The sequence below is a fragment of the Bacillus sp. Marseille-P3661 genome (assembly GCF_900240995.1).
GTDB lineage: Bacteria > Bacillota > Bacilli > Bacillales > Bacillaceae_J > OESV01.
In genome coordinates, this window is record NZ_LT965959.1 from 1 (window position 1) to 217,018 (window position 217,018).

General features: G+C 37.2%; 197 protein-coding genes, 20 tRNA genes, 9 rRNA genes, 2 riboswitches and 1 other annotated feature. Of the genes, 204 read left to right on the plus strand and 22 right to left on the minus strand.

Annotation, left to right across the window (positions count from 1 at the left end):
- The 73 genes from C1724_RS23850 to C1724_RS24210 all read left to right on the plus strand — a co-directional run.
- Positions 1-125, plus strand: a 23S ribosomal RNA gene (locus C1724_RS23850); the annotation flags it as partial.
- Positions 126-191: 66 nt separating this feature from the next.
- Positions 192-308, plus strand: a 5S ribosomal RNA gene (rrf, locus tag C1724_RS23855).
- A 1,129-nt stretch (positions 309-1,437) separates the two neighbouring features.
- The gene (locus C1724_RS23860; RefSeq protein WP_102349349.1) at positions 1,438-2,136 is read left to right on the plus strand and encodes an MgtC/SapB family protein; all 699 of its coding nucleotides are present in this window, start codon (positions 1,438-1,440) and stop codon (positions 2,134-2,136) included.
- 135 nt (positions 2,137-2,271) lie between these two features.
- On the plus strand, positions 2,272-2,733 hold the full coding sequence (locus C1724_RS23865) for a CtsR family transcriptional regulator (RefSeq protein WP_102349351.1): 462 nt from the start codon (positions 2,272-2,274) through the stop codon (positions 2,731-2,733).
- A gap of 27 nt (positions 2,734-2,760) precedes the next feature.
- Positions 2,761-3,303, plus strand: coding sequence for a UvrB/UvrC motif-containing protein (locus C1724_RS23870; RefSeq protein ID WP_102349353.1), 543 nt, complete (start codon positions 2,761-2,763; stop codon positions 3,301-3,303).
- Positions 3,304-3,306: 3 nt separating this feature from the next.
- Positions 3,307-4,395, plus strand: coding sequence for a protein arginine kinase (locus tag C1724_RS23875; protein ID WP_102349355.1), 1,089 nt, complete (start codon positions 3,307-3,309; stop codon positions 4,393-4,395).
- The gene (clpC, locus tag C1724_RS23880) at positions 4,392-6,815 is read left to right on the plus strand and encodes an ATP-dependent protease ATP-binding subunit ClpC (RefSeq protein WP_102349357.1); all 2,424 of its coding nucleotides are present in this window, start codon (positions 4,392-4,394) and stop codon (positions 6,813-6,815) included. The genes C1724_RS23875 and clpC overlap by 4 nt, the downstream gene beginning before the upstream one ends.
- A gap of 206 nt (positions 6,816-7,021) precedes the next feature.
- Entirely contained in the window at positions 7,022-8,401 is a 1,380-nt protein-coding gene (radA, locus tag C1724_RS23885) for a DNA repair protein RadA (protein WP_102349359.1), read from the plus strand.
- Between the two features lie 3 nt (positions 8,402-8,404).
- Complete coding sequence (gene disA / locus C1724_RS23890; RefSeq protein WP_102349361.1) at positions 8,405-9,481, plus strand: DNA integrity scanning diadenylate cyclase DisA; 1,077 nt, start codon at positions 8,405-8,407, stop codon at positions 9,479-9,481.
- 136 nt (positions 9,482-9,617) lie between these two features.
- Positions 9,618-10,730 (plus strand): PIN/TRAM domain-containing protein, encoded by a 1,113-nt coding sequence (locus tag C1724_RS23895; RefSeq protein ID WP_102349364.1) that lies wholly within the window; start codon positions 9,618-9,620, stop codon positions 10,728-10,730.
- 10 nt (positions 10,731-10,740) lie between these two features.
- Positions 10,741-11,424 carry a 2-C-methyl-D-erythritol 4-phosphate cytidylyltransferase gene (gene ispD / locus C1724_RS23900; RefSeq protein WP_102349366.1) on the plus strand — a complete coding sequence of 228 codons (684 nt, stop codon included), beginning with the start codon at positions 10,741-10,743 and terminating at the stop codon, positions 11,422-11,424.
- A 12-nt stretch (positions 11,425-11,436) separates the two neighbouring features.
- Positions 11,437-11,913: a 2-C-methyl-D-erythritol 2,4-cyclodiphosphate synthase gene (gene ispF, locus C1724_RS23905; protein WP_102349368.1), complete on the plus strand. Its 477-nt coding sequence runs from the start codon at positions 11,437-11,439 to the stop codon at positions 11,911-11,913.
- 129 nt (positions 11,914-12,042) lie between these two features.
- A complete protein-coding gene (gene gltX / locus C1724_RS23910; RefSeq protein WP_102349370.1) occupies positions 12,043-13,500 on the plus strand; it encodes a glutamate--tRNA ligase in 1,458 nt (485 codons plus the stop codon).
- Positions 13,501-14,111: 611 nt separating this feature from the next.
- Entirely contained in the window at positions 14,112-14,756 is a 645-nt protein-coding gene (gene cysE / locus C1724_RS23915; protein WP_102349373.1) for a serine O-acetyltransferase, read from the plus strand.
- A 2-nt stretch (positions 14,757-14,758) separates the two neighbouring features.
- Positions 14,759-16,159 carry a cysteine--tRNA ligase gene (gene cysS / locus C1724_RS23920; RefSeq protein WP_102349375.1) on the plus strand — a complete coding sequence of 467 codons (1,401 nt, stop codon included), beginning with the start codon at positions 14,759-14,761 and terminating at the stop codon, positions 16,157-16,159.
- A gap of 64 nt (positions 16,160-16,223) precedes the next feature.
- Positions 16,224-16,580, plus strand: a complete 357-nt coding sequence (locus C1724_RS23925; protein WP_102349708.1) for a Mini-ribonuclease 3 — start codon at positions 16,224-16,226, stop codon at positions 16,578-16,580.
- Between the two features lie 224 nt (positions 16,581-16,804).
- Positions 16,805-17,554 (plus strand): 23S rRNA (guanosine(2251)-2'-O)-methyltransferase RlmB, encoded by a 750-nt coding sequence (gene rlmB, locus C1724_RS23930; protein WP_102349377.1) that lies wholly within the window; start codon positions 16,805-16,807, stop codon positions 17,552-17,554.
- 6 nt (positions 17,555-17,560) lie between these two features.
- Entirely contained in the window at positions 17,561-18,070 is a 510-nt protein-coding gene (locus tag C1724_RS23935; protein WP_102349379.1) for an NYN domain-containing protein, read from the plus strand.
- Positions 18,071-18,144: 74 nt separating this feature from the next.
- Positions 18,145-18,795: an RNA polymerase sporulation sigma factor SigH gene (gene sigH, locus C1724_RS23940; protein WP_102349381.1), complete on the plus strand. Its 651-nt coding sequence runs from the start codon at positions 18,145-18,147 to the stop codon at positions 18,793-18,795.
- Between the two features lie 410 nt (positions 18,796-19,205).
- A complete protein-coding gene (secE, locus tag C1724_RS23945) occupies positions 19,206-19,388 on the plus strand; it encodes a preprotein translocase subunit SecE (RefSeq protein ID WP_102349383.1) in 183 nt (60 codons plus the stop codon).
- A 218-nt stretch (positions 19,389-19,606) separates the two neighbouring features.
- Complete coding sequence (nusG, locus tag C1724_RS23950) at positions 19,607-20,140, plus strand: transcription termination/antitermination protein NusG (RefSeq protein ID WP_102349386.1); 534 nt, start codon at positions 19,607-19,609, stop codon at positions 20,138-20,140.
- Positions 20,141-20,320: 180 nt separating this feature from the next.
- Complete coding sequence (rplK, locus tag C1724_RS23955; RefSeq protein ID WP_142386594.1) at positions 20,321-20,746, plus strand: 50S ribosomal protein L11; 426 nt, start codon at positions 20,321-20,323, stop codon at positions 20,744-20,746.
- A gap of 105 nt (positions 20,747-20,851) precedes the next feature.
- Complete coding sequence (gene rplA / locus C1724_RS23960; RefSeq protein ID WP_102349388.1) at positions 20,852-21,544, plus strand: 50S ribosomal protein L1; 693 nt, start codon at positions 20,852-20,854, stop codon at positions 21,542-21,544.
- A 49-nt stretch (positions 21,545-21,593) separates the two neighbouring features.
- Positions 21,594-21,743: a sequence feature (ribosomal protein L10 leader region), on the plus strand.
- Positions 21,744-21,777: 34 nt separating this feature from the next.
- Positions 21,778-22,284, plus strand: a complete 507-nt coding sequence (rplJ, locus tag C1724_RS23965; RefSeq protein ID WP_102349390.1) for a 50S ribosomal protein L10 — start codon at positions 21,778-21,780, stop codon at positions 22,282-22,284.
- 57 nt (positions 22,285-22,341) lie between these two features.
- On the plus strand, positions 22,342-22,707 hold the full coding sequence (gene rplL, locus C1724_RS23970; RefSeq protein WP_102349392.1) for a 50S ribosomal protein L7/L12: 366 nt from the start codon (positions 22,342-22,344) through the stop codon (positions 22,705-22,707).
- A gap of 124 nt (positions 22,708-22,831) precedes the next feature.
- The gene (locus C1724_RS23975) at positions 22,832-23,434 is read left to right on the plus strand and encodes a class I SAM-dependent methyltransferase (protein ID WP_102349394.1); all 603 of its coding nucleotides are present in this window, start codon (positions 22,832-22,834) and stop codon (positions 23,432-23,434) included.
- 292 nt (positions 23,435-23,726) lie between these two features.
- Positions 23,727-27,299 carry a DNA-directed RNA polymerase subunit beta gene (rpoB, locus tag C1724_RS23980; protein WP_102349396.1) on the plus strand — a complete coding sequence of 1,191 codons (3,573 nt, stop codon included), beginning with the start codon at positions 23,727-23,729 and terminating at the stop codon, positions 27,297-27,299.
- Between the two features lie 144 nt (positions 27,300-27,443).
- Complete coding sequence (gene rpoC, locus C1724_RS23985; RefSeq protein WP_102349398.1) at positions 27,444-31,058, plus strand: DNA-directed RNA polymerase subunit beta'; 3,615 nt, start codon at positions 27,444-27,446, stop codon at positions 31,056-31,058.
- 150 nt (positions 31,059-31,208) lie between these two features.
- Positions 31,209-31,457, plus strand: a complete 249-nt coding sequence (locus C1724_RS23990) for a 50S ribosomal protein L7ae-like protein (RefSeq protein ID WP_102349400.1) — start codon at positions 31,209-31,211, stop codon at positions 31,455-31,457.
- Positions 31,458-31,568: 111 nt separating this feature from the next.
- Positions 31,569-31,991, plus strand: a complete 423-nt coding sequence (gene rpsL, locus C1724_RS23995) for a 30S ribosomal protein S12 (RefSeq protein WP_102349402.1) — start codon at positions 31,569-31,571, stop codon at positions 31,989-31,991.
- 40 nt (positions 31,992-32,031) lie between these two features.
- A complete protein-coding gene (rpsG, locus tag C1724_RS24000) occupies positions 32,032-32,502 on the plus strand; it encodes a 30S ribosomal protein S7 (RefSeq protein ID WP_102349403.1) in 471 nt (156 codons plus the stop codon).
- A 42-nt stretch (positions 32,503-32,544) separates the two neighbouring features.
- Entirely contained in the window at positions 32,545-34,623 is a 2,079-nt protein-coding gene (fusA, locus tag C1724_RS24005) for an elongation factor G (protein WP_102349405.1), read from the plus strand.
- Positions 34,624-34,746: 123 nt separating this feature from the next.
- Positions 34,747-35,937 carry an elongation factor Tu gene (gene tuf / locus C1724_RS24010; RefSeq protein ID WP_102349407.1) on the plus strand — a complete coding sequence of 397 codons (1,191 nt, stop codon included), beginning with the start codon at positions 34,747-34,749 and terminating at the stop codon, positions 35,935-35,937.
- A gap of 2,007 nt (positions 35,938-37,944) precedes the next feature.
- Positions 37,945-38,253, plus strand: coding sequence for a 30S ribosomal protein S10 (gene rpsJ / locus C1724_RS24015; protein ID WP_102349409.1), 309 nt, complete (start codon positions 37,945-37,947; stop codon positions 38,251-38,253).
- A 40-nt stretch (positions 38,254-38,293) separates the two neighbouring features.
- Positions 38,294-38,926, plus strand: a complete 633-nt coding sequence (rplC, locus tag C1724_RS24020; protein WP_102349411.1) for a 50S ribosomal protein L3 — start codon at positions 38,294-38,296, stop codon at positions 38,924-38,926.
- Positions 38,927-38,949: 23 nt separating this feature from the next.
- Positions 38,950-39,573, plus strand: a complete 624-nt coding sequence (gene rplD / locus C1724_RS24025; protein WP_102349413.1) for a 50S ribosomal protein L4 — start codon at positions 38,950-38,952, stop codon at positions 39,571-39,573.
- On the plus strand, positions 39,573-39,860 hold the full coding sequence (gene rplW / locus C1724_RS24030; RefSeq protein WP_102349414.1) for a 50S ribosomal protein L23: 288 nt from the start codon (positions 39,573-39,575) through the stop codon (positions 39,858-39,860). Before rplD ends, rplW begins: the two co-directional genes overlap by 1 nt.
- Positions 39,861-39,885: 25 nt before the next feature.
- The gene (gene rplB, locus C1724_RS24035; protein ID WP_102349416.1) at positions 39,886-40,716 is read left to right on the plus strand and encodes a 50S ribosomal protein L2; all 831 of its coding nucleotides are present in this window, start codon (positions 39,886-39,888) and stop codon (positions 40,714-40,716) included.
- A gap of 57 nt (positions 40,717-40,773) precedes the next feature.
- Complete coding sequence (gene rpsS / locus C1724_RS24040) at positions 40,774-41,052, plus strand: 30S ribosomal protein S19 (protein WP_102349418.1); 279 nt, start codon at positions 40,774-40,776, stop codon at positions 41,050-41,052.
- 18 nt (positions 41,053-41,070) lie between these two features.
- Positions 41,071-41,412, plus strand: a complete 342-nt coding sequence (gene rplV, locus C1724_RS24045; protein ID WP_102349419.1) for a 50S ribosomal protein L22 — start codon at positions 41,071-41,073, stop codon at positions 41,410-41,412.
- 13 nt (positions 41,413-41,425) lie between these two features.
- A complete protein-coding gene (gene rpsC / locus C1724_RS24050) occupies positions 41,426-42,091 on the plus strand; it encodes a 30S ribosomal protein S3 (protein ID WP_102349421.1) in 666 nt (221 codons plus the stop codon).
- Positions 42,091-42,525 carry a 50S ribosomal protein L16 gene (rplP, locus tag C1724_RS24055; protein ID WP_102349423.1) on the plus strand — a complete coding sequence of 145 codons (435 nt, stop codon included), beginning with the start codon at positions 42,091-42,093 and terminating at the stop codon, positions 42,523-42,525. The genes rpsC and rplP overlap by 1 nt, the downstream gene beginning before the upstream one ends.
- Positions 42,515-42,718: a 50S ribosomal protein L29 gene (rpmC, locus tag C1724_RS24060; RefSeq protein ID WP_102349425.1), complete on the plus strand. Its 204-nt coding sequence runs from the start codon at positions 42,515-42,517 to the stop codon at positions 42,716-42,718. The genes rplP and rpmC overlap by 11 nt, the downstream gene beginning before the upstream one ends.
- 19 nt (positions 42,719-42,737) lie before the next feature.
- Positions 42,738-43,001: a 30S ribosomal protein S17 gene (rpsQ, locus tag C1724_RS24065; RefSeq protein WP_102349427.1), complete on the plus strand. Its 264-nt coding sequence runs from the start codon at positions 42,738-42,740 to the stop codon at positions 42,999-43,001.
- Positions 43,002-43,046: 45 nt separating this feature from the next.
- On the plus strand, positions 43,047-43,415 hold the full coding sequence (gene rplN / locus C1724_RS24070) for a 50S ribosomal protein L14 (protein ID WP_102349428.1): 369 nt from the start codon (positions 43,047-43,049) through the stop codon (positions 43,413-43,415).
- A gap of 36 nt (positions 43,416-43,451) precedes the next feature.
- Entirely contained in the window at positions 43,452-43,763 is a 312-nt protein-coding gene (gene rplX, locus C1724_RS24075; protein WP_102349430.1) for a 50S ribosomal protein L24, read from the plus strand.
- Between the two features lie 26 nt (positions 43,764-43,789).
- Positions 43,790-44,329, plus strand: coding sequence for a 50S ribosomal protein L5 (rplE, locus tag C1724_RS24080; RefSeq protein WP_102349432.1), 540 nt, complete (start codon positions 43,790-43,792; stop codon positions 44,327-44,329).
- Between the two features lie 19 nt (positions 44,330-44,348).
- Entirely contained in the window at positions 44,349-44,534 is a 186-nt protein-coding gene (locus tag C1724_RS24085; RefSeq protein ID WP_102349434.1) for a type Z 30S ribosomal protein S14, read from the plus strand.
- Between the two features lie 29 nt (positions 44,535-44,563).
- Positions 44,564-44,962 (plus strand): 30S ribosomal protein S8, encoded by a 399-nt coding sequence (rpsH, locus tag C1724_RS24090; RefSeq protein ID WP_102349436.1) that lies wholly within the window; start codon positions 44,564-44,566, stop codon positions 44,960-44,962.
- 30 nt (positions 44,963-44,992) lie between these two features.
- Positions 44,993-45,532: a 50S ribosomal protein L6 gene (gene rplF / locus C1724_RS24095; RefSeq protein WP_102349438.1), complete on the plus strand. Its 540-nt coding sequence runs from the start codon at positions 44,993-44,995 to the stop codon at positions 45,530-45,532.
- A gap of 34 nt (positions 45,533-45,566) precedes the next feature.
- Positions 45,567-45,929 (plus strand): 50S ribosomal protein L18, encoded by a 363-nt coding sequence (rplR, locus tag C1724_RS24100; RefSeq protein WP_102349440.1) that lies wholly within the window; start codon positions 45,567-45,569, stop codon positions 45,927-45,929.
- A 17-nt stretch (positions 45,930-45,946) separates the two neighbouring features.
- Complete coding sequence (rpsE, locus tag C1724_RS24105; RefSeq protein WP_102349442.1) at positions 45,947-46,447, plus strand: 30S ribosomal protein S5; 501 nt, start codon at positions 45,947-45,949, stop codon at positions 46,445-46,447.
- 12 nt (positions 46,448-46,459) lie between these two features.
- Entirely contained in the window at positions 46,460-46,642 is a 183-nt protein-coding gene (gene rpmD, locus C1724_RS24110) for a 50S ribosomal protein L30 (RefSeq protein WP_102349444.1), read from the plus strand.
- 32 nt (positions 46,643-46,674) lie between these two features.
- The gene (gene rplO / locus C1724_RS24115) at positions 46,675-47,115 is read left to right on the plus strand and encodes a 50S ribosomal protein L15 (protein ID WP_102349446.1); all 441 of its coding nucleotides are present in this window, start codon (positions 46,675-46,677) and stop codon (positions 47,113-47,115) included.
- Positions 47,115-48,401, plus strand: coding sequence for a preprotein translocase subunit SecY (gene secY, locus C1724_RS24120; RefSeq protein ID WP_102349448.1), 1,287 nt, complete (start codon positions 47,115-47,117; stop codon positions 48,399-48,401). Before rplO ends, secY begins: the two co-directional genes overlap by 1 nt.
- A 66-nt stretch (positions 48,402-48,467) precedes the next feature.
- Positions 48,468-49,121 (plus strand): adenylate kinase, encoded by a 654-nt coding sequence (locus tag C1724_RS24125; protein WP_102349450.1) that lies wholly within the window; start codon positions 48,468-48,470, stop codon positions 49,119-49,121.
- A complete protein-coding gene (gene map / locus C1724_RS24130) occupies positions 49,118-49,864 on the plus strand; it encodes a type I methionyl aminopeptidase (RefSeq protein WP_102349452.1) in 747 nt (248 codons plus the stop codon). The genes C1724_RS24125 and map overlap by 4 nt, the downstream gene beginning before the upstream one ends.
- 16 nt (positions 49,865-49,880) lie before the next feature.
- Positions 49,881-50,201 carry a KOW domain-containing RNA-binding protein gene (locus C1724_RS24135; protein ID WP_102349454.1) on the plus strand — a complete coding sequence of 107 codons (321 nt, stop codon included), beginning with the start codon at positions 49,881-49,883 and terminating at the stop codon, positions 50,199-50,201.
- On the plus strand, positions 50,194-50,412 hold the full coding sequence (infA, locus tag C1724_RS24140) for a translation initiation factor IF-1 (protein WP_102349456.1): 219 nt from the start codon (positions 50,194-50,196) through the stop codon (positions 50,410-50,412). Before C1724_RS24135 ends, infA begins: the two co-directional genes overlap by 8 nt.
- 35 nt (positions 50,413-50,447) lie before the next feature.
- Entirely contained in the window at positions 50,448-50,561 is a 114-nt protein-coding gene (gene rpmJ, locus C1724_RS24145) for a 50S ribosomal protein L36 (protein ID WP_003156543.1), read from the plus strand.
- A gap of 23 nt (positions 50,562-50,584) precedes the next feature.
- Positions 50,585-50,950 carry a 30S ribosomal protein S13 gene (gene rpsM / locus C1724_RS24150; protein ID WP_102349458.1) on the plus strand — a complete coding sequence of 122 codons (366 nt, stop codon included), beginning with the start codon at positions 50,585-50,587 and terminating at the stop codon, positions 50,948-50,950.
- Between the two features lie 21 nt (positions 50,951-50,971).
- Positions 50,972-51,361 (plus strand): 30S ribosomal protein S11, encoded by a 390-nt coding sequence (gene rpsK, locus C1724_RS24155; RefSeq protein WP_102349460.1) that lies wholly within the window; start codon positions 50,972-50,974, stop codon positions 51,359-51,361.
- A 178-nt stretch (positions 51,362-51,539) separates the two neighbouring features.
- On the plus strand, positions 51,540-52,484 hold the full coding sequence (locus C1724_RS24160) for a DNA-directed RNA polymerase subunit alpha (protein WP_102349462.1): 945 nt from the start codon (positions 51,540-51,542) through the stop codon (positions 52,482-52,484).
- 53 nt (positions 52,485-52,537) lie between these two features.
- Positions 52,538-52,900, plus strand: a complete 363-nt coding sequence (rplQ, locus tag C1724_RS24165) for a 50S ribosomal protein L17 (protein WP_102349464.1) — start codon at positions 52,538-52,540, stop codon at positions 52,898-52,900.
- 160 nt (positions 52,901-53,060) lie between these two features.
- Positions 53,061-53,903: an energy-coupling factor ABC transporter ATP-binding protein gene (locus C1724_RS24170; protein WP_102349466.1), complete on the plus strand. Its 843-nt coding sequence runs from the start codon at positions 53,061-53,063 to the stop codon at positions 53,901-53,903.
- Positions 53,879-54,748 (plus strand): energy-coupling factor ABC transporter ATP-binding protein, encoded by an 870-nt coding sequence (locus tag C1724_RS24175; RefSeq protein WP_102349468.1) that lies wholly within the window; start codon positions 53,879-53,881, stop codon positions 54,746-54,748. The genes C1724_RS24170 and C1724_RS24175 overlap by 25 nt, the downstream gene beginning before the upstream one ends.
- Positions 54,745-55,539, plus strand: a complete 795-nt coding sequence (locus tag C1724_RS24180; protein WP_102349470.1) for an energy-coupling factor transporter transmembrane component T family protein — start codon at positions 54,745-54,747, stop codon at positions 55,537-55,539. Before C1724_RS24175 ends, C1724_RS24180 begins: the two co-directional genes overlap by 4 nt.
- 12 nt (positions 55,540-55,551) lie before the next feature.
- A complete protein-coding gene (truA, locus tag C1724_RS24185) occupies positions 55,552-56,286 on the plus strand; it encodes a tRNA pseudouridine(38-40) synthase TruA (RefSeq protein ID WP_102349472.1) in 735 nt (244 codons plus the stop codon).
- A 220-nt stretch (positions 56,287-56,506) separates the two neighbouring features.
- A complete protein-coding gene (gene rplM / locus C1724_RS24190) occupies positions 56,507-56,944 on the plus strand; it encodes a 50S ribosomal protein L13 (RefSeq protein ID WP_102349474.1) in 438 nt (145 codons plus the stop codon).
- A 21-nt stretch (positions 56,945-56,965) separates the two neighbouring features.
- Positions 56,966-57,358, plus strand: coding sequence for a 30S ribosomal protein S9 (rpsI, locus tag C1724_RS24195; protein WP_102349476.1), 393 nt, complete (start codon positions 56,966-56,968; stop codon positions 57,356-57,358).
- A gap of 325 nt (positions 57,359-57,683) precedes the next feature.
- Positions 57,684-58,127: a YbaK family protein gene (locus tag C1724_RS24200; RefSeq protein WP_102349478.1), complete on the plus strand. Its 444-nt coding sequence runs from the start codon at positions 57,684-57,686 to the stop codon at positions 58,125-58,127.
- A gap of 79 nt (positions 58,128-58,206) precedes the next feature.
- Positions 58,207-58,914 carry an N-acetylmuramoyl-L-alanine amidase CwlD gene (gene cwlD, locus C1724_RS24205; protein WP_102349479.1) on the plus strand — a complete coding sequence of 236 codons (708 nt, stop codon included), beginning with the start codon at positions 58,207-58,209 and terminating at the stop codon, positions 58,912-58,914.
- 96 nt (positions 58,915-59,010) lie between these two features.
- A complete protein-coding gene (locus tag C1724_RS24210) occupies positions 59,011-60,057 on the plus strand; it encodes an Mrp/NBP35 family ATP-binding protein (protein ID WP_102349481.1) in 1,047 nt (348 codons plus the stop codon).
- Positions 60,058-60,199: 142 nt separating this feature from the next.
- Here C1724_RS24210 and gerD read toward each other — a convergent pair whose 3' ends face one another.
- Positions 60,200-60,787: a spore germination lipoprotein GerD gene (gerD, locus tag C1724_RS24215; RefSeq protein ID WP_102349712.1), complete on the minus strand. Its 588-nt coding sequence runs from the start codon at positions 60,785-60,787 to the stop codon at positions 60,200-60,202.
- Between the two features lie 141 nt (positions 60,788-60,928).
- Between gerD and C1724_RS24220 the strand changes: the two genes are divergently transcribed.
- On the plus strand, positions 60,929-61,525 hold the full coding sequence (locus tag C1724_RS24220) for a KinB-signaling pathway activation protein (protein ID WP_102349483.1): 597 nt from the start codon (positions 60,929-60,931) through the stop codon (positions 61,523-61,525).
- A 14-nt stretch (positions 61,526-61,539) separates the two neighbouring features.
- On the opposite strand, the gene pdaB is transcribed toward C1724_RS24220, so the two are convergent.
- Positions 61,540-62,301: a polysaccharide deacetylase family sporulation protein PdaB gene (pdaB, locus tag C1724_RS24225; RefSeq protein WP_102349485.1), complete on the minus strand. Its 762-nt coding sequence runs from the start codon at positions 62,299-62,301 to the stop codon at positions 61,540-61,542.
- A 145-nt stretch (positions 62,302-62,446) separates the two neighbouring features.
- Here pdaB and C1724_RS24230 point away from each other — a divergent pair, with 145 nt between their 5' ends.
- The 18 genes from C1724_RS24230 (at position 62,447) to glmS (ending at position 77,150) form a co-directional block, all read left to right on the plus strand.
- Entirely contained in the window at positions 62,447-62,683 is a 237-nt protein-coding gene (locus tag C1724_RS24230; protein ID WP_102349487.1) for a hypothetical protein, read from the plus strand.
- Between the two features lie 234 nt (positions 62,684-62,917).
- Positions 62,918-64,466 (plus strand): 16S ribosomal RNA (locus C1724_RS24235).
- Between the two features lie 152 nt (positions 64,467-64,618).
- Positions 64,619-67,555 (plus strand): 23S ribosomal RNA (locus tag C1724_RS24240).
- Between the two features lie 213 nt (positions 67,556-67,768).
- Positions 67,769-67,885 (plus strand): 5S ribosomal RNA (gene rrf, locus C1724_RS24245).
- A 10-nt stretch (positions 67,886-67,895) separates the two neighbouring features.
- Positions 67,896-67,970, plus strand: a tRNA-Asn gene (locus C1724_RS24250).
- Position 67,971: 1 nt separating this feature from the next.
- A tRNA-Thr gene (locus tag C1724_RS24255) sits at positions 67,972-68,044 on the plus strand.
- 17 nt (positions 68,045-68,061) lie between these two features.
- Positions 68,062-68,136: transfer RNA gene (locus C1724_RS24260), tRNA-Glu, on the plus strand.
- Positions 68,137-68,148: 12 nt separating this feature from the next.
- Positions 68,149-68,224 (plus strand) — tRNA-Thr (locus tag C1724_RS24265).
- A gap of 30 nt (positions 68,225-68,254) precedes the next feature.
- A tRNA-Tyr gene (locus tag C1724_RS24270) sits at positions 68,255-68,339 on the plus strand.
- 38 nt (positions 68,340-68,377) lie between these two features.
- A tRNA-Gly gene (locus C1724_RS24275) sits at positions 68,378-68,452 on the plus strand.
- A gap of 6 nt (positions 68,453-68,458) precedes the next feature.
- Positions 68,459-68,534 (plus strand) — tRNA-Ala (locus C1724_RS24280).
- A 172-nt stretch (positions 68,535-68,706) separates the two neighbouring features.
- Positions 68,707-69,609, plus strand: coding sequence for an arginase (rocF, locus tag C1724_RS24285; protein ID WP_102349489.1), 903 nt, complete (start codon positions 68,707-68,709; stop codon positions 69,607-69,609).
- 556 nt (positions 69,610-70,165) lie between these two features.
- Positions 70,166-70,729 carry an RNA polymerase sigma factor SigW gene (sigW, locus tag C1724_RS24290; protein WP_102349491.1) on the plus strand — a complete coding sequence of 188 codons (564 nt, stop codon included), beginning with the start codon at positions 70,166-70,168 and terminating at the stop codon, positions 70,727-70,729.
- A 14-nt stretch (positions 70,730-70,743) separates the two neighbouring features.
- Positions 70,744-71,340, plus strand: coding sequence for an anti-sigma factor family protein (locus tag C1724_RS24295; protein ID WP_102349493.1), 597 nt, complete (start codon positions 70,744-70,746; stop codon positions 71,338-71,340).
- A gap of 162 nt (positions 71,341-71,502) precedes the next feature.
- Positions 71,503-72,333, plus strand: a complete 831-nt coding sequence (gene cdaA, locus C1724_RS24300; RefSeq protein WP_102349495.1) for a diadenylate cyclase CdaA — start codon at positions 71,503-71,505, stop codon at positions 72,331-72,333.
- Positions 72,323-73,564, plus strand: a complete 1,242-nt coding sequence (locus tag C1724_RS24305; protein WP_102349497.1) for a CdaR family protein — start codon at positions 72,323-72,325, stop codon at positions 73,562-73,564. Before cdaA ends, C1724_RS24305 begins: the two co-directional genes overlap by 11 nt.
- A 20-nt stretch (positions 73,565-73,584) precedes the next feature.
- Positions 73,585-74,928 carry a phosphoglucosamine mutase gene (glmM, locus tag C1724_RS24310; RefSeq protein ID WP_102349499.1) on the plus strand — a complete coding sequence of 448 codons (1,344 nt, stop codon included), beginning with the start codon at positions 73,585-73,587 and terminating at the stop codon, positions 74,926-74,928.
- Positions 74,929-75,347: 419 nt separating this feature from the next.
- A complete protein-coding gene (glmS, locus tag C1724_RS24315; protein WP_102349501.1) occupies positions 75,348-77,150 on the plus strand; it encodes a glutamine--fructose-6-phosphate transaminase (isomerizing) in 1,803 nt (600 codons plus the stop codon).
- An 87-nt stretch (positions 77,151-77,237) separates the two neighbouring features.
- Here the strand turns inward: glmS and C1724_RS24320 are convergent, their stop codons facing one another.
- The gene (locus C1724_RS24320) at positions 77,238-78,455 is read right to left on the minus strand and encodes an MFS transporter (RefSeq protein WP_102349503.1); all 1,218 of its coding nucleotides are present in this window, start codon (positions 78,453-78,455) and stop codon (positions 77,238-77,240) included.
- Positions 78,456-78,679: 224 nt separating this feature from the next.
- On the opposite strand from C1724_RS24320, the gene C1724_RS24325 reads away from it, so the two are divergent.
- The 23 genes from C1724_RS24325 to C1724_RS24445 all read left to right on the plus strand — a co-directional run bounded on the left by C1724_RS24325 (position 78,680) and on the right by C1724_RS24445 (position 105,674).
- Complete coding sequence (locus tag C1724_RS24325) at positions 78,680-79,435, plus strand: NADPH-dependent oxidoreductase (protein WP_102349505.1); 756 nt, start codon at positions 78,680-78,682, stop codon at positions 79,433-79,435.
- A gap of 373 nt (positions 79,436-79,808) precedes the next feature.
- Positions 79,809-80,498, plus strand: a complete 690-nt coding sequence (locus tag C1724_RS24330) for a Crp/Fnr family transcriptional regulator (RefSeq protein ID WP_102349507.1) — start codon at positions 79,809-79,811, stop codon at positions 80,496-80,498.
- A 22-nt stretch (positions 80,499-80,520) separates the two neighbouring features.
- Positions 80,521-81,288, plus strand: a complete 768-nt coding sequence (locus C1724_RS24335) for a peptidylprolyl isomerase (protein WP_102349509.1) — start codon at positions 80,521-80,523, stop codon at positions 81,286-81,288.
- Positions 81,289-81,368: 80 nt separating this feature from the next.
- Complete coding sequence (locus tag C1724_RS24340) at positions 81,369-84,455, plus strand: peptidase domain-containing ABC transporter (RefSeq protein ID WP_102349511.1); 3,087 nt, start codon at positions 81,369-81,371, stop codon at positions 84,453-84,455.
- Between the two features lie 14 nt (positions 84,456-84,469).
- The gene (locus C1724_RS24345; protein WP_102349513.1) at positions 84,470-85,147 is read left to right on the plus strand and encodes an HlyD family efflux transporter periplasmic adaptor subunit; all 678 of its coding nucleotides are present in this window, start codon (positions 84,470-84,472) and stop codon (positions 85,145-85,147) included.
- A gap of 91 nt (positions 85,148-85,238) precedes the next feature.
- On the plus strand, positions 85,239-85,421 hold the full coding sequence (locus C1724_RS24350; RefSeq protein WP_102349515.1) for a hypothetical protein: 183 nt from the start codon (positions 85,239-85,241) through the stop codon (positions 85,419-85,421).
- A gap of 404 nt (positions 85,422-85,825) precedes the next feature.
- Entirely contained in the window at positions 85,826-86,011 is a 186-nt protein-coding gene (locus tag C1724_RS24355; protein WP_102349517.1) for a hypothetical protein, read from the plus strand.
- 235 nt (positions 86,012-86,246) lie between these two features.
- The gene (locus tag C1724_RS24360) at positions 86,247-87,101 is read left to right on the plus strand and encodes an MBL fold metallo-hydrolase (RefSeq protein WP_102349519.1); all 855 of its coding nucleotides are present in this window, start codon (positions 86,247-86,249) and stop codon (positions 87,099-87,101) included.
- 295 nt (positions 87,102-87,396) lie between these two features.
- The gene (locus tag C1724_RS24365; protein ID WP_102349521.1) at positions 87,397-88,212 is read left to right on the plus strand and encodes an alpha/beta fold hydrolase; all 816 of its coding nucleotides are present in this window, start codon (positions 87,397-87,399) and stop codon (positions 88,210-88,212) included.
- A 186-nt stretch (positions 88,213-88,398) separates the two neighbouring features.
- A complete protein-coding gene (locus tag C1724_RS24370) occupies positions 88,399-89,502 on the plus strand; it encodes a mechanosensitive ion channel family protein (protein ID WP_102349523.1) in 1,104 nt (367 codons plus the stop codon).
- Positions 89,503-89,673: 171 nt separating this feature from the next.
- The gene (locus C1724_RS24375; RefSeq protein WP_102349525.1) at positions 89,674-90,858 is read left to right on the plus strand and encodes an MFS transporter; all 1,185 of its coding nucleotides are present in this window, start codon (positions 89,674-89,676) and stop codon (positions 90,856-90,858) included.
- A 115-nt stretch (positions 90,859-90,973) separates the two neighbouring features.
- Positions 90,974-91,375: a hypothetical protein gene (locus tag C1724_RS24380; protein ID WP_102349527.1), complete on the plus strand. Its 402-nt coding sequence runs from the start codon at positions 90,974-90,976 to the stop codon at positions 91,373-91,375.
- A 178-nt stretch (positions 91,376-91,553) separates the two neighbouring features.
- Positions 91,554-92,774, plus strand: coding sequence for a DUF2515 domain-containing protein (locus tag C1724_RS24385; RefSeq protein WP_102349529.1), 1,221 nt, complete (start codon positions 91,554-91,556; stop codon positions 92,772-92,774).
- Positions 92,775-93,951: 1,177 nt separating this feature from the next.
- Positions 93,952-95,133 (plus strand): S1C family serine protease, encoded by a 1,182-nt coding sequence (locus C1724_RS24395; RefSeq protein ID WP_102349533.1) that lies wholly within the window; start codon positions 93,952-93,954, stop codon positions 95,131-95,133.
- 81 nt (positions 95,134-95,214) lie between these two features.
- Positions 95,215-95,904 carry a response regulator transcription factor gene (locus C1724_RS24400; protein WP_102349534.1) on the plus strand — a complete coding sequence of 230 codons (690 nt, stop codon included), beginning with the start codon at positions 95,215-95,217 and terminating at the stop codon, positions 95,902-95,904.
- Positions 95,885-97,294 (plus strand): HAMP domain-containing sensor histidine kinase, encoded by a 1,410-nt coding sequence (locus C1724_RS24405; protein ID WP_102349536.1) that lies wholly within the window; start codon positions 95,885-95,887, stop codon positions 97,292-97,294. Before C1724_RS24400 ends, C1724_RS24405 begins: the two co-directional genes overlap by 20 nt.
- A 200-nt stretch (positions 97,295-97,494) precedes the next feature.
- A complete protein-coding gene (locus C1724_RS24410; protein ID WP_102349538.1) occupies positions 97,495-98,247 on the plus strand; it encodes a DeoR/GlpR family DNA-binding transcription regulator in 753 nt (250 codons plus the stop codon).
- Positions 98,244-99,155: a 1-phosphofructokinase gene (gene pfkB / locus C1724_RS24415; protein WP_102349540.1), complete on the plus strand. Its 912-nt coding sequence runs from the start codon at positions 98,244-98,246 to the stop codon at positions 99,153-99,155. Before C1724_RS24410 ends, pfkB begins: the two co-directional genes overlap by 4 nt.
- A 13-nt stretch (positions 99,156-99,168) precedes the next feature.
- Complete coding sequence (locus C1724_RS24420; protein WP_102349542.1) at positions 99,169-101,085, plus strand: PTS fructose transporter subunit IIABC; 1,917 nt, start codon at positions 99,169-99,171, stop codon at positions 101,083-101,085.
- A 135-nt stretch (positions 101,086-101,220) separates the two neighbouring features.
- Complete coding sequence (locus C1724_RS24425) at positions 101,221-101,487, plus strand: phosphocarrier protein HPr (RefSeq protein ID WP_102349544.1); 267 nt, start codon at positions 101,221-101,223, stop codon at positions 101,485-101,487.
- A gap of 778 nt (positions 101,488-102,265) precedes the next feature.
- A complete protein-coding gene (gene glpK / locus C1724_RS24430) occupies positions 102,266-103,756 on the plus strand; it encodes a glycerol kinase GlpK (RefSeq protein ID WP_102349546.1) in 1,491 nt (496 codons plus the stop codon).
- A 168-nt stretch (positions 103,757-103,924) separates the two neighbouring features.
- Complete coding sequence (locus C1724_RS24435) at positions 103,925-104,497, plus strand: YdcF family protein (RefSeq protein WP_102349548.1); 573 nt, start codon at positions 103,925-103,927, stop codon at positions 104,495-104,497.
- Positions 104,498-104,984: 487 nt separating this feature from the next.
- Positions 104,985-105,674 carry an alpha/beta hydrolase gene (locus C1724_RS24445; RefSeq protein ID WP_102349551.1) on the plus strand — a complete coding sequence of 230 codons (690 nt, stop codon included), beginning with the start codon at positions 104,985-104,987 and terminating at the stop codon, positions 105,672-105,674.
- 25 nt (positions 105,675-105,699) lie between these two features.
- On the opposite strand, the gene C1724_RS24450 is transcribed toward C1724_RS24445, so the two are convergent.
- On the minus strand, positions 105,700-106,554 hold the full coding sequence (locus C1724_RS24450) for a DegV family protein (RefSeq protein ID WP_102349553.1): 855 nt from the start codon (positions 106,552-106,554) through the stop codon (positions 105,700-105,702).
- Positions 106,555-106,843: 289 nt separating this feature from the next.
- Here C1724_RS24450 and C1724_RS24455 point away from each other — a divergent pair, with 289 nt between their 5' ends.
- The 3 genes from C1724_RS24455 (at position 106,844) to uvsE (ending at position 110,005) form a co-directional block, all read left to right on the plus strand.
- Positions 106,844-108,340, plus strand: coding sequence for a DEAD/DEAH box helicase (locus tag C1724_RS24455; protein ID WP_102349555.1), 1,497 nt, complete (start codon positions 106,844-106,846; stop codon positions 108,338-108,340).
- Between the two features lie 145 nt (positions 108,341-108,485).
- Positions 108,486-108,962, plus strand: a complete 477-nt coding sequence (gene mscL / locus C1724_RS24460; protein WP_102349556.1) for a large conductance mechanosensitive channel protein MscL — start codon at positions 108,486-108,488, stop codon at positions 108,960-108,962.
- Positions 108,963-109,039: 77 nt separating this feature from the next.
- Positions 109,040-110,005, plus strand: coding sequence for a UV DNA damage repair endonuclease UvsE (gene uvsE, locus C1724_RS24465; RefSeq protein WP_102349714.1), 966 nt, complete (start codon positions 109,040-109,042; stop codon positions 110,003-110,005).
- A gap of 518 nt (positions 110,006-110,523) precedes the next feature.
- Here the strand turns inward: uvsE and C1724_RS24470 are convergent.
- Positions 110,524-111,108 (minus strand): rhomboid family intramembrane serine protease, encoded by a 585-nt coding sequence (locus C1724_RS24470; RefSeq protein ID WP_102349558.1) that lies wholly within the window; start codon positions 111,106-111,108, stop codon positions 110,524-110,526.
- 85 nt (positions 111,109-111,193) lie between these two features.
- Between C1724_RS24470 and acpS the strand changes: the two genes are divergently transcribed.
- From acpS to C1724_RS24525, 11 genes are all read left to right on the plus strand, one after another.
- The gene (acpS, locus tag C1724_RS24475; RefSeq protein WP_102349559.1) at positions 111,194-111,550 is read left to right on the plus strand and encodes a holo-ACP synthase; all 357 of its coding nucleotides are present in this window, start codon (positions 111,194-111,196) and stop codon (positions 111,548-111,550) included.
- A 95-nt stretch (positions 111,551-111,645) separates the two neighbouring features.
- Positions 111,646-113,160 (plus strand): NAD(P)H-hydrate dehydratase, encoded by a 1,515-nt coding sequence (locus tag C1724_RS24480; RefSeq protein WP_102349561.1) that lies wholly within the window; start codon positions 111,646-111,648, stop codon positions 113,158-113,160.
- 50 nt (positions 113,161-113,210) lie between these two features.
- Positions 113,211-114,218 (plus strand): LolA family protein, encoded by a 1,008-nt coding sequence (locus tag C1724_RS24485; protein WP_102349562.1) that lies wholly within the window; start codon positions 113,211-113,213, stop codon positions 114,216-114,218.
- Between the two features lie 199 nt (positions 114,219-114,417).
- Positions 114,418-115,551 carry an alanine racemase gene (alr, locus tag C1724_RS24490; protein ID WP_258000519.1) on the plus strand — a complete coding sequence of 378 codons (1,134 nt, stop codon included), beginning with the start codon at positions 114,418-114,420 and terminating at the stop codon, positions 115,549-115,551.
- A 219-nt stretch (positions 115,552-115,770) separates the two neighbouring features.
- Positions 115,771-116,064 carry a CopG family ribbon-helix-helix protein gene (locus C1724_RS24495; protein WP_102349716.1) on the plus strand — a complete coding sequence of 98 codons (294 nt, stop codon included), beginning with the start codon at positions 115,771-115,773 and terminating at the stop codon, positions 116,062-116,064.
- Positions 116,065-116,068: 4 nt separating this feature from the next.
- Positions 116,069-116,419 (plus strand): type II toxin-antitoxin system PemK/MazF family toxin, encoded by a 351-nt coding sequence (locus C1724_RS24500; protein WP_102349566.1) that lies wholly within the window; start codon positions 116,069-116,071, stop codon positions 116,417-116,419.
- Between the two features lie 572 nt (positions 116,420-116,991).
- Positions 116,992-117,993: a PP2C family protein-serine/threonine phosphatase gene (locus tag C1724_RS24505; RefSeq protein WP_258000520.1), complete on the plus strand. Its 1,002-nt coding sequence runs from the start codon at positions 116,992-116,994 to the stop codon at positions 117,991-117,993.
- Between the two features lie 58 nt (positions 117,994-118,051).
- On the plus strand, positions 118,052-118,384 hold the full coding sequence (locus C1724_RS24510) for an anti-sigma factor antagonist (protein WP_102349568.1): 333 nt from the start codon (positions 118,052-118,054) through the stop codon (positions 118,382-118,384).
- Complete coding sequence (gene rsbW / locus C1724_RS24515; RefSeq protein ID WP_102349570.1) at positions 118,384-118,869, plus strand: anti-sigma B factor RsbW; 486 nt, start codon at positions 118,384-118,386, stop codon at positions 118,867-118,869. Before C1724_RS24510 ends, rsbW begins: the two co-directional genes overlap by 1 nt.
- Positions 118,838-119,629, plus strand: coding sequence for an RNA polymerase sigma factor SigB (gene sigB / locus C1724_RS24520; RefSeq protein ID WP_258000521.1), 792 nt, complete (start codon positions 118,838-118,840; stop codon positions 119,627-119,629). Before rsbW ends, sigB begins: the two co-directional genes overlap by 32 nt.
- 284 nt (positions 119,630-119,913) lie before the next feature.
- Positions 119,914-122,079: a Tex family protein gene (locus tag C1724_RS24525; protein WP_102349574.1), complete on the plus strand. Its 2,166-nt coding sequence runs from the start codon at positions 119,914-119,916 to the stop codon at positions 122,077-122,079.
- A gap of 22 nt (positions 122,080-122,101) precedes the next feature.
- On the opposite strand, the gene cmpA is transcribed toward C1724_RS24525, so the two are convergent.
- Positions 122,102-122,215: a cortex morphogenetic protein CmpA gene (gene cmpA, locus C1724_RS24530; protein WP_102349576.1), complete on the minus strand. Its 114-nt coding sequence runs from the start codon at positions 122,213-122,215 to the stop codon at positions 122,102-122,104.
- A 190-nt stretch (positions 122,216-122,405) separates the two neighbouring features.
- Between cmpA and C1724_RS24535 the strand changes: the two genes are divergently transcribed.
- The 17 genes from C1724_RS24535 to rrf (C1724_RS24615) all read left to right on the plus strand — a co-directional run bounded on the left by C1724_RS24535 (position 122,406) and on the right by rrf (C1724_RS24615) (position 129,345).
- The gene (locus C1724_RS24535; RefSeq protein WP_102349578.1) at positions 122,406-122,864 is read left to right on the plus strand and encodes a SprT family protein; all 459 of its coding nucleotides are present in this window, start codon (positions 122,406-122,408) and stop codon (positions 122,862-122,864) included.
- Positions 122,865-123,005: 141 nt separating this feature from the next.
- Positions 123,006-123,080: transfer RNA gene (locus C1724_RS24540), tRNA-Asn, on the plus strand.
- A gap of 4 nt (positions 123,081-123,084) precedes the next feature.
- Positions 123,085-123,175: transfer RNA gene (locus C1724_RS24545), tRNA-Ser, on the plus strand.
- A gap of 15 nt (positions 123,176-123,190) precedes the next feature.
- Positions 123,191-123,262: transfer RNA gene (locus tag C1724_RS24550), tRNA-Glu, on the plus strand.
- Between the two features lie 20 nt (positions 123,263-123,282).
- Positions 123,283-123,358 (plus strand) — tRNA-Val (locus C1724_RS24555).
- An 8-nt stretch (positions 123,359-123,366) separates the two neighbouring features.
- Positions 123,367-123,442, plus strand: a tRNA-Asp gene (locus C1724_RS24560).
- 9 nt (positions 123,443-123,451) lie between these two features.
- Positions 123,452-123,526 (plus strand) — tRNA-Gln (locus tag C1724_RS24565).
- Between the two features lie 30 nt (positions 123,527-123,556).
- A tRNA-Lys gene (locus C1724_RS24570) sits at positions 123,557-123,632 on the plus strand.
- A 4-nt stretch (positions 123,633-123,636) separates the two neighbouring features.
- Positions 123,637-123,720, plus strand: a tRNA-Leu gene (locus C1724_RS24575).
- Positions 123,721-123,798: 78 nt separating this feature from the next.
- A tRNA-Leu gene (locus C1724_RS24580) sits at positions 123,799-123,884 on the plus strand.
- 59 nt (positions 123,885-123,943) lie between these two features.
- Positions 123,944-124,020: transfer RNA gene (locus tag C1724_RS24585), tRNA-Arg, on the plus strand.
- Positions 124,021-124,036: 16 nt separating this feature from the next.
- A tRNA-Pro gene (locus C1724_RS24590) sits at positions 124,037-124,113 on the plus strand.
- An 18-nt stretch (positions 124,114-124,131) separates the two neighbouring features.
- Positions 124,132-124,205 (plus strand) — tRNA-Gly (locus C1724_RS24595).
- 18 nt (positions 124,206-124,223) lie between these two features.
- Positions 124,224-124,300: transfer RNA gene (locus C1724_RS24600), tRNA-Ile, on the plus strand.
- Positions 124,301-124,401: 101 nt separating this feature from the next.
- Positions 124,402-125,950: ribosomal RNA gene (locus C1724_RS24605) — 16S ribosomal RNA — on the plus strand.
- A gap of 152 nt (positions 125,951-126,102) precedes the next feature.
- Positions 126,103-129,039 (plus strand): 23S ribosomal RNA (locus C1724_RS24610).
- Positions 129,040-129,228: 189 nt separating this feature from the next.
- Positions 129,229-129,345 (plus strand): 5S ribosomal RNA (gene rrf / locus C1724_RS24615).
- Between the two features lie 606 nt (positions 129,346-129,951).
- On the opposite strand, the gene C1724_RS24620 is transcribed toward rrf (C1724_RS24615), so the two are convergent.
- Positions 129,952-130,257 carry a hypothetical protein gene (locus tag C1724_RS24620; protein WP_102349580.1) on the minus strand — a complete coding sequence of 102 codons (306 nt, stop codon included), beginning with the start codon at positions 130,255-130,257 and terminating at the stop codon, positions 129,952-129,954.
- Between the two features lie 246 nt (positions 130,258-130,503).
- Here C1724_RS24620 and C1724_RS24625 point away from each other — a divergent pair, with 246 nt between their 5' ends.
- The 6 genes from C1724_RS24625 (at position 130,504) to tsaD (ending at position 135,373) form a co-directional block, all read left to right on the plus strand.
- Complete coding sequence (locus tag C1724_RS24625) at positions 130,504-131,646, plus strand: trans-sulfuration enzyme family protein (protein WP_102349581.1); 1,143 nt, start codon at positions 130,504-130,506, stop codon at positions 131,644-131,646.
- An 89-nt stretch (positions 131,647-131,735) separates the two neighbouring features.
- Entirely contained in the window at positions 131,736-132,722 is a 987-nt protein-coding gene (thiL, locus tag C1724_RS24630) for a thiamine-phosphate kinase (protein WP_102349583.1), read from the plus strand.
- A gap of 9 nt (positions 132,723-132,731) precedes the next feature.
- Positions 132,732-133,208 carry a tRNA (adenosine(37)-N6)-threonylcarbamoyltransferase complex ATPase subunit type 1 TsaE gene (tsaE, locus tag C1724_RS24635; RefSeq protein ID WP_102349585.1) on the plus strand — a complete coding sequence of 159 codons (477 nt, stop codon included), beginning with the start codon at positions 132,732-132,734 and terminating at the stop codon, positions 133,206-133,208.
- Positions 133,189-133,881, plus strand: a complete 693-nt coding sequence (gene tsaB / locus C1724_RS24640) for a tRNA (adenosine(37)-N6)-threonylcarbamoyltransferase complex dimerization subunit type 1 TsaB (protein WP_102349587.1) — start codon at positions 133,189-133,191, stop codon at positions 133,879-133,881. The genes tsaE and tsaB overlap by 20 nt, the downstream gene beginning before the upstream one ends.
- Positions 133,882-133,899: 18 nt before the next feature.
- Positions 133,900-134,355: a ribosomal protein S18-alanine N-acetyltransferase gene (gene rimI, locus C1724_RS24645; RefSeq protein ID WP_102349588.1), complete on the plus strand. Its 456-nt coding sequence runs from the start codon at positions 133,900-133,902 to the stop codon at positions 134,353-134,355.
- A complete protein-coding gene (gene tsaD / locus C1724_RS24650; protein WP_102349590.1) occupies positions 134,348-135,373 on the plus strand; it encodes a tRNA (adenosine(37)-N6)-threonylcarbamoyltransferase complex transferase subunit TsaD in 1,026 nt (341 codons plus the stop codon). The genes rimI and tsaD overlap by 8 nt, the downstream gene beginning before the upstream one ends.
- 465 nt (positions 135,374-135,838) lie before the next feature.
- On the opposite strand, the gene C1724_RS24655 is transcribed toward tsaD, so the two are convergent.
- A complete protein-coding gene (locus C1724_RS24655; RefSeq protein WP_102349592.1) occupies positions 135,839-137,776 on the minus strand; it encodes an ABC-F family ATP-binding cassette domain-containing protein in 1,938 nt (645 codons plus the stop codon).
- Positions 137,777-137,925: 149 nt separating this feature from the next.
- Here C1724_RS24655 and moaC point away from each other — a divergent pair, with 149 nt between their 5' ends.
- Together moaC and C1724_RS24665 are read left to right on the plus strand one after the other, a co-directional pair.
- Positions 137,926-138,411, plus strand: a complete 486-nt coding sequence (gene moaC / locus C1724_RS24660) for a cyclic pyranopterin monophosphate synthase MoaC (RefSeq protein ID WP_102349594.1) — start codon at positions 137,926-137,928, stop codon at positions 138,409-138,411.
- Positions 138,412-138,446: 35 nt separating this feature from the next.
- Entirely contained in the window at positions 138,447-139,115 is a 669-nt protein-coding gene (locus C1724_RS24665; protein WP_374703488.1) for a redox-sensing transcriptional repressor Rex, read from the plus strand.
- Between the two features lie 70 nt (positions 139,116-139,185).
- On the opposite strand, the gene C1724_RS24670 is transcribed toward C1724_RS24665, so the two are convergent.
- Complete coding sequence (locus C1724_RS24670) at positions 139,186-139,380, minus strand: YdiK family protein (protein ID WP_102349596.1); 195 nt, start codon at positions 139,378-139,380, stop codon at positions 139,186-139,188.
- A 90-nt stretch (positions 139,381-139,470) separates the two neighbouring features.
- Entirely contained in the window at positions 139,471-140,190 is a 720-nt protein-coding gene (locus C1724_RS24675; protein ID WP_102349598.1) for a CPBP family intramembrane glutamic endopeptidase, read from the minus strand.
- Positions 140,191-140,523: 333 nt separating this feature from the next.
- On the opposite strand from C1724_RS24675, the gene groES reads away from it, so the two are divergent.
- Positions 140,524-140,808: a co-chaperone GroES gene (gene groES, locus C1724_RS24680; RefSeq protein WP_102349600.1), complete on the plus strand. Its 285-nt coding sequence runs from the start codon at positions 140,524-140,526 to the stop codon at positions 140,806-140,808.
- A 157-nt stretch (positions 140,809-140,965) separates the two neighbouring features.
- Entirely contained in the window at positions 140,966-142,597 is a 1,632-nt protein-coding gene (groL, locus tag C1724_RS24685) for a chaperonin GroEL (protein WP_102349602.1), read from the plus strand.
- An 80-nt stretch (positions 142,598-142,677) separates the two neighbouring features.
- Here the strand turns inward: groL and C1724_RS24690 are convergent, their stop codons facing one another.
- Positions 142,678-143,889 (minus strand): tyrosine-type recombinase/integrase, encoded by a 1,212-nt coding sequence (locus C1724_RS24690; RefSeq protein WP_102349604.1) that lies wholly within the window; start codon positions 143,887-143,889, stop codon positions 142,678-142,680.
- 174 nt (positions 143,890-144,063) lie between these two features.
- On the opposite strand from C1724_RS24690, the gene C1724_RS24695 reads away from it, so the two are divergent.
- On the plus strand, positions 144,064-144,957 hold the full coding sequence (locus C1724_RS24695; RefSeq protein WP_102349607.1) for a hypothetical protein: 894 nt from the start codon (positions 144,064-144,066) through the stop codon (positions 144,955-144,957).
- Between the two features lie 147 nt (positions 144,958-145,104).
- On the opposite strand, the gene C1724_RS24700 is transcribed toward C1724_RS24695, so the two are convergent.
- From C1724_RS24700 to C1724_RS25865, 6 genes are all read right to left on the minus strand, one after another.
- Complete coding sequence (locus tag C1724_RS24700) at positions 145,105-146,316, minus strand: tyrosine-type recombinase/integrase (protein WP_102349609.1); 1,212 nt, start codon at positions 146,314-146,316, stop codon at positions 145,105-145,107.
- Positions 146,317-146,318: 2 nt separating this feature from the next.
- Complete coding sequence (locus C1724_RS24705; RefSeq protein WP_102349611.1) at positions 146,319-146,552, minus strand: helix-turn-helix domain-containing protein; 234 nt, start codon at positions 146,550-146,552, stop codon at positions 146,319-146,321.
- 373 nt (positions 146,553-146,925) lie between these two features.
- Positions 146,926-148,446, minus strand: a complete 1,521-nt coding sequence (locus C1724_RS24710) for a recombinase family protein (protein ID WP_102349612.1) — start codon at positions 148,444-148,446, stop codon at positions 146,926-146,928.
- Positions 148,443-149,840 carry a recombinase family protein gene (locus C1724_RS24715; RefSeq protein WP_102349614.1) on the minus strand — a complete coding sequence of 466 codons (1,398 nt, stop codon included), beginning with the start codon at positions 149,838-149,840 and terminating at the stop codon, positions 148,443-148,445. The genes C1724_RS24710 and C1724_RS24715 overlap by 4 nt, the downstream gene beginning before the upstream one ends.
- Before the next feature lie 2 nt (positions 149,841-149,842).
- Positions 149,843-149,998: a hypothetical protein gene (locus C1724_RS25860; protein ID WP_180994432.1), complete on the minus strand. Its 156-nt coding sequence runs from the start codon at positions 149,996-149,998 to the stop codon at positions 149,843-149,845.
- A gap of 60 nt (positions 149,999-150,058) precedes the next feature.
- On the minus strand, positions 150,059-150,211 hold the full coding sequence (locus tag C1724_RS25865; RefSeq protein WP_180994433.1) for a hypothetical protein: 153 nt from the start codon (positions 150,209-150,211) through the stop codon (positions 150,059-150,061).
- A gap of 449 nt (positions 150,212-150,660) precedes the next feature.
- Here C1724_RS25865 and C1724_RS24720 point away from each other — a divergent pair, with 449 nt between their 5' ends.
- The 9 genes from C1724_RS24720 (at position 150,661) to C1724_RS24760 (ending at position 164,601) form a co-directional block, all read left to right on the plus strand.
- A complete protein-coding gene (locus C1724_RS24720; RefSeq protein ID WP_102349616.1) occupies positions 150,661-152,232 on the plus strand; it encodes a type I restriction-modification system subunit M in 1,572 nt (523 codons plus the stop codon).
- Positions 152,216-153,460: a restriction endonuclease subunit S gene (locus C1724_RS25930; RefSeq protein WP_102349618.1), complete on the plus strand. Its 1,245-nt coding sequence runs from the start codon at positions 152,216-152,218 to the stop codon at positions 153,458-153,460. The genes C1724_RS24720 and C1724_RS25930 overlap by 17 nt, the downstream gene beginning before the upstream one ends.
- A 2-nt stretch (positions 153,461-153,462) precedes the next feature.
- Positions 153,463-156,615 carry a type I restriction endonuclease subunit R gene (locus C1724_RS24730; RefSeq protein ID WP_180994434.1) on the plus strand — a complete coding sequence of 1,051 codons (3,153 nt, stop codon included), beginning with the start codon at positions 153,463-153,465 and terminating at the stop codon, positions 156,613-156,615.
- Positions 156,616-156,755: 140 nt separating this feature from the next.
- On the plus strand, positions 156,756-157,607 hold the full coding sequence (locus tag C1724_RS24735) for a macro domain-containing protein (protein ID WP_102349622.1): 852 nt from the start codon (positions 156,756-156,758) through the stop codon (positions 157,605-157,607).
- Positions 157,597-158,166: a TIR domain-containing protein gene (locus C1724_RS24740; protein WP_102349624.1), complete on the plus strand. Its 570-nt coding sequence runs from the start codon at positions 157,597-157,599 to the stop codon at positions 158,164-158,166. The genes C1724_RS24735 and C1724_RS24740 overlap by 11 nt, the downstream gene beginning before the upstream one ends.
- Before the next feature lie 146 nt (positions 158,167-158,312).
- The gene (locus C1724_RS26240) at positions 158,313-158,441 is read left to right on the plus strand and encodes a hypothetical protein (RefSeq protein ID WP_258000523.1); all 129 of its coding nucleotides are present in this window, start codon (positions 158,313-158,315) and stop codon (positions 158,439-158,441) included.
- Positions 158,442-158,817: 376 nt separating this feature from the next.
- The gene (locus C1724_RS24750; RefSeq protein ID WP_102349628.1) at positions 158,818-159,804 is read left to right on the plus strand and encodes a hypothetical protein; all 987 of its coding nucleotides are present in this window, start codon (positions 158,818-158,820) and stop codon (positions 159,802-159,804) included.
- Positions 159,804-161,780: a RecQ family ATP-dependent DNA helicase gene (locus tag C1724_RS24755; protein WP_219723294.1), complete on the plus strand. Its 1,977-nt coding sequence runs from the start codon at positions 159,804-159,806 to the stop codon at positions 161,778-161,780. The genes C1724_RS24750 and C1724_RS24755 overlap by 1 nt, the downstream gene beginning before the upstream one ends.
- Before the next feature lie 406 nt (positions 161,781-162,186).
- Entirely contained in the window at positions 162,187-164,601 is a 2,415-nt protein-coding gene (locus C1724_RS24760; RefSeq protein ID WP_102349632.1) for an AAA family ATPase, read from the plus strand.
- 553 nt (positions 164,602-165,154) lie between these two features.
- On the opposite strand, the gene C1724_RS24765 is transcribed toward C1724_RS24760, so the two are convergent.
- Positions 165,155-165,730: a TetR/AcrR family transcriptional regulator gene (locus C1724_RS24765; RefSeq protein WP_102349634.1), complete on the minus strand. Its 576-nt coding sequence runs from the start codon at positions 165,728-165,730 to the stop codon at positions 165,155-165,157.
- 129 nt (positions 165,731-165,859) lie between these two features.
- Between C1724_RS24765 and C1724_RS24770 the strand changes: the two genes are divergently transcribed.
- Complete coding sequence (locus tag C1724_RS24770; RefSeq protein ID WP_258000524.1) at positions 165,860-168,973, plus strand: MMPL family transporter; 3,114 nt, start codon at positions 165,860-165,862, stop codon at positions 168,971-168,973.
- A 322-nt stretch (positions 168,974-169,295) separates the two neighbouring features.
- On the opposite strand, the gene C1724_RS24775 is transcribed toward C1724_RS24770, so the two are convergent.
- A complete protein-coding gene (locus C1724_RS24775) occupies positions 169,296-170,012 on the minus strand; it encodes a hypothetical protein (RefSeq protein WP_102349636.1) in 717 nt (238 codons plus the stop codon).
- A 220-nt stretch (positions 170,013-170,232) separates the two neighbouring features.
- On the opposite strand from C1724_RS24775, the gene C1724_RS24780 reads away from it, so the two are divergent.
- From C1724_RS24780 to C1724_RS24805, 6 genes are read left to right on the plus strand one after another with little or no spacing between them, the layout of a single operon-like run.
- Positions 170,233-170,841 carry a nucleotidyltransferase family protein gene (locus C1724_RS24780; protein ID WP_102349638.1) on the plus strand — a complete coding sequence of 203 codons (609 nt, stop codon included), beginning with the start codon at positions 170,233-170,235 and terminating at the stop codon, positions 170,839-170,841.
- 53 nt (positions 170,842-170,894) lie between these two features.
- Positions 170,895-173,057 carry a xanthine dehydrogenase family protein molybdopterin-binding subunit gene (locus C1724_RS24785; RefSeq protein ID WP_102349640.1) on the plus strand — a complete coding sequence of 721 codons (2,163 nt, stop codon included), beginning with the start codon at positions 170,895-170,897 and terminating at the stop codon, positions 173,055-173,057.
- The gene (locus tag C1724_RS24790) at positions 173,041-173,517 is read left to right on the plus strand and encodes a (2Fe-2S)-binding protein (RefSeq protein ID WP_258000525.1); all 477 of its coding nucleotides are present in this window, start codon (positions 173,041-173,043) and stop codon (positions 173,515-173,517) included. The genes C1724_RS24785 and C1724_RS24790 overlap by 17 nt, the downstream gene beginning before the upstream one ends.
- Positions 173,517-174,389, plus strand: a complete 873-nt coding sequence (locus C1724_RS24795) for an FAD binding domain-containing protein (protein ID WP_180994435.1) — start codon at positions 173,517-173,519, stop codon at positions 174,387-174,389. The genes C1724_RS24790 and C1724_RS24795 overlap by 1 nt, the downstream gene beginning before the upstream one ends.
- A 34-nt stretch (positions 174,390-174,423) precedes the next feature.
- Entirely contained in the window at positions 174,424-175,239 is an 816-nt protein-coding gene (locus C1724_RS24800) for an XdhC family protein (RefSeq protein WP_258000526.1), read from the plus strand.
- On the plus strand, positions 175,232-175,558 hold the full coding sequence (locus tag C1724_RS24805) for an XdhC family protein (protein WP_102349646.1): 327 nt from the start codon (positions 175,232-175,234) through the stop codon (positions 175,556-175,558). Before C1724_RS24800 ends, C1724_RS24805 begins: the two co-directional genes overlap by 8 nt.
- Before the next feature lie 124 nt (positions 175,559-175,682).
- Here C1724_RS24805 and C1724_RS24810 read toward each other — a convergent pair whose 3' ends face one another.
- Positions 175,683-176,990 (minus strand): hypothetical protein, encoded by a 1,308-nt coding sequence (locus tag C1724_RS24810; protein ID WP_102349648.1) that lies wholly within the window; start codon positions 176,988-176,990, stop codon positions 175,683-175,685.
- Positions 176,991-177,193: 203 nt separating this feature from the next.
- On the opposite strand from C1724_RS24810, the gene C1724_RS24815 reads away from it, so the two are divergent.
- The 18 genes from C1724_RS24815 to C1724_RS24900 all read left to right on the plus strand — a co-directional run bounded on the left by C1724_RS24815 (position 177,194) and on the right by C1724_RS24900 (position 197,390).
- Entirely contained in the window at positions 177,194-177,946 is a 753-nt protein-coding gene (locus tag C1724_RS24815; protein WP_102349651.1) for a creatininase family protein, read from the plus strand.
- A gap of 47 nt (positions 177,947-177,993) precedes the next feature.
- Entirely contained in the window at positions 177,994-179,040 is a 1,047-nt protein-coding gene (locus C1724_RS24820; protein ID WP_102349653.1) for a DctP family TRAP transporter solute-binding subunit, read from the plus strand.
- A 91-nt stretch (positions 179,041-179,131) separates the two neighbouring features.
- Positions 179,132-179,629 (plus strand): TRAP transporter small permease, encoded by a 498-nt coding sequence (locus C1724_RS24825; RefSeq protein ID WP_180994436.1) that lies wholly within the window; start codon positions 179,132-179,134, stop codon positions 179,627-179,629.
- A gap of 15 nt (positions 179,630-179,644) precedes the next feature.
- The gene (locus C1724_RS24830) at positions 179,645-180,907 is read left to right on the plus strand and encodes a TRAP transporter large permease (RefSeq protein WP_180994437.1); all 1,263 of its coding nucleotides are present in this window, start codon (positions 179,645-179,647) and stop codon (positions 180,905-180,907) included.
- Between the two features lie 18 nt (positions 180,908-180,925).
- Positions 180,926-182,239 (plus strand): amidohydrolase, encoded by a 1,314-nt coding sequence (locus C1724_RS24835; protein WP_258000527.1) that lies wholly within the window; start codon positions 180,926-180,928, stop codon positions 182,237-182,239.
- Between the two features lies 1 nt (position 182,240).
- Positions 182,241-183,494: a M20 family metallo-hydrolase gene (locus C1724_RS24840; protein WP_180994438.1), complete on the plus strand. Its 1,254-nt coding sequence runs from the start codon at positions 182,241-182,243 to the stop codon at positions 183,492-183,494.
- Positions 183,487-184,788, plus strand: a complete 1,302-nt coding sequence (locus tag C1724_RS24845; RefSeq protein WP_102349661.1) for a CapA family protein — start codon at positions 183,487-183,489, stop codon at positions 184,786-184,788. The genes C1724_RS24840 and C1724_RS24845 overlap by 8 nt, the downstream gene beginning before the upstream one ends.
- Positions 184,789-184,843: 55 nt before the next feature.
- Positions 184,844-186,052, plus strand: a complete 1,209-nt coding sequence (locus tag C1724_RS24850; protein WP_102349663.1) for an MFS transporter — start codon at positions 184,844-184,846, stop codon at positions 186,050-186,052.
- 27 nt (positions 186,053-186,079) lie between these two features.
- On the plus strand, positions 186,080-186,907 hold the full coding sequence (gene nadX / locus C1724_RS24855; RefSeq protein WP_102349665.1) for an aspartate dehydrogenase: 828 nt from the start codon (positions 186,080-186,082) through the stop codon (positions 186,905-186,907).
- Between the two features lie 2 nt (positions 186,908-186,909).
- Positions 186,910-188,328, plus strand: a complete 1,419-nt coding sequence (gene aspA, locus C1724_RS24860) for an aspartate ammonia-lyase (RefSeq protein WP_102349667.1) — start codon at positions 186,910-186,912, stop codon at positions 188,326-188,328.
- Between the two features lie 308 nt (positions 188,329-188,636).
- Positions 188,637-190,031 (plus strand): allantoinase AllB, encoded by a 1,395-nt coding sequence (gene allB, locus C1724_RS24865; RefSeq protein WP_102349669.1) that lies wholly within the window; start codon positions 188,637-188,639, stop codon positions 190,029-190,031.
- Between the two features lie 189 nt (positions 190,032-190,220).
- Positions 190,221-190,421 carry a hypothetical protein gene (locus C1724_RS24870; protein WP_180994439.1) on the plus strand — a complete coding sequence of 67 codons (201 nt, stop codon included), beginning with the start codon at positions 190,221-190,223 and terminating at the stop codon, positions 190,419-190,421.
- Between the two features lie 401 nt (positions 190,422-190,822).
- On the plus strand, positions 190,823-192,445 hold the full coding sequence (nikA, locus tag C1724_RS24875) for a nickel ABC transporter substrate-binding protein (RefSeq protein ID WP_258000528.1): 1,623 nt from the start codon (positions 190,823-190,825) through the stop codon (positions 192,443-192,445).
- An 18-nt stretch (positions 192,446-192,463) separates the two neighbouring features.
- Positions 192,464-193,408, plus strand: coding sequence for a nickel ABC transporter permease subunit NikB (gene nikB / locus C1724_RS24880; protein WP_102349673.1), 945 nt, complete (start codon positions 192,464-192,466; stop codon positions 193,406-193,408).
- Positions 193,405-194,235 (plus strand): nickel ABC transporter permease subunit NikC, encoded by an 831-nt coding sequence (gene nikC, locus C1724_RS24885; protein ID WP_102349675.1) that lies wholly within the window; start codon positions 193,405-193,407, stop codon positions 194,233-194,235. Before nikB ends, nikC begins: the two co-directional genes overlap by 4 nt.
- 18 nt (positions 194,236-194,253) lie before the next feature.
- Positions 194,254-195,084 (plus strand): ABC transporter ATP-binding protein, encoded by an 831-nt coding sequence (locus C1724_RS24890; protein WP_102349677.1) that lies wholly within the window; start codon positions 194,254-194,256, stop codon positions 195,082-195,084.
- Positions 195,085-195,117: 33 nt separating this feature from the next.
- Positions 195,118-195,945, plus strand: coding sequence for a nickel import ATP-binding protein NikE (nikE, locus tag C1724_RS24895; protein ID WP_102349679.1), 828 nt, complete (start codon positions 195,118-195,120; stop codon positions 195,943-195,945).
- A 98-nt stretch (positions 195,946-196,043) separates the two neighbouring features.
- The gene (locus C1724_RS24900; protein WP_102349681.1) at positions 196,044-197,390 is read left to right on the plus strand and encodes an MATE family efflux transporter; all 1,347 of its coding nucleotides are present in this window, start codon (positions 196,044-196,046) and stop codon (positions 197,388-197,390) included.
- 163 nt (positions 197,391-197,553) lie between these two features.
- Here C1724_RS24900 and C1724_RS24905 read toward each other — a convergent pair whose 3' ends face one another.
- Positions 197,554-198,327: a YheC/YheD family protein gene (locus C1724_RS24905; RefSeq protein ID WP_102349683.1), complete on the minus strand. Its 774-nt coding sequence runs from the start codon at positions 198,325-198,327 to the stop codon at positions 197,554-197,556.
- Positions 198,328-198,565: 238 nt separating this feature from the next.
- Between C1724_RS24905 and C1724_RS24910 the strand changes: the two genes are divergently transcribed.
- Positions 198,566-199,141, plus strand: a complete 576-nt coding sequence (locus C1724_RS24910; RefSeq protein ID WP_102349685.1) for a hypothetical protein — start codon at positions 198,566-198,568, stop codon at positions 199,139-199,141.
- A 56-nt stretch (positions 199,142-199,197) separates the two neighbouring features.
- Here the strand turns inward: C1724_RS24910 and C1724_RS24915 are convergent, their stop codons facing one another.
- On the minus strand, positions 199,198-200,073 hold the full coding sequence (locus C1724_RS24915) for a LysR family transcriptional regulator (RefSeq protein ID WP_102349686.1): 876 nt from the start codon (positions 200,071-200,073) through the stop codon (positions 199,198-199,200).
- Between the two features lie 138 nt (positions 200,074-200,211).
- Here C1724_RS24915 and C1724_RS24920 point away from each other — a divergent pair, with 138 nt between their 5' ends.
- From C1724_RS24920 to C1724_RS24975, 12 genes are all read left to right on the plus strand, one after another.
- Complete coding sequence (locus C1724_RS24920) at positions 200,212-201,984, plus strand: thiamine pyrophosphate-requiring protein (protein ID WP_102349688.1); 1,773 nt, start codon at positions 200,212-200,214, stop codon at positions 201,982-201,984.
- 93 nt (positions 201,985-202,077) lie between these two features.
- Positions 202,078-203,577 carry an aldehyde dehydrogenase family protein gene (locus C1724_RS24925; protein ID WP_102349690.1) on the plus strand — a complete coding sequence of 500 codons (1,500 nt, stop codon included), beginning with the start codon at positions 202,078-202,080 and terminating at the stop codon, positions 203,575-203,577.
- Positions 203,578-203,622: 45 nt separating this feature from the next.
- Entirely contained in the window at positions 203,623-204,573 is a 951-nt protein-coding gene (locus C1724_RS24930; protein WP_180994440.1) for a ketopantoate reductase family protein, read from the plus strand.
- A gap of 275 nt (positions 204,574-204,848) precedes the next feature.
- Positions 204,849-205,910 carry a TRAP transporter substrate-binding protein gene (locus tag C1724_RS24935; RefSeq protein WP_258000530.1) on the plus strand — a complete coding sequence of 354 codons (1,062 nt, stop codon included), beginning with the start codon at positions 204,849-204,851 and terminating at the stop codon, positions 205,908-205,910.
- Positions 205,911-206,027: 117 nt separating this feature from the next.
- Positions 206,028-206,516, plus strand: a complete 489-nt coding sequence (locus C1724_RS24940) for a TRAP transporter small permease (protein ID WP_102349696.1) — start codon at positions 206,028-206,030, stop codon at positions 206,514-206,516.
- Positions 206,513-207,754, plus strand: coding sequence for a TRAP transporter large permease (locus C1724_RS24945; RefSeq protein WP_102349698.1), 1,242 nt, complete (start codon positions 206,513-206,515; stop codon positions 207,752-207,754). The genes C1724_RS24940 and C1724_RS24945 overlap by 4 nt, the downstream gene beginning before the upstream one ends.
- Positions 207,755-208,239: 485 nt before the next feature.
- Positions 208,240-209,205: an AAA family ATPase gene (locus C1724_RS24950; RefSeq protein ID WP_102349700.1), complete on the plus strand. Its 966-nt coding sequence runs from the start codon at positions 208,240-208,242 to the stop codon at positions 209,203-209,205.
- 2 nt (positions 209,206-209,207) lie between these two features.
- Positions 209,208-210,389 carry a DUF58 domain-containing protein gene (locus C1724_RS24955; protein WP_102349702.1) on the plus strand — a complete coding sequence of 394 codons (1,182 nt, stop codon included), beginning with the start codon at positions 209,208-209,210 and terminating at the stop codon, positions 210,387-210,389.
- Positions 210,386-212,551, plus strand: coding sequence for a transglutaminase TgpA family protein (locus C1724_RS24960; protein WP_102349704.1), 2,166 nt, complete (start codon positions 210,386-210,388; stop codon positions 212,549-212,551). The genes C1724_RS24955 and C1724_RS24960 overlap by 4 nt, the downstream gene beginning before the upstream one ends.
- 84 nt (positions 212,552-212,635) lie before the next feature.
- A riboswitch (purine riboswitch) is annotated at positions 212,636-212,739 on the plus strand.
- A gap of 268 nt (positions 212,740-213,007) precedes the next feature.
- Positions 213,008-214,549, plus strand: a complete 1,542-nt coding sequence (gene guaA, locus C1724_RS24965) for a glutamine-hydrolyzing GMP synthase (RefSeq protein WP_102349730.1) — start codon at positions 213,008-213,010, stop codon at positions 214,547-214,549.
- Between the two features lie 102 nt (positions 214,550-214,651).
- Positions 214,652-214,753: riboswitch (purine riboswitch) on the plus strand.
- A gap of 121 nt (positions 214,754-214,874) precedes the next feature.
- Positions 214,875-216,197, plus strand: coding sequence for an NCS2 family permease (locus C1724_RS24970; protein WP_102349706.1), 1,323 nt, complete (start codon positions 214,875-214,877; stop codon positions 216,195-216,197).
- Positions 216,198-216,934: 737 nt separating this feature from the next.
- A 16S ribosomal RNA gene (locus C1724_RS24975) occupies positions 216,935-217,018 on the plus strand; the annotation flags it as partial.

Below are 217,018 nucleotides of genomic sequence, written 5' to 3' on the forward strand. Positions count from 1 at the left end.
AGATGAGATTTCCCATTACTTTAAGTAAGTAAGATCCCTCAGAGATGATGAGGTAGATAGGTTCGAGGTGGAAGCATGGCGACATGTGGAGCTGACGAATACTAATCGATCGAGGACTTAACCAAAATACTACAGTTGAATATGAATTCTTGTTATCTAGTTTTGAGGGAACAATCCTCAAATATAATATGTTTGGTGACGATAGCGAAGAGGTCACACCCGTTCCCATTCCGAACACGGAAGTTAAGCTCTTCAGCGCCGATGGTAGTTGGGGGCTGTCCCCCTGTGAGAGTAGGACGTTGCCAAGCAAAAACAAGGAGTAGCAGAGATGCTGCTCTTTTTTGCATTTAAAAACTTAATTAAAACTGGAGATTTTCCAACAATAGAATTGAATAAAGCAGTATCTAGCCCAAGTGTAAGGAGAATGAAGATAAAAAGAGAACCTAAGGCTATAATAACCACGGGTCGGAGCTAGCGCAGGTGACGAACGGAGAATTGTGCTTAGATCGAAAAAAGCATAGAGAATATGTAATTAGCTTGTAAAAATTAAATGATAATAAGTTTAATCGTTTTAATACCATTTATGTTATCAACAAAATTCGACAGTTCTATTAACAGTTATGGATAACCTATTTGATAATATTTAAAATGTTATCCACAGCTTTTACGGATTTTTTTAGTTTGTGTTAACTTGTTACTGACATAAAGAATTAGCTTTGATTTATGTTAAAAACCGACCAAGGGGGAAGGATGCTTATTTATTGGTATAAAACCTTTCATAAGGCGGATGAAGAGGAACCAGAGTAGAAAACAACGAGAGAAACCCCTTCATAAGGCGGATGAAGAGGAACCGGAGTAGAAAACAACGAGAGAAACCCCTTCATAAGGCGGATGAAGAGGAACCAGAGTAGAAAACAACGAGAGAAACCCTTTCATAAGGCGGATGAAGAGGAACCGGAGTAGAAAACAACGAGAGAAACCCTTTCATAAGGCGGATGAAGAGGAACCGGAGTAGAAGACAATGAGAGAAACCCCTTCATAAGTCCAATGAAGAGGAACCAAAAATAAAAAAGTGCATTCAAAAACTCTCCAACGAATAGCAAATATAACTAACTATCAGTATCTATCCACATATTTATCCACATTATACATTTACTCCTTCGAAACACAAATTTAGTGAAATATCGACAAAATTTTATTAAAGGGAATATTGTTAAATATAACAATTTAAATAGTTAATCAACACTATAGAAATTGTCTATTTATTAAACAATATTTACTGAAATAGTCCATTCCAAAGCGAGAACAAAAGACCATAAAGCTTATCCAAATTTTTAAGCTATTTTAGCATGAATTGTCTTCAGTTCTAATACAATGAAAATACATGCTTATAACTTTTTAGACAAGGGTACATTACTTTAAGGGAGGGTAGTGTCCATGTTAGAACAATTTCTTGGAGATAACTTTGAAATAATGACAGCGAGAATTTTTTTTGCTGCTTTTTTAAGCGGAATAATTGGATTCGAGCGAGAAATAAAAAATCACCCTGCAGGTTTTCGAACACATTTGCTTGTTGGGATTGGGTCTTGCTTAATGATGCTAATGTCATTGTATGGCTTTAATAATTACATTGATAGCAGTGAAAATATAAGATTTGATCCTGCGAGGATACCTTCTTATGTCATCAGTGGAATTGGTTTTTTGGGGGCTGGTACTATCTTGGTAAAAGGTGCTACAGTCAGAGGATTAACAACTGCTGCTTCTATTTGGGTAGTGGCAGGAATTGGCTTAATAGTGGGAGTAGGTATGTTTGCACCTGCATTGCTGACAACGATTGTTGTGTTATTAAGTTTAATCTTCTTAAACAAATTTGAGCATCGCTTCTTACAGAACAATAACTCACATTCATTACATATTGTCGTCGATAAAAATAGCAATGACCTGTATGAAATCATAAAAATAATTGAAGATCGAAAGGTACCATTAAAACGTTTTTCGATTGAAACACATAAAGAATCTGAAATAAGTCCCTCATTAAAAAAATATGTAATTGAGGTTAAACTTGCAAATAAAGATAAAAAAGCAATGATAATCGACGAAATTTCACAATTACCTTTCGTATATAGAATCTTTTAATGTAGTTTGTAATGTAAAAAATTTGGAAAAGATATTAGTATGTTAAAAACGAATTAGTTGAAAACATTATGCAATCGACTATATAATATATATACATGGTCAAAGAAAGTCAAAGTCAGAGGAAGGGGAGGGATCATGCGTAATATTTCTGATGTTATTGAACAGTATTTGAAAAAAGTACTACATGTAAGTAATGAAAATGCAGTTGAAATTAAGAGAAGTGAAATAGCTGAGAAATTTCAATGCGTCCCCTCACAAATTAATTATGTAATTAATACAAGATTCACGATTGAAAAAGGATACATTGTTGAAAGTAAACGAGGTGGCGGAGGTTACATTCGAATTATTAAAGTTCAAACAGATAATCATGCCCATTTAATTGATCAGATGCTCGATCTAATACCACGAAGAATTACTCAATCAACAGCTGAAAGTATTGTTGCAAGACTTTTAGAGGAAGGTGCAGTATCTAGAAGAGAAGCAAAGTTAATTTTAAGTGCAATTGATAGAGATGTACTTTTATTAGATTTACCTGAGCGTGATGAATTCCGGACTGTTATCTTAAAAGCGATGCTTCAAACATTAAAATATAAGTAATTTTTATATCGGGAGAGGTGTGTAAGTATGGAATGCCAAGAATGTCACCAAAACCCTGCATCACTCCATTTTACTAAAATAATTAATGGAAAAAAAACTGAAACACATTTATGTGAACAATGTGCGCGGGAAAAAGGTGAAATGATAGCCGGTGGCGAATTCTCTATTAATAGCCTTCTTTCAGGGTTACTTAATATAGATTACCCAACAACTTTAGCAGGAGCAAATAAAAACTTTGAGAGCTTACAAGCACTACAATGCTCTAACTGTGGATTAACTTTTCAGCAATTCTCTAAAATAGGTCGTTTCGGATGTTCCAATTGTTATAGGGAATTTCAATCAAAAATTGATCCTATCTTAAGACGAGTACATGGTGGAAACACATCACATGCTGGTAAAATTCCAAAAAGAATTGGCGGAAGTCTTCATATTGCAAAAGAAATTTCTACGCTAAAGGAAGCGCTGCAGAAGTCGATTCAAAATGAGGAATTTGAGAATGCTGCACAATTAAGAGATAAAATTCGTTCCTTAGAGCAACATTTAGGTGAGCATAGAGAGGGGGAGCAATAGTCTATGTCACTTGAAAAGTTCATAAACCAAGCTATTAGCCCTTGGATGAATGAAGATGGTCAAGATAGCGATATTGTATTAAGCAGCAGAATTCGCTTGGCCCGAAACTTAAAGGATATAGTGTTTCCAACCTTAGCATCAATTGACTCACTTACAACAGTGGTCGAACGAATAGAAGAGTCTATATCAAATCAAAGTTTTGCTGAAGTTGGCAATCTCGAAATGATTAAGATGGATAATCTAGAGACAATTGGAAAACGGGTTTTAGTGGAAAAGCATCTTATTAGTCCACATCTTGCAGAAGTATCTGAAAAAGGTGCTGTCATTTTATCAGAAAATGAAGAAGTAAGTGTGATGGTTAATGAAGAAGACCATATCCGGATCCAATGCTTATTTCCAGGTTTACAATTAAAAGAGGCTCTAAAGGTTGCAAATCAAGTGGATGATTTACTTGAAGAAAGGGTAGACTTTGCATTTGATGAAAAACGGGGGTATCTTACTAGTTGTCCAACAAATGTTGGAACAGGGATGAGAGCATCCGTCATGATGCATTTACCTGCTCTTGTGCTAACACATCAAATTAATAGATTACTGCCTGCAATCAGCCAACTAGGCTTAGTTGTTAGAGGCATTTATGGTGAGGGTAGTGAAGCACAAGGTAATATTTTTCAAATTTCTAACCAAATTACATTAGGCAAATCTGAGCAGGATATCGTTGAGGATCTCCAAAGTGTTGTTGCGCAGGTTATTGCGCAAGAACGAACTGCTCGAGATATGCTAGTTAAAACATCATCGATCCAACTGGAAAACAGAGTGTGGCGTTCCTATGGAACATTGGCGCATAGTCGTATAATCCAATCAACTGAAGCATCTCAAAGTTTATCAGATTTGCGATTGGGGATTGATTTAGGATTCATTAAAAATATTTCACGTTCGATTTTAAATGAATTAATGATTTTAACCCAACCAGGGTTTTTACAGCAATATGCTGGTAGAAAGCTTACACCTGATGAGAGAGACATAAGAAGAGCAACTCTAATAAGAGAGCGATTAAGATTAGAAACGATTCGTTGGGAGAGTGATGGTAAATGATGTTTGGTAGGTTTACAGAACGAGCACAAAAGGTACTTGCACTTGCACAAGAGGAAGCGGTCCGTTTAGGACATAGCAATATTGGGACTGAGCATATTTTATTAGGCTTAGTTCGAGAAGGTGAAGGAATTGCGGCAAAAGCCTTATTGGCATTAAATCTTGGACCTGAAAAAATTCAAGAGGAAGTTGAAGCGCTGATTGGCAGAGGTAAAGAAGCATCGCAAACAATTCATTATACACCTAGAGCAAAAAAGGTTATCGAATTATCGATGGATGAAGCCCGTAAGTTAGGTCATTCCTATGTGGGAACAGAGCATATATTATTAGGCTTAATTCGTGAAGGCGAAGGTGTAGCTGCTCGTGTCCTTAATAATCTTGGAGTAAGCTTAAATAAAGCACGACAACAAGTACTTCAGCTATTAGGCAGTAATGAGTCATCATCTTCAGGGCATCAAGGTGGAACAGCAACAAATGCGAATACACCTACACTGGATAGCCTTGCGAGGGATTTAACACAAATTGCACGTGAAGGAAGTCTTGACCCTGTTATTGGAAGGGAAAAAGAAATTCAACGTGTAATAGAAGTTTTAAGCCGCCGTACTAAAAATAATCCTGTGTTAATCGGTGAACCTGGGGTTGGAAAAACAGCGATAGCTGAAGGGCTAGCGCAGCAAATTATTCAAAACGAAGTGCCCGAAATTTTAAGAAATAAGCGTGTTATGACATTAGATATGGGTACAGTTGTAGCGGGAACCAAGTACCGTGGTGAATTTGAAGACCGTTTGAAAAAGGTAATGGATGAAATTCGCCAAGCAGGGAATATCATCTTGTTTATAGATGAATTGCATACTTTAATTGGTGCAGGTGGTGCGGAAGGCGCTATCGATGCATCAAATATCTTAAAACCGTCATTAGCTCGCGGTGAGTTACAATGTATCGGTGCGACAACACTTGATGAGTACCGTAAATATATTGAGAAAGACGCAGCGTTAGAACGTCGATTCCAGCCAATTAAAGTGGGCGAGCCAACGCAAGAAGAAGCCATCCAGATTTTAAAAGGTTTGCGAGATCGCTATGAAGCCCATCATCGCGTTACGATTACGGATGATGCTATCGATGAAGCTGTAAAATTATCAGATCGCTATATTTCTGACCGGTTCCTTCCTGATAAAGCGATAGACTTAATTGACGAGGCGGCTGCAAAGGTACGTCTTCGCTCATATACAGCACCACCTAACTTAAAAGAGTTAGAGCAAAAATTAGAGGGAATTCGTAAAGAAAAAGACGCAGCAGTACAAAGCCAAGAGTTTGAGAAAGCTGCATCATTACGCGATACTGAGCAACGTCTTCGTGAAGATGTAGAAAAAACGAAGAAGGAATGGAAGGAAAGACAAGGGCAAGAGAATTCAGAAGTTACAACTGAAGATATCGCACTAGTGGTTTCAGCTTGGACGGGTGTTCCTGTTTCTAAATTAGCTCAGGCTGAAACTGACCGCCTTTTAAATATGGAAGAGATTTTACATGGTCGTGTAATTGGGCAGGATGAAGCCGTAAAAGCCGTTGCAAAAGCTATCCGCCGGGCTCGTGCTGGCCTAAAAGATCCAAAACGTCCAATTGGTTCCTTTATTTTCTTAGGTCCAACAGGGGTTGGTAAAACAGAGCTAGCTCGTGCTCTTGCAGAATCCATGTTTGGCGATGAAGATGCACTTATCCGCATAGATATGTCAGAGTACATGGAAAAGCACGCAACATCGCGTTTAGTTGGTTCACCTCCAGGATATGTAGGTCATGAAGAAGGTGGTCAATTAACCGAGAAAGTACGTCGTAAACCATATTCGGTTATTTTGTTAGACGAAATTGAAAAGGCGCATCCAGAGGTATTTAATATTTTACTTCAAGTGCTAGAAGATGGCCGCCTGACAGATTCAAAAGGACGTACTGTGGATTTCCGTAATACAATCGTTATTATGACTTCGAATGTTGGCGCTAGTGAGTTAAAGCGTAACAAGTATGTGGGCTTTAATGTTCAAGAGGGTCAAGAGTACAAAGATATGAAATCAAAGGTAATGGATTCCCTTAAAAAGGCATTCCGACCTGAGTTCTTAAACCGTATTGATGAAATTATCGTCTTCCACTCATTAGAAAGACAACATATTAATGAAATTGTGACGTTAATGGCAAATGAATTAATTAAACGTCTTAAAGAACAGGATATTGAGTTTGTAATCTCTGATATTGCGAAAGAAAAAATTTCTGATGAAGGCTTTGATCCTGAATATGGTGCGAGACCATTAAGACGTGCATTACAAAAGCATGTTGAAGATCGTTTGTCTGAAGAGCTATTAAAAGGTACGATCGAAAAAGGTAAAAAAGTTACACTAGACATCGAAGATAACGAATTTGTTGTAAGGGCCGAATAAAATAGTTAAGTATAGATCATAGAATAAAATTGCATAAATATTTATTCATACATGAAAAAGAAGACGCATCTTCGGCGTCTTCTTTTTCTATATAACAGTAGAAAGCTTTAAAAAGTAGCAAATATTCGGTTTTTCTAATTCAAATTCGGTTATGGTATCATAATTCTTAATAAATAATTGTAACTTAATATGAGAGGGTTTTTTCGATGAGCAAGAAAAAAACAAAGTTTTGTTGCCAATCATGTGGCTATGAATCACCCAAATGGATGGGTAAATGTCCAGGTTGTAATCAATGGAATACCATGGTTGAAGAAATGGAGATTACAAGACCATCTAGAAGACAATCATTTGTTACAGCAGCTGCATCCACAGTTATAAATAAACCACAATCGATTACTTCAATTGAATCTATAAGTGAACCACGAGTGCATACTAATTTCAAAGAAATGGACCGTGTGCTTGGTGGGGGAATTGTTCCTGGTTCACTAGTGTTGGTTGGCGGTGATCCGGGTATAGGAAAATCTACACTTTTATTACAAATATCAGCCCAGCTTGCGAGTTTGAACCATAGGGTTTTATATATATCAGGTGAGGAATCAGCTAAACAAACGAAACTTAGGGCAGACCGATTACGTATATTAACTGATAACTTATTTGTCCTATCAGAAACAGATCTAGAGTTTATTGAGAAAGCAATTGAGGAGATGAACCCATCTTTAGTCGTAATCGATTCCATTCAGACTGTATATCATCCTGAGGTACAATCTGCACCTGGTAGTGTTTCACAAGTAAGAGAATGTACATCCCATTTTATGAGAATTGCAAAAACAAAAGGCATTGCGATTTTTATTGTTGGTCATGTTACAAAAGAAGGTTCTATTGCTGGACCGAGATTGTTAGAACATATGGTAGATGCGGTGTTATATTTTGAAGGGGAACGTCACCACACGTACCGAATTTTACGAGCAGTAAAAAACCGGTTTGGGTCAACCAATGAGATGGGAATCTTTGAAATGAAGGAAGAAGGGCTTGCGGAAGTTCTAAATCCATCGGAAATATTTCTAGAAGAACGCTCAGAGGGGTCAGCAGGTTCGATTGTTGTAGCTTCGATGGAAGGTACACGTCCTGTATTGGTGGAAATTCAGGCACTTATATCACCTACAAGCTTTGGCAATCCAAGACGGATGGCAACTGGAATCGATCATAATCGCGTATCACTGATTATGGCAGTGTTAGAGAAAAGAGTTGGATTTCTGCTAGGGAGCTATGATGCTTATCTAAAGGTTGCGGGTGGGATAAAGCTAGATGAGCCAGCTATAGATTTAGGCGTAGCGATTAGTATTGCATCTAGTTTTCGTGATCAACCATCTAGACCAACAGATGTTGTATTTGGGGAAGTTGGCTTAACTGGAGAGGTTAGAAGAGTATCGCGTATCGAACAGCGCGTTCAGGAGGCTGCCAAACTAGGGTTTGAACGAGTAATAGTTCCAGATAGGAACATAGGAGGTTGGTCTACCCCAAAAGGAATCCAAGTAATTGGTGTGTCTACCGTTGCTGAGGCTTTAAAGTATACCTTAGGAGGATAATCTATGGGTCATGCCAAACAGAATGGGAATAAGCACAACGAGATCCTTAATTTTGTATCGCCAGGTTCACCGATAAGGGAAGGGATCGACAATGTTTTGAGGGCAAATACAGGGGGATTAATTGTTATAGGTTATAATGAAAAAGTAAGAGAAGTAATAGACGGCGGTTTTACCGTTAACTGTATATTCTCCCCCGCCTATTTATATGAATTGGCAAAGATGGATGGTGCCATCATATTAAATGATACGGGCACGAAAATACTTTATGCCAATACACAACTTATTCCTAGCTCTGGTATTTCATCCATTGAAACAGGTATGCGGCATCGTACTGCAGAAAGAGTTGCTAAGCAAACAGGGTGTCTCGTCATTGCAATTTCCCAACGGAGAAATGTTATCACACTTTATCAAGGTGATTTTCGCTATGCATTACGTCAAATGGGTGAAATTCTAACAAAAGCAAATCAGGCAATTCAAACTTTAGAAAAGTATAAATCTGTATTAGATCAAGGAATTACAAATCTTGGAGCACTTGAAATGGAAGAACTAGTTACGCTGCAAGATGTGATTCAAGTTATTCATAGGGTAGAAATGGTTCTTCGTATTAAACAGGAAATACAAAATTATATAATTGAGCTCGGTACAGAAGGTAGATTAATTACGTTGCAATTGAATGAGCTTGTTTCGAATATAGAAGAAGAAATCATATTATTGATTAAAGACTACAGCCAATATAATATTCACGATTCTAATAAATTAGCATCAATAATACAAGTATTATCAGAAGCTGACCTGTTAGATGATGAATTTATTTTAGAGCTTTTAGGTTATGAAAGTAAAGATAAAGCTGAGGATTTGAATGTATGCCCTAGAGGGTATCGAATTCTCTATAAAATTCCACGTCTGCCACAAGGTATTATTCACAATTTAGTTTCTCGATTTCATAATTTAAATGCGATTATGAGGGCATCAATCCTTGAATTGGTTAGTGTTGAAGGTATTGGCGATATACGTGCAAAAAAAATAAAAGAAGGCTTAGAGCGAATTCAGGAGCAATTGTTGATAGATCGCCATATTTAAAAATTTAGTAACTTACTGGAAAAATTGAAATTTAGTAGTGAAACAAGATAAAATATAAAGTGAAAGTATTAATCTTTAACAGAATGATGTTTTTAAAATAGAAATTTAGTTAATAATGATATAAGGAGGTGAAGGAATGGTAAAACGTATAGTTCAGTTATTCTTTATCATTGTAGGGGGAACACTTGGTTACTTGTATGTCCCATTATTGTTGCAGTTGTTGAATATTGGTGAGATTGGTTGGTTTGCATCATCCTATGCCTGTGCGGTATATGGAGCAATTATTTTATTTCTTTCAACGTTTTGGTTAGTTGATTATATTGTAAGTTTAATTAGAAAAATTGAGGAAGCGCTTGTCAAGGCGCCGGTTACTGATATTTTATTCGGTAGCTTAGGTTTAATTGTTGGACTAATTGTTGCTTTTTTAATTATGATTCCTTTAAAAAGCATAAACTTCGAGGTATTAAGTACAATTATTCCAATTTTTGTTACACTATTCCTCGGTTATTTAGGTTTTCAAGTAGGTTTTAAAAAGCGGGAAGAACTGATAAATTTATTTTCGATAACGGGCCGTTTAACTGTTAAAGATAAAAAGAAACAACTAGTTGATGAGACTGAAGGCACCGAGGAGTATGTTAAAGGTAAACTGAAGATCTTAGACACAAGTGTAATCATTGATGGACGTATTGCAGATATTTGCCAAACCGGGTTTTTAGAAGGTACAATTGTTATTCCGCAATTTGTTCTAGAGGAGTTACAGCATATTGCAGATTCTTCTGATGTATTAAAGCGTAATCGTGGACGAAGAGGTCTTGATATTTTAAATAGAATTCGCAAAGAATTAGCAATTAAAGTTGAGATCTTTGAAATTGATTTTGATGAAATTCAAGAGGTAGATAGTAAACTTGTTAAACTAGCTAAAGTAACCTCTGGTATCGTTGTAACCAATGATTTTAATCTAAACAAAGTTTGTGAGCTTCAAAATGTAATGGTTCTAAATATCAATGACTTAGCAAATGCGGTTAAGCCAGTTGTACTGCCTGGAGAAGAATTAAATGTACAAGTAATTAAAGATGGTAAAGAACATAATCAAGGGATTGCATACCTTGATGATGGCACAATGATTGTCGTCGAGGAAGGTAGAAATTATATCGGTAAACGAATTGATGTTCTAGTTACTAGTGTATTGCAAACTTCAGCGGGACGTATGATATTTGCTAAACCCAAATTATTAGAAAAAGCACTTTAAGGTGAACGAAATGGACTATTATGTAGTTATTCCAGCGGCTGGGCAAGGTAAGCGCATGAACGCAGGAATGAATAAACAATTTATTAAGTTAAATGATGTACCTGTTATTATTCATACTTTAAATGTGTTTAATAGTGACAGTGATTGCAAAGGTATCGTCCTTGTTGCGAATAAAGATGAAATTCAATCCTTTAATGAATTAATACAAGAGCACAACGTATCAAAGGTTATTGATATCGTTGAAGGTGGTAAGGAAAGACAGCATAGTGTTTTTAATGGCTTAAAAGCTTTAAACGGGGCGGACGATATCGTTCTAATACATGACGGTGCTCGCCCATTTGTAAAACACGCAACGATTCATAAGCTTGTTGAAGCAGCCGTAAACTATGATAGTGCAATTGTTGCCGTTCCTGTAAAGGATACAATTAAATCCGTAAAAGATGGTATAGTAGAGAAAACGATGGAGCGCTCAAGCTTGTGGTCGGTACAAACACCACAAGCTTTTCGTCTTGCGTTGATCTTAAAAGCACATGAGCAGGCTGAAGATGAGCGGTATTTAGGGACAGATGATGCAAGTCTCGTTGAAATAATTGGTAAACCAGTTCACATTGTAATGGGTGATTATGAAAATATTAAATTGACCACACCGGAAGATTTAGTATATGGAGAGGCAATACTAAAAAGAAATTACTAAAGGGGAATAATCATGATAAGAATTGGACAAGGTTTTGATGTTCATCAGTTAGTTGAAGGAAGACCATTGATTATTGGAGGTATAACGATTCCTTACGAGCTTGGGTTATTAGGTCATTCTGATGCTGATGTTTTATTACATACAATTAGTGACGCTGCATTAGGTGCGCTGGCACTTGGTGACATTGGTAAGCATTTTCCTGATACAGATCCAGAATATAAAGATGCTGATTCAGCTAAGCTGATGGAGCATGTATGGAGTTTGGTAAAAAATCAGGGTTATAAACTTGGTAATTTAGATTGTACAATCATTGCCCAAAGACCAAAAATGGCACCGTATATAGACCAAATGAGGGAACGGATTGCTGAACTGTTAGAAACCGATATTAACCAAGTAAATGTAAAAGCCACGACAACTGAAAAGCTTGGCTTTACAGGAAGAGCCGAAGGGATTGCTGCTCAAGCTGTTATTCTACTTACAAAAGCTTGACCATAAGTGCGCGTTTGATGATAATAGATAATGAACTATTAAGGAGTTCATTTAATAGTATAGAATACATACTGTAAGTTTTTTATGTAAACAATGGAATTGGAATACATATATGAAAGGTGTCGTGTTATGACTAACCCACAAGTACGAGTTCGTTATGCACCAAGTCCTACCGGTCATTTACATATTGGAAATGCCCGTACGGCATTATTTAATTATTTATATGCTAGAAATCAAGGCGGTAAATTTATTATTCGTGTAGAGGATACTGATTTAAAAAGAAATGTTGAAGGTGGCGAAGAAAGCCAGCTTAAGTATCTAAAGTGGCTTGGTATTGACTGGGATGAAAGTGTCGATGTAGGTGGGGAATATGGCCCATATCGCCAAACGGAGCGACTAAATATTTATAATAAACATGTTGAAGATTTAATGGCTAGGGGTTTAGCTTATAAATGTTATTGTACAGAAACTGAGCTTGAACAAGAACGTGAAACCCAAATGGCAAAAGGTGAAACGCCGGCCTATTCAAGAAAATGCTGTGGGTTATCTACAGAAGATCAGCAGTCACTAGAGCAGGAAGGCCGTCAAGCGAGCATCCGATTCAAAGTTCCTCAGGATAAGGTTTATACATTTAATGATATTGTCAAAGATGAGGTTTCCTTTGAGTCGAATGGAATTGGCGATTGGGTAATAGTAAAAAAAGATGGAATACCTACTTATAACTTTGCAGTGGCCGTGGATGATCATTTAATGGAAATCACTCATGTTTTACGTGGGGATGATCATATTTCTAATACTCCAAAGCAATTGATGATTTATGAAGCGTTTGGTTGGGAACCGCCAATTTTTGGTCATATGACGTTGATTGTAAATGAAGATCGTAAAAAGTTAAGTAAGCGTGACGAAACTATTATTCAATTTATTGAGCAGTATAAAGATCTTGGATACTTACCAGAGGCACTATTTAACTTTATTACTTTACTAGGTTGGTCACCATCAGGTGAGCAAGAGATTTTTACAAAAGAAGAATTCATTTCAATTTTTGATCCAAGACGATTATCAAAAGCACCAGCAGTGTTTGACAAAAATAAATTAACATGGATGAACAACCAATATATTAAAAATCTTGATGGTGATCGCTTAGTCGAGATTTCTCTACCACATCTAATTAGTGCGGGTCTTCTTCCAAGCAATTTAACAGACGCGCAAAGACAATGGGCACATCAGTTAATTGTTCTTCATCAAGAAAAAATGAGTTATGGTGCCGAAATTGTTGAGCTTACTGAGCTATTCTTTAAAAAAGATATTGAGTATAATGATGAGGCAAAAGAAGTTTTAAGTGGTGAAACAGTACCAGAAGTTTTAAAATGCTTTAAAGAAAAGTTAGCACAGCTTGAAACGTTTACTGCAGATGATATAAAGGCTGCGATGAAAACTGTACAAAAAGAAACAGGACAAAAAGGTAAAAATCTTTTTATGCCAATCCGAGTCGCAACTACCGGTCAATCGCATGGACCAGATTTACCGCAAGCAATTAGTTTATTAGGAAAAGAAGTTATACTTTCACGTGTCGAATCTTTGTTATAAAATAAAAGCATTATTGTATTCAAAAAATATATGTTACAAACGTTGAAAAGGATAAGTAAGGACTGCAATGGTTATTTGATTCCGATGGTTATTAGATATGGAAAGACCTAGGTGTTGAATATAACTCAAACAGAGAAAACCATCATTGGCTGAAAGTGGTTTAATTAGTCAGTCTTGAAATGCACCTTTGAGTCTTTTATTGAACTGGGTATTCATAGTAAATAAAAGCGGGACTCTGCCGTTAAAAGAGACAAGTTGGGGTGATGCCATGAATGCGATTTCGGATAAATGTCTGGATTAGCGGGTTCATGTTTTCATCTAAACAGAGTGGAACCGCGCCAAAAGCGTCTCTGTGCATTTGCATAGGGACGTTTTTTTATTCTTCAGGAAATTTAAAAATGGCTCATATGTGGGTAACTTTATTAAGTTGGAGTGATAAAGCTCCATCGCCCAGGCCCTCGGGGAATGTAGTCGCTTGCGCCCGTTGTCTGTTGTGAATAGCCTTTTCTGAAAAACGAACCGGATCTCCGAGTAGTATGGCTAGCAAATGTTTTTGTAGCACATTCATTATGGTAGCAGGCATAGATTAAGGGATAGGAGTGAACAAAGAAATGTTTAATGTTTTGCGCGAAGATGTAGAAGTAGTATTTGAACAGGATCCAGCAGCCCGAAGTTATTTCGAGGTTATTTTGACATATTCCGGATTACATGCAATTTGGTCCCATCGATTGGCACACGCATTATTTAAAAGAAAATTCTTCTTTTTAGCAAGAGCTATTTCTCAGATTAGCCGTTTTTTTACTGGGATAGAAATTCACCCGGGGGCTAAAATCGGCAGACGATTTTTTATAGATCATGGCATGGGTGTAGTAATTGGGGAAACATGTGAAATTGGTGATAATGTAATCATCTTTCAGGGCGTGACACTAGGTGGAACAGGAAAGGAAAAAGGGAAACGTCATCCAACTTTAAAAGATAATGTGCTAGTTGCAACAGGGGCAAAAGTTTTAGGTTCAATTACGATTGAAGAAAATTCGAAAATAGGGGCTGGCTCAGTTGTATTACGAGATGTGCCACCAAATTCAACAGTTGTTGGGATACCTGGGAAAATTGTAATTAAAGATGGTGTGAGGATAAAACACGATCTTAATCATAATAATTTACCAGACCCTGTTTCAGATAAATTTACTGAGTTGGAGAAACAAATTGAACAACTTCAACAAGAAATTAATAAACTTAAAGCTAGGAGTGAATAACGATGGCAATTAGATTTTTTAATACCTTAACTAGAAAAAAGGAAAACTTTGTGCCGATTGAAGACGGCAAAGTAAAAATGTATGTGTGCGGTCCTACGGTGTATAATTACATCCATATTGGTAATGCAAGACCTGCGATTGTTTTTGACACAGTCCGTCGTTATTTGCAATTTAGAGGTTACGATGTGAAATATGTATCAAACTTTACTGATGTTGATGATAAATTAATAAAGGCCGCCAACCAGCTAGGTGAAGATGTACCGACAATTGCAAGCAGGTTTATTAATGCATTTTTTGAAGATGTAGGTGCACTAGGTGTAAAAAGAGCAGATGTTCATCCAACCGTAATGGAGAATATGGATATAATTATTGAATTCATTGCAGCGCTAATTAATAAGGATTATGCTTATGAATCAAATGGGGACGTATACTTTAGAACGAAGAAATTTGCTGAATATGGGAAACTATCACATCAGCCTATTGATGAACTTCGTCTTGGTGCAAGAATTGAGATTGGTGAAAAGAAACAAGATCCATTAGATTTTGCGCTTTGGAAAGCTGCAAAGGAAGGGGAAATATCTTGGGATAGTCCTTGGGGTAAAGGACGACCAGGCTGGCACATTGAATGCTCAGCCATGGCGAAAAAGTATTTAGGTGAGACAATTGACATACATGCGGGTGGCCAAGATTTAACATTTCCACATCATGAAAATGAAATTGCTCAATCTGAGGCGTTAACAGGTAAAACATTTGCAAAGTACTGGCTCCATAATGGGTATATTCAAATTGATAATGAGAAAATGTCTAAATCGCTAGGGAATTTTGTGCTAGTGCATGATATTTTGAAAGAAGTTGACGCACAAGTTATTCGATTCTTTATGTTATCTGTACATTATCGAAATCCAATTAACTTCAGTCAAGAGTTATTAGAAAGTGCAAAGAGTGGATTGGATCGAATTCGAACGGCACATGAAAATCTTCAGCATCGCAGCGAAAGCAGTACTAATCTTACGGAAAACAATGAGGAATGGTTAACTAAAATTAAAGAATTACATGATGAGTTTGTTCGTGAAATGGATGACGATATTAATACAGCAAATGCTATATCTGTTTTATTTGAATTAGCAAAACAGGGAAATATATATTTACGAGAGAAAAATACATCAACCGAGGTTATTTCTGCTTTTCTTAAACAATTTCAAACGATTGCCGGTGTCTTAGGAATCAAGCTTGAGCAGGAAAGTGAATTGTTGGATGAAGAAATCGAAATGCTAATACAACAACGTAATGATGCACGAAAAAATCGTGATTTTGCATTAGCCGACCAAATTAGGGATCAATTGAAGGATCAAAATATTATCTTAGAAGATACTCCACAAGGTGTTCGTTGGAAAAGGGGATAAAGTATTGGATGTTTATAACCACAATATAGATGCCAAGCAATTGAATTCATTAGCTTTAGCGTATATGGGTGATGCAATTTTTGAGAGTTTTATCCGTTTTAACTTATTAGTTAATGGAAGTGTGAGACCAAATCAATTGCATAAAGAAGCAACTAAATATGTGTCTGCGAAGGCACAGGCGGTGATGATTCACCGCCTTCTAGATATGGAAAGCTTATCAGAGGAAGAGATAGGTGTTGTTAGAAGAGGTAGGAATGCAAAATCTGGGACCATTCCTAAAAATACAGATGTCCAAACCTATAGATATAGTACAGCGTTTGAAGCGTTGTTGGGCTATCATTATCTGTTGGGAAACAAAGAGCGGTTAAATGAATTGATGACTCTTGGCTATGAGACGATTCAATTGGGACAGAATGGGTAGTAGGCATTCGTACAGATTTCAGTGAGGCTAGAGCACGACGTGAGTGAAATTGGACGGGCTAGAGTACTGAGTTCGGACAGAAAAGCGGGTATATAGTAGATTAGAGTCCGAATGGGCCTCTAGTTCGGACAGAAAACCGAGTTTAGAGTAGATTAGAGCCCGAACTACCCCCTAGTTCAGGCAGAAAACGCATATATAAATTTTTTTCAAAAGGAGTGACGTATATGAGTGAAGCAAGTGAATGGATTATTGGGAAAAACCCTGTTCTCGAGGCGCTTAGAGCAGAACGTGATATTAATAAAATTATGATTGCGGAAGGCTCCAATAAAGGCCAAATGCAGCAAGTGTTAAATCTTGCAAAGAAGGGCGGAGTAATTGTCCAATTCGTGCCGAAACAAAAAATTGACCAGCTTGTATCAGGGAATCATCAAGGAATCATTGCCTCAGTGGCGGCGTATAAATATGCTGAAATTGATGATTTATTTAATGCTGCAGCTGCAAAAAATGAAGATCCATTTTTTCTAATTTTAGATGAAATAGAAGATCCACATAATTTGGGATCAATACTTAGAACAGCGGATGCCTCAGGGGTTCATGGTGTTATTATTCCGAAAAGACGTGCTGTTGGCTTAACAGCAGTTGTTGCCAAAGTTTCAACTGGGGCGATTGAACATGTACCGGTTGCTCGAGTAACAAATCTTGCAATGACAATAGAAGAATTAAAAGAGAGAGGACTATGGATTGCGGGTACGGACGCGAAAGGTAAACAAGACTTTCGTCAAATGGATGCAAGTATGCCACTAGGAATTGTGATTGGTAGTGAAGGCCGAGGGATTGGGCGTCTTATCCTAGAAAAGTGCGATTTTCTATTACGCTTGCCTATGGTTGGTAAGGTAACATCGTTAAATGCGTCAGTTGCAGCTAGTTTACTTATGTATGAGGTCTACCGGAAACGAAATCCTATTGGGGAATAGGTTGTTATGGATGTTCTAATAGTTGATGGCTATAATATTATCGGTGCATGGCCTGAGCTGGTGACTTTAAAGAAAACCGATTTTGCTCAGGCTCGAGATTTGTTAATTGCTAAGATGGCAGAGTATAAGGCATATACAGGATTTAGAGTCATTATTGTCTTTGACGCACATCTTGTGCCAGGTATTGAAACTAAAATAGAAAATCATAATGTTGAAGTAGTATATACAAAGGAAAAAGAAACAGCCGATGAAAGAATTGAAAAAATGGCCAGTGAGTTGAACAATATAAAAACTCAAGTACATGTCGCAACATCAGACTATACAGAGCAATGGGTCATATTTGGACAAGGTGCACTAAGAAAATCTGCAAGGGAATTACTAAATGAAATGAATAGTATCGAAAAACGAATTAAAGACAAAGTCCAAAAAACAAATTTAGAAAAAACGTCAAATCGTATACAAATAAAGAGCGAAATTGCTGAAATTTTCGAAAAATGGCGTCGAGGCGACAGATGAGCGGTTGACGCCTTCAATTTTCCTGCTGTATAATATTTCTATATGTAGAACGATGTGGACAGGGGGAACCAGGAGTGAGCTTACACCTCAAAGGAAATGACAACATTGAATTAGAACATCTAGAGGATGAAGAAGTAGTTGAACAAGTCCACGCGGGATCAAGCGAAGCTTTAGAATTTTTGATTAATAAATATAAAAATTTTGTAAGAGCAAAAGCAAGGTCCTATTTTTTAATTGGAGCAGATCGAGAAGATATCGTTCAAGAAGGAATGATTGGACTTTATAAAGCTATTCGCGATTATAAAGAGGACAAGCTGTCTTCTTTTAAAGCGTTTGCAGAATTATGTATTACCAGACAGATCATAACGGCAATTAAGACTGCTACACGCCAAAAACATATTCCACTAAATTCATATGTTTCTCTTGATAAGCCTATATATGACGAGGAATCTGATCGTACTTTACTAGATGTGATATCAGGAACAAAAGCACTCGATCCAGAGGAACTGATTATCAATCAAGAAGAGTTTGATGATATTGAAATTAAAATGGAAGAATTATTAAGCGATCTTGAAAGAAAAGTACTTAGCTTATATTTAGATGGCCGCTCTTACCAAGAGATTTCTGAAGATTTAAACCGCCATGTAAAATCAATAGATAATGCTCTTCAACGTGTAAAACGAAAACTGGAAAGATATCTTGAACTACGAGAAATTACGTTGTAGTTACATAGGATATTTTTTCGAAAAAATATGTTCGTTTCTTATTAAACACTAATTGTGAAATATTTGCAACTTTTTGTCGAAAGTAGTTTTCTCAAAAAAATATAAACAAGGCTTCCGTATTTACATACGGAAGCTAAATTTTTCTATAGATTGTTAAAGAGTAAAACGAAACAGAGTTGTTTATAATGAGAGAATATAAGGTTTAAAAATGATTTTAAATGAAATTAGAAAATACATACTCATTTTAGTTGACAGATTGACATCTAAAGAGTCACTATGATAAAGTTTACAAGTAATTTATATATGTATGTGAAATGATTCTAATTTGAAACCAAAAGTAAAAACGTTTACTTATTTTTTTATAGATATTAAAACATTGGTAATAGGATTATAAAGTTGGGGGTAACAAAATGCGATTTATAACGAATTATGTGCGCGATGTAGTTCGCGAAATGAAGAAAGTTAGCTGGCCAAAGAGAAAAGAACTAACACGCTATACTATTACAGTTATTATAACTGTTGCGTTTGTTACCGTGTTTTTTGCAGTAGTAGATATGGGGATTTCCTCATTAATTCGATTAATTCTTGGTTAATGTTGTATACACTGTGGTATAATGTAGTATAATTTAGGAAATACAGGATATATAACCCGCTTGCGGGTTTTTCGTGTTTTTCAAAATAAGTTAAATATCACCCAATATTACAACAAAGTAATAACTGGCGTTAATATAATAACATCTATTTGGGTATGTATTTTTTGTCCAGTTAATTATCCGCAGGGAGGGAATGGACGTATTAGTCCGCTAAAACGATGGAAAAAAATTGGTATGTTGTCCATACTTATTCAGGCTACGAAAACAAGGTAAAAGCAAATCTGGAAAAGCGTGTTGAATCTATGGCTATGCAAGACAAGATCTTTCGCATTGTTGTTCCTGAAGAAGAAGAAAATGAAATTAAAAACGGTAAAAAGAAAATAGTGAAGAAAAAAGTATTTCCGGGTTATGTGCTAGTTGAGATTATAATGACGGATGATTCTTGGTATGTTGTAAGAAATACACCAGGTGTAACAGGGTTCGTCGGGTCGACTGGTTCAGGATCCAAACCAATTCCACTACAACCAGAAGAGGTTGAGGTTATATTAAAGAGAATGGGAATGGACAAGATTCAAACGGATATTGACTTCGAACTTAAAGAAAATGTTCGAGTAACAGAAGGTCCATTTAATAACTTTACTGGTACTATTGAAGAAATTGATCTGGACAAGCAAAAAGTAAAAGTTCATGTTAATATGTTTGGTAGAGAAACACCGGTTGAACTTGAATTTACGCAAATTGAAAGAATATAATAATGCTGCTTTAAAAAATATTTAATTTATTGCTTGCAATTGATTTTAATAAATGATAAAATTTTCGTGGTTCCTATGAGTCTCAAAACACATGAGACTGTGTTAATATATAGGATAGTTGAGTGGGAGGGTCGGACAAGGCCTTATAACCACATCACGGACTTTAAGGAGGTGTGTCTCGTGGCTAAAAAAGTAATTAAGGTTGTTAAACTTCAAATTCCTGCAGGTAAAGCAAACCCAGCGCCACCGGTTGGTCCTGCACTAGGTCAAGCAGGTGTAAATATCATGGGATTCTGTAAGGAATTCAATGCTCGTACAGCTGACCAAGCTGGTCTAATTATCCCTGTTGAGATTACTGTATTTGAAGATCGTTCATTTACGTTCGTAACAAAAACTCCGCCTGCTGCTGTTCTTCTTAAAGTAGCTGCTGGTATTCAGTCTGGTTCTGGTGAACCAAACAAGAAGAAAGTTGCGACGGTTAAACGTGATAAAGTACGTGAAATCGCTGAACAAAAAATGCCTGACCTTAACGCAGCAAATGTCGAATCTGCAATGCGTATGGTTGAAGGTACAGCGCGCAGCATGGGAATCGTTATTGAAGACTAATCCCGTGAGTTGCTAATGTGATTGGCAGAGGTTGCGATTCCTTTTCGCAACCTTTATTCGTGGGAGGTAAAACCGTTATAACCACATACAAGGAGGATTTTATTCATGGCTAAAAAAGGTAAAAGATATCAAGAGCTTACAAAGCTTGTTGATCGTTCAAAAGCATATCCGGTTCAAGAAGCGGTTGAGTTAGTTAAGAAAACTGCAACTGCTAAATTCGATGAGAGTGTTGAAGTAGCATTTCGTTTAGGAGTAGATCCTAAGAAAGCTGATCAACAAATTCGTGGAGCAGTTGTATTACCGCATGGTACTGGTAAAACTCAACGCGTTTTAGTTTTTGCTAAAGGTGAAAAAGTTAAAGAAGCAGAAGCTGCTGGTGCAGACTATGTAGGCGATGCTGAATATATTACTAAAATCCAACAAGGTTGGTTTGAGTTTGATGTAGTAGTAGCTACACCTGATATGATGGGTGAAGTAGGTAAGTTAGGTCGTGTATTAGGACCTAAAGGTTTAATGCCAAACCCTAAAACGGGTACTGTTACATTTGAAGTTGAAAAAGCAATCAACGATATTAAAGCAGGTAAAGTTGAGTACCGTGTAGACAAAGCTGGTAACATTCATGTACCTATTGGTAAGGTTTCATTTGATGATGAAAAATTAGCAGGTAACTTACAAACGATTGTTGAAACAATCCAAAAAGCTAAACCTGCTGCTGCTAAAGGAACATATATGAAGAATGTTGCGATCGCTTCTACAATGGGCCCTGGCGTTAAGGTTGACGTTTCATCTTTATTATAAAATAGTATTGACAAAATAGATTTAAACGAATATACTAATATTCGTTGTTAAAAAAATATTGATTATACCGTAGACAGTAGGTGCTCTAACAGCTTAATTCCCTACCGAGGTGTGTTATAAATCTGTTGCAATATATAATTGCGATGAACGGATAAATAATGCCTCCACGTCTGCTTGTGGAGGCTTTTTAAATGAACACAGTGCGGTATAAAAATTCTACAGGAGGTGTTAGGATGAGTAATGCTACAATCGTTGAACAAAAGAAACAACTAGTTTCAGAAATCGCTGATAAGTTTCGCGAAAGTAAATCTGCAGTATTTGTAGATTATCGTGGTCTTGATGTTTCTGAAGTAACTGAATTACGTAAGCAATTACGTGATGCAGGTGTTGACTTTAAAGTTTACAAAAACACAATGATGCGTCGTGCTGCTGATGAGACTAATTTTTCAGCTCTTAACGAGCAATTAGTAGGTCCAACTGCTGTTGCTTTCAGTTTTGAAGATGTAGTTGCTCCGGCGAAAATCATAAACGATTTTGCTAAAAAGCACGAAGATCTAGAAATTAAAGCTGGTATCATTGAAGGTAATATTGCAACTGTTGAAGAAGTGAAGGCGTTAGCTGAACTTCCATCACGCGAAGGTTTACTTTCTATGTTGCTTAGCGTATTACAAGCTCCAATCCGCAACTTTGCTCTTGTTACAAAAGCTGTTGCAGATCAAAAAGAAGAACAAGGTGCTTAATATAAGCTACTGATTAAAATAAAAAATACGGATTGAAAAATAAGGAGGATATTTAAAATGACACAAGAACAAATCATTGAAGCGGTTAAAAATATGACTGTTTTAGAATTAAATGACCTAGTAAAAGCTATCGAGGAAGAATTTGGCGTAACTGCTGCTGCTCCAGTTGTTATGGGTGGAGCTGTTGCTGGTGGAGCTGCTGCTGAAGAGAAGACTGAATTCGACGTAATCTTAGCTAGCGCTGGCGACCAAAAGATTAAGGTTATCAAAGTTGTACGTGAAATCACTGGTCTTGGCTTAAAAGAAGCTAAAGAATTAGTTGACAACACTCCAAAGGCTCTTAAAGAAGGCGTTTCTAAAGAAGAAGCTGAAGAAATTAAAGCTAAGCTTGATGAAGTTGGAGCTAACGTAGAAGTTAAGTAATTGTGATTTAAAAATAAGAAGCTCGCTTTTAAGCGAGCTTTTTTGTACTATATAAAACTAATACATACATGATGTTAGACCAAGGCGCATACGCTTTTAAGTTAAAGGGGTGGAATTTGTTTAGATGTCAGATCATTACTTTTCAAGTAATCCTTCCGTTGAAAGTAAACCATTTACCTTTGAGGACCGACTCAAAGGCCATTCTTTTATATTTACCTCAGATTTAGGAGTTTTTTCAAAGAACGAAGTAGATTTTGGCTCTAGATTGTTAATTGAACAGTTTGAAGTACCTGATGTTCCTGGTGATTTGTTAGATGTTGGCTGTGGCTATGGTCCGATTGGATTATCTCTTGCGAAGGAATATCCAGATCGGAAAATAGTTATGGTAGATGTTAATGAGAGATCTTTGAATTTATCTAGAATTAATAGTGATAAAAACAATATTACAAATGTTCATGTGCGAAGGAGCGATCTGTTTTCGGATATAAACGAAAAGAACTTTGCTGCAATAATCTCAAATCCCCCAATACGTGCCGGCAAAAAGGTGGTCCATGAAATCTTAGAGCGATCCTATGAACATCTTGCTGAGCATGGTGAACTGTGGATTGTTATTCAAAAAAAACAAGGGGCGCCATCTGCTCTCGATAAGTTAAAGTCGATTTTTTCAGAAGTAGACGTCGTTGAGAAGAAAAAAGGGTATTATATCATAAAATCAAAAAAAAGTTGACGGTTATTTTTGGTTATGTTAAGATTGTAAAATGCATACGAATGTATATATTAAAATTTTTGTCAATATGAAAAAAAGTGTATAAAAGTCTAGATGTTGGAAATACTAATATAATCGTGTGCATAAAAGTTTTGCTTTTTGAAAGAAAGAAGCTTTTTTATTTGGCTAAATTTCTTGCAATTGGGTTTGCAGCTCAATCCTTTTTGCTTAGCAATTGAATACAAAATTGTACAGAGTAAGAAGTGATTTGTGCTTTTTTAAATAAAACGCTTTATTTTGAGGGGTGAATCAGTTGACGGGTCAACTAATTCAGTATGGACGCCACCGCCAGCGCAGAAGTTATGCGCGAATCAGTGAGGTGTTGGAATTACCAAATCTTATTGAAATTCAACTCTCTTCTTATCAATGGTTCCTTGATGAGGGATTAAGGGAGATGTTCCAGGATATTTCTCCTATTGAGGATTTCACTGGAAATTTATCACTTGAGTTTATTGATTATAGCTTAGGTGAACCAAAGTATTCTGTAAGTGAAGCAAAGCAACGAGACGTTACATACTCAGCGCCACTAAGGGTTAAAGTTCGCTTACTTAACAAAGAGACAGGTGAAGTAAAAGAGCAGGATGTATTTATGGGAGATTTCCCTTTGATGACTGAAACAGGTACGTTCATTATTAATGGCGCAGAACGTGTTATAGTTTCACAGCTTGTTCGTTCACCAAGTGTTTATTACAGTGGTAAAATCGATAAAAACGGTAAACGTGGTTTCACCGCAACTGTTATACCGAATCGTGGTGCATGGCTTGAATATGAAACAGATGCTAAAGATGTAGTATATGTTCGTATTGACCGTACACGAAAACTACCTGTAACAGTATTGTTAAGGGCTCTAGGTTTTGGTTCTGATTCTGAAATTACAGATCTGCTAGGTGAAAACGAGTATTTAAGAAATACTCTAGACAAGGATAACACGGAAACTACTGAAAAAGCTCTATTGGAAATTTACGAGCGTTTACGTCCGGGTGAACCACCTACTGTAGAAAATGCTAAAAGTTTACTAATTTCACGTTTCTTTGATCCAAAACGGTATGATCTAGCGAATGTTGGCCGTTATAAAATCAACAAAAAACTCCATATTAAAAATCGGTTATTTAACCAACGTGTTGCTGAAACGTTAGTCGACCCTGAAACTGGCGAAGTGCTGGTTGAGAAGGGCACTATGCTCGATCGACGCACGTTAGACCGGATCTTACCGAATCTAGAAAATAATATTGGATTTAAAATAGCTCGACCAAACGGCGGTGTAATAGAAGAGGATATTACTGTCCAATCTATTAAAATATTTGCTCCGAACGATCCTGATGGTGAAAAAGTTATTAATGTAATAGGCAATTCTAATATCGATGTTGAAATTAAAAATATTACACCTGCTGATATTATTGCTTCTATTAGTTATTTCTTTAATCTCTTGCATCAAGTAGGGGATACGGATGATATCGATCATCTAGGAAATCGTCGCTTACGTTCAGTGGGTGAACTGTTACAAAATCAATTTAGAATTGGATTATCACGTATGGAACGTGTGGTACGTGAAAGAATGTCAATTCAAGATGCCAATAATATAACTCCGCAGGCGTTAATTAATATTCGACCTGTAATAGCAGCGATTAAAGAATTCTTTGGTAGTTCCCAGTTATCGCAGTTTATGGACCAAACAAATCCTCTAGCAGAATTGACACATAAGCGTCGTCTTTCTGCATTAGGGCCTGGTGGTTTAACACGTGAACGCGCAGGATTTGAAGTGCGTGACGTTCATTATTCACATTACGGTCGTATGTGTCCGATTGAAACACCTGAAGGTCCTAATATCGGGTTAATTAACTCGTTGTCTTCTTATGCAAAAGTTAATAGATTTGGATTCATTGAAACTCCTTATCGCAAAGTTGATCCGGAGACTGGTAAAGTAACTTCACAGATCGATTATCTTACTGCTGATGAAGAAGATAACTATGTTGTTGCACAGGCGAATGCTATCTTATCTGAAGATGGATCGTTTGTAGATGATGAGGTAGTTGCACGTTTCCGTGGTGAAAATACCATGGTTAAAAGGGATCGCATTGACTATATGGACGTATCGCCTAAACAGGTCGTATCGGCCGCGACAGCTTGTATTCCTTTCTTAGAAAACGATGACTCAAACCGTGCACTAATGGGTGCGAACATGCAGCGACAAGCTGTTCCGTTGCTTAGCCCGCAAGCACCAATTGTCGGAACAGGAATGGAATATGTGGATGGTAAGGACTCTGGTGCAGCTGTAATCTGTAAGTTTGACGGTATTGTTGAACACGTTGAAGCACGTTACATTCATGTTCGTCGTACAACAGAAGTTGATGGCCAGAAGGTTAAGGGTGATCTTGATAAATACGAACTGTTAAAGTTTATACGATCAAACCAAGGTATGTGCTATAATCAACGACCAATCGTTTCGGTTGGAGATGAAGTGAAAAAAGGTGAAATCTTAGCAGATGGACCTTCAATGGATCTTGGTGAATTAGCATTAGGCCGAAATGTTATGGTTGGTTTCATGACCTGGGAAGGTTACAACTACGAAGATGCAATTATCATGAGTGAACGACTAGTTAAAGATGATGTATTTACATCTATTCATATAGAAGAGTATGAATCTGAAGCCCGTGATACGAAATTAGGTCCAGAAGAAATAACCCGTGATATACCAAACGTGGGTGAAGATGCGCTACGCAACCTGGATGAAAGAGGTATTATTCGAATCGGAGCGGAAGTTAAAGATGGTGATTTACTAGTAGGTAAAGTTACACCAAAGGGTGTGACTGAATTAACTGCTGAAGAACGTCTGTTACATGCTATCTTTGGCGAAAAAGCTCGTGAAGTTCGTGATACATCACTACGTGTACCGCATGGCGGTGGCGGAATTATCTTAGATGTAAGAGTGTTTAATCGAGAAGATGGCGACGAACTACCTCCAGGTGTCAATCAGCTAGTACGCGTATTCATTGTTCAAAAGCGAAAAATCCATGAGGGCGATAAAATGGCTGGACGACATGGTAATAAAGGGGTAATTTCCCGTATTATGCCAGAGGAAGATATGCCGTTTTTACCTGATGGAACACCGATAGATATCATGTTAAATCCACTAGGTGTACCTTCGCGTATGAATATTGGGCAGGTACTAGAATTACATCTAGGAATGGCAGCTCGTTATTTAGGAATACATGTAGCTTCACCTGTTTTTGATGGTGCGCGCGAAGAAGATGTATGGTCTACGTTAGAAGAGGCTGGCATGGCTCGTGATGCTAAAACTATTCTATATGATGGACGTACTGGAGAACCGTTTGACAACCGTGTATCAGTTGGGATTATGTATATGATCAAACTTGCACACATGGTTGATGACAAACTTCATGCTCGTTCAACAGGTCCTTACTCATTAGTTACGCAACAGCCGTTGGGCGGTAAAGCTCAATTTGGCGGTCAGCGTTTTGGTGAGATGGAAGTATGGGCATTAGAAGCATATGGGGCAGCCTATACATTACAAGAAATTTTGACAGTTAAGTCAGATGATGTTGTAGGTCGTGTAAAGACATATGAAGCGATTGTAAAAGGTGAAAATGTACCGGAGCCAGGTGTACCTGAATCATTTAAAGTATTAATAAAGGAACTCCAAAGCTTAGGTATGGATGTTAAGATGCTATCGCTTGATGAAGAAGAGATTGAATTGCGTGACTTCGATGATGATGACGAGCAACGAGATCTACCTTCTTTAGATGAGGGTAATGATGAACCTATAGTTGTTAACGAAGAAAAAGATGCAACAACTATTGAAAATTAATAATAAAAACTAATAATTATAGAGCATAGCTGTTGATTGGAATTGTAACCAAACTCGATTAGTAGCTAGTTTGATCTTACAATCGGTTGAGGGGGAAGACCCCTCAACCTATAGAAGTTTCACTTAAAAAGGGAGGTAGGCCCCTTGCTGGATGTAAATAACTTTGAGTATATGAAAATTGGTTTAGCTTCACCTGATAAAATCCGTTCATGGTCTTTTGGGGAAGTAAAGAAGCCGGAAACAATTAACTATCGTACACTAAAACCAGAAAAAGATGGTTTGTTTTGCGAACGTATTTTCGGTCCTACAAAGGACTGGGAATGTCATTGCGGAAAGTATAAGAGAGTTCGTTATAAAGGTGTTGTTTGTGATCGTTGTGGTGTTGAGGTAACACGCGCGAAAGTCCGTCGTGATCGAATGGGTCATATTGAACTCGCTGCACCTGTTTCACATATCTGGTACTTCAAGGGTATTCCAAGTCGTATGGGTTTAGCGCTAGATATGTCTCCGCGCGCTCTTGAAGAAGTTATTTACTTTGCCTCTTATGTGGTAACAGAAACAGGTGACACACCATTAGAAAAGAAACAACTTCTTTCTGAAAAGGAATATCGTACATATCGCGATAAATATGGCCAATCCTTCCAAGCGCAAATGGGAGCAGAGGCTATCCGTAAATTATTATATGATATCGACTTAGATAAAGAAGTTGATGCTCTTAAAGAAGAGTTACGCACAGCCCAAGGACAACGTCGTACACGTGCAATTAAGCGACTAGAGGTGCTTGAGGCATTCCGTAATTCTGGAAATGCACCATCATGGATGATTTTAGATGTACTTCCTGTTATTCCACCAGAATTACGTCCTATGGTTCAACTTGATGGAGGTCGTTTCGCGACTTCAGACTTAAATGATTTATATCGCCGTGTGATCAATCGTAATAATCGTTTAAAGAGATTATTGGATCTTGGTGCACCGAATATCATCGTGCAAAATGAAAAGCGTATGCTGCAAGAAGCGGTTGATGCGTTGATTGACAACGGACGTCGTGGTCGCCCGGTAACAGGTCCTGGTAATCGTCCGCTAAAATCACTTTCACATATGTTAAAAGGTAAACAAGGTCGTTTCCGTCAAAACTTACTTGGAAAGCGTGTGGATTACTCTGGGCGTTCCGTAATTGTAGTAGGTCCTAACTTGAAAATGTACCAATGTGGATTACCTAAAGAAATGGCACTTGAATTATTTAAGCCATTTGTAATGAAAGAATTAGTAGGCAAAGGTTTAGCACATAACATTAAAAGCGCAAAGCGTAAAATTGAACGTGTACAACCAGAAGTTTGGGATGTATTAGAAGAGGTTATTAAAGAGCATCCTGTCTTACTAAACCGTGCCCCGACTCTTCACCGATTAGGTATTCAAGCGTTTGAACCAACATTAGTTGAAGGTCGCGCGATTCGCTTGCATCCGCTTGTATGTACAGCATACAACGCTGACTTTGACGGAGACCAAATGGCTGTTCACGTACCATTATCTGCAGAAGCACAAGCGGAAGCACGACTATTAATGTTGGCCGCTCAGAATATCTTGAACCCTAAGGATGGAAAGCCGGTTGTAACACCATCACAGGATATGGTTTTAGGTAACTATTACCTTACTATTGAAAGAATTGGTGCAATTGGTGAAGGCATGATCTTTAATGATACAAATGAAGCACTAGTTGCTTACCAAAATGGTTATGTACATCTACACACGCGCATAGCTGTTGCTGCTAAATCTTTAAACAAAGCAACATTTACAAAAGAGCAAAACGAAATGCTGTTATTAACAACGGTTGGTAAGCTTGTATTTAATGAAATCTTACCAGAGTCATTCCCGTATATAAATGAGCCAACAAAGTTTAACCTTGAGGTAAATACACCTGAGAAGTACTTTGTTCCAAAAGGCATTAATGTTAAAGAAGAAATTGCAAAACGCGAGGAAATTGCACCGTTTAAGAAGAAGATTCTTGGAAATATCATTGCCGAGGTTTTCAAAAAGTTCCATATAACTGAAACATCCAAAATGCTTGACCGCATGAAGGATCTAGGTTTTAAATATTCAACTAAAGCTGGTATTACAGTTGGTGTGGCAGATATTGTTGTATTACCTGAGAAAAAGGGAATACTCGATGAAGCTGAAGATAAAGTAACAAATGTTCTTAAACAGTTTAGACGCGGTTTAATCACGGATGAAGAGCGCTATGACAGAGTAATCTCTATTTGGAGTTCAGCAAAAGATGAAATTCAAAAGAAATTAATGGATACATTGGATAGAACAAATCCAATCTTCATGATGAGTGACTCAGGTGCCCGTGGTAACGCATCAAACTTTACTCAGTTAGCTGGTATGCGCGGATTAATGGCGAACCCGGCTGGCCGTATTATTGAGTTACCAATTAAATCAAGTTTCCGTGAAGGATTAACGGTGTTAGAGTACTTTATCTCGACGCACGGTGCACGTAAAGGACTTGCTGATACAGCGTTAAAAACTGCTGACTCAGGATACTTAACAAGACGTCTTGTTGATGTTGCCCAAGATGTTATCGTTCGCGAAAACGATTGTAATACAGACCGTGGTTTAATTGTCCGTGCAATTAAGGATGGTACAGAAACTATCGAACCATTATATGAACGTCTTGTTGGACGTACTTCGTTCGAAACAGTTAAGCACCCTGAAACAGGACAAATTCTTATCAATCGAAATGAATTGTTAACTGAAGATATTGCAACAGAGATTGTCGAGGCTGGTGTGGAACAGATACAAATCCGCTCTGCTTTTACTTGCGATACACGTCATGGTGTATGTAAAGCGTGCTATGGCCGCAACTTAGCAACTGGTCAGGATGTAGAAGTAGGTGAAGCAGTTGGAATTATCGCTGCTCAGTCAATCGGTGAGCCAGGAACGCAGTTAACAATGCGTACATTCCATACTGGTGGGGTTGCCGGAGATGATATCACTCAAGGTCTTCCGCGTATTCAGGAATTATTTGAGGCTCGAAACCCTAAAGGGCAGGCAGTTATTTCTGAGGTAGACGGTACTGTTTCTGCAATAAATGAAGTGAAAGATAAACAAGAGATAGTCATCCAAGGTGATGTTGAGAGTCGCACCTATACTGCTCCATATGGAGCACGTTTAAAAGTAACCGAAGGCGAAAAAGTGTCTGCAGGTCAAGAATTAACAGAAGGTTCGATCGACCCTAAAGAGTTACTGCGTGTACGTGGTATAGAAGGCGTCCAAGAATATCTGTTGCGTGAAGTTCAAAAGGTATACCGTATGCAAGGGGTAGAAATCGGAGATAAACACGTTGAAGTAATGGTTCGTCAAATGTTACGCAAAGTACGTGTTATGGATGCTGGTGATACTGAAGTATTACCTGGTTCATTACTTGATATCCACCAATTTAAAGAAGCGAATAAAAAAGTCCTTCTTGAAGGTGGAAGACCTGCAGTTGCTCGTCCAGTATTACTAGGAATTACCAAGGCGTCACTAGAAACTGAATCATTCTTGTCTGCTGCTTCTTTCCAAGAAACAACAAGAGTATTAACAGATTCTGCGATCAAAGGTAAACGCGATGAGCTTCTAGGATTAAAAGAAAATGTTATTATCGGGAAACTTGTTCCAGCTGGTACAGGTATGAATCGATACCGCAAGATTAATTTGTTAAAAGAAAATGAAGATGAGTCTGTAGTTACTGCAGAAAAAGATTTAATTACAAATGATTAATATTTGTTAAAAAGTTAAAACGAAAAACTACGAATTTCACTGTGATCAGATGGAATTCGTAGTTTTTCTAAAATATTGTTGACATTAATTGTTTAGAATGATATTATGACAAAGGTGTTTCAAAAACGGTGCTTTGGAGGATATGATTAAATGTCTTATGAAAAAGTATCAATGGCAAAAGAGATTGTTATCGGTATGAAACAAACTCTAAAAGCCTTAAAAGAAAGTGAAGCGATTGAAGTCATCATTGCTGACGATGCTGATCAGCGTGTGACAAATAAAGTAGTACTAGCAGCAAATGAGAGAAGTATTCCCGTCACAAAAGTTGATTCGATGAAAAAGCTTGGAAAAGCATGTGGAATAGAAGTCGGTGCTGCAACAGTTGCTATAAAAGGTTAAAACGTTTTTGTTAGAGCGAATGTTTGCTTTTGCAAAAACTTTGTTTTTGCCTAAAAAATGAACCACCTGGATATGTGGTCTTAAATTAATCAAAGAAAGGAGGAGCTATCAATGCCTACAATGAACCAACTAGTACGTAAGGGACGTAGAAGCAAAATTGAAAAATCAAAGTCTCCTGCGTTAAACAAAGGATATAACAGCATGAAGAAATCACAAACTGATCTTTCTTCACCGCAAAAGCGTGGTGTTTGTACACGTGTAGGAACTATGACTCCTAAAAAACCAAACTCAGCGTTACGTAAGTACGCTCGTGTACGTTTAACAAATGGAATTGAGGTAACAGCTTATATTCCTGGTATTGGACATAACCTACAAGAACACAGTGTTGTATTAATCCGCGGCGGACGTGTAAAGGACCTTCCAGGGGTACGTTATCACATCGTTCGTGGTGCGCTTGACACTGCTGGTGTTAACAACCGCATGCAAGGTCGTTCTAAATACGGAACTAAGAGACCAAAAGCAGCTAAAAAATAAGTTGAAATAATAAATAATTACCATGAAAGGAGGGTATCATATGCCACGTAAAGGCCCTGTTGCCCGTAGAGATGTATTACCTGATCCAATTTACAATTCAAAGTTAATTACACGTTTAATCAACCAAATCATGATCGATGGTAAGAGAGGTAAAGCTCAAACTATCCTATATAATGCATTTGGTATCATCAAAGATCGCACTGGCAATGATCCAATGGAAGTTTTCGAACAAGCTATTAAGAACATTATGCCAGTACTTGAAGTACGTGCTCGTCGTGTTGGTGGTGCAAACTACCAAGTACCGGTTGAAGTTCGTCCGGAGCGTCGTACAACTTTAGGACTACGTTGGTTAGTACAATATTCTCGTTCTCGCGGAGAGAAAACAATGGAAGAACGTCTAGCTAATGAAATCTTAGATGCAGCTAATAACACTGGTGCATCTGTTAAGAAACGTGAAGATACACACAAAATGGCAGAAGCTAACAAAGCGTTTGCACACTATCGTTGGTAAAATAAACAATAATTCATTCCCTAAAAAGGAAGGAGAAATAAAATGGCAAGAGAGTTCTCCTTAGATAAAACTCGAAATATTGGTATCATGGCACATATTGATGCTGGTAAAACAACAACAACAGAACGGGTTCTTTATTACACTGGTCGTATTCACAAAATTGGTGAAACACATGAAGGTGCTTCACAAATGGACTGGATGGAACAAGAACAAGAACGTGGTATCACGATCACTTCCGCTGCAACAACTGCACAATGGAAGGGTCACCGTGTTAACATCATCGATACTCCAGGACACGTAGACTTCACTGTTGAAGTTGAACGTTCACTTCGTGTATTAGATGGTGCAGTAGCTGTACTAGATGCACAATCTGGTGTAGAGCCTCAAACAGAAACTGTTTGGCGTCAAGCAACTACTTACGGTGTACCACGCGTGGTATTCGTAAACAAAATGGATAAAATCGGTGCTGATTTCTTATATTCAGTAAAGACTATCCACGATCGCCTTGGTGCAAACGCACACCCAATTCAATTACCTATCGGTGCTGAAGATGAATTCAACGGTATCGTGGACCTAATTGAAATGAAGGCAACTATGTATACAAATGATTTAGGAACAGATATGGTAGAAACAGAAATTCCTGAAGATATGAAGGAATTAGCTGAAGAATACCGTGCTAAATTAGTTGAAGCAGTTTCTGAACTTGACGAAGAGCTTATGCTTAAGTACTTAGAAGGTGAAGAACTTACTAATGAAGAGCTTAAAGCTGCTATTCGTAAAGGAACTGTAAATGTAGAATTCTATCCAGTTATCTGTGGTTCTGCATTTAAAAACAAAGGTGTACAAAAGATGTTGGATGCAGTATTAGATTACTTACCAGCTCCAACAGATGTTCCTGCAATTAAAGGTGTATTACCTGATTCAGAAGAAGAAGTAACTCGTGAATCTAGCGATGAAGGTCCTTTCGCAGCGTTAGCATTTAAAGTTATGACTGACCCATATGTTGGTAAGTTAACATTCTTCCGTGTATATTCAGGTATCTTAAATTCTGGATCATATGTATTAAACTCTACAAAAGGTAAGCGTGAGCGTGTAGGACGTATCCTTCAAATGCACGCTAACCACCGTGAAGAAATCCCGCAAGTATATGCAGGGGATATCGCGGCTGCAGTAGGTTTAAAAGATACAACTACTGGTGATACACTATGTGATGAAAAGAATGCAGTAATCTTAGAATCTATGGAGTTCCCAGAGCCAGTTATCTCACTTTCAGTTGAACCAAAATCTAAAGCAGACCAAGATAAGATGGGTATCGCTTTACAAAAGTTAGCTGAAGAAGATCCAACTTTCCGTACTGAAACTAATCCTGAAACAGGACAAACTATCATCTCTGGTATGGGTGAGCTTCACTTAGATATTATCGTTGACCGTATGAGACGCGAATTCAAAGTTGAAGCTAACGTTGGTGCTCCACAGGTATCGTACCGTGAAACACTACGTCAAAGTGCTGAAGTTGAAGGTAAGTTTGTACGTCAGTCAGGTGGACGTGGACAATATGGACATGTTTGGATTCGTTTCGAACCTAATGAAGAAGGAAAAGGTTTTGAATTTGTGAATGGTATTGTCGGTGGTGTAGTTCCACGTGAATACATTCCGGCTATCCAATCTGGTCTTGAAGATGCTATGCAAAATGGTGTTCTTGCTGGTTATCCTTTAATCGATGTTAAAGCAACACTTTTTGATGGTTCATACCATGATGTCGATTCAAACGAAATGGCATTTAAAATCGCAGCATCTATGGCACTTAAAAATTCAAAAACAAAATGTCAACCAGCCCTTCTAGAGCCAATGATGAAAGTTGAAGTTGTAGTTCCAGAAGAATACATGGGCGATATTATGGGTGACGTTACATCTCGTCGTGGTCGTGTTGAAGGTATGGAAGCTCGCGGTAATGCACAAGTTGTTCGCGCAATGGTTCCACTTTCTGAAATGTTCGGATATGCAACAGCACTTCGTTCAAATACACAAGGCCGTGGTACTTATTCTATGCACTTTGATCACTATGAAGAAGTACCAAAATCAATTGCTGAAGAAATAATTAAAAAGAACGTAGGAGAGTAATTCACCTACTCTTGCATTTAAAACATTTTTATTGTAAGTTGGGAAGTGGGAATTCTTTTGGATTCCCGCCCCTTACATATATAAAAGTAAATAATTTAGATAATTATAAGGAGGAAATCTCTGATGGGTAAAGAAAAATTTGACCGTTCAAAACCACATGCTAATATTGGTACAATTGGACACGTTGACCATGGTAAAACAACTTTAACTGCTGCAATCACTTCAGTTCTTGCAAAAAGATCTGGTAAAGGTACTGCAATGGCTTATGATCAAATCGATGGTGCTCCTGAAGAGCGCGAGCGCGGTATCACTATCTCAACTGCACACGTTGAGTATGAAACTGACAACCGTCACTATGCACACGTTGACTGCCCAGGACATGCTGACTATGTTAAGAACATGATCACTGGTGCTGCTCAAATGGACGGCGGTATCTTAGTAGTATCTGCTACTGATGGTCCAATGCCACAAACTCGTGAGCATATCTTATTATCACGCCAAGTTGGTGTACCTCACCTTGTAGTATTCATGAACAAGTGTGATATGGTAGACGACGAAGAATTACTTGAATTAGTAGAAATGGAAGTTCGTGACTTACTTTCTGAATATGATTTCCCTGGTGATGATGTACCAGTAATCAAGGGTTCTGCTCTTAAAGCTCTTGAAGGAGATGCTGCATGGGAAGAAAAGATCATTGAATTAATGGCTGCTGTTGATGAGTATATTCCAAATCCACAACGTGACACTGAAAAGCCATTTATGATGCCAGTTGAGGATGTATTCTCAATCACAGGTCGTGGAACAGTTGCTACAGGACGCGTTGAGCGTGGTGTAGTAAAAGTTGGTGACGTAGTAGAAATCGTTGGTCTTGCTGAAGAAGCTAAGAGCACAACTGTAACTGGTGTAGAAATGTTCCGTAAGCTTCTTGACTATGCTGAAGCTGGAGACAACATCGGTGCGTTACTACGTGGTGTAGCACGTGAAGAAATTCAACGTGGACAAGTACTTGCTAAGCCAGGTTCAATTACACCTCACAAAACTTTTAAAGCTGAAGTTTATGTTCTTTCAAAAGAAGAAGGTGGACGTCATACTCCATTCTTCACAAACTACCGTCCGCAATTCTATTTCCGTACAACTGATGTAACTGGAATCATCAAGTTACCAGAAGGTACTGAAATGGTTATGCCTGGCGATAACATTGAAATGACAGTTGAACTTATCACTACAGTTGCAATCGAAGAAGGAACTAAGTTCTCAATTCGTGAAGGTGGCCGTACAGTAGGCGCTGGAGTAGTTGCGACTATTACTGAATAATCTATTTTAATATAAAACAGGTAGCATATTATGCTGCCTGTTTTTTTAGCTTGGATTTCTAATATAGCAAAGATGTAGATAACACAGGGGAGTATTTTTTATACTACATCAACGCGCCGCCCCAGTAATCCGGTGTTCATTCGACTTAGCGTCGGAACAAAGGAAATGCTGGTATCAAAAATACAACGTGACTACTGTTACTGGTCGTAACCGATGCTTAAATGTACATTGAGAGTATCGCCCCGATTGAATTCTTAATATAGAGCCCCAGTCTAATATAAAATCTCCAGATCATTTCATGTTTCTTCTATATATATGTCACCGCAAAAGTAGGGAATATAGGTGAACCGCCAAGATCGGAATAAGTCTATTGTGATTAATAGTATATTTATTTTTACATTATCAGAATATGGATGGCTTTAGATAGTTGATGTAACTGGATTTAATAGATAACGAGGTAACATTGATGCATTTTATATGCGTTTATGGTTGCGGTAATATCCTAACCTATTCGTTACCGGGGGAAGTCCCGGTTTCTGTATGTAGGAACAATTAGTGGAAGTATCTTTACTTTTTTTGCCTCTATAATCCGGTTTGAGTCTAATCATTCCTGTTAGGTGTTGTTCTTATGCGATTATGGGAACGAATACGGACTAATCGTGCCCGGTGTAAGTCTAAAATTGGGTATATGGGAACGAATACAGATTAAACGTGCCCGTCGTGAGACTAAAATTGGTTTTATGGGAACGAATGCGGTCTAATCGTGCCCATCGTAAGGCTTAAAATTGAATTTATGGGAACGAATACGGACTAATCGTGCCCGAAGTAAGACTAAAATTAGGTATATGGGAACGAATACGGACTAATCGTGCCCGTCGTAAGGCTAAAATTGAATTTATGGGAACGAATACGGACTAATCGAGCCCGAGGTAAGGCTAAGATTGGGCTTATGGGAACGAATACGGACTAATCGAGCCCGAGGTAAGGCTAAAATTGAATTTATGGGAACGAATACGGACTAATCGAGCCCGAAGTAAGACTAAAATTAGGTATATGGGAACGAATACGGACTAATCGAGCAGGAAGTAAGGCTAAGATTGGGCTTATGGGAACGAATAAGGACTAATCGAGCCCGAAGTAAGACTAAAATTAGGTATATGGGAACGAATACGGACTAATTGTGCCCGAAGTAAGACTAAAATTAGGTATATGGGAACGAATACGGATTAATCGTGCCCGTCGTAAGGCTAAAATTGAATATATGGGAAGGAATACGGACTAATCGAGCCCGTCGTAAGGCTAAAATTGAATATATGGGAACGAATACGGACTAATCGAGCCCGAAGTAAGACTAAAATTAGGTTTATGGGAACGAATACGGACTAATCGAGCCCATCGTAAGGCTAAAATTGAATTTATGGGAAGGAATACGGACTAATCGTGCCCGTCGCAAGGCTAAAATTAGGTTTATGGGAACGAATACGGATTAAATGTCCCCGTAGGTAGGTTATTATAATATTTATGAGAGCAATTGAACTATAAAAGTTCCTACTGTAAAAAAATTAAAGCGAATAAAGGAACAAGTGCATTCTTAAACATTACCGCAAAAGCTCAAAATATGTGTAAAGGGACGACTATCAACTGGTTATTCATTCTTAGTTAAGGACGCACTCACTTATAACTAAATATATAAGCCAACCCCGCCAATTTCCGTCCAAAAGAAACATTCAATACATTCGCTGCTAAATCAATTTAATATTTAAACAATTTATTGAACTGTTGCAAGTATGCTTATGTGTATGTATAATAATAAAAGTGCTTTAAAGAAAATATTATTTATATTTTAACTTGCATTCATGAATATTATTTTATATAATAGTGAATGTTGGTCTTTACAGCTATGATGCGGAAGGTTGCCGACACACCCGGCCCCATTGCCATGGCGGATGTGTGGGAAATTTTCGCGGAGTATGTCTATTTAAAAATGGGCGAAAAGGAGGGAAAATAATGGCAAAAGAAAAAATTCGTATTCGATTAAAGGCGTATGATCACAGGATTCTTGATCAATCTGCCGAAAAGATTGTTGATACTGCAAAGCGTTCGGGTGCTACTGTAAGTGGTCCAATCCCGTTACCGACAGAAAAATCAATTTATACAATCTTACGTGCTGTCCACAAATATAAGGACTCTCGTGAACAATTCGAGATGCGCACACACAAGCGTTTAATCGATATTGTGAATCCAACACCACAAACTGTTGATTCATTAATGAGATTAGATTTACCATCTGGTGTAGATATTGAAATTAAACTTTAATTTTAAATAAAATAAGATATAAATTCAGGAGGTGTGACTAATGACCAAAGGAATCTTAGGAAGAAAAATTGGTATGACTCAAGTTTTCTCAGAAAACGGCGAATTAATCCCGGTAACTGTGATTCAAGCTGAGCCAAACGTTTTATTGCAAAAGAAATCAGTTGAAACTGATGGATATGAGTCAATTCAAATAGGTTTTGCTGACAAAAAGGCTGTTCGTGCGAACAAACCTGAACAAGGTCATGCAACAAAAGCAAACACTACTCCTAAGCGCTTCGTACGTGAAATCCGCAATGTGAACGCTGGGGAATATGAAATTGGTCAAGAAGTCAAAGTTGATATTTTTACGGAAGGCGAAGTTGTTGACGTAACTGGAACATCTAAAGGTAAAGGTTTCCAAGGTTCAATCAAACGTCACAATCAATCACGTGGACCAATGAGTCACGGTTCTCGTTATCATCGTCGTCCTGGATCAATGGGTCCAGTAGCTCCAAACCGCGTATTCAAGGGTAAAATGTTACCAGGACGTATGGGTGGCGAGCAAATTACTGTTCAAAATCTAGAAATCGTAAAAGTTGATGCAGAACGTAATATTCTTTTAGTAAAAGGTAATGTACCTGGCGCTAAAAAGAGCTATGTAAAAATTCTTAGTGCGGTTAAAGGTAACAAATAATCGTTCGGAAAGGAGGAAATTAGATGCCTAAAGTAGCACTTTATAATCAAACAGGCTCACAAGTTGGTGAGATCGAACTTGCTGATGCGGTTTTCGGTGTAGAGCCTAATGAAAGTGTTTTGTATGATGCTGTTGTTATGCAACAAGCCTCAAGACGTCAAGGAACACACGCTGTAAAAAATCGTTCTGAAGTACGCGGTGGTGGAAGAAAGCCATGGCGCCAAAAAGGAACTGGACGTGCTCGTCAAGGTTCAATTCGTTCTCCACAATGGAGAGGTGGAGGTATCGTATTTGGTCCAACGCCAAGAAGTTATTCTTTCAAACTTCCTAAAAAAGTACGTCGCTTAGCTATTAAATCTGCTTTATCATCTAAAGTATTAGATAATGATATTTTAGTACTAGAAAATTTAGTTTTAGATGCTCCAAAGACTAAAGAAATGGTAAAGGTGTTAAGTGCACTTTCACTAGATAAGAAAGTCCTTGTAGTAACATCTGAAACTGATTCTGCTGTGGAATTATCTGCACGTAACATCCCTGGCGTAACAGTAGTGAACGCGAACGGTGTTAACGTATTAGATGTCCTTAATCATAATAAGTTAGTCATTACTAAAGAAGCAGCTGAAAAAGTAGGGGAGGTGCTTGCATAATGAAAGATCCTCGTGATATTATTAAGCGCCCTGTAATTACTGAACGTTCAACAGAATTAATGGCTGATAAAAAGTACACTTTTGAAGTTTCAACGAAGGCGAATAAAACTGAGGTTAAAACCGCAATCGAAGAAATCTTCGGTGTTAAAGTTGAAAAAGTAAACATTCAAAACTATCAAGGTAGATTTAAGCGTGTAGGCCGTTATTCTGGTACTACTCCAAAGCGTAAAAAGGCAATCGTTAAATTAACTGCTGATAGTAAAGAACTAGAATTCTTTGAAGTTTAATTTATTGTGAAGGAGGGAATCCCTAATGGCGATTAAAAAGTATAACCCTACGTCAAATGGTCGACGTGGTATGTCAGTATTAGATTTTGCTGAAATCACTACTGATAAACCAGAAAAATCACTATTAGCACCTTTGCACAGAAAAGGTGGACGTAATAACCAGGGTAAAATTACAACACGTCATCAAGGTGGCGGACATAAACGCCAATATCGTGTAATCGATTTTAAGCGTGACAAAGATGGAATACCAGGACGCGTTGCTACGATTGAATATGATCCGAACCGTTCTGCGAACATCGCGTTAATTAACTATGTAGATGGTGAAAAACGTTATATTCTTGCACCAAAGGGTTTAAAAGTTGGAACTGAAATTTTCTCAGGAGCTGACGCTGATATTAAGGTAGGTAATGCATTACCTTTAGTAAATATCCCTGTTGGTACAGTAATTCATAATATTGAACTTAAGCCTGGACGCGGTGGACAATTAGTTCGCTCTGCTGGTTCTGAAGCTCAAGTATTAGGTAAAGAAGGTAAATACGTATTAGTACGTTTAACTTCTGGTGAAGTTCGTCAAATCCTAGGAACTTGCCGTGCAACTGTTGGTCAAGTTGGTAACCTAGAACACGAATTAGTAAAAATCGGTAAAGCAGGTCGTTCTCGTTGGTTAGGCAAGCGCCCAACTGTTCGTGGATCTGTAATGAACCCGAATGACCATCCACACGGTGGTGGTGAAGGTAAAGCTCCAATCGGACGTAAGTCTCCAATGACTCCATGGGGTAAACCAACACTTGGATATAAAACTCGTAAGAAGAACAAAGCTTCTGACAAGTTTATTGTACGTCGTCGCAAAAAATAACGGGATTGTACTGCGGTTCAATCGAGCCGTAGCGCAGTCACGAAGGGAGGGTAATACATGGGTCGTAGCTTGAAAAAAGGACCATTTGTTGATGATCATTTGATGAAAAAGGTTGAAGTTCTTAACGAAGGCAACAAAAAACAAGTAGTCAAAACTTGGTCTCGTCGTTCAACAATTTTCCCTGAGTTTATTGGGCACACTATCGCTGTCTATGATGGCCGTAAGCATGTTCCTGTATTCGTTACAGAAGATATGGTAGGTCACAAGTTAGGCGAATTTGCTCCTACTCGTACTTATAAAGGTCATGCAGATGACGATAAGAAAACAAGACGTTAATTGAGAGGAGGTACTTGAATGGAAACAAAGCAAGCTAAATCAGTTGCGAGAACTGTTCGTATTGCTCCTCGTAAAGCACGTATTGTGATGGATTTAATCCGAGGAAAGCAAGTAGGTGAAGCGATCGCTATTCTTCGCCATACACCAAAAGCAGCTTCTCCAATTATTGAAAAAGTATTGAAATCAGCTGTTGCTAACGCTGAACACAACTATGAAATGGATGTAAACAATCTAGTAATTTCACAAGCGTTTGTTGATGAGGGTCCAACTCTTAAGAGATTCCGTCCGCGCGCAATGGGTCGTGCAAGCTCTATCAATAAGCGTACTAGCCACATCACTGTAGTGGTATCTGAAAAGTAAGGAGGGATAAGTAGTGGGTCAAAAAGTAAATCCTAACGGTCTTCGTGTTGGTATAATCCGTGATTGGGAATCAAGATGGTTCGCTGGTAAAGATTATGCAGATTTATTACATGAAGATATTAAAATTCGTGAATATATAAATAAGCGATTATCTGATGCTGCGGTATCTAAAGTAGAAATCGAACGTGCAGCTAACCGCGTTAACATTGCTGTTCACACTGCTAAGCCAGGAATGGTAATTGGTAAAGGTGGTACAGAGGTTGAAGCTCTTCGCAAAGCGTTAAATGAACTAACTCAAAAGCGTGTTCATATTAACATTATCGAAGTTAAGAAAGCTGATATCGATGCAGTTCTTGTTGCTGAAAATATTGCTCGTCAATTAGAAAATCGTGTTTCATTCCGTCGTGCACAAAAACAAGCAATCCAACGTGCTATGCGTGCTGGTGCACAGGGTATCAGAACAATGGTTTCTGGTCGTCTAGGCGGAGCTGATATCGCTCGTTCTGAACATTATAGTGAAGGAACTGTACCTCTTCATACATTACGTGCAGACATCGATTACGGTACTGCAGAAGCTGACACAACATATGGTAAGCTTGGTGTTAAAGTATGGATCTATCGTGGTGAAGTTCTTCCTACTAAGAAAAGAGCGAAAGATGAGGAAGGAGGAAACCAATAATGTTATTACCAAAACGCGTTAAATACCGCAGAGAACATCGTGGAAATATGCGTGGCCGTGCAAAAGGTGGTACTGAAGTACACTTTGGTGAATTCGGTTTACAATCTTTAGAAGCTTCATGGATCTCAAACCGTCAAATCGAGGCTGCACGTCGTGCTATGACTCGTTATATGAAACGTGGCGGTAAAGTTTGGATCAAAATCTTCCCATCTAAGCCATTTACTGCTAAACCATTAGAAGTACGGATGGGTTCTGGTAAAGGTGCTCCTGAAGGATGGGTAGCAGTAGTAAAACCAGGAAAAGTAATGTTCGAAATCTCAGGTGTTTCTGAAGAAGTAGCTCGCGAAGCATTACGCTTAGCTGCTCATAAGTTACCTGTTAAGTGTAAGTTTGTAAAACGCGAAGAAATTGGTGGTGAAAACAATGAAGGCTAATGAAATCCGTGATTTAACCACTGCCGAAGTAGAACAAAAAGTTAAAACTTTAAAAGAAGAATTATTTAACCTTCGTTTCCAGCTTGCGACTGGTCAATTAGAAAACACTGCTCGAATTCGTGAGGTACGCAAGTCAATCGCACGTATGAAGACGATTATTCGCGAAAGAGAACTTGGTGTTAACAATCGATAATCGAGAGGAGGTAGCGTAAATGAGTGAACGCAACCAACGTAAGGTATATGTAGGTCGTGTTGTTTCCGATAAGATGGATAAGACGATTACTGTATTAGTTGAAACTTACAAAAAACATTCACTATACGGTAAACGCGTAAAATATTCAAAGAAATATAAAGTTCATGATGAAAACAACCAAGCTAAAATCGGTGACGTTGTTAAAATTATGGAAACACGTCCACTTTCAGCTACTAAACGTTTCCGTCTAGTTGAAGTAGTAGAAGAAGCAGTTATCATTTAATATAAAGTTCGGATTTAATTGTATTCCGAAAGGAGGTACTAAACGATGATCCAACAGGAATCTCGCTTAAAAGTTGCTGACAACTCTGGCGCACGCGAAGTTTTAACTATTAAAGTACTTGGCGGCTCAGGTAAACGAACAGCTAATATCGGTGATGTAATTGTTTGTACGGTTAAGCAAGCAACACCAGGGGGCGTTGTTAAAAAGGGTGATGTAGTTAAAGCTGTTATCGTCCGCACTAAGAGTGGTGCACGCCGTGCTGATGGTTCATATATTCGTTTTGATGAAAATGCTTGTGTAATTATCCGTGAAGACAAGAGTCCACGTGGTACTCGTATATTTGGACCAGTTGCACGTGAACTACGTGAAAGAAACTTTATGAAAATCGTATCATTAGCTCCAGAAGTAATATAAGATCTTATTTTTTGCCTTGAAGGAGGTGTCGATAAGATGCATGTAAAAAAAGGTGATAAAGTACAAGTGATCTCTGGTAAAGATAAGGGCAAACAAGGTGTTATCCTTGAAGCGTTCCCAAAAAAGGACCGCGTCCTAGTGGAAGGTGTAAATGTTATTAAAAAGCATTCAAAACCATCCCAAGCGAATCCTCAGGGTGGAATCATGAGCCATGAGGCACCTATTCATGTATCAAATGTAATGCCAATCGATCCAAAGACTGGCGCTCCTACACGTGTAGGTTACAAAGTTATAGATGGAAAAAAAGTACGTATTGCAAAAAAATCAGGTGAAGTTCTAGATAAATAGTTCTATAAAGAAAGGAGGTCCATTCCATGAATCGCCTAAGAGAAAAATATAATTCAACAGTTGTTCCTGCTCTTATGAGCAAATTTAATTATAGTTCAGTAATGCAAGCACCTAAGATCGAAAAGGTCGTTGTAAATATGGGTGTAGGTGATGCTGTACAAAACTCTAAAGCATTAGATAATGCTGTAGAAGAATTAGCAACTATTTCAGGTCAAAAACCTGTTGTTACTAGAGCGAAGAAATCAATTGCTGGTTTCAGACTTCGTGAAGGTATGCCAATCGGTGCGAAAGTTACCCTACGTGGAGAGCGCATGTATGAATTCCTAGATAAATTAGTTTCTGTTTCACTTCCTCGTGTACGTGACTTCAGAGGTGTATCTAAGAAATCATTCGATGGCCGTGGTAACTATACTTTAGGTATTAAAGAACAGTTAATTTTCCCTGAAATTGATTACGATAAAGTTACAAAAGTGCGTGGTATGGACATCGTTATTGTTACTACTGCTAACACTGATGAAGAAGCTCGTGAGTTATTAACTCAAATGGGCATGCCGTTCCAAAAGTAATAAAAGAGGAGGGAAATTTGTGGCCAAAAAATCAATGATCGCCAAGCAAAAGCGCGAGCATAAGTTTGCTGTTCAGAATTATACTCGTTGTGAGCGTTGTGGACGTCCGCATTCGGTAATTCGCAAATTCAAACTTTGCCGTATTTGTTTCCGTGAATTAGCGTACGCAGGTCAAATCCCTGGTGTTAAAAAAGCAAGTTGGTAAACCCTTAAGATGGGAAGGAGGTAAATAATATGGTTATGACTGATCCAATTGCAGATATGCTTACTCGCATCCGTAATGCGAATATGGTTCGTCACGAGAAGTTAGAAGTACCTGCATCAAAACTTAAAAAGGATATCGCTGAAATCCTTAAGCGCGAAGGTTTCGTTCGTGACGTTGAATATATCGAAGATAACAAGCAAGGTATTATCCGTATCTTCCTAAAATACGGGGCAAATAACGAGCGCGTTATTACTGGTTTGAAACGTATTAGTAAGCCTGGATTACGCGTTTATGCAAAAGCTAACGAAGTACCAAGAGTACTTAACGGTTTAGGTATCGCGATTGTTTCAACATCTAACGGTGTTGTGACTGATAAAGATGCTCGTGCAAAACAAATTGGTGGAGAAATCCTAGCATACGTTTGGTAAGATTCTTTTTAATGAATGGAGGTGTAATAGATGTCTCGTATTGGTAGATTACCACTTGAATTACCACAAGGTGTAACTATTACTCTAGATGAAAATGTATTAACAGTTAAAGGACCAAAAGGTGAATTAACTCGTGCTTTTCACCCAGATATGAATATTAAAGTTGAGGACAATACTCTAGTAGTTGAACGTCCTTCTGATAATAAAGAGCACCGCTCATTACACGGTACTACTCGTAGTATTATCGGAAATATGGTTGAAGGTGTAACAAACGGTTATACAAGAGGACTTGAATTAATTGGTGTCGGTTACCGCGCAACTAAATCAGGATCTAAGCTTGTACTTAATGTTGGTTACTCTCATCCTGTTGAAATTGAACCTGAAGAAGGTATCGAAATCGAAGTACCATCTAATACAAAGGTTATTGTAAAAGGTATAGATAAAGAACGCGTTGGTGCAATTGCTGCAAACATTCGTGATGTACGTCCGCCTGAGCCTTATAAAGGTAAAGGTATTCGTTATGAAGGCGAGTTTGTACGCCGTAAAGAAGGTAAAACTGCGAAGAAATAACGCTTCTTAAAGTAAGAAGAAAGGAGTGAATCACATGATTATTAAAGCTGATAAAAATGCTGTACGCAAAAAGAGACATGGTCGTGTTCGTTCTAAATTAACTGGTACTCCTGAGCGTCCTCGTTTAAACGTGTACCGTTCTAACCAGCATATTTATGCTCAATTAATCGATGATGTAAATCAAGTTACGATTGCAAGTGCATCTACAGTAGAAAAAGAATTAAATCTTGAATCTACAGGAAATATCGATGCAGCTCAAAAAGTTGGCGAACTAGTTGCTAAACGTGCTGTTGAAAAAGGTGTTAAATCGGTCGTATTTGATCGTGGAGGATATTTATATCACGGAAGAATCAAAGCATTAGCTGACTCTGCTCGTGAAAATGGACTTGAATTCTAATTGTTAAGGGAGGGAAATTGATGCGTATTGATCCAAATAAGTTGGAGCTTGAAGAACGCGTAGTTACTGTTAACCGTGTAGCTAAAGTTGTTAAAGGTGGTCGTCGTTTTCGCTTCGCTGCATTAGTAGTTGTAGGTGATAAAAATGGTCATGTAGGTTTCGGAACTGGTAAAGCACAAGAAGTTCCAGACGCGATTCGTAAAGCAATTGAAGATGCTAAGAAAAACTTAATTAATATACCAATCGTTGGAACAACTATTCCACATCAAGTAACAGGAAACTTTGGTGCAGGTAGCGTATTATTAAAGCCTGCTTCAGAAGGTACAGGAGTTATCGCAGGTGGACCTGTTCGTGCAGTACTTGAATTAGGTGGCATAAACGATATCCTTTCTAAATCACTAGGATCAAATACTCCAATCAATATGGTACGTGCTACTATTGAGGGATTAAAAGATCTTAAGCGTGCTAACGATGTAGCGAAGTTACGTGGAAAAACGGTAGAAGAACTGTTAGGATAAGGAGGGAAAATAATGGCTAACAAACTTGAAATCACCCTCAAACGCAGTGTTATTGGTCGCCCGCAAGACCAAAGAGCTACTGTGCAAACATTAGGTTTACGTAAAATACATCAAACTGTTGTTCAAGAGGATAATGCAGCAATCCGTGGTATGATCAACAAGGTTGCTCATCTTATAACAGTTAAAGAAGTATAATTGTAAAATTGATATAAAGAGGAGGTGCAAGAATGAAACTTCATGAGTTGAAACCATCAGAAGGTTCTCGTAAAGAGCGTAATCGTGTAGGCCGTGGTATGGGTTCTGGTAATGGTAAAACATCAGGTCGTGGTCATAAAGGTCAAAACTCACGTTCAGGTGGAGGAGTACGTCCTGGATTTGAGGGTGGACAAATGCCATTATTCCAACGTTTACCTAAACGTGGTTTTACAAACATTCATCGTAAAGTATTTACAATTGTAAATATTGATACATTAAATCGCTTCGAGGACGGAACAGAGGTTACACCTGAATTACTGCTAGAAACTGGTGTTATCAGCAAACTGAATGCTGGTGTAAAGGTACTTGGCAATGGTAAGCTAGACAAGAAACTTACTGTTAAAGCACAGAAGTTCTCAGCTTCCGCTAAAGAAGCAATTGAGGCAGCTGGCGGTAAAACTGAGGTGGTTTAATGTTTGAGACAATCGCCAATTTTATGCGAGTGGGTGAAATCAGACGTAAAATTGTTTTCACCTTGTTAATGCTTGTAATTTTTAGATTAGGTAGTTTCATACCTGTACCAAATGTTAATACAGAAGTTATAAAGATCACCGACCAAAGTGTGTTTGGATTAATCAACACATTTGGCGGTGGAGCTTTACAGAATTTCTCGATATTTGCAATGGGTATTATGCCTTATATCACCGCATCCATCATAATTCAATTATTGCAAATGGATGTTGTTCCTAAATTTACTGAGTGGTCGAAACAAGGTGAGGTTGGACGTCGTAAATTAGCTCAGTTTACCCGCTATGGAACCATTGTGCTTGGATTTATCCAGGCTATTGGTATGTCAATTGGTTTTAATAATTTATTTCCAGGGCTGATTGAGAACCCTGGAGTTGGGACATATTTGTTCATAGCATTAGTTTTAACAGCTGGAACTGCATTTCTCCTATGGTTAGGAGAGTTAATTACTACAAACGGAGTCGGAAACGGTATTTCGATACTGATCTTTGCTGGTATAGTTGCAGCCATTCCTACTGCTGTTAATCAGATCTATGCACAACAAATTGAAGATGCTGGCGAACAGCTATTCCTTCGTATAGTAACTGTATTATTACTTTTACTAGCAATGTTAGCTGTTATTGTTGGTACTATCTTCATACAACAAGCTCTTCGTAAAATACCGATCCAGTATGCGAAGAGAATGGTTAACCGTAGCCCTGTTGGTGGACAGTCAACACATTTACCATTAAAAGTTAACGCAGCAGGCGTAATTCCGGTTATCTTTGCAATATCATTCTTAATTACACCACCAACGATAGCTGGTTTTTTTGGTACAAATAGTGTAACGACATGGATCACAACGGTATTTAATTACGCTCATCCAATCGGAATGGCAATCTACGTTGTATTGATTATCGCGTTCACATATTTCTATACATTTGTTCAAGTTAACCCTGAACAAATGGCTGAAAACCTTAAGAAACAAGGTGGTTACATTCCGGGCATCAGACCAGGAAAAAGTACTCAAGAATACCTAACTCGCATTCTATATAGATTGACTCTAGTAGGATCCTTATTCCTGGCAGTTATATCTGTACTTCCTGTTTTCTTTATAAATATTGCTAATTTACCGCAATCAGTCCAAATTGGTGGTACTAGCCTATTGATTGTTGTTGGTGTAGCACTTGAAACAATGAAACAGCTTGAAAGTCAACTTGTTAAGAGACATTATAAAGGATTTTTGAAATAGGATTAATGAGGTGGGGCAAGTATATTACTTTCCCTTATCCTCAACAGAAATAAGGGGGACTAGAGAATGAATCTAGTATTAATGGGGTTACCTGGTGCTGGAAAAGGTACTCAGGCTGAAAGGATTGTAGCCAAGTATGATATCCCTCATATCTCTACTGGGGATATGTTCCGTGCCGCTATTAAAGAAGGCACAGAGTTAGGATTAAAGGCTAAGTCTTTCATAGACCAAGGGGCATTAGTGCCAGATGAAGTAACTATAGGTATTGTTAGAGAACGTCTTGGAAAAGATGATTGTAAAAAGGGATTTCTATTAGACGGTTTTCCACGCACAGTACCGCAAGCTGAAGCACTTGAAGAGCTATTAACAGATTTAGATCGTCAAATAAACTACGTTGTTTATATTGAAGTTGATCAAAGCAAGTTAATGGACCGCCTTACTGGTCGTCGCATTTGTAAAGATTGTGGCGCTACGTATCACATGGTGTTTAATCCTCCTACGAAAGAAGGAGTTTGTGACAAATGTGGTGGCGAACTTTATCAACGAGCTGATGATAATGCTGAAACTGTTGAAAATCGTTTGGAAGTCAATATGAAACAAACTCAACCTCTACTTGATTTCTACGAAAATAAAGGTTATTTACGTAGTATCAATGGAGACCAACATATAGATGATGTATTTAAAGATTTAGATCAACTCCTTGGGGGCTTACGTGGATGATCATTTGCAAAACTGAGCGCGAACTTGAAATTATGCGTGTAGCTGGTAAAATAGTGGCACTTACTCATGATGAACTAAAAAAACATATACATCCAGGAATCACAACAAAGGAATTAGACAGTATAGCTGAAAAGACCATCCGTGCTTATGATGCTATTCCTTCGTTTAAAGGATATAATGGATTTCCAGGAAGTATTTGTGCGTCTGTGAATGAGGAATTAGTGCATGGCATACCCGGCAACCGTGTTCTTCGCGAAGGTGATATCATTTCAATTGATATCGGTGCAAAATACAAAGGTTACCATGGAGATTCTGCATGGACCTACACTGTAGGTACTGTGACAGATGACACACAGAAATTGCTAGATGTAACTGAACAATCCTTATATAAGGGATTGCAGGTTGCTAAGGCAGGTATTCGTTTATCGGATATCTCACATGAAATTCAAACATATGTTGAATCACATGGACTTTCTGTTGTTAGGGAATATGTAGGTCATGGCGTGGGACAGGAACTTCACGAAGATCCTCAAATTCCACATTATGGACCGCCAAATAAAGGTCCACGTTTGAAACCTGGAATGGTACTTGCGATTGAACCAATGGTGAATGCAGGTACACGATTCGTAAAAACACTTTCAGATAACTGGACTGTTGTTACAGTAGATGGCAAAATGTGTGCGCATTTTGAGCATACCGTTGCAATCACTGAAACTGGATATGAAATTTTAACAAAAGCCTAAGTGAAGGTGATAATAGGTGACCGAACCTGAATCGAATCCGCGAATAGGTCAGTTAGTTAAAATTTTACAGGGTAGAGATACTGGTCAATTTGCTGTAGTGTTAAAGGTCCTCGATGAACGTTTCGTACTTATTGCTGATGGCGATAAGCGTAAATTTGATCGACCTAAGAAAAAGAACATTAATCATCTCGAGTTTTTTGATTATGTTTCTCCGGAAGTTCAGAACAGTATTAGTGAAACTGGTCGTGTGACAAACGGAAAACTAAGGTACGCTGTTTCAAAGTTTGTCAATGAGCAAGTTACTGATTTTGAGAAGGGAGAGCAACTTAATGGCTAAAGAAGATGTTATTGAGGTAGAAGGTACAATTATTGAAACCTTACCTAACGCAATGTTTAAAGTAGAACTAGAAAACGGTCATACTGTACTAGCACATGTTTCTGGAAAAATCCGCATGCATTTCATTCGTATTTTACCAGGTGATAAAGTGACTGTAGAGTTATCTCCATATGATTTAACTCGTGGTCGTATCACATATCGTTATAAATAAACTAGCACTCCGTAACATAAGGAGGTTCAAAAGAGATGAAAGTCAGACCATCAGTCAAACCTATTTGCGAAAAATGTAAAGTTATTCGTCGTAAAGGTAAAGTAATGGTTATCTGTGAAAACCCAAAACACAAACAAAAACAAGGATAATATAAAGGGAGGTGCAACTCTAAATGGCACGTATTGCAGGTGTAGATATTCCGCGCGAAAAGCGTGTAGTTATCTCATTAACTTACATTTTTGGTATCGGCCGTAAAACTGCTCAACAAATCCTTGCTGAAGCAGGAGTTTCTGAAGATACACGCGTTCGTGATTTAACAGAAGATGAATTAGGGAAAATCCGTGATATCATCGATCGCCATAAAGTAGAAGGTGATCTTCGTCGTGAAGTATCACTTAACATTAAACGTTTAATCGAAATTGGTTCATATCGTGGTATTCGCCATCGTCGTGGTCTTCCAGTTCGAGGACAAAATACAAAGAACAACTCTCGTACTCGTAAAGGTCCTCGTCGAACTGTTGCTAATAAGAAAAAATAAGGTAAAGGAGGTAATTAAACAATGGCTCGTAAGACGAACACTCGTAAACGCCGTGTGAAAAAGAATATAGAAACTGGCGTAGCTCATATTCGTTCTACTTTTAACAACACAATCGTAACGATTACTGATGCTCACGGAAATGCAGTTGCTTGGTCAAGTGCTGGTGCTTTAGGTTTTAGAGGCTCTCGTAAGTCTACACCATTCGCTGCACAAATGGCTGCTGAAACAGCTGCTAAGGCTTCTATGGAACACGGAATGAAGACATTAGAAGTTACAGTAAAGGGACCAGGTGCAGGCCGTGAGGCAGCTATTCGTGCTCTTCAATCAGCAGGATTAGATGTTACTGCTATTCGTGATGTAACACCAGTACCTCATAATGGTTGCCGTCCACCAAAACGTCGTCGTGTGTAAATAATCTGTATAGATTTTGAATCCCTGTCTATAATGGGATATGATAAGAACTTTTTCAGTTATAAAATATTCTAAACAGATGAAAAAATTGTTGTGCACATTTGGGAACTGCCTAATGGGGAATTTCGGTTGGGTCTACCTAACCGAGGTTTCGACGTTTTGAAGGAGGGTTTATTGAATGATAGAGATTGAAAAACCAAAAATCGAAACGGTTGAAATTAGCAATGATGCTACCTTTGGTAAATTCGTTGTCGAACCGCTTGAGCGTGGATATGGTACCAGTTTAGGAAACTCCTTGCGTCGTATACTATTATCCTCTCTTCCTGGTGCTGCTGTAACATCTATTCAAATTGATGGTGTTCAACATGAGTTCTCTACAGTTGAAGGTGTAGTTGAGGATGTTACAAACATTATTTTGAATATCAAAAAACTGGCGTTAAAAATTTACTCTGAAGAGGAAAAGACACTAGAAATTGATATTCAAGGTGAACGTGAAGTAACGGCTGCTGACATTACACACGATAGTGATGTTGAAGTATTAAATCCGGATCTTCATATTGCATCTTTAGGGAAAAATGGTAATTTACGAATGAGACTAACTGCAAAACGTGGTCGTGGATATACGCCTGCTGATGCAAATAAGCGTGAAGATCAACCAATTGGTGTGATTCCAATTGATTCGATCTATACACCAGTTTCACGTGTTACTTACCAGGTTGAGAACACAAGGGTTGGTCAAGTTACTAACTACGATAAATTGACTCTTGATGTTTGGACAGATGGAAGTATTCGACCAGAAGAGGCTGTTTCGCTTGGAGCAAAAATTTTAACAGAGCATTTAAATATCTTTGTCGGTCTAACTGATGAAGCACAGAATGCCGAAATTATGGTTGAAAAAGAAGAAGACCAAAAAGAAAAAGTTCTTGAAATGACAATTGAAGAACTTGACTTATCTGTTCGTTCCTATAATTGTTTAAAACGTGCTGGAATTAATACAGTTCAGGAATTAGCAAATAAGACTGAAGAGGATATGATGAAAGTACGAAACCTCGGAAGAAAATCATTAGAAGAAGTTAAGGCGAAGCTTGAAGAGCTTGGTCTTGGTCTAAGAAGAGACGAATAAATTCCATTGGTCGGTGCTATCAATTTAACACTTCAACAAAGGAGGGGACATAAATGGCTTATGCAAAATTAGGTCGTACATCATCTCAACGTAAAGCTTTACTTCGTGACCTTGCTACAGATTTAATCATTAATGAGCGTATCGAAACAACAGAAGCGAAAGCGAAGGAGCTTCGTTCAGTTGTTGAAAAAATGATTACACTTGGTAAACGTGGTGACTTACATGCTCGTCGTCAAGCAGCTTCTTTCATTCGTAATGAAGTAGCGAATGCTGAAACTGGCGAATATGCAGTACAAAAGCTTTTCAATGACATCGCAAAGCGCTATGAAGAACGCCAAGGTGGATACACACGTATTCTTAAACTTGGTCAACGCCGTGGTGATGGAGCGCCAGTCGTTATCATTGAATTAGTTTAATTATAATTCGACTATAATCATCTTAAAGGGCGAGACAGAATCTTATTATAAAGATCTGATTCTATGCCCTTTTTTCGTGTATTCATAATTTACAAATAACATTTATATTATTCACTACTTTTATTTTCATCAAAGCTTAATCAAGTGAGGGCCCGATCATATGAACATAGATAAAATTATGACAGTTAATCATTTATTTTTTAGGTATACACCTGAAGGAGAATACGCTTTAAAGGATGTCAGTTTTCAGGTCAATAAAGGTGAATGGCTTGCAATTGTTGGCCATAATGGATCGGGTAAATCCACTTTGGCAAAGATCATAAATGGCTTACTAATGCCAGAAAAAGGCATAGTTTCTATCGAAGATATACAATTGCAAGATGATACAGTCTGGGATATTCGTCAAAAAGTAGGAATGGTATTTCAAAATCCGGATAATCAATTTGTTGGAACCACTGTAAAAGACGATGTTGCATTCGGCCTTGAAAACAATGGTATTCCTCGTGATCAAATGATACAGAGGATTGAGTCTAGCATAAGTAAGGTGAGAATGGACGATTTTTTAAATCATGAGCCACATCGACTTTCCGGCGGTCAAAAACAACGTGTTGCAATTGCAGGTGTTTTAGCCCTTCAACCATCATTAATGATATTAGATGAAGCAACATCGATGCTAGATCCTATTGGTAGAAAAGAAGTGATTGAAACAGTACGTTCATTACAAAATGCAGGTCAGATGAGTGTTTTATCGATTACACATGATTTAGAGGAAGTTACGCAAGCTGACCGAGTGATCGTTATGAATAGAGGACAAGTCTTTGCAGAAGGTACACCAGAGGAAATTTTTGAATACGGCGAAAAACTTGTACAATTAGGTTTAGACCTTCCTTTTACAGTCAAGCTCTCACAACTCCTTAAGAAAAAAGGAGTTCAGCTCTCAAAACCCCACTTAAAACAACGAGATTTGGTGAATGAATTATGGACATTATATTCAAAGAAGTAGAACATATATATAACGCAAAAACACCATTTGAAAGAAGAGCACTATTCGATTTAAACTTAAATATTCCGTCGGGCACATATCAAGCTGTTATCGGCCATACTGGGTCGGGAAAGTCAACATTAATACAACATATTAATGGTTTATTAAAACCAACCGGCGGGGAAATTTCAATTGGTGATCGAACTATTGCTGCAAATAAGAAACAACGGGATTTAAAGAGTCTTCGAAAAAGAGTAGGTATCGTTTTCCAGTACCCTGAGCATCAGTTATTTGAGGAAACAGTAGAAAAGGATATATGTTTCGGCCCAATGAATTTTGGTGTTTCATTCGATACTGCTAAGAAAAAAGCTCATGAATTATTAGAAATGGTAGGCCTTCCTTTAAGTGTACTAACTAAATCCCCCTTTGATCTTAGCGGTGGTCAGATGAGGCGCGTTGCTATAGCAGGCGTACTTGCAATGGAACCAGAGGTGCTTATTTTAGATGAGCCGACTGCAGGGCTTGATCCTAAAGGCCGTAATGAGATAATGGAAATGTTTAAAACTTTGCATAACCAATATAAGCTAACAACTATACTTGTTACGCACAGCATGGAGGATGCAGCATACTACGCAGATGATATTATCGTTATGCATAAAGGTACTGTTTATATGAAGGGAACTCCACTTGAAATTTTTGCGCAACCCGAAAAGCTAAATGAAGCAGGATTAGATATTCCGGAGTCAGCCCAATTCATTAAATTGCTCTCAGAGAAGTTTGCTAGGCCAATTTCCAATGTGTTTACTGTCGATAAGGTAGCGGATGAAATCGTAGCCCTTTTAGAGGAAGGGGTTCGGATTAAATGAAAAATATCATTATTGGTCAGTATGTTCCTGGGGAATCTTTTATTCACAAAATGGACCCGCGTGCAAAACTGCTAACAATCTTTTTATTTGTTATTATTGTTTTTATTGCTAATAATGTCTTTACCTATACAATAATTGGTTTATTCACGATTCTATGTGTCCTGCTATCTAGAGTCCCGCTGGTGTATATATATAAAGGCTTAAAACCTATTTTATGGATTATTTTATTCACACTTGTGCTGCATCTGTTTATGACCAAAGAGGGCGAGGTAGTCTTTCAGTATAAATGGATTACGATTTATGAGGAAGGATTAAAACAAGGTGTTTTTATATCTCTTCGATTTATATTTCTAATCATGATTACTAGCTTACTCACGTTAACAACAACACCAATAGAGATTACCGATGGAATGGAAGCATTGTTATCTCCATTTAAACGATTTGGACTACCTGCTCATGAATTAGCGCTAATGATGTCAATTTCATTGCGGTTCATTCCAACACTTATGGAAGAGACGGAAAAAATTATTAAAGCACAGTCTGCCAGAGGTGTTGACTTTACTAGTGGTACGCTAAAGCAACGCATGAATTCAATTATTCCTTTACTCGTTCCGTTATTTATTAGTGCATTTCGCCGTGCTGAGGATTTGGCACTTGCAATGGAGGCAAGGGGTTATCGCGGTGGAGAAGGTAGAACTAGAATTAGAGAGCTTGTCTGGAAAAGTACAGATCATCTTGTTTTTGTACTCTTATTCATTATGATTATATTATTATTTCTTTTAAGGTCTTAATAGGTGGTAAAAATGAATCGCTTAAAGTGTACTATCTCATATGACGGGACCTCTTTTGCAGGTTTCCAAGTACAACCAAAACAGCGTACGGTTCAGGGTGAAATCGAACGGGCATTAAAAAAAATTCATAAGACGGATGAAATACCGCGCATTGCTGCATCAGGGCGAACAGATGCAGGTGTACATGCTCATGGACAAGTTATTCACTTTGATAGCCCCTTAACGGGGATTAATTGGGCACGAGCATTAAATACACTGCTACCTGAAGATATTATCGTGGACGAGGTAGAGAGCGTTCCTACTAGTTTCCACGCACGTTTTGATGTCATTAAAAAGGAATATCGTTACTTTCTTTTAAATAGTCAAAAGAACTATGTTTTTCGAAGAAATTATTGTTATCATTATCCATACCGGATTGAACTTGATGCTATTAAAGCAGCAGCTGATTATTTAATCGGTACTCATGACTTCACGTCATTTTGCTCTACTAAAACCGATAAGCAGGATAAAATACGGACAATTTATACAATTGACGTCATAGAAGAGGCCGGTGAAATAGTTTTTCGCTTTGTAGGCGATGGATTTTTATACAATATGGTACGAATAATGGTTGGTACGTTATTAAAGGTAGGTCAAGGTAAAATAAAACCTGAAGAAATTAAGGGAATTCTTGATAAAAAGGATCGGGAAACTGCTGGAAAAACAGTACCAGGTCACGGGTTGCATCTATGGAAAGTTTGGTATTAGGAAGAGAAATTTCACCTCTTAAAGTGTCCCAAAAACATTTTATTGAATAAAACAACTTCCCCTGGTGTAACATTTTCTTGACATTGTAGCTTGAAAGTTATATTATTACCTATGGTACATTTTCAAAGGCCACGCCACGAGTTAGCCCCGAAACTAATCGTGATGAAATAGAACTTTAGAAAATGAAAGAAGATCGATAAGATTTTTAGGAGGGAAAATAATGCGTCAAACTTACATGGCAAAACCACAAGAAGTTGAACGTAAATGGTTAGTGATCGACGCTGAAGGTCAAACTTTAGGTCGCCTTGCAAGTGAAGTAGCATCAATTCTTCGCGGAAAGCATAAACCAACTTTTACACCACATGTTGATACTGGTGATCACGTAATCATCATTAATGCAGAAAAGATTCAATTAACTGGTAATAAGTTAAACGGAAAAATCTACTACCGTCACACTATGCATCCAGGTGGACTAAAAACACGTACTGCTAAAGAAATGCGTGATACTCGTCCAGAACAAATGCTTGAACTTGCAATTAAAGGTATGCTTCCAAAAAATAGCTTAGGACGTCAAATGTTCAGAAAGCTTAATGTATATAAAGGTAGCGAACATCCACATCAAGCACAAAAACCTGAAGTTTACGAACTTCGCGGATAATTTTTAAAGGAGGGTATTATTTTGGCACAGGTACAATATATTGGTACAGGACGTCGTAAAAGTTCAATCGCACGTGTTCGTTTAGTTCCAGGTAACGGACGTGTAGTAATTAATGGACGTGAAATTGAAGAATTTTTTAATCTAGAAACATTACACTTAATCGTAAAGCAACCACTAGTTGCTACTGAAAATGCTACAAACTATGATGTATTCGTAAACGTTATTGGCGGTGGATTCACTGGCCAAGCTGGTGCAATTCGTCATGGTATTGCTCGTGCATTATTACAAGCTGACCCTGAATATCGTGCAGTTCTTAAGCGTGAAGGTTACTTAACTCGTGACGCACGTATGAAAGAACGTAAGAAGTACGGTCTTAAAGGCGCTCGTCGTGCACCTCAGTTCTCGAAGCGTTAATTATCAACGTTTCAAAGGCTCTCAGGCATTTTGCTTGGGGGTCTTTTTTATATGTTTGGAATTGCTTGCATTTATAATTTAATTTTCTACTACCTAATTTAAAATTAATGAGCATTTATGCTAAATTGTTGTCATTTAGGCGAAGCCAAACAATTCGCCTTGTGTTGTCCGAATATAAATCAATATCATTCAGTTCCTCCATTTCTACTTATATATTCTATTTAATATTTCCTTAAATTGGCGATTATGAGTAGGACGATTTTTGTATGAGAATATACCGCATGTAAAAGACTATTTGTAAAAATGAAAAGGCGTGACGGATTTGATGAATGTGATCACTACTTTTAAAGAGAAAAGACATGCTAAGCAAATAGCATTTGAACATAAACTCCTTAGAGAATTATCACTTAAATCACTAAAAGAGAAAGTAAAGTTATTCTTTTCTCCTTTCTTTAAATCTAATTCCATCTATGCAACTGCTATTGAGGATGGTAGTGTTGACATGGCCATTGAGGCATATTTATTAGGTGCTAAAATGAGCAGATTTGGCTATTTTGGTGAAACTGAGGATCAAGTTCGACAACGGTGCTACAAGGAAGAGCAATATTTAATTGATAACTTATTTGATTATTTACAATACTGGGGAGCAACAGGCGGAAATGATTTGGTTAGTGAATCTTTATTTCATGCATGTGAGCAGTATATTGGAAACTGGTGGAAGGAAGGATTTAGAAAAGGGGAATTAAGGTATAGGCTTCGCCTACACTAAATATAATAGGTAAATATTATTCATATTTCTCCCTCTTGTCCCATATAGTGAATTAGGACGGGTACGGAGGGAAAGGAATATGAAAAAGAAATTACAGTTAATTATATTTTTTGTGGGCTCTATCTTATTATTCTTTTTGTTTCAATATCAATTTTCAACCCATAATACGTGGGATTCTTGGAGTTTGCCTCTATCAGGTCAAATCATTGTTCTAGATCCAGGACATGGTGCACCAGACCCAGGCGCAGGTCCAAAAGGTGCTTTTGAAAAAGATATTGCATTTAATATTTCATTGACACTTAGAGATTATCTTCAAGAGGCTGGGGCACTGGTTATCTTGACGAGAGAGGATGATAATGACCTAGCTGACAAGGATCTTAAAGGATATAGCCGAAGAAAGACCCAGGATTTAAAAAGAAGAGCTGAACTAATAAATAGTTCTGATGCTAATTTGCTTGTGTCAATCCATTTAAATTCCTTACCATCATCCAAATGGAGAGGTGCTCAAACATTCTATTACCCTCGTTTCGATGAAAATAAACAATTGGCAAAGTCTATTCAAGCTGAAATGGAACGAAACCTAGAAAATACATCTAGAGGCGTAAAAGTAATTGACACAGTTTATATATTAAAACAAGCAAAAATTCCTTCTGTACTTGTTGAGGCAGGATTCTTATCGAATCCACAAGAACGAGAGCTATTAAATACAAAATCATATCAAGAAAAGGTAGCAGCATCTATATATCAAGGTATACTGCGCCACTACAGTGAGAATATAACAAAATAGGGATTTTCTAGGTGTGATCTATGTTATTTGTGGATTCTAGCCACTATGTTATAATTTGATGTGAATCATTATTAAATGCTTAAGGCGGTGTGAGTATTGATTACAAAAAAACAAGTACAAGACATACTAGGAAAAATGCAGGATCCATTTTTACATAAAACATTGGTTGAGACTAATGGTATCGAAGAAATTAGTGTAAAAGAAGAAAAGAATCATGTAAGTGTTAAGATCGCTATTGCAAAGACAGGAACAGGTGAGCAAATGCAGCTGCAACAACAAGTAGTAACTGCTCTTAAAAATGCTGGTGCAAATACTGTAGGTATCCGTTTTAGTGAACTGCCAAAGGAAGTTACTGCACAGTTCCAAACTAAACCAGAAAATCCTTCACTTTTAGACCCTAGCAGTCCAACAAAGTTTATTGCGATAGCAAGTGGTAAAGGTGGCGTAGGTAAATCAACAGTTTCTGTTAACCTTGCTGTTTCATTAGCTCGCTTAGGTAAAAAGGTAGGGATTGTAGATGCAGATATCTATGGTTTCAGTGTTCCTGATATGATGGGCATAACTGAAAGACCTGCGGTTCGAAATGAAAGAATTTACCCGGTAGAGCGTTTTGGAGTTAAGGTAATTTCAATGGGATTCTTTGTAGAAGATAATGCACCTATCATTTGGAGAGGACCAATGCTAGGCAAAATGTTAAATCAGTTTTTCTCAGAAGTTGAATGGGGTGAATTAGATTATCTTTTACTAGACTTACCACCAGGAACAGGTGATGTTGCATTAGATGTGCACACATTGATTCCTTCATGTCGTGAGATAATCGTAACCACACCACATGCTACAGCAGCATTTGTTGCAGCACGTGCTGGGGCAATGGCATTAAAAACAGAGCATGAAATTCTTGGAGTTATTGAGAACATGTCGTACTTTGAAAGCAAAGTAACGGGTGAAAAAGAGTATATATTTGGCCAAGGTGGCGGTGAAAAGCTTGCCAAGGAATTAAATGCACCTCTATTAGGCCAAATTCAATTAGGGCAACCTGAAATAGATGAAAATGATTTTGCGCCATCAGTTTATGATGAAAACCATAAGATTGGTAAAAAGTATTTAGAAATTGCAGAACAGGTCATTAAATATTCAAAATAACGCATTTCAGTGAAGAGTATTTATCCTATAAAATAAAACAGATTAATTTGATTTTGTGTAATAAAAAGTGGCCCCTGTTTTCACAGGAGCCACTTTCTATTTCTACTTACAAAGAACTTTTAATTAGTAAAGTGATTGTTGGTTATTCTTCCTTCTGTTTTTCTTCTTGTTTAGCTGCTTCTTCTTTTTGGAGTTCCTCTGCACCTTTAATTAACATGTCCTGCATTTTAGCCTTAAATAAAGGGCTTTCGATTGTTTCTGATATTAATGTTTTAAGCTGGTCTCTGTATTGCTGGGATTTCATTGCATCTAAAAGCTGCTTTTCCATTTCGGGGTCTTTCAAAATATCGATCATCATTGCCTGATAGTCAGGGTCTTTCATTAATCCTTTAATCAACTTTTCATGTTCAGCTTGCATTGACTTTGCGAAGGCCTCAGTAAACTTTGGATCCTCAAATTGCTTTTTCCAAAAGTTTAATGCCTCCTCAGATGTTAAAGCAGTTTTAATTGATTGTTGGACAAAAGGTTGGTCCATTACAAGCTGTGCTTTAGTATCTTCATTTGTTACTATTTCTTCTATTGCCTTTTTTCCTTCATCTGTTTTAAGAATATCAACCACCATTTTCTTTGTTGTATCATAATCTGGTTGATTGTTCCCCTGTATTTCTGCTGGTGCACAGGCGCTAATTAAAAACAGCAAAAGAAGGAGGAGCATTAATATATTTTTCATAGCTAAAAGAGCTCCTTTCAAAAAATTTCACCTATAGTTAATATGAATTGATTTGAGAAAAATATACGCTTTATGAGACTAGCTTTTTACTGGGGTGATTGATACAATAAGGAAGGATTTGAACCATTTGGGGGCAAAAAAATGAAAAGTAGAAATTGGGTATACTTATTTTTAACTACTCTGATTATTGGAGGAATAAGTACAGTAATTATTGGATTTGGTGTAAAATGGGACGAATATTCTTCTTTATTTATACCATTTAATTTAGTCGAGATACTTTCCGTTACACTGTGGTTGCTTGGTGTCGGTTTCATATTTAGCTTAATAAGCCAAATGGGTTTCTTTGCTTATTTAACTGTTCATCGATTTGGATTAGGGTTGTTTAAATCACTATGGAATGCTGTTCAAATAGTTTTAATTGCCTTTGTTTTATTTGATCTTGTTTACTTTCGATATATAGCATATGGAGAAGGACAACCACTTTCTGAATATATTCTTCCCGCTGTACTTATTCTACTTTATGGAATGATAATTGCTTACTGGAAAATGAAAGAAACAAATAAGGGCGCATTTATTCCAGCCTTATTTTTCATGGTTGCTGTTACGATTCTAGAATGGGTACCAGCTTTACGCGCTGATGATAAGGCTTGGTTACTTTTAATGGTCTTACCTTTATTAATATGTAATACATGGCAGTTATTAATTCTTCATCGACTTACAAAAACAGCAAATAGCTGATCCTATTGGATCAGCTATTTTACTTCATTGCTTTTTATATCAGCGTTAGAAATTAACTCTGATACTGTTACAATTTTAAGACCTTTAGACTTTAAGCCCTTAATTATTTGGGGCAAGGCCTTTTCTGTTTGTGTTGCTGAATCGGATGCGTGGAGCAGAATTATATCCCCGCCATTAACGTTTGGTACTACATTCTGAACGATTTTCTCAATACCTGGGTTTGTGTAATCTAATGAATTAACACTCCAGTGTACAATTGAATAACCGTAGGAATCTGCTATTTGAAGAATTTTTTTATTAAAATTGCCATTTGGCGGACGAAGATACTTGAGCTCCTTTATTCCTAACTTCTTTAAAGTTTCATCTGCCATTAATATGTCACGTCTAATTTTTTTATCATCCCAATCAGCATAATTTCGATAATGGTACCCCATACTTCCTACTTCATGGCCTTCTTTTACAATTTGCTCCAAAATATCCGGATGTCTCTCAGCCCATGACGCAGAAATAAAGAAGGTTGCATTTTTTATTCCTTCCTTCTTTAAAGTATCCAAAATAATGGGCGCTCGTTCATCTCCCCAACTGATATCAAATGTAAGGGCTACTTTATCATCCGCTTTTTCGCCTTTATAGATTGCCATCGGCCCTTTCTCAGTTGAGAATACTGATTGCTGTTGATTTCCCATATACAAAATACTAGCTGTAAAAAAAGCAGCTATAATTACAATGAGAGATTGTTTAATTCTCTTCCCATTCACTACGACGAAAAACTTCATAGTAAATCCTCCTCTAGTGCGTAACGTTTTCTAATATTTATGTTCAAATGGACAAGACTATGAATAATTTATCGCGATTGAGACAAATTAAATTGTAATCTCAACAATTTGAATTTATTCCCAAAATTATTCTAGAGGTGAATATATGTTAGGGCTATTATTAAATAACAGAGAAATCAAGGAATTAGAATATCTACTAAAACGTGAAATGGAGGAATTATTATTTGACCTTGGTGACAACAGAATCGATCATATGGTAAAACAAGCAATGGAGGATAGGTATCAAGTATTATTTAATTTATTTAAAAGATTTGCATCTGAAACAGAGTGTAATAAATATATCAGAACAAAGAAATATAAAGGCAATAAGATGGTAAAGTAGATTAAAGAAATATGTAAAATGGTTATTGACGTCCATAACTAGTTATGATATATTTATTTTCGTTGCTCGATAGCAATAAAAAAAACACAAAAATAGTTGACTTTATATCTCTTGTATGGTATTTTATATAAAGTCTTGACGCTCTTTGAAAACTAAACAAAATGTCAAGCGTGCAAAATAAGTTGAACTACGTTCAACAACCAAGTCAGTTTATTAGTTTGAGCAATCAAACCCTTTTCGGAGAGTTTGATCCTGGCTCAGGACGAACGCTGGCGGCGTGCCTAATACATGCAAGTCGAGCGGATGACGAGGAGCTTGCTCCTCTGATTCAGCGGCGGACGGGTGAGTAACACGTGGGCAACCTGCCTGTAAGACTGGGATAACTTCGGGAAACCGGAGCTAATACCGGATAATCTCTTGAACCACATGGTTTAAGAATAAAAGATGGTTTCGGCTATCACTTACAGATGGGCCCGCGGCGCATTAGCTAGTTGGTGAGGTAACGGCTCACCAAGGCGACGATGCGTAGCCGACCTGAGAGGGTGATCGGCCACACTGGGACTGAGACACGGCCCAGACTCCTACGGGAGGCAGCAGTAGGGAATCTTCCGCAATGGACGAAAGTCTGACGGAGCAACGCCGCGTGAGCGATGAAGGCCTTCGGGTCGTAAAGCTCTGTTGTTAGGGAAGAACACGTACCAGTTAACTGCTGGTACCTTGACGGTACCTAACCAGAAAGCCACGGCTAACTACGTGCCAGCAGCCGCGGTAATACGTAGGTGGCAAGCGTTGTCCGGAATTATTGGGCGTAAAGCGCGCGCAGGCGGTTTCTTAAGTCTGATGTGAAAGCCCCCGGCTCAACCGGGGAGGGTCATTGGAAACTGGGAAACTTGAGTGCAGAAGAGGAGAGTGGAATTCCACGTGTAGCGGTGAAATGCGTAGAGATGTGGAGGAACACCAGTGGCGAAGGCGACTCTCTGGTCTGTAACTGACGCTGAGGCGCGAAAGCGTGGGGAGCGAACAGGATTAGATACCCTGGTAGTCCACGCCGTAAACGATGAGTGCTAAGTGTTGGAGGGTTTCCGCCCTTCAGTGCTGCAGCTAACGCATTAAGCACTCCGCCTGGGGAGTACGGTCGCAAGACTGAAACTCAAAGGAATTGACGGGGGCCCGCACAAGCGGTGGAGCATGTGGTTTAATTCGAAGCAACGCGAAGAACCTTACCAGGTCTTGACATCCTCTGCTACTTCTAGAGATAGAAGGTTCCCCTTCGGGGGACAGAGTGACAGGTGGTGCATGGTTGTCGTCAGCTCGTGTCGTGAGATGTTGGGTTAAGTCCCGCAACGAGCGCAACCCTTGTCCTTAGTTGCCAGCATTTAGTTGGGCACTCTAAGGAGACTGCCGGTGACAAACCGGAGGAAGGTGGGGATGACGTCAAATCATCATGCCCCTTATGACCTGGGCTACACACGTGCTACAATGGATGGTACAAAGGGTTGCGAGACCGCGAGGTTGAGCCAATCCCATAAAGCCATTCTCAGTTCGGATTGTAGGCTGCAACTCGCCTACATGAAGCTGGAATCGCTAGTAATCGCGGATCAGCATGCCGCGGTGAATACGTTCCCGGGCCTTGTACACACCGCCCGTCACACCACGAGAGTTTGTAACACCCGAAGTCGGTGGGGTAACCTTTTGGAGCCAGCCGCCTAAGGTGGGACAGATGATTGGGGTGAAGTCGTAACAAGGTAGCCGTATCGGAAGGTGCGGCTGGATCACCTCCTTTCTAAGGAAGAATTACGAAGACGCGCTTAGACATTTTGTTTAGTTTTGAGAGAGCATTCTCTCTATATTGTTCTTTGAAAACTAGATAGCAATAACATTCATATTTACTGTAGAAAAGTTCTTATTAAAATCTTGATGATTAAGATCATCTTAGGTTAAGTGAATAAGGGCGCACGGTGAATGCCTTGGCACTAGGAGCCGATGAAGGACGGGACTAACACCGATATGCTTCGGGGAGCTGTAAGTAAGCTTTGATCCGGAGATTTCCGAATGGGGAAACCCACTGTTCGTAATGGAACAGGATCTATACCTGAATACATAGGGTACTGAAGGCAGACCCGGGGAACTGAAACATCTAAGTACCCGGAGGAAGAGAAAGCAAACGCGATTTCCTGAGTAGCGGCGAGCGAAACGGAAGAAGCCCAAACCAAGAGGCTTGCCTCTTGGGGTTGTAGGACACTCTATACGGAGTTACAAAGGAACGAAGTAGGTGAAGTGGTTTGGAAAGACCAGCCGAAGAAGGTAACAGCCCTGTAGCTGAAACTTCGTTCTCTCTTGAGTGGATCCTGAGTACGGCGGGACACGTGAAATCCCGTCGGAAGCTGGGAGGACCATCTCCCAAGGCTAAATACTCCCTAGTGACCGATAGTGAACCAGTACCGTGAGGGAAAGGTGAAAAGCACCCCGGAAGGGGAGTGAAAGAGATCCTGAAACCGTGTGCCTACAAGTAGTTGGAGCCCATTTATGGGTGACAGCGTGCCTTTTGTAGAATGAACCGGCGAGTTACGATCCCGTGCAAGGTTAAGTCGAAGAGACGGAGCCGCAGCGAAAGCGAGTCTGAATAGGGCGATTGTAGTACGTGGTCGTAGACCCGAAACCAGGTGATCTACCCATGTCCAGGGTGAAGTCCAGGTAACACTGGATGGAGGCCCGAACCCACGCACGTTGAAAAGTGCGGGGATGAGGTGTGGGTAGCGGAGAAATTCCAATCGAACTTGGAGATAGCTGGTTCTCCCCGAAATAGCTTTAGGGCTAGCCTTAAGGTAAGAGTCTTGGAGGTAGAGCACTGATTGGACTAGGGGCCCCCATCGGGTTACCGAATTCAGTCAAACTCCGAATGCCAAAGACTTATCCTTAGGAGTCAGACTACGAGTGATAAGGTCCGTGGTCAAGAGGGAAACAGCCCAGATCACCAGCTAAGGTCCCAAAGTATACGTTAAGTGGCAAAGGATGTGGAGTTGCTTAGACAACCAGGATGTTGGCTTAGAAGCAGCCACCATTTAAAGAGTGCGTAATAGCTCACTGGTCGAGTGACTCTGCGCCGAAAATGTAACGGGGCTAAACGTATCACCGAAGCTGTGGATTGACACTTACGTGTCAGTGGTAGGGGAGCGTTCTAAGGGCTTTGAAGCTAGACCGGAAGGACTAGTGGAGCGCTTAGAAGTGAGAATGCCGGTGTGAGTAGCGAAAAGACAAGTGAGAATCTTGTCCATCGAAAGCCTAAGGTTTCCTGAGGAAGGCTCGTCCGCTCAGGGTTAGTCGGGACCTAAGCCGAGGCCGAAAGGCGTAGGCGATGGCCAACAGGTTGATATTCCTGTACCACCTCTTTACCGTTTGAGCAATGGAGGGACGCAGGAGGATAGGGTAAGCGCGCTGTTGGATATGCGCGTCCAAGCAGTTAGGCTGGTAAGTAGGCAAATCCGCTTACCACATAAGCTGAGCTGTGATGGCGAGGGAAATATAGTACCGAAGTTCCTGATTCCACACTGCCAAGAAAAGCTTCTAGCGAGGTAGAAGGTGCCCGTACCGCAAACCGACACAGGTAGGCGAGGAGAGAATCCTAAGATGCGCGAGAGAACTCTCGTTAAGGAACTCGGCAAAATGACCCCGTAACTTCGGGAGAAGGGGTGCTCTGATAGCGTGCAAGCGCGAGAGAGCCGCAGTGAATAGGCCCAAGCGACTGTTTAGCAAAAACACAGGTCTCTGCGAAGCCGCAAGGCGAAGTATAGGGGCTGACACCTGCCCGGTGCTGGAAGGTTAAGAGGAGAGGTTATCCTTTTCGGAGAAGCTTTGAATCGAAGCCCCAGTAAACGGCGGCCGTAACTATAACGGTCCTAAGGTAGCGAAATTCCTTGTCAGGTAAGTTCTGACCCGCACGAAAGGTGTAACGATTTGGGCACTGTCTCAACGAGAGACTCGGTGAAATCATAGTACCTGTGAAGATGCAGGTTACCCGCGACAGGACGGAAAGACCCCGTGGAGCTTTACTGCAACCTGATATTGAATTTTGGTACAGCTTGTACAGGATAGGTAGGAGCCTGAGAAGCCGGAGCGCCAGCTTCGGTGGAGGCATCGGTGGGATACTACCCTGGCTGTATTGAAATTCTAACCCGCGCCCCTGATCGGGGCGGGAGACAGTGTCAGGTGGGCAGTTTGACTGGGGCGGTCGCCTCCTAAAGAGTAACGGAGGCGCCCAAAGGTTCCCTCAGAATGGTTGGAAATCATTCGTAGAGTGTAAAGGCACAAGGGAGCTTGACTGCGAGACCTACAAGTCGAGCAGGGACGAAAGTCGGGCTTAGTGATCCGGTGGTTCCGCATGGAAGGGCCATCGCTCAACGGATAAAAGCTACCCCGGGGATAACAGGCTTATCTCCCCCAAGAGTCCACATCGACGGGGAGGTTTGGCACCTCGATGTCGGCTCATCGCATCCTGGGGCTGTAGTCGGTCCCAAGGGTTGGGCTGTTCGCCCATTAAAGCGGTACGCGAGCTGGGTTCAGAACGTCGTGAGACAGTTCGGTCCCTATCCGTCGTGGGCGTCGGAAATTTGAGAGGAGCTGTCCTTAGTACGAGAGGACCGGGATGGACACACCGCTGGTGTACCAGTTGTTCTGCCAAGAGCATCGCTGGGTAGCTATGTGTGGACGGGATAAGTGCTGAAAGCATCTAAGCATGAAGCCCCCCTCAAGATGAGATTTCCCATTACTTTAAGTAAGTAAGATCCCTCAGAGATGATGAGGTAGATAGGTTCGAGGTGGAAGCATGGCGACATGTGGAGCTGACGAATACTAATCGATCGAGGACTTAACCAAAACGAAAAGCGGAAGTGCCCGTCAAGCGACGTAAGGACTGAAGCGCATCGACTGAGATAAAGGAAACACGAAGAGCGGTAGCGATTCGATGTTGACTTATCGTAGGGAGGTGGGCGAAGTTCACTAGTCGCTGGGCACTGGAGCTGGACAATTACAGTTGAATATGAATGCTTGTTATCTAGTTTTGAGGGAACAATCCTCAAATTAAATATGTTTGGTGACGATAGCGAAGAGGTCACACCCGTTCCCATTCCGAACACGGAAGTTAAGCTCTTCAGCGCCGATGGTAGTTGGGGGCTGTCCCCCTGTGAGAGTAGGACGTTGCCAAGCTATATATTATTCCACAGTAGCTCAGTGGTAGAGCTATCGGCTGTTAACCGATCGGTCGCAGGTTCGAATCCTGCCTGTGGAGCCATGCTTCCATAGCTCAGCAGGTAGAGCACTTCCATGGTAAGGAAGAGGTCACCGGTTCGAGCCCGGTTGGAAGCTTTGTATATTTCATATCTGGCCCGTTGGTCAAGCGGTTAAGACACCGCCCTTTCACGGCGGTAACACGGGTTCGAATCCCGTACGGGTCACCAACATCTATATTAGCCGGTGTAGCTCAATTGGCAGAGCAACTGACTTGTAATCAGTAGGTTGGGGGTTCGATTCCTCTCGCCGGCACCAGTGTTCATGTATAAGGTTGTTCAATAATTTGGAGGGGTAGCGAAGTGGCTAAACGCGGCGGACTGTAAATCCGCTCCCTGTGGGTTCGGCAGTTCGAATCTGTCCCCCTCCACCATTCAAATTTACTTTATATTTATAATAAACATAGCATGTGCGGAAGTAGTTCAGTGGTAGAACACCACCTTGCCAAGGTGGGGGTCGCGGGTTCGAATCCCGTCTTCCGCTCCAGTAATTGGGGCCTTAGCTCAGCTGGGAGAGCGCCTGCCTTGCACGCAGGAGGTCAGCGGTTCGATCCCGCTAGGCTCCACCATACATATATTGATACTATATCCGCTTAGACATTTTTGTTCTAAGCGGATTTTTTATTTATAGCGTTAAACTATGAATAATCGTAATTGCATAAATATTCAATATCCTGTCGAGTTGAGTCATTTCCAATCACATTATAAAATATAAGGTAAGATGCCATAGGGGGAATGATGATGAATAAAAATATATCTATTATTGGAGTTCCGATTGATTTAGGTCAAACGAGACGCGGAGTTGATATGGGGCCTAGTGCTATGAGATACGCAGGTGTTATTGAACGATTAGAAAATTTGAATTATGATATTGAAGACTTAGGTGATATTGAGTATAGAAGACCTACAAGAAAAGAAGTTATTTCAGATACTAATTTAAAAAATCTAAAGGAAGTTGCTGATGTAAGTGAAAAGCTTGCTGCAAAGGTAGCTGAAACTGTTTCGCATAACCGATTCCCCTTAGTGTTAGGGGGCGACCATAGCGTGGCGATTGGGACCCTAGCAGGCATCTCTAAACATTATTCTAATCTAGGAGTTATTTGGTATGATGCACATGGCGATCTAAACACTGCGGAAACATCACCTTCGGGAAATATTCATGGAATGCCTTTAGCAGTTAGTATGGGGCTTGGTCATCCGGATTTAACAAATATTGCAGGATATAGTCCTAAAGTTGATCCCAAGAATATCGTAATTATTGGCGCTCGGTCCCTTGATCAAGGTGAAAAAGAGTTAATTAGGGAAAAAGGAATTCGAGTTTATACGATGCATGAGATTGATCGCATGGGGATGACTGCAGTTATGGAGGAAACAATTAATTATTTGTCAGCAAGAACGGACGGTGTTCATTTAAGTCTTGATTTAGATGGTTTAGACCCAAGTGATGCACCGGGAGTAGGAACACCTGTTATTGGTGGTATTAGTTATCGTGAAAGCCACTTAGCAATGGAGATGCTTGCAGAATCAGATATTATTACATCTGCTGAATTCGTTGAGGTAAACCCAATCCTTGATGAAAAAAATAAAACAGCTTCTGTGGCAGTTGCACTGATGGGCTCCTTATTTGGGGAAAAGTTAAAGTAAATAGTCCTTTTGAATTAAGATAATAATAAACTTCTTTAAAACAAGCAGTTAAATTCACATCTGCTTGTTTTTTCTTATTTAAATAATAAGATGTTCTAGGTATTAAAAAGTGTACGGTAAAATGCGGGGTATGTTAGGGGAAACATTACGATGAGTTACTTAAACAAATCCGGGTTAGCGATTTAATTAAATTGTAAAGGAGCTTATAATGAAACCGTATGAATAAGAAGAGGTAGGACTCAAAAGGGGTGCATGAACTAAGTTGTATAATAAATGATGCAATATTGATTCACTGTAGTTCATCTAGGCTATGAGGACTAGGTAATATTATTTGTTAATTACAAACAATATGTTAAGTTTGAGAAAAATGTTTTATAATTAGGCCTGTTATTACTCTTTAAATTACATTGTTTCACATTCTATGATCCGTTTTATATAATAGAAGATAATGTTTGCAAAAATTATTGTAAAAATTTATTTTTCATGACCAAGTCTGAAACCTTATTGGTGACATGTACGTAACTATAGATAGCCGCAAGTGCGGAGGTAATTATAAATGGAAACTTTAATAAAAAAACGAATTAAGCAAGTTAAAAAGGGAGATCAAAACGCTTTTGCTGAAATTGTAGAGCTATTTAAGGATAAAGTGTATCAGCTTTGTTATCGAATGATTGGTAATGCACATGAGGCGGAGGATTTGGCACAGGAAGCGTTTATCCGAGCGTATGTTAATATTCATAGTTATGATATTAACCGGAAATTCTCTACATGGCTGTATAGGATCGCAACAAACTTGTCCATTGACCGACTGAGGAAGAGGAAACCTGATTACTATTTAGATGCTGAAATCCAAGGTACAGAAGGATTAACGATGTATTCACATCTTCAGTCAGATGAACCATTGCCTGAAGAAAGTGTGGAAAGTCTAGAATTTCAAGAAATGATACAAAGTGAGATAAATGAATTGCCGCCTATGTACCGATCGGTGATTGTTCTTAAATATATCGAAGAATTGTCCTTAAAAGAGATAAGTGAAATATTAGATATACCTATAGGAACGGTTAAAACGCGGATTCACAGGGGAAGAGAAGCGTTAAGAAAAAAATTAGGTAATGTATAAGGGGGGATAAAGTAATGGAATGTTCAACAGAAATTGTTGAATTAATGCATAAATATTTGGATGAGGAGACTTCCGAAGAAGAAAATAAAGCATTAAAAGGACATATCGAAAGTTGTACAACATGTCAGCAGTATTTTCAGCAATTGAAAAAAGCTATTGCATATGTACAAAGTACGACTCATATTAAGGCCCCTGAACATTTCACTGCAAATGTTATGAGTAGACTCCCTAAAGAAAAACCATCTTTAAGATATACTAGATGGTTTAAAGCGCATCCAACTGTTTCAGCTGCGGCTGCATTTGTTATCTTAATGATGGGAAGTGTTTTCGCTAATTGGGAAAATGACCAATTATCTGTTTCTAAGCAATCAAATTTGCAGATTCAAGAACAAACAGTCATTGTACCAGAGGGAGTGGTAGTAGAGGGCGATGTGGTCGTTAGGAATGGAGATATCAAAATTGAGGGTGAAGTCGATGGTAATGTAACAGTTATTAACGGTGATAAATATTTAGCATCGGCGGGGCGTGTTACTGGGGAAATTGAGGAAATAGATGCAATATTTGAGTGGATTTGGTATAACATGAAGAAAGTATTCACAGCTGCTTTTTAGTGCACTAAAGTATCTGAAGCTATCTTATTAAGAGATGGCTTTTTTATCTATTTACAATTTTTATGTAATCCATAGGGTAGTATGTTATAATATTGTAGTTAAAATGGATAAAGTCCATATATAAGGATTGGAGTATGAATTTTTTTAAAAGGAAGTGTCTAAATGCCTGTTGGAGAATTTCCAATCTTAAATTACATCGGAGAGATCATAGATGTTCTCCTTGTGGCCTTTGTGATATATAAATTAATCATGATTATTCGCGGTACAAAGGCTGTGCAATTATTAAAAGGCATTTTTGTTATTATTGCAGTTTGGTTTCTAAGCAGTTTCTTTGGCTTAAATACACTGCAATGGTTAATGAATCAGGCCTTAACATGGGGGTTCTTGGCTGTTATTATTATTTTTCAGCCTGAATTACGAAGAGCACTTGAACAACTGGGAAGAGGTCGTTTGTTTTCCAGAAGTGCAGTCCCTGAAGAAGAAGTCCTTACAAAGAACATTGATGAAATCGTAAAATCTATGTCTTATATGGGAAAAAGGCGAATAGGAGCTTTATTATCTATTGAAAGAGAAACAGGTATGGGTGACTACATAGAAACTGGAATACCATTAAATGCAAAAATATCTTCAGAACTTTTAATCAATATTTTTATTCCTAATACTCCGCTGCATGATGGAGCTGTCATTATAAAAGATAATGAAATAAAAGCTGCTGCTTGTTATTTGCCATTATCTGAAAGTCCATTTATCTCAAAGGAGTTAGGGACGCGTCATCGGGCAGCATTAGGTATTAGTGAAGTAACCGATAGTATTACAATAATTGTTTCTGAAGAAACCGGTAATATTTCCTTAACAAAAAATGGTGAGTTATACCGCAATCTGACAAACGATGCGCTTAAAGAGATGCTTGTAGAAGAGCTTACAAATAGTGCAAAAGCAAAAACAACTTCTCCATCGCGATGGAATTGGAGGGGGAAGAAAAATGCTGATTGATAAATGGTTAAATAGTCCATGGTTTGTTCGAATTGTAGCTTTATTTCTTGCATTAATGCTATATACAGCTGTTAATATGGAAACTCAAACTAATCCTAAGCCTAGTGGGATTTTACAAACAACTACGGAAACAGAAGCACTATCAAATATACCTTTACAGGTTATTTATAATGAGGATAAGTTTGTCATATCAGAGCTTCCACAAACTGTAAACGTTTATGTTGATGGCACGAATAGTGTGATTAAAGCAATGAAAGCACAGGAAGGATACGAGGTTTACGTTGATTTATCTAATCTATCCGCAGGGAAACATAATATTCGTGTACAACATCGCGGCTTTTCTAATAAATTAAAAGTGAATATAGACCCAGCCATGGTTACTGTAGAGATACAAGATAAAGTTGAACAAATCATGCCGATTACAATTGAAAAGCTAAATCAAGATAAATTACCACAAGGATACACATCAGACGAGCCAATTATTGTACCAAATAGCGTAAAGGTAAGAGGTTCTAGAGATGATGTGAAACGAATCGGCTTTGTAAAAGGATTTTTGGATATAGAAGGGGTAATGGATACGGTCAAGAAGGATGTAGCAATCAATGTCTATGATTTAAATGGAGAACAATTAAACTTAGAAGTTGAGCCATCTGTTGTAGAGGTACAAATCCCGATTTCACCGCCATATAAGGCAGTCCCGTTTAAGGTGAATCGTAAAGGAACCTTACCGAATGGAATGAGCATTAAATCATTTGAGGTTTCACCGACCGAAATAACGGTTTATGGTCCATATGAGGTTATTGAAACAATTGAAATGATTGATAACATAGATGTAAATTTATCAACTATAGATGGAGACCAAACCCTCGAGGTAAAAGTGCCAGTACCGGAGGGAGCTATTAAAGTAAATCCTGAGGTAATCTCTATAAAGGTTGATGTTGAAGAAGAAGAAAGCAAAGTATTAACCAATGTACCGATCAAGCTAAGTGGCAGTTCAAACCTAGACAATGTTTCAATCATTACACCACTAGACGGCTTAGTAAATTTAAGGATTTTTGGTGCGGAGGATGTCATACAAAATATTCAACCTGAGGACTTTGATATTAGGCTTAATGTAGGCGGTTTTTCACAGGGAGAACATGAAATAGATATTGAAGTTGTGTCAGGACCACAAAATGTCAGATGGGAAATTACCCCGTCAAAGGCCCTTATTGAAATTAATAATGGATAAGCTATAGAAGGAGCGATATAATGGGTAAATATTTTGGTACAGACGGTGTTCGCGGAGTGGCTAATAGTGAACTAACACCAGAGCTTGCCTTTAAAATAGGAAGATACGGTGGTTATGTTTTAACAAAGGATACAAATTCACCAAAGATTTTAATTGGTAGAGATACGCGGATTTCGGGCCATATGCTTGAAGGAGCATTGGTCGCAGGGTTACTCTCAATTGGTGCAGAAGTAATGCGGTTAGGTGTTATATCTACTCCGGGAGTGGCCTTTTTGACGAAAGCCCTAGGCGCTCAAGCAGGTGTCATGATTTCAGCTTCACATAACCCTGTTGCGGATAACGGTATAAAGTATTTTGGTCCGGACGGTTTTAAGTTAACAGATGAACAAGAACTTGAAATTGAAAGGTTAATTGATGCGGAAGAAGATACTTTGCCTCGTCCTACTGGTGCGGATATAGGACAAGTAAATGACTATTTTGAGGGTGGTCAAAAGTATTTACATTTCTTAAAACAAACTGTTGACGAAGACTTCTCAGGTATTCATGTTGCTTTGGATTGTGCACACGGTGCAACTTCATCATTAGCTCCGCATCTATTTGCTGATTTAGAAGCGGATATTTCAACAATGGGAAATAATCCAGATGGCCTAAATATCAATGACGGAGTGGGATCAACACATCCACAAAAATTAGCTGAATTTGTTCTTGAAAAAGGAGCGGATGTCGGTTTAGCTTTTGATGGTGATGGTGACCGATTAATTGCGATTGATGAAAAAGGAAATGTTGTTGATGGCGATCAAATTATGTTTATTTGTGCAAAGTACCTAAACGAAAAAGGAAGATTAAATCAACAAACAGTTGTTTCAACAGTGATGAGCAATCTTGGCTTTTATAAAGCGTTAGAAACCAATCAAATAAAAAGCGTGCAAGCGTCTGTTGGCGACCGTTACGTAATGGAAGAAATGAGAAAAGGCGGTTTTAATCTTGGCGGTGAACAATCAGGCCACATTATCTTCCTTGATTATGTAACAACAGGCGATGGAATGTTATCGGCTATTCAATTAGTAAATATTATGAAAGCTACAAATAAACCATTATCAGAGTTGGCAGCTGAATTGGAAAAATTCCCGCAACTATTAGAGAATGTCCCTGTAACGGATAAATCCATTGCAGAAACAAATGAACGAATTAAACAGGTTATAAAAGAAGTAGAAACCGAAATGGGAGAGAATGGGCGCTTACTTGTGCGGCCATCAGGTACCGAGCCATTAATAAGAGTAATGGCTGAGGCACCAACAGAAGAGCTTTGTGAAGAGTATGTAAAAAGAGTTGTAACAGTTATTCGCGAAGAAATAGGAGCATAATTGGGATATGCATAGGCAGCACGATTAGGTGCGCTTATGCATATTTTTATATTAAGCAAATAATTCTCTAATATTTGTGAAATAAACTGTAAGTTACTTCGGGAAAAACAGGAAATTGACGATTTCGAAACTCTATTGTAAGATGAAGGTTGAATTAATAAATGAAAGGTGGATAGGTTTTTCCTAAGTTAAATAAGCGCCTGGACTATTTTGAGCGAAGGAATAGTTGACGAGGAGGAGGTTTATCGAGAGTCGGCGGATACCTCCCGGTTGCAGCACAACCGTAAGCTTGGACGAAAACAAAGAGGCGACTCTTTGTACAAACGTTTAAGTGAATGTAAAATTGCATAATGAATATTAACTTAAAGAGCGGGGTAAGAAAGCCCCACTTTCTTGCCCCGGCAGGGAGGAAAACGTACATGTGCGGAATTGTTGGATATATTGGTCAAGAAGATACGAAAGAAATCTTGTTAAAAGGATTAGAAAAACTAGAATACCGTGGTTATGATTCAGCTGGAATTGCGGTTCTTAATGATAATGGTGTTCAATATTTCAAGGAAAAAGGTCGTATTGCTAAGTTACGCGAAGTAGTAAATGAAAATGTAAAAGCTACAGCTGGAATCGGGCATACCCGTTGGGCTACACATGGTGTACCGAACCGCACAAATGCACATCCGCATCAAAGTAAATCTGGTCGTTTTACAATTGTTCACAATGGTGTAATTGAAAATTATCAGCAGCTTAAACGAGAACTTTTAGAAGATGTGAACTTACTAAGTGAAACAGATACCGAAGTCATTGTTCAAATTATTGATAAAATTGTTCAAAAGGGTGAATCGGTTGAGGAAGCATTCCGTCAAACGCTACTTCAATTAAAAGGTTCATATGCAATAGCATTATTGGATGAACAAGATCCGGACCGAATTTATGTGGCCAAAAATAAAAGTCCGCTGTTAGTAGGTGTTGGAGAAAACTTTAATGTTGTAGCAAGTGATGCAATGGCGATGTTACAAGTAACTGATCAATATATTGAATTAGTTGATAAAGAAATGGTAATTGTAACAAGAGATTCTGTTACAATTAAAAACCTTGATGGCAAGGAAATTGAGCGTGCACCATTTACTTGTGAACTAGATACTAGTGATATCGAAAAAGGTACGTATCCGCATTTTATGTTAAAAGAAACTGACGAACAGCCTTTTGTTATTCGTAAAATTATTCAAGAATATCAAGATGAAAATAACACACTAAAGCTTGATGAAAATATCCGTCAAGCGATGATAGATACAGATCGTATTTATATTGTAGCTTGTGGAACTAGTTATCATGCTGGTCTTGTGGGTAAGCAATTTATCGAGAAACTCGCTAATATTCCTGTAGAAGTACATGTGGCAAGTGAATTTTCATATAATATGCCATTATTATCTCAGAAACCATTATTTATTTTCATATCTCAAAGTGGAGAAACTGCCGATAGTCGTGCAGTACTAGTTGAAGTGAAGAAACTTGGACATCGCGCTTTAACAATTACAAATGTTCCAGGTTCAACCTTATCTAGGGAAGCTGATTTTACACTTCCGTTATATGCTGGACCTGAAATTGCCGTGGCCTCAACAAAAGCATACACAGCGCAAATGGCTGTATTAGCTATTTTAGCTGTTGATACTGCTCGTACAAAAGGCATACAACTATCTTTTGACCCTATTCAGGAATTAAGTATTGTTGCCAATGCAATGGAAGTTCTTTGTGACCAAAAAGAAGAGATGGAACAAATTGCACGTGACTATCTTGCCACTACAAGAAATTGCTTTTTTATCGGTCGTGGCATTGATTTCTATGTCGGCTTAGAAGGGGCGTTAAAGCTAAAAGAAATTTCCTATATCCAAGCAGAAGGATTTGCTGGTGGTGAGTTAAAGCATGGAACAATTGCTTTAATTGAAGAAGGAACACCAGTTATTGCACTTGCGACGCAGGAAAGTGTAAACTTGGGTATCCGTGGAAATGTTAAAGAAGTTGCGGCACGTGGTGCTAATACTTGTATCATAAGTATGATGGGTTTAAATGATGCGGAAGATCGCTTTGTGATCCCAGAGGTTCATGAATTGATGACGCCATTAGTTTCAGTTATCCCACTTCAATTAATTGCATACTATGCTGCATTGCATCGCGATTGCGATGTAGATAAGCCAAGAAACCTAGCTAAGTCAGTTACGGTTGAATAAGAATAATAATTAAAAGACAAGGTTGGACTTTCTATCCCAACCTTGTCTTTTTCATTTATTAGCCACTATTCTAGGTATTATAACTGTCTATTCCTGCAAGCTCTTCAGCCTTCTTAATGAAGGAAACCAATACATCCAGAGTCCCGCAACGGCAATGGTTCCTAATCCACCAATGAACACAGCTGGAACAGCTCCAATAAATCCAGCCATTATACCAGCTCTAAATTCTCCTAGTTGATTGGAAGTCCCAATAAATAAGGAATTTATTGCATTTACGCGACCACGCATTTCGTCTGGTGTTTGCAATTGTACTAGAGAAGATCTGATGACAACACTCACTACATCCGAAGCTCCAATAATAAATAATGCTGCTAATGATATCCATAAATTAGATGATAAGGAGAAAATCATTGTTGCTAGTCCGAAAATGGCTAGTGCCCCAAATAATTTGTATCCAACAGTTTCTCTCAATGGAACATACGCTAAAACAATGGACATTAATAAGGCCCCAACTGCTGGAGCTGTTCGCATAAGACCTAATGACCACGGACCAGTTTGAAGGATATCTTGCGCAAATATCGGTAAAAGTGCTGTCGCTCCTCCAAGTAGAACAGCAAAAAGGTCAAGAGAAAGAGTGCCAAAAATGATGCGTTTCTTATATATAAATACCAAACCAGAAAAGATGGAGCGGAAAGTGTTTAATTGTGTAGTGTTTGGCTGGCGAAATTCCAATCGGATGAAAAATATTAGAAACCCGGCTATTAAAAACGAAATGATTGCTGTTATGTAAACATAAGATGTGCCGAATGAAAAAAGTAGCCCCCCAATTGATGGGCCGATAATTTGGGCTGTTTGCCCAGCTGATGTACTCCAAGAGATTGCTTGTTGTAGATTTTCCCTTGGTACCAATTGTGGTAACAGAGAAGCTGATGTGGGACCCTCAAAAGCACGACAAGTTCCCAAAATTACAGCCGCTATCAAAATATGTTCACGATCAAGCCAACCCCCAATGTTTCCAAATAGTAATAACATGGCTATGCCGCTTTCCATAAACTGACATATGAATACAATTTTCCTACGGTCAAATCGATCGGCAATATGGCCTACAATTAATGTAAGCATGAACATTGGAAGAAATTGAGCTAATCCAACAAAACCAAGGCTAAAAGCGTCTTGAGTGATGGAATACATTTGCCAGCCAATCGCAACAGAAAGCATTTGAAAGGATGAGGAAGACAAAATACGGGAAAACCAGAATTTCGCAAAAGATGTCTGATTTAAAATAGTATTTTTTGATTTAAACAATTCCGATTCCTCCGTTCATTTCTCAAAACTATCATTCTATTATAAAAAGGTAACGACTTAATTCAATGCTGATGTGAGTAGTATATTATATTAAAGGGAAATAACCAATTATTCTTTTTAATCAGTCTTATTAGATGTATATAAATTTGAAAGTATACAAGCTAGTTAACTATATTTGAGAATGAAGTTGGACGTGTAGTATGGTATACATAAGGAGTGATTTTATGAATGAAACCATTAAATTAATGAGAAATCATCGCTCAGTAAGGCAATTTGACCCTGAAAAAGATGTTAACGATACCCAAGTGGAAACGATTATTAAGGCGTCAATGGCTGCTCCAAATTGGATTAATGGTCAGCAAGTGAGCGTAATCGAAGTAAGGGAACCTGAAAGGAAATCTGCATTGGCAAAAGCTGCTGGAAATCAAAAGTGGATCGAGGAGGCACCTGTTTTTCTTGTGTTTTGTATGGACTTTTATCGGGCGAAACTGGCGGCTGAAAGAAATGGAAATCGTTTTCGGATTGTCGAAAATATAGAGTCTATTATTGTTGGTTCAACAGATGTTGGAATTGCACTGGGAAGCGCTGTTATCGCAGCTGAATCGATGGAACTTGGAATCGTTCCGATTGGGGGTATAAGAAGAAATCCTCAAGCTTTTGTTGAAATTTTGAATTTGCCAGAATATGTTTACCCGATTTCTGGTCTAGTCATTGGTTATCCAAAAACCATTCCCGATCAAAAACCAAGGCTGCCTCTTAAGGCTACGCATCATAAAGAACAGTACGATGCTAAAGTTCAAGTGGAAATTATTCATCAGTATGATGACATCATTTCGTCCTATATGACTGAGCGTACAGGTGGTCAAGATTCCAGCAACTGGTCAAGTAAAGTAGCTCATTTTTATGATAGCGGATTTGAACAATATGAAAAAAACGCCAGTCCTACAATCAAGAATCAAGGATTTCGTTACGAGGGTTAAAACATTTGATGTTGAATTTAGATCCAGCTATCTCTTTTATTGAGTTTTTAGGTAGCACGTTTACGCATCATTCAAAAGTAAAGATAAGAATTACATTCTAAAGAATCAGGAAATATGGCCTTTTGGACATACTTCCTGATTTTTTTTATTCATTAGTTAAGTAGCAAAACTTGAACACAATGCTATGTGTTCATATGAGATTTGGATAGTTATAGTAGGAGAATTTTTCATTATAAAAAGTGATTTTTCTAGAGTTAGCAGACAAGCTCAATTATGTAAAAAGTTTTAGAAAATTCGAACTAAAAATGAATTTATCCCGAACTCCCACGTATACTATGTATATATTTTCCTACATAAAAGGAGTCCCAAAAATATGCATAGTCAATTAGGCTCTCTTTTTACTGGTATCCCCTTTTTTGAAGGCTTAACTGAAGAAGATGTCAAGCAGTTGTCTAAGTGGTGTGTTGAGAGGAAGTTTAAAAGAAGATCCATTATTTTTTTAGAAGGAGATGTTGGAGACGAGCTATATATTATAAAAAAGGGATCGGTTGAAATTTGTCATTATTATGAGGATAAGAAAAATATTCTAACGATTCTTCATGAAGGGAATTATTTCGGCGAAATGGCGTTACTTCAAAAGGGGAGTTCTAGATCTGCAACAGCTGAGGCAATAGAAACAACTAGTTTGTATGCATTAAGACGTGAGGATTTTGCTAGATTACTAGAAAGTAATCCGAAATTAATGTTAAACCTTTTGGAAAATACCATGGATCGATTGAGACAAGCAAATGAGCTCATACATGATTTAACATTTCTAAATGTGCGCTTACGTCTTAACAAATTACTAGTTAGATTAATTGATCAGTTTGGCAGCCATCACCCTAAGGGGATGCTGATCAATTTTAAGCTCACACATCAGCAAATAGCTGAATTGATCGGTGCTGCAAGAGTCACTGTTACTAAACTGATGCTAGAGTTACAGGATGAAGGGATTATCGAGATTCTTAATAAAAAAATTTTAGTTATTGATCTTGAGCAATTGAAGGAAGATCTTTTTATTTAAATTTAAGAAGAGGTGTATAAATATGTCCTTAACAAACATTGAGGTTTTTACTTTAAATGGTCAATCTATATCTTTACAAGAGGTCATTGCTCTTGCTAAGAGACAAGGGAACTTAAGTGCTATCGAAGAGAAGATAAAGCAGCTAGTGATTGTGGATGAGGCAAAACAAAGAGGAATTGAAGTTTCAGTTGAGGAGTTACAATCTACTGCAGACCAGATTCGCCAAGAATTAAATTTATATAGTGCAGCCGAAACTAACGAATGGTTAGAAAAACGACTATTAACAATTGAGGATTTACAGGAGATGGCTTTATATAGGAAAACTGCTGATAAATTAAAAGAAAGCCTTGCAAAAGGGAAAGTAGAACAATTTTTTAATGAAAATAAAATTGCTTTCGATACAGCGGTCATTTCCCATATTGTAACGAAAGAAGAAGGAGAAGCAAAAGAAATCGCCTATCAAATTGAAGAAGGTGAAGAGTTTCACCAGCTGGCCAGGGAGCTTTCAATTGATGAAAAAACAAAGCCTGTTGGAGGATATATCGGAGAAGTATACCGAAAAGCTCTTTCTCCACAAGTTGAAGCTGCCGTTTTCGGAGCACAAGCGGGTGAGGTTGTTGGACCTGTATCAACCGATCAAGGCTATCATGTAATTAAAGTAGAAAGCATTCAGAATGCTATATTAAATGAAAAGCTTACTGAAGGAATAAAAGAGTTATTGTTTAATCAATGGCTGAGTGACACTTTAGCTGCTGCAAGTGTTGAGTTAAAGCTACAAAATAACTCTTAAATACTATTAAATTAGTATGAAAACTCCCGCTCTGCTTTTCAGTACAGCGGGAGTTTTTTTAATCAATATAAGTTTACTATATGGAGGTGAAACCTCTGAGTAATCACCATATTTTTGATAAGGTAGCTATTTTTAATATCCTAGATGATGAAGAAAAGGATCGTTTAGTTAACAAGTTGGAAATAGTTAACTACCGATTAGGACAAACCGTATTATCTAGTGAAGAAAATGAACAAGCTCTTTTTTTTATATTATCAGGGAAGGCAAGGATTATAAGCACCCAGGCTGACGGCAGAGAATTAAATTTAGGGCTATTGTCAGAAGGCGACCATTTTGGCGAAACTAGATTATTTGAAAATCATAACCTGGATGAAGGTACGGGAATTATTATCCGCGCTTCAGCAAACTTAACTGTATTAAAGCTTCACAAAAAAGACTTCGATAACTTACTAGACAGTCATACTGAATTAAAGAAGTACTTTACCGATTATATCTCTAACAATGCGATGAGAATATTTTTAAAGCGATCTACAGTATTGGCACCTATTAATGCTAATGAACTCAGGTCTCTTTTAGATAAAATCCAAATTATTCATTTTTCAAAAGGAGAAAACATTGTAACCGAAGGAGAAGTCGGTGATGCTTTTTATATTATAAGCTCGGGTACGGTTGATGTAATAAAAGATAGTGAAAATTATAAGGTTCTAAATACTCTCGAAGCGGGAGCTTTTTTTGGAGAATTAGCGTTATTAACAGGTGACACAAGAAAGGCAACCGTACAAGCCAATGATAATGTGCAGGTTTTTAAATTATCTAAAGATGATTTTGATTCATTAATTAAAAGGTTTCCCAAAATAAAAGATTCTATCTTAAGTATTGCTTCGGGATATGGTCAGGTTTCAAATGAGAGCCAACAGGTATTTGATACAACAGTTGCAGATCCTGAGTTAGAGGGCAGTTTAAGTGAAACAGAAGCAGTTATTACAGAGGACACAAAGATAGGGAAATTCAAAGTTAGAAAAAAAAGGATAAGATTGCCTGTCATTTTACAGCAAAGTGAAACAGATTGTGGTGCTGCGAGTTTGGCCATGATTGGGAGGTACTACAATCTTAAGCTAAGTATAAACAAGATTAGAGAATTGGCAAATGTAACAAGATATGGTGCAACTTTATTAAGTCTTGCAGAAGCAGCTGAAACAATCGGGTTTCTTTCAAAAGGAATACAAACGGATCTTAAAGGATTAAGAAACCAACAACTTCCAGCAATTGCTCATTGGCAGGGCAACCATTATATCGTTGTTTACAAGGTGACAGATAAAGAGGTTGTTGTAGCGGACCCTGGAATCGGGTTAGAGAAGATCGCACATGAAGAGTTCGAAAAAAATTGGACTGGGACATTGCTTATACTTACACCTACAATAAATCTAAAAAATACAGACCTACAGGAAAACTCATTTCAAAGATATTTACCATATTTTCGACCGCATTGGCGTACGTTGTTAGAAATATTAATAGTAAGTATATTTATTCAAATATTAGGGTTAGCGCTTCCAATTTTCACTCAAATTATTTTAGATGATGTACTCGTGTACAAAAATACACAGTTGTTTTTTATTGTTATGATGGGCATGATCTTTGTATCAATTTTTAGTGTGCTATTCACAGCGATAAGACAATACCTTCTCGTTTATACCTTTCAAAAAATAGATGTAAGAATGATTCTAGACTTTTATCAGCATGTAATGGGACTTCCGTTAAAATATTTTGTTGAACGAAGAGTCGGAGATATTATTAGCCGTGTCAATGAAAATGAAAAGATTAGAAACATGTTATCAACAAGTACACTGTCTACATTTTTGGATATTATTACTCTCGTAGTGTACTTTGGACTTATGTTTTTCTATAACATCAAACTTGCATTTGTAAGTATGTTGTTTTTGCCTATGTTTGCGATTTTAACACTTGCATTCACGCCTTTAATGAAAAAAAATAGCCGAAAAGCTTTTCAAGCTAATGCTGAAATGCAGTCACATATGGTGGAGGCAATCGGTGCGATACAAACCGTAAAGGCCATTAATGCAGAACGAAAGGTACGTTGGAATTTAGAAAATAAGTTAGAGAACGTAGCTAAAGTAAATATTAAAACAGCAATATTAAATGTTTCAATTGAATCTTTAAGCAGTTGGATAAAGACTTTAAGCAGCTTCAGTGTCTTATTTTACGGGTCATATCTTGTATTGAATGGCGATCTTTCAGTAGGTCAATTGATGGCATTTACCGTGCTGCTAACAAATGCAATTGATCCTGTTACACGAATTATTCAATTCTGGGATGAGTACCAGGAGGTTAGAATATCGATCGAACGTTTAAATGATGTATTTGACGCCGAATTAGAAGAAGCTGAGCCTGATAAAATGTTAAGAATCCCTAGCATCAAGGGGCAAATTGCATTTGAAAATGTAACCTTTCGCTATGAGCAGGACGGCAAAAATATATTGCAAAATATAAATCTTCAAGTATATCCAGGGCAAACGGTGGCCTTAGTAGGGAGAAGTGGGGCTGGTAAATCAACCTTTGCCAATTTAATACTAAAGTTATTTAAACCATCTACAGGAAAAATAACCATTGACGGCTATGACTTAAATCAAATCAGTGTATCATCCTTGCGTCGTCAAATAGGTGTTGTGCAGCAAGAAAATGTGTTATTTAGCGGAACTATTAGAGAAAATATTGCTTATCATTATCCAGACTCCTCCTATCAGGATATTGTTACGGCATCGATGCTCGCAGGGGCACATGAATTTATTACAGCATTACCACTTGGCTATGAAACTGTAATTGGTGAACGAGGTATGAATCTATCTGGAGGACAGCGACAGCGAATTGCTATTGCGCGTGCATTATTAGGAAAACCAAAGATTCTTATTTTTGATGAAGCGACAAGTGCTTTAGATACGGAGTCAGAGAAAATCATTCAAAAAAATATGGGACTAATTTTAAAGGATCGGACAACGTTTATTATCGCTCATCGCTTAAGCACTATTCGTGAGGCTGATATGATTGTTGTGCTTGATCAGGGTATCATTATCGAAGTTGGAAATCATGATCAGCTGATGTCAAGGCGGGGCCTTTATTATTATTTGAATAAACAGCAGTTGGATCAGTAAGGAGGAGCGGCTTGATGGAGAAACTACTATTATGGCTTTCTAGAAGATTACTCTATTTACTTGGTTCCGCCTTCATAATTTTAATGATCTGGTCCTACTTTTATCACGTACCACAGTTTGTTCAAGCAAGGTGTTTAATTGTTTCTGATGGAAAGTTGACGCCAATCCTTTCCAATGCTAGCGGTTTTATTATTCAAACAAATAAGCAATCGGGAAAGCTTGTAGAAAAGAATGAAGTTCTTTTTGAAATAGGTAATGGGGATGAAGAAAAGGCTAGGATCTTTTCACCAGCCAGTGGTTATTTTAAGGAATCAGCAGAATTAAATTCAGCTAAAGGAATTGCCCGAATAAATAGCAATGACCTTATTGGGTATATTATTGAGCCTAGTCCTTTATTGTTTGAGGCGTGGATTGAATCTAATCAGATCGATTCGATTAGAAAGGGCATGAAAACATTTATAAAACTAGATTCGTATCCATTTCAAAAATATGGGTTGATTGAAGCGGAGATCCTATATATTGCCGATATACCGTCAACAGAAGATGAAACGCCTTTGTATCAAATAAAATTGATGCCAAAAACAATACCTCAGGAGTTACAGCAAAGGTTTAAGCCAGGCCTTGAGGGGGTGTTACAAATTGTGAAGGAAGAAAAACGATTAATTACCTACATTCTTCCTTTTATAAAATAGGCGAAAAAAGAGTTATTATGTAACGGTGACTACAGAATAACATGCTGGTATTTGGTAAAATTTAACTAATATTTAGAAAGAGGTGTTTGATATGGTACAAATCGAAATTAAAGATTTAGAAAGACCAGAGAAGGAATTAAATAGTGTAGAAATGCAAGGCATTTATGGAGGGTTCTTTTTCGGCAGTTTATTCAGTACTATAGGCCAGGGAATAAACCAAATAGGTAATGCCTTTAATCACTTAGGTAGTTTATTTTCTAGACTTAAATGGTAAAGAGTAGATCTTGACCAGAAGAAAAAGAGTGATAGTTAGTACTCGGTCTTTTTCTCCTGTATAAGAGTCATTACTTGCTGGGGATTTTTGATAGGACCTATATTAAGCGGTATTGGCCAGGGTTTTAGTTTTCTAGGTAATGTTTTTGGTGTATTTGGTGATATTTTTTCGAATGCCCATAATAGGCGGGGTTATTAATAATAATGAAATCATTAATACAGGAAAAAGGCCGATCATTATGAATCGGTCTTTTTAGTGAATAGGCAGATATAAGTTTGTATGTACTTACCCAGCTCTTGATCTAATTGGGCGTAAAATATATTAGATTTTGTAACGATGGCAACAGAATTCTAGAAACGTTTATAGTAATATAGTCCTAAGTAAAAGTAAAGAGGTGTTGTTCAATGGTAATGATTGAAATTTTAGACCTAGAAAGACCAGAAAAGGAATTAAATAGTGTAGAAATGCAAGGTATTTATGGAGGGTGGGGCTGGGGTTGGAGTTGGTTTTCACCTTGGTCATGGTTCGGTGGAATGAATAATGAGTTAAAGTCAGTATCTGCTTTAAAATCAGTTTCGGCATTTTGGTAGAATATGATTAGCTTTTATGACAAAGCAAGATTAATTATTTTTCAAATAATTGGTCTTGCTTTTCTTATGTTTTTTTATCTTAAGGAAGGATTGTTTGGCTGGTAAATTGCATATTCAGCTTATAACGCAGTAGAGGGTGCTTGGTTAATATACTAAAATGCTATGTCAGTAAATATTTAGTCAAACTAGAGGGACAATATCCTTGTATAGGATGTATATGAAAGGGTGGACAAGCGTGGATAAAGAAATGCATTACGGTAATGATTATAAATATATCCCAGCCACATCAATAGGAAGTGGTGTGAGTATTCAATTAATGCCAGATGTCATTTGCCATACTGTGCAGATTGTTAATATTATTTTTGTTGGTAATTCTGAAAACTATGTATTAGTAGATGCAGGGATGCCAGATTCAGCTGAGGAAATCATTGAAGTTGCGGAAGAGCGTTTTGGAAAAAATAGTCGCCCAAAGGCCATCATTCTAACACATGGACACTTTGATCATGTTGGTGCCATTATTGAGTTGGTCAAACGTTGGGGAATACCTGTATATGCACATGAATTAGAACTGCCGTATTTAACCGGAAAAGAGAGCTACCCAGAACCAGATGCAACGGTTGAAGGTGGGATGGTTGCGAAAATGTCACCTTTATTTCCTAATGAACCGATAGACTTAGCCGATCATGTTGAAAAACTGCCTACAGATGGAAGTATACCATATATGTCAGGTTTCCGTTGGGTTCATACCCCTGGTCATACTCCAGGTCATGTTTCCTTATTTAGAGATGAGGATCAACTGCTAATAGTGGGTGATGCATTTGTTACAGTAAAACAAGAATCACTTTATAAGGTATTTACACAGGAACAAGAAATCAGCGGTCCACCACGATATTTGACTCCGGATTGGAAGACTGCAAAGGAATCTGTCATGAAACTCGAAGCTTTAAAGCCAAGCGTAGCTGTGACGGGGCATGGTTTGCCGATGGTTGGTGAACTACTGTCAAGCAGTTTAAGTAAACTAGTTCAAGAATTTGATACTATTGCTATTCCGGATTATGGGAAATATGTTGAAGATAAGCATATCCATTAATTTGAGAAATTTTAAGCCCGTCTTTAATATAAAGCGGGCTTTATATATGTGTCCTACTTAAAATGACTACCACCCTTTATCGACAAGTTTTGAGAAATTTTGGAGGGTTTTACCGAATGTGCAGCGAATTATTTATTGTAGGCTTATGTACGGACTCTGTTTATTTTCTTTTAAAATATAGAGGGAACAGGTGGTGATACATTTACTTGCTATGTTTAGTTCTCCAGTTTCTACAGAGTTCGGGACAACAAGCCGAAACCTTTTCCTAAAAATATCGCAAGTGGAGGAGATTCGGATGGTGCAAGACGGTAAATATATTGATGTAAACGGCGTTAACACACACTATCATGAAGATGGGCAAGGAGATGTTGTTCTGCTTATCCATGGTTCAGGACCCGGGGTTTCAGCATGGGCTAACTGGCGGTTATTATTCCCAATTCTCTCACAGCAATTTCATTTGTACGCACCTGATGTTGTAGGCTTTGGTTATACAGACAGACCTGAAGGCATTCAATATTCAATAGACGTTTGGGCAGATCATATGATTGATTTTGTTGAAACTGTAGGTGAAAAGAAAGTTTCAATCATCGGTAATTCCTTTGGAGGGGCCATTGCTTTACATGTGGCTAAAAAGCGACCAGACCTTATTGATAAGTTAATCTTAATGGGTAGTGTGGGAATTGATCATCAAATTGCTGATGGATTAGACTGCGTATGGGGTTATGAACCAAGCCCTGAAAATATGAAAGAGCTTATTAAGATATTTGCATATGATCAAAGTATGGCGGAAAATGGTGACTTAGTAGAAATGCGCTATCAATCTAGTATTCAGCCAGGATTTCAAGAATCATTTTCATCGATGTTTCCTGCACCAAGACAAAGGCATGTCGATGCAATGGCTTTGAGTCAAGAAGAATTACAAGACATTCAGTTTCCTGTCTTACTAGTTCATGGTAGAGATGATAAAGTTATTCCGTTACAAGAAACAAGTTATAAGCTAGCACTTGCACTCCCAAATGCACAGCTTCATGTATTCCCTCATTGTGGTCACTGGGTACAAATTGAAAAAACAGAGGAGTTTGCAGCTCAAGTTGTTCAATTTTTAAAATAAAAAACGAAAGCTTTTGGACTTATCAATCAGAAACCTACGTTAAGTTAGAGTTTCTGATTTTTTTGTTAGTGCAGTAATAAGCTGAAGAATTGAAGTGTGCCTTTTTTTTAGCAAGTCCCCTTTTTTGTCATTTATTTCAGTTAGGACGAGTATGTTAGTATGAGAACACTGTAAGGGGGACGCTTTATGGTTTGGGACTTACCTTTTTTATATGAAAAAATAATTAGCATCTTAATTTCAATAGGTGTTTTTTTATTGTTTTTGTTATTCAGAAAAGTTTTTGCTAAATACATATATACGTTACTGATAAAACTAAGTAGCAAAGCACCATCTGGTTTTTTTTCAACATTTTTCGTAGCATTTGAAAAGCCTATACAGTGGTGTTTTGTAATCATTGGCGCTTATGTTGCAGCACGATATTTTCCATATTTAGAACAATCAAATACATTATTTTTAAATATAATCCGCTCTTCAGTTATATTTCTTATTTGTTGGGGGTTGTATAATTTGTCTTCCTCATCAACACTCCTTATCGCAAAAATGAATGAAAAATATAGCTTTAAAATAGATAAAATCTTAATTCCTTTGCTATCCAAAGTTTTGAGATTTATTATTGTTGCGATTGGCTTTAGTATTATTGCACAAGAATTCGGTTATGAGATAAGCGGGCTTGTGGCTGGTTTAGGATTAGGTGGGCTTGCATTTTCACTTGCGGCAAAGGATGCATTGGCTAACTTGTTTGGCGGAATCGTGATCATAATTGAAAAACCTTTCTCGGTTGGCGATTGGATTTTAACACCTAGTGCTGAAGGAACTGTAGAAGATATTTCTTTCCGAAGTACAAAGATACGAACCTTCGCCCAAGCTCTTGTGACTGTTCCAAACGCAATGTTGGCAAATGAACCTATAACAAATTGGAGTGAAATGGGGAAAAGACGTGTTACTTTTCAACTAAAAGTAACTCACGATACTTCAAAAGAAAAATTGGCTAATGTTATTGAAAAAATAGAAAGTATGTTGGTGCTCCATCCTGACATACATCAAGAAACTATTTTTGTTACCTTCGACCGGTATGGGGAAAATGGACTTGAAATTTTCTTGTATTTTTTTACAAAAACTACAGCATGGGGAGAGTATCTTAAAATTAAAGAACAAATCAACTATGAAATTTTGGGTATTTTAGAAAACGAGGAAGTATTAATTGCGTTGCCTGCAAGAAGACTGCACTTTTACTCTGAAACGGATGATTATAATAATAATGCAAGGGTCCCTGTAAGGCAGGAAATGTAGCGTACTTCATCATATTATTGAAGAGAGAGCTTGGCTCTCTTTTTTTTGACTTCATATAATCTCTTTTGGGGTTGTCATTAAATAAAATAACGAGTTTTTCTCTTAAACTTTCATAATTTGCTGATATCTGTAAAATTTGTATAGGTGTATAATAGCTACTGAGGTGATCAAATGGAGGGTGCATTAGTTAAAGAAAAACTCTGGACAAGAGATTTCATCATGCTGGCTTGCTCGAATTTCTTTTTATTTTTTGGTTTCCAAGTGCTTATCGCTACTTTACCGGTATATGTTACCCAATTTGGTGGGAATAACACAGAAATCGGTTTAGTAATTGGGATATTTACAATATCAGCATTGCTTGTAAGGCCTTTTTCAGGAGCGGCTTTGGACATAGTAGGAAGAAAGTTATTTTTGTTAGTTGGTTTAATTATTTGCCTGCTTGCAATCGGTACCTACATTTTTGCAACAACGGTATTATTCATTTTATTAGTTCGGATTTTACACGGATTTGGTTGGGGGATCTCCACAACAACATACGGCACAGTTATTTCTGATATTATACCGGCATCCCGTCGGGGTGAGGGGATGGGTTACTATGGAATATCGTCGACGTTTTCTATGGCTATAGGACCGGTAGCTGGAATCTGGATTATTAATCATTGGGGCTTTCATACACTGTTTATCATCGCGCTAATAAGCACCATTGCTTCTTTAGTTTTAAGTCAGTTGTTAAATATCAAGAATGAAAAAGCAGTACCAGGTGCTAAAAATCAAATTAAGGATTTCACTTCACATCTATATGAAAAAAGAGCAATTTTTCCGTCCTTGCTTGTCTTTTTTGTGACCTTTACCTACGGTGGTATTGCTGGATTTATCACGCTATTTGGTACTGAAGTAGGAATTGAAAATGTAGGTTGGTTCTTTTCTATAAATGCGCTATTTTTATTATTTGTAAGACCTATTTCAGGAAGAATTTATGATAAAAAGGGGCATAAGTGGATTCTGATACCTGGAGCTATATTTGGAATCATTAGTTTAATCATTTTATCCAATACAACGACATTAGTTGGTCTTGTTCTCTCAGCAATGTTTTTTGGCATTTGTTTTGGAGCTATTCAACCATCGCTACAAGCTTGGCTGATTCAACGAGTTGAGCCTAAAAATAGAGGCGCAGCAAATGCAACATTTTTTTCAGCATTTGATCTTGGAATCGGTGGCGGTTCGTTGATATTAGGTGCAATTGCAGGTATGACAAGCTACGCGACTATGTATAAACTATCATCCTTGTTATTTGTAGTATTTTTGATTGTATATGGTTTTTATTTATTGAAAAATAAGGAAGAAGCAAGGGGATGAACTATTGTTCAAAGTGATCTTTTTCACTACTATTATATTCTTTACATGATATAATCGATTCGACAAAAATTCACACTTAAATTGAATTGATTTTCTAATTTTCGAGGTGGTAACGTTGAATAAATTAGTAGTATTAATCATTGCATTGATTATCTTAGTCACGACCGCATGTGGTCAGCAAGAACCAAGAGAAATAGAGTTAAAAGAATACACTATCACAGAATTAACTGAGAGTGATTTAAAGGCGGTAGATAAAATAACAATAAAAAATGGTGAGACTGGCGATGTTAAAACGATAGAAGATCAACAGGACGTCACAGCTTGGCTTGATTTTATTAAGGGGATTCAATTTACCCCTGATCTTGACCAAAATCAAAGAGAAGGCTGGTTATATATGATTACGCTTTATGAAGGTAATAGGAAAGTTCTTGAGTTTTATCCTAACTACATTGACGACATCTATTTCAAGGTTGAAAATGATGTTATATCCAAATTTGATGAACTGTTCAAATCTTAGTTTTAAACATATATCCTGATCCTTATAGAAACAATTGTATATGTAATTTGATTATTGAAAATGCGTAGTTTGCTAAAATGCAAGCTACGTTTTTTTTATTTAGTATAATAGGTTGTCCATTTTTGTTTCTAAAAGACTAACTTTCATAATAAATATAATGTAGGAGGTGATGTAGAAAATGGTGCAACCTTTGAAACGGGTAATAAACTGGCCTGTTGAATTTTTTCAGGCTGGGATAAATGTATACCAACAATATTCATTTGAGAAAAATGCAGTGTTTGCATGGAAACAGCTATCTATACAGAAGGAGATTGTTACGAAACTTGAAAATAAATTAAAGAAAATGCCTGCCATTAACATTAAGATTGCCCATAAAGATCATGAACTCAAACTGATTCAACGTATTAAGAAACAGACAGATAATCTAAATAAAAACAATATAACCAGGACAACTGCGTACCTTGAATTTTATCGGAATCATCCAGAAATCCATTGGGCCTTACTTGCACATCTCGTCTCTAGGAACGGTGGATGGAATATGACCGATGTAAAAGGCAGTATATTGTCAGAATTTCTAACTCCTCAAAAACAGTCAGCCTTTTTTATGTTTCTTGAGAGTGCAAATGCACTTATATTTAGAGATGCATATTCACAGTTATTATTATATGAAGAAAGCAAGAAACAGCATAAAAATTTATTTCACCTGCTTCCGCACTTCGGTGTGTCTGCTTTTATGAGACCGGTGTGGGATCTATTTTTCAGTGAACGTGATTTACAGCTATTAACGGTAGCTCTCATTATTAATGAGCAACATTATATTGAGAAAAGAGTTATTCAGCATCCATACTATAAAACAAATGTTTTAAATACATTGCTTTTCCAAGGTCAGGAGCTATTCCAATTTACGTATGTATTATTTCCTTATATTTTTAATGGAAAATGTATAAGATTAGCAGGCTTGCGTGTAAATCAATTTACATCCGTAGGCAGTCGGATTGACCTTGGCAAGCGTTTATATACATTGTTGTTTGGCATTAAAAATGTCCATGAAGATATTTACAAGTTTTTAGAGCAAGTTCCGCATACAGGATCGCGTGGGGATTATTGGCCGCATGTATTTACAGCTAGTAAGATTTTATCTAAATATACATCATCACTTTCCTTAAGTTGTCAAACTTCAAATCCATTTATATATAGCCCAAAGTTAACGGATGTGTGGAAGAACATACATCATTCGTATACCGCAGAAGGCGATTGGTATCATAATACGGATGTGATGACCTATTTTTCCTCGGTTGAAACCCCGAAAAGGTTTGAAGTAACATCTGAATATTGTAGAAATCTTCATAAAATGCAAGCAGGTGCAATAGCTTATGAAACGAGCAAAGAGATTCTATAAGAATGAGCGGGTGTAAGGGGAATTCAAACAATGGAAAAAGCTAAACCATTAAAAAAGAACAGGGATTGGATTGTTTGCCAACCCCTGTTTCTACAAAATTCGACATTTTTCGGGCAGTGCCTGTCACTTGACTTGGTCACTTATTGGTTCACCCGTCAATTAGCGATTATTATAAGGCTTTGTTACTGCATCTTGTATAAGCTTTTTATATTGGATGGTACTAAATATGAAAATTGTGTGAAGGATTAACCGTTTATAGGTGCTCTTGAAGTATACCTTTAGAATGTTTAATCTTTTCAAGGCCCAATCTAGACCCAGGGAAAATAGTATTACTCTTATTTTTGGCCAATAGCCAGCTTGTTTAAAAGCCCTAGTAGTAAAAACGGCTAGAATAAAGGCGTAAAGGGGTGCAATAATGAAATGCTCTCTCCAGGATTCCTTATATCGAAACCCGAATCGAACTTTTCCCATGACAGACAATACATATAAGACATTTACTCTTGTTATTAAAAGACAATTATACAATGTTACCATTAAAGCTACAGAATTTTCTTTTCGGATAAGGCGGTACCATATATCATTAATATAAAAATAAAGAGGAATGAGGGTCGCTGTAAAACTTGTTCTCCACCAGCGATTATGAAAGCAGCCTATTTTTATAAAAATCCTCTCGACAATGGCAAAGTATAAACCGAACGATATTTTTGTTTTCCATCCTAATTGAAATGCAGTGATGAATAAGGATGTAAAGGGTACGATAATTGCTTGAGATAATATAGCTCCAAATACATTATCAAGATATTTGTTTCTAAATACTTTAGGTTTATAGCGATAAGCTTTATATATATTAAGAACAATATATTCAAAAATGTAGGCAAGTCCAATATTTGATAACAGTTGGATCAACAATTGTTTTCGGTTTTTCTTTTTGTAAAGTGTGTACATAAGAAGAATCGAATGGATGATAAATAAAATGAGAAAAGGATACGTATTTTTGTGGATTTTAATATAAAGTGCCTCCTTTTCTTATTGTACTTAGTTGTAGTTTGAATACTTTGTGAAAAATTATTCAAACATACATTGGAAATAATTTTCCCTTAGTCTGACATCTTCCTGACACATTGTAATTATATAGTAGAGGTGTTCAAGAAAATGAGACGAAAAGGGGAAGATCGACATGGTGATGAATAATAGTTGTTCTAAGGGCAGTGCTCGAAAAACTTTGATATCTTCCGCCGTTGGAGTCGTAATTGGCGGAATGATAACCTTGTTTGGAGGATCATATATTGGGATCATTGATACGACATTTGAAAATAAGAATGTAAGTGCAATGACAACTGAAATAGACGAGAAAATTAGGAGTAATTCTTTTTCACAAACTAACGACTTCATAGACATAATTGACCAAACATCATCTGCAGTAGTTGGAGTTGTAAATATCCAGCAGCGCTCCAGTTTTTATTCATCCAATTCACAAGACTTAGAAGGCGGTACAGGTTCCGGTGTTATTTTTCAAAAATCAGGGGATGAAGCTTATATAGTGACCAATAATCATGTCATTGAAAATGCAGATAAGGTCGAAGTTTCTTTAGAATCAGGTCAAAGGGTTGCAGCTAGTATCGTCGGAGCGGATCCGTTAACAGATTTAGCTGTGCTGGAGATTAGTAGTGAATATATTACTGAGGTTGCTGAATTTGGAGATTCTTCAAAACTTAACATTGGTGAGCAGGTTGTTGCTATTGGTAATCCGCTCGGATTGCAATTTTCACAGACAGTCACCCAGGGTATTATTAGTGGAGTTGAACGTACAATCCAAGTCAATACATCAGAAGGGGAATGGGATTTAAATGTGATTCAAACAGATGCAGCAATTAACCCAGGGAATAGCGGGGGAGCTTTAATTAATAATAAAGGACAAGTTATTGGCATTAATAGTTTGAAGATCGCGGAAAGTGGTGTAGAAGGCTTAGGTTTTGCCATTCCAAGTAATGATGTTATACCCATCGTTGAGGACTTACTGAAACATGGTGAGGTTAAACGCCCGTATGTGGGGGTAAGTTTATTAAATGCAAGTGATATTCCCCAATATGTTCAAATAGAACAGTTAAACTTAAGGGAAGGAGTAAGCGAAGGAGTAGTAATTGCAAGTGTGGAGCCTTCTTCACCAGCAGCTGCTGCAGGGTTACAACAAAAGGATTTAGTTGTTGCAGTAAATGGAAATAAGATTAGCTCAGTTAGTGATTTTAGAAAGTATTTATATACGAATGTTAAGCAGGATGAACAACTTGAATTTGAAATTTACCGTTTAGGTGAGAAAAGAACAATAGCAGTAAAGTTGGCCGAAACTGAAAATGAATAACTACGTCCTCGATAAATTTATCGAGGATTTTACTTATTTTAAAAGTTTAGATTTATAATAAAAGTAAGGGAGGCAAGCAGCGTGAGTGGTATTTTAGTAGTTGAGGACGAGGTTGCCATTTCAATGGTATTAAAGGCTTATTTGGAAAAGGAAGGCTATCAGGTTATCCAAGCGTTCAACGGCAAAACTGCGATTGCTAAGTTTGAAACTGAGAAGCCAATACTTGTATTGCTGGATGTCATGCTTCCTGATCTAAGTGGGTGGAGTATCCTCGAATACATACGAGAAAGAAGTACTTGTCCAGTTATGATGTTAACAGCTCTTGGAGATATAGAAAATAAACTTATTGGTTTTAATCACGGAGCGGACGATTATTTAGCAAAACCGTTTATTGCGGAAGAGGTCATTGCAAGAGTTAAAGCTGTGCTGCGACGATCAAGTCAAATTTTAGGTAATGATGACATTGTTCACTATGGCAGTATAAAAATAGACTTCAAAGGTCACCTGGTCTACCTCAACGGCGTTGAGCTAGCATTTATACCACGCGATTTATCGCTATTTTTATTTTTAGCAAGGCACCCGAATCAAACATTCACTAGAGAACAGCTAATTGAACAAGTTTGGGGACTTGATTTTGATGGTAGTGACCGTGCGGTTGATTTAGCTATTAAAAGAATACGAAAAATCCTTCATAATTGGCCGACTTCAGAAGGGGAAATTAAAACATTAAGAGGATTGGGGTATCAATTCAGTGTTAAAGAAAAAAGCTGAGCGAGTTTCTTTACTTCGCTATTGGACAACACGTTATTTAGTAACTTTATGTATTGGCTTATTGATAGTCGGTATTATCTCGACTGTTTGGATTCGACATTCTGTTACGGAAAAACGGTTGGATATTATGGAAATAACTGCTGCAGAGTTAGCAGACCGGATAAGTGAAAATGTAGGAACAAATCGCTCTAGAGAATTCCTTCCAAGGGTAATTGAAGAAAGAATTCGATTTCTCAGAACGGAAGGACGACCGTTAATTTATGTCAGCGACACTAGAGGTGAGCTTGTTTTTGGTGTAAAAGATAGTATTTTCTCGAGATTAGACTTTAATAATTTAATCTCCAATCCTGCATTGAAAAATGTTCAACAAATCGATTTGCCTAACGGAGAATCGTATTTTTTAGTGAAAAAGCAAATTATCAATAATAATAACGCCATTGGGTGGGTATTTATTCTCCTTAAAGAGGAGGAAATACGTAGAAGTCCAGATGAATTAAAAATGCTTTTCTCGATGCTCATAAGCTTAGGGATCCTTGGTTTGGCTGTCATTTATTTTTTATCAAAAAAATTATTAAGGCCAATAACCGAAGTATCCAAAGCTGCACAGAAAATAGTTGAAAGTGATTATAGTATCGAGATAGATCCTACTATAAAAGAAAAGGAAATATACGAGCTACAGTCATCCTTTAAGGAGATGGCGACCCGTCTACAAAATTTAGAAACACTGCGAACAGAACTTTTAGCGGGGGTTACTCATGAATTGAAAACACCTGTAACTTCGATAAGTGGTTTAATTCAGGCTGTTAAAGATGAGGTGGTTACGGGGGATGAAGCGAAAGAATTTTTAGCTATATGTCAACGCGAGACTTATAGACTTCAAAAAATGGTCGAGGATTTGCTGGATTTCAATACGTTTGCAACCGGAAAAGTTCGTATTAGGAAAGAATTAATTAATGTTAATGATTCTATAAAAGAAATGGTTCATCAATGGCAAATTACGCAAGACGATGAAGTAGAGGTGAGCATCCAACTTCCTGATGAGAAATACAACATTGTGAACGATCCATTGCGAATTCAGCAAATTATTATTAACTTATTAAATAATGCAAAACAAGCATGCCAAAGGGCATGTGTGATTGAAGTAAAGTTACAGGAACAAAACAATTTGATCTTAATTGAGATGAAGGATAATGGAACAGGAATTCCGATCGAGGAACAATCTTTCATTTTTGAACGCTTTTATCGCGGAAACAACAAGAAAAATAAAATGCACGGCCTTGGCCTTGGCCTTACATTCAGTAAAATGATTGCAAAAGCACTAGGCGGTGACTTAATTTTAAAAGAAAGCTCCGAAAAAGGTACTACTTTTACTTTCATATTACCAAAATAAACAAAAACCTTGGTTGAACTACCAAGGTTTTTGTGTTGGATGGGTAAAATAGTAACCAAGGATACTTGAGTGTTTTTGACTGTTTTGTGAACTTATGTGATTGAAATTGAGTGTTTATGAATGAAAATGATTGATTTAAGAAAGCACATATTCTATTATATAAGCAGAAAGATTTTTTCTTTCAAACGGAGGTAAAAGCATTGCTTACACCAGAAAGACATCGGAAAATATTATCTTTATTGACGGAAAAAGAAATTGTGAAACTACAGGAGTTAGTAGATGCAACGGACGCATCAGAATCAACAATTCGTCGTGATTTAATTCAGTTAGAAAATGAAAAAAAACTCAAACGTGTTCATGGTGGTGCATCATTACTGCATCAAAAAGGTGAAGAGCTAAGTGTTTTTGAAAAGTTAGCGAAAAATTTGGATGAAAAAGATGCCATTGCCAAATATGCAGCTAGTTTAGTTAATGACGGAGATTGTCTATATTTAGATGCAGGAACAACCACACATCAAATGATTGCATATATTACTTCAAAAAATATCAAAGTAGTAACAAATGGTATTACTCATTTGGAAACTCTACTTGAACAAGATATCGAAACTTATTCAACAGGTGGATTAATAAAAAAGAAAACTAAGGCTTTCATCGGCCGGGGTGCGTTAGAAGGGATTCAACAATATCGGTTTGATAAATGTTTTATAGGTGTTAATGGTATCCAAATTGATTGTGGTTTTACTACACCTGACCCTGAGGAGGCATTAATAAAAAGCTTGGCGATAAGACTATCGCAGCAAGCATTTGTATTAGCAGATCATAGTAAATTTAATGAGATTACCTTTGCGAAAATAACCGATCTTGAAAAAGCCACCATTATTACAAATGAAAGTGATCAAGAAATACTAGCACCATACCGTAAAAATACATTCATAAAGGTTGTGTCAACATGATCTACACACTAACTCTCAACCCTTCTATTGATTATATTGTCAGAGCTGACAATGTTACGCTTGGGAGCTTAAACCGAGCCACCGCCACCGCCTTTTATCCTGGTGGCAAAGGTATTAATGTATCACGTGTTCTTCATAATCTAGGCGTGAACAGTACGGCTCTTGGTTATTTAGGCGGTTTCACTGGAGTATATATTAAGGAACAATTGTCTAGTGCAGAAATAGCTTGTGATTTCGTACAGTTAGATGAGCCAACGAGAATTAATATTAAATTGAAAACTGATCAAGAAACTGAAGTTAACGGCAATAGCCCTTATGTTTCACAGGTAAAACAAACCGAGCTTCTTGATAAGATTTCAAAGTTAACAGCTGAGGACTTTTTAGTGATGGCAGGAAGTTTACCACAGTCTGTTGCAGCGGATTTTTATGAGATTGTGGCTGAACGCTGTATTGAAAAGAATATTCCTTTTATTATTGATACATCAGGAAATGCGTTTGAACGAATTTTAGATTATAAACCATTTTTGATTAAACCTAATCAACATGAGTTAGAGGACTTATTAGATGTTAAAATCCATTCCGTTGAAGATGCTATCCAATATGGCAGTGAATTACTTCAAAAAGGCCCAAGCCATATTATTGTTTCACTAGGCGGTGATGGCGCCGTATTTATTAGTGAAGGTTTAAAAGCCGTTGCACACGCACCCACAGGTGTTGTAAAAAACACTGTCGGTGCAGGGGATTCAACGGTAGCTGGATTTTTATCTTCATATGTTCAACACAATGATTTATTAAAGGCTTTCCAATTTGGTGTTGCCGCTGGTAGTGCAACCGCCTTTTCAGAGGATTTGTGCACGAAATCAGAAGTAGAGAAACTCCTACCACAAGTTAAAGTGGAAAAATTATAAAGGAGATAACAGCATGAGAATAACAGAATTATTAAGATTAGATACGATTATTCTGGATTTACAATCGACTAGTAAAGCTGCGGTAATTGATGAATTAGTTAATAAACTTCATAGTGCTGGCAGATTAAATGATAAACAGAAATATAAAGAGGCGATTCTAGCTCGTGAGGCACAAAGTACGACAGGCTTAGGAGAAGGGATTGCTATTCCACATGCGAAAACAAATGCTGTGAAAACGCCTGCGATTGCATTTGGCCGTTCTACAGCAGGTATTGATTACGAGGCGTTAGATGGACAGCCTAGTAAATTATTTTTTATGATTGCCGCTAGTGAGGGAGCCAATAATGCGCATTTAGAAACTTTATCAAGATTATCGATGCTGTTAATGGATGAAGACATCCGTGGAAAGCTGGAAACTGCAACCTCAGAGAAAGAAATCTTAAACATTATTGATGCTAAAGAAGCCGAGTTAGCAGGTGAACAGGAACCGAAACAAGCGGAGCCTGAGATCGCGCAAAAAGCTGTATCGGCAACTAAAGGGAGAATTCTAGCAGTTACGGCTTGTCCAACTGGAATTGCTCACACCTATATGGCCGAGAAAGCATTAAAGGATAAAGCAAAAGAGCTTGGCCTTGATATTAAAGTAGAAACAAATGGATCAAGCGGTGCTAAAAACGTTTTAACAGCGAGTGATATTGAGGATGCAGATGTAATTATTGTTGCCGCTGATAAACAGGTTGAGATGGAACGATTTAAAGGCAAACCTGTGATTCAAGTGCCAGTAGCGCAAGCTGTTCGTAAACCACAAGAGTTATTAGATAGAGCGGTAAACAAACAGGATGCTCCAATATACGAAGGCAAAGCAGGAATAGCATTAGATAGTCAAGTCAATGACGATAGACCAAAAGAACGCTCTGGATTTTATAAGCATTTAATGAGCGGTGTTTCCAACATGCTGCCGTTTGTTGTAGGTGGCGGGATTTTAATTGCCATTTCGTTTATCTTTGGTATTAACGCTGCTGACCCCAATGATCCATCGTACAATCCGATTGCGGCTGCATTAAATACCATTGGCGGTGGAACTGGTGCATTTGGACTAATGATTCCTGTGTTAGCTGGTTTTATTGCAATGAGTATAGCTGACCGTCCAGGTTTTGCTCCTGGTATGGTAGGTGGCTTGCTTGCTTATACAGGAGGTGCCGGTTTCCTAGGTGGCTTAATTGCCGGATTCTTAGCAGGTTATTTAGTAATCGGATTGAAAAAAGGGTTTGCCGGGTTACCTGTTTCCTTGGAAGGTATTAAACCAGTGCTATTATATCCGTTATTTGGTATTTTATTTACTGGTTTGATTATGCAGTTCATTATCATTGAGCCTGTTAAGTTTATCAATGATGCTTTAACGGTATGGTTAGAAGGTATGGGCGCTGGAAACCTATTATTAATGGGACTTATCTTAGGTGGAATGATGGCAGTTGATATGGGTGGACCGATTAATAAAGCGGCGTTTACATTTGGAATTGCAATGATTGATGCCGGCAACTTAGCACCGCATGCTGCGATCATGGCAGGTGGTATGGTGCCGCCGTTAGGGATTGCTCTTGCTACAACATTATTTAAAAAGAAATTTACCGATGCAGAAAGAGAAGCTGGTAAAACTAACTACATTATGGGTGCTACTTTTATTACAGAAGGAGCCATTCCGTTTGCTGCCGCTGACCCAGGACGAGTAATTCCTTCAGTTATTGTGGGTTCTGCAGTTGCGGGTGCCTTATCCATGTTATTTGGTATCGGCCTTCCTGCTCCACATGGCGGTGCATTTGTTATTCCGTTAGTGGAAGGTAATCCACTGATGTATGTAGTTGCAATTTTAATTGGTGCATTTGTTACAGCGATTATGCTTGGGTTCTTGAAAAAAGATGTAAAACAATAATATTTGGCAGTTATTCTAGGCGTTGCACTGCAAGCGCAAGCCGAGGAAACCCCGGTCGGCCGTGTCATCCCAGGACAGTGCCTGGAGCCTAAATCAAAACGCTTAATACAGCTTAAATAAAAGGAGAAATGAAAAATGACTGAAAAAACATTTAAAGTAATTAGTGAATCTGGTGTACATGCACGTCCTGCTACAGTTCTTGTGCAAATTGCAGGTCGATATAATAGTGATATTAATCTTGAGTACAATGGCCGTTCAGTTAACCTAAAATCAATTATGGGCGTTATGTCTCTAGGAATCCCAGTTGATGCTGAAATTAAAATTACAGCAGAAGGCTCAGACGAAAATGAAGCGTTAGCTGCGCTTGAAGAGGCGATTGTTAAAGAAGGATTAGGTAAGTAAAGCGGGTTGTTTGTTGGTTGGAGTTGAAGTGGGAGTCAGTAGTTGCAATCCCGTTTTAACTGCGTTAATTATAGAGGCTAAAGTAATTAGATCGACTATAAAGTAAAAAAACACACTGCATTTCGTATATTTATATGAAGCGCAGTGTGTTTTTTTATTGAAGAAGGGAACGGATGAAGCGTTTGAATAGGGTGGTAAGAAAGGGGGAAGTGAAGTAAAGATGTCAGTGAAGGTCTTACATAAAGATGAAGGACAAGGTGATGTGAAAGTAGCCGATTGAAGACCTTTATAAGGCCGATGAAGGGTAAAGTGGGGTAAAAAAGGCAGAGGAAACCTCTTTATAAGGCCGATGAAGGGTAAAGCGAGGTAAAAAAGGCAGAGGAAACCTCTTCATAAGGCCGATGAAGGGTAAAGTGAGGTAAAAAAGGCAGATAAAACCTCTTCATAAGGCCGATGAAGGGTAAAGTGAGGTAAAAAAGGCAGAGGAAACCTCTTCATAAGGCCGATGAAGGGTAAAGTGAGGTAAAAAAGACAGAGGAAACCTCTTCATAAGGCCGATGAAGGGTAAAGTGAGGTAAAAAAGACAGAGGAAACCTCTTCATAAGGCCGATGAAGGGTAAAGTGAGGTAAAAAAGGCAGAGAAAACCTCTTCATAAGGCTGCTCCGAGCACGTACAATAACTATATTTTAAAAAATGATAGGGAATTAATAAGTAAATATCGAAATAAAAACCTAGTAGTTAAAATATCCTTTTTAGTAGGGAAAGGAGAGGAAGTTTTTGGAGAATTACATATTATCTTTAGACCAAGGCACTACAAGTTCAAGAGCTATTCTTTTTAATAAACAAGGTAAAATTATTCATGTCGCTCAAAAGGAGTTCACACAAATTTTCCCTAATCCAGGTTGGGTTGAACATAATGCAAATGAAATTTGGGGTTCGATTCTTGCGGTAATTGCTGCGGTATTATCGGAATCCGGAATTAAACCCCAACAAATAGCTGGGATTGGAATTACTAATCAACGTGAAACAACGGTTGTATGGAATAGAGAAACCGGGCAGCCTGTTTATAATGCAATTGTTTGGCAATCAAGACAAACTGCTGAAATTTGTGATGAGTTAAAATCTAAGGGGTATAATGATTTATTTCACGAAAAAACAGGGTTATTAATTGATGCATATTTTTCAGGCACAAAGATAAAGTGGATTTTAGACAATGTAGAGGGTGCAAGAGAAAAAGCTGAAAAAGGTCAATTGTTATTTGGAACAATTGACACGTGGCTAATTTGGAAGTTGACGGGAGGCAAAGTCCATGTCACTGATTATACAAATGCATCGCGGACGTTAATGTTTAATATTTATGATTTGAAATGGGATGATCAGTTACTTGAGGTTTTAACTATACCCAAAGCAATGTTACCGCAAGTAAAGTCTTCCTCTGAAATATATGGAAAAACAGCCCATTATCACTTCTTTGGTCAAGAAGTTCCAATTGCAGGTGTAGCTGGTGACCAACAGGCCGCGCTGTTTGGGCAAGCTTGCTTTGACAAAGGATTGGCTAAAAACACGTATGGAACCGGATGTTTTATGTTAATGAATACGGGTGAAAAAGCTGTTGCATCAAAACATGGCTTGCTAACAACCATTGCGTGGGGAGTGAACGGCAAGGTAGAGTATGCGCTTGAAGGCAGCATTTTCGTAGCGGGTTCAGCTGTGCAATGGTTACGTGATGGATTGAGGATGTTCGCAAATGCAAAGGACAGTGAACAATATGCTTTACGGGTAGATTCCTCGGATGGCGTGTATGTTGTACCTGCATTTGTCGGTTTAGGAACTCCTTATTGGGATAGTGATGTTCGTGGAGCGATTTTTGGTCTGACAAGAGGTACAACAAAAGAACATTTTGTACGTGCTACACTAGAGTCGCTAGCATACCAAACCAGAGATGTATTAGCAGCAATGGAAGCGGATGCTAGTATTTCGCTGAAAACCCTACGTGTAGATGGGGGAGCTGTTAGGAATGAATTTTTGATGAACTTCCAAAGTGATATCTTGGGTGTACCTGTTGAACGACCTGTAATCAATGAAACAACTGCATTAGGTGCGGCGTACCTTGCTGGTTTAGCAGTTGGGTATTGGAAAGATCAAGAAGAAATATCAAAACAGTGGCAAATAGACCAACGCTTTGCCCCTTCAATGACTGAAAAACGCCGAAATGAACTCTATTCAGGGTGGAAAAAAGCGGTGCATGCAGCGATGACATTTAAATAAAGTATAAAAGTAAAAGCCGAAAGAATACGGCAAAATTCGGTGGGTGCCAGCATCGACAAGTGCCTGTCACTTGTCGATTTATTTGTGGATTTACTTGCCGGTTTTTTATAGATTTTTCTAAATTTGCGGAACGAATATGAATGAATCAAATATATAAGTAGGGATGATATGCGGTCAAGGGTAAAAAAAGTTTCTATATACATCGCACTTGGTTTCATGATCTGGTTTTTCATTCATACAGTTGTGATCATTATTGATGGATTGAGTGATGAGCTGGAAATTGTAGATGCAGCGGTTGTATTGGGAAATAAAGTGGAAATGAGCGGGCAACCTGCAAAAAGATTGAAGGCAAGATTAGATAAGTCATTGGAACTTTATGAACAGGGCTATTTTAAGTATGTGATTGTTAGTGGTGGCATTGGAAAAGAAGGCTTTGATGAAGCTGTTGTTATGAAAGATTATTTAGTGAAAAAGGGCGTACCGAGCGCAAGTGTTTTCGTTGATAGCAATGGTTATAATTCCTTTATGACAGCAGAAAATGCTATAAAAATCAGTAAAGAAGAGAACTTCAGTTCAGTTATGATCATCAGTCAATATTTCCACATAACTAGGACAAAGTTAGCTTTTAAAAAAGTTGGCTTTGAAGAAACATCGTCAGCACATGCAGAGATATTTGAGTATAGAGATGTTTACTCATTACTTAGAGAATTCCCTGCTTACTATAAATATTTATTATTATAAAAAAATGCCTGTCACTCATTTGTATTAAAACACTGAGTTAACAGGCATTTTTACTGTGGATAATACGCTTTTCACTACAAATTTAATTCTTACATTCAAATATTGAGGTTTCTCAATCTCATCTAATACCGCGTTTGCAAAGTCAGCATAGCTAATGTAGCTTTTATAGAAGGAAAAATAATTACCGACCCTCGAATCCGCAGAGTGAACAAATAGAGTAAAACGATTGATATATTGTATTATTTTTCTATTGATGAACATTGAGAAAATGTTAAAATTCATTTTAGGTTAAAACTATCATGCATTTTATTTGCGATTTAGTTACCCTCCCATTAAACTACAAATTCACTTCATCCATCGACATATTTCTTGGGAAATAAGTCGATTTCATACTAAGTTGTCGAACCAAAATATTTATTAATTATACTGCGTTAGTATAATGGAAAGCTAAATATAAAAAAGATGATGATAAAAAGGTGAGATAAAAATGATTGGTTGTTTATGCGTTCATGGCTTTACAGGAGGACCTTTTGAAGTAGAGCCTTTAGTCAATTACCTAGAAACAAGAACAAATTGGCATATTGAGATGGTGACCTTACCTGGACATGGTGAACAGCTTAATTTAAAGGGGGTAGGTTACGAAAAATGGATTCAAGAAGTAGAAGAAAATATTAAAGATCTACAAAAAAAATGTAATACAATTTACTTGATTGGTTTTTCAATGGGAGGCATTATTTCAGCACATTTAGCTACGAAATATCCTATTAATAAGCTTGTTCTGTTAAGTGCAGCTGCATATTATTTAAATCCTAAGCAAATGTTAATCGACGTTAAAGATATGACTATAGATGGCTTGCGGGGAAATCTTGCTGAAAATGTACTATATAAAAGATATCGAAAGAAATTTAAAGAAACACCAATAAGTGCTACGTTTCAGTTTCAAAAGCTTGTTAAAGCCTTGAGACCATCACTCCAGCAACTCGATATTCCCACATTAGTTGTACAAGGAGAAATCGATGGTGTTGTTCCGAAAAAAAGTGCGGACTATATATATCAAACGATTCCTACAAATGATAAGGAATTGCTTTTCCTTGAGAACTCCAAACACCATGTTTGTCATGATGCAGACCAGCATCAATTATTTGCAGCAATTGAACGATTTTTAAGAGAAAGGTGATGTCATATATTTATGACATCACCTGTTAATTTGATTTAAAAGAAATAACGATACCGCCCTCGCCTGCATAAGTTCCAATTAATGGTCCCATTTCCGAAAGGATGGTTTCTTTAAATTTATAGCGGTCTTTAAGTTCACCTAATATGCTAAGTGCTTTGTCTTCGCAATTGCTATGTGTCATTGTTAAAATCTTTTCTTCAAAATGACTTCCATATTCATCTATTTGATCGATAAAACGGCGTAAAACCTTTTTGTTTCCTCGCACTTTTTCTTTAACTTCAATTGCACCTTCTTTACTAACGCCTAAAATAATTCGAATATTTAAGGCGTTTGCAATAGCAGCCTTTGTTTTACTAAGTCTACCGCCTTTTATTACATTTTCAAGTGTTTCCAATAATATAAGTGTTTGTGTCTTTTCTATTGCCTTTTCTGTATGTAGTACAATCGCATCAAAACCTGCACCTTTTTCCCTTAGCTCAATCGCCTCGCGGATTAATAGAATTTGACCACAGGAACCAGTTTTCGTATCAATAACTTCAATTTGGCGAGATGGCTGATCCTCAAGCAGCATGCTTTTAGCTAATACGGCACTGTCGTAGGTACCACTTAAACTTTTGGAAAGGGCAAAAACGATAATTGCCTGATCTTCAGGAACCTCTAGGTAAGCCGCTAGAAAGTCCTGTGGTGAAGGGCACGATGATTTAGGGAGTTCTTCAGTTTCTCTCATCATTTTATAGAACGTTTGATTATCTATATCAATGCCAGTTTTAAACTGTTGTTCACCAAAGCGGATATTCAGAGGAACAACCTTAATTTTATTTTTTTCAACAAAGTCCAAAGGTAAGTCTGCGGCCCCATCTGTAATAAACTTAATTGTCATTAATTCACACCTACTTGTTTGAATGTTAATAGTTTATTAGTATATTCTAACACCTCAAGTATATGAATCCTATCTATTTTAGAAATAGGGTGCACATTCAAAACTTTACTATACATATACAGAAACAATGAGTTTATGCTAGTGGTTTTGTCTATACTAACTGTAAAGTTGATGGTTTTATGGTTTGTATGACGATTCGGAGAGTATTTACATTGTTGCATAAAGAAAGTAAGTATGGTAAGATTTTAGTCAAAATGCCAAAAAGTAGAAAGTTAGGGAGTATGAATACATGAAGATGTTTCATGAATTAGGAATAAGTGAAAAAGTAATGAAGTCTATTCAGGCTATGGGTTTCGAGGAGGCAACGCCGATCCAAGCCGAGACGATTCCGGTAACGTTACAAGGTAAAGATTTAATCGGACAAGCTCAAACCGGTACTGGTAAAACAGCTGCGTTTGGTATACCGATGATCGATAGAATTGAAACAAATAATCCGAACATCCAAGGAATTGTTGTAGCGCCAACGAGGGAATTGGCTATTCAAGTTGCAGAAGAGTTAAATAAAATCGGACGGTTTAATGGAATTAAAGTATTACCGATTTACGGTGGTCAAGACATTAATCGCCAAATTCGTGCTTTGAAAAATAGGCCGCAAATAATTGTTGGTACACCTGGTCGTTTAATCGATCATATTAACAGAAAGACGATACGTCTTCAAAGTATTCGAATTGTCGTATTGGATGAAGCTGATGAAATGTTGAACATGGGTTTCATTGAAGATATTGAGTCAATTCTTAAAGAAGTACCTGAGGAACGTCAAACGTTGTTGTTTTCAGCAACAATGCCAGACCCAATTAGAAAGATAGCAGAAAACTTTATGTCTGACCCAGTTTTAGTAAAGGTTAAGGCAAAAGAAATGACTGTTCCGAATATTGAGCAGTATTACATTGAAATTCAAGAAAAGAAAAAGTTCGATGTTCTTACGCGTCTATTAGATATGGAATCACCTGAATTGGCGATTATTTTTGGTCGAACAAAGCGACGTGTAGATGAGCTAAGTGAAGCATTAAATTCACGTGGTTATGCCGCAGAAGGTATCCATGGTGATTTAACACAAGCAAAACGCTCTTCTGTGTTAAAGAAATTTAAAACTGGGAAAATTGAAGTACTAGTTGCAACAGATGTTGCTGCTCGTGGATTAGATATTTCAGGTGTAACACATGTTTACAACTTCGATATTCCACAGGATCCTGAAAGCTATGTACATAGAATTGGGCGAACCGGCCGCGCAGGTAAACAAGGTCTAGCCTATACTTTTGTGACACCACGTGAAATTGGCCAATTGAAAAATATTGAGCGTACAACTAAAAAGAGTATGGTGCGTAAGCCTGTACCGTCGATGGACGATGCGTTAGAAGGTCAAAAGCAAATTACATCTGATAAGTTACAAACAACAATTAAAAACGAAAACATTTCATACTATAAGCATTTAGCAGAGGACTTATTAGATGAGTATGATTCCGTAACAGTTGTTGCAGCTGCTTTAAAGTTATTAACAAAAGAACCTGATATGACACCGGTTGAATTAACTGCAGAAGCACCGATTATTGCAAAAGAACGAAGACGTGACAATAATCGGTCTCGTGATAATCGATATCAGCGCGATGGTGGCAAACCTAGAGCTAAAACGAGCTACCAACGCAGTGGCAGACCACGTCCGCCAGTTGGTAAAGCAGCAGGTGGCTCAAGTGGACCTCGCAAGAAAACATATAATAAAAATAAGTAAGATCACAAAACTGTTGCATCCATCCTGGTGTAGCAGTTTTTTTATTTTATATATGTATATATAGGTCGAATTAAAATGTATACGGATAAATCTATTCACATATAAATTAGCTAAAATACTTGTAGTATATCTTTAGGAGGTTAATGTGAAGGTTATAAAGGAATTTAGAGAATTTGCAATTAAGGGAAGCGTAATGGATATGGGAATAGGAGTCATTATCGGTACAGCTTTCGGAAAAATTGTCGATTCCTTTGTTACAGACATTTTTACACCGCCGCTTGCTATGCTTTTGGGGAAGGTGAGTTTTTCTAATTTATATATCAATTTATCTGGCACAACCTACTCCTCATTAAAGGATGCCCAAGCAGCTGGGGCCATTACAATAAATTATGGAGTGTTTTTAGATTCAATTTTACACTTTTGTATTGTGGCTGCAACTGCCTTTCTTTTTATTCGTCAAATGAATAAATTAAGAAAAATGCCACTCTCATCTGTAGCTACAAAATTATGCGAGCAATGTTTTACAAATATCCCTGCCCGAGCGGTAAAATGTCCGAATTGTACATCGGTTATTGGTCCAAATGAAACAAGAACAGTAAAAATAAATTATAGAGCAAGTTAATAAGATAAAATTGTTCCCACATACTGACCAAAGGTAAAAGCCATACTAATCCTAAAAAATAAAGTGGGTGTATGGCTTTGACCATTGTTAGATTAGGGTACGTAGCCATGAGTATGGTAGTCAAAAATTGCTCGCCTTCACAAACAATGACATATGCGCAATTTGCAAAGATTCCAGACCGTGAAGCCGCTATTAGGAAGTTAGAACGTATTGCACAATCCAATATAGAAAATTGCCTGAGACTTCTCAAACATAATCTCGCGCATGATATACATTTTTTCCGTTTAAGTTCTAGGTTAATTCCGTTAGCAAATCATGAAGAAATATCCGATTGGGATTTTATGGAGCCCTTAAAAGATTCTCTTCATGAAATTAAAGTTTTTTTAAACAAAAATCCAATGAGAGTAGACTTCCATCCTGATCATTTTGTATTGCTTAACTCAACAAAAGTCGATGTTCTAAATAATTCATTAAAAACTTTGGTAATGCATAAAAAACTTTTAAAAGGTATGGGGATTAACCCTGTTCACCGGTGTGTTCTTCATGTTGGAGGAGCATATAAAGACAAGGAGAAAGCACTGGAACAATTTATCCTAAACTGGGGTCAGATTCCACGGAGAGTTCAAGATTTAATTATGCTTGAAAATGATGATACATCTTTTCAAGTTCAGGATACATTGTATTTATGTCAAAAACTTGGGATACCATTAGTTTTCGATTATCATCATCATTTGGCCAATCATGAGGAAAATAATTGGATTGGCGATTGGGAGCGAATAGTTGGAACATGGGCGCACTCTGAGCTACCAATTAAAATGCATATTTCAAGCCCAAAAAGTGAAAAGCAATTTCGACATCATGCTGATTATATAGACGCGGAGATGTTCATGGAATTTTTAAACGAAATAAAGGGTAGTGTTAACGAAATAGACTGTATGATAGAGGCAAAACAAAAAGACAAAGCACTATTTCAATTAGTGCAAGACTTAAAAAATAAAAGTGAAGTAGAATTTATAGATCAATCTAGTTTTATAATGCATTAAATGTGGAAAGAGCGCTGCCTATGGGAGCGTTTTTTTACGTTAGGGTAGTGATTTAGTGCCAAATCCCTTCATCGGGTGCATGAAGGGGTTAAGTGAGTGGAAATCGGGTATCAAACCTCTTCATCGGTTGCATGAAGGGGTTTGTCGAGAGAAAATCGGGTGAAAAACCTCTTCATCGAGTGCATGAAGGGGTTTGTCGAGAGAAAATCGGGTGAAAAACCTCTTCATCGAGTGCATGAAGGGGTTTGTCGAGGGAAAATCAGGTGGGAAACCTCTTCATCGGGTGTATGAAGGGGTTAGTCGAGAGGAAATTGGGTGTAAAGACTCTTCATCGTCTTTTGATACTATACATGTTACCCTACTAATTAAAATAGTTTATTCTAAGACGTTAACGATCGCGAAAACTTAGAACAAAAAAACCTTGGATAAGGCATTAATCCAAGGTACTAAAATTCACTGGTTCTTAGTTTTTTGAAAAAAAGCCAATATCATGTTAGCCCATGTCGGCCTAGAGCGACTTACAATTTTCTAAGTAAAATAGGACCAAGTGCTGCCCCGCCTAGTAAGCCAAAAATATGAGCAAATATATTAATATTAGATCTGAAAATAGTCATGGCGAATCCCACAACTAAGATGGTAATGATAATTTGGGAACTCATTCTGTCGATTAAGTCCTTGCGGTAAATGACCATATATACATAAATTCCAAATAAGCTAAATATTGCACTAGATGATCCGAGGTGGAGATAATTAATTGGTGCTACAAAAAAAGTACCGATGTTAGCCAATGCACCCCCTACAAAGTAAAGAATAATAAATTTAAATTTCTTGAGCATAACTTCAAGCGCTGGGCCAAATAAAATTAAGGAAAACGAATTAAATAAAAGATGTCCAAAACTACCATGTAAAAATATCGGGGTAATAAGGCGCCAGTACTCCCCGTGGTAAACATCCATATTTGAGCCAATTCCTAATCGTAAAAGTAGATCGCCCCCGGGAACGAAAGACGTAACTAGCCATAAAATTAAATTTGTTGCCACAAGCAAAGTAACAATAGGATAATATTGAACAAACGATCGAAAACTCTCATTGCGAATAAACATACATAAATCTCCTTTGGTATACTTTTATTACAGTTATTACTATTATATTGTTAATTAGCGTTAAATAGAAGAAAGGAACATTACAATGATTAAAGGAATTGGCATAGATATTGTCGAATTGAACCGAATGAAAAAAATAATAGAACGACAACCAAAATTCCCCGAGAGAATATTAACAAATAAAGAACTTGAAATTTACGGGAAACTATCAGTTTCACGCCAAGTAGAATTTTTGGCGGGTCGATTTGCGGTTAAGGAGGCTTTTGCGAAAGCAAAAGGAACAGGTATAGGGAAAAACTTAAGTTTTCAAGATATTGAGGTACTGCCAGATGAATTTGGAAAGCCGGTTACACAATCAAATTTAAGTGAAGAAAAAATTCATCTATCAATTACACATTCGAAAGAATACGCGCTAGGACAGGTTATTATTGAACTTTTATAAAAAAAAACCTTATTTGTCGACAGCTTGGCATAGCTAGTCTGCATATTGCGATAAGTTGTCTCATATATTTTTAGTGCGGTAGGAGGGAACACACTTTGCAAATCGTAACTGCAAATGAATTGTACGAAATCGACCGCTTTACTATGAACGAAATTGGTATACCTGGAATTTTGTTGATGGAAAATGCCGGCCAAGCTTTTACTCGAAAAGCCTTAGATTATTTAAACGAAGGCGATAAAATCTTAATATTAATTGGTACTGGCAATAATGGTGGAGATGGTTTTGTAATTACAAGAGTCTTAAAAAGTTTAGGATTTAATGTGGATGCAGTGTTAATTCCGAAAAAGGAAAAAATCACTGGCGATGCGCTTGTTCATTTAACTGCATTAGAACGTTCAGGCTATACTGTTAAACCATTTACTACTGTACAATGTTTACAAAACTATGATGTAATCATTGATGCTATGCTAGGAATTGGTTTAAAGGGAAATCTTAAATCTCCTTATCAGGAAGTAATCGCTGCTTGTAATGAATGCGATGCAGTTAAATTATCAGTTGATATTCCTAGCGGGGTTACTGCGGATGGAAATCAACCAATTGAACTAGCGTTTAAGGCTAATGTAACGATTACATTGCATCTACCTAAGCTTAGTGCATTTACGTTCCCTGCTCGTGATTTTTATGGCGAGCTGGAAGTGGTTTCTATTGGTATTCCACCTAAAGCTTCTGAAAGTGTAGAAACTATGCGGAAATGTTGGACAAAACAAGATGTATGTAATTCAATTCCACTTCGATCATCTTCATCGCATAAAGGTGATTATGGAAAGGGCCTAATTATTGGTGGTTCCAATTCAATGTCCGGAGCACCTATTTTGACAACCAAAGCATCGCTACGTGCTGGGGGAGGTCTTATTACACTAGCAATTCCAGATGTTATTCATTCAACTGTAGCTAGTCAGGTTGTGGAAGCTATGTTTTCGCCTTGGTCATCAGAGTTGGGTTACTTCAGTGGGGAAATTGGACTGGACTTGTCTAAATTTAACTCAATTGCTTTTGGTCCAGGGATGGGACGTGAAAAGGGTGGAGAGATAATCCTTTCGGAATTACTCGATACATTTCAGGCTCCATTAATTGTCGATGCTGATGGTTTGTTTTATTTAACTTCTCCAAAACTTAAAGAAAAGTTAAAGCAACGACTTGCTCCAACGGTTTTAACTCCTCACTCAGGAGAAATGGCACGTCTACTGAACTTCTCAGTAAAAGAGCTAGAGCAAAACCGGTTTGAGTATTCGCGCAAGTTTGCAATGGAATATGGGGTCTTCCTTGTATTGAAAGGGCCTTATTCAATTGTAACAACACCATCGGGAGAACAATATATAAACACGACTGGCAATCCCGCTTTAGCTAAAGGCGGTACAGGTGATGTATTAACGGGAATAATCCTTGCTTTTGTAATGGGCCATTCAAATCTTCAAGAAGCCATTAGCAATGCAGTATATGTTCATGGAAAAGCGGCTGAGGAGTTAGTAGCTCAAAACCATTCGATGGTTGATGTTCTAGCTACGGATGTAATAAATGCACTTCCTCTAGTATTTCGTACATTCTTTTAAGCTTATCTGGTTCCCTTCTTTGTCCGAAATGAGACAAAGGGGTTGAGGAAATGAAGAAAAGCTTTACACTCGTACTTTTAGGACTTTTACTCATCATTGGATTAACGGCTTGTGGCGAAAAAAGTCAGGAGGATGTAAAGAAAGCACTTAACAAAAAAATCGAGGAGATGTCAGGCTATAAAGCTAATGCTACATTAACATTACAGACTGGTAATGAACCACAAGAATATAATATAGATATTGCCCATAAAGCGCCTGACTTCTATCGTGTTCACTTAAAGAGTGATAACAAGGAGCAGAGCCAAATGATTCTTCGTAATAAAGAAGGTGTATTTGTTATTACACCAGCATTAAATAAAAGTTTCCGTTTTCAAAGCGATTGGCCAGAAAACAGCAGTCAAGCCTATCTTTATCAGTCACTAGTTAGCGATATATTAAATGATGCTGAAACACAATTTGCTTCAACTGAGAATGAATACGTATTTACAACAAAAACAAATTATCAAAATAACAAAACACTTCCAGTTCAAGAGATAACGATTAATAAGAAAGATTTAACGCCTGTAATGGTAAAAGTGATGGACCAAGATATGCAACCATTAGTGCAAGTAGATTTTACAGGATTTGAATTTGATGCACAATTTGATGCTGACGCATTTGATTTAGAGAAAAATAAAACAGGTGCTGAAATGGATACTCCAACAATGGCACAGCCTGCGGATGCAAATCTAATGGTTTTATATCCAGAATCAACGCTTGGAATGGAACTAATTGAAGAAAAGAAAGTAGCTACTGAAAATGGAGAGCGTATTGTATTAACATATGCGGGAGAAAAGTCATTCACATTATTTGAAGAAGTTTCTTCAGTATTACCAGCTAGTAATCCGATTTTCGTAGACGGTGAGCCAATTGATTTAGGATTTACAGTTGGTGCAATGACTGAAAATGCTATTTCATGGACATATGGTGGCGTTGATTATTATTTAGCATCAAAAGATTTAACACAGGCGGAAATGGCTGAAATTGCTCGCTCTGTTCAAGGTCAATCTATTAAATAAAAATCCTTTCAAATTTCGGCTCAGGTCTATAATCTGAGCCTTTATTTTATCTGAAAAAATAAATCAATGGTATCTGTTTTGTTTTTGTACTGGCGTTTAGTTCCATCTTCCTAACTGTGCATAGGATAATTGACAAATAAATAAAATCATTTAAAATCGAAGTTACATTTAAACCTATATGGTGTGGGGGAAGAGAGTAGTGGAACTACCGTATTATCGTGATACATGGGTTGAAGTTAATCTTGACTGTATTTATGAAAATGTAACGAATATGAAAAAGCACCTTCCATCTGAGACGGATATCATTGCTGTAGTAAAAGCGAATGGCTATGGACATGGTGCGGTTCAAGTTGCGGAAACAGCATTAGCAGCAGGTGCAAATTGGCTCGCAGTTGCACTTTTAGATGAGGCGTTAGAGCTCAGAGCAAATGGGATTTTAGCACCTATTTTAGTTTTAGGTTGGACGCGACCTCAGGACGTTCAGATTGCGCAACAGCAAAATATAACACTGACTGTATTCCAACGTGAATGGTTAGAAGTGGCCGGTTCTTATTTAAACGCTAATTCTTATGTTAACTTCCACTTAAAATTGGATACAGGGATGGGACGTATTGGTGTTAGAGAAAAGGCCGAACTGGATGCTTTCTTAAAGTATATTAAAGAGCACCCGCAGTTTGTAATGACTGGGGTATTTACTCATTTTGCAACTGCTGATGAATTAGACTTGTCATATTTTCATGAGCAATATAATAGGTTTGTAAAGTTCTTAGAATGGGTAAAAGAACACAAGAGAAATCAATTATTGATTCATTGTGCAAACAGTGCAACAGGCTTGCGTTTTCCTGAAAAAACTTTTAATGCAGTTCGTTTCGGTATTGCGATGTATGGTTTGACACCTTCGCCTGATATTAAAAATCAACTACCATTTCAGCTAAAAGAGGCCTTCTCATTAAAGAGTAAACTGGTTCATATTAAGCGATTAGGTGTTGGTGAAAAAATTAGTTATGGCTCGACCTATGAAACGAAAAAAAATGAATGGATAGGAACAATCCCAATTGGATATGCTGATGGGTGGATACGTAAATTAAAATATGCTAATGTTCTCGTAGATGGAGAATTTTGCCCAATCGTCGGAAGAATTTGCATGGACCAAATGATGGTTCGATTGCCGAAAGAACTTCCTGTAGGAACAGATGTTACATTGATTGGTGAACAAGGTAAACATACGATTAGTGTCGATGATGTTGCAAAACAATTAGATACTATTAATTATGAAATACCTTGTATCATTACGTCTAGAGTTCCCCGTGTTTATGTGAGAAACAATAACTAAATCTGTTTATTTCTAGGAGTAGTGTAGTAAAGTTTGTGATGTGAGATCTTACAGGTTTTTCTTGTTCATCAATAAAGTAGAAATTTTATGTAAAAAATCTAATACATTGGTAAATACTAAAATCTGTAATAATTAATTTCATTTTGCAATACATCTTGTAGAGTGGTATTATTAATGTGGTATAGAATTGATCTTGTTATAAAATTTGTTGTGCAGTTGATGGCGGAGGTGTTATTTGTGTCTGAAAGTACACAAGAAATCTTGGTTCGATTACCCCAAGCTCTTATTAACGAAGTTGATGGTTTTCTAAAGCAGGAGGACAGTAATCGTAATGAATTTATTTATCAAGCAACGAAAATGTACCTCAGAGAACGTAGAAAACGACAAATTCGCGAAACGATGAGACGCGGATATATGGAAATGGCTAAAATCAATCTAAACATCGCATCAGAAGCGTTTCTTGCTGAGGAGGAAGCGGAAAATACCTTAGAACGCTTAGTTAGCGGGGTGTAATGATTTGATTGTTAAACGTGGCGACGTTTATTTTGCTGACCTTTCCCCTGTTGTCGGCTCGGAACAAGGAGGCGTTCGCCCTGTACTGGTCATCCAAAATGATATCGGGAATCGATTTAGTCCCACAGTTATTGTTGCAGCTATCACAGCCCAAATTCAAAAAGCGAAGCTACCTACGCATGTGGAAATTAACGCGGAAAAATATGGATTTGAACGTGACTCTGTTATTTTACTAGAGCAAATTCGTACAATTGACAAACAACGACTTACGGATAAAATCACGCATCTAGATGAGGGCATGATGAGTAAAGTTGATGACGCACTCCAAATTAGCATTGGTCTTATTGATTTTTAATAAGGTCCTTTTATGACGCTTCCAGGGTTTAAGTATGATAGTACCGGGGTATATCAAGGATTATCATTAAATACGTATATTACTAAAAATAGCGGCTTCATAGCGAATGAGGCGGCTTTTTTTAATTGGGTGACCGACTGTACTAGAAAACAGCCTTTTAACTCGTATAATCGAACTGATTTATGGTATCATACAAATCTTTTAATGCAGGGACCAGATAACTTACACTGGTCTTTTTTTTACATGAGGACAATATAATAAGATTAAAATTCCTCGATATGACCTAATGGTGATATCGTATTTTTTTGCAATTTTGGTTTATAAATTGCGCAAATATTAAAAAAATGAAATAATAATTGGGGATATTATGTTAATATTTCAAGAAAACGGCTTCAGGTTGTGCTTATAAGTGGGGTGCAGGGAGCTCGGATTTTCACTGCCTACCCATTGTAACGTCTTTTAGAAGGGGTGTCGCCCGAAATAGGGGAAACACAAGTGCTTGTGCTTTTATAATAGCAGTGGTATTTAACAGTGTTGAAGACATATATATAGTTCCTATAGGGGGAGATGTGGTGTACGCCAATCGTTGGAAACATGAATATAAACAATATTTAATGCAATATATTAACAGTCGAGATAAAAGCATTTTATACAAAGGACAAAAATTAAGCCGCCATTTAATTGAAACCAAGGTGTCACCAGAAGAAGTGATAAAAGTGCATATTTCCTCTTTAAAGGATCTACAAGAAGTAGCACCCTATGTTCAAGACTCCTTTGATTTTTTACTTAAAGTAATGACGGGTTATGGAGAAGCGTATCGTGAGTTACTTAATCTTCGGTACCAACAATCAGAGCTGCAATCAGAAATACAAGTTGCTGCAAATATGCAACAAACTTTATTGAGGTCAGAATGGCCGACGGTTGAGTCCTTAGACATCGGTGCGATTAGTAGACCGGCAAGGCAGATGAATGGTGACTATTATCATTTTGTCCAGGATGAGAATGGTAGTGTCAGTGTTGCAGTTGCCGATGTCATCGGAAAAGGAATTCCTGCAGCGCTTTGTATGTCGATGATTAAGTATTCAATGGATAGTTTGCCTGAAACGAGGATGACACCAAGGTATGTACTTGAAAACTTAAACCGAATTGTAGAGCAGAATGTTGATAGCAGTATGTTTATCACAATGTTCTATGGAATCTATGATTCAGCAGCACATAAGTTCAGATATTCTTCTGCCGGACATGAACCGGGATTTTATTATCATGCTGAATCAGATCAGTTTGAAGAGTTAAAAACAAAGGGACTTGTGCTTGGTGTTTCTAAAACTTTATATGAGGAATATGAAAGAAACGTTTTACCAGGTGACATGATCGTTTTATTAACGGATGGCTTAACAGAATGCAGAATTGGAAATCGATTTATTACAAGAGAAGAGGTTGCAGGCTTAATAAAAAAATATATTCACCTCCCATCTCAAGATATTGTAAATAATATCTATAGTGAATTACATGATTCGGGTTCTTACAAGCTTACGGATGATTTCACACTAATTATTTTAAGAAGAAGGGTTTAGTGTTACATAATAGAGGGTAACCCCCTTTATAAGGGTACGAAAGAGGGTGCTAGAAAAAATGAACTTAAAAATTGATAATAAAAAAATTGGGAATGATCAAGTTCTGAGTATAGTAGGAGAAGTTGATGCATATACAGCTCCTAAACTTCGTGAAGTATTAATACCATTAACAGAGCAGGAAGAAATGAATGTAGTTGTTCATTTATCTGGTGTTCGCTATATGGATAGTACTGGACTTGGAGTTTTTATCGGTGCGTTGAAGTCGTGCCGGAGACATGGATGTTCATTAAAATTAGTCGGATTAACGGAACGAGTGGAGCGGCTATTTCAAATCACAGGCTTATCAGAAATAATTGATATAGAGACGGCAGACATAAGAGGTGAAATGTAATGAAGAAGTCGTTCGACTTCATAGAAATGAAAATTCCTGCAAAATCGGAGTATGTAGGGGTAATCAGGCTGACGGTATCAGGTATCGCAAGCCGCATGGGGTTTACTTACGATGAAATTGAGGACATAAAGGTAGCGATCTCGGAAGCGACTACGAATGCTATACAACATGCTTATCATGAGAGCGAAGAAGGAGAGGTGGTATTAGGATTTGTAGTTCATCATGCTAGGTTAGAGATAATAGTGGCAGATAACGGTAAAAGCTTTAATTTAAACGACATCTCACATAACAATGGACCGTACGATCGCGCGACACCAATTGAAAATATGCGTGAGGGCGGTTTGGGTTTATATCTCATTGAGACTCTAATGGATGATGTTTCATTTAATAATCAAGCTGGCGGCGTTGTCTTAGTCATGACAAAGCACCTTAGTAGAGATGAGGTGGACCCTGGTGACGACACAGTCTCATCCTCCCAATCATAACGAGTGTGTTTATAACTGGATTAAACAATATCAAGAGCACGAAGATGAAGATGTGCAAACCTTACTTGTAAATCACTATAAAAAATTAGTTGAATCACTCGCGCGGAAATACTCTAAAGGGAAAAATATACATGAGGACTTAGTCCAGGTTGGCATGATAGGTTTGCTAGGTGCAATTCGTAGGTTTGATCAAAATTATGGTGGGAATTTTGAGTCATTTGCAATTCCAACCATTCTTGGTGAAATTAAAAGGTTTATTCGTGACAAAACATGGAGCGTGCATGTTCCAAGAAGAGTTAAGGAACTGGGCCCGAAGTTAAAAAAATCCGTTGAGCTACTGACAGAAGAACTACAGCGCTCACCGAAAGTTGAAGAAATAGCACAATATTTAAATGTTTCAGAAGAAGAAATATTAGAAACGATGGAAATGAGTAAAAGTTATCGAGCACTTTCGGTTGATAGTAAAATAGAGAGCGATTATGAGGGTGGCAGCGTTACGCTATTAGATCTCATTGGTGAACATGAAATTGGATATCAAAATATAGACCGTTCTATGCTAGTTGAAAAAATCTTAAGCGTACTAAGTGAGAGAGAGCGGGACATTTTAAGGTTAACTTACTTCGAAAATTTGAGTCAAAAAGAAACGGGCGAAAAATTAAATATTTCACAAATGCATGTATCACGTTTGCAACGGAGAGCTTTGAAGAAACTAAGAGAACTCATCCAACACGAATCCCAAGAGTATAATAAAATTCTTTGACTATATAAGATTACTTAATAAACTGAGCCCACTATTTTTATTTTTTTATGATATCCCCAAATGTTCTATTATTATTCATCCGATTTTAAGTTCGGAATCCACAAAATTAATTACTGTGTAGGATACCATTTCTCATTTTTCATTTTCAGCACATTTAAAGATTTATTCAAGGCTTTGGCAGGAGCTTTTCTGAAGAAAAGCTCCTACTAGTGTTGTTAGGTGTTTACTTAAATTATTTGGTAAAATGTACAATAGAATATGTTAAAACGATAGGTGGAGACAAAATGACCGAAAGAGATAACTTTATTATTAATAATATTGCAAAGAGTTTAGGTATTTCTACAAAGCAAATTCAGAATGTTATTGCGCTAATAGAGGAAGGAAACACAGTTCCCTTTATTGCACGATATCGAAAGGAACGAACAAACGGACTTGATGAAGTGCAGATTCGCTCTATTACTGAAAAGTGGGAGTATGCACAAAATCTTGAAAAAAGAAAAGAAGAAGTTATTCGGTTAATTGACGAACAAGGTAAGTTAACTGAGGAGCTAAAAAAGGATATTGAACAAGCGGTAATTCTCCAACAAATCGAGGATTTATATCGACCATATAAACAGAAACGCAGAACAAAAGCTACTATTGCAAAAGAAAAAGGACTTGAGCCTCTGGCTGAATGGATGTATAGTCTACCTACTCAAGGAAACGTGGAAGATGAAGCGAGAAAGTACTTGAATGAGGAAAAGGAAGTATTAACTGAAGAAGATGCCTTAGCTGGAGCTAGAGATATTATTGCAGAGTATATATCAGATTCAGCTCCATTTAGAGAATGGATTAGAAATGAAACATTCAAAAGAGGGAAATTACAATCGGTTGTTAAAGACCAAGAAAAAGATGAAAAGAATGTATATGAAATGTATTATGAGTACGAGGAACCAGTACTAAAAGTGGTACCACACCGTGTTCTAGCACTAAATCGTGGTGAAAAGGAAGATGTATTAAAGGTTACGGTTGATCCTCCGCAAGAAAATATTCTTAATTACTTAACAAAAGAAATTATTAAAGGAAAAAGTACTGTTGCAATTGGACAGTTAGATACGGCGATTGAGGATTCATATAAGCGCTTGATTCAGCCTTCAATTGAACGTGAAATCCGTAATACTTTAACTGAAAAGGCTGAAGACCAAGCAATACATATATTTTCCGAAAATTTAAGAAACCTATTATTACAACCACCTTTAAAAGGAAAAATGGTGTTAGGTGTTGACCCTGCTTATCGGACAGGTTGTAAGCTTGCTGTCGTTGATGAGACGGGAAAGTTTTTGAAAAAGGATGTGATCTATCCGCATCCACCTAAAGCAAAACCAGCGGAAGCAAAGGAAAAAGCGGCAGCGCTACTCAAAGAATTTCCGATAGAAATCATTGCAATTGGAAATGGAACTGCATCTCGTGAAACTGAACAATTCATCGCGGAATTGCTTAAAGAAACTGATCGTGAAATTTACTATTTGATCGTTAACGAAGCGGGTGCAAGTGTATATTCTGCGTCAGATCTTGCGCGTGAAGAGTTTCCTAATTTGCAGGTAGAGGAAAGAAGTGCTGTGTCGATTGCAAGGAGATTGCAAGACCCGTTAGCTGAACTAGTGAAAATTGACCCAAAGTCAATCGGAGTTGGACAATATCAGCATGATGTTTCACAGAAGAAATTATCGGGATCTTTAAGTTTTGTTGTTGAAACGGTAGTAAACCAAGTCGGTGTTAATGTAAATACTGCATCATCTTCTTTATTGCAATATGTAGCGGGTTTATCTAAAACTGTAGCGACAAACATTGTAAATCAGCGCGAATCAGAAGGGAAATTTTTAAATCGAGGTCAATTAAAAAAGATCCCTCGATTGGGAGCTAAAACTTACGAACAATGTATTGGATTTTTAAGAATAGTTGATGGAAATCACCCACTAGATCGTACATCAATCCACCCAGAAAGCTATGATGAGACTATTCGCCTTTTGGAAAAAGTCGGATGTTCAACTAATGATCTTGGTTCCGATAAATTAAAAGATGCTTTATCTAACGTAGACCTCCCGAAATTAGCGAAGGAAATTAATATTGGTGAACCAACATTAAGGGATATTATTGATTCGTTAATTCGACCTGAACGTGACCCGCGTGATGAAGTGCCAACGCCGCTTTTAAAGAAAGATATACTGCAATTGGAAGATTTAAAAAGAGGTATGGAATTAGAAGGTACAATTCGAAATGTTGTGGACTTTGGCGCGTTCATAGATATAGGAGTTAAGCAAGATGGATTAGTTCATATATCCAAATTAAGTAGGCAATTTGTAAAACATCCGATGGACATTGTTTCAGTCGGTGATGTGGTTAAAGTCTGGGTAGAGGACGTCGATCAAAAGAAAGGCCGAGTGGCTTTAACGATGCTACCACCACAATAGCGAATTAAAAAAGCACTGTTTTTTATGAGCAGTGCTTTTTTCTATAAAAAAACCAGCATTGATTAAGTAATTTAATTTGATATCTATTTTTATCATGGTAGGCCTGCTTTAACTGTTTAACTAACCAATATGGCATGTTGATTACCTCCTTTAGCTTTTTAAGCCTTCTAAGGTATTACATAGTGTATGCAGGAAGTAGGTATAATGTGCAAACCATTTTAAAGAATAATGTAGTATTAATGGTAATAAGAGTTGAGTTGGTTATAAATATTTATGTTAAAATTAAGTATAGGAAAATAATTAATATGAAGTTGGGGCAATAATATATGGATGAAATACACTTACAATCACTATGCGAAGAACTTTCACTTAGTTTTTTTGGGAAACCTTTTAAACATTCAGCTCGTTTTAATAAGAGATTACGAACAACAGGTGGCCGGTATCTCTTAAAAACACATGATATTGAAATCAATCCAAAATATTTTGAAGAACAAGGTTTAGAAGCTATTAAAGGAATTATTAAACATGAGCTATGTCACTATCATTTACATCTTGAGGGGAAAGGATATCAACACAGAGATTCTGATTTTAGATTGCTTTTAAAGCAAGTTGATGCTCCAAGGTTTTGTAAACCACTCACAATGGTAAAGAAACGAAGATTAGAACTAAAACATTCTTATCAATGTATTACATGTCACCATATATTCGAAAGAAAAAAGCGAGTGGATGTTAGTCGCTATGTATGTGGTAGATGTAAAGGTAAATTAAAAAAAATTCAATTATAAAAGGATGTTGACGACAAAAAATAATTTATGTTATATTATAAAAGTCGCTGAGACAAGCACTGTGAAAACATTTAGATTTCTAAAAAGTCTCTTGACAATCAAAACAACATATTGTAATATAGTCAACGTCGTCACAATTATTCCACAGTAGCTCAGTGGTAGAGCTATCGGCTGTTAACCGATCGGTCGCAGGTTCGAATCCTGCCTGTGGAGCCAAAGCGGAGAAGTACTCAAGTGGCTGAAGAGGCGCCCCTGCTAAGGGTGTAGGTCGGGTAACCGGCGCGAGGGTTCAAATCCCTCCTTCTCCGCCACTCATCATTTGTTATGGCCCGTTGGTCAAGCGGTTAAGACACCGCCCTTTCACGGCGGTAACACGGGTTCGAATCCCGTACGGGTCATTTGATAATTAATCATACTTGGAGGATTAGCTCAGCTGGGAGAGCACCTGCCTTACAAGCAGGGGGTCGGCGGTTCGATCCCGTCATCCTCCACCATAAAAATTGGTTCCGTGGTGTAGTGGTTAACATGCCTGCCTGTCACGCAGGAGATCGCGGGTTCGATCCCCGTCGGAACCGCCATAGTATTGTTGGGCTATAGCCAAGCGGTAAGGCAACGGACTTTGACTCCGTCATGCGCTGGTTCGAATCCAGCTAGCCCAGCCATTTTATAAATAAGCATCAAATTAATAGTACGAGCCATTAGCTCAGTCGGTAGAGCATCTGACTTTTAATCAGAGGGTCGAAGGTTCGAATCCTTCATGGCTCACCATTATGCGGGTGTGGCGGAATTGGCAGACGCACTAGACTTAGGATCTAGCGCCTATGGCGTGGGGGTTCAAGTCCCTCCACCCGCACCATTGACTTTTAATTAAATATGAGTTAAACTAATAAAGTCGCTGTTATTGCAGTGTCTTTTGTTTTCTAAACCTACGAATGCGGTCGTGGCGGAATGGCAGACGCGCTAGGTTGAGGGCCTAGTGGGGGCAACCCCGTGGAGGTTCAAGTCCTCTCGGCCGCACCAAAAAAAGACTTGATATACATTAAGATGTGTGTTATTATATAAAAGTTGCTTTAATAGATGCGCCCGTAGCTCAATTGGATAGAGCGTCTGACTACGGATCAGAAGGTTATGGGTTCGACTCCTGTCGGGCGCGCCATTTATATTGTTGAAAACGGGAAGTAGCTCAGCTTGGTAGAGCACTTGGTTTGGGACCAAGGGGTCGCAGGTTCGAATCCTGTCTTCCCGACCAGTCGGAACTTAATAGATTGCGGGTGTAGTTTAGTGGTAAAACCTCAGCCTTCCAAGCTGATGTCGTGGGTTCGATTCCCATCACCCGCTCCATTTATAAGATGTGTATTCGGGCCTGTAGCTCAGCTGGTTAGAGCGCACGCCTGATAAGCGTGAGGTCGATGGTTCAAGTCCATTCAGGCCCACCATAAAAATGTCCTTTGAAAACTAAACAAAATGTCAAGCGTGCAAAACAAGTTGAACTAAGTTCAACAACCAAGTCAGTATATTAGTTTGAGCAATCAAACCCTTTTCGGAGAGTTTGATCCTGGCTCAGGACGAACGCTGGCGGCGTGCCTAATACATGCAAGTCGAGCGGATGACGAGGAGCTTGCTCCTCTGATTCAGCGGCGGACGGGTGAGTAACACGTGGGCAACCTGCCTGTAAGACTGGGATAACTTCGGGAAACCGGAGCTAATACCGGATAATCTCTTGAACCACATGGTTTGAGAATAAAAGATGGTTTCGGCTATCACTTACAGATGGGCCCGCGGCGCATTAGCTAGTTGGTGAGGTAACGGCTCACCAAGGCGACGATGCGTAGCCGACCTGAGAGGGTGATCGGCCACACTGGGACTGAGACACGGCCCAGACTCCTACGGGAGGCAGCAGTAGGGAATCTTCCGCAATGGACGAAAGTCTGACGGAGCAACGCCGCGTGAGCGATGAAGGCCTTCGGGTCGTAAAGCTCTGTTGTTAGGGAAGAACACGTACCAGTTAACTGCTGGTACCTTGACGGTACCTAACCAGAAAGCCACGGCTAACTACGTGCCAGCAGCCGCGGTAATACGTAGGTGGCAAGCGTTGTCCGGAATTATTGGGCGTAAAGCGCGCGCAGGCGGTTTCTTAAGTCTGATGTGAAAGCCCCCGGCTCAACCGGGGAGGGTCATTGGAAACTGGGAAACTTGAGTGCAGAAGAGGAGAGTGGAATTCCACGTGTAGCGGTGAAATGCGTAGAGATGTGGAGGAACACCAGTGGCGAAGGCGACTCTCTGGTCTGTAACTGACGCTGAGGCGCGAAAGCGTGGGGAGCGAACAGGATTAGATACCCTGGTAGTCCACGCCGTAAACGATGAGTGCTAAGTGTTGGAGGGTTTCCGCCCTTCAGTGCTGCAGCTAACGCATTAAGCACTCCGCCTGGGGAGTACGGTCGCAAGACTGAAACTCAAAGGAATTGACGGGGGCCCGCACAAGCGGTGGAGCATGTGGTTTAATTCGAAGCAACGCGAAGAACCTTACCAGGTCTTGACATCCTCTGCTACTTCTAGAGATAGAAGGTTCCCCTTCGGGGGACAGAGTGACAGGTGGTGCATGGTTGTCGTCAGCTCGTGTCGTGAGATGTTGGGTTAAGTCCCGCAACGAGCGCAACCCTTGTCCTTAGTTGCCAGCATTCAGTTGGGCACTCTAAGGAGACTGCCGGTGACAAACCGGAGGAAGGTGGGGATGACGTCAAATCATCATGCCCCTTATGACCTGGGCTACACACGTGCTACAATGGATGGTACAAAGGGTTGCGAGACCGCGAGGTTGAGCCAATCCCATAAAGCCATTCTCAGTTCGGATTGTAGGCTGCAACTCGCCTACATGAAGCTGGAATCGCTAGTAATCGCGGATCAGCATGCCGCGGTGAATACGTTCCCGGGCCTTGTACACACCGCCCGTCACACCACGAGAGTTTGTAACACCCGAAGTCGGTGGGGTAACCTTTTGGAGCCAGCCGCCTAAGGTGGGACAGATGATTGGGGTGAAGTCGTAACAAGGTAGCCGTATCGGAAGGTGCGGCTGGATCACCTCCTTTCTAAGGAAGAATTACGAAGACGCGCTTAGACATTTTGTTTAGTTTTGAGAGAGCATTCTCTCTATATTGTTCTTTGAAAACTAGATAGCAATAACATTCATATTTACTGTAGAAAAGTTCTTATTAAAATCTTGATGATTAAGATCATCTTAGGTTAAGTGAATAAGGGCGCACGGTGAATGCCTTGGCACTAGGAGCCGATGAAGGACGGGACTAACACCGATATGCTTCGGGGAGCTGTAAGTAAGCTTTGATCCGGAGATTTCCGAATGGGGAAACCCACTGTTCGTAATGGAACAGGATCTATACCTGAATACATAGGGTACTGAAGGCAGACCCGGGGAACTGAAACATCTAAGTACCCGGAGGAAGAGAAAGCAAACGCGATTTCCTGAGTAGCGGCGAGCGAAACGGAAGAAGCCCAAACCAAGAGGCTTGCCTCTTGGGGTTGTAGGACACTCTATACGGAGTTACAAAGGAACGAAGTAGGTGAAGTGGTTTGGAAAGACCAGCCGAAGAAGGTAACAGCCCTGTAGCTGAAACTTCGTTCTCTCTTGAGTGGATCCTGAGTACGGCGGGACACGTGAAATCCCGTCGGAAGCTGGGAGGACCATCTCCCAAGGCTAAATACTCCCTAGTGACCGATAGTGAACCAGTACCGTGAGGGAAAGGTGAAAAGCACCCCGGAAGGGGAGTGAAAGAGATCCTGAAACCGTGTGCCTACAAGTAGTTGGAGCCCATTTATGGGTGACAGCGTGCCTTTTGTAGAATGAACCGGCGAGTTACGATCCCGTGCAAGGTTAAGTCGAAGAGACGGAGCCGCAGCGAAAGCGAGTCTGAATAGGGCGATTGTAGTACGTGGTCGTAGACCCGAAACCAGGTGATCTACCCATGTCCAGGGTGAAGTCCAGGTAACACTGGATGGAGGCCCGAACCCACGCACGTTGAAAAGTGCGGGGATGAGGTGTGGGTAGCGGAGAAATTCCAATCGAACTTGGAGATAGCTGGTTCTCCCCGAAATAGCTTTAGGGCTAGCCTTAAGGTAAGAGTCTTGGAGGTAGAGCACTGATTGGACTAGGGGCCCCCATCGGGTTACCGAATTCAGTCAAACTCCGAATGCCAAAGACTTATCCTTAGGAGTCAGACTACGAGTGATAAGGTCCGTGGTCAAGAGGGAAACAGCCCAGATCACCAGCTAAGGTCCCAAAGTATACGTTAAGTGGCAAAGGATGTGGAGTTGCTTAGACAACCAGGATGTTGGCTTAGAAGCAGCCACCATTTAAAGAGTGCGTAATAGCTCACTGGTCGAGTGACTCTGCGCCGAAAATGTAACGGGGCTAAACGTATCACCGAAGCTGTGGATTGACACTTACGTGTCAGTGGTAGGGGAGCGTTCTAAGGGCTTTGAAGCTAGACCGGAAGGACTAGTGGAGCGCTTAGAAGTGAGAATGCCGGTGTGAGTAGCGAAAAGACAAGTGAGAATCTTGTCCATCGAAAGCCTAAGGTTTCCTGAGGAAGGCTCGTCCGCTCAGGGTTAGTCGGGACCTAAGCCGAGGCCGAAAGGCGTAGGCGATGGCCAACAGGTTGATATTCCTGTACCACCTCTTTACCGTTTGAGCAATGGAGGGACGCAGGAGGATAGGGTAAGCGCGCTGTTGGATATGCGCGTCCAAGCAGTTAGGCTGGTAAGTAGGCAAATCCGCTTACCACATAAGCTGAGCTGTGATGGCGAGGGAAATATAGTACCGAAGTTCCTGATTCCACACTGCCAAGAAAAGCTTCTAGCGAGGTAGAAGGTGCCCGTACCGCAAACCGACACAGGTAGGCGAGGAGAGAATCCTAAGATGCGCGAGAGAACTCTCGTTAAGGAACTCGGCAAAATGACCCCGTAACTTCGGGAGAAGGGGTGCTCTGATAGCGTGCAAGCGCGAGAGAGCCGCAGTGAATAGGCCCAAGCGACTGTTTAGCAAAAACACAGGTCTCTGCGAAGCCGCAAGGCGAAGTATAGGGGCTGACACCTGCCCGGTGCTGGAAGGTTAAGAGGAGAGGTTATCCTTTTCGGAGAAGCTTTGAATCGAAGCCCCAGTAAACGGCGGCCGTAACTATAACGGTCCTAAGGTAGCGAAATTCCTTGTCAGGTAAGTTCTGACCCGCACGAAAGGTGTAACGATTTGGGCACTGTCTCAACGAGAGACTCGGTGAAATCATAGTACCTGTGAAGATGCAGGTTACCCGCGACAGGACGGAAAGACCCCGTGGAGCTTTACTGCAACCTGATATTGAATTTTGGTACAGCTTGTACAGGATAGGTAGGAGCCTGAGAAGCCGGAGCGCCAGCTTCGGTGGAGGCATCGGTGGGATACTACCCTGGCTGTATTGAAATTCTAACCCGCGCCCCTGATCGGGGCGGGAGACAGTGTCAGGTGGGCAGTTTGACTGGGGCGGTCGCCTCCTAAAGAGTAACGGAGGCGCCCAAAGGTTCCCTCAGAATGGTTGGAAATCATTCGTAGAGTGTAAAGGCACAAGGGAGCTTGACTGCGAGACCTACAAGTCGAGCAGGGACGAAAGTCGGGCTTAGTGATCCGGTGGTTCCGCATGGAAGGGCCATCGCTCAACGGATAAAAGCTACCCCGGGGATAACAGGCTTATCTCCCCCAAGAGTCCACATCGACGGGGAGGTTTGGCACCTCGATGTCGGCTCATCGCATCCTGGGGCTGTAGTCGGTCCCAAGGGTTGGGCTGTTCGCCCATTAAAGCGGTACGCGAGCTGGGTTCAGAACGTCGTGAGACAGTTCGGTCCCTATCCGTCGTGGGCGTCGGAAATTTGAGAGGAGCTGTCCTTAGTACGAGAGGACCGGGATGGACACACCGCTGGTGTACCAGTTGTTCTGCCAAGAGCATCGCTGGGTAGCTATGTGTGGACGGGATAAGTGCTGAAAGCATCTAAGCATGAAGCCCCCCTCAAGATGAGATTTCCCATTACTTTAAGTAAGTAAGATCCCTCAGAGATGATGAGGTAGATAGGTTCGAGGTGGAAGCATGGCGACATGTGGAGCTGACGAATACTAATCGATCGAGGACTTAACCAAGTAGAAAACCTGACACGACTGTTCAGACTCGATGAGCAAATGTTCTTCCGACGAAGAAGTCGATAGACTTCCGGAGGAGGAAGGTTATTTGATCTCGAGAGTCTAGGAGTGGAAGGTGGACAAAATACTACAGTTGAATATGAATGCTTGTTATCTAGTTTTGAGGGAACAATCCTCAAATATAATATGTTTGGTGACGATAGCGAAGAGGTCACACCCGTTCCCATTCCGAACACGGAAGTTAAGCTCTTCAGCGCCGATGGTAGTTGGGGGCTGTCCCCCTGTGAGAGTAGGACGTTGCCAAGCAAAGACAAGGAGTAGCAGAGATGCTGCTCTTTTTTATTGAATAAGAAAGTGAAACGCAAATAACGGAATAGATGTCCGGAACCTTTTCAAAAGCGGACAAAAAGGCCCTTATTTGTACAAAAGCGGCAGTCTTCAGAAGTTTACCGGACAATAAATCCTCTATTAACCAAAAAACAAAAGAAAGTACATCATTATTCGTGCAATAGCGGATGGAAAGTCCGTGAAACACAAAAAAACCTCTGTGAAACGCAATTAACGGAATAGATGTCCGGATACATTTCAATTGCGGACAAAAAGGCCCTTATTTGTACAAAAGCGGCAGTCTTCAGAAGTTTACCGGACAATAAATCCTCTATTAACCAAAAAACAAAAGAAAGTACGTCCTCATTCGTGCAATAGCGGAGCAAAAGTCCGTGAAACGCAAAAAAACCTCTGTGAAACGCAAATAACGGAATAGATGTCCGGATATCATAGGGATTAAGTAAGAGCTAACGAGAGGTGACATTTGTTCGTTCATAAAAAGTTGTCCTTACTGTTATGAAAGAAAAAAGAGGGCTAACCTAAAATGTCACTTTTCAATGACTTTTTGGACAGCCCTTGCTTATCTTATCCTTCATCATCTGCTACTTCATTGTCACCAACAACATCTTCGCCCGGAGCATCATCGTTTACTTCACCGTCACCGACGATATCCTCACCATGTGCATCATCATTTACTTCACCAGTACCCATTGCATTATCACCGGCTGCATTTTCATCATTCACTTCACCATCACCAACGATGTCTTCGCCTGGAGCATCATCATTTACTTCATTATCTCCAACTACGTCTTCACCTGGCGCATCATTACATGCTGCTAGTGAGAAGGTTAGAGAAACCGCAAGTAATACCATTAAAAGTTTTCTCAACATGCTAGAACCTCCTATATTTTTATATGTTTCGTAAGATTAGAGTGCCCATTTGAATGAGCAGTATTCAATGAAAAACACAATAATATGTGAAAATAATATTTTTAGTATAAAGATTCAACAGTAAAAGCAACTATAACGCTTACATTATTTTTTAAATTAAAATAAATATGTAATCTTCTGAAACTAATTGACCAATAATACTTTAAAGGTTTAAAGTATTATTAAGTGAAAAAGGAGGAAGTTAAATTGAAGCACCATTTTGATACTGAAACAGTACATTTATCTGAAAATAGACCAAGTTCTAATTCAAGTAAAATTAATCCAATCTATCAAACATCTGCTTTTGCATTTTCTAGTTTAGAAGAATTAGAAGGTTTTTATAGCGGCGAAAGTCAATATCTATATACGCGTACAGGAAATCCGAATACTGATGAATTAGCCCAAGCAGTTGCTAATTTAGAGGGTGCACCAGCAGGAGTAGCAACGTCATCTGGTATATCAGCAATTATGGCTGGTATATTATCTGTTGTAAAAGCAGGTGATCATATTGTAGCTACAAATGATATATATGGAGGAACATATACACTTCTTGCAACTGAGTTAAAGGATTTAGGAATTGAGGTTACTTTTGTTTCTTTTGAAGATCAAGAGGAAATTGTGAGGAATATTAAAGGTAATACAAAATTATTATACTCTGAATCGGTGACGAATCCTCTTTTAAGAGTCGAAAATATTGATAAAATTGTTGAAATCGGTAAAGAATACAACATTGCAACATTAATTGACAATACATTTGCAACACCGTATCTTCTTCAACCTTACTTAAAAGGAATAGACCTTGTTGTTCATAGTGCAACGAAATATATTGGCGGACATAGTGATGTAACAGCTGGTGTTGTAGTTGGTCACAGTGATCTTATAGCAAAAGCTAAAGCGAAAGTTGTTAACCTTGGCTTAAATCTAGCTCCAAACGAAGCATGGCTTGGAACTAGAGGAATTAAAACGCTAAGTGTACGCATGGAACGTCACGTGAAAAATGCCCAAAAACTTGCTGATGCGCTAAGAAATCATCCAGGAATTAATAAAGTTTATTATCCAGAGTTTGTATCAGAAAAGGGTAATGGTGCTATTGTTACCATTGATATTGATGGTAAATGTGATGTTAGTAAATTTTTCAGATCACTATCATGGGTGAAAATTGTTCCAACATTAGCTGGAGTAGAAACAACAGTTTCTTATCCATTTGGGACATCACACCGTTCGCTAACTCCTGAAATGAGGGACGAGCTTGGTATTAATGAAGGAGTTATTCGAATTTCGGTTGGGATTGAGGAGTCAGAAGATATCATTTCTGTATTTAAAGATGCATTAGAACAATCGGTTTTGTAAAATTGAAATTAATATGAGAAAATTAATCCTTAGGGGAATAACCTAAGGATTCTTTTATATTTTTTTCTTTAGAATGTTGGAGGATAACTGTGTCTATTCAAGATGAATTTTCATTTATAAAAAGCATTACGCCGAAGAAGATTAATCATCCTTTCCTTGTAAAGGGAATTGGGGACGATGCTGCATTATTTTCTAGTGATGTTGATGTTGAAGAAGTTGTATGTATGGATACAATGATAGAAGAGGTACATTTTACAAAAAAAACGATGAAACCTTATCATATTGGTTATAAAGTGTTAGCCAGTAATATTAGTGACATAGCAGCTATGGGTGGACAGCCGACCTTTTATTTAGTTTCAATTGCGATACCGAAACATTGGTCTGAGCAAGAAATAGCAAAAATATATGCTGGCATGACAGACCTGGCCGAACGGTATAAAATGGATTTAATCGGAGGAGATACCGTATCGTCCATGCATAGTTTAACAATTACCATTACTGTTCTAGGAAGAATCAAAAAGGGATGTCATCTTTTAAGAAACAATGCCAAGGTAGATGATCTTGTATTTGTGACTGGAAACGTTGGTGAATCTGCTGCAGGTCTTGAGCTATTGTTAAAGCATGGTCATGGCTATATGTTTACAAAAGAAGAGATGCATTTAGTTGCGCGCCATCAGATGCCGGAACCGAGGGTTGAGATTGGTCAAATTCTTGCAAGTTTTCCGCGTGTGGCTTTAAATGATGTGAGTGACGGTATTGCAAGTGAAAGTAATGAAATTGCTGAAGCTAGCAATGTGTCAATCGTAATTGATGCCGATCAATTACCAAGAAGTGAAGAGCTTTGTTTTATTCATAAAGACCCATTGCCACTCATGTTGAACGGTGGGGAAGATTATGAATTAATTGGCACAATTCCTAAAGAAAACTGGGATGAACTTAAAAAAGAATGTCAAAATGCAAATCAAAAAATAACGCAAATTGGGATTGTAAAAGAAGGGCCGGCAAATGTATTTTTAAAACAAAAAAATACGCTGACTCTCTTGCAAAAACAGGGATATAATCATTTTAAAAAATAGGGTGGTTTTGTGAAAGAATTTGAAATACATACAAATTCAACAGAGGAAACAATGAGCTTTGCGGAACGGTTAGCAGAAAAGTTGCAGCCTGGTTCTGTAATTACCTTAGAAGGCGATTTGGGGGCAGGAAAAACAACGTTTACTAAAGGCTTGGCCAAAGGATTAGGAATTAATCGTACGGTTAATAGCCCTACCTTTACAATTATTAAAGAATATACACAAGGAAGAATTCCTTTGTACCATATGGATGTTTATAGATTAGAAGAAAGTGATGAAGATTTAGGCTTTGATGAGTATTTTGATGGCGATGGAGTTACGGTCGTAGAATGGGCTCAATTTATTGAAGATCAATTACCTAATGAGTTTCTGGCTATTACGATAGCATATCAAAACGAAGCTGAAAGAAAAATAACACTTGAGCCAAAGGGTCATACATATATTGATTTATGTAAGGAGTTACTGAATAATGAAAGCATTAGCAATTGATACATCTAATCAGGTAATGGGTGTTGCGATTATCGATGGTCAATCTATTATTGGAGAATATATAACAAACGTAAAAAGAAACCATTCTGTACAGTTAATGCCAGCAATTCATGATCTAATGAAAGCCGTTGGCATACAGCCTAAGCAGTTGGAACGGATTATTGTTGCGCATGGGCCTGGTTCATATACAGGTGTAAGAATCGGTGTAACTGTTGCTAAAACACTAGCATGGTCATTAAATATTCCAATTGTAGGTGTTTCGAGCTTAGAAGTGTTAGCTCAGAATGGGCTATACTTTTCAGGTTTAGTATCACCTATATTTGATGCACGCAGAGGTCAGGTGTATACAGGGCTATATAAAAACAGTCAAGGAGTCCTTCAATCTATAAAAGAAGATCAAATACTTTTGTTAAAGGATTGGTTAATAACTTTGAAAGATCAGGAGGAGAAGGTATTATTCTTAGGTAACGATGTGCAATTACACCAGCAGTTAATTACAGAGGTACTTGGTGAACAGGCTGTAATCGCAACCGTTAGTGCATATAATCCGCGACCGTCTGAGTTGGCAAGAATAGGGATTTCGAAAGAGCCACAGGAGATTCATTCATTTGTTCCTAATTATATTCGTCTTGCCGAAGCAGAAGCTAAATGGTTGGCTGCTCAAGAAAAATAAAGCTCAAGGGGAACAATTATGGAGGAGAATATTAGTTTTCGATTAATGAAGCTTGAAGATATCGAACAGATTGTTTATATAGAAAAAAACTCTTTTACACTGCCATGGAGCAGAGATGCTTTTTATAACGAGCTTACTACAAATCAGTATGCTAAATATATTGTAATGGAGAAAGGACCGTCCATTATCGGTTATTGTGGTCTTTGGATCATCTTAGATGAAGCGCATATTACAAATATTGCTGTTCTGCCACAATATCGTGGGAAAAAGCTTGGGGATGCGTTGTTAGAACAAGTTTTAGAGTTTAGTAAAGCTTTAGGTGCAAAAACTGTATCGCTAGAAGTCAGGGTATCTAATACTGTGGCCCAAAATTTATATCGTAAATATGGATTTAAAGATGGTGGCATCCGCAAAAATTATTATGTGGATAACCAAGAAGATGCTTTAGTAATGTGGGTGAATTTTAATGAATAAGCAAAAAGATGAGTTTATATTAGGAATAGAAACTAGCTGTGATGAAACTGCAGTGGCGATTATAAAAAATGGCCGTGAAATTATTGCAAATGTAGTATCATCGCAAATTGAAAGCCATAAGCGTTTTGGCGGAGTTGTTCCGGAGATTGCGTCGAGGCACCATGTAGAACAAGTGACGATTGTATTAGAAGAAGCGATGACAAAAGCAAAAATCAATTTTAGTGATATCAATGCGATTGCTGTAACGGAAGGACCGGGCTTGGTAGGCGCATTATTAGTAGGTGTAAATGCTGCAAAGGCGTTAGCATTTGCTCATGATATTCCACTCGTTTCAGTTCATCATATAGCTGGCCATATTTATGCTAATCGTCTTGTTAAGGAATTAACTTTCCCTCTTTTAGCTTTAGTCGTTTCTGGTGGCCATACAGAGCTCATCTATATGAGGGAGCATGGCTCGTACGAAGTTATTGGCGAGACTAGAGATGATGCAGCTGGTGAAGCCTATGATAAAGTAGCCAGACAGCTTAAGCTACCCTATCCGGGTGGCCCTCATATTGACCGCTTGGCACACGAAGGCAGCCCTTCAGTTGAATTACCGCGAGCTTGGTTAGAAAAGGGATCTTATGATTTTAGTTTTAGCGGTTTAAAATCAGCTGTGATTAATACTTTGCATAATGCTGCACAGCGTGGAGAAGAAATTAAACCTGAAGATTTAGCAGCTAGTTTCCAAGCAAGTGTTATCGAAGTATTAGTTTCAAAAACGGAGGAAGCGGCACATGAATATCATGTTAAGCAAGTTGTATTAGCTGGAGGTGTAGCAGCTAATAAAGGACTAAGAGCAGCGTTAGAACAAACTTTTAGTGAGAAAGACGTTGAGTTAGTTATTCCTCCATTAAATCTCTGTACGGATAATGCAGCGATGATTGCTGCAGCAGGTAGTATAGAATTTAATAAAGGAAAAGTTGCAGGACTTGATTTAAACGGTACCCCAGGACTTGAAATAGAGAGCTTTAATTAACATTATAGGTAATTCGAGTTTATGCAGTTCGGGGAATACGATAATAAAATAGCAGACTAAATTCACCATGATGATTTTAGTCTGCTATTTTTTTTTCTCTCAGGAGAATATATAAAAGGCTCAAAGCAGTCCGTTTAGCTGATTTGGATTTTTATATTTTGTGGACAAAGTTATCCACAGAGTGTTGTGTTAGTGGATAAGCTCTACAAATTCCGACATGAAAGGATATATACTTGTTTATAAAAAATGTGGATAACTGTGTTAAAAATTGTGGATTATGTGCATAAGTGTAAAAAACGCCTTTAAAAACGGGCATTTTCTGTTAATAACTATGTGGATATTGTGTATATGTTAATAGATCACTTAAAGTGTAAGTAATCTGGCGAAATATGATGTCGGTTAATGAAAAAAATGCCTGCTATACGTACATCATAATAAAGTACGTATAGCAGGCAAGCTTAATATTTACTCGCTTTGGAGCGATTCCCACTCCTCCATTAACAATTCGAGCTGTGTATTAAAATTTTGATTTTCATTGTTTAATTCTGTCGTTTTTTCATAGTCCTGATAAACAGCCGGGTCGCATAAAAGCTCTTCATTTGCTGTAATCTTTAATTCAATTTCTTCAATCTGTCTTTCGATTTCTTCAATTCTGCGTTGGCGCTGACGTTCTTTCTTTTTCTGTTCTTTATCCATTTCAAACTTTGTTTTATCATTTTCTGGTTGTGGTTTATCCACAGTAGATTTTGATTTAGTTTCTTGTTCTAAACTTTCAAGTTCCTTCATTTCTTCTTTTTTATTAATATAATAATCATAGTCACCGAGGAAATTTTGCAAGCCATCTTGTGAAAGCTCGATGATTCTGGTTGTGACCCTGTTGATGAAATAACGGTCGTGTGATACGAATAAAATTGTACCTGGATAGCCTATTAAAGCATTTTCTAAAACTTCCTTGCTATCAAGATCCAAATGGTTTGTCGGCTCATCCAAAATAAGCAGATTTGCTTTCTGAAGCATTAGTTTAGCAAGTGCCAAGCGGGCTTTTTCACCGCCACTTAATGAGTTAACAATCTTTAGAACATCATCACCACTGAATAAAAAGTTACCAAGAATTGTTCGAATATCCTTCTCTGGCTTTAATGGATATTCATCCCACAGCTCGTTTAATACAGTTTTATTCGAAGTTAAATCAGCTTGTTGCTGGTCATAATAACCGATCGTAACATTCGAGCCATACGCTACTTCTCCGCTCAGAAGTGGTAATTGCTTTGTAATTGCTTTCAATAAAGTTGACTTTCCAATTCCATTTGGCCCCACTAAGGCCACGCTTTCCTCACGCTTAAGTAGAAATGTAATATCTTTGAGGGTAGGCTCTTGATTTGGATACGCAACTGTTACACCATCTACTCTTAACACATCATTACCACTTTGTCGTTCAATTTCGAAATGGAAGGATGCAGATTTTTCATCACCTTGTGGACGGTCCATTACGGTCATTTTTTCAAGCTGTTTCCGGCGGCTTTGTGCCCGTTTTGTAGTAGAAGCTCTAGCTATATTCCGCTGCACAAAGTCCTGTAATTTAGCAATCTCATCTTGTTGTTTTTCAAACTGTTTTAGCTCTTGTTCGTATAGTAGAGCACTTTCCTGCAAAAACTTACTATAATTTCCTACGAATTTCCGACTGGTTGATCGGGAAATTTCGTAAACGATTGTTACTAGTTTATCTAGGAAATAGCGGTCGTGAGAAACCAGTAATAGTGCTCCAGGATAACCTTGTAAATATTGTTCAAGCCATGTCATGGTTTCAATATCTAAGTGGTTAGTAGGTTCATCCAAAATTAATAGATCTGGCTTAGTGAGCAGAAGTTTACCTAAAGCCAATCTCGTTTTCTGGCCACCGCTTAAAGATTGTATAGGTGTGTTATAATTAAAGCTAGTAAAATTTAATCCATGTAATACGGTGCGAATATCTGCTTCATATTGATAACCGCCTTCATCTTTAAAAGCAATTTGTAATTCGTCATATTCTTTTAATACTTTTTCATACTTAGCTGTATCATTTAAATAAGCGGGGTCACCCATTTGCATTTCTAATTCTCTAAGCTTTGTTTCTTTTTGTTTTAAATGCTGGAATACAGTCATCATCTCTTCCCATATTGATAAACTAGATTCGAGGCCTGTATCCTGCGCAAGGTACCCAATTGTTAAATCTTTCGGCTTAATCAATTCACCTGAATCATATGATAATTGGCCTGCTATTATTTTAAGCAAAGTAGACTTTCCGGCTCCATTTCTTCCAACAAGAGCAATTCTATCTTTTGCTTGTACTTCTAATTTGATATTAGATAAAATAGGATCAGCACCATAATATTTCGTTATTTGATTTACTTGGAGTAAAATCATGTCCGTTCACCTCTTCATCGCATTAACCTTTAGTTTATCGTAAAATGCCTGAAGCGGGCAACAAATCACCACTTGGAAATTTCTTTATTTTATAAACGACAGAACATTCAAAATAGTGTATAGTCACATATAAGGGGATGACAATCAATATGTCTTTTACACATTTCAACGAGCAAGGTAGAGCAAAAATGGTAGATATTACTGATAAAAATGAAACCGTCCGTATGGCTATTGCGCATTCCAGCATTCAAGTCAACGAAGAGATCTATACAAGTATTATTGAAAATAAAATGAAAAAAGGCGATGTTTTGGCAGTTGCGCAAGTTGCGGGTATTATGGCTGCTAAGAATACATCAGATTGGATTCCTATGTGTCATCCATTAATGTTAAAGGGTGTTGACATTTCTTTTTCATGGGAAGAAAAAGCACCTGATTACATATTGAACATAGAAGTAACAGTAAAAACAAAAGGCAGTACGGGTGTCGAAATGGAGGCATTAACTGCTGCTTCGGCGACTGCACTTACCGTATATGATATGTGTAAAGCAGTTGATAAAGGTATGATCATTGGGGCGACTTACTTATTAGAAAAAACCGGTGGAAAGAGCGGTAATTTTCATAGAGAAAAAATATAGATTAAGTGAGAAACTAAAACTGTGGGAGGGATGATATGAATATCGACCAAAATCAGAACAAAATTCCTCAGGCTACTGCAAAACGTTTACCTTTGTATTATCGTTTTATAAAAAACTTACATGCCTCGGGAAAACAGCGGGTTTCATCAAAAGAACTAAGCGATGCCGTAAAGGTGGATTCCGCTACAATTCGTCGGGATTTTTCATATTTTGGTGCACTGGGTAAAAAGGGCTATGGTTATAATGTTAACTACTTATTATCTTTTTTTAGACAAACGCTTGATCAAGATGAAATTGTTAAGGTTTGTTTAATCGGTGTTGGTAATTTAGGTACAGCATTTTTACATTATAATTTTACAAAAAACAATAATTCGAGCATTGAGATGGCGTTTGATATAAATCGAAGTAAAGTAGGTTCTGAAGTAGGCGGAGTGCCTGTTTTTCATTTAGATGATTTAGAAAGTAAAATTAAGAATGAGTTTGAAGTGGCTATCCTGACTGTTCCGGCTTCGGCTGCTCAACAAATCACAGACCGTCTCGTTAACTCTGGAATTAAGGGTATTTTAAACTTTACTCCTGCAAGAATCAATGTACCGGAGGAAGTAAGAATACACCATATTGATTTGGCGATCGAACTGCAATCATTAATATATTTTTTAAAACATTATCCATTATCACATGATGAAGAAGAAGAGGAAGAATAAAGGTTAGATAAAGTGCTTTTATAAATTAAAACACCTGGTACTAGTGAACATGCCAGGTGTTTTGTTATTTTTATTTTTTTGACTGTAATCTACTTTTTACGGTGAAGAACCGGATAGCAGCTGAGAAATCAAAGGTAGCTACGAGCATTAATAAGACCGTGGTCAAGTTCCAAATAGTTTCCTCCACGCTTTCAACTGCTAGAAAGGTAAATAATCCTCCCATAGCTGCATAGATTAGTCCCATTGTATAAGGTGTAGTCTTCATTTAAAAACCTCCAATAATAAAAGCACAAATAAAAAGGATTATAATTAACTATTGACGAATTATATTAAAGTGAACATTTTTTGATAATTTTTACAAATTTAGTAAGGAAATGAAACTTTGCATTTGGTCATATTGTTGCTGTAGTTTTTCGAGATCATCTGCGAATACGAATCGTATAACAACAACGAAGGTATTCATAGAAACGTGGGCAACAATTGGGACAAGAATTCTCTTTGTCTTAACATATAGATAAGAGAATACGAAACCCATAGCTGTATATACCAGTAAATGAGCAAAGTCCATGTGCACTACAGCGAAAATGATTGAGCTAAAAATTGCCGCCAACCAGAAATTGAATTTTTTATAAAGACTACCAAAAATAATTTGGCGGAAGATAATTTCTTCAAATATTGGTCCGACAATAGAAGTAACGATAATAAAAATTGGAGTGGCTTTTGCAATTTCAACTAACATGTCTGTATTTTCAGAGCCAACTTCGATTCCAAAGACATACGTTTCAATAATAGCTGCCACATACTGCGCGAAAAAAGCTAAAAAGACTCCGCCAATAGCCCATTGCGCAGCAACTAGGCGGGAAACGCGCTCTCTTGAATCATGCCGTTGTTTAATATCAGGTACTAATAGAATCATAACTATTATTAAACCAACAGTAAAGCTTATAACAGTCCAAATAGCTAGAGCAGAATCGTTAGACATTCCCATGGATAATAACAATTTAAAACCAAATAGATAGCCGGAAAATTGAACGAGAATATATGTAAGTATCGTTAATAAATATCTAGTTTTCAATATAATATCTCCTTTTTAAGATAAAGTATAACTTTAATTGGTACTCTAGTGTTTTGGGTGAATCCAGTTTCAGCGCTTACGCATTTTGTTTTACCTTCGTATTTTAACATACTTATGGGATAAGGTAGAAAATGATGATTTATTTTTGGTGTTTTCGTTAATAATGAATGAGTGGACTGTGTTGCTAAATTAAAATATGAAAAATAGAAAATTTTATGAGTTAATACTTGCAAATCTAGAAGAGATTATTTATTATAATAAATGTGTTAGCACTCAACTCTAACGAGTGCTAATAATTAAAAAAATCAAATCAATCTTAGGAGGGTGTTTCACTTGTTAAAGCCATTAGGTGATCGTGTTGTTATTGAACTTGTTGAATCAGAAGAAAAAACTGCAAGCGGTATCGTATTACCGGATTCTGCAAAAGAAAAGCCGCAAGAAGGCCGTGTTGTTGCAGTTGGTTCTGGCCGCGTACTAGATAGCGGTGAAAAAGTTGCTCTTGAAGTAAAGGAAGGCGACCGCATCGTATTTTCAAAGTATGCTGGAACAGAAGTTAAGTACGAAGGCACTGAATATTTAATCCTTCGTGAAAGCGACATTTTAGCAATCGTAGGCTAATTGGTCTTGACGCGGATCTAACCTAAGTATGTAGGATGTAGATTCCCTACTTTAACCTGTTTCGTGAGATAGATCTACTAGTCTTTATACATAGTAGATCACCCTTTTTGCTGAAAAATAGATAAAATTAATAGAAATTTTGAGGAGGTACTCATAAATGGCTAAAGAAATTAAATTTAGTGAAGAAGCACGTCGTTCAATGCTACGTGGTGTTGACGCATTAGCGAATGCAGTAAAAGTAACTCTTGGACCAAAAGGTCGTAACGTTGTATTAGAAAAGAAGTTTGGTTCACCATTAATTACAAATGACGGTGTAACAATCGCGAAAGAAATTGAATTAGAAGATGCTTTCGAAAACATGGGTGCTAAGTTAGTAGCTGAAGTTGCTAGCAAGACTAACGATGTTGCTGGTGACGGTACTACAACTGCTACTGTTCTTGCACAAGCTTTAATCCGTGAAGGACTTAAGAACGTAACTGCTGGTGCAAACCCAATGGGTATCCGTAAAGGTATTGAAAAAGCAACTGTAGCTGCTGTTGAAGAATTAAAAGCAATCTCAAAGCCTATCGAAGGAAAAGAGTCTATTGCACAAGTTGCAGCTATCTCTTCTGCAGATGATGAAGTAGGTCAATTAATCGCTGAAGCAATGGAACGTGTTGGTAACGACGGCGTTATCACAATTGAAGAATCAAAAGGTTTTACTACTGAATTAGAAGTAGTAGAAGGTATGCAATTTGACCGTGGCTATGCTTCACCATACATGGTAACAGATTCTGATAAAATGGAAGCTGTTCTTGAAAACCCATATATCTTAATCACTGATAAGAAAATCTCTAGCATTCAAGAAGTATTACCAGTGTTAGAGCAAGTGGTACAACAAGGTAAGCCACTATTATTGATTGCTGAAGATGTTGAAGGTGAAGCATTAGCAACATTAGTTGTGAACAAGCTTCGTGGAACATTCAATGCAGTAGCTGTAAAAGCTCCTGGATTCGGCGATCGTCGTAAAGCAATGCTAGAAGATATCGCTATCTTAACTGGCGGTGAAGTAATTACTGAAGATATCGGTTTAGACCTTAAGTCTGCATCTGTTGCTCAATTAGGTCGTGCTTCAAAAGTTGTTGTAACAAAAGAAAATACAACAATCGTTGAAGGTGCTGGCGAATCTGATAAAATCTCAGCTCGCGTTAACCAAATCCGTGCTCAAATGGAAGAAACAACTTCTGAATTTGACAAGGAAAAATTACAAGAGCGCTTAGCTAAATTAGCGGGCGGTGTAGCAGTAATCAAAGTTGGTGCAGCTACTGAAACAGAATTAAAAGAAAGAAAGCTTCGCATTGAAGATGCTCTAAACTCTACTCGTGCTGCTGTAGAAGAAGGTATCGTTTCTGGTGGTGGTACAGCACTAGTGAATGTATATAATAAAGTTGCATCACTTCAATTAGAAGGTGACGAAGCAACTGGTCTTAACATTGTTCTTCGTGCACTTGAAGAGCCAGTTCGTCAAATCGCACACAATGCAGGTTTAGAAGGTTCTGTTGTTGTTGAGCGTCTGAAGAAAGAAGAAGTAGGTATTGGATTCAACGCTGCAACTGGCGAATGGGTAAACATGTTCAATGCTGGTATCGTTGACCCAACTAAGGTTACTCGTTCTGCATTACAAAACGCAACAAGCGTTGCTGCTATGTTCTTAACAACTGAAGCAGTTGTAGCTGACCTTCCTGAAGAAAAAGGCGGCATGCCTGACATGGGCGGCATGGGAATGGGCGGCATGGGCGGCATGATGTAATAAGCCGTTCCAACCCTTGATATATAAGGGTTTTATGTAAGATGAGAGTGGAATGTTAACATTTTGTTAACATGAAGTTATTAGCGGAGGCTTCTCATGAGTTGAGCAAACTTGTGGGAAGCTTCTTTTTTCATTTCTTGCGTTACATGCAAATAGACATTTTTTGTGATTTGATCATCGGTATGACCGAGTCTATCCATGATTTGTTCAAGTGAGACACCTGCCTCGGCAAGAAGTGAAGTATGTGTATGTCGTAGAGAATGGGGTGTTAACTCTTGGTTAAGCCCTGAGATCCTAAGTAGCCTAGCCATTCTGTTTTGAACGGTTTTAATGACAATAGGATAACCAAATTGCCGTTCCATTTTGGCAAATATAAAGTCTTTATTATGATAAGCATTGCCTAACTGTTTGACGACTTCATTTTGAACTTCTTTATGTTTCATTAGAGTTTTTATTACATCTTCATCCACAATGATTTTTCGCCTAGATTTTCGCGTTTTTGGTGTAACTAGCTGATACTCTAACGTATTATTATTGGGGTTGTAATACGTTTTAGTAATACTAATCGTTTGATTTTTGAAATCAACATCTTTCCATTTAAGAGCAACTAGTTCTCCAACTCTAATGCCGGTATATGACAAGATTAGGAACATCAAATAGTCTAATTCAAGTCCCTGTTCCCTAGCAGTCCTTAGAAAAAGAGCAAGTTCTTCTTTTTCAAGGTATCTGGGAATTTCTTCTTCCTCTAATTGTTCAATGGTCTTCTTATCTTTTTTGAGGTAAGCAAATTCGGTTGGATCTTTTTTAATCAGTTCTAATTCCAATGCCTTTCGGAAGATCATCCTCCCGGTACGATTAATACCGCTCATTGTGCTGTCTGAATATCCTTGTTCTTTTAGATCATTTAATGCATCTTGATAGTTTTTTCTTGTAATGTTTTTTAGTTTGTGACGAGCAAAGTAGGGCATCAACTTACCGATTTCATGAATTCTAACACGAATTGTTCCCGGCTTTACATTTTTTGAATCACTATAGATTTTGAGCCACTCATTTGCAAACTCACAAAATGTCTGGTCTGTTTCTTCAATATAGGTTCCTTGATTTATCTCATGAATTAGAGCGGCTGCAGCTTCCTCAGCTTCTTGCCTTGTTTTAAACCCCCCTTTTCCTTTTTGTTTACGTTTACCAGTTAATGGGTCAATTCCGACATCAACCATAAAGGCCCATGTAGACCCACAAGTGCATTTTTTCTTTTTGCACTTGCAACCACGTCTATAAAAGTGACCTTTCACTAAATTGCAAGACCTCCTTCTTTTTTAATATCTCCTACAAAGACTAATTATTGACAGATTTGTATTTGTTAATTCCTTTTTATGAGCATAGGATTTCAAATAATTGTGGTACTATTTGAAGTGGGAAATTTATTAGGATTAATACTAAACTAATACGATGAGGTGAATTGATATATGGGAGGGCAACAAATAGTCTTAATAAAAGGTAGAACTGACGCATTTAACAATATGCCTTTAGAAGAAACATTACAATGGGTCGAGAAAATCAGTTGCCACATGGCTAGTGAAATTGACTTTTTAAAGGATTATGAGAAAGAACACACCGAAACCATTATGGAATTACTGAATGAAGAAACTATCAATCGGTTCAAGGGATTAGCAATGTCTCTTAAATTTCCTTATGAGAATTACAAAAGATATTCTGATGCTAGTGCTAAGCTATTAGTAGAACAGGGTTTATTAGTCCAAAGCTGGTCATCACTAGGTTCTCTATTGGAAAGCACGCTACAGATGTTTTTAGCTTTCTATTATCGCTTCTATACTAAAAGTGAATGGTATAAGTGGGAAAAAGAAGCTGTTGATCAAATTAAAGAAGTACTTACAGGTAGTTTTAAGGAAAGATTGGAAGACATAGTAAAACAAAATGAATCTAATGGTAAAAAAGGGTTAACAAAGACTATTAAAAAAAGTTTTATTGCTAAGGCACAGGACATATTAAAGCAAAAATCGAAATTACCACAAATTGAAAGGATCACTTTATCAGACTTGATTGATTTTTATTTTAGTGAAAATGTTCTAGCGAGCAACGAATATAGTAAGAAGGAGCTTCAACAAATAAGGGATTATCGTAATGCTATCCACACTTTTCAAAAGAGAGTTATAGGATCATGGGAAGATTATAATAATTATTTAAAATATGTTATTATCCTAACAATTGATATATTGTATCGCTTACCCAATATCCCAGATGAGGAACCTATTCCTGAAGGGTATTATCATGAAAAGTCAGAAATTATTATGGAAGAGAATAAGTGGTTTGATTATCGTCTGAGTGTTGATTTTGAGTAAGTAATTAATTAGACTTTAATTCTATAGTTCGAGAACATGAAGAGTTACAAAATTAATATAATCGTAATAGGTACTTTTTTGATACTGAACAATCCATGTAAACTTTATATTATGTAGATAGAGAGCAAATGCTTTGGTATTTTGCTCTCAAACAAGGCCACTCATTAAATTACTAAATTTATCAGATGCCTCTCGTTTCATTTCATTTGTAACATGCAGATATACCTTTCGTGTTACTTCATCATCGTGGTGACCTAAGCGTTCCATAATTTCCTCCAAACCAACGCCAGCTTCTGCTAAAAGAGACGTATGTGTGTGGCGAAGGGAATGTGGAGTAAGACTTGAATTTAATTCAGTCCGTTTTAATATTCGAGCCATTCTGCTTTCAACAAATTTAATTAGGACTGGATAGCCCGGATGACGGTACACATTAGCAAATACATAACCGCTATCATTGTAAGAGACACCTAGATGTTGAATAATTTTTTCTTGTTCTTCTTTGAGTTTCTTTAATGTCTCAATAACTGCAGTATCTACAACAATTTTACGTCTGGATTTTTTTGTTTTTGGAGGAACCAACTGATACTTAACGGTGTTGTTATCCGGGTTATAATATGTTTTTGTAATATATATTGTGCGCTTATCGAAATCTATATCTTTCCACTTTAGAGCAACTAATTCACCAACACGTATACCTGTGTAAGATAATGTAATAAAAATGGCTTCATCCATAAAAAGTCCATTTTCTTTAACTTTTTTTAAGAAAAGTGCAAGCTCTTCTTTTTCAAAGTATAAAGGTATTTCTTCTTCATCGGATTCAATAATGATTTGCTCGTCTTTTATTATATAAGCATTTGTAGTGGGATCTATTTTAAGCATTCTTTTATCAACAGCCATATTAAAAATCATTTTTCCTGTAGTATGAACTCCTTCAATCGTAGTTCTAGCAAAACCTTGATCTTTTAAATCATTCAATGCGGATTGATACATTTCTTCTGTGATTTTTTTTAGTTTTAAATGGGCGAAGTAAGGTAACAACTTTTTGATGCTGTACTGTCTTAGACGAATAGTTCCGGGTTTTGGTCTATTTCTTTCACTATAAAGCGGCAACCACTCATTAACCCAATCTTTGAATAGTATATCTGTTTCTTTAATAAATGTATTTTGGTTTATTTCAGTAATAAGAGCCGCTGCCGCAGCTTCAGCTTCTTGTCTTGTATTAAAACCGCTTCTAGATTCCTGTTTTCTATTACCTGTCTTTGGATCCTTTCCCACATCTATTATAAATGACCACTTCCTTCCACAAGTGCAATTGTTCGGTTTACATTTACAGCCTCTTTTTCTAAAATGACCTTTCATAATTATTGATTAACCTCGCTTTTTTCTTTTAATCTCACAATCCATCGCTTAAAGTCAGATTTTTCCACTCTTTTTGATGTCCCAATTGAGAAGTGGGGTATACCGCCGTGTTCTACTTGTCTTTGAAATAACTCATAAACTCTTCTTCTTGAAATACCAAGAAATTCAGCAATGTGCTGTGCAGTAAGAGTGTCAGGTAGTGATTCCCAAGTTGTATATTTTTTTGTAGTTTGCATTTTATATACCTCCAGATTTATATTTGATTGAAAATAAAGAAACCGCAGATTTACACACCCGTCTTTGAACGGGATATGTAACCTCTGCGGTTTTCGCTTGTTTGGTTACGATATTTCTTTAAGCCTTACATAATATATTTTACTTTTGCATTTTCATATTCGAAGAGCTTTTCTTAAAAAAATAATATTCTATTTTAGTTTAATGTTTCGGTTTATTGACCATAATGGAAATAAAATGTTCGGTAACATAACCATCGAAGAATTCCTCGATGGTCAGCTAACCGAATAAATACTCCCAAAAAGCCTCGATTACAAGGGTTTTTGAGAGTTTGCGTATTTGGAAATCAATTTGAGTACTATACACTTCGGTTTCTTAACCAGTCATATCTTCAAATTTCTCAATTTGTTCGGTTATATGACCAGTTAAATTTTCTAGTAAAACAAACGGAGAGAGCCGATAACTAATTTGGATGTCATTATTTGCTTCAAAGTCAATATTTACTTCATCAAAATACATTAGGAAGAAGACGCGTAACTCACTATCTGTAAAGTTTAAAAAGCTTTGCTGTAACATTTCTTTTAAGAATAATTCAAGGTAATTGTCGTCAAGTAACCTATCGATTTCATCCATTGTCATACTAACATAGGTTATTTCATCTTTTAACTCTTCCTGTGCAACCATGAACGCTTCCTCTAAAAGAGGGGTGTTTGCTATATCAGTTGCTAACATATTTTGGTTATAAAGCGATTTTTCTAGAAGTTGTTTCAGATTGTGTTTTGCATTTTTAAGTTTGTTAGACCAGTTTTTAAGATGCTCTTTAGATGTAATTGCAATGGTAGAAAACTGTGTAGCCCACTTTCTTTGTAAGTCATTTAAAACAGCTTCATGTACAGGTATAATCGGAACTGTTTTTTTACAATCTGGGCATCTATAAATCATATATTTGCCACGTTTGCCCTTTGGAGAATTATCTTTTGCGACTAAATGTGAATTACATTTTTTACATAAGATAATGCCGCGAAGGTAATAAGGGGTACTCATCGTCCCATAATCACTTTTAAATTCACTAATTTGTTTTACAAGATGGAATACTGTTGGACTAACAATAGGTTCGTGAACATTCTTAAATAAATCGATGTCTTTTTCAGCTTTTGGTTTACTATTTTCATAACTAGTTCTAACATTCCAAGCTAAATTTCCAACGTATACTCGGTTGGATAGGACGTAGGCAATTGTACTGCTGTTCCAATGTTTTACCTTTTTAGTCTTGATTTCACATTTATTAAGATATTCAGCAATAGTTTGCTGAGAATGCCCAAAACTAGCTAAATAGAAGATAAGCTCAACAACTTTAGCATCTTCATTTGGAAATAGAACACCATCTTTCATATCATAACCAATTGGTATACGAGATCCGGGACGTTTAGGATAATCTTGATTCAACATATTTACGTGAGCATCTTTAGCACGGATGGACTTAATTTCAGATTCCTCCGCTGCGAACACAAGCTTGGCTTGTGTAATAGGATCATTAGGGTTCCATTCACCATCAGATTGGGTACTAAAAAACTTTGTTTGAGGGAACTGATTTTTAATAGGCGTATATACTTCGTTATAAAAGTCAGTAATACTTCTAGTGATTCTAGATTCTTCATAGAAGCAGATTGCCTCAGCTCCATTTGCAATGTCATCAAGGACCATTTGAATTCCCTTACGTTTTCCCGCATTATTGTGAAAGGCACTTGTTGCTTTGTCTACACGCCATTCTATTATTTCAAGATTTTCTCTTTCAGCTAGAAGTTGAATTTGGCTCTTTTGAATTTCTAATGAATGATTTCCATCTTGTTTTTTGTCAGAGTAGCGTATATATCCAATTGCTTTAATTTTTTTCATGAAACATCTACATCCTTTCTGAATGCTGAAAGGTAGAGAACGATTTGTACATGAGTTTCAAATACAAGAGCCTTATCTACAAGTAATTCAATTAGTTTTTGGAGTTCTTGTTGTGAGATATTATAATTTAGCTGTATTAATTGTTTAACATTTTTTATATCATCACTAAGTTCTTTTAATGCTAAAAGGTCCTGACCTATTGAGTTATGTCTTTCTTTGAGTTCCTTAATTTTATCCAAATATTTTGGGATAAGTGGTTTATTTTTTTTATCAAGCGTGCTTACTGTTAGAGAGGCATCGAGATATTCAGAAACAGCTTTTTTCTGTTCACGCTCTAGCCTTTTATTTTCAGCAATTATTCGCTTTATAATAATCTTTTCAGCTTGGTAGATGGAGATAGATTGAACATGATCTAGAATAGTTTGAATTAATAGGTCATTAAATTCTTCAGCTGAAATAGCCACTCTTCTATGATTATCACTACATACAAAGTATCCAGTATCAAGAGGATTTTCATTCCGATGCTTCATTACACTATTACATTCACCACATAGTGGAGTGGTGGAATATATAGTGTTAACTTTTTGAAGTTTTTCTTGATAGTATGATATAAACTTATCAAACTGTGTTTTAACAGCAAGAAAAAGATCTAGGCTTATCATTGGCTCCACATGAGGAAGTAATTGATACCCATTTTTTGATTCATAATGTGCAGAGTAAAATGGATTAGTTAATAACCGGAGCAGTTTTTCAGGCTTGGTAAGTCCCTTTCGACGGATTAATAAAAACTCAATAAATTGCTCTTCATCAGAGACGTTACTAAAATCATTGAACAATGTAACGACCATGTCTCTTCTGTTCTCGTCAATTAAGAAACGTACTTTACCTTCTTCTTTGATTCGCTTGAAGCCAAAGATACTAGAAGGAAATTGCTTTCGTGCATCATCTGTACGTGAACGAATATTTTCTCCTTCAATTTGTCCAAACATTCCATAGAATGCCTCTAGAGCCAGCTTATTTCTAAATGGTGGTTCATTACTAGCGGTGTAGATGACTTCCACACCATGTTTAATAAAGATTTTTGTTATATCTACGAATTCATAAAAGTTTCTAGCAAACCGATCACGTTTATATCCAATTACTGTCTTAACCTTGCCTTCTTGAATTAAACGAATTAATTCCATTAACTTTGGTCTTTGGCTCATTTTTAGTTTTGTCGCTGAAACGTCATAATCAGATAAATATATAATAAAATCTTCATTTCCAGCTAAATCATGTGATTCGAGATATCTTCTCGCTGCAGCATCTTGCAGTTCAAGGCTTTGCGCAGCTGAACTAACACGTTTATAAACCACAATTAATTGTTGTTCCTTCATAAAAATTTCCTTTCTCATTATTATTTTCTACTAATCAGTAAAGCACGAAGTCTATAATCATTTTTTGCAATATGATCAAGAAGTGCTTTCTCAATAAACCTTCTGAACCATAGTTCAGATTCTGATGTTAGCTCTTCCGAGTAACTGACTTTTACAATTCTGCATGGTTTTTTCACACTATCCCCTCCAGTCTATTTTTTGTAATCATCTTTGACTGAAGGGGAATTATTTATACGTTACTCGGTCTTTGCTAATTTTCTTTGTTCTATATCTATATCAAGCGATAACTGAACACCATCGGTTCGCTTGGTTCTTTGATTCTTTCTTGGCTTAATAATCACTTTGGTTTCATATCCGGGAATTTGCAGCTTCTTTATGATTTTGTTCATTCCTTAGTTCCTGTAGGTGGAAGAACAAAAGAATAATAGTTTTAGAGATTTCAACATCTTCACAGTGGGCAAGACATTGTTTATACCAATCTGTACTAGAGTTTTTCTTGTTCTCCACTGAGGGAGTCCTCCTTTCTGGTTAGAAATAAATGCTATTGGCCTCAAGCGTTAATCATCTTAACTTTAAGAAATTAATATTCTTATAGGTGAAAAGAACTATTTGCATTTAGTTGATAAGAATTGATAAATTAATTGGGCTACTACGTTTAAGTTGGTCATTGGAACTCTGGTGGGCTGATTGCCATATAGTTATTAAAGTTTTCTTGGTTATTTTGATGTATAATTAATATTGGAAATATCATGGAAATAGAAACATTGGTTGGGAAGGATTTCCTAATTCATATAATTAATTTATTTGTAGAAGATGGAAGACAGGGGGATTTATTTTTATGGCTATAAAGAAACAGGTTAAAGAAAAGAGTATGGAGGAAACATTATGGGATTCCGCCAATAAATTACGCGGATCCGTTGAGGCTTCAGAATATAAACACGTTGTTTTAGGATTAATCTTTTTGAAATTTGCTAGTGATAAATTTGAAGAGCGAAAAGCGGAGTTAATAGATGAGGGTAAAGAAAAATATGTTGATATGGTTGAGTTTTACACCATGAAAAATGTATTCTATCTGCCTGAAATTTCGCGATGGAGTTACTTAGTAGAGAACGCAAAACAAGAAGATATTGCATTAAAAATTGATACAGCACTTTTTACAGTTGAGAAAAATAACCCATCGCTTAAAGGTGCTTTACCTGATAATTATTATTCTCGTTTAAATTTTGATGTAAATAAATTAGCATCCTTAATAGATACGATTAATAACATCAATACGCTTAAAGACAAGCAACAAGATATTGTAGGTCGGATTTATGAATACTTCCTTAGTAAATTCGCATTAGCAGAAGGAAAAGGTAAAGGAGAATTCTACACTCCGAAAAGTATTGTAAATCTTATTGCAGAAATGCTTGAACCATTTAAAGGTAAAATTTATGACCCTGCTTGTGGTTCAGGGGGTATGTTTGTTCAATCAGTAAAGTTTATTGAATCACATCAGGGAAATAAGAAAGATATATCGATTTACGGACAGGAGTATACAAATACAACCTACAAACTAGCAAAGATGAACCTAGCTATAAGAGGAATTTCGGCTAATCTAGGTGAAACGGCTGCAGACACTTTCTTTAATGACCAACATAAGGATTTGAAGGCAGATTTCATTATGGCAAATCCTCCATTTAATCAGAAGCAATGGAGGGCTGAAAATGAGTTAACAGATGACCCACGTTGGGCAGGATACGAAGTGCCACCTAGAGGAAACGCAAACTATGCTTGGATTTTAAATATTGTTTCTAAACTATCTGAGAATGGTGTAGCTGGATTTTTATTAGCAAATGGTGCGTTGAGCGGTGGTGGTGACGAGTATAAAATACGTAAGAAGATGATTGAAAATGATTTAGTGGAAGCCATTGTCGTATTACCTCGGAACCTTTTTTATACTACTGATATAAGTGTTACACTTTGGATCCTAAATAAAAATAAAAAAGCTCGGACAGTTGAACAAAATGGTAGGTTGAAAAAATATCGCAATCGTTCCAATGAAATTCTATTTATGGATTTAAGACAAATGGGTATTCCATTCGAGAAAAAATATGTTCAATTTTCTGATGAAGATATCAAAAAAGTAGCAACAATCTATCATAATTGGCAACAAATTAATTTTGAAGATACTTATCAAAATATCGGAGAATTATGCTACAGTGCAACACTAGAAGAAGTAGAGAAGAAGGACTTTTCCCTAGTACCAAGTAAATATATAGAGTTCATCAACCGAGATGAGAATCTAGATTTTGATGAGAAAATGACAGTACTACAATCTGAGTTTACTGAATTACTTAAAGCTGAAGAACAATCTAAAGTTGATTTACTTAGCGTATTTAAGGAGTTAGGATATGAAATCAAATTATAAACGTTTAGGTCCGTATATTCGGCAAGTTGATATAAGAAATAAAGATGATAAAAGAGATAATCTTCTTGGTGTATCTGTAACGAAAGAATTCATTAAATCGATTGCTAATACTGTAGGAACAGATTTCACAAAATATAAAGTGGTGAAGAAAAATCAATTCACATATATCCCTGACACTTCACGAAGAGGCGATAAAATAGCAGTGGCTTTACTTGAAAAAGAAGAAGAGGGATTAGTATCACAAGCATATACAGTTTTTGAAGTTACTGATAGTGATAGATTATTACCAGAATATTTAATGATGTGGTTTAGGCGGCCTGAATTTGATAGATACGCAAGGTTTATTTCTCATGGTAGTGTTCGTGAAATTTTTAGTTGGGAAGATTTATGTGAAATAAAGTTACCTATACCATCGATTAAAATGCAAGAAGAAACTGTGAATCAATATAATGTAATACAAGATAGAATAAATCAAAATAATATCATAATTCGAAAGACAGAAGAAACTGCACATGCTATTTATAAGCAATGGTTTGTTGACTTTGAATTCCCTAATGAGAACGGGGAACCATATAAATCTAGTGGTGGCGAGATGGAGTTTATTGATGGATTAGATATGGAGATACCAAAAGGGTGGAGAGTTGGAACAATTGGTGAAATTCTGACCCCAAAAGGATATATAAGAGGTCCATTTGGCTCAGCGTTAAAAAAAGATGAAATGGTAGAGCTGGGAGTACCTGTTTATGAGCAACAACATGCAATATATAATCATAGGGAGTTTAGATATTTTATAACTGAAGAAAAATATAAGAGTTTAAAGAGATTTGCAGTAAAAAAGGACGATTTTGTAATTTCATGTTCAGGAACATTAGGCAAAGTTACTGTAATAAAAGAAGATGATCCTATCGGGATCATAAACCAAGCATTATTAATACTAAGAGTAGACCCAAATAAATTAGCTCCAATTTGCTTTAAGTACTTTATAACCTCAAAAGAAGGTAACGCTAAGTTAATTGCTGATGCAGGAGGAAGCGCTCAAGTGAACATTGCTAAACGGGAGGAAGTTGAATCTATACCAATAGTAATACCGGATTTAAAACAGCAAAATATCGTATCGAAGCTCCTTTCAACATGTGATTATTACATTAATATTAAGCTTAAAGAAAATGATTTATTAGAGAAGTCTAAAGAAATATTCCTCACAAAAGTTACAACGGTAGGAGGATAATTATGAATTTTACAGAAGGATCTCTAGAAAAGGCTGTAATTGAGCTTTTTAAAGATGAAAACTACCAACATGAAAATGGAACACTTATCCATAAGGAGATAAGTGATGTACTTCTTCGTGATGATTTAAAGGCATTTTTATTCAATCGTTATTCTAACGATGATATTACCCTGAATGAGATAGACAGTATTATTCGGCAAATGGAAGTGCTACCTACATCAACTTTGTACGAAAGCAATAAAGCTATTATCAAAATGATTTCTGATGGTTTTATTCTGAAACGAGAGGACCGAAGCAAAAAGGATTTATTTATTCAATTAATAGATTTCGATACTGATAATATCGACAACAATATATTTAGAATAGTGAACCAATTGGAAATACAAGGATATGAAAAACGTATTCCCGATGCAATTGTTTACGTTAACGGTTTACCACTAGTAGTAATAGAGTTTAAAAGTGCTGTTAAAGAAAATACGACAATAAAGGATGCCTATACTCAGCTTACTGTTCGTTACCAGAGGGATATTCCTGAACTTTTTAAGTATAATGCATTTTGTGTTATTAGTGATGGAGTAAATAATAAGGCTGGTTCGTTATTTGCTCCCTATGATTTCTTTTATGCATGGCGAAAAATAGAAGGTAATGAATCGTTTGAAAAGGATGGCATTGATTCACTTTACTCAATGGTGAAGGGTCTATTTAACCAAAAACGTTTCCTAGAAGTGGTACGTCATTTTATTTACTTCCCTGATACGAGCAATAAAAAAGAGAAAATTGTTCCTCGTTATCCGCAATATTATGCGGCAACAAAATTATTGAAAAGTATTAAGAGAAACATGAGGCCGCAAGGTTCTGGTAAGGGTGGTACGTATTTTGGAGCGACAGGTTCTGGTAAGAGTTATACCATGCTATATCTTACAAGACTTTTAATGAGAGATAAAGACCTACAAAGCCCAACTGTTGTCTTGATATCAGATAGAACTGATTTAGATGATCAACTTGCGGGGCAATTTACAAATGCTAAGTACTTTATTGGTGATGATCAAGTCATAAGTGTGGAAAGTCGGGAAGATTTAAAGGTTTACCTACAAAATAGAAAAAGTGGCGGCGTATTCTTAACTACTATTCAGAAGTTTAATGAAGATGTTGATTTGCTAACTTATAGAAACAATGTTATTTGTATTTCGGACGAAGCCCATCGTTCACAAACAAATCTTGACCAAAAAATAAAAATTACTAAAGATGGTGTCGAGAAAAAATATGGTTTTGCCAAGCATTTACACAATTCTCTGCCGAATGCAACTTATGTTGGTTTTACCGGAACACCGGTGGATGCAACCATAGATGTATTTGGGGAAGTAGAAGATGCTTACACAATGATCGAAGCTGTATACGATGAAATAACTGTACGGATTGTTTATGAGGGAAGAGCTGCTAAAGTAAATCTAAATGAAACAAAATTACATGAAATCGAAGAGTACTATAAAGTGTGCGAGACTGCTGGAGCTAATGAATATCAGATCGATGAAAGTAAAAGAGCAGTAACCCAAATGGAAGTTATTCTTGGTGATCCTAAACGGTTAAAATTAGTGGCTGAAGATTTTGTAGAGCATTATGAAAAGAGAATTGAAGAAGGTGCAACAGTAAAAGGTAAGGCAATGTTTGTCGCTGCCAATCGACATATTGCCTATGACTTGTATAAGGAAATTATTGCACTACGTCCAGAGTGGGCAGAAGTTAGAGTCTGTGACGAAGGTATAGAGCTTTCTGATAAAGAAAAAAAAGAAATTAAACCAATGGAAAAAATTAAAATGGTCATGACTCGTAATAAAGATGACAGTAAAGAACTGTATGACCTGTTAGGTACGAAAGAATATCGTAAAGAGTTAGATAGGCAATTTAAAAATGAAAAATCAAACTTCAAAATAGCCATCGTTGTTGATATGTGGCTAACGGGATTTGATGTACCATCACTTGATACCATATATATTGATAAACCAATTCAGCAGCACACCCTGATTCAGACGATTTCACGAGTAAACCGTGTCTATGAAGGTAAAGAAACAGGATTAGTTGTCGATTATTTTGGAATAAAGAGCAATTTAAATGTAGCAATGAAAAAATATGGAGTTGTAGAGGGAGAAAATTTTGATGGTATTGATAAGGCAGTCGTTATTGTAAAGGACCAGCTAGATCTATTAGCAAAAATCTTTTATAAATTTGATAATACTGCTTACTTTCAAGGAACCCCATTGCAACAGTTACAGTGCTTAAATCTAGCGGCAGAATTTGTACAACAAACGGAGCAATTAGAAAAACGCTTTATGTCAATAACGAAGAAACTTCGCTCTGCCTACAATTTATGTGTGTCTAGTGAAGATATAAGTCAATTAGAAAGAGATTATATTCACTATTACCTAGCTATAAGGTCCATCATCCATAAACTAACAAAAGGTGATGCTCCGGATACTGCCCAAATGAATGAAAAAGTAAGGCAGATGATGGAAGAAGCGTTAATAAGTGAAGGCGTGGAAGAAGTATTCAAACTTGATAAAAATGATCCGAAAAATAATGCAGACTTATTTAGTGATGAATACTTGGCTAAGATCAATAAAATTAAACTACCAAACACTAAAATTAAGCTTCTACAAAAACTATTGTCAAAAGCAATTGAGGAATTTAAGAAAACCAATAAAATTCAGGGTGTTGACTTTTCAAAGAGATTTAAGAAATTGGTTGAACAATATAATGAAAGAAAAGATTTCCAAGCTTTGCAAAGTGATGTTTTGGATGATGTTGCGGAACAATTCGCTGATTTGTTCGCAGAATTAATGAAAGAGCGCGACTCTTTCAAGGAATTAGGAATTGATTATGAGGAAAAGGCCTTCTACGATATTCTCAAAGCAATTTCCGAGAAACATGAATTTGATTACCCGCACGAGAAACTTATTAAACTATCACAAGAAATAAAGGCAATCATCGCGGACAAGGCTAGATACACAGACTGGTCCAGTAGAGATGATATTAAGGCAGAGCTAAAAGTTGATCTTATATTAACGCTTGCTGAAAACGATTACCCTCCTGTTCCTAAAGACGAGATTTTTAAAGAGATATTTGAGCAGGCAGAGAATTTTAAGAAGTATAGAGCGTAACCATAGACATACCCGCTATATTTACAAAATCAAAAGAAGAGATGCTTGTGCATCTCTTCCCTGTCTGACATACAAGTTGCACTAACAACTTAGTTATATTATTGACAGAAACAATTGAAGATATAAGGAAGGAGAATGCTATGTGGAAATTAAAAGAGATTGTTAAAGATAAGGATTTTTGGAAGAATTCATGGGTAATTCCGGGTGCGTTGTTTGGAATAGCAACAACATTGCTTACTTTTATTGAATTCGATAAAGGTTTCAACAAACTTATTATTTTAGTTGGCTTAGTAATTATAAGTATTATCTATATGTTGTTCAATTTATTTAAAAGTTATCGATTAAAGGAAATCAAATTAGATATCGATGGATCTGAAATTGAAATTAAAAAGGGAGATATTTTCGCTTATCCTCGAAATATCTATAAGGTAATAGCTTTTAATGAATTTTTTGATACTGAAGTAGATGACAAAATAATATCTAGGTCATCTTTAAATGGGCAGTATATAAGCAAATTTTATTCTGATATATCAGATTTAGATAATAGGATCGTTCAAGACCCACGAATGCAGTTAAGAATAGTTGAAGAAAATATAGAACGTCCTTTAGGGGGAAAAAGAACGCGTTACCGTTTAGGTTCTGTGTATAAAGATATGGATTTCTTTCTTGTAGCATTTTCAAAGTTCAATGATGAAAATGAAGCTAATTTAAAACTGCATGAATATGCTAATTGCTTAATCAATTTTTGGAATGAAGTAAATAGTCTCTACGCACAACAAGAAGTCGTGGTTCCATTGCTAGCTTCTGGTATCACAAGACATAAGGATTTTACTGCTACACCTCATCAATTACTAGAAGTTATGCTTTGGACTTTTAAAATTAGTAAAGTTAAATTTAGAGAACCTTCTAAAGTTACTATCCTTCTCCATGAATCCCATCATAAAAAAATTAATTTTTATAAATTAAAGGAGTTTGAAAAAAATGGCATATAGGAATGGTAATTATTCAGCATTTTATGTTAGCGAACCTTTTAGTGAAAGTAATCTAGGGGCATCGGCCACAAGAGATTTTGTATCTTATAACTTGTTAAGAGCATGGAAAGCGGCAGATAGTAGTTTTCCCTTTAATGACTCACATAATAAAACCTATAATGTGAGGGACGGAAGTGATTGGGAAAAGACACTAAAACCTCGCTTGCGCGAAAGACTGAATAATTCAAAAAATATAATATTGTTTTTAAGTTCGGTTACAAAAAATAGTAGAGCGTTGCGTGAAGAAATAAACTATGGAATAGGAACGAAGGGATTACCTGTTATTGTGGTTTATCCTGAATACCAAAACAAGAGTGATATTATTAATTGTAAAACAAATACTATTAAGGATGAGATCAAGACCTTATGGGCTAAACTACCTGCCTTTCGTGATTCTATGGCAGAGGTTCCTACACTTCATTTACCTTTTAAAAAAGACCTGATAAAAAGTGCATTAAATGACACTGACTTTATGATAAATTCAAAATGTAGTGCCAATATATATTTTTATAAATGCTAATAATAGGTGATTAAATGAAACTATTACTATGTCTAGAGTGTAATGATATTTATAGCCTAGACTTAAAAATGAAAAAGTGTAGTTGCGGAAAGACAAAGGGTCAATACATAGACAATCTTAATGCAATATATGAGGGAGATAGTGCTATGCCTATTGGTATTAGCAATCCAAGTTTAAGAGAAGCTATCAATAACCAGCCAGAAGAAGGCAAGGGTAAAGAGTTTACTTCATTTACAATACCAAGAAATTGTCCAACATTTATCAAAAAAGAATAGTATATTCCTCAATCCATGAATAGGAGCGAAGGCAGCAGCCTCGCTTTTTTTGATGTGAAAAATACTTTGAACTTTTGTTCTCGGTTGGTATTTATGAATTAATTCCGTTTTATAAAATAGGTCCGTTCTCCACAGAGAAGATTTTTTAACTGACCTCCCCTCCCCCATTCCCTTTTCTCTATTAATCCCTTTCATTTCAATCTGACTTTTCATTCTTTAAGTAGGTTCATACTGCCTGACTTAAAGTTCTTAATTTAAATTTTAAATGCTAGTTTTCATTTAGTATGTCTAACTAGGAAAATTGAAATAGGACACTTTATTCATTGTTTTTTGGTAAAATATAGGTAGTGTTTCGATTTACAAGGAGGGGAATTGAATGCGTGATTTTAATTTGGATTTGGATGATTTTTGTTATGAAGCTCACCATATCAAGAAAGTTTTTGAAGAAATAGAAAAGAATTTTGTGGGTTATTTTGATAAATATATTTTGTCACGAGGCGGAATAGTAGTCACTAATGAGGCAATTGAATCTCTTAAAGAAAAAATGAAGGTTAATAGTAATATTAAGGTTTCGATAGACAAATCTAAAATCCAACAAAATCTTGAAGCTATCAAAAACAATGCTATTAAAGAATTTGATAAAGATGTGGAAGAGTATGAGGAATTATTTGATTTAGATACTTTGGAAGAATATGCCGAAGACCCTGCAGGCTTTAAGAATGATTTAAAAAGAGATTGCTCCATGATTAGAAAAACATTGAATAGTAAAGACAAAAGTTTAGATCAGTTTAAAATAAAATTTAATATTTGTAATGCAAATTATTTGTTAGAAGTGATGACTAACATTGCAACTTATGTTAATGAATATCCTGAAAAGTGGGATGGATATGATTACAATGGTGATTATGAAATAGAAGATTTAATAGAAAATGATTTATTGGAACAATCGACTTTTGATACCACAGGCTATGGAGTGGATGGAGTAATAGGTGGAGGAATTAAAAGTTATATAGCACATAAATTATTGCCTGAGTATTTTCCCCATCGATCAAGAGAAGCTATTTGGGCATTATGGTATTTAAGCGATAAGAAGGATTTTGGTTGCGAGCAAGACTCTGAATTTTTAATGATTTTAACTGATAAAGTTGTCACTCAACAAAATTTCTATTATCCATACCAATTATTTGGGATATACAGTTATTTAATTTATCGTTTATTGTTAGAAAAATATATTGAATTAGGCGTTCATTTTTCGGAAAAATATCGTTATGTTTTTGTTAATGACTTTTTAAAATTTGTAGCAAAATGTCATGAAGGAGAAATTGCTGAATTAACTAGAAACATTCGAGAGGAATGGGTTTAATGCAGGTAGAAGAAGTGTTTAAAGAATATTTCCCTAAAATGGCTGAAGAAATAACATTGAAAGAAATACAAAAGAAAGTAATTAATAATATTTTAGGTGATAATAATTCGTTAGCTATTTTACCAACTGGTGGAGGAAAGTCGTTAATTTATTGGGTGTCTGGTATGGCACTTAACGGAATAACGATAGTTGTTTCACCTCTTATTGCTTTAATAGACGAACAAGTAGAGAAATTGCGTGAACAAAATATATCTGTTCTGAAATTACACGCAGATGTTAAACAAAAAGATCAAATCGAATTATTGTCTAAATTATATAGTGGAGACTATACACCTAGCTTCATCTTTGTGAGTCCAGAACGTTTAGCAATGGATGGATTATTAGAAAAGGCGTTAAAGAAACGTAAGGAAGATATTAAATTGGTAGTAATTGATGAAATACATTGTATTTCACAGTGGGGCGAGAGTTTTAGACCTTTATATACTCATATACCTACTTTTTTAAATACGGTGTTTGATAAATGGCCAGTTGTTTTAGGGCTTTCTGCAACTTTGAATGTGTTAGAAATTGAAGATATAAAAAAGAACTTTTATATTAACGACCAAAATGTCATAAAAGATGTTCATTTAATGAGAACTGAGATTAATTTAATTTGTAAGCACTTTAATGATGAGAATGAAAAAGAAGAGACTTTTTGGAACTTATTAGAACAACATAAAAATGAAAAAACATTAGTTTATGTATATAGAAAATATAGCAAACGTGGAGTGGAAGATTTTGCAGAGAAAGCAAAAGAAAAAGGACTTAAATCTGTTTATTTCCACGCAGATTTATCTAGTAATGAAAAGCAGGATATAATTCGAAAATATAAAGATAATGAAATTGATTTAATCTTTGCAACAAATGCGTTTGGAATGGGAATCGATATCCCAGATATCAAGTTAGTTATTCATTTTATGATTCCTGAATCAATTGCACAGTATTATCAAGAGGTCGGACGTGCTTCACGTAATAAAGAAGCATCGAATGCATACCTTTTATATACGGACAAGAATATTCAAGTTAAGAAAACACACTTTATTAATAAAAGTTTCCCATCATATGAGAAAATGGAAGAAAAATTTGAAGAAATTAGGAATGGTAAAAAAGGCTTTAAAAATATTGAATATTACGATGATGATATATTGCAATTATGTCTACCGTATTTACTGGATGTTGGAGCAGTTAATATATGTGCAAAAGCCATCCATTCATTGAAAATCTTAGAGGATATTAAAAATCCAGATCTCCAAAAAGCATTAGATGCTTCGAAGCCGAAAACATTTATAACTACATTTAAAAAAACAGACTACACTCCAGAAGAACTCTCTGATTTAGTTTTTGAATCTTTGTTAAAAGGAGAATGTACGGTTAAAAGAAGTTTAGCAAAATGTTTGATAGTTGAAGTATTAGTTGATGATCTAAAACCTTTTGAACAACGAATAAATGAAATGATTGAGGAAAAGAAGAAGTTTAAATACGACCAACTTGATTATTTCGTATACACAATTGATCGTACAGACAATTCTATTGAGTTGCATCAAGAAATAGCTCAATTTCTTGGCGTGAGTAAGTGGGATTTACAAAGAATTTATACAACAGAAAAAGGAGATAAGGTTCGATCAAAATCAGAAGTAATTATTGCAAACACTTTATACAATAAAAATGTACCGTATGAATATGAACAAGCATTATTCGCACCAAATGGCAAACAAATGTCTCCAGACTTTACAATTATACTAAATGGGAAAACTTATTTCTTAGAACATATCGGAATGTTGAATAATGAACAGTATTCGGAACGATGGTTAGAAAAAAGAAAGTTATACGATGAATTTTATAAAGAGAACTTGTTAATTACTTATGAATCTCCAAACTTAGCAACTGATATCTTAACTTTAATAAAGAAACTCACTGAAAACAATAGATTATCTTAATCTATTAAGGTAGTAGGCAGCGCCGTCTGTTTTTCTGTAAAACATTTGTATAAGTTTTTAAACATCTAGGTGTTATTGGTGTAACTGAGCGTTGGACAAGTGATTAATGCTTTTTAGCAGATAGATAATTTTTAGTATTCAGCTAATGGGATTTTCTAAGGAGTAAAAGAAGGGGTAATGCTATTTTACCTATTTCAATGGAAGAGGCAAAAAGTATTTTAAAACAAGTGGGAATATCGTGATTAGATTATTGGAAAATCCTAAAAAATCTAGATAATAAATTTTATCCTATTAGTAATGATTGAGGAATCATTTTATTTCCCACTGGTTATTAGAGTAATTAATATACTATTCAAACTATCAATTAACAAACCTTTCGTTACTATTTTTATTTGGAGGATTATAAATGAATTTAGCAGGTCTAGAAATCACAGGTGGATATTTTACTAGCACTCAAGAAATTCAACTTTTTAAAAAACATAATCAGGTAGCTTCTCTAGTCTACGGTAAAAATGGAAGTGGAAAATCCAGTATTTCACGTGCTATAAATGAAAATTATAAAAAAGTTCTTGGAGAGATAAATGAAGCAGAAACTGAATTTACAAACATAGTCATCAAAGAATTGAAAGCACACCCGCAACAAGGGACACAGCCAATGGAAACAGCAACCATATCTTCAATAAAAACTTATGTATATAACGAAGATTTCATTTTAGAAAACATACATTTTAAAGATAATGGTTTAGACACAATTGTTATGCTAGGAGATCAACAGGAATTACACACACAAATTTCAGGGACTAAAAATTCACTAGACCATAAACGAAATGAATATGCTATCGCATCACATGAATATAATCAACTTCAGAATAAGTTGAACCCAAAATCTTCTGCTTACTTTAAAGAAGCTGTTAGAGAAAAACTAAAAGACCGTTGGGCTAGCACACAAAGTAAAATTCAAAACACTAAGATTAATGCTAAAGTAGATGTAAATTTGATTAATAATCTACTCAACCATGTTGATACACAAGAAAGTTATGATGATTTGTTACAGGAACTTAATTTGAAACTAAAACATTTAGAAAAAATTAATACATTAAATCCTTTTAGTCAGATAAGTTCAATTACTATTTCTACAAATATTGACTTTATAAATCAACTCTTACAAAAAACGATTACTGAGCCTGAACTTAATGAACGAGAAACAGCAATACTATCAGTTATTCGAGAGAGTAGTGGGGAATTTTTGAATCAGTCTAAGACTTTCATGAAAAATGATTCTCAAAATGATTGTCCATTTTGTTATCAATCTGTTCCAGATGAACATAAGAATACTGTTTTAGATGTGATAAAAAAAATATTACAAACAGATGCAGCAAATGAACATATTAACGAGTTAGAGGCCATAAAACTTGAACCTATAACTTTAGATTTATCTTTATACAATACTCTTCTAGAAAAGGATTTACTATTTTCGCTGAAAGATTTAATTCATATATACAACGAATCTTTAGGAAAAATAAAACAACTTATAACATCAAAGAAGAATAATCCATACACTCCAATCGTTAATGATATTAACCCATCTTTACACTTAAATAATTTAAATGCACTTATTTCAAAATGTAACGACTTTATAAGGGCTTTTAACGATAGCCTTTCGGAGAAGAATATTTTAATCCAAAGCTTATCTAAAATAAATCTAAATTTGGCTTATAAAGATGTTAAAGAACTTGTAGAACAATATAAAGAAAAGCAAGCATATGAAAAAGATTTAGAGGAAAAGCTTGAATTATTGAAGAGTGAAGGTAAAGAATTAAAAAGGCAATTAGAAGTTTTAGAATCTAAGATTGCCAATATAGATATTGCTTGTAATGTAATTAATGATTATCTTAAATATATTTTTTATGATTCCACTAGGTTATCATTACACCCACATGAAGATTCTTATCTTGTGAAATGTAGGGGCGAAAATGTAAAATTATCTTCGTTATCAATTGGTGAAAGAAATGCTATCTCTTTATGCTATTTCTTTTCTCAACTTTTTAAAGGTAAAACTATTCAAGAAGTGTTCAATGATAAATCACTTTTAGTCATTGATGATCCAATATCAAGTTTCGATTTCGAAAATAAAGTTGGAGTTTATTCATTTTTAAGATTCATTTTAAACGAATTACATACCGCAAATCCTGAGAGTAAAGCTATTATTTTTACACATGACCTCGAATCATTTCAGCATTTTCAAAAGATTTATAGTGATATAGGTTTAAAGAAACAGATAGCAACTAATCAATTGATAAACCGTTCGATAAAGCCAATTCACAATAAGAAATTTAATGAGTATAGTATTTTACTACAAAATATATATGATTACGCAATGGATAATAATAGAGAAACATTGGATTTAACTATTGGAAATATAATGCGTCGAGTTTTAGAAGCATTCACAACCTTTAATTATAAAATGGGGATTGAGGAATTAACGACTAATGAAGATGTATTATCTCATTTACCTTCACAAGATTTACAAGATTATTTTAAAAATTGTATGTACAGATTAGTTCTACACAGTGAAAGTCATTTTTTAGAAAGAACTAAAGGTTTAATTGATAGAGGCTTTATTGAAGCTTTTTCAACAAGCGAAAAAGTAAAAACTGCAAAAGATATACTAATTTTATTATATACATTAAATCCTCTTCATGTTGAAATCCATTTAAATAAAGAAGATGATGATTTGTTTACGCTTAAAAGAAAAGTTGAACAAATAGAAATGTGGGGAAAAGAACTTTTCCCAGAAACTCAACTAGTTGGAACAGTTTAACATTTTAACTAAAATCTATGGGATGCTGGCAAACGAATATAGACTTAGTTCTAGTTTTTTTAATATGTTTATTGCTTCATTAATTTAAATTTGTATCTTGGAATCAACATCATACAAATAAAATGTTAACATTATGCTAACGTAATCCCATAAAAATCGGTAAATCCTCGTTAAAGATGTTACAGCAAATAATATCCAAAACGTTGATTTACCGCACTTTTTGCACCTCTCGTTAACGATATAACACACTCTCATCTTACGGGCGGCATGATGTAATAAGCCGTTCCACCCCTTGATGTATAAGGGTCTTATGTAAGATGAGAGTGTAATGCTAGCATTTGCTCACATAGAGAATTAAAAAGAGGCTTCTCAAAAGTTAAATAAACTTTTGAGAAGCCTTGTTTGTGTTTCCTAATTTTGGTTGGTATCTAGTATCCTATCCCAATATTTAATATTGTAAGTTTTAAAATACTGATCATTTTAACTCTAGTCAGCAAATGTTTTTATATTGAAAACTCGTATGGCAGGCACAAATTGATGATTTCAAGGCACCTCAATTACTTTTGAGATGTCCGTTTATTCTATGTTCTGCGCCGAGTATTTGATCCTGTATAAAAATATTAATCATTTCGATAATCTCTTCAGGGGTTTGATCCATTTCCCCAAGTAACCAGCTCTCCACCAGTCCTGCCAGTGACAAAGTATAAAAGTGCGTAAGGAATGTCATATATTCCTCGGATGCATTCAATTTTCCCCCAAATTCTTTAATGACTCTTCCAAAAATGCTATGAATATCTGAATAAAAGAAGCGTTTTAAATGTCCACGGCCTAAAGAACGCAGTGCACATATACAAAATTCCCGGTTCTCATCTAAATAGTTGAAAAGCTGTAGTAAACCTTCTTTCCAAACAGATGCATTTTCAGGAACGTCTAAGAATTGAATAGTTTCTTGTTGGAATGTCCATTTGAGTAAATCATAAATATCCTCAAAGTGATAATAAAAGGTTTGTCGGTTCATATTCGATTGGTCAGTTAGTTCACGAATGGATATTTTTTCGAGGGATTTATTTTTCATTAGTGCCTTTAAGGATGCAGCAAGAATTCGTTTTGTTTCATCACCATGTTTCATTTCTTCAACTCCAGATTAAGTCATTATTTTTAAACAGTACGACCCTAATTGTCTATATTTTAACCTTTTTTCTCGTGCTAAAGTATTGTTAAGGTTGTTTTAATTCTTTTAGAAGAAAGGTGATCAATTTTGAAAAATTGGCTAAATATACGTACTGCATCTTTCGTGTTCTGGGTAGTTATTTCAGTTATTATGATTTTTACAATGCCAAACCTAGATACATTGGTACGTGAAAAAGGTCAAACAGAAATCCCATCCTATACTCAAAGTGAGATAGCGTCGGATTTGTTGACAGAAATGGCGAATGAGGAAACGGAAAATTATCAGTTTATCGCTGTGTTTACGAGTGGTAGCGATGAGCCTTTAAATGAAAAACAGTTAAATGACATAGACAAAGTCGTTCAAATATTAAAAGATAATAGTGAAGAACTTGGCATTACAGATATGCTTGCTCACTCTGATAGTGATGAAGCAGAAAAACAACTTGTGTCTGAAGACGGTACAACGATTTTAACTCAAATATACGTTGACCAAAATCAAGGAACTGTTGAAAAAGTAGCGCAAAGCTTACGGGAGAAAACGGAAGTAGCGTCTGTCGATTCGTATTATACGGGGACAGATATCGTTTTAGATGATTTCGCAAAATCATCACAAGAAGGAATTAAGAAAACAGAAGGTATTGCAATTATCTTTATTTTAGTGGTGTTAGTCTTAGTGTTCCGTTCTCCGATAGTTCCTTTAATTTCTCTTATTACAGTAGGTGTATCATATATTGTTTCACTTGGTATTGTCACTCAATTGGTTGATAAGTTTAACTTCCCATTCTCAAACTTTACTCAAGTCTTCCTGATAGTTATTTTGTTTGGGGTTGGGACAGATTATAATATTTTACTTTACACGCGTTTTAAAGAAGAACTGGGTAAGGGAGGACATATTTTAAAAGCCATTACTGAAACTTATCGAACTGCAGGTAAAACAGTTATCTATAGCGGTATTGCAGTATTTATCGGATTTATGGCGCTTTATTTAGCTGAATTTAAATTGTATCAAGCTACATCAGCGGTTGCAATTGGGGTTGCAGTACTATTGCTTGTATTGCTTACTTTAAATCCATTCTTTATGGGTGTACTTGGGATTAAGATGTTCTGGCCAGCTAAGTCTATCAATGGACATAGTGAAAATAAAATTTGGTTATTTTTATCAAAGCATTCTTTTTTTAGACCAATTGCAGCATTAGCGATTGTTTCCATTATTTCTGTCCCATTTATTTTGAAATATACAGGCGATCTAAATTATAACGATTTAGTTGAAATTAGTGATGAATATGAATCAAAACAAGCAATTACAGTAATTGAAGAGCATTTCCCAGCTGGATTTTCTTCACCAACTTCTCTAGTTATTAAGGCTGGTGAATCTCTTGCTACTCAAAAAGGATTACAAGAAATCGAACTGTTGACTGATGTAATTTCAAGAGTAGATGGGGTTTCACAAGTTCTTTCTGTTACTCGTCCTTCAGGTGAGAAAATACAAGATTTATATATTCAAGAACAAACAGAAACGTTAAATGAAGGACTTGATTCCGCTCAAGAAGGTTTAGGAACAATTAATGGTGGACTTTCAGATGCAAAAAACCAACTAGGACAGGTCGATCAAAATAGCTTTGACGGTATACAACAATTAATAGATGGTACGTCTTCATTGGAGCAAGGTGTAGGAAAACTAGATAAAGCTTTAAACCAAGTTGCTCAGGGATTTAAGGATGGAGCAAATGGTGCTACAGAATTATCTACTGGCTTAAGTACTTTAAAACAAAGTGTAAGTTTTCTAAATGATGAAGCATCGAAGTTACAAGCAGGCTACAAAGAAATTGAAAATGGATTTAGTGCATTTAGTGAATTGTTCGCTACAATGGAAAATGCAATAGCAAATGCAAATCAAGGTTATGTAGCAATTGAAAAATCAATGAATGCATTAGTCCAATCAAATCCAGAGTTAGCTCTCGATATCAATGTACAATCAGTTATTGGTACTGCTCAAGGTGCTCAGAAGCAACTTTCACAATTAGCAGAAAAATTAAATGAACTTACACCACAATACGAAGTTGCAGTTACTTCTTTAGAAGAAGCAAATAAAGTATTTTCTCAAATTAGAAACGGCTTACAACAGGTAGAAACTGGTGCAGGGCAATTACAAACTGGGGCAAGTACGTTAGCTACTGGACTTGAAACAGGTGAAGCTGGTGTCGATCAAATTATTTCAAAAACAGGAGAGCTTGAAACGGGTTTATCTACTGTAAACGAAGGACAAAAACAATTACAAGATGGCTTAGCCGAGCTTCAAGTTAATATTAATCTATTACAAAATGGATTAGGACAAAGTACAAATGGTTTAAATGAAATCAGTGATGGTTTATTAGAGGCGCAAGAATATCTTAGTGAAGTTAGTAATTCAAATTCAAATAGTGTCTTCTACATTCCTCAAGAAGTATTAGAAGGAGAAGACTTTGAAGAAAGCTTAAATATGTACATGTCTGAAGATCGGACAATAACAAGTATGACTATTATTTTAGACGTGAATCCATACTCAAAAGAAGCGATGTCTATTATTGAAGACATCGATGAACAAATTAAAGCAACGGCAAAAGGTTCGAGTCTTTATGATGCGGAAATTGCATTAGGTGGTAAATCTGCAGCAAACGTTGACTTACAACAAATTTCTAGTAAAGACTTTACACGTACAATTGTCATCATGATGATTGGTATTGCAATTGTATTAGTGATTATCACACGTTCAATCTGGCAAACAATTATTATTATCGCTTCGTTAATTTTAGCTTACTATACATCGCTTGGTCTTTCAGGGTTACTAAGTGATGCACTTCTAGGTCAAAGTATATTGAGTTGGAATGTACCATTCTTTAGCTTCATAATGATTGTTACTCTAGGAGTGGATTACAGTATCTTCCTAATGATGCGTTTTGATGAAGTGAAAGATCAGGGAAGTGAAGGAATTATTGATGCTGCAAAACAAATTGGAGGCGTAGTATTATCAGCAGCCTTAATTTTAGGTGGTACTTTTGCAGCCTTGATCCCATCAGGTATCGTAACATTAATGCAAGTGGCTATTTTAGTTTTAATAGGACTTGTATTGTTAAGCTTTATCATGCTGCCTGTCTTTTTACCAGCATTAATAGGATTAACTAAAAAACTAAAAAATTTATTTTCGGAGAAAAAAGGTAAATAACATGAAAATGACTCCTTATTAGAAATTAAATTAGGAGTCATTTTTATTTTTGTACATGAATAAACTTTCTCCAAAAAAATAATGCCTCTAATCAGTGACGAAGTAACAGTGAAAACAAAGAAAATGCCATCCAATTCAATTATTCTAATAGTTTGAAGTAAAACATATTAATAGTACGAAAAAGCGTTTAGAAAAGAGCCTGAAAAAAACTATCTCCCAGCTGTATTCAACTGGGAGATAGGCTCATGATTTTCAATCTTCATCCTAGTTACTGCTATACTATTAGGGCGATTCGCTTAATCTTCTAGTAAAATTTTTTTTGTTAGCCACGTATCGTTGCTGTCCATTGACCTCCACCCTGATCACAGGTAAATGTTCCACTTGCATTTCTACCTTGAATTCTGCCGGTGTATCGGCAATTATTCCCATCACTACTATTCCTGCGGAGAATCCGTACATTATTTCCATCCTGTTCCATCGTCAAGACAGCTGTAATAGGTGTGGCTCCTTGTCTGGTCCACCTACCGTCAAAGGTATTGCTGTTTCCTCTTCGAGTCCAGACACCTCTCCAAGCACCTTCTTGAACCTCCCATCGTCTGCCTAAGTCAGGTACTTGCGGACCTCTTTGGATAGTTGCACTCCAAGAGCCACCTCCACGATCACATACGTTTGTTCCTGTCACACGATTCCCTACAACTCTACCTACATATTGACAATTGTTCCCGTCACTACTATTACGACGAGAAATACAAACAAAGTTATCTTGTACTTGTATTCTCATCACAGCCGTAATAGGAGTTGCTCCTTGTCTCGTCCATCTCGCATCAAATACATTACTGTTCCCTCTCCGGGTCCAAACCCCACTCCAGCCACCTTCTTCAACTTCCCAACGAGTACCTAAGTCAACGGGCTGACGCATGGAGTAGTCAAGGAACTCATCAAAACTTTGTGCATTAGGATTATAAATTTCAGTTGGATGATACGAATTCACATGATAATACGGGTTATAATAATAATTTGGATCCCCATAATAATACATATCCTTACCTCCTCGGAACATTCAAAACCTTTGTATTTTCATAACCATAATATGTTTAAAGAATTGAAAGGTACTTAACAAGTGAGTGCAGTATAATGTGAAAAAATTCGAATCAAAATTTTCAACTGTTTTGGTTGGCGATGAAGGCAGGAGAAATTATCAGGTTATACGAAAAATGCAGGAGCATATATTTTATTATCTACACTAGGGAGGCCATTAGATGGAGTCGATGGAAGCGGTCATCCTTGCTGCCGGCTATTCAAGCAGGGCCAATGATTTTAAAATGACTTCTAAACTAGGGATAATGACAGTATTGGAACATACCGTTTCTAAATTTGACGGTATATGCCAAAAGGTTATAATTGTGAGCGGCTTTCAAGGGGAGCGCTTAAAAGAAGTAACAATAGAAATGCAGAATCATAACTATTATGACATGGAAATCGTTTGTGTGTTTAATCCAAGATTTAACCAGGGGATGTTTAGTTCCGTACAAAGAGGATGTAGAGAAGTGAGTGCATCTCATTTTTTTATTACACCTGGAGATTGCCCGCTTGTCGAAAAGGAAACAATTCAAAACTTAGTAAAAGAAAATGGAAACATAGTGATTCCAAGTTATCAAATGAAAGGTGGTCACCCGATTAAATTAACGGTTGAGATAAAAAAACGTATCCTTGAAGCGAATGCTGATAGTAATTTGCGGTATATTCTTCAAGGATATGAAAAGAATTTTTTGAATGTAAAGGATCCTGGTGTCCTTATGGATTTGGATACTCCGGAAGATTTCAACAAAGCAATAGAGTACTATAATGAACGCAGCAGAAAACGATAAATGTTACATCCTATAATAGGTTATTTTAAACTACCATAAGGGGTGTTGCTCTCATGTTTGCTAAGGATATAAGTGTCTCTGTAAAGAAAAAAGATCATGATGAGAAATTATCGGGTCAACTTGCTTATATAAGCGACGAGAAATTAGATTCTATGCTTTATGGTGTATTGTATCGCTCGCCTATCGCATACGGTAAAGTACGATCCATCCGGTTACCTCCATTGCCTGCAGGTTATGAAAAGGTTGGAGCAGAGCACATCACTGGGGCTAATTTTGTGAAAATGTTAAATAAAGATCAGCCCATTTTTGCTAATGAGTGGGTCAATTATATTGGTGAACCCATGTTCATGCTCGTTGGTCCAAAGTTAGACGTTCTTTATCAATTATTAGATGAAGTAGAAGTGGATATTGAAGAACATGAGGCCATCTTTACATTAGAAGAAGCGATAAAACAAAAGGATAAAACGGGCGTTTTCGCCAGTCACGAATTTGGTGAAAGCCTGGAAGTGATCCAATCTATCGAAAAAAGTGCTCATCAAATAATTGAAGAAGAGTACGAAACGGGGTATCAAGAACATGTCTATTTAGAACCCCAAGGCATGCTTGGGATATATAAAGATGAGGAAATCCTTGTAAAAGGATCCATGCAATGTCTTTATTATGTGAAAAATGCACTGATTAGTGCGTTGGCATGTGAGGATGATGAAGTAAGGGTGATACAAAGTCCTACAGGTGGCGGATTTGGAGGGAAGGAAGATTTCCCATCCATGATGGCTTGTCATGTGGGCGTTGCTGCTAAGGTTGTCAAAAAACCGGTCTTCCTTCTGTTTGAGCGTGCGGAGGATATGGAAGTAACGACAAAGAGACATCCAGCCAAATTTAAATATCGCACTGCTTTGGATGAAAAAGGAAATATTCTATGCATGTATATAGAGCTTTTTCTTGACGGCGGGGCCAATGCAGGTTTAAGTCCTGTTGTGTTGCAGCGGGCTTTACTAAACAGTGCAGGAGTATATAAAATTCCTCATTTTCATGCGAAAGGCTATGCACTGAAAACCAATACCGTTCCTAATGGAGCTTTTCGAGGGTTTGGCGCACCGCAAAGTTTTGCGGGTATTGAAAGTCATCTGGGACACATAAGCAGAATAGGAAAGAGAGATCCCATTGAATATAAACGGAACTATTTGGTAAAACATGGCGACCCAACCATTACCAACGGGAGATATAGAGATCCGATTTTATTAGATGACATGATACAGGATTTAATGCGAACCATGGACTATGAAAAGAAAAGAGAAAGCTTGAATGCCTTTAACCAACAAAATAAGCGCTACAAAAAAGGGATAGGTGCTTCCTTTTTCCTGCATGGCTGTGGATTCACAGGCAGCGGGGAAAGAGATCATATTAAAGCTATAGTAAAATTAGCCAAAACAAAAAAGGATCAAGTTTTGATCAAAATCTCCAATGCAGATATTGGTCAAGGCGTGTTAACCACCATGAGCAAAATTGTAGCCAAAGAGCTTGAACTGCCTTATGAAAATATATCGTTTCCGTATCCAGATACGAAAGAAGTTCCTGATTCCGGTCCAACTGTAGCATCTAGGACGACGATGATCGTGGGAAAACTGCTGGAACGGGCAGCAAGAAATCTGAAAGCAGAGTGGCAATCAGGTGTTTCTCAAGAAGTAGAAGAACACTATGTTCATGAAGAAATGATTCCTTGGGATGAGGAAAAATTCTCTGGAGATGCTTATCCTGCATATTCGTGGGGAGTTAATTTCGTTGAACTGGAAGTGGATACCTTAACGGGTAATGTCAAATTGGAAAGGATCTACGGAAGCTTTGATATCGGAAAAGCGATTGATGAACGAATTGTCAAAGGGCAGATCGATGGCGGCATCGCACAAGGAGTCGCTTACGGTTTTATGGAAAAAATGACGTCTAAATCAGGAAAAATCCTACAAAGAAGCATCTCAGATTATGGACCCCCAACAGCGATGGATATGGTCCATATTGAAAGCAAACTCTATGAAAATCCTTATGCTGGAGGACCTTATGGCGCTAAAGGTGTCGGTGAATTGCCATTAACGGGTGGAGCTCCTGCTGTGCAAGCAGCTATAGAGGATGCCTTGCAAATATCCTTTTATCAAATACCTGTAACGCCAGAAGTGATTATTGGAAGTTTGACAAAGAAGGTTGGTGAAGGGATTGATTAGATTTCATCTGAATGGAAGAGCAGTAGAAACCAAGGCTCCCCCCACGGTAAGATTAATCGATGTAATAAGAGATGAATTTGATTTAATAGGCACTAAGGAAGGTTGTGGCGATGGAGAATGCGGGGCTTGCAGTGTCTTTGTCAATCATCTTGTACAAAATAGCTGTCTCATCCCGATCGCCGCTATCGAAGGAGCCAATATTAATACCATTGATGGATATTGTAAGAAGGAATCATTTCAAATTTTGAGTGATTGCTATGCTGAAGCAGGTGCTGTGCAGTGCGGCTTTTGTATACCGGGAATGGTTATGGCAAGTGCGGCCTTGTTATCCCAAAATCCCAATCCTACAGAAGAAGAAATTCGGGAAGGTATCTCGGGAAATTTGTGCCGCTGTACGGGATATAACATGATTGTAGATGCGATTAAATTAGCGGCGAAAAAGGGTGAAGGGCTATGGTAATGCAAACTATCCTATCCTTTCGGTTTATGAGTTTGGAAGAAACGATTTCTCAGCTAAATAAAGAGCAATGCCAAGTTATGGCGGGTGGCACAGATCTCATGGTACAGCATAAAAGTTCAAGAGGTGCACCTGCAAAGATTGATAAACCAGTCATATTTATCGACCATTTAAAGGAGCTAAAACGGATTTATAAAATGAATCATGACCTTTATATCGGTGCTTGTTGTACCTATACCGAATTGATGGAACACCCACTAATACCGGAAATACTAAAGAAAGCGATAAAAGAAATTGCCGCGCCAGCGATTCGAAATAGAGGAACATTAGGCGGGAATATTTGCAACGCATCTCCGGCAGGAGATACTTTGCCTTTGTTATATCTTTATAACGCGAAAATTCGACTGCGATCCTCTAAAGGAGAAAGGGTTGCAGACATTGGTGACTTTATTCAAGGACCAAGAAAAGTGAATAGATTCACAAATGAAATCGTCACAGAAATCATTTTGCCAAATGTGCGAGAGGAGCAAACTTCTTTTGTATTTGAGAAAGTGGCGAACAGAAGAGCTGATGCCATAGCGAAAATATCATTTGCAGGGTCGATTCGTATGGAAGAAGGTAGAATTGTTGATGCTCGATTTGCCTTCGGTGCTGTGGGGCCAACCATCGTCCGTTCCCTAGATATTGAAAAGAAATTATCGGGAGTAGCTTTTCCGTTGGACGCTCAGGTCATTGATGGGGTTGTCGCCGATTTTAATAGTATCATAAAACCAATCGATGATCATCGCTCAACGGCAGTTTATCGGAAAGCAGTGGCACTCAATTTATTGCGTCATTTTCTTGAATCCAAGGGGGGATTGGAGGAAGGAACATGACAGAGTTGAATGCTAAAGCGGTGAGTGAGACAAGATGATGAGTTCAAAAATGCTTCAACTATTAAATAATGGATTGAATGAACAAAAATCAAGCGCATTAGTGACGATTACCTCGCATCCCCAACAGGATTTTTTAGGAAAAAAGTTTTTAGTTTGGGAGGATGGAACCACTTATCATGAATATATAGAGACAGAAAATGTTTCTGTAAGTTTAATAGATTTATGCCAATCTTTCATTCAAAAAGAAAAGACGAAATGTATTCGCTTTCAATTGAACGGGATAGAAATAGAAGCTTTTGTAGAAGTATTTCAACCTGAACCTCACCTTATTATTGCTGGGGCTGGGCATGTATGTGAGCCAGTCGTACAATTCGCCTCCCTGTTAAATTACCGAATTACCGTAATTGATGACCGCAAAGAGTTAGCGAGGAAAGAACGCTTTCCATTCGCCAATGAAGTGATTTGTTGCTCCTTTATGGATTATTTTAGAGATTGCCAGATTACAGCCAATACATGGATTTTGCTACTGACTAGAGGCCATCAATTTGATGTCATTAGTCTACAGGAATTGTTAAAGCGAGAGGATTCACCTGCCTATATTGGCATGATAGGGAGCAGACGAAGAATAGCGGGAGTATTAGAACAACTAAGGGAAGACTTTAGCGAAAAGGCTTTGGATCACATTTTTACCCCGGTTGGCCTCGATATTGGTGCAGAGACACCTTCGGAAATTGCGATAAGTATTCTAGCTGAAATGTTAATGGTCAAAAACAAAAAAGCTGGGCAATCATTAAGTCAAGAAATTCGAGGTTTAGCAAAATTAGGTTTTCGAGGTGGTAAAAATGGATAACGTGAACTTGATTGAAAAGGCGGTCTTATTACGATTAAGAGGTGATGCCGCAGCCCTTGCTTCAATTATTAAAAAAAAGGGGTCTGTTCCAAGGAATGTAGGATCAAAAATGATTATTATGAGGAACGGTGAAATTTTTGGGACAATTGGAGGAGGATGTGGAGAAGCCGAGGTAATTGAAAAGGCATTACAAGTCATTGATAAAGGAATCCCAGATAAACATACGGTAGACCTCACAAAAGGATTGTTTTATGAAGATGGTGGGATTTGTGGAGGGGTATTTGAGGTATTTATTGAACCATTATCCCAAGAAGGCTGATGAAAAGTACTAATTGGTTAATTTTATAAATTCTTCGAAATTAATGGATTAAACATAAAAAAGCATTGGGAATGTCCCAATGCTTTTTGTCTTTATTCTGAAACCAGTATCTCCGTTGGCCTTTTTACTTTTTTATATATTCAACCCTGTAAATTTTACTTGGTCTCCCTCTTGTCGAAGATGTTTCAATGCCGACAATTTTGGCTAGGTTATGTTTCTCAAGGTCACTTAAAATTCTTCTGGCGTTTCGTTGCGTCATATCCAACCATTTGGCGAGGTTTGTAGAATTAATGGAGCCTTGACCTAAATTATCCTGAATGGAAAGTATTTTATTAAATGTACTTATGTTTACGCCAGCATTTTTTAGCTTTTCAATCAATTCTAAATCCTCAGAGCGATAACTGAACGAAAGGCTGTTTTGTTTTTGCAGTGGGCCTTCGATAACTCCATTCTCATTCGCGAGCATGGCAATATTTTTCCCATTATTCTTTGCGTGATTAAGTGCTAGGTAGGCATTTTGTTCAGCTCCAAAAACTGTTTTTCCGTAACCAATTCCGATATTGGCTGTCAATGTAGTAATTAAGATTACTTTTTCTAAAAGAGTGAAAATTTCATTGTTATTTTGGCTTTCTAAAGCACCTCTTGTTGAAAAAATGATAAATTTATCATTTCCTAATTGGATAAAAGAACCTGATATACTTTCTGTAAACTCTATAATAATATCTTGTAATTTAAGATTTAATCGATAGGCATCAAATGATACACTGTTTTCTCCTATTAAATTGTTCATATCGTAAATTTGCAGTATCAAAACTGAGATTTGAGAGCTTTTAAAATGTAACATTTCGCTTTTTTGAGAAGCAATTGAAATAGTTTCTCTGATCACCATTCTGGTAGGTTTAATTCGATATACTGGAACATTCATGTTGTTCAACGTTTCATAAACGGAACGTATATAGGTAATACAACTTTCCACGATCCCTTTTTTATATAGTTGATAGTGGAAATCTACTAATTCATCTTTGGGTTTATATCCCTTGTACGGCAATAACTGCAGCTCTCCTGTATTAAGTCCTAATTCCGTAAATGTTTCTAATACCTCATTTTGAGGGATTGTATCAATACTTAACTTATTCAAACTCTTTTTATCTTTATATGATATATCTAGCAGTACCTTCGATAAACTCGATCCGTTTAATGGGGGATAAAAACCATTCTGGTTTATTAAATATTCCTCTGCGAATGCGTACGGTGCTTGTCCAGAAAATAACCACACATCCACCTCATCCTTTGCTTTATTCACTATTTCTCTGGATTCTTCAAATCTTTTATATACAAAAGGGATATTAATGATATCTGAGAATTCATCTGCCACATCTAAAATTAATTTAACAGAGTCCTCAGGTCCTACGATCCCTAATCTTGTCTTCATCTAGAAAACCCCTTCTCCCTGTATTATGAGAATCAATCTATAACATTAAGAATATAACAAACTTTAAGATAATTCATTAAATGGAATTGACAAAAAATTAAAAGTTTATTAAACTATTCATTAAGGGAATATATAAGGAAAATATCCTTTAATAGAAATTTAACACTTATTGATACGATTTTCAATGAAGGAGGTGAAGAGATTTGAATATCGATGAAATGACAAGAGAAGAAATTGCAGAGAAGATTTCAAACAGCTTAGTAATTATTCCGGTTGGTGCAATAGAGCAACATGGCCCCCATCTTCCAATAAATACGGATACCATTATTATCGACGCAATTGCAACGAGAGTGTGCAATGCTATGGATTCTAATTACTCAGTTTTTAAAGCACCTGTTGTAAGTTATGGAAATTCTCATCATCATTTCCCTTTTCCAACCATGTCTTTAAAAAGTGAAACATTAATTTTGTTGCTTAAAGACCTTGTACAATCATTAGTTACATTTGGTTGTAAAAACATTCTGATATTAAATTCTCATGGTGGAAATGACGAAGCGATAAGAATAGTTGCAAGAGACATGTCGCGAGAGTGTCAAGTTTCTATTGGGGCTGCATCATATTGGACAATAGCTTGGGACAGACTAATTAGTGAATGTAATGCGTTGGATTTAGGTAGGGTACCAGGGCATGCTGGGGGATTTGAAACATCATTAATGTTAGCGCTTACTCCAGAAAATGTAAAATTGGAAAAACGTCCGCCACTTCGAGAAGATAAGATTCCAAATGTAGATAATGCAAGGAGAATCTATATTTCACGCCCGAATAATAGCGTTGGCGTTGGAGGCATTAGTGATGATGCTCGTCATGCAGCAAAAGATATTGGAGAAAAAGCTTTATCTGTAATTGTAGAGGAAGTAATAAAAACGGTTAAAGCGTTTATTGAGCAAAAGATTTAAAACTTTATTTTAAAGAGTCACAAAAAAATCATAGGAGTTGTTAAAAAATGAAAAAGAAATCCTTTGTACTTTCGATTGTATTAATGATGTGTATGAGTATCTTTTTAGCAGCATGTGGTGGTAAAGACAATGCTGCACCAGAAACTGGAGAAGGAGAAAATAATTCAGGCAGTGCTGAGCCAATTGTAATTAAATTTTCACACGTTGTTGATGATAGATCACCAAAAGGAAAAGCAGCTAATTACTTTAAGGAATTAGTTGAGGAACGTTTAGCAGGTAAAGTTGAAGTTGAAGTTTATCCAAATAGCCAACTTTACAGTGATGAAGCTGCTTTAGAAGCATTAGAAGCAGGGAATATCCAAATGATGGCTCCAAGTAACTCTATTATGATTGGAATGGATCGTAATTTTGAAATTTTCTTAATGCCATACCTATTTAACAGTGCAGAAGCTGTAATCGAATTCTCTACTAGTGAAACAGGTCAAAAACTTTATTCTGGTTTAGAAAAGTATAACATGAAAGTTTTATCTACTTGGACTGGTGGAGATATGATTCTATCCAACAATAAGAATGAAATTAAAAAGCCATCAGATTTAGAGGGACTTAAATTCCGCGTAATGTCTGGTGGAGTATTAGCTGATCATTTTGGTGCATTAGGTGCAGGTGCTACGGTAATTCCTTTTAGTGAAACATATGTTGCATTACAGCAAGGCACAGTTGATGGACAAGAAAACCCATACAATAATATTGAAACGCAAAAGTTCCAAGAAGTTCAAGCTTTTATCACTGAAACAAAACATAGTATTGCTACCTATCCATTACTTGTAAGTGCTAGTTTCTGGGATGGTCTTCCTGAAGATATCCGTACAGAACTTAATAAAATTGTAGAAGAAGTTACTGCACAAGAACTTGCATGGACAAACGAATTAAATGAAGAAAGTAAGCAAATTATTGTAGATTCTGGAAAAACAAAGATTACAACACTTACAGATGAAGAGCGTCAGGCATTTATTGATGCTGTAAAACCTGTGCATGAAAAGTACGAGGAGATTATTGGTAAGGAATACTTTGATTACGCTCGTTCTTTAAAATAAGCTAAATAATTTTTAATTGGCCCCCCTTCGATTACATGGTTAATTGTTGGGGGCTAAATATACCCCTTCATTAATAAGGATGGTGAGACGGATGAATAAAATAAAAAAAGGCTTAGAACTATTTGAGGATTGGACGGCTGGTGTTTTAGTTATTGCTGGTTTAGGTATTTTATTTTATGGTGTTGTATTACGATATGTTTTTGAAGCGCCAACGACATGGCAGGACGAAGTGGCTAGGATCCTTTTAGTTTGGGGAATCTTAATCGGTGCCTCTGCAACATTACGTGAAAATAACCATATTAGTATGGAACTTGTTTACCGTTTTTTTCCTAATTCCATGAAGAAAGTTGTCGATATTTTTGGGAATTTAGTAATTTTAGCATTTTTTATTTTCATTATGGTATCAGGGTTTGAAATCGTTATGCAAAAAGTCCACACTGGGCAGGAATCTTTAAATGGATTCCCATTATCAGTTATATATTCAATATTACCGCTTATGGGATTTTTAATGTCAATACGAACAATCGAAAGATTATTTAAAGCCTTTAAAGGCGAAGTTGAAACTGGTGATATACACACGAAGTTGTAAAAAGGGGGGAATATAATGGAATGGTTAGTATTTTTGATATTCGTAGTATTCTTAATCTTACGAGTGCCGGTCGCGTTTGCATTGGCAATATCATCCTTGATTATGTTTTACGTCCAAGACTTTAATTTAATAACTGTTACACAGAAAATATATAATGGGTTAGACTCCACCACGTTAATGGCAATCCCAGGATTTATATTCGCTGGAATCATCATGACTAGAGGTGGAATTGCGAAATATTTGATAGAATTTTTAAAGTCCTGGGTTGGACATATTTCCGGTGGTATGGCGGTCGTTACGATTTTAGCTTGTATGATTTTTGCTGCTATTTCAGGATCCAGTCCGGCTACGGCTGCTGCCATTGGTTCTATCATGATACCGGGAATGATGAATGCCGGATATAGTAAAAAGTATGCGATGGGATTAGTTGCTGCAGGTGGGACATTAGGAATTCTGATTCCGCCATCATTATCTTTCATCTTATATGGTGCAGTGACGGGTACTTCAATCGGTGACCTATTTATTGCAGGTATACTACCGGGGATTTTCTTAGGTTTGGTATTAATCACAAGTGCGATTATTTATGCAAGAAAGAATAACTTTGGAAAATTACCGCAAGCATCTTGGAGTGAAAGGAAAGCGGCTAGTATTAAGGCAATACCGGGCGGCTTATTACCTTTCATCATTTTTTATACGATTTACGGCGGGATTGCAACGCCAACAGAGTCTGCTGTAATTGCATGTGTTTATGGATTAATAGTGTCGATATTTATTTATAAAGAAATTAAAATAAAAGATATTAAACCGGTTTTAGTAGAAACAGTTCAATTAACTTCAATGATTTTTATGATCATTGCTGCTGCGATCATCTTCGGATTATATTTAACGAACAATCAAATCCCTCAAGCAATTGCTAGTTGGATTATTGACAGCAACTTTAATAAATGGATGTTCTTGGCAATGGTTAATATTTTGCTGTTCATTCTTGGGACTTTCCTTGAAGGTGTTGCCATTATCTTAATTACAATGCCACTTTTCTTCCCGATATTAGGACAATTGGGAATCAATCCTATTCACTTTGCTGTTATTATCGTTGTGAACCTGGAGTTGGCTATGATAACGCCACCAGTTGGCTTAAATTTATTTGTTGTTAGTGGAGTTGCTAAGGAAAAACTTGAAAACGTAATTAAGGCTATTGTTCCATATATATTCTTAATGATAGCTGTGCTAATTATCATTATTGTATGGCCGGAATTAAGTCTTATGTTAGTTGAATGATAGCGGGAAGGTTGGACCATGATGAATTTGTTAAAGGGTTTAGAAAGTTTAGAGAAAGAATTAATAGAATTACGTAGAGACTTTCATAGATACCCGGAATCGGGCTGGCTGGAATACAGAACGTCTGCCAAGATTGCCAGTCTGCTTGAAAGCTATGGATATAAAGTCTATGTTGGAAAAGATGCAGTCCATTCAGAAGCGCGTATGGGTGTACCGAACGAAGATGTATTGAAACTCCATGAAGAAAGGGCTATTTCGGAGGGTGTTGCTCCGAAATGGCTTGACTTAATGAAAGGAGGACATACAGGAGTTGTTGGTGTCATTCAATCACCAAACCCTGGTCCTGTTGTTGCATTAAGGTTTGATATTGATTCATTAGATATACTTGAAAGCAAAGCAGATCATCATGTACCGGTTCAAAAAGGATTCCGTTCTGTACATGAAGGCATGATGCATGCTTGTGGTCATGATGGCCATGCTGCCATCGGTTTAGGTGTAGCAAAGTTATTGATGGAAAATGTTGATCGACTTCATGGTGAAGTTAGGCTGTTATTTCAACCAGCAGAAGAAGGTGTACGTGGTGCAAAAGCTATGGTTGAAAAAGGCTGGTTAGATGGGGTTGACTATTTCTATAGTGGACATATTGCCTTTCAGAGCTTCAAACTCGGTGAAATAGTAGCTACAGTAGGAGGTTTTCTGGCTACTACTAAGTTGGACGTAACCTACAAAGGACAGGCTGCCCATGCTGGAGATAAGCCTGAAAATGGTAGAAATGCATTATTAGCAGCTGCATCAGCAAGTTTACATCTTCATGGAATATCTAGACATAGTCAAGGGAAAACGAGAATAAATGTTGGTAAATTAAATGCCGGTTCAGGTAGAAATGTAATTCCGGATTATGCCACGATGGCGATTGAAACTCGTGGAGAAACAACTAAGTTGAACGAATATATGACAAAAGAAGCGATTAGAATAATCGAAAATATGGCTAAAGTATATGATGTTGAATGTGAATGGAAAGTTGCAGGTCAAGCTCCTGGGGCTCAATCAAATGAAGAATTAATTCCATTTATTCAATCTGAGATTGAAGCAGTATCTGGCGTTACTTCACTAGTTTCCAATATGGATTTAAATGGATCAGAAGATGCAGTGTACATGATTAATAGAGTACAAGAGCAAGGAGGGAAGGCATCCTACTTATTATTTGGTTCTCCTATTCCTGCGGGGCACCATGATCCATTATTTGATATTAATGAGGATGTTTTAAAAATCGGTTCAGAAATATTAACACGCCTCGTTTTATCATCTGAAAAATTGAATGGAGGTCATTAGGATGTTGCATTGGTTAGACGAAAAATTGCAGATGTTGAATCCACAGACTACTAGAGATGAAAATGGCGGATACACCAGATTAGGTTTTAGTGAAGAAGAACAACTTGCAATGAAAGCATTCATTGAAATTGCTAATGAACTAAATTTAGTAATTAGAAAAGATGAAATTGGTAATCTAATTGCTCAGTGGCCTGGGTCAAACCCTACATTACCCCATATCGCCACAGGTTCCCACCTTGATACTGTAAAAAATGGTGGTGCCTATGACGGAGCAGCAGGAGTATTAGCGGGTTTAGGGGTTATAAAACAATTGCAATCGCTAAAATACACACCTAGTCATACTATAGAAGTCATTTGTTTTATATCTGAGGAATCATCACGATTTGGCGTCCCAACCATTGGCAGCAAAGCAATGACCGGTCAACTGGAAATAGATAAAATTAAACATTTAACAGATCCTGATGGAACAACGATTCAAGATGCTATGGAACATATTGGAGTAAATCTCTCAGAAATTAGCAGAGCTGAAAGAAAAGGTAGCGAATTACACTCATTTGTTGAATTGCATATTGAACAGGGAATAGTACTAGAAAATGCTGATTGTAACGTGGGAATAGTATCAGGAATATCCAGTCCTTTGAGATATAAAGTTCAGATTAATGGTGTTGCTAGCCATTCAGGTAGTACGCTAATGGAATATAGGAAGGATGCCATGGCAATAGCCGGACGGATCATAACTTTTATTGAAGAATTAGGTAAAAGTGAATCCCAAAAGGATCATTTCGTTTCAACCGTTACAACGGCCGATGTCTCTCCGAATGTTATGAACGTTATTCCAGGGTCTGTAACGTTAGGAATAGATATTCGTAGTACAAATGACCAACTAAAACAGCAAAGTCAAACTAAGTTCGAAAATTATTGTAAATCTTTATCTGCCTCCACCGGTGTGGATATAAAATTAATTGAAATAGCAAATGAACCAGCCGTACTAATGAACGAACAAGTAATGAATGATTTAATGGAGGTAGCAGGAATTTCTAATAAATCTCACATGAAAATTATGAGTGGCGCAGGACATGATGCCATGAATATGGCAGCAAAATGGAAGAGTGGAATGCTGTTTATTCCTTGTAAGGACGGTATTAGCCATCATCCAAATGAATATGCCAAAACCTCCGATATTTTAAATGGTATTGATGTTTTAACAAATTATATCAAACTTATTGACCAAAGGATGGTGTCTCAAAATGACTAATTCCATGACTTTTGTTGCGACTGGGGATAGCTTTATTACACGCCGCTTACCATCAACTGATTCTGAAGAATTCCGCAATTTAACAAGAATTATCAATCAAGGTGAGTTTCGATTCACAAATTTTGAAGTGACGGCCCATAACTTTGAGGGTTTTCCTTCAGCAGTTAGTGGCGGAACATGGGCTATTGCTGAACCGGGCGTATTAGAAGATATTAAGAGCTATGGTTTTAATACGTTAGCATGGGCAAATAATCATACACTTGATTATTCATATGGTGGTCTTGAAGCAACTGACAAATATATCAATCAATATGGATTTGTTCATGCTGGTGTTGGAAAAAACTTAGCTGAAGCAAGTGCCCCCAAATATCTTGACTGTCCATCAGGTCGGATTGCTTTAATTGCGGCAACGTCAACTTTTCATGAAACTTGGGCAGCAGGTGAACAACGTTCGGATGTAGAAGGTCGACCAGGCGTTAACCCATTAAGATTTACAACAAAATATGTAGTTTCTAAAGAAAAGTTGGAGCAGTTAAAAGAAATCTCTGCCCTTACAGATATAAATGCGGATTATAATTTAGCAGTAAAGGAAGGGTTTGCTGTTGCTTCCGGTGAGAATTCCTTTAAATTTGGAGCATATGAATTTGAAGTCGGTGAAGATGAAGGCAAAAGAACAAAGCCGGCAAAAAGGGATTTAGACAGAATACTTAAAGCTATTTCGGAAGCTAAACGCCAAGCAGATTATGTAATAGTAAGCATACATTCACATGAGATGGAAGGCGAAGATAAGAGTAAGCCAATTGAGTTTATAAAAGAGTTTTCTAGAACATGTATTGATCATGGTGCGCATGCCGTCATAGGGCACGGTCCTCATATTTTAAGAGGCATTGAGATTTATAAAGAACGACCAATATTCTATAGTCTAGGTAACTTTATTTTTCAAAATGATACTGTTTCAAAATTACCACATGACTTTTATGAAAAATACGGTATGGGCTTTGAAGACAATGTGGCCGATGCGTTTGATAAAAGAAGTGATAATGGGAATAAAGGATTGGGTGTTAATCCTGATGTTTGGGAATCTGTCATCCCATTTTGGACAATGAAAGATGGGAAGTTGGAAGAATTGAAACTATACCCAATTGATCTCGGTTTTGAGATGCCAAGATATAAAAAAGGATGGCCTGTATTATCAAAGACTAGCCAAGCATTAGAGAAGTTGCAAGACTTATCTAAACCTTTTGGTACAGAAATTGAGATTAAAGATAATATTGGGATTATTAGAGGGAAGTAAGGGGGAACATTGTTGTTCTCCTTTTATTTCTTAACAATTGAAGGAAGGCGACACCGTGGAAATTGAAATCGAACAAGGACACATTCAACGTTTGTGGACAAAGAATTTAATTTGGATATTATCTATTCAAGTTATGTCCGCTTTAGCCTACCATGGGTATGCTAGCTTAATCCCGTTTATTCAAAGTGAATTTATGTTAACTAAAGTTGAAGTTGGTTATATGACATCAGCGATGTTTTTAGGTTCAAGCATCATTTCGATTCCATCAGGAGTAGTTACAGATAGGATCGGGGTTAGAAATACGTTAACACTTTTTTGTTTAATTATGGTAGGAGTCCTTTATATTTTTCTTTTTACAACAAGTTATATCGCTATTATTGCATTATTAGTTTGTTTTGGTGTTGGTTATGGCGGAATTACGCCTGCAACAAACCGATGCATTATGGATGAGTTTCCTATACAAAATAGAGGTACAGCAATGGGGATCAAGCAAATGGGTGTACCCTTAGGAGTAGTTATTGCAACTTTTATCTTGCCGTTAATGGCCCATCATTACTCGTGGAACATCTCACTTTTTGTTATAGGTAACATTCTCCTTCTTGTTAGTTTAGCTTACTTTTTAAAAAATCAACGTGATATAAAAGTAGATTTTGCGGTGGACAACCCCTATGCGAAACTGAAGGAAGCTTTATTGAATAAAAAGGTTATAGTGCTTGGAATTGTCGTTTCATTTTATATTTGTGTTCAAGTAAGTGTTACTACGTTTATAGTAATCTATCTTTATCAGTCGATTAAATTCTCATTATTCGTATCTACTCTTTGCCTTGGTCTTGTATATTGCGGTGGGGTATTAGGCAGAGGAATATGGGGATATATTAGCGATAATTTTTTCAATAGGCAAAGGAAGAAGATCCTTACATTTATTGGCATATTCTCTGGGTTTATGTTAGCTTTGCTTGGTTTTGTAAATGGGATGATGCCAGTGGTAGTAGTTTGCGTTTTATCCTTTTTGCTAGGTTTTACTACACAAGGTTGGAATGGAATATTCATGATGATGCTTTCGGAAAGTGCTAAAAAGTCTGATGTAGGCTTAACAAGCGGTGTTGGTTTAACCATTACAAATTTTGGAGCCATTCTTGGAACCCCATTGGCAGGTTTAATTGTCGATTTAAGCGGGTCTTATCAAATTATGTGGTGGTCTTTAGCTGTCATTTTAACAGGGGTCTCACTATTAACCAATTTTCTAAATATTGAAAATAATTAAGTTGTAAATAAAGGAGGAGGGTATCCGATGACTTTGAATGTTGCAATCCTTGGATGTGGAAATATGGGATCCTTCATTACTGAAGCAATTATTAGGGGTGAAGCAGGTGACATTAAGCTACATACCCTTATCGGTTCAACACGAAATATAAAAAAAGTAAAGCAACTTGCAGAGCATGCAAATTGTAAGTGGATAACGGACCCTAAAAAGTTAGATGTTACTGAAATCGATTTAGTGATTGAAGCTGCAGGCCAACAGGCTGTAAAAGATTATATGCTATCCTACTTGGAATTGGGTAAGCATATTATGTTAATTAGTGTAGGGGCCTTATGTGAACAAGAAATTTTTGAAAAAGTGGTAGAACTTTCACGGAGAACAGGTGCTCAAGTTATTCTTCCATCTGGAGCGATAGGTGGGCTTGATGCGATAAGGAGTGCGGCTTTTGGAGGCTTGGAATCTGTTGAATTGATTACTAGAAAGCCGCCCCATGCACTTAAAGGTGCACCGTATGTTGTTGAAAAAGGATTTGATTTAGATCATCTTCAATGTGATCTCGAATTGTTTAATGGGAACGCAATGGATGCCGCCAAAGCATTTCCAGCGAATATAAATGTAGCAGCAGCATTAAGTCTTTCTGGTATAGGACATGAAAGAACGCAAGTTAAAATCATAGCTAGCCCTTCTGTTAAAAGGAACACCCATGAAATAAAGGTAGTTGGGGATTGCGGAGAATTTACTTTTAAGTTTGAAAACAAAGCATCACCCCAAAACCCAAAGACTAGTCAACTTGCCACGTTAAGTGTATTAAGTGCACTTAAGGAATTTAATAATCCTGTAAAAGGAGTTGTGCTTTAATCATGACAAATACTCGAACAGAAAAAGACTTTTTAGGCAGTAAAGAGGTACCTGCAGATGCTTACTATGGTATACAAACTTTACGAGCTGTTGAAAATTTCCCTATTACTGGATATAAGATGCATCAGGAATTAATAATAGCAATGGCCATGATTAAAAAGTCTGCAGCACTGGCTAATATGGAGGTTGGCAGGCTTTACGAAGGATTAGGCAATATTATCGTAAGTGCAACGGAAGAAATAATAGAAGGTAAATGGCATGACCACTTTATAGTTGATCCTATTCAGGGGGGCGCAGGAACATCCTTTAACATGAATACAAACGAAGTGATTGCAAATAGAGGTCTTGAATTAATGGGAAAAGAAAAAGGGGATTATCTCCACTTGAGCCCGAATTCACACGTTAATATGTCGCAATCCACGAACGATTCATTTCCAACTGCAATCCATCTTGCTACTCTTACTTTGTTGGATAAGTTGCTAGCTACGATGTCAGATATGCATGAAGCTTTCTCTAATAAAGCCAAAGAGTTTGATCATATCATCAAAATGGGAAGAACACATTTGCAAGATGCTGTGCCAATACGTCTTGGTCAAGAATTTGAAGCTTATAGAAGGGTGATAGAACGAGATATCAAAAGGATTACCAATACAAAAGCAAACTTGTATGAGGTAAATATGGGTGCAACTGCTGTAGGTACAGGATTAAATGCAAATCCAAATTATATAAAAAGCGTAGTCCGCCATCTAGCAAATATTAGTGGTTTTCCATTGGTGAATACAGAAAATCTCGTAGATGCTACTCAAAATACTGATGCTTATACGGAAGTATCTGCGGCCTTAAAGGTTTGCATGATGAATATGTCAAAAATTGCAAACGATTTAAGATTAATGGCTTCAGGACCACGTGTCGGTTTTAATGAAATTAAATTACCGGCACGTCAGCCAGGGTCGTCCATTATGCCTGGTAAAGTAAATCCGGTCATGCCGGAATTAATCAATCAAGTAGCTTTTCAAGTGATTGGTAACGACCATACTATTTGTCTAGCCTCTGAGGCAGGGCAACTTGAATTGAACGTAATGGAACCTGTTCTTGTTTTTAATTTACTGCAATCGATCAGCATAATGAATAATGCCTTCCGTGTCTTTACAGACTATTGTGTAGTAGGAATTGAGGCAGACAAAGATAAACTTGAAAAAGATATTGAAAAAAGTGTAGGTGTTATTACTGCTGTTAACCCTCATTTAGGCTATGAGGTTGTAGCACGGATTGCTAGAGATGCCATTTTAAATGGTGAATCTGTCCGTGATTTATGTATCAAATATGATGTTTTAACTGAGGAAGAATTGGATTTGATACTTGACCCCTATGAAATGACCAAGCCTGGCATTGCGGGGGAATCTTTACTTTATAATAAGTAGCTTAGGGTTTTGTCATAGTGCATTTCGGTTCCAAAAGTATACAGTTTAAATTCAAGATTGAACCATTGGGTTTAGTGTTTAAAAGCACTGGCCCCTTTTTCTCCTAAGCAGCTTGTGGTGTCTCAAAAACCTTACAAGATTGTCACGCTAAACACTTTACAACCAGGTTATGTAGAGCTACTTACAATTCCTATTATTGGGTTCGAGTTAAGCCTAACCTATATTAGAATTTGTAGACAATTGCATTTAATAAATTCAATATCATTATAGGGCGGTCTTAACTAAAAAAATATAAAAGGAGAAAAACTATGATTTGGGATCATATTATTAAAAACGGAACCATTGTAACTCCGCATGAAACGTATAAAGCAAATATTTATATATACAACGGCAAGATTTCAGCTATTAGCCGGGAGCTTTTAGAAGGTGATGCAAAGGAAGTAACGGATGCAAAGGGTTTGTACGTATTACCAGGGCTCATTGATGTACATGTTCATTCTAGAGATCCAGGTCCAACCCATAAGGAAGATTTTTATTTTTCCAGTATGGCAGCGGCGGCTGGAGGTATTACAACTATTTTTGAAATGCCAAATACAACCCCACCGACAAATACTGTTGAAAATTTTAACAACCAAGTAAGGAACCTCTCCTCTAAAGCACATGTTGATTTTGGAATATGGGCTATTAGTTTAGGGAATTTAAACATTCATGAAATTGAAGGCTTACATCAAGCGGGTGCGATAGGCTTTAAATTCTTTTGGGGTTACGCTATAAATAAGGAAACCTATCAACTAGTATACAATTACTCGTCAGATATGGAGGATATCATTTCACCTCCAGATGAAGGGGATATATACTACATCTTTGAAGAGGTTGCAAAGACAGGTAAAACCCTGGCAATTCATGCTGAAAATCATGAGTTAATTCAAGGACTAAGTAAGAAAGCAGATATAAATGATAATAGTTATAAGAAGTTTTTAAAGAGCAGACCTCATCTTGCAGAAGAAACGACTATTCAAACAGCCATATCATTTGCAAGGGAACTAGGAACTAAGCTCCACATTCTGCATCTAACAACGAAAGAGGGAGTAAAATTAATTCAGGAAGCGCAAGCCAAGGGCTACAATATATCAACGGAAACTTGCCCGCAATATCTATTTCTAACTGATGAGAATTATGAGGACATAGGGGCAAAGATGAAAGTCTATCCACTAATAAAAAACCAGCAGGATCAGGATATGCTCTGGGAAGGTATTAGGAAAAAAGTTATTTCAATTGTTTGTTCTGACCATGCTCCTCATACAAAGGACGAGAAAACTGGAGATTTATGGTCTATCCCTGCTGGAATGTGCGGAGTAGAAACGCTGGTGCCTATGATGATAGATGCTGTAAATAATGGTGAAGTAACTTTAAACGAATTAGCCGCTTTACTATCTGAAAATCCAGCGAAACAGTTTGATATTTTTCCTCAAAAAGGCTCACTGCAGGTAGGAACTGATGCTGATATAACAATAATTGACTTAGAAAAAAAGCATACTCTTAAAGAAGATTTACTGCATAGTAAAAGCAAAATTACAGCTTTTGACGGATGGGAAGTTAAAGGGATGCCTGTTCAAACTATATTAAGAGGAAAAACAATTATGAAAGACGGCGAGGTTATAGGCAACCAAACTGGAAAATTTGTCAATCCAAACTCCATTTAGTGCATCAATTAACATTTTAGCAAGCAGTTAATTTATTGAAAATCTACAATATATTAGAAGAATGGTTTCTGATCCTTTTGTCAATAAGTGAAAAAATGTTATAATAATTATTAACAGTTAAACTGAGGATTATATCCTATGTGAAATTTTTGAATTATTCTAAAAACAGACACAGTTTTATATGAAGGAATGGTGAAGAACGTGAGTAGTGTAGAGAAAGTCAAAGCTTTTCAAGAGCTAGTGAAAATGTTAAATTATTTCTGGGAAAATAGAGATAGACCAGCTGAAGAGGATTTTAATTTCTTTCAAGAAGTTAAGACCTATTGTGAGCAACTTGACTTGGATTATGAAGAATTTAAAAGGGTATATAATTTAACGGAATTGTTTTAATAATTACGATTATACTTAAGGCATTTATGCTGCTATTTGTTAGAAATGACTTAAATTGTGATGAAATGATTTGCAGGTAAACGGTATTACATCAAGCCTTTCAAGAATTCAATGAATCTTGAAGGGCTTTTTTAGTGCGGATAGCATGGGTGTAATTTCTAGGGTGGATATTTTGAAAAAGAAGGCAGGCCATCATCAAAATGTCTACTATCTATCAATCGCTTTTATTGAACACCCGTATAGTAAGTAGTGATGATATGTTGTGAGCAATGATTTGTAAGTTTATCAATTAATCGGCAATATTTTACTTAGCGGAAAATTTCAAATTATATTGACAACCAAATGTTCAAACATTACTATTGATAATAGTTATCATTATCAACTTAGGAGGGGTAGCTTTTATGTCAAAACGATATTTATTTATGTCTGTAATCATTCTTATTTTATCCATAACTTTACTTGGTTGTTCAAGTGAATCAGTAGAAAACACAGAGTCAGATTCTACTAGTGAAAGTGAAAGTAGCAATATGATTACTTTTGCTTGGCCAAGAGACATAGGTGAAATGAATCCGCATGTCTATAATCCATCACAATTATTTGCTCAATCTATGATTTATGAACCTTTAGTTAGCTACCAAGATGGTGGCGAGTTAAAACCACATTTAGCTGAATCATGGGAGATTTCTGAAGATGGAAAAGAGTACATATTTAAATTACGTCAAGATGTCAAATTCTCAGATGGTACAAATTTCAATGCAGAGAATGTGAAAAAGAATTTTGATGCAATATTAAAAAATGCAAAAATGCATGGCTGGTTAGGATTTATCTCAAAGATAGCACAAACAGAGGTTATCGATGAATATTCTTTCAAATTAACATTATCAGAACCATATTACCCTACTATTCAGGAGTTAGCTGTCGTACGACCAGTTCGATTCCTAGGTGAGGCAGGGTTCCCACAAGATGGTGACACTGGAAAAGGTATTGCAGAACCAGTAGGAACTGGTCCATGGGTATTAGATGAATATAAAGTAGATGAATATGCTACTTTTAAGCGAAATGAAAATTATTGGGGAGAACTCCCAAGTGTTGAGAAAATTAAAGTCAAAGTTATTCCTGATGCAGAGACACGCGTACTTGCTTTTGAAAAAGGGGACTTAGACCTTGTTTACGGTGAGGGTGTTATCAGTATAGATTCTTTTAAGCAATTAGAGTCGACAGGTTCCTATGAAACTAGCATTTCTGAACCAATTGCTACTAGACAACTAGTTATGAATACGAATAATGAACAGCTTTCCGATATACGTGTTCGTCAAGCATTACATTATGGATTTAACAAACAAGCAATGGTTGAGGGCGTGACATCTGGTTTGGAAGAGAAGGCTGACTATATCCTACCAACAAACTTACCTTACACTTCAAATGTTGCTGCGACCACGGTTGAATATAATGTTGAAAAAGCGAAACAATTATTAGACGAAGCAGGGTGGATTTTGCCTGAAGGTAAAAATGTACGTGAAAAAGACGGGGAACCACTTGAAATTGAGTTAATGTATAACTCTGCTGAAGTAATCCAAAAAACAATGGCTGAAACATTACAAGCTGAGTGGGCGGGCTTAGGTGTAAAACTAAATATTGACGGAGTTGAGCTTACCACTCAAGTGGAAAGATTCAAAGCTAATGAGTTCGATATGAATTTCTATAGTAACTTTGGTGCTCCATATGACCCTCATACGTTTGTAAACATGATGGCCACAGAAGGATTTGGATTTAGAGAAGTTATTTCATCCTATCCTAACAAGGAAGAGTTAATGAAACAAATCGCTGAGGTTCAACAAACAACTGATGAGAATGAGCGTCAACAACTTTACACGGCAATTTTAGGCTCATTACAAGAGCAGGGTGCTATTGTACCAATTTCTTATATTAAGAAAATAGCAATCTATCAAAAGGATGTTTCCAATTTTACATTCCCTGCAAACCGAGATGAACATCCATTTGCAGGAATTAGCGTAAACAAGTAAGCGACAGGAGAGGTTTTCATGGGTACTTATGTCTTGAAACGAATAATCACCATCGTTCCAATCTTTCTTGTGGCTACTCTACTTACATTTGGAATGATTAATTTATCACCAGTAGATCCAGCTGAGGCCTACTTTACTGCTGCACATATCCAAGCAACAGATGAGATGTTGGAACAAAAGAGACATGAGTTCGGCTTAGATCAACCGATCCATATCCAATATGTGAACGCCATTATTAAGATATGCCAACTTGACTTTGGCATATCTTATGTTACGAATAAACCTGTATGGGAAGAGATTTCTTCACGAATGCCAGCAACTATTCAGTTAACTGTAGGTAGTCTTTTGATCGCGATCTTAGTAAGTGTTCCTATTGGTTTTTTAGCAGGTATAAAAAAGAACAGTGGAATTGACCATTTTAGTCGATTCCTCTCTTTTATTGGAGCATCCATTCCATCGTTTTGGCTTGGATATTTATTCATCTTTTTCTTTTCTGTAAAACTAGATCTTTTCCCAGTAGAAGGTACGGGAACTTGGAAACATTTAATTTTACCTTCACTTACATTGGCTTTTCCTTTAATAGCTTTATATACTCGACTTCTACGTGCAAGTGTTCTGGAGAACTTAGAAGAGTCTTATGTGCTTTTTGCACGGACGAGAGGGATTCATGAAAACATCATAATGGGAAAGCATGTATTAAGAATTGCCATTTCTCCTATGATTACTGGGCTAGGAATGAATTTAGGGAACTTAATGACTGGAGCTATCATTGTAGAAGCAGTCTTTTCATGGCCAGGGTTTGGACGATATTTTATTGAGGCTATTTTTAACCGTGATGTTCCTGTTATTCAAGGCTATGTGCTATTAGCAGCGGGTTTATTCCTTATAAGCAACTTAATTGTCGACCTTATACAAATGTATATTGATCCACGTATTTCTAGAAAAGGAAGGCAGTATCAATGATAGCAATGTTTCGTGGTATATTAAAAAGTCAAAAAGTGATTTTCATATGTTCCCTAGTACTGTGCGTGTTATTTTTGATCACGATCCTTGCTCCGTGGCTTGCGCCTAATGACCCTATCGCTGTCAATTTAGCTCATAAGCTACAGAAACCTTCTTTGGATTACCCATTAGGAACTGATCATTTAGGTCGATGTACGTTATCGCGTATTCTATATGGAGCGCGGATTTCGCTAGGGTTTGCTACGCTGATTTTTATTTCAGCTTTAACTATTGGGTTGATTATTGGTATTATTGCTGGGTATAAAGGTGGTTGGGTTGATCAATTATTAATGAGATTCGGTGATGGTCTGATGGCGATTCCAAGCCTTTTGTTTGTTCTTGGTTTTGTTGGCATTTGGGGAGCAGGTCTTAAACAAGTCGTTTTAGGATTAATTCTCGTACAATGGGTTTATTACGCAAGGGTAATTCGAGGGATGGTTCTAAGCCTGAAAGAAGAGAACTATATTACTGCAGCTAGAATTAGTGGTTCTTCTACATGGACTATAATGAAAAAACATATTATACCTAACGTCCTTCCATCGCTAGCGGTCATGGGAACATTAGAAATGGGTTGGTCGATTATGAATTTATCATCCATGTCCTTTTTAGGTTTGGGTGTGCAACCTCCTACACCAGAGTGGGGGGCGATGATTCACGAAGGGAAATCATATATCAGAACATCTCCAGCATTAATGGTATACCCGGGTTTAATGATTATGCTAGTCGTTGTTACCTTTAATTTATTAGGTGAATCACTATCCGAACGATTTGGAGTTAAACGCCGCTAATATAAAGGACGGATAATAATGGAAATGAAAGAAAGAAATATTCTAAATGTAAGAGACTTACATGTTCAAGTAAGAACTCAAGAAGGTTACTCCACGCTTGTTCATGGTATTAATTTTGGTATTGAAGAAGGTAAGATCCTAGGTCTTGTTGGGGAAAGCGGTAGTGGCAAAACTGTTACAAGTATGTCTATCCTACAGTTACACAATAGGAAAAGCATGAATGTCAAAGGGAGCATCACACTAAGAGGTAGGGAATTGAATGGCTTAGACAATAAAGAAATGCGGAAAGTTCGAGGTAAGGATATTGCATTTATTATGCAAAATCCGATGAATGCTTTTACTCCCGTTTTTACAATAGGGCATCAATTTATTGAAACAATTAAAGCTCATACAACACTAAATAAAAAGCAAGCAAAGGAGCTTGCAATTGATGTGATGGAAAGTGTAAATTTGCCTGCTCCTGATAAATTATTGAAAAACTACCCTTTTGAATTGAGTGGGGGGATGCTTCAACGAGTGATGATTGCCATGGCCGCATGCTTACAACCCTCCGTTATTATTGCAGATGAGCCAACTACAGCTCTTGATCTTCATAGTCAATTATTAGTACTTCGTTTATTAGAAAATATTCGTTCTGAATATGGCACAGCTATTTTACTTATTTCTCATGATCTTGGAGTCATATCAGAAATGGCAGATGATGTAATCGTGTTGCAACATGGAAGAATTATTGAAACCGCAAATGTAATAGAATTATTTGATAATCCAAAACATGAGTACACGAAAAAGCTGTTAAGGACAAGGCCGACTTTATATTCTCAAAAACAACCCTATACCTATACGTTATGATAGATCAATTGCATCTTTTAAGGGGTGAAACCATTGAGCTTATTAGAGGTAAAACAAGTAAATCTAAGCTTTAATACTAGGGTGATTTTTAAAGGAAAGGATCAACCCAATAAAGTTCTTAATAATATTTCCTTTGCTATTGAAGAAGGAACATGTTTAGGGTTAATTGGTTCAAGTGGAGCGGGTAAAAGTACCTTAGGAAAAGTGATTCTCGGGATTCAACGTCCACAGCAAGGCCAGGTTTTGTTTCAAGGAAATGATATCTATAAATCTGATAAGTTAACTCGACAAAAATTACGCCGTGATCTGCAAGTTGTTTTTCAAGACTCCTATTCATCGGTTAATCCGCGCATGACAGCTGAACGTATTATAAACGAGCCATTAGAGAATTATGAAAAACTAACGAAAGCAGAACTAAGAAAAAATGTTATTGAGTTATTGGAAAGAGTAGGATTAAGCGAAAACGACTTGAAAAAATATCCGAATCAATTTAGTGGCGGACAATTACAAAGGATTAATATTGCAAGAGCAATTGCTCTTAAACCGAAGTTAATCGTACTTGATGAATCAGTAAGTAGTTTAGACATGGTGACACAAAGCTTAATTTTAAAACTATTAAGCGAATTAAAAGATGACTTCGGGTTATCTTATCTTTTTATTACACATGATATTAAAGCTGCTTTTTCAATTTCTGATCGTATAGGTGTTCTTGAGAAAGGTGAATTAATTGAGCTTTACGATTCGAAAGACCAATTTTTTTCCTCCAAACAACCTATAGTTAAACGATTAAGAGACTCCATTCTTTCTGAGCACCCACGTTTTCGTACACTTACGAAGAATGGTATAATGCAAAGCATATAAATAAAGATTGAAGATGCAAAATCAGAAATAGTACGAAGCATTAATGTCACAACCTTTTAAATTCCTGTGACATTTTTGTTGTTTAAAGGGGAAGTTCTATGAATCTACAAAGCTCTATGGTTTCAAACCCAATAAAGACATCTTTATCGAATAAACAATACATGGTATTAGCTATTCCCATTATTATATCTCAGATGACAACACCTCTTCTTGGAGCAGTTGATACTGCGGTAGTTGGTCAGCTTCCTAATCCAATTTTTATAGGTGGAGTGGCCGTTGGTAGTTTAATATTCAATACTTTATATTGGGTGCTTGGTTTTTTAAGAGTGAGTACATCAGGTTTCACTTCTCAAGCGCACGGTGCTAATAATCATACTGAACTACTCTACTCCTTATTAAGACCGATGTTAATTGCGACGGTGATTGGTATACTATTTATCCTTCTCCAAGAACCTATTAAATGGGCAGCATTAAAGATTATAAACCCCACGTCTAATGTAGCTGAACAAGCAGCATTGTATTACGATATTCGTATTTGGGGTGCGCCTTTTGCACTGATGAGTTATGTTATTTTGGGATGGTTAATTGGCTCGTCACATGTAAAATTAACTGTATATATGCAAATAGGGATGAATTTAGTAAATATAGTATTAGATGTTGTGTTTGTGAATGTTTTGAATATGGGAGTTACTGGTGTGGCTTTAGCAAGTTTAATTGCAGAAGTCGGAGTAACATTGGTTGGAATTTTCATATTAATAAAATTAAAGTTAGTAGATATCACAGAAATCCATCTAATAAAAAACATTTTTGAAAAAACAGTATTTATGAAAATGATAAAAGTAAACCGTGATTTGTTTATTAGGTCGATTTGCTTGTTAACTGTATATACGCTTTTTACCGCAAAAGGGGCACAGATGGGTGAAGTGGAGCTTGCAGCTAATGCAATTTTGTTTCAAATACATTTTATTATGGCATATGCCTTAGGTGGTTTTGGAAATGCGAGTAGTATACTAATTGGTAGAGCTATCGGTTCAAATAACAACCAATTATTTGTAGATACGTTAAAGGTATCTGCAAAGTGGGGAATAATATCAGGTATTGTTTTGGCATTGTTTTTATTTATTTTTTCTTCTGTCATATATCCTCTGTTTACTTCAATTGAAGAAGTAATACAATGTATCTTACAATACCAAGGCTGGCTTTTATTATTTCCTATTGTAGGATTTTGGGGAATTATCTTAAATGGTGTTTTTTCTGGAGCAACAGAAGCAGCTCAAATTAGAAATTCACTAATGGTTTCTATGATTCTATTTATTGTATTAATATACGTACTCATTCCGATTTTGGGTAATCATGGGCTGTGGATAGCATTTACCCTATTTACTTTATCCCGTTCGGTTGTTTTAGGTTCTTATTTACCTAAGTTGTCAAAGAGGTTGTTTTAAAGGAAAAAGTGGTATGTGAAAATATAACAATGCTAACATTTTGCTAACAGTCAAAAAATGAGGTTTCTCAAACCAGAGGGACAAACCAGAGGGACAGGTCCGTTGGCTCATTTGTATAGGGCAGGCGAGCCACGGGACCTGTCCCTCTGGTCCTCTCAAAAGCTTAATTGCCTTTCCTCTTCTTATATCTGACCATCCTACTTCTACCTCGATTTCTTTTAAACTCTTTTATTTTATTCAACATCTTCTCATCTTTTAATATTTCAAAAAGGACAAGAAATGGATTACAGTTTGCTTCGAAGATCCAAGGCTTTCCTTCTATATCAATTCCGATATCTAATCCAAACACTCGTTGTTTAGGGTAATATCTTGATAATTGTTTGGCTGCTAGAAGTGCAATGTTCTCAATTTCTTTAATTAGGGCATTGCTATCAATGGTTTTTATATTTGATTCTTCAAATGCAGCTTGAACATGCAATACTCTCCCTGCAGCATTTGTTACAAAATAGTTTTCGGCTGCGACTTTTGCAACCATCCCAGTGACAGCCCATTTACGAGAGCCTTTCTTTCGTTGAACCATTACTCGTAAATCAAATGGAGCTCCCTTTATTTGACCTACTGTAACTGCTTGCTGAACAATATTTTCTTCTTTAATTAAATAGCGTTGAACATTTTGAAAGGTTTGTTCTTTCCCGTTAGTTCGAACCTTATTCATTTCAGACCAAAATTCGTATTCGTTATCCTCAGCCTTTTTTATATAGGTTACACCTCTGCCAAAGCTCCCCATACTAGGCTTAACAACAACTTTACCGTATCGCTCCATTAAATCCCAAAAGGTTTCCTTATCTAAAAGTGTTGTCTCAGGAAGATAAGGCTTCAGTTGTTCATTTTTAATGAGAGCTTTATGTTTCGTCCATTTGTCCATTGAAAATTCCATTTATCTTCACTCTTTTCACAAAAGTATTTCTATTATATTATTCAAACCACTCATAAACTCTTGTGTTAAAAACTAGTTTAATATAACTTTGGACAAAGTAATTATTTTCGAAAATTTAATCTATGAACCTAGTATGATTCCGTAGCGAAAATATATATGTAGTAATAACAATGAAAGGAAGTGAATAAATTGGCTAAAAGACCATTTTGTCCTCGTTCTTTAGGGTTCTTTTTCTGGAATGGGCGTAGAAGGGCCAGAGTTTGGTACTGATACATTTTCCGATGCTGAGGTTTGTAGTGCTGTACAGTGTATCAGACAAAGATCTGAATTTTTCGACGGTATTCTAGAACCAATAGTTGCTTGTCCGGATGTAGGCGAACCATGTCCGAATACTGCAGCACTTGAAACTTGTGCAACAGAGATTCGCGCTCTATTAACAGAAGCTGGGGCTGCAGCTGCGTTAGCAGTAACATGTCCTGGAGCTCCGCAAAATATCCTTGGGAATCTAAATGCAATCCTCCGTCAATATCTTGCAAACCTATTAAACACTTGTATCTCTACTAACACAGAGTTTGGCTGTGTAGGCGGCGTATTATTGAGCTATGTCGTAGACCTTACTTCTGCGCAAGCAGTAGCTTTAGGTTTTGATGCAGATGATTGCGTTACAGTAGGAGAAATTTTGGCTCTTGCTGAGGAAGTACTTGCAGCATGTGGTCAAGGGTTCTCGGAAACATTCCGTGAAACACTTGCATTAGTTCTAGACCGTATGGCACAACCTGCTGGAGCTACTATTATCGAACCAGTATTCTGTTAACTAATATAAGTTTACCAATCAAAAAGTGGTGCCCCCTTAGGGGCGCCACTTTTTTGCTATTCATTGTAATTATCAATTAAGTGTTCCATGAAGGCATTTGCAATCGGGCTTAATTTCTCGTTTTTTCGATAAATTAACCCCAATTCTTGCTTAGGCAATTCGTCTAGTATAGTAAGTGTTTTTATTTTATCATTCTTCATGTTGATAATATAAGAATGAGGGAGTATGCATATTCCTTTGTTTTGGACGGTCATTTCTATAAGTGAAAATGTATCAGATGATTCTACTACTGGTGTAAGGGGAATACCTTGCTTTTTACAAAAGTTATCTACTTCTTTTCGTAACCAATAGTTTTTTTGCAATAAGAATATAGGTTCCTCAATTATTTCAATCAATTTTATTGAAGTTTTTTTTGCAAATTTATGGTCCTCTGCGATAACTACCTTCATTTCGGAGCTGAACAATTTCTTTGTTTCAAGCTGCGGCTCTTCCGTTGGCAGGAAAATAACCCCTAAATCAAAATTCCCATTTACTACTTGTTTAACAGTCTCAGTAGTAGTTGTATCTATAACAGAAAGTGAAATTTTGGGGTATTGCTTATGAAAGGAAAGGATAGATGAGTGAAGTAATAAATTACCTGAACATCCAATCGTTAGTTTTCCTCTTTGAAATCCTTTTAGCTCCTTTATCTCTAACTCAGCTTGTTTTAATTCTTGAAAAATTTGTTCAGAATGTTTTAGTAAAATTTTGCCAGCTTCAGTAATTAATATTTTTCGGCCGACACGTTTAAATAACTGCGTTTCTAATCGATCTTCTAAAAGCTTTATCTGCTGACTTAGGGTTGGTTGACTTATTCCTAACTTTTCAGCAGCCTTCGTAAAATGTAGCTCCTTACATACTGCCATGAAATATTCTAGGAGACGAAGTTCCATAATATACACCTTTTCTAATATAACTATAGTTAAAACCAATCAAATGAATAGATATAATAGAATTGTACTATGGAATTACCCGTTATACAATTAATTTATCAAAAATTTCCGATAATTAATGAAAGGGGTAAATAGATCATGTCCGAAAACTATACAACGAGTACGGCCTTTTTAGAAGCCTTACAAGAAGCAGGGGTTTCTTATATATTTGCAAACCTTGGCAGTGATCATCCAGCTATGATCGAAGCATTAGCATTAGCTAAAAAACAAAATAAAAAATTTCCTGAGGTTATTACATGTCCGCATGAAATGGTTGCTTTAACTGCAGCAAGTTCATATGCACAAATGACTGGTGAACCACAAGCGGTTGTAGTTCACGTTGAATGCGGAACACAAAACCTAGGTGGTGCCATTCATAATGCAGCAAAAGGAAGAATTCCGGTTTTAATTTTTGCTGGTGCATCACCATATACCCAGGAGGGAGAACTGCTAGGGAGCAGAAATGAATTCATTCATTGGCTTCAGGACGTACATGACCAACGCGGAATTGTAAGGGGTTACACAAAATACGATAACGAAATAAGAACGGGAAGTAACGTAAAGCAGCTTGTTCATAGATCCTTGCAAATTGCGAAAAGCAACCCAAAGGGGCCTGTCTATTTAGTTGGGCCTAGAGAAGTAATGGAAGAAACAACTCAAAAAGTTAATATTGACACAAATCAGTGGGAGCCGCTTGCATCTGCAGCACTTCCAGCAGAAGATGTAAAAAATATTGTAGCTGATTTGAAAAAGGCAAAAAAACCACTAGTTATTACCTCATATTTAGGAAGAGAACGAGAAGCTGTTGAAGAGTTAGTAAAATTATGTGAGTCACTTTCAATTCCGGTAATTGAATCGGTTCCAAGCTATATGAACTTTCCGGGTGATCACTCACTTCACTGTGGGTACCAATGGTGGAATTCTCCAGACAAAATAGAACTGTTAACGGATGCTGACGTAATTCTCGTGTTAGATAGTGACGTACCTTGGATTCCAATGAAACATAAACCAAATGGGGATTGTATTATTTACCATATTGATGTTGATCCGTTAAAGCAGCAAATGCCGTTATGGTACATTAAATCGAAGAGATCTTTTTATGCCGATTGTAAGATTGCATTAAGGCAAATCAATGAAATGCTAGACAACGAGAGCTTAGATAAAACGGAAATTGTAACAAGACGAGGAAAGATATCAAACATTCATCAACAACAAGTTGAAGAAGAGCAAGAACTCGAGCAAATTAATTCTGAGTATATTACACCAGAATATCTCACCTCTTGTATTCGTGAAATTGTTGATGAAAATACAATTATTTTAAATGAGGGGATTTCCAATTACCCTATCATATATAAACATATTAGGTCTAATAAACCCGGTTCTATCATTAGCAGTGGTGCGGGTTCGCTGGGCTGGCATGGTGGGGCAGCAATTGGGGTAAAGCTTGCATATAAGGATAAAACAGTTATTTCTTTAACTGGTGATGGATCGTATATGTTTAGTGTACCTTCAACCGTTCATTGGATGGCAAGAAAGTATAATACTCCGTTTTTAACAGTTATCTATAATAATAGAGGCTGGAAATCTCCTAAGCTATCAACATTAGGTGTTCATCCTGATGGCGTTGCTAATGAAATGAGCGAGTTTCATGTAGATTTTGGTCCTGTGACAGATTATGCGAAAGTTGCTGAAGCTGCAGGCGGAGCATATGCACAAACAGTAAAAGACCCTAAAGACGTAAAGGGAGCTCTACAAAATGCTTTACAAGCCATTAAAGAAGGAAGAGCAGCTGTGCTAGATGTGTATTTACCTGCCATTCATCCAGAAAAGGATGTAGATTTTGGCGATAAAGCTGTTACCTTGATGAAATAAATAGTACAAGTGTGGTGGTAAGCCCACCCGCTTTTCTATCAGTTACAGAAAGCGTTTTCTAAAAATTAAAAATAAAAATATGGGGTGTATTTTATGAGTAATGTAGAAGGATTAAACAAAAGCTTTTTAAATGGTGAGTCTGTAGAGAGATTAAACAAAAGTTTTATCAATGGTAAGTGGGAGGAAGGTTTAAGCAGCAGATCCTATGATATTGTAAATCCTTATGATAAATCTGTGATTACATCTGTGAAATTGGCAACATCCAAACAGGTTGAGGAAGCCTTTGAGTTAGCTGCGGAAGCTCAAAAAAGCTGGGCAAAAACAACCGTTGAGGAAAGAAGAGAGGTTTTACAAAAGGCAGCGGACTATTTAAAAGAAAATCATGATGAGATTGTTCAAATCTTAAGTAGAGAAACAGGTGGCACTATATTAAAGGCGAATGTAGAACACCACCTGACTATGGAATTTTTGGAGGAAGCAATAAAATATGCTGATGAGGTGGGTACATCTCGCGAAGTACCAGGTGGACCTGAAGGGAAGGTTAACAAAATCTATCGTCTGCCATTAGGAGTTATTGCATCGATTTCTCCATTTAACTTCCCTATGAATCTATCAATGAGAACAATTGCCCCAGCGATTGCATTAGGCAATAGCGTTGTACACAAGCCTGATATCCAAGTTGGTTTATCTGGTGGTGTTATTTTGGCAAAAGCATTTGAATTTGCTGGTTTGCCAAAGGGTGTGTTCAATATGATTCTAACGGATATTGAAGAAATTGGCGATGATATGCTGACAAATCCTCATTCTAAGTTAATTAGTTTCACAGGATCCACTGCAGTTGGTAGACACATTGGTGAAATTGCCGGAAGAAACCTAAAACGTGTTGCACTTGAATTGGGTGGTAATAGTCCTTTAGTTGTATTATCAGATGCTGATGTTGATCAGGCTGTAAACGCAGCGGTTTTTGGAAAGTTCATTCACCAAGGTCAAATTTGTATGATTATTAATCGTATTATCGTTCATCAAGATGTTTATGATGAATTTGTTGAAAAATTTGTAGAGCGGGCTAAAGCCCTTCCTTATGGGGATCAAACAGATCCAACAACAGTAATTGGGCCGCTTGTGAATGAACGTCAAATGGAAAAAGCACTCAACTTTATTGAGCAAGCGAAAAAAGACGGTGTAACAGTCGCATTGGAAGGTAAAAAGGTTGGCAATGTATTAACACCAACTGTCTTCACTGATGTAGACCCGTCTAGCAATCTAGCTCAAAGTGAGCTCTTTGCGCCAATCGCAACGATTATTAAAGCGCAATCAGATGAGATTGCAATTGAAATCGCAAATAATACAGAACACGGCTTAAGCTCAGCTATTTTCACAAAGGATTTAGAAAAAGGGGAAGAGCTTGCACTACAAGTGGATGCGGGTATGACACATATTAATGACCAAACTGTAAACGACGCACCAAATATTCCATTTGGAGGAAATAAATCGAGTGGGTTAGGTCGTTTTGGTAACCCTTGGGTAGTCGGAGAGTTCACGACTACGAAGTGGGTATCTGTGCAAACAAAGTATCGCCAATTCCCATTCTAAAATAACTCTACCTTTAAATGAGTGACCGACGGAAGGATGAAGGTAATGAGAATTGCAATTGCTGGTGCAGGAGCGATGGGAAGTCGATTTGGATATAAGCTAGTTGAGACAGGTCATGACGTATTACTAGTTGATAGCTGGGAGGAACATGTTCGAACCATACAAACAAACGGTCTACTAGTCAAAGAAGACCATGGGATGAAGTCAGTTAAAATAAAAAGTGCACTTCCTCAAGAAAGTGAAGGAGAATTTGATCTTCTGCTTATTTTGACAAAATCGATGCAAACCGACCAAATGATGATGAACTGTCAACATTTAATCAATTCTTCAACATCCGTTTTAACTTTACAAAACGGTCTTGGTAATATCGAAGTGATTGAAAAATATGTTTCCCGTGATCGTATATTTGCTGGAGTGACAACATACGCAGCAGAAGTGCTTGGACCAGGTAAGGTCCAAGCACTTGGATCCGGAGATACAGAGATCATGCAAATTGACGGTAATGACTCTGCAACTGTTAAACTGATAGCGCAAGCATTAAACGCAGCGGGTGTGCGTACAGAGATATCCTCCAATGTTTTGGCAAGCATTTGGAAAAAAGTCTCCTTTAATTGTGCGCTGAATCCAATATGCACATTAATGAATAATACTGTTGCGACTGTTGGGTGTTATGAGGGTATTCAAGATTTTGTCGCTGGTATTATCGATGAAATATTACTAGTGGCTAAGTCGGAAAATATTGACATCGAAAAAGAATCAATCATAACAATGGTGAACAGTGTATTTGATCCGAAGATGTCAGGTCACCACATCCCATCGATGCTACAGGATATATTGAACGGTAGACAGACGGAAGTGGACTACTTGAATGGTGCGATTGTTCGATTAGGAGAAAAATATAATATCCCTACTCCAAATAATAAACAAATTTGGCATTTAATTAAAATGTTAGAGCATACAACGAAAACCCCATATATCCATGAGGTTATTCGTTGAGATGGTCGCATAATTTTTGTTAAGGGCCCGGTTAAATGTTCAAGTAAACCATTATAGTAAAAACCAATGAAAACGATAGATACAACATAATTGTAATATAATGGGATAGTATATATAATTAATTCTGAATATTTATTAATTTCAAAATAAATAAATATATCAACTATTTTACATCTACTGATTTACTTTAAGGGATCCATTTGCGGCTAATTATAGGGAAATAGGATAATAGCCTTTATATCTTAAAGAACAGGAGTGGTAAGAAAGTGAAGAAAATGGTGAGATTTAGTTTTGTCATACTTACTGTATTAAGCATGTTAGTTATTGCAGCTTGTGGAAGTAGTTCATCTTCGTCATCATCTAGTGGGGCCGCGCAGCCTGAAGGGAGTAATGAAAAACAAGAAAACAATTCAGAAAGTACTGGTGAAGATGTGCTAGTTTTAAAGTTGGGTCACATTTCGCCGGAAAATACGAATGCACATCAAGCTTCTGTAAATTTTAAAGAATTGGTTGAAGAAAAAAGTAATGGGAAAGTAAAAATTGAGATATATCCATTTAGACAATTAGGTGGAGACCGTGAATTATTAGAACAAATGCAGTTTGGAACTTTAGACTTTGGTTTAATTAATGCACCGCCAGTATCCGGATTTGCACCAGAAACAGCTATAATGGATTTGCCATTCCTATTCAAGAGCTGGGATCATGTAGAAAATTTCTTAGCAAATACAGAGGTAGCTGAAGAGTATAAAAGTTTGACTGAGTCTGCTAATTTGAAAACGCTATCCCTTATGGCAAGAGGATATAGACATATCACAAATTCAAAGAAACCAATTGAAACATTAGAAGATTTAAATGGTCTAAAAATACGAGTAATTGAAAGTCCGATTTATGTACAGTCCTATCAAGAGCTAGGAGCTAGTGCACAGAGTATGGCTTGGGCAGATGCTTATACTGCACTAGAGCAAGGAGCAATTGATGCTCAGGAAAATACGCTAGATATCATTTTGAAGGAAAAAGTGCATGATGTTAATAAATATGTATCAAAGACAGGTGTTCAATTTGTATTTTCTTTCTTAATGGCGAGTCAGCAACTGTTTGATAAATATCCAGAGGATATTCAACAAATTATTAAAGAATCTGCAATGGAGGCGATGGTTGACGTAAATATAAACAATAGAAAACAAATGGAGCAAATGGAAGAAGAGTTAAAAGGATTAGGCATGGAATTTAATGAAGTAGACAAAGCTCCGTTCATAGAAAAAGTACAACCTGTATACGATAGTTGGAAAAAGGAATACGGTGACGAGTTGCTTAATAAAATCTTGGAATTAGAATAATTAAATATTGCTTTCATGGGGAACTGTCGACCTCTCTTAAACTATTATTTAAGAGAGGTCTTATCCCTTTTTTGGTTTAATGCATAAGGAAATAGGAAAGAAGGGGGTAGAACGATAATGAGCTTGTTTAAAAAGATAAGTAATGGTATCGATGCTTTTGTACGAGGAACAATTACTATATTTTTGGCAATTATGACTGTTGTACTTACTATTCAGATAGTGGCGCGTTTTGTTTTCCAATCTGGTACGATTTGGTCAGATGAACTATCCAGGTATCTAATGGTTTGGATGGTATTTTTAGGAGCGGCTGTACTAACGAAAAACGGAGGTCATATTACTGTCTCTATCATAGAAGACTATTTTCCTTCCACTACAAAATGGTTAGCACCCATTCAAAAGATAGTTTCTTTTATTTATGCAATTATCCTAACGAAATATGGTTTTGATACACTCCAGATTGTTGGGCAACAAATTTCACCCAATATGGGGATTTCGATGGGGATCGTATATTCTATTATTCCGATTTTTTCTATTATCATGATCATCCATATACTATTTGATTTTAAAGGTAAAATTAACCGAGAAGAAGGGATGGGTGGATCATGATTACATTATTCTTCTTAAGTGCAATTATATTATTTTTAATCGGCGTTCCGATGGCGGTAACACTAGGTGTATCATCAATTATTTATATATTATTAGCTGGGATTACTCCAGAGATAATGGTCCAAAAGCTCTTCACCGGTATTGATGTTTCGTCGTTAATGGCGATTCCATTTTTTATTTTGGCGGGTAACTTAATGTTAACAGGGGGATTAGCACAGCGAATTTTAGATTTAGCCAACTCGATGATCGGGAATCGAACTGGAGGACTTGGAATGGTTACCATCCTAGGATGCATGTTCTTTGCCGCTATTGCTGGAAGCTCAATTGCTACAGCAGCTGCGCTCGGGACATTGATGATCCCTGCTATGGTTAACAAAGGATATGATCGAAACTTTGCTACCGCTATAGTTGGGGCGGCCAGCCCGATGGGAGTTATTATACCTCCAAGTATTACCTTGATAATTTACGGTTCTTTATCTGGTGCTTCCATTTCAAAATTATATCAAATCGGAATTCCTGCCGGTATTTTGGTTGGAGTATGTTTATTAATAGCTGTTTATTTCATTTCAAAAAAGCATGGATATAAAGGAACGGATGAACCGTTCAGCATGAAAGCCTTTCTTTTGGCATTCAAAAGATCACTCTGGGCATTGGGCACGCCAATCATTTTAATGGGGGGTGTATTCTCGGGTGTGTTTACCCCAACTGAATCAGGGGTTGCAGCAGTAATTTACGCCATTTTAGTTGGTTTATTTATTTACCGAGAGTTAAAACTGAAGGATTTATGGCCGATATTTATGGATTCTGCAAAAACAACGGCATCTATTATGTTTATTATTGCCAACGCGTCTTTATTTGCCTATGTTATGGCTTATGAAAGAATTCCAAATAATATAGTTTCACAATTTTTATCGTTATCGGACAATCCTCTGATTATTTTATTAATTATTAATATCATTTTATTAATCTTCGGGACATTTATGGACACAATTGCAATCCTAGTTATAGTAGTGCCATTGTTTTTACCGATTGTTACACAAATGGGGATTGACATTACGTTATTTGGGATCATTGTAATTGTAAATACGGCAATTGGTATGGTTACACCACCGTTTGGGGGTACTTTGTTAATTGCATCAAGTATAGGTAAGGTACCTTTGATGAGTGCTGCTTATCGAGCATTCCCTTTAATTATGGCTTTAATTGTCTCGTTAGGTGTTATCACTTATCTTTTCTAAGATAATAGAGTATGCTCATAAAATAGCGCTCTAAATCATAAGTAATGCAGGAGAAGAAGTTTATTAGAATGTTGGTGCCAGACGTTTCGTGAGTCTGGCGCACTTGCATTCATTTTTCTATTATTGAGGATTCTTAACGTAGCGGTAGTTTTGTCAGCAAGTAAGTTGATATCTTCTTTTTATAAATGTGTTTCTGTTTCCTCTCCTTCTTATATGATCTCTTCTATACTCTTTTACCTTGATCCACAAATGCCAATATATAATCCGAACCCTTATTCAGAAACATCTGTAACTCTAGGTAAAATTTAATTTAATAGAAATAGTTATTTTTGTTTAGATGTCTCGTTGTTAAGGATAAAAATTCCACCTCTATTTTTAGGGAAAACAAAGGATATTAGAGGTTATAATTAGAATTTATATAACAAAGCTATTCAATCTTTTGTAGTATGTGTTAAAAGAATTGATAACTAACTAAGGAGTAAGATATGAAACAAAACGTAGACCAATCACATTATCTAATTCAAAAAATAACTGGAAATATAGAAAAAGTTATTCTTGGTAAAAGTGAGGAAATAAAACTAAGTTTAATCGGGTTATTAGCGCAGGGGCATGTATTGCTAGAAGATGTTCCTGGTGTGGGGAAAACTATGATGGTTCGAGCGCTAGCAAAATCGATAGATGCCACATTTAAAAGGATCCAATTTACACCTGATTTAATGCCATCAGATGTAACAGGAATATCCATTTATAATCCAAAGGAGCTACAGTTTGAATACCGCTCAGGTCCAATTATGGGTAATATCATCTTAGCTGATGAGATAAATCGAACATCTCCAAAGACACAGTCAGCGTTGTTGGAGGCAATGGAGGAAGGAAACATTACAGTCGATGGTGAAACAATGATGCTACCGAGACCGTTCTTTGTAATGGCTACACAAAATCCAATTGAATATGAAGGAACCTACCCGCTGCCCGAGGCGCAGTTAGATCGATTTTTATTAAAAATTAAAATGGGTTATCCAAAGGCGCTTGAAGAAAAGCAAATGTTAAATAATATTGCACGTCAGCATCCAATTGAGCAAATTCAGGCGGTAATAACATTAGATGAGTTAGTAGAGCTACAGCAAGTAGTGAAACAGGTTTATGTTGATGAAACGATTACGGGTTATATTATTGAAATTGTTAATGCAACGAGAAATCATCCGTTCCTATACTTAGGTGTGAGTCCGCGTGGATCGATTGCTTTATTGAGAGCAGCACAAGCCTATGCATTTATTAACGGTAGGGACTATGTTATCCCAGACGACATAAAATATTTAGCTCCTTTTGTATTTAGTCACCGACTAATATTAAATTCTGAAACAAAGTATAAAGGTATTTCCGCAAAAGACATTCTTAAGGAACTATTAACCAACGTACAAATACCTCTTTATAAAGGCGGTAGACACTGAAAATGAAAAAACTAGTAAACCCATTGAGGTTAGCGAGTGGAATGGTTGTTATGTTAACAACATTTGCCGCATTATACTCTTATGCGATGTTTCAGGGAGGGTTTGTAAGCTGGTTCTTATTTTATAGTTTTTTACCATTTTTGTTCTATGCAAGCATACTTTTTATATATCCACTTAGATTATTTACGGTTGAAAGAATCATGGATAAAAAGATCTATGAAACTGGAGATCCACTTACTGTTGAAATAAAAATAACCCGTCGTTTTCCTTTTCCGCTGAATTACTTAATTATTGAAGATTATTTACCAAGTTCTCTGAAAACAGACAATTGTAAGGTGATGGTATTTCCTTTGTTTAAGAAATGTTTAAGTCAGACAATCATGATTGATAGTTTGCCACGAGGGGAGCATGTATTCAACGAGCTAAAACTAACCACCTCAGATTTCTTAGGATTTATAAAAAAGGACTTACTAGTAGAAGTTGAAAATAGAATTGTCGTTTATCCAAAAGCATATGAAGTAAATCTATTTGCTTTGCAAACGGAACATGAGGAAGGCTCAGTTACCAAAGGTTTTAACAAAAAGGAAACGGTTGTTCCGGCTAGCATTAGAGAGTACCAACCAGGCGATCGATTTTCGTGGATTAACTGGAAAATGACTGCAAGGAAAAATACTCCGATGACAAAAGAGTTCGATAGACATGAAGATCAGCAAGTGCTTGTACTGATGGACCGATCGGATAAAATGAATGAAGATTGTTTTGAAAGAATTGTTCAGTATACTGCATCTTTGCTGAATGCGTTGTATCAATCCTCTATTCCGACGGGGCTTATCTCGATAGGCTCAGATATTAAATCTTTTCCGAGCACAAAATCTATTGAAATGAAACAGCAGATGTTTTATCACTTGGCTACTGTTAAAAATGATTCAATAACGGACTACCCAAATGCACTTGAGAGGGAAGTTTCCCTTCTGCCCTCTAGGGGAACGCTACTGTTTGTCACAGATTACATGACAAGTGATCTGGAATACTTGCTTAAAAGATTAGCCATGAGATCTTTCAAGTTAATTGTTATTTTAATTACACCTGAAAACAAAGAAAAAGCTAACTACCAAATAGGTGAACGAATTATTGTTGTTTCCGGCTTGAAAGATGAAATGTCAGCTGGGGTGAGAACAGGATGACACCTACTAGGAGAATATCAGTCTACTACTTTTGCATTTATTTATTTGGCTTTCTATTGTTTTGGGAATGGCTTCGCCCGCTTGAAGTGGTAACTGATACAGCCAATAGCCACTTTTTTGTTATTTTCTCAGCTCTTTCATTTTTACTATATTATTTAAAACTGCCATTTTGGCTTGCTTTTGTACTTCGTATAGTTGGGATTTTTTATATTCTACATTCAATATTTTTCGAAGGATCGTTTATACAATTTGAATGGCTTTTGCAGTTTTATTTTGAGATTGTAGATAATGTAGTATATATTGCTAGCTTTAAATGGTGGGAAATGTCCGATTTATTTAGAAGTTTTTTATTTCTATTTTTACTATGGTTAATGTGCTACCTAGTCCACTATTGGTTAATACACATCAAATCAATTGCAATATTTTTTATATTAACGCTACTGTTTGTCACCATTTTAGATACATTTACAAAATATGATGCTAGTGTTGCCATTGTAAGGATTGTTATTACTGGATTTTTAGTGTTAGGCATGTTACAGATGCTCCAAATAAAAGAAAAAGTTGGAGTTTCTATCCGTCCTTTTTGGATTATATCATTATTAATAATGATAGGCATATCAGTAACAATTGGGCTTATGTTACCTAAACAAGGGCCGTACTGGCCAGATCCCGTACCTTTTATAAAAAGTGCTGCCGGTGGCTATAACGGTACGGCTATTAATAAAATTGGGTACGGTGTGGATGACTCGAGATTGGGTGGTTCTTTTGTAAACGATGATTCTGTAGTATTCACAGCTGAAGTGAGTGAGGATCATTATTGGCGTGTAGAATCAAAGGACTATTATACAGGTAAGGGCTGGGAGGTTTCTGAAGAATACGGTAGACTACTGCTTGATAAAAGTAATATTCACTTAAATATGTTGGAAAATGTTAATGTAGATAAAAAATTAAAAACGAACATTAATATTGCAAAGATGGGACCACATTCACATATTGTGTATCCGACTGATTTAAAGTCAATCCAAACTGACAAAAAGGTCGAATTTCAAGTCGAACCGTTAACTGGTAAGCTTCACGCTACACTTAATGGCTCGCCCACAGAACTAGCACAATACTCGATGACATATGATTATCCTGAGTTTCCGTTAGCGGCTTTGAGGCTTGCGAATGAAGGTGATCGTTCATCTATTATGGAAACATATACTCAATTACCAGAGCAGTTGCCGAACAGAGTTAAGGAATTAGCAATAGAAATTACGAAAGATTTAACTACAAGATATGATAAAGCAAAAGCTGTTGAGGGTTATTTTTCATCACAAGGTTTTGCATATGCAACAAAGGATATCCCTGTTCCAAAAGAGGATCAAGACTATGTGGATCAATTTTTATTTGAAACAAGGAAAGGGTATTGTGATAATTTTTCCACTTCAATGGTCGTCTTGTTAAGAGCTGTTGATATTCCCGCAAGATGGGTAAAAGGCTATACGCAGGGAGACTTCGTAAAATCGATTAATTCAGAAACAAACTTATATGAGGTGAAAAACTCAAATGCACATTCATGGGTAGAGGTTTATTTTCCTGGAATAGGATGGGTACCTTTTGAACCGACGCAAGGTTTCTTAAGTCCCTATTCCTTCGTCCAAAATGGTGAAACACTAGTAAATAGTGAAGCAGAAGAAACCTTTCTCCAAGAAGAGGGGCAAAATGAAAACGATGAGATGGCAGAAGAGGAAATTGAAAATAATACAACCATTGAAAGTAGCAATCGTGGTGCATTACAACAGCTTGGTCTGTCATTACGTCAGATCATAATTTCGATAGTAATCCTGTTTCTGCTAACTGCGGTTATACTTAAAACAAAAAGAAGATGGTATCCGCGTTGGATTATTTTCAACTATCGATATTTTAATAAAAATCATAGATTCGAAAATACATTTCGTATTCTTGTAAAGCTTCTCGATTATTATGGACTACCAATAAATAAAGGTGAGACATTACGTGAATATGGTGTTCGAGTAGATGAAACCTTAGGGACATCTGAGATGCGAGACATAACAAACATCTATGAAAAAATGTTATATTCTCAATACCAAAATGGAGTAGAACAGCAGAGTGACTTAAATGAATATTTGAAATATTTGGTCAGGAAAATAACATCTTGACCATTTTTTCTGTGGTTGGTATGATGAAAAACGAACAATAAAGTTTTAGATTTAAATAATGTTCGTGGTTATTTGTGGATTTGATTATATATTAAAAGAAACCTTCGTATATCCTCGATAATAAGGTTCGAGAGTCTCTACCGGATCACCGTTTAAATGATCCGACTATGAAGGCAGATCTAGTAAAAGCTAGAATTCTGCCTCTATATTGACTACAATATATAGATGGTGAATTTTAGCTTTTTTGCGCTTTAGATTTTTTGAGTTATAAAGATAGCGAAAAATAAAACTCATCCTTCTATTAGAGAGTTTGCAGCCTTCAGTTTGGTGTTTATTACTGTTATTTTAGAAATTATTTAAGGTAATGGCCAAATCGTGAATGATGCATTTTTCTAACGTGAAAAATAAATTGATACATAAATTTAATTTTAACAATGAGGAGTGGAAATTGTGGAAATAAGAGAACAGGTAAATGAAATGATTTTAGTGCTTGATTTTGGAAGTCAGTATAACCAATTAATCACTAGAAGAATTCGTGAATTTGGGGTATATAGTGAACTGCATGACCATACGATTACAGCAGCAGAAGTTAAAAAAATTAATCCTAAAGGTATTATTTTCTCAGGTGGTCCGAATAGTGTATATGGTGAAAATTCATTTAGTGTAGATGAAGATATTTTTAACCTTGGTATACCGGTATTTGGAATTTGTTATGGTATGCAACTAATGACACACCATTTAGGTGGTAAGGTTGAAAAGGCCAAACATCGTGAGTATGGTAAAGCGACTATCGAAATTAAAAATCAATCAAAATTATTTGCAGATTTACCTAACGAGCAAGTGGTTTGGATGAGTCATGGTGATCTAGTTGTTAGTACTCCAGAAGGGTTTGTGGTTGATGCCACGAATCCATCATGCCCAATTGCTGCTATGAGTGATGAATCAAGACGTTTTTACGGTGTTCAATTCCATCCAGAAGTACGTCATTCAGAATATGGTAATGATATGCTGAAGAATTTCGTATTCGGTGTTTGTGAATGTGCAGGAACATGGTCGATGGAAAACTTTATTGAAATCGAAATGCAAAAAATTAGAGAAACAGTTGGCGATAAGCAGGTTTTATGTGCCCTTAGTGGCGGTGTAGATTCTTCGGTTGTTGCGGTGCTTATCCATAAAGCAATTGGAGACCAATTAACTTGTATATTCGTAGATCACGGCTTGCTTCGAAAAGGAGAAGCTGAAGGGGTAATGAAGACATTTAGTGAAGGTTTTAATATGAACGTGATTAAAGTAGACGCTAAAGACCGTTTCATGGAAAAATTAAAGGGCGTTTCTGATCCGGAGAAAAAACGTAAGATTATTGGTAATGAATTTATTTATGTATTTGATGATGAATCAACAAAGCTAAAAGGGATTGAGTTTTTAGCGCAAGGTACATTATATACGGATATTATCGAAAGTGGCACAAAAACAGCGCAAACGATAAAATCCCATCATAATGTAGGTGGATTACCTGAAGACATGAACTTTAAGTTGATAGAACCATTAAATACTTTATTTAAAGATGAAGTTCGCGCCCTTGGTACAGAACTGGGTATTCCTGATGAAATTGTTTGGAGACAGCCGTTCCCGGGTCCAGGCCTAGGTATTCGCGTATTAGGTGAAATTACTGAAGAAAAACTAGAGATTGTTCGTGAATCAGATGCTATACTTCGTGAAGAAATTAGACTAGCGGGTTTAGAACGAGATATTTGGCAATACTTCACTGTACTTCCTGATATTCGTAGTGTAGGTGTAATGGGAGATGCTAGAACATATGATTACACGATTGGAATCCGTGCTGTAACATCAATTGATGGTATGACATCCGATTGGGCTAGAATTCCTTGGGAAGTGTTAGAGAAGATCTCAACAAGGATAGTAAATGAAGTCGCGCATATTAATCGCGTTGTTTATGATATTACAAGTAAACCGCCAGCAACAATTGAGTGGGAATAATGGCTTGAATCGTCAAAACACGAATAATATAGAAATTTCAATAAAAAATGTTCGTTTTTTTTATTGACGCACTGTAGTTAAATTGATATTATGTTAATGAACTAATATAAATCAATAATACGTCGTATAATATCAGGGATATGGCCTGAGAGTTTCTACCAAGCTACCGAAAATAGCTTGACTACGAGGTGTGTGATAAAAAAACAGTGAACACTATGTTTGTTTGAATTTTTTTATCTCAAACCTCCGTAATTGAAGCGCTCCTCAGGAAACTGAAGGGGCGTTTTCTATTGCACTATTTTTTATTTAGGAGGACGTTTAGTATATGAAAAAGTATTTTCAGTTCGAGGAACTAGGAACAAATTACAAAAGGGAATTTATTGCGGGTTTGACTACGTTCTTATCAATGGCTTACATCTTATTTGTAAACCCGAATGTATTGTCACTGGCAGATATTCCGGATTTACCGCCTGAAATGAGAATGGATGGTAATGCGGTTTTTGCAGCTACAGCTATAGCAGCAGCGATCGGGTCATTGTTAATGGGTTTAATTGCAAAGTATCCAATTGCATTAGCACCCGGTATGGGACTTAACGCATTTTTTGCATATTCTGTAGTATTAGGTATGCAAGTGCCTTGGCAAACAGCGCTTTCGGGAGTATTGGTTTCAGGGTTGATATTTATATTGTTAACCTTAACTGGTGTACGTGAAAAAATTATTAACTCGATTCCTGCAGAATTAAAATTTGCTGTAGGTGCAGGGATTGGTTTGTTTATAACGTTTATTGGTTTAGTAAATGCTGGTATTATTGTAAATAATGACGCTACACTTGTTGGTATTGGAGATTTAACAAACGGAAATACGTTACTTGCAATTTTTGGGATTGTTATTACTGTTATTTTTATGGTTCGTGGAATCAAGGGTGGTATTTTTTACGGATTAGTCATTACAGCGATTGTAGGTATGATTGTAGGGCTTGTAAATGTGCCAACTCAAGTAGTGGGGGCTGTTCCGAGTCTTGCTCCAACGTTTGGTCAAGCATTTTTGAATTTAGGTGATGTATTTACAATTCAGATGATTACAGTTGTACTAACGTTCTTATTCGTAGACTTTTTTGATACTGCAGGTACATTGGTAGCTGTTGCTAATCAAGCTGGATTAATGAAGGATAATAAACTTCCGCGTGCTGGTAAAGCATTGTTTGCGGATTCAGCGGCAACTGTTGCAGGTTCGGTATTGGGAACTTCAACTACAACATCATATATTGAATCAAGTGCAGGTGTAGCAGCAGGAGGAAGAACTGGGTTTGCATCTATAGTAACAGCGGGATTATTCTTGCTAGCGTTATTCTTTTCTCCGTTATTGGGAGTGATTACTTCTGCGGTAACGGCTCCAGCATTAATAATAGTTGGTGTTTTAATGGTTTCATCATTAGGGGAAATTGATTGGAAGAAATTTGAGATTGCTGTTCCAGCGTTCTTGACAGTAGTTACAATGCCGCTGACATATAGTATTGCTACCGGTATTGCAATAGGATTTATCTTTTATCCGATTACAATGATCGTAAAAGGACGCGCTAAAGAAATACATCCGATTATGTATGGGTTGTTTATAATATTCCTTCTTTACTTTATTTTCTTAGCGTAAAAGAATAATTTAAACAGGTATTCTCCACAATGATTGGAGAATACCTGTTTTTTTGGCTCTAGTAAATAATGATGGTGATTTCCGCTCAGGGATGTTCCATGGATACCATGGGATGGGCTGTGGGTCTACTCTTCGCTAACGTTTCTTCTTGTGTTGGGGCGCGCGGATATCCCGATATACCCGCAGGAGTCTCGCGCTTTTGGTTCCGATCAACACCAATTTAAAACAACGCAAAGTTTATCGTAGCATTTGCATTAAAGATAAGGGTGACCATTTGATTATTTTGATACTAAAATGAAAAGGCTGATAGTTCATTGTTGCAGAAAGGTTATATTCTATAATTTTTTGGATTGAAGAAAATGCGGATGTGAAATGTTATTGTATTATTTAATGAAATACAAATACTTATTTCTTCTATTCATAAAAGGTTGCAAAGAACATCATTCTTGTATTTTAAAAGTTGAGTATTTTTGTTGACTTTATAAATTAACGATGGTATATTAGAAAACGTTCTGTTGAAAGTATTAAAACTAGTCAAAAAAACATAAAACAAAAGTGTTGACTTCCGCGAAACAGAATGATAATATAGTGAATGTCGCTAACGTGACTTATTCACGAAGAATAGTAATTGTTTTAATTATATGCTCTTTGAAAACTAAACAAAATGTCAAGCGTGCAAAACAAGTTGAACTACGTTCAACAACCAAGTCAGTATATTAGTTTGAGCAATCAAACCCTTTTCGGAGAGTTTGATCCTGGCTCAGGACGAACGCTGGCGGCGTGCCTAATACATGCAAGTCGAGCGGATGACGAGGAGCTTG

Bases quoted from the DNA above. Each gene is read 5' to 3' on its own strand.
- C1724_RS24840 (WP_180994438.1), top strand. From the start codon at position 182,241: ATGTTGCATTGGTTAGACGAAAAATTGCAGATGTTGAATCCACAGACT.
- fusA (WP_102349405.1), top strand. From the start codon at position 32,545: ATGGCAAGAGAGTTCTCCTTAGATAAAACTCGAAATATTGGTATCATG.
- C1724_RS23860 (WP_102349349.1), top strand. From the start codon at position 1,438: ATGTTAGAACAATTTCTTGGAGATAACTTTGAAATAATGACAGCGAGA.
- nikA (WP_258000528.1), top strand. From the start codon at position 190,823: ATGTCAAAACGATATTTATTTATGTCTGTAATCATTCTTATTTTATCC.
- C1724_RS24420 (WP_102349542.1), top strand. From the start codon at position 99,169: ATGAGAATAACAGAATTATTAAGATTAGATACGATTATTCTGGATTTA.
- C1724_RS23895 (WP_102349364.1), top strand. From the start codon at position 9,618: ATGGTAAAACGTATAGTTCAGTTATTCTTTATCATTGTAGGGGGAACA.
- C1724_RS24780 (WP_102349638.1), top strand. From the start codon at position 170,233: ATGGAGTCGATGGAAGCGGTCATCCTTGCTGCCGGCTATTCAAGCAGG.
- rpmJ (WP_003156543.1), top strand. From the start codon at position 50,448: ATGAAAGTCAGACCATCAGTCAAACCTATTTGCGAAAAATGTAAAGTT.
- C1724_RS24350 (WP_102349515.1), top strand. From the start codon at position 85,239: ATGGTACAAATCGAAATTAAAGATTTAGAAAGACCAGAGAAGGAATTA.
- C1724_RS24825 (WP_180994436.1), top strand. From the start codon at position 179,132: ATGAATAAAATAAAAAAAGGCTTAGAACTATTTGAGGATTGGACGGCT.
- C1724_RS23935 (WP_102349379.1), top strand. From the start codon at position 17,561: ATGGATGTTCTAATAGTTGATGGCTATAATATTATCGGTGCATGGCCT.
- C1724_RS24525 (WP_102349574.1), top strand. From the start codon at position 119,914: ATGACCGAAAGAGATAACTTTATTATTAATAATATTGCAAAGAGTTTA.
- cdaA (WP_102349495.1), top strand. From the start codon at position 71,503: ATGCCTGTTGGAGAATTTCCAATCTTAAATTACATCGGAGAGATCATA.
- nusG (WP_102349386.1), top strand. From the start codon at position 19,607: ATGGAAAAAAATTGGTATGTTGTCCATACTTATTCAGGCTACGAAAAC.
- truA (WP_102349472.1), top strand. From the start codon at position 55,552: ATGAATCGCTTAAAGTGTACTATCTCATATGACGGGACCTCTTTTGCA.
- C1724_RS24805 (WP_102349646.1), top strand. From the start codon at position 175,232: ATGGATAACGTGAACTTGATTGAAAAGGCGGTCTTATTACGATTAAGA.
- rplO (WP_102349446.1), top strand. From the start codon at position 46,675: ATGAAACTTCATGAGTTGAAACCATCAGAAGGTTCTCGTAAAGAGCGT.
- C1724_RS24445 (WP_102349551.1), top strand. From the start codon at position 104,985: ATGATTGGTTGTTTATGCGTTCATGGCTTTACAGGAGGACCTTTTGAA.
- C1724_RS24715 (WP_102349614.1), bottom strand. From the start codon at position 149,840: ATGAGAAAGGAAATTTTTATGAAGGAACAACAATTAATTGTGGTTTAT.
- C1724_RS24750 (WP_102349628.1), top strand. From the start codon at position 158,818: ATGCGTGATTTTAATTTGGATTTGGATGATTTTTGTTATGAAGCTCAC.
- C1724_RS24900 (WP_102349681.1), top strand. From the start codon at position 196,044: ATGAATCTACAAAGCTCTATGGTTTCAAACCCAATAAAGACATCTTTA.
- tuf (WP_102349407.1), top strand. From the start codon at position 34,747: ATGGGTAAAGAAAAATTTGACCGTTCAAAACCACATGCTAATATTGGT.
- C1724_RS24175 (WP_102349468.1), top strand. From the start codon at position 53,879: ATGGACATTATATTCAAAGAAGTAGAACATATATATAACGCAAAAACA.
- acpS (WP_102349559.1), top strand. From the start codon at position 111,194: ATGATTAAAGGAATTGGCATAGATATTGTCGAATTGAACCGAATGAAA.
- C1724_RS24835 (WP_258000527.1), top strand. From the start codon at position 180,926: ATGATGAATTTGTTAAAGGGTTTAGAAAGTTTAGAGAAAGAATTAATA.
- C1724_RS24940 (WP_102349696.1), top strand. From the start codon at position 206,028: ATGAGCTTGTTTAAAAAGATAAGTAATGGTATCGATGCTTTTGTACGA.
- C1724_RS24800 (WP_258000526.1), top strand. From the start codon at position 174,424: ATGATGAGTTCAAAAATGCTTCAACTATTAAATAATGGATTGAATGAA.
- C1724_RS23865 (WP_102349351.1), top strand. From the start codon at position 2,272: ATGCGTAATATTTCTGATGTTATTGAACAGTATTTGAAAAAAGTACTA.
- radA (WP_102349359.1), top strand. From the start codon at position 7,022: ATGAGCAAGAAAAAAACAAAGTTTTGTTGCCAATCATGTGGCTATGAA.
- C1724_RS23870 (WP_102349353.1), top strand. From the start codon at position 2,761: ATGGAATGCCAAGAATGTCACCAAAACCCTGCATCACTCCATTTTACT.
- C1724_RS24470 (WP_102349558.1), bottom strand. From the start codon at position 111,108: ATGTTTATTCGCAATGAGAGTTTTCGATCGTTTGTTCAATATTATCCT.
- C1724_RS23925 (WP_102349708.1), top strand. From the start codon at position 16,224: ATGGGTGATGCAATTTTTGAGAGTTTTATCCGTTTTAACTTATTAGTT.
- C1724_RS26240 (WP_258000523.1), top strand. From the start codon at position 158,313: ATGCCTATTGGTATTAGCAATCCAAGTTTAAGAGAAGCTATCAATAAC.
- rplQ (WP_102349464.1), top strand. From the start codon at position 52,538: ATGGCTTATGCAAAATTAGGTCGTACATCATCTCAACGTAAAGCTTTA.
- rplP (WP_102349423.1), top strand. From the start codon at position 42,091: ATGTTATTACCAAAACGCGTTAAATACCGCAGAGAACATCGTGGAAAT.
- tsaD (WP_102349590.1), top strand. From the start codon at position 134,348: ATGAATAAGCAAAAAGATGAGTTTATATTAGGAATAGAAACTAGCTGT.
- rplA (WP_102349388.1), top strand. From the start codon at position 20,852: ATGGCTAAAAAAGGTAAAAGATATCAAGAGCTTACAAAGCTTGTTGAT.
- rpsK (WP_102349460.1), top strand. From the start codon at position 50,972: ATGGCTCGTAAGACGAACACTCGTAAACGCCGTGTGAAAAAGAATATA.
- C1724_RS24330 (WP_102349507.1), top strand. From the start codon at position 79,809: ATGCATAGTCAATTAGGCTCTCTTTTTACTGGTATCCCCTTTTTTGAA.
- rplV (WP_102349419.1), top strand. From the start codon at position 41,071: ATGGAAACAAAGCAAGCTAAATCAGTTGCGAGAACTGTTCGTATTGCT.
- C1724_RS24365 (WP_102349521.1), top strand. From the start codon at position 87,397: ATGGTGCAAGACGGTAAATATATTGATGTAAACGGCGTTAACACACAC.
- C1724_RS24915 (WP_102349686.1), bottom strand. From the start codon at position 200,073: ATGGAACTTCGTCTCCTAGAATATTTCATGGCAGTATGTAAGGAGCTA.
- C1724_RS25930 (WP_102349618.1), top strand. From the start codon at position 152,216: ATGAAATCAAATTATAAACGTTTAGGTCCGTATATTCGGCAAGTTGAT.
- C1724_RS24450 (WP_102349553.1), bottom strand. From the start codon at position 106,554: ATGACAATTAAGTTTATTACAGATGGGGCCGCAGACTTACCTTTGGAC.
- C1724_RS24170 (WP_102349466.1), top strand. From the start codon at position 53,061: ATGAACATAGATAAAATTATGACAGTTAATCATTTATTTTTTAGGTAT.
- C1724_RS24670 (WP_102349596.1), bottom strand. From the start codon at position 139,380: ATGAAGACTACACCTTATACAATGGGACTAATCTATGCAGCTATGGGA.
- C1724_RS24385 (WP_102349529.1), top strand. From the start codon at position 91,554: ATGGTGCAACCTTTGAAACGGGTAATAAACTGGCCTGTTGAATTTTTT.
- infA (WP_102349456.1), top strand. From the start codon at position 50,194: ATGGCTAAAGAAGATGTTATTGAGGTAGAAGGTACAATTATTGAAACC.
- C1724_RS24620 (WP_102349580.1), bottom strand. From the start codon at position 130,257: ATGTTGAGAAAACTTTTAATGGTATTACTTGCGGTTTCTCTAACCTTC.
- rplR (WP_102349440.1), top strand. From the start codon at position 45,567: ATGATTATTAAAGCTGATAAAAATGCTGTACGCAAAAAGAGACATGGT.
- C1724_RS24200 (WP_102349478.1), top strand. From the start codon at position 57,684: ATGAATGTGATCACTACTTTTAAAGAGAAAAGACATGCTAAGCAAATA.
- C1724_RS24720 (WP_102349616.1), top strand. From the start codon at position 150,661: ATGGCTATAAAGAAACAGGTTAAAGAAAAGAGTATGGAGGAAACATTA.
- groL (WP_102349602.1), top strand. From the start codon at position 140,966: ATGGCTAAAGAAATTAAATTTAGTGAAGAAGCACGTCGTTCAATGCTA.
- rpsS (WP_102349418.1), top strand. From the start codon at position 40,774: ATGGGTCGTAGCTTGAAAAAAGGACCATTTGTTGATGATCATTTGATG.
- rplJ (WP_102349390.1), top strand. From the start codon at position 21,778: ATGAGTAATGCTACAATCGTTGAACAAAAGAAACAACTAGTTTCAGAA.
- C1724_RS24755 (WP_219723294.1), top strand. From the start codon at position 159,804: ATGCAGGTAGAAGAAGTGTTTAAAGAATATTTCCCTAAAATGGCTGAA.
- C1724_RS24910 (WP_102349685.1), top strand. From the start codon at position 198,566: ATGGGCGTAGAAGGGCCAGAGTTTGGTACTGATACATTTTCCGATGCT.
- C1724_RS24775 (WP_102349636.1), bottom strand. From the start codon at position 170,012: ATGTATTATTATGGGGATCCAAATTATTATTATAACCCGTATTATCAT.
- cwlD (WP_102349479.1), top strand. From the start codon at position 58,207: ATGAAAAAGAAATTACAGTTAATTATATTTTTTGTGGGCTCTATCTTA.
- rpmD (WP_102349444.1), top strand. From the start codon at position 46,460: ATGGCTAACAAACTTGAAATCACCCTCAAACGCAGTGTTATTGGTCGC.
- C1724_RS24830 (WP_180994437.1), top strand. From the start codon at position 179,645: ATGGAATGGTTAGTATTTTTGATATTCGTAGTATTCTTAATCTTACGA.
- C1724_RS24425 (WP_102349544.1), top strand. From the start codon at position 101,221: ATGACTGAAAAAACATTTAAAGTAATTAGTGAATCTGGTGTACATGCA.
- C1724_RS24230 (WP_102349487.1), top strand. From the start codon at position 62,447: ATGTTAGGGCTATTATTAAATAACAGAGAAATCAAGGAATTAGAATAT.
- C1724_RS24160 (WP_102349462.1), top strand. From the start codon at position 51,540: ATGATAGAGATTGAAAAACCAAAAATCGAAACGGTTGAAATTAGCAAT.
- C1724_RS24355 (WP_102349517.1), top strand. From the start codon at position 85,826: ATGGTAATGATTGAAATTTTAGACCTAGAAAGACCAGAAAAGGAATTA.
- rpsQ (WP_102349427.1), top strand. From the start codon at position 42,738: ATGAGTGAACGCAACCAACGTAAGGTATATGTAGGTCGTGTTGTTTCC.
- C1724_RS24960 (WP_102349704.1), top strand. From the start codon at position 210,386: ATGACACCTACTAGGAGAATATCAGTCTACTACTTTTGCATTTATTTA.
- ispD (WP_102349366.1), top strand. From the start codon at position 10,741: ATGGACTATTATGTAGTTATTCCAGCGGCTGGGCAAGGTAAGCGCATG.
- rpsM (WP_102349458.1), top strand. From the start codon at position 50,585: ATGGCACGTATTGCAGGTGTAGATATTCCGCGCGAAAAGCGTGTAGTT.
- C1724_RS24125 (WP_102349450.1), top strand. From the start codon at position 48,468: ATGAATCTAGTATTAATGGGGTTACCTGGTGCTGGAAAAGGTACTCAG.
- C1724_RS24765 (WP_102349634.1), bottom strand. From the start codon at position 165,730: ATGAAACATGGTGATGAAACAAAACGAATTCTTGCTGCATCCTTAAAG.
- C1724_RS24905 (WP_102349683.1), bottom strand. From the start codon at position 198,327: ATGGAATTTTCAATGGACAAATGGACGAAACATAAAGCTCTCATTAAA.
- C1724_RS24710 (WP_102349612.1), bottom strand. From the start codon at position 148,446: ATGAAAAAAATTAAAGCAATTGGATATATACGCTACTCTGACAAAAAA.
- C1724_RS24950 (WP_102349700.1), top strand. From the start codon at position 208,240: ATGAAACAAAACGTAGACCAATCACATTATCTAATTCAAAAAATAACT.
- C1724_RS24375 (WP_102349525.1), top strand. From the start codon at position 89,674: ATGGAGGGTGCATTAGTTAAAGAAAAACTCTGGACAAGAGATTTCATC.
- rpmC (WP_102349425.1), top strand. From the start codon at position 42,515: ATGAAGGCTAATGAAATCCGTGATTTAACCACTGCCGAAGTAGAACAA.
- C1724_RS24730 (WP_180994434.1), top strand. From the start codon at position 153,463: ATGAATTTTACAGAAGGATCTCTAGAAAAGGCTGTAATTGAGCTTTTT.
- C1724_RS24180 (WP_102349470.1), top strand. From the start codon at position 54,745: ATGAAAAATATCATTATTGGTCAGTATGTTCCTGGGGAATCTTTTATT.
- C1724_RS23875 (WP_102349355.1), top strand. From the start codon at position 3,307: ATGTCACTTGAAAAGTTCATAAACCAAGCTATTAGCCCTTGGATGAAT.
- rocF (WP_102349489.1), top strand. From the start codon at position 68,707: ATGAATAAAAATATATCTATTATTGGAGTTCCGATTGATTTAGGTCAA.
- C1724_RS24495 (WP_102349716.1), top strand. From the start codon at position 115,771: ATGGCGGAGGTGTTATTTGTGTCTGAAAGTACACAAGAAATCTTGGTT.
- C1724_RS24435 (WP_102349548.1), top strand. From the start codon at position 103,925: ATGCGGTCAAGGGTAAAAAAAGTTTCTATATACATCGCACTTGGTTTC.
- C1724_RS24735 (WP_102349622.1), top strand. From the start codon at position 156,756: ATGTGGAAATTAAAAGAGATTGTTAAAGATAAGGATTTTTGGAAGAAT.
- nikB (WP_102349673.1), top strand. From the start codon at position 192,464: ATGGGTACTTATGTCTTGAAACGAATAATCACCATCGTTCCAATCTTT.
- rplL (WP_102349392.1), top strand. From the start codon at position 22,342: ATGACACAAGAACAAATCATTGAAGCGGTTAAAAATATGACTGTTTTA.
- C1724_RS24485 (WP_102349562.1), top strand. From the start codon at position 113,211: ATGAAGAAAAGCTTTACACTCGTACTTTTAGGACTTTTACTCATCATT.
- rimI (WP_102349588.1), top strand. From the start codon at position 133,900: ATGGAGGAGAATATTAGTTTTCGATTAATGAAGCTTGAAGATATCGAA.
- C1724_RS24455 (WP_102349555.1), top strand. From the start codon at position 106,844: ATGAAGATGTTTCATGAATTAGGAATAAGTGAAAAAGTAATGAAGTCT.
- C1724_RS24935 (WP_258000530.1), top strand. From the start codon at position 204,849: ATGGTGAGATTTAGTTTTGTCATACTTACTGTATTAAGCATGTTAGTT.
- secY (WP_102349448.1), top strand. From the start codon at position 47,115: ATGTTTGAGACAATCGCCAATTTTATGCGAGTGGGTGAAATCAGACGT.
- C1724_RS24945 (WP_102349698.1), top strand. From the start codon at position 206,513: ATGATTACATTATTCTTCTTAAGTGCAATTATATTATTTTTAATCGGC.
- C1724_RS24305 (WP_102349497.1), top strand. From the start codon at position 72,323: ATGCTGATTGATAAATGGTTAAATAGTCCATGGTTTGTTCGAATTGTA.
- rsbW (WP_102349570.1), top strand. From the start codon at position 118,384: ATGAAGAAGTCGTTCGACTTCATAGAAATGAAAATTCCTGCAAAATCG.
- C1724_RS24925 (WP_102349690.1), top strand. From the start codon at position 202,078: ATGAGTAATGTAGAAGGATTAAACAAAAGCTTTTTAAATGGTGAGTCT.
- C1724_RS24370 (WP_102349523.1), top strand. From the start codon at position 88,399: ATGGTTTGGGACTTACCTTTTTTATATGAAAAAATAATTAGCATCTTA.
- C1724_RS24795 (WP_180994435.1), top strand. From the start codon at position 173,517: ATGCAAACTATCCTATCCTTTCGGTTTATGAGTTTGGAAGAAACGATT.
- C1724_RS24870 (WP_180994439.1), top strand. From the start codon at position 190,221: ATGGTGAAGAACGTGAGTAGTGTAGAGAAAGTCAAAGCTTTTCAAGAG.
- C1724_RS24510 (WP_102349568.1), top strand. From the start codon at position 118,052: ATGAACTTAAAAATTGATAATAAAAAAATTGGGAATGATCAAGTTCTG.
- rplM (WP_102349474.1), top strand. From the start codon at position 56,507: ATGCGTCAAACTTACATGGCAAAACCACAAGAAGTTGAACGTAAATGG.
- C1724_RS24665 (WP_374703488.1), top strand. From the start codon at position 138,447: ATGAATATCGACCAAAATCAGAACAAAATTCCTCAGGCTACTGCAAAA.
- C1724_RS24810 (WP_102349648.1), bottom strand. From the start codon at position 176,990: ATGAAGACAAGATTAGGGATCGTAGGACCTGAGGACTCTGTTAAATTA.
- nikC (WP_102349675.1), top strand. From the start codon at position 193,405: ATGATAGCAATGTTTCGTGGTATATTAAAAAGTCAAAAAGTGATTTTC.
- secE (WP_102349383.1), top strand. From the start codon at position 19,206: ATGCGATTTATAACGAATTATGTGCGCGATGTAGTTCGCGAAATGAAG.
- tsaB (WP_102349587.1), top strand. From the start codon at position 133,189: ATGAAAGCATTAGCAATTGATACATCTAATCAGGTAATGGGTGTTGCG.
- C1724_RS24295 (WP_102349493.1), top strand. From the start codon at position 70,744: ATGGAATGTTCAACAGAAATTGTTGAATTAATGCATAAATATTTGGAT.
- rplN (WP_102349428.1), top strand. From the start codon at position 43,047: ATGATCCAACAGGAATCTCGCTTAAAAGTTGCTGACAACTCTGGCGCA.
- rplX (WP_102349430.1), top strand. From the start codon at position 43,452: ATGCATGTAAAAAAAGGTGATAAAGTACAAGTGATCTCTGGTAAAGAT.
- rpsG (WP_102349403.1), top strand. From the start codon at position 32,032: ATGCCACGTAAAGGCCCTGTTGCCCGTAGAGATGTATTACCTGATCCA.
- C1724_RS24920 (WP_102349688.1), top strand. From the start codon at position 200,212: ATGTCCGAAAACTATACAACGAGTACGGCCTTTTTAGAAGCCTTACAA.
- C1724_RS24845 (WP_102349661.1), top strand. From the start codon at position 183,487: ATGACTAATTCCATGACTTTTGTTGCGACTGGGGATAGCTTTATTACA.
- C1724_RS24535 (WP_102349578.1), top strand. From the start codon at position 122,406: ATGGATGAAATACACTTACAATCACTATGCGAAGAACTTTCACTTAGT.
- cmpA (WP_102349576.1), bottom strand. From the start codon at position 122,215: ATGCCATATTGGTTAGTTAAACAGTTAAAGCAGGCCTACCATGATAAA.
- rplB (WP_102349416.1), top strand. From the start codon at position 39,886: ATGGCGATTAAAAAGTATAACCCTACGTCAAATGGTCGACGTGGTATG.
- rplD (WP_102349413.1), top strand. From the start codon at position 38,950: ATGCCTAAAGTAGCACTTTATAATCAAACAGGCTCACAAGTTGGTGAG.
- glmM (WP_102349499.1), top strand. From the start codon at position 73,585: ATGGGTAAATATTTTGGTACAGACGGTGTTCGCGGAGTGGCTAATAGT.
- rplF (WP_102349438.1), top strand. From the start codon at position 44,993: ATGTCTCGTATTGGTAGATTACCACTTGAATTACCACAAGGTGTAACT.
- rpsL (WP_102349402.1), top strand. From the start codon at position 31,569: ATGCCTACAATGAACCAACTAGTACGTAAGGGACGTAGAAGCAAAATT.
- aspA (WP_102349667.1), top strand. From the start codon at position 186,910: ATGACAAATACTCGAACAGAAAAAGACTTTTTAGGCAGTAAAGAGGTA.
- C1724_RS23990 (WP_102349400.1), top strand. From the start codon at position 31,209: ATGTCTTATGAAAAAGTATCAATGGCAAAAGAGATTGTTATCGGTATG.
- gerD (WP_102349712.1), bottom strand. From the start codon at position 60,787: ATGAAAAATATATTAATGCTCCTCCTTCTTTTGCTGTTTTTAATTAGC.
- C1724_RS23975 (WP_102349394.1), top strand. From the start codon at position 22,832: ATGTCAGATCATTACTTTTCAAGTAATCCTTCCGTTGAAAGTAAACCA.
- C1724_RS25865 (WP_180994433.1), bottom strand. From the start codon at position 150,211: ATGAACAAAATCATAAAGAAGCTGCAAATTCCCGGATATGAAACCAAA.
- ispF (WP_102349368.1), top strand. From the start codon at position 11,437: ATGATAAGAATTGGACAAGGTTTTGATGTTCATCAGTTAGTTGAAGGA.
- pfkB (WP_102349540.1), top strand. From the start codon at position 98,244: ATGATCTACACACTAACTCTCAACCCTTCTATTGATTATATTGTCAGA.
- disA (WP_102349361.1), top strand. From the start codon at position 8,405: ATGGGTCATGCCAAACAGAATGGGAATAAGCACAACGAGATCCTTAAT.
- C1724_RS24655 (WP_102349592.1), bottom strand. From the start codon at position 137,776: ATGATTTTACTCCAAGTAAATCAAATAACGAAATATTATGGTGCTGAT.
- C1724_RS24785 (WP_102349640.1), top strand. From the start codon at position 170,895: ATGTTTGCTAAGGATATAAGTGTCTCTGTAAAGAAAAAAGATCATGAT.
- C1724_RS24760 (WP_102349632.1), top strand. From the start codon at position 162,187: ATGAATTTAGCAGGTCTAGAAATCACAGGTGGATATTTTACTAGCACT.
- C1724_RS24970 (WP_102349706.1), top strand. From the start codon at position 214,875: ATGAAAAAGTATTTTCAGTTCGAGGAACTAGGAACAAATTACAAAAGG.
- C1724_RS24345 (WP_102349513.1), top strand. From the start codon at position 84,470: ATGGAGAAACTACTATTATGGCTTTCTAGAAGATTACTCTATTTACTT.
- map (WP_102349452.1), top strand. From the start codon at position 49,118: ATGATCATTTGCAAAACTGAGCGCGAACTTGAAATTATGCGTGTAGCT.
- allB (WP_102349669.1), top strand. From the start codon at position 188,637: ATGATTTGGGATCATATTATTAAAAACGGAACCATTGTAACTCCGCAT.
- C1724_RS24930 (WP_180994440.1), top strand. From the start codon at position 203,623: ATGAGAATTGCAATTGCTGGTGCAGGAGCGATGGGAAGTCGATTTGGA.
- C1724_RS24340 (WP_102349511.1), top strand. From the start codon at position 81,369: ATGGAGGTGAAACCTCTGAGTAATCACCATATTTTTGATAAGGTAGCT.
- C1724_RS24890 (WP_102349677.1), top strand. From the start codon at position 194,254: ATGGAAATGAAAGAAAGAAATATTCTAAATGTAAGAGACTTACATGTT.
- C1724_RS24700 (WP_102349609.1), bottom strand. From the start codon at position 146,316: ATGAAAGGTCATTTTAGAAAAAGAGGCTGTAAATGTAAACCGAACAAT.
- C1724_RS24740 (WP_102349624.1), top strand. From the start codon at position 157,597: ATGGCATATAGGAATGGTAATTATTCAGCATTTTATGTTAGCGAACCT.
- moaC (WP_102349594.1), top strand. From the start codon at position 137,926: ATGTCTTTTACACATTTCAACGAGCAAGGTAGAGCAAAAATGGTAGAT.
- C1724_RS24395 (WP_102349533.1), top strand. From the start codon at position 93,952: ATGGTGATGAATAATAGTTGTTCTAAGGGCAGTGCTCGAAAAACTTTG.
- cysE (WP_102349373.1), top strand. From the start codon at position 14,112: ATGTTTAATGTTTTGCGCGAAGATGTAGAAGTAGTATTTGAACAGGAT.
- rplE (WP_102349432.1), top strand. From the start codon at position 43,790: ATGAATCGCCTAAGAGAAAAATATAATTCAACAGTTGTTCCTGCTCTT.
- C1724_RS24220 (WP_102349483.1), top strand. From the start codon at position 60,929: ATGAAAAGTAGAAATTGGGTATACTTATTTTTAACTACTCTGATTATT.
- gltX (WP_102349370.1), top strand. From the start codon at position 12,043: ATGACTAACCCACAAGTACGAGTTCGTTATGCACCAAGTCCTACCGGT.
- C1724_RS24325 (WP_102349505.1), top strand. From the start codon at position 78,680: ATGAATGAAACCATTAAATTAATGAGAAATCATCGCTCAGTAAGGCAA.
- glmS (WP_102349501.1), top strand. From the start codon at position 75,348: ATGTGCGGAATTGTTGGATATATTGGTCAAGAAGATACGAAAGAAATC.
- cysS (WP_102349375.1), top strand. From the start codon at position 14,759: ATGGCAATTAGATTTTTTAATACCTTAACTAGAAAAAAGGAAAACTTT.
- rplC (WP_102349411.1), top strand. From the start codon at position 38,294: ATGACCAAAGGAATCTTAGGAAGAAAAATTGGTATGACTCAAGTTTTC.
- clpC (WP_102349357.1), top strand. From the start codon at position 4,392: ATGATGTTTGGTAGGTTTACAGAACGAGCACAAAAGGTACTTGCACTT.
- C1724_RS24955 (WP_102349702.1), top strand. From the start codon at position 209,208: ATGAAAAAACTAGTAAACCCATTGAGGTTAGCGAGTGGAATGGTTGTT.
- rpsH (WP_102349436.1), top strand. From the start codon at position 44,564: ATGGTTATGACTGATCCAATTGCAGATATGCTTACTCGCATCCGTAAT.
- rpsJ (WP_102349409.1), top strand. From the start codon at position 37,945: ATGGCAAAAGAAAAAATTCGTATTCGATTAAAGGCGTATGATCACAGG.
- C1724_RS24705 (WP_102349611.1), bottom strand. From the start codon at position 146,552: ATGCAAACTACAAAAAAATATACAACTTGGGAATCACTACCTGACACT.
- C1724_RS24335 (WP_102349509.1), top strand. From the start codon at position 80,521: ATGTCCTTAACAAACATTGAGGTTTTTACTTTAAATGGTCAATCTATA.
- sigW (WP_102349491.1), top strand. From the start codon at position 70,166: ATGGAAACTTTAATAAAAAAACGAATTAAGCAAGTTAAAAAGGGAGAT.
- rplW (WP_102349414.1), top strand. From the start codon at position 39,573: ATGAAAGATCCTCGTGATATTATTAAGCGCCCTGTAATTACTGAACGT.
- C1724_RS24695 (WP_102349607.1), top strand. From the start codon at position 144,064: ATGGGAGGGCAACAAATAGTCTTAATAAAAGGTAGAACTGACGCATTT.
- nadX (WP_102349665.1), top strand. From the start codon at position 186,080: ATGACTTTGAATGTTGCAATCCTTGGATGTGGAAATATGGGATCCTTC.
- rlmB (WP_102349377.1), top strand. From the start codon at position 16,805: ATGAGTGAAGCAAGTGAATGGATTATTGGGAAAAACCCTGTTCTCGAG.
- C1724_RS24820 (WP_102349653.1), top strand. From the start codon at position 177,994: ATGAAAAAGAAATCCTTTGTACTTTCGATTGTATTAATGATGTGTATG.
- pdaB (WP_102349485.1), bottom strand. From the start codon at position 62,301: ATGAAGTTTTTCGTCGTAGTGAATGGGAAGAGAATTAAACAATCTCTC.